At 67.5% G+C, this 194,874-nt stretch carries 190 protein-coding genes, 4 tRNA genes and 1 pseudogene (1 of these 195 running past the window's edge); 120 read left to right on the top strand and 75 right to left on the bottom strand.

What is annotated here, in order from left to right; translation table 11 throughout:
• The 3 genes from AC1DVU_RS16790 to AC1DVU_RS16800 all read right to left on the bottom strand — a co-directional run.
• Nucleotides 1–522, bottom strand: partial view of a hypothetical protein gene (locus AC1DVU_RS16790; RefSeq protein WP_476923605.1) — the 5' portion only. The gene continues 375 nt to the left of window position 1, outside the view; the window shows 522 of its 897 coding nt (coding positions 1–522); it begins with the start codon at nucleotides 520–522; the stop codon falls past the left edge of the window.
• 54 nt (nucleotides 523–576) lie between these two features.
• Entirely contained in the window at nucleotides 577–867 is a 291-nt protein-coding gene (locus AC1DVU_RS16795; protein ID WP_476923606.1) for a DUF4287 domain-containing protein, read from the bottom strand.
• A 210-nt stretch (nucleotides 868–1,077) separates the two neighbouring features.
• A complete protein-coding gene (locus AC1DVU_RS16800; RefSeq protein ID WP_476923607.1) occupies nucleotides 1,078–2,184 on the bottom strand; it encodes a citrate synthase 2 in 1,107 nt (368 codons plus the stop codon).
• A 36-nt stretch (nucleotides 2,185–2,220) separates the two neighbouring features.
• Here AC1DVU_RS16800 and pdxH point away from each other — a divergent pair, with 36 nt between their 5' ends.
• Nucleotides 2,221–2,865 carry a pyridoxamine 5'-phosphate oxidase gene (gene pdxH, locus AC1DVU_RS16805; protein WP_476923608.1) on the top strand — a complete coding sequence of 215 codons (645 nt, stop codon included), beginning with the start codon at nucleotides 2,221–2,223 and terminating at the stop codon, nucleotides 2,863–2,865.
• A 16-nt stretch (nucleotides 2,866–2,881) separates the two neighbouring features.
• Here pdxH and AC1DVU_RS16810 read toward each other — a convergent pair whose 3' ends face one another.
• Genes AC1DVU_RS16810 through rfbB form a run of 3 tightly spaced genes read right to left on the bottom strand, consistent with a single transcriptional unit; the run spans nucleotide 2,882 to nucleotide 5,660 of the window.
• Entirely contained in the window at nucleotides 2,882–4,195 is a 1,314-nt protein-coding gene (locus tag AC1DVU_RS16810) for a sugar nucleotide-binding protein (protein WP_476923609.1), read from the bottom strand.
• Complete coding sequence (locus AC1DVU_RS16815) at nucleotides 4,192–4,659, bottom strand: adenylyltransferase/cytidyltransferase family protein (RefSeq protein WP_476923610.1); 468 nt, start codon at nucleotides 4,657–4,659, stop codon at nucleotides 4,192–4,194. The genes AC1DVU_RS16810 and AC1DVU_RS16815 overlap by 4 nt, the downstream gene beginning before the upstream one ends.
• Before the next feature lie 2 nt (nucleotides 4,660–4,661).
• Nucleotides 4,662–5,660 (bottom strand): dTDP-glucose 4,6-dehydratase, encoded by a 999-nt coding sequence (rfbB, locus tag AC1DVU_RS16820; RefSeq protein ID WP_476923611.1) that lies wholly within the window; start codon nucleotides 5,658–5,660, stop codon nucleotides 4,662–4,664.
• Nucleotides 5,661–5,717: 57 nt separating this feature from the next.
• Between rfbB and rfbA the strand changes: the two genes are divergently transcribed.
• Entirely contained in the window at nucleotides 5,718–6,584 is an 867-nt protein-coding gene (gene rfbA / locus AC1DVU_RS16825) for a glucose-1-phosphate thymidylyltransferase RfbA (RefSeq protein ID WP_476923612.1), read from the top strand.
• A gap of 70 nt (nucleotides 6,585–6,654) precedes the next feature.
• Nucleotides 6,655–7,320: a DedA family protein gene (locus AC1DVU_RS16830; protein WP_476923613.1), complete on the top strand. Its 666-nt coding sequence runs from the start codon at nucleotides 6,655–6,657 to the stop codon at nucleotides 7,318–7,320.
• Nucleotides 7,321–7,395: 75 nt separating this feature from the next.
• Here the strand turns inward: AC1DVU_RS16830 and AC1DVU_RS16835 are convergent, their stop codons facing one another.
• The 3 genes from AC1DVU_RS16835 to AC1DVU_RS16845 are packed head-to-tail and all read right to left on the bottom strand — an operon-like array spanning nucleotide 7,396 to nucleotide 11,147.
• On the bottom strand, nucleotides 7,396–9,027 hold the full coding sequence (locus tag AC1DVU_RS16835) for an MFS transporter (protein ID WP_476923614.1): 1,632 nt from the start codon (nucleotides 9,025–9,027) through the stop codon (nucleotides 7,396–7,398).
• A gap of 37 nt (nucleotides 9,028–9,064) precedes the next feature.
• Nucleotides 9,065–9,781 carry a hypothetical protein gene (locus AC1DVU_RS16840; protein ID WP_476923615.1) on the bottom strand — a complete coding sequence of 239 codons (717 nt, stop codon included), beginning with the start codon at nucleotides 9,779–9,781 and terminating at the stop codon, nucleotides 9,065–9,067.
• Between the two features lie 25 nt (nucleotides 9,782–9,806).
• Nucleotides 9,807–11,147, bottom strand: a complete 1,341-nt coding sequence (locus AC1DVU_RS16845) for a cryptochrome/photolyase family protein (RefSeq protein WP_476923795.1) — start codon at nucleotides 11,145–11,147, stop codon at nucleotides 9,807–9,809.
• 61 nt (nucleotides 11,148–11,208) lie between these two features.
• Here AC1DVU_RS16845 and AC1DVU_RS16850 point away from each other — a divergent pair, with 61 nt between their 5' ends.
• Nucleotides 11,209–11,898, top strand: coding sequence for an iron-dependent transcriptional repressor DtxR (locus tag AC1DVU_RS16850; RefSeq protein WP_476923616.1), 690 nt, complete (start codon nucleotides 11,209–11,211; stop codon nucleotides 11,896–11,898).
• 114 nt (nucleotides 11,899–12,012) lie between these two features.
• A complete protein-coding gene (locus AC1DVU_RS16855) occupies nucleotides 12,013–12,498 on the top strand; it encodes a PGPGW domain-containing protein (RefSeq protein WP_476923617.1) in 486 nt (161 codons plus the stop codon).
• Here the strand turns inward: AC1DVU_RS16855 and AC1DVU_RS16860 are convergent.
• The gene (locus AC1DVU_RS16860; RefSeq protein WP_476923618.1) at nucleotides 12,483–13,301 is read right to left on the bottom strand and encodes a DUF1707 SHOCT-like domain-containing protein; all 819 of its coding nucleotides are present in this window, start codon (nucleotides 13,299–13,301) and stop codon (nucleotides 12,483–12,485) included. The genes AC1DVU_RS16855 and AC1DVU_RS16860 overlap by 16 nt on opposite strands.
• 119 nt (nucleotides 13,302–13,420) lie before the next feature.
• Between AC1DVU_RS16860 and AC1DVU_RS16865 the strand changes: the two genes are divergently transcribed.
• Nucleotides 13,421–14,617 (top strand): S8 family serine peptidase, encoded by a 1,197-nt coding sequence (locus tag AC1DVU_RS16865; RefSeq protein WP_476923619.1) that lies wholly within the window; start codon nucleotides 13,421–13,423, stop codon nucleotides 14,615–14,617.
• A gap of 6 nt (nucleotides 14,618–14,623) precedes the next feature.
• Here the strand turns inward: AC1DVU_RS16865 and AC1DVU_RS16870 are convergent, their stop codons facing one another.
• The gene (locus tag AC1DVU_RS16870; RefSeq protein ID WP_476923620.1) at nucleotides 14,624–15,490 is read right to left on the bottom strand and encodes a DUF1707 SHOCT-like domain-containing protein; all 867 of its coding nucleotides are present in this window, start codon (nucleotides 15,488–15,490) and stop codon (nucleotides 14,624–14,626) included.
• Nucleotides 15,491–15,585: 95 nt separating this feature from the next.
• Here AC1DVU_RS16870 and AC1DVU_RS16875 point away from each other — a divergent pair, with 95 nt between their 5' ends.
• From AC1DVU_RS16875 to cofE, 3 genes are read left to right on the top strand one after another with little or no spacing between them, the layout of a single operon-like run.
• On the top strand, nucleotides 15,586–16,926 hold the full coding sequence (locus AC1DVU_RS16875; RefSeq protein WP_476923621.1) for a dihydrolipoyl dehydrogenase family protein: 1,341 nt from the start codon (nucleotides 15,586–15,588) through the stop codon (nucleotides 16,924–16,926).
• A gap of 29 nt (nucleotides 16,927–16,955) precedes the next feature.
• Complete coding sequence (gene cofD / locus AC1DVU_RS16880; RefSeq protein ID WP_476923622.1) at nucleotides 16,956–17,933, top strand: 2-phospho-L-lactate transferase; 978 nt, start codon at nucleotides 16,956–16,958, stop codon at nucleotides 17,931–17,933.
• A gap of 1 nt (nucleotide 17,934) precedes the next feature.
• Nucleotides 17,935–18,900: a coenzyme F420-0:L-glutamate ligase gene (cofE, locus tag AC1DVU_RS16885; RefSeq protein ID WP_476923623.1), complete on the top strand. Its 966-nt coding sequence runs from the start codon at nucleotides 17,935–17,937 to the stop codon at nucleotides 18,898–18,900.
• Between the two features lie 75 nt (nucleotides 18,901–18,975).
• Here cofE and cofC read toward each other — a convergent pair whose 3' ends face one another.
• The 3 genes from cofC to AC1DVU_RS16900 are packed head-to-tail and all read right to left on the bottom strand — an operon-like array spanning nucleotide 18,976 to nucleotide 23,208.
• Nucleotides 18,976–19,638, bottom strand: a complete 663-nt coding sequence (gene cofC / locus AC1DVU_RS16890; RefSeq protein ID WP_476923624.1) for a 2-phospho-L-lactate guanylyltransferase — start codon at nucleotides 19,636–19,638, stop codon at nucleotides 18,976–18,978.
• On the bottom strand, nucleotides 19,635–22,154 hold the full coding sequence (locus tag AC1DVU_RS16895; RefSeq protein ID WP_476923625.1) for a bifunctional FO biosynthesis protein CofGH: 2,520 nt from the start codon (nucleotides 22,152–22,154) through the stop codon (nucleotides 19,635–19,637). Before AC1DVU_RS16895 ends, cofC begins: the two co-directional genes overlap by 4 nt.
• A 58-nt stretch (nucleotides 22,155–22,212) precedes the next feature.
• Nucleotides 22,213–23,208 carry a DNA topoisomerase IB gene (locus AC1DVU_RS16900; RefSeq protein ID WP_476923626.1) on the bottom strand — a complete coding sequence of 332 codons (996 nt, stop codon included), beginning with the start codon at nucleotides 23,206–23,208 and terminating at the stop codon, nucleotides 22,213–22,215.
• A gap of 137 nt (nucleotides 23,209–23,345) precedes the next feature.
• Between AC1DVU_RS16900 and fgd the strand changes: the two genes are divergently transcribed.
• A complete protein-coding gene (gene fgd, locus AC1DVU_RS16905; RefSeq protein WP_476923627.1) occupies nucleotides 23,346–24,353 on the top strand; it encodes a glucose-6-phosphate dehydrogenase (coenzyme-F420) in 1,008 nt (335 codons plus the stop codon).
• Between the two features lie 7 nt (nucleotides 24,354–24,360).
• Here the strand turns inward: fgd and AC1DVU_RS16910 are convergent, their stop codons facing one another.
• Nucleotides 24,361–25,203, bottom strand: a complete 843-nt coding sequence (locus AC1DVU_RS16910) for a helix-turn-helix domain-containing protein (protein ID WP_476923628.1) — start codon at nucleotides 25,201–25,203, stop codon at nucleotides 24,361–24,363.
• Nucleotides 25,204–25,334: 131 nt separating this feature from the next.
• Between AC1DVU_RS16910 and AC1DVU_RS16915 the strand changes: the two genes are divergently transcribed.
• Nucleotides 25,335–26,138, top strand: coding sequence for an MBL fold metallo-hydrolase (locus AC1DVU_RS16915; RefSeq protein ID WP_476923629.1), 804 nt, complete (start codon nucleotides 25,335–25,337; stop codon nucleotides 26,136–26,138).
• Nucleotides 26,129–26,536 (top strand): nuclear transport factor 2 family protein, encoded by a 408-nt coding sequence (locus AC1DVU_RS16920; protein WP_476923630.1) that lies wholly within the window; start codon nucleotides 26,129–26,131, stop codon nucleotides 26,534–26,536. The genes AC1DVU_RS16915 and AC1DVU_RS16920 overlap by 10 nt, the downstream gene beginning before the upstream one ends.
• A 9-nt stretch (nucleotides 26,537–26,545) precedes the next feature.
• Here AC1DVU_RS16920 and AC1DVU_RS16925 read toward each other — a convergent pair whose 3' ends face one another.
• Both AC1DVU_RS16925 and AC1DVU_RS16930 read right to left on the bottom strand, forming a co-directional pair.
• Nucleotides 26,546–27,247: a hypothetical protein gene (locus AC1DVU_RS16925; protein ID WP_476923631.1), complete on the bottom strand. Its 702-nt coding sequence runs from the start codon at nucleotides 27,245–27,247 to the stop codon at nucleotides 26,546–26,548.
• A gap of 9 nt (nucleotides 27,248–27,256) precedes the next feature.
• Nucleotides 27,257–27,751 (bottom strand): MarR family winged helix-turn-helix transcriptional regulator, encoded by a 495-nt coding sequence (locus AC1DVU_RS16930; protein ID WP_476923632.1) that lies wholly within the window; start codon nucleotides 27,749–27,751, stop codon nucleotides 27,257–27,259.
• A gap of 141 nt (nucleotides 27,752–27,892) precedes the next feature.
• Here AC1DVU_RS16930 and AC1DVU_RS16935 point away from each other — a divergent pair, with 141 nt between their 5' ends.
• Together AC1DVU_RS16935 and AC1DVU_RS16940 are read left to right on the top strand one after the other, a co-directional pair.
• Complete coding sequence (locus AC1DVU_RS16935) at nucleotides 27,893–29,380, top strand: MFS transporter (protein ID WP_476923633.1); 1,488 nt, start codon at nucleotides 27,893–27,895, stop codon at nucleotides 29,378–29,380.
• Between the two features lie 99 nt (nucleotides 29,381–29,479).
• Nucleotides 29,480–30,370 (top strand): glycoside hydrolase family 16 protein, encoded by an 891-nt coding sequence (locus AC1DVU_RS16940; RefSeq protein ID WP_476923634.1) that lies wholly within the window; start codon nucleotides 29,480–29,482, stop codon nucleotides 30,368–30,370.
• On the opposite strand, the gene AC1DVU_RS16945 is transcribed toward AC1DVU_RS16940, so the two are convergent.
• Nucleotides 30,291–31,502 (bottom strand): HoxN/HupN/NixA family nickel/cobalt transporter, encoded by a 1,212-nt coding sequence (locus AC1DVU_RS16945; protein WP_476923635.1) that lies wholly within the window; start codon nucleotides 31,500–31,502, stop codon nucleotides 30,291–30,293. The two genes, AC1DVU_RS16940 and AC1DVU_RS16945, sit on opposite strands and share 80 nt — an antisense overlap.
• Before the next feature lie 57 nt (nucleotides 31,503–31,559).
• A complete protein-coding gene (locus tag AC1DVU_RS16950) occupies nucleotides 31,560–33,440 on the bottom strand; it encodes a glycoside hydrolase family 15 protein (RefSeq protein WP_476923636.1) in 1,881 nt (626 codons plus the stop codon).
• Nucleotides 33,441–33,937: 497 nt separating this feature from the next.
• On the opposite strand from AC1DVU_RS16950, the gene AC1DVU_RS16955 reads away from it, so the two are divergent.
• The 6 genes from AC1DVU_RS16955 to AC1DVU_RS16980 all read left to right on the top strand — a co-directional run bounded on the left by AC1DVU_RS16955 (nucleotide 33,938) and on the right by AC1DVU_RS16980 (nucleotide 40,132).
• Nucleotides 33,938–34,447: a hypothetical protein gene (locus AC1DVU_RS16955; protein ID WP_476923637.1), complete on the top strand. Its 510-nt coding sequence runs from the start codon at nucleotides 33,938–33,940 to the stop codon at nucleotides 34,445–34,447.
• A gap of 17 nt (nucleotides 34,448–34,464) precedes the next feature.
• Nucleotides 34,465–35,613 carry a DUF4331 family protein gene (locus AC1DVU_RS16960; protein WP_476923638.1) on the top strand — a complete coding sequence of 383 codons (1,149 nt, stop codon included), beginning with the start codon at nucleotides 34,465–34,467 and terminating at the stop codon, nucleotides 35,611–35,613.
• Nucleotides 35,614–35,639: 26 nt separating this feature from the next.
• Nucleotides 35,640–36,983 carry a Dyp-type peroxidase gene (locus AC1DVU_RS16965; RefSeq protein ID WP_476923639.1) on the top strand — a complete coding sequence of 448 codons (1,344 nt, stop codon included), beginning with the start codon at nucleotides 35,640–35,642 and terminating at the stop codon, nucleotides 36,981–36,983.
• A 30-nt stretch (nucleotides 36,984–37,013) separates the two neighbouring features.
• Nucleotides 37,014–37,874, top strand: a complete 861-nt coding sequence (locus tag AC1DVU_RS16970; RefSeq protein ID WP_476923640.1) for an enoyl-CoA hydratase/isomerase family protein — start codon at nucleotides 37,014–37,016, stop codon at nucleotides 37,872–37,874.
• Between the two features lie 40 nt (nucleotides 37,875–37,914).
• A complete protein-coding gene (locus AC1DVU_RS16975) occupies nucleotides 37,915–38,994 on the top strand; it encodes a sulfite oxidase (protein ID WP_476923641.1) in 1,080 nt (359 codons plus the stop codon).
• A 103-nt stretch (nucleotides 38,995–39,097) separates the two neighbouring features.
• Entirely contained in the window at nucleotides 39,098–40,132 is a 1,035-nt protein-coding gene (locus AC1DVU_RS16980) for a lysylphosphatidylglycerol synthase transmembrane domain-containing protein (protein WP_476923642.1), read from the top strand.
• Here AC1DVU_RS16980 and AC1DVU_RS16985 read toward each other — a convergent pair.
• The gene (locus tag AC1DVU_RS16985; RefSeq protein WP_476923643.1) at nucleotides 40,129–41,169 is read right to left on the bottom strand and encodes a phosphoinositide-specific phospholipase C-related protein; all 1,041 of its coding nucleotides are present in this window, start codon (nucleotides 41,167–41,169) and stop codon (nucleotides 40,129–40,131) included. The two genes, AC1DVU_RS16980 and AC1DVU_RS16985, sit on opposite strands and share 4 nt — an antisense overlap.
• A 117-nt stretch (nucleotides 41,170–41,286) precedes the next feature.
• Here AC1DVU_RS16985 and AC1DVU_RS16990 point away from each other — a divergent pair, with 117 nt between their 5' ends.
• Nucleotides 41,287–42,033 (top strand): hypothetical protein, encoded by a 747-nt coding sequence (locus AC1DVU_RS16990; RefSeq protein ID WP_476923644.1) that lies wholly within the window; start codon nucleotides 41,287–41,289, stop codon nucleotides 42,031–42,033.
• Entirely contained in the window at nucleotides 42,030–42,566 is a 537-nt protein-coding gene (locus AC1DVU_RS16995; RefSeq protein ID WP_476923645.1) for an RDD family protein, read from the top strand. The genes AC1DVU_RS16990 and AC1DVU_RS16995 overlap by 4 nt, the downstream gene beginning before the upstream one ends.
• A gap of 42 nt (nucleotides 42,567–42,608) precedes the next feature.
• On the opposite strand, the gene AC1DVU_RS17000 is transcribed toward AC1DVU_RS16995, so the two are convergent.
• Both AC1DVU_RS17000 and AC1DVU_RS17005 read right to left on the bottom strand, forming a co-directional pair.
• Nucleotides 42,609–43,091: a hypothetical protein gene (locus AC1DVU_RS17000; protein WP_476923646.1), complete on the bottom strand. Its 483-nt coding sequence runs from the start codon at nucleotides 43,089–43,091 to the stop codon at nucleotides 42,609–42,611.
• A gap of 101 nt (nucleotides 43,092–43,192) precedes the next feature.
• Nucleotides 43,193–43,588: an SHOCT domain-containing protein gene (locus AC1DVU_RS17005; RefSeq protein ID WP_476923647.1), complete on the bottom strand. Its 396-nt coding sequence runs from the start codon at nucleotides 43,586–43,588 to the stop codon at nucleotides 43,193–43,195.
• A 161-nt stretch (nucleotides 43,589–43,749) separates the two neighbouring features.
• Here AC1DVU_RS17005 and AC1DVU_RS17010 point away from each other — a divergent pair, with 161 nt between their 5' ends.
• The 3 genes from AC1DVU_RS17010 to cls all read left to right on the top strand — a co-directional run bounded on the left by AC1DVU_RS17010 (nucleotide 43,750) and on the right by cls (nucleotide 47,701).
• The gene (locus AC1DVU_RS17010) at nucleotides 43,750–44,571 is read left to right on the top strand and encodes an MBL fold metallo-hydrolase (RefSeq protein ID WP_476923648.1); all 822 of its coding nucleotides are present in this window, start codon (nucleotides 43,750–43,752) and stop codon (nucleotides 44,569–44,571) included.
• Between the two features lie 137 nt (nucleotides 44,572–44,708).
• On the top strand, nucleotides 44,709–46,250 hold the full coding sequence (locus tag AC1DVU_RS17015; RefSeq protein ID WP_476923649.1) for an ATP-binding protein: 1,542 nt from the start codon (nucleotides 44,709–44,711) through the stop codon (nucleotides 46,248–46,250).
• Nucleotides 46,250–47,701 carry a cardiolipin synthase gene (gene cls, locus AC1DVU_RS17020; RefSeq protein WP_476923650.1) on the top strand — a complete coding sequence of 484 codons (1,452 nt, stop codon included), beginning with the start codon at nucleotides 46,250–46,252 and terminating at the stop codon, nucleotides 47,699–47,701. The genes AC1DVU_RS17015 and cls overlap by 1 nt, the downstream gene beginning before the upstream one ends.
• 4 nt (nucleotides 47,702–47,705) lie before the next feature.
• Here cls and AC1DVU_RS17025 read toward each other — a convergent pair whose 3' ends face one another.
• The 4 genes from AC1DVU_RS17025 to AC1DVU_RS17040 form a co-directional block, all read right to left on the bottom strand.
• Nucleotides 47,706–48,215, bottom strand: a complete 510-nt coding sequence (locus AC1DVU_RS17025) for a potassium channel family protein (protein ID WP_476923651.1) — start codon at nucleotides 48,213–48,215, stop codon at nucleotides 47,706–47,708.
• Complete coding sequence (locus AC1DVU_RS17030) at nucleotides 48,196–49,263, bottom strand: AI-2E family transporter (protein ID WP_476923652.1); 1,068 nt, start codon at nucleotides 49,261–49,263, stop codon at nucleotides 48,196–48,198. The genes AC1DVU_RS17025 and AC1DVU_RS17030 overlap by 20 nt, the downstream gene beginning before the upstream one ends.
• Entirely contained in the window at nucleotides 49,260–51,323 is a 2,064-nt protein-coding gene (locus tag AC1DVU_RS17035; protein ID WP_476923653.1) for a phage holin family protein, read from the bottom strand. The genes AC1DVU_RS17030 and AC1DVU_RS17035 overlap by 4 nt, the downstream gene beginning before the upstream one ends.
• 116 nt (nucleotides 51,324–51,439) lie before the next feature.
• The gene (locus AC1DVU_RS17040; RefSeq protein ID WP_476923654.1) at nucleotides 51,440–51,595 is read right to left on the bottom strand and encodes a hypothetical protein; all 156 of its coding nucleotides are present in this window, start codon (nucleotides 51,593–51,595) and stop codon (nucleotides 51,440–51,442) included.
• Nucleotides 51,596–51,762: 167 nt separating this feature from the next.
• Between AC1DVU_RS17040 and AC1DVU_RS17045 the strand changes: the two genes are divergently transcribed.
• Nucleotides 51,763–52,314: a hypothetical protein gene (locus AC1DVU_RS17045; RefSeq protein WP_476923655.1), complete on the top strand. Its 552-nt coding sequence runs from the start codon at nucleotides 51,763–51,765 to the stop codon at nucleotides 52,312–52,314.
• Nucleotides 52,315–52,324: 10 nt separating this feature from the next.
• On the opposite strand, the gene AC1DVU_RS17050 is transcribed toward AC1DVU_RS17045, so the two are convergent.
• The 3 genes from AC1DVU_RS17050 to AC1DVU_RS17060 form a co-directional block, all read right to left on the bottom strand.
• Entirely contained in the window at nucleotides 52,325–53,623 is a 1,299-nt protein-coding gene (locus AC1DVU_RS17050) for a LuxR C-terminal-related transcriptional regulator (RefSeq protein WP_476923656.1), read from the bottom strand.
• A 237-nt stretch (nucleotides 53,624–53,860) separates the two neighbouring features.
• Complete coding sequence (locus tag AC1DVU_RS17055; RefSeq protein WP_476923657.1) at nucleotides 53,861–56,131, bottom strand: winged helix-turn-helix domain-containing protein; 2,271 nt, start codon at nucleotides 56,129–56,131, stop codon at nucleotides 53,861–53,863.
• A 158-nt stretch (nucleotides 56,132–56,289) separates the two neighbouring features.
• Nucleotides 56,290–56,553 carry a hypothetical protein gene (locus AC1DVU_RS17060; RefSeq protein ID WP_476923658.1) on the bottom strand — a complete coding sequence of 88 codons (264 nt, stop codon included), beginning with the start codon at nucleotides 56,551–56,553 and terminating at the stop codon, nucleotides 56,290–56,292.
• A gap of 116 nt (nucleotides 56,554–56,669) precedes the next feature.
• Between AC1DVU_RS17060 and AC1DVU_RS17065 the strand changes: the two genes are divergently transcribed.
• Nucleotides 56,670–58,013: a hypothetical protein gene (locus AC1DVU_RS17065; RefSeq protein WP_476923659.1), complete on the top strand. Its 1,344-nt coding sequence runs from the start codon at nucleotides 56,670–56,672 to the stop codon at nucleotides 58,011–58,013.
• A gap of 21 nt (nucleotides 58,014–58,034) precedes the next feature.
• On the opposite strand, the gene AC1DVU_RS17070 is transcribed toward AC1DVU_RS17065, so the two are convergent.
• The 3 genes from AC1DVU_RS17070 to AC1DVU_RS17080 all read right to left on the bottom strand — a co-directional run bounded on the left by AC1DVU_RS17070 (nucleotide 58,035) and on the right by AC1DVU_RS17080 (nucleotide 60,580).
• Nucleotides 58,035–58,424 carry a phage holin family protein gene (locus AC1DVU_RS17070; protein WP_476923660.1) on the bottom strand — a complete coding sequence of 130 codons (390 nt, stop codon included), beginning with the start codon at nucleotides 58,422–58,424 and terminating at the stop codon, nucleotides 58,035–58,037.
• Nucleotides 58,425–58,553: 129 nt separating this feature from the next.
• Nucleotides 58,554–59,225 carry a hypothetical protein gene (locus tag AC1DVU_RS17075; protein WP_476923661.1) on the bottom strand — a complete coding sequence of 224 codons (672 nt, stop codon included), beginning with the start codon at nucleotides 59,223–59,225 and terminating at the stop codon, nucleotides 58,554–58,556.
• A 200-nt stretch (nucleotides 59,226–59,425) separates the two neighbouring features.
• Nucleotides 59,426–60,580 carry a YhjD/YihY/BrkB family envelope integrity protein gene (locus tag AC1DVU_RS17080; RefSeq protein ID WP_476923662.1) on the bottom strand — a complete coding sequence of 385 codons (1,155 nt, stop codon included), beginning with the start codon at nucleotides 60,578–60,580 and terminating at the stop codon, nucleotides 59,426–59,428.
• A gap of 407 nt (nucleotides 60,581–60,987) precedes the next feature.
• Here AC1DVU_RS17080 and AC1DVU_RS17085 point away from each other — a divergent pair, with 407 nt between their 5' ends.
• The 4 genes from AC1DVU_RS17085 (at nucleotide 60,988) to AC1DVU_RS17100 (ending at nucleotide 63,988) form a co-directional block, all read left to right on the top strand.
• Nucleotides 60,988–61,500: a DUF6325 family protein gene (locus tag AC1DVU_RS17085; protein ID WP_476923663.1), complete on the top strand. Its 513-nt coding sequence runs from the start codon at nucleotides 60,988–60,990 to the stop codon at nucleotides 61,498–61,500.
• A 23-nt stretch (nucleotides 61,501–61,523) separates the two neighbouring features.
• Complete coding sequence (locus AC1DVU_RS17090) at nucleotides 61,524–61,805, top strand: SHOCT domain-containing protein (protein ID WP_476923664.1); 282 nt, start codon at nucleotides 61,524–61,526, stop codon at nucleotides 61,803–61,805.
• Nucleotides 61,806–62,083: 278 nt separating this feature from the next.
• Nucleotides 62,084–62,479: a DUF7144 family membrane protein gene (locus tag AC1DVU_RS17095; protein WP_476923665.1), complete on the top strand. Its 396-nt coding sequence runs from the start codon at nucleotides 62,084–62,086 to the stop codon at nucleotides 62,477–62,479.
• A 240-nt stretch (nucleotides 62,480–62,719) separates the two neighbouring features.
• Nucleotides 62,720–63,988: a tyrosine-type recombinase/integrase gene (locus AC1DVU_RS17100; protein ID WP_476923666.1), complete on the top strand. Its 1,269-nt coding sequence runs from the start codon at nucleotides 62,720–62,722 to the stop codon at nucleotides 63,986–63,988.
• Between the two features lie 18 nt (nucleotides 63,989–64,006).
• On the opposite strand, the gene AC1DVU_RS17105 is transcribed toward AC1DVU_RS17100, so the two are convergent.
• The 7 genes from AC1DVU_RS17105 to AC1DVU_RS17135 all read right to left on the bottom strand — a co-directional run bounded on the left by AC1DVU_RS17105 (nucleotide 64,007) and on the right by AC1DVU_RS17135 (nucleotide 72,550).
• On the bottom strand, nucleotides 64,007–65,254 hold the full coding sequence (locus AC1DVU_RS17105; RefSeq protein ID WP_476923667.1) for a Fic family protein: 1,248 nt from the start codon (nucleotides 65,252–65,254) through the stop codon (nucleotides 64,007–64,009).
• Between the two features lie 95 nt (nucleotides 65,255–65,349).
• Nucleotides 65,350–65,571, bottom strand: coding sequence for a helix-turn-helix domain-containing protein (locus AC1DVU_RS17110; RefSeq protein WP_476923668.1), 222 nt, complete (start codon nucleotides 65,569–65,571; stop codon nucleotides 65,350–65,352).
• Nucleotides 65,571–65,801 carry a helix-turn-helix transcriptional regulator gene (locus tag AC1DVU_RS17115; RefSeq protein WP_476923669.1) on the bottom strand — a complete coding sequence of 77 codons (231 nt, stop codon included), beginning with the start codon at nucleotides 65,799–65,801 and terminating at the stop codon, nucleotides 65,571–65,573. Before AC1DVU_RS17115 ends, AC1DVU_RS17110 begins: the two co-directional genes overlap by 1 nt.
• Nucleotides 65,802–66,004: 203 nt before the next feature.
• Nucleotides 66,005–68,638, bottom strand: coding sequence for a MobF family relaxase (gene mobF, locus AC1DVU_RS17120; RefSeq protein WP_476923670.1), 2,634 nt, complete (start codon nucleotides 68,636–68,638; stop codon nucleotides 66,005–66,007).
• Nucleotides 68,639–68,986: 348 nt separating this feature from the next.
• On the bottom strand, nucleotides 68,987–70,606 hold the full coding sequence (locus tag AC1DVU_RS17125; RefSeq protein WP_476923671.1) for a CocE/NonD family hydrolase: 1,620 nt from the start codon (nucleotides 70,604–70,606) through the stop codon (nucleotides 68,987–68,989).
• Between the two features lie 38 nt (nucleotides 70,607–70,644).
• Nucleotides 70,645–72,072: an amidase gene (locus AC1DVU_RS17130; protein ID WP_476923672.1), complete on the bottom strand. Its 1,428-nt coding sequence runs from the start codon at nucleotides 72,070–72,072 to the stop codon at nucleotides 70,645–70,647.
• On the bottom strand, nucleotides 72,065–72,550 hold the full coding sequence (locus tag AC1DVU_RS17135) for a hotdog family protein (protein WP_476923673.1): 486 nt from the start codon (nucleotides 72,548–72,550) through the stop codon (nucleotides 72,065–72,067). The genes AC1DVU_RS17130 and AC1DVU_RS17135 overlap by 8 nt, the downstream gene beginning before the upstream one ends.
• A gap of 152 nt (nucleotides 72,551–72,702) precedes the next feature.
• On the opposite strand from AC1DVU_RS17135, the gene AC1DVU_RS17140 reads away from it, so the two are divergent.
• Nucleotides 72,703–73,305 (top strand): TetR/AcrR family transcriptional regulator, encoded by a 603-nt coding sequence (locus tag AC1DVU_RS17140; RefSeq protein ID WP_476923674.1) that lies wholly within the window; start codon nucleotides 72,703–72,705, stop codon nucleotides 73,303–73,305.
• Here AC1DVU_RS17140 and AC1DVU_RS17145 read toward each other — a convergent pair.
• Nucleotides 73,302–75,455, bottom strand: a complete 2,154-nt coding sequence (locus AC1DVU_RS17145; protein ID WP_476923675.1) for an acetate--CoA ligase family protein — start codon at nucleotides 75,453–75,455, stop codon at nucleotides 73,302–73,304. The genes AC1DVU_RS17140 and AC1DVU_RS17145 overlap by 4 nt on opposite strands.
• A 422-nt stretch (nucleotides 75,456–75,877) precedes the next feature.
• Between AC1DVU_RS17145 and AC1DVU_RS17150 the strand changes: the two genes are divergently transcribed.
• The 6 genes from AC1DVU_RS17150 (at nucleotide 75,878) to AC1DVU_RS17175 (ending at nucleotide 81,530) form a co-directional block, all read left to right on the top strand.
• A complete protein-coding gene (locus tag AC1DVU_RS17150; protein WP_476923676.1) occupies nucleotides 75,878–77,386 on the top strand; it encodes an ABC transporter substrate-binding protein in 1,509 nt (502 codons plus the stop codon).
• Nucleotides 77,387–77,414: 28 nt separating this feature from the next.
• Nucleotides 77,415–78,395 (top strand): ABC transporter permease, encoded by a 981-nt coding sequence (locus tag AC1DVU_RS17155; RefSeq protein WP_476923677.1) that lies wholly within the window; start codon nucleotides 77,415–77,417, stop codon nucleotides 78,393–78,395.
• Nucleotides 78,395–79,246: an ABC transporter permease gene (locus AC1DVU_RS17160; RefSeq protein WP_476923678.1), complete on the top strand. Its 852-nt coding sequence runs from the start codon at nucleotides 78,395–78,397 to the stop codon at nucleotides 79,244–79,246. The genes AC1DVU_RS17155 and AC1DVU_RS17160 overlap by 1 nt, the downstream gene beginning before the upstream one ends.
• Nucleotides 79,247–79,335: 89 nt before the next feature.
• On the top strand, nucleotides 79,336–80,247 hold the full coding sequence (locus AC1DVU_RS17165; RefSeq protein ID WP_476923679.1) for an ABC transporter ATP-binding protein: 912 nt from the start codon (nucleotides 79,336–79,338) through the stop codon (nucleotides 80,245–80,247).
• A complete protein-coding gene (locus AC1DVU_RS17170; RefSeq protein WP_476923680.1) occupies nucleotides 80,244–81,071 on the top strand; it encodes an ATP-binding cassette domain-containing protein in 828 nt (275 codons plus the stop codon). The genes AC1DVU_RS17165 and AC1DVU_RS17170 overlap by 4 nt, the downstream gene beginning before the upstream one ends.
• Nucleotides 81,072–81,119: 48 nt before the next feature.
• Nucleotides 81,120–81,530 carry a MarR family winged helix-turn-helix transcriptional regulator gene (locus AC1DVU_RS17175; protein WP_476923681.1) on the top strand — a complete coding sequence of 137 codons (411 nt, stop codon included), beginning with the start codon at nucleotides 81,120–81,122 and terminating at the stop codon, nucleotides 81,528–81,530.
• Here the strand turns inward: AC1DVU_RS17175 and AC1DVU_RS17180 are convergent, their stop codons facing one another.
• Nucleotides 81,531–83,351, bottom strand: a complete 1,821-nt coding sequence (locus tag AC1DVU_RS17180) for an MOSC domain-containing protein (protein WP_476923682.1) — start codon at nucleotides 83,349–83,351, stop codon at nucleotides 81,531–81,533.
• A 103-nt stretch (nucleotides 83,352–83,454) separates the two neighbouring features.
• On the opposite strand from AC1DVU_RS17180, the gene AC1DVU_RS17185 reads away from it, so the two are divergent.
• The gene (locus AC1DVU_RS17185) at nucleotides 83,455–84,867 is read left to right on the top strand and encodes an NAD(P)/FAD-dependent oxidoreductase (protein ID WP_476923683.1); all 1,413 of its coding nucleotides are present in this window, start codon (nucleotides 83,455–83,457) and stop codon (nucleotides 84,865–84,867) included.
• An 11-nt stretch (nucleotides 84,868–84,878) separates the two neighbouring features.
• A complete protein-coding gene (locus AC1DVU_RS17190) occupies nucleotides 84,879–85,214 on the top strand; it encodes a cupin domain-containing protein (RefSeq protein ID WP_476923684.1) in 336 nt (111 codons plus the stop codon).
• Between the two features lie 443 nt (nucleotides 85,215–85,657).
• Here the strand turns inward: AC1DVU_RS17190 and AC1DVU_RS17195 are convergent.
• Nucleotides 85,658–85,731: transfer RNA gene (locus AC1DVU_RS17195), tRNA-Arg, on the bottom strand.
• 94 nt (nucleotides 85,732–85,825) lie between these two features.
• On the opposite strand from AC1DVU_RS17195, the gene AC1DVU_RS17200 reads away from it, so the two are divergent.
• The 4 genes from AC1DVU_RS17200 to AC1DVU_RS17215 all read left to right on the top strand — a co-directional run bounded on the left by AC1DVU_RS17200 (nucleotide 85,826) and on the right by AC1DVU_RS17215 (nucleotide 88,748).
• Nucleotides 85,826–86,764, top strand: coding sequence for a CE1 family esterase (locus AC1DVU_RS17200; protein ID WP_476923685.1), 939 nt, complete (start codon nucleotides 85,826–85,828; stop codon nucleotides 86,762–86,764).
• 4 nt (nucleotides 86,765–86,768) lie between these two features.
• Nucleotides 86,769–87,545: an HAD-IIA family hydrolase gene (locus tag AC1DVU_RS17205; RefSeq protein ID WP_476923686.1), complete on the top strand. Its 777-nt coding sequence runs from the start codon at nucleotides 86,769–86,771 to the stop codon at nucleotides 87,543–87,545.
• A 134-nt stretch (nucleotides 87,546–87,679) separates the two neighbouring features.
• Complete coding sequence (locus AC1DVU_RS17210; protein ID WP_476923687.1) at nucleotides 87,680–88,585, top strand: NAD-dependent epimerase/dehydratase family protein; 906 nt, start codon at nucleotides 87,680–87,682, stop codon at nucleotides 88,583–88,585.
• Nucleotides 88,563–88,748 (top strand): hypothetical protein, encoded by a 186-nt coding sequence (locus AC1DVU_RS17215; protein WP_476923688.1) that lies wholly within the window; start codon nucleotides 88,563–88,565, stop codon nucleotides 88,746–88,748. The genes AC1DVU_RS17210 and AC1DVU_RS17215 overlap by 23 nt, the downstream gene beginning before the upstream one ends.
• Here the strand turns inward: AC1DVU_RS17215 and mscL are convergent.
• The 3 genes from mscL to AC1DVU_RS17230 form a co-directional block, all read right to left on the bottom strand.
• Nucleotides 88,745–89,128 carry a large conductance mechanosensitive channel protein MscL gene (mscL, locus tag AC1DVU_RS17220; protein ID WP_476923689.1) on the bottom strand — a complete coding sequence of 128 codons (384 nt, stop codon included), beginning with the start codon at nucleotides 89,126–89,128 and terminating at the stop codon, nucleotides 88,745–88,747. The two genes, AC1DVU_RS17215 and mscL, sit on opposite strands and share 4 nt — an antisense overlap.
• A gap of 62 nt (nucleotides 89,129–89,190) precedes the next feature.
• On the bottom strand, nucleotides 89,191–89,784 hold the full coding sequence (locus AC1DVU_RS17225) for an SAF domain-containing protein (RefSeq protein ID WP_476923690.1): 594 nt from the start codon (nucleotides 89,782–89,784) through the stop codon (nucleotides 89,191–89,193).
• Between the two features lie 65 nt (nucleotides 89,785–89,849).
• Nucleotides 89,850–90,155 carry an FmdB family zinc ribbon protein gene (locus AC1DVU_RS17230; RefSeq protein ID WP_476923691.1) on the bottom strand — a complete coding sequence of 102 codons (306 nt, stop codon included), beginning with the start codon at nucleotides 90,153–90,155 and terminating at the stop codon, nucleotides 89,850–89,852.
• A gap of 114 nt (nucleotides 90,156–90,269) precedes the next feature.
• On the opposite strand from AC1DVU_RS17230, the gene AC1DVU_RS17235 reads away from it, so the two are divergent.
• Both AC1DVU_RS17235 and AC1DVU_RS17240 read left to right on the top strand, forming a co-directional pair.
• Entirely contained in the window at nucleotides 90,270–91,637 is a 1,368-nt protein-coding gene (locus AC1DVU_RS17235) for a hemolysin family protein (RefSeq protein ID WP_476923692.1), read from the top strand.
• On the top strand, nucleotides 91,634–92,692 hold the full coding sequence (locus AC1DVU_RS17240; protein ID WP_476923693.1) for a hemolysin family protein: 1,059 nt from the start codon (nucleotides 91,634–91,636) through the stop codon (nucleotides 92,690–92,692). The genes AC1DVU_RS17235 and AC1DVU_RS17240 overlap by 4 nt, the downstream gene beginning before the upstream one ends.
• A gap of 3 nt (nucleotides 92,693–92,695) precedes the next feature.
• Here the strand turns inward: AC1DVU_RS17240 and AC1DVU_RS17245 are convergent, their stop codons facing one another.
• Entirely contained in the window at nucleotides 92,696–93,151 is a 456-nt protein-coding gene (locus tag AC1DVU_RS17245) for a MarR family winged helix-turn-helix transcriptional regulator (protein WP_476923694.1), read from the bottom strand.
• Between the two features lie 83 nt (nucleotides 93,152–93,234).
• Between AC1DVU_RS17245 and AC1DVU_RS17250 the strand changes: the two genes are divergently transcribed.
• On the top strand, nucleotides 93,235–93,795 hold the full coding sequence (locus AC1DVU_RS17250) for a YceI family protein (protein WP_476923695.1): 561 nt from the start codon (nucleotides 93,235–93,237) through the stop codon (nucleotides 93,793–93,795).
• Nucleotides 93,796–93,849: 54 nt separating this feature from the next.
• Here AC1DVU_RS17250 and AC1DVU_RS17255 read toward each other — a convergent pair whose 3' ends face one another.
• Nucleotides 93,850–94,410, bottom strand: coding sequence for a 5-formyltetrahydrofolate cyclo-ligase (locus AC1DVU_RS17255; RefSeq protein ID WP_476923696.1), 561 nt, complete (start codon nucleotides 94,408–94,410; stop codon nucleotides 93,850–93,852).
• Between the two features lie 24 nt (nucleotides 94,411–94,434).
• Here AC1DVU_RS17255 and AC1DVU_RS17260 point away from each other — a divergent pair, with 24 nt between their 5' ends.
• The 9 genes from AC1DVU_RS17260 (at nucleotide 94,435) to AC1DVU_RS17300 (ending at nucleotide 102,570) form a co-directional block, all read left to right on the top strand.
• A complete protein-coding gene (locus tag AC1DVU_RS17260) occupies nucleotides 94,435–95,805 on the top strand; it encodes a UTP--glucose-1-phosphate uridylyltransferase (RefSeq protein ID WP_476923697.1) in 1,371 nt (456 codons plus the stop codon).
• A 5-nt stretch (nucleotides 95,806–95,810) separates the two neighbouring features.
• A complete protein-coding gene (gene glp / locus AC1DVU_RS17265) occupies nucleotides 95,811–97,385 on the top strand; it encodes a molybdotransferase-like divisome protein Glp (protein WP_476923698.1) in 1,575 nt (524 codons plus the stop codon).
• Between the two features lie 2 nt (nucleotides 97,386–97,387).
• Entirely contained in the window at nucleotides 97,388–97,903 is a 516-nt protein-coding gene (gene moaC, locus AC1DVU_RS17270) for a cyclic pyranopterin monophosphate synthase MoaC (protein WP_476923699.1), read from the top strand.
• On the top strand, nucleotides 97,900–98,385 hold the full coding sequence (locus tag AC1DVU_RS17275) for a MogA/MoaB family molybdenum cofactor biosynthesis protein (RefSeq protein WP_476923700.1): 486 nt from the start codon (nucleotides 97,900–97,902) through the stop codon (nucleotides 98,383–98,385). The genes moaC and AC1DVU_RS17275 overlap by 4 nt, the downstream gene beginning before the upstream one ends.
• A gap of 50 nt (nucleotides 98,386–98,435) precedes the next feature.
• Entirely contained in the window at nucleotides 98,436–98,975 is a 540-nt protein-coding gene (locus tag AC1DVU_RS17280) for a GNAT family N-acetyltransferase (protein WP_476923796.1), read from the top strand.
• Between the two features lie 91 nt (nucleotides 98,976–99,066).
• Entirely contained in the window at nucleotides 99,067–99,939 is an 873-nt protein-coding gene (gene sepX, locus AC1DVU_RS17285) for a divisome protein SepX/GlpR (protein WP_476923701.1), read from the top strand.
• A gap of 31 nt (nucleotides 99,940–99,970) precedes the next feature.
• Nucleotides 99,971–100,043, top strand: a tRNA-Ala gene (locus tag AC1DVU_RS17290).
• 76 nt (nucleotides 100,044–100,119) lie between these two features.
• A complete protein-coding gene (locus AC1DVU_RS17295) occupies nucleotides 100,120–101,826 on the top strand; it encodes an MFS transporter (protein ID WP_476923702.1) in 1,707 nt (568 codons plus the stop codon).
• A gap of 27 nt (nucleotides 101,827–101,853) precedes the next feature.
• Entirely contained in the window at nucleotides 101,854–102,570 is a 717-nt protein-coding gene (locus tag AC1DVU_RS17300; protein WP_476923703.1) for a DUF2652 domain-containing protein, read from the top strand.
• 7 nt (nucleotides 102,571–102,577) lie between these two features.
• Here the strand turns inward: AC1DVU_RS17300 and AC1DVU_RS17305 are convergent, their stop codons facing one another.
• The gene (locus AC1DVU_RS17305; RefSeq protein WP_476923704.1) at nucleotides 102,578–103,294 is read right to left on the bottom strand and encodes an MBL fold metallo-hydrolase; all 717 of its coding nucleotides are present in this window, start codon (nucleotides 103,292–103,294) and stop codon (nucleotides 102,578–102,580) included.
• 92 nt (nucleotides 103,295–103,386) lie between these two features.
• Here AC1DVU_RS17305 and AC1DVU_RS17310 point away from each other — a divergent pair, with 92 nt between their 5' ends.
• Both AC1DVU_RS17310 and AC1DVU_RS17315 read left to right on the top strand, forming a co-directional pair.
• On the top strand, nucleotides 103,387–103,917 hold the full coding sequence (locus AC1DVU_RS17310; RefSeq protein WP_476923705.1) for a TetR/AcrR family transcriptional regulator: 531 nt from the start codon (nucleotides 103,387–103,389) through the stop codon (nucleotides 103,915–103,917).
• Nucleotides 103,918–104,106: 189 nt separating this feature from the next.
• Complete coding sequence (locus tag AC1DVU_RS17315) at nucleotides 104,107–105,543, top strand: polysaccharide deacetylase family protein (RefSeq protein ID WP_476923706.1); 1,437 nt, start codon at nucleotides 104,107–104,109, stop codon at nucleotides 105,541–105,543.
• 14 nt (nucleotides 105,544–105,557) lie between these two features.
• Here the strand turns inward: AC1DVU_RS17315 and AC1DVU_RS17320 are convergent, their stop codons facing one another.
• Complete coding sequence (locus tag AC1DVU_RS17320) at nucleotides 105,558–106,154, bottom strand: TetR/AcrR family transcriptional regulator (RefSeq protein WP_476923707.1); 597 nt, start codon at nucleotides 106,152–106,154, stop codon at nucleotides 105,558–105,560.
• 97 nt (nucleotides 106,155–106,251) lie between these two features.
• Between AC1DVU_RS17320 and AC1DVU_RS17325 the strand changes: the two genes are divergently transcribed.
• Nucleotides 106,252–107,085 carry an alpha/beta fold hydrolase gene (locus AC1DVU_RS17325; RefSeq protein ID WP_476923708.1) on the top strand — a complete coding sequence of 278 codons (834 nt, stop codon included), beginning with the start codon at nucleotides 106,252–106,254 and terminating at the stop codon, nucleotides 107,083–107,085.
• Nucleotides 107,086–107,135: 50 nt separating this feature from the next.
• Here the strand turns inward: AC1DVU_RS17325 and AC1DVU_RS17330 are convergent, their stop codons facing one another.
• The 3 genes from AC1DVU_RS17330 to AC1DVU_RS17340 form a co-directional block, all read right to left on the bottom strand.
• Nucleotides 107,136–107,756: a VTT domain-containing protein gene (locus tag AC1DVU_RS17330; protein WP_476923709.1), complete on the bottom strand. Its 621-nt coding sequence runs from the start codon at nucleotides 107,754–107,756 to the stop codon at nucleotides 107,136–107,138.
• A 178-nt stretch (nucleotides 107,757–107,934) separates the two neighbouring features.
• Nucleotides 107,935–109,242, bottom strand: coding sequence for a sensor histidine kinase (locus AC1DVU_RS17335; RefSeq protein WP_476923710.1), 1,308 nt, complete (start codon nucleotides 109,240–109,242; stop codon nucleotides 107,935–107,937).
• Nucleotides 109,239–109,901: a response regulator transcription factor gene (locus AC1DVU_RS17340; RefSeq protein ID WP_476923711.1), complete on the bottom strand. Its 663-nt coding sequence runs from the start codon at nucleotides 109,899–109,901 to the stop codon at nucleotides 109,239–109,241. The genes AC1DVU_RS17335 and AC1DVU_RS17340 overlap by 4 nt, the downstream gene beginning before the upstream one ends.
• A gap of 91 nt (nucleotides 109,902–109,992) precedes the next feature.
• Here AC1DVU_RS17340 and AC1DVU_RS17345 point away from each other — a divergent pair, with 91 nt between their 5' ends.
• Genes AC1DVU_RS17345 through AC1DVU_RS17365 form a run of 5 tightly spaced genes read left to right on the top strand, consistent with a single transcriptional unit; the run spans nucleotide 109,993 to nucleotide 114,181 of the window.
• A complete protein-coding gene (locus AC1DVU_RS17345) occupies nucleotides 109,993–111,522 on the top strand; it encodes a hypothetical protein (RefSeq protein ID WP_476923712.1) in 1,530 nt (509 codons plus the stop codon).
• Nucleotides 111,519–112,271, top strand: coding sequence for a polyprenol monophosphomannose synthase (locus AC1DVU_RS17350; RefSeq protein ID WP_476923713.1), 753 nt, complete (start codon nucleotides 111,519–111,521; stop codon nucleotides 112,269–112,271). The genes AC1DVU_RS17345 and AC1DVU_RS17350 overlap by 4 nt, the downstream gene beginning before the upstream one ends.
• Nucleotides 112,261–112,728 carry a GtrA family protein gene (locus AC1DVU_RS17355; RefSeq protein ID WP_476923714.1) on the top strand — a complete coding sequence of 156 codons (468 nt, stop codon included), beginning with the start codon at nucleotides 112,261–112,263 and terminating at the stop codon, nucleotides 112,726–112,728. The genes AC1DVU_RS17350 and AC1DVU_RS17355 overlap by 11 nt, the downstream gene beginning before the upstream one ends.
• Before the next feature lie 7 nt (nucleotides 112,729–112,735).
• The gene (locus AC1DVU_RS17360) at nucleotides 112,736–113,707 is read left to right on the top strand and encodes an LLM class flavin-dependent oxidoreductase (protein ID WP_476923715.1); all 972 of its coding nucleotides are present in this window, start codon (nucleotides 112,736–112,738) and stop codon (nucleotides 113,705–113,707) included.
• A 54-nt stretch (nucleotides 113,708–113,761) separates the two neighbouring features.
• Nucleotides 113,762–114,181, top strand: a complete 420-nt coding sequence (locus AC1DVU_RS17365) for a VOC family protein (protein ID WP_476923716.1) — start codon at nucleotides 113,762–113,764, stop codon at nucleotides 114,179–114,181.
• Here AC1DVU_RS17365 and AC1DVU_RS17370 read toward each other — a convergent pair.
• The gene (locus AC1DVU_RS17370) at nucleotides 114,178–115,554 is read right to left on the bottom strand and encodes an NAD(P)/FAD-dependent oxidoreductase (RefSeq protein WP_476923717.1); all 1,377 of its coding nucleotides are present in this window, start codon (nucleotides 115,552–115,554) and stop codon (nucleotides 114,178–114,180) included. The two genes, AC1DVU_RS17365 and AC1DVU_RS17370, sit on opposite strands and share 4 nt — an antisense overlap.
• A gap of 13 nt (nucleotides 115,555–115,567) precedes the next feature.
• The gene (locus AC1DVU_RS17375) at nucleotides 115,568–116,872 is read right to left on the bottom strand and encodes a glycosyltransferase family 87 protein (RefSeq protein WP_476923718.1); all 1,305 of its coding nucleotides are present in this window, start codon (nucleotides 116,870–116,872) and stop codon (nucleotides 115,568–115,570) included.
• A 92-nt stretch (nucleotides 116,873–116,964) separates the two neighbouring features.
• Between AC1DVU_RS17375 and AC1DVU_RS17380 the strand changes: the two genes are divergently transcribed.
• Entirely contained in the window at nucleotides 116,965–117,309 is a 345-nt protein-coding gene (locus AC1DVU_RS17380) for an MmcQ/YjbR family DNA-binding protein (protein ID WP_476923719.1), read from the top strand.
• A 7-nt stretch (nucleotides 117,310–117,316) separates the two neighbouring features.
• Here the strand turns inward: AC1DVU_RS17380 and AC1DVU_RS17385 are convergent, their stop codons facing one another.
• The 3 genes from AC1DVU_RS17385 to AC1DVU_RS17395 form a co-directional block, all read right to left on the bottom strand.
• Entirely contained in the window at nucleotides 117,317–118,630 is a 1,314-nt protein-coding gene (locus AC1DVU_RS17385; RefSeq protein ID WP_476923720.1) for an HNH endonuclease signature motif containing protein, read from the bottom strand.
• Nucleotides 118,631–118,786: 156 nt separating this feature from the next.
• Nucleotides 118,787–119,740 (bottom strand): DUF4349 domain-containing protein, encoded by a 954-nt coding sequence (locus AC1DVU_RS17390; protein ID WP_476923721.1) that lies wholly within the window; start codon nucleotides 119,738–119,740, stop codon nucleotides 118,787–118,789.
• Nucleotides 119,737–120,312 carry an RNA polymerase sigma factor gene (locus AC1DVU_RS17395; RefSeq protein ID WP_476923722.1) on the bottom strand — a complete coding sequence of 192 codons (576 nt, stop codon included), beginning with the start codon at nucleotides 120,310–120,312 and terminating at the stop codon, nucleotides 119,737–119,739. Before AC1DVU_RS17395 ends, AC1DVU_RS17390 begins: the two co-directional genes overlap by 4 nt.
• Nucleotides 120,313–120,497: 185 nt before the next feature.
• Here AC1DVU_RS17395 and AC1DVU_RS17400 point away from each other — a divergent pair, with 185 nt between their 5' ends.
• The 18 genes from AC1DVU_RS17400 (at nucleotide 120,498) to AC1DVU_RS17485 (ending at nucleotide 134,623) form a co-directional block, all read left to right on the top strand.
• Nucleotides 120,498–120,980 (top strand): hypothetical protein, encoded by a 483-nt coding sequence (locus tag AC1DVU_RS17400; protein ID WP_476923723.1) that lies wholly within the window; start codon nucleotides 120,498–120,500, stop codon nucleotides 120,978–120,980.
• Nucleotides 120,981–121,016: 36 nt separating this feature from the next.
• The gene (locus AC1DVU_RS17405; protein ID WP_476923724.1) at nucleotides 121,017–122,075 is read left to right on the top strand and encodes a hypothetical protein; all 1,059 of its coding nucleotides are present in this window, start codon (nucleotides 121,017–121,019) and stop codon (nucleotides 122,073–122,075) included.
• Nucleotides 122,072–123,445 carry a glycosyltransferase 87 family protein gene (locus AC1DVU_RS17410; protein ID WP_476923725.1) on the top strand — a complete coding sequence of 458 codons (1,374 nt, stop codon included), beginning with the start codon at nucleotides 122,072–122,074 and terminating at the stop codon, nucleotides 123,443–123,445. The genes AC1DVU_RS17405 and AC1DVU_RS17410 overlap by 4 nt, the downstream gene beginning before the upstream one ends.
• A gap of 112 nt (nucleotides 123,446–123,557) precedes the next feature.
• Nucleotides 123,558–123,749, top strand: coding sequence for a Flp family type IVb pilin (locus tag AC1DVU_RS17415; RefSeq protein ID WP_476923726.1), 192 nt, complete (start codon nucleotides 123,558–123,560; stop codon nucleotides 123,747–123,749).
• 109 nt (nucleotides 123,750–123,858) lie between these two features.
• A complete protein-coding gene (locus AC1DVU_RS17420) occupies nucleotides 123,859–124,050 on the top strand; it encodes a Flp family type IVb pilin (protein ID WP_476923727.1) in 192 nt (63 codons plus the stop codon).
• A gap of 100 nt (nucleotides 124,051–124,150) precedes the next feature.
• The gene (locus AC1DVU_RS17425) at nucleotides 124,151–124,342 is read left to right on the top strand and encodes a Flp family type IVb pilin (RefSeq protein WP_476923728.1); all 192 of its coding nucleotides are present in this window, start codon (nucleotides 124,151–124,153) and stop codon (nucleotides 124,340–124,342) included.
• A 68-nt stretch (nucleotides 124,343–124,410) separates the two neighbouring features.
• Nucleotides 124,411–124,812: a TadE/TadG family type IV pilus assembly protein gene (locus AC1DVU_RS17430; protein WP_476923729.1), complete on the top strand. Its 402-nt coding sequence runs from the start codon at nucleotides 124,411–124,413 to the stop codon at nucleotides 124,810–124,812.
• Nucleotides 124,797–125,888 (top strand): pilus assembly protein TadG-related protein, encoded by a 1,092-nt coding sequence (locus AC1DVU_RS17435; protein WP_476923730.1) that lies wholly within the window; start codon nucleotides 124,797–124,799, stop codon nucleotides 125,886–125,888. The genes AC1DVU_RS17430 and AC1DVU_RS17435 overlap by 16 nt, the downstream gene beginning before the upstream one ends.
• A gap of 27 nt (nucleotides 125,889–125,915) precedes the next feature.
• Nucleotides 125,916–126,617, top strand: a complete 702-nt coding sequence (gene cpaB, locus AC1DVU_RS17440; protein ID WP_476923731.1) for a Flp pilus assembly protein CpaB — start codon at nucleotides 125,916–125,918, stop codon at nucleotides 126,615–126,617.
• On the top strand, nucleotides 126,614–127,810 hold the full coding sequence (locus AC1DVU_RS17445; RefSeq protein ID WP_476923732.1) for a CpaE/TadZ family protein: 1,197 nt from the start codon (nucleotides 126,614–126,616) through the stop codon (nucleotides 127,808–127,810). The genes cpaB and AC1DVU_RS17445 overlap by 4 nt, the downstream gene beginning before the upstream one ends.
• Nucleotides 127,807–129,195: a CpaF family protein gene (locus tag AC1DVU_RS17450; RefSeq protein ID WP_476923733.1), complete on the top strand. Its 1,389-nt coding sequence runs from the start codon at nucleotides 127,807–127,809 to the stop codon at nucleotides 129,193–129,195. Before AC1DVU_RS17445 ends, AC1DVU_RS17450 begins: the two co-directional genes overlap by 4 nt.
• Nucleotides 129,192–130,127 (top strand): type II secretion system F family protein, encoded by a 936-nt coding sequence (locus AC1DVU_RS17455; RefSeq protein ID WP_476923734.1) that lies wholly within the window; start codon nucleotides 129,192–129,194, stop codon nucleotides 130,125–130,127. The genes AC1DVU_RS17450 and AC1DVU_RS17455 overlap by 4 nt, the downstream gene beginning before the upstream one ends.
• Nucleotides 130,128–130,129: 2 nt before the next feature.
• Complete coding sequence (locus AC1DVU_RS17460; RefSeq protein WP_476923735.1) at nucleotides 130,130–131,038, top strand: type II secretion system F family protein; 909 nt, start codon at nucleotides 130,130–130,132, stop codon at nucleotides 131,036–131,038.
• Between the two features lie 148 nt (nucleotides 131,039–131,186).
• The gene (locus AC1DVU_RS17465) at nucleotides 131,187–132,395 is read left to right on the top strand and encodes an alkane 1-monooxygenase (protein ID WP_476923736.1); all 1,209 of its coding nucleotides are present in this window, start codon (nucleotides 131,187–131,189) and stop codon (nucleotides 132,393–132,395) included.
• Nucleotides 132,392–132,682, top strand: coding sequence for a rubredoxin (locus AC1DVU_RS17470; RefSeq protein ID WP_476923737.1), 291 nt, complete (start codon nucleotides 132,392–132,394; stop codon nucleotides 132,680–132,682). Before AC1DVU_RS17465 ends, AC1DVU_RS17470 begins: the two co-directional genes overlap by 4 nt.
• Nucleotides 132,679–132,846, top strand: coding sequence for a rubredoxin (locus tag AC1DVU_RS17475; RefSeq protein ID WP_332665722.1), 168 nt, complete (start codon nucleotides 132,679–132,681; stop codon nucleotides 132,844–132,846). The genes AC1DVU_RS17470 and AC1DVU_RS17475 overlap by 4 nt, the downstream gene beginning before the upstream one ends.
• A complete protein-coding gene (locus AC1DVU_RS17480) occupies nucleotides 132,846–134,024 on the top strand; it encodes an NAD(P)/FAD-dependent oxidoreductase (RefSeq protein WP_476923738.1) in 1,179 nt (392 codons plus the stop codon). Before AC1DVU_RS17475 ends, AC1DVU_RS17480 begins: the two co-directional genes overlap by 1 nt.
• Nucleotides 134,021–134,623 carry a TetR/AcrR family transcriptional regulator gene (locus AC1DVU_RS17485; RefSeq protein WP_476923739.1) on the top strand — a complete coding sequence of 201 codons (603 nt, stop codon included), beginning with the start codon at nucleotides 134,021–134,023 and terminating at the stop codon, nucleotides 134,621–134,623. Before AC1DVU_RS17480 ends, AC1DVU_RS17485 begins: the two co-directional genes overlap by 4 nt.
• On the opposite strand, the gene AC1DVU_RS17490 is transcribed toward AC1DVU_RS17485, so the two are convergent.
• The 4 genes from AC1DVU_RS17490 to AC1DVU_RS17505 all read right to left on the bottom strand — a co-directional run bounded on the left by AC1DVU_RS17490 (nucleotide 134,624) and on the right by AC1DVU_RS17505 (nucleotide 138,719).
• Nucleotides 134,624–135,058 (bottom strand): DUF2149 domain-containing protein, encoded by a 435-nt coding sequence (locus AC1DVU_RS17490; RefSeq protein WP_476923740.1) that lies wholly within the window; start codon nucleotides 135,056–135,058, stop codon nucleotides 134,624–134,626.
• The gene (locus tag AC1DVU_RS17495) at nucleotides 135,055–135,795 is read right to left on the bottom strand and encodes a MotA/TolQ/ExbB proton channel family protein (protein WP_476923741.1); all 741 of its coding nucleotides are present in this window, start codon (nucleotides 135,793–135,795) and stop codon (nucleotides 135,055–135,057) included. Before AC1DVU_RS17495 ends, AC1DVU_RS17490 begins: the two co-directional genes overlap by 4 nt.
• On the bottom strand, nucleotides 135,792–137,084 hold the full coding sequence (locus tag AC1DVU_RS17500) for a PKD domain-containing protein (protein ID WP_476923742.1): 1,293 nt from the start codon (nucleotides 137,082–137,084) through the stop codon (nucleotides 135,792–135,794). The genes AC1DVU_RS17495 and AC1DVU_RS17500 overlap by 4 nt, the downstream gene beginning before the upstream one ends.
• A 93-nt stretch (nucleotides 137,085–137,177) precedes the next feature.
• The gene (locus tag AC1DVU_RS17505) at nucleotides 137,178–138,719 is read right to left on the bottom strand and encodes a dolichyl-phosphate-mannose--protein mannosyltransferase (protein ID WP_476923743.1); all 1,542 of its coding nucleotides are present in this window, start codon (nucleotides 138,717–138,719) and stop codon (nucleotides 137,178–137,180) included.
• Between the two features lie 56 nt (nucleotides 138,720–138,775).
• Between AC1DVU_RS17505 and rsmI the strand changes: the two genes are divergently transcribed.
• The 9 genes from rsmI (at nucleotide 138,776) to AC1DVU_RS17550 (ending at nucleotide 146,889) form a co-directional block, all read left to right on the top strand.
• Entirely contained in the window at nucleotides 138,776–139,603 is an 828-nt protein-coding gene (gene rsmI / locus AC1DVU_RS17510) for a 16S rRNA (cytidine(1402)-2'-O)-methyltransferase (protein WP_476923744.1), read from the top strand.
• A gap of 44 nt (nucleotides 139,604–139,647) precedes the next feature.
• Nucleotides 139,648–141,228 carry a methionine--tRNA ligase gene (gene metG, locus AC1DVU_RS17515; protein WP_476923745.1) on the top strand — a complete coding sequence of 527 codons (1,581 nt, stop codon included), beginning with the start codon at nucleotides 139,648–139,650 and terminating at the stop codon, nucleotides 141,226–141,228.
• Nucleotides 141,225–142,094, top strand: a complete 870-nt coding sequence (locus AC1DVU_RS17520) for a TatD family hydrolase (RefSeq protein WP_476923746.1) — start codon at nucleotides 141,225–141,227, stop codon at nucleotides 142,092–142,094. Before metG ends, AC1DVU_RS17520 begins: the two co-directional genes overlap by 4 nt.
• A gap of 61 nt (nucleotides 142,095–142,155) precedes the next feature.
• Nucleotides 142,156–143,280 (top strand): transglycosylase family protein, encoded by a 1,125-nt coding sequence (locus AC1DVU_RS17525; protein ID WP_476923747.1) that lies wholly within the window; start codon nucleotides 142,156–142,158, stop codon nucleotides 143,278–143,280.
• Nucleotides 143,256–144,149 (top strand): 16S rRNA (adenine(1518)-N(6)/adenine(1519)-N(6))-dimethyltransferase RsmA, encoded by an 894-nt coding sequence (gene rsmA / locus AC1DVU_RS17530; protein ID WP_476923797.1) that lies wholly within the window; start codon nucleotides 143,256–143,258, stop codon nucleotides 144,147–144,149. The genes AC1DVU_RS17525 and rsmA overlap by 25 nt, the downstream gene beginning before the upstream one ends.
• 73 nt (nucleotides 144,150–144,222) lie before the next feature.
• Nucleotides 144,223–145,044, top strand: a complete 822-nt coding sequence (locus AC1DVU_RS17535) for a MurR/RpiR family transcriptional regulator (RefSeq protein WP_476923748.1) — start codon at nucleotides 144,223–144,225, stop codon at nucleotides 145,042–145,044.
• Between the two features lie 12 nt (nucleotides 145,045–145,056).
• The gene (locus AC1DVU_RS17540; protein WP_476923749.1) at nucleotides 145,057–145,527 is read left to right on the top strand and encodes a nucleoside deaminase; all 471 of its coding nucleotides are present in this window, start codon (nucleotides 145,057–145,059) and stop codon (nucleotides 145,525–145,527) included.
• 78 nt (nucleotides 145,528–145,605) lie between these two features.
• On the top strand, nucleotides 145,606–145,902 hold the full coding sequence (locus tag AC1DVU_RS17545) for a hypothetical protein (RefSeq protein WP_476923750.1): 297 nt from the start codon (nucleotides 145,606–145,608) through the stop codon (nucleotides 145,900–145,902).
• Nucleotides 145,903–145,968: 66 nt separating this feature from the next.
• Nucleotides 145,969–146,889 (top strand): 4-(cytidine 5'-diphospho)-2-C-methyl-D-erythritol kinase, encoded by a 921-nt coding sequence (locus AC1DVU_RS17550; RefSeq protein ID WP_476923751.1) that lies wholly within the window; start codon nucleotides 145,969–145,971, stop codon nucleotides 146,887–146,889.
• Between the two features lie 77 nt (nucleotides 146,890–146,966).
• Here the strand turns inward: AC1DVU_RS17550 and AC1DVU_RS17555 are convergent, their stop codons facing one another.
• Nucleotides 146,967–148,751 (bottom strand): ABC-F family ATP-binding cassette domain-containing protein, encoded by a 1,785-nt coding sequence (locus tag AC1DVU_RS17555; RefSeq protein WP_476923752.1) that lies wholly within the window; start codon nucleotides 148,749–148,751, stop codon nucleotides 146,967–146,969.
• Nucleotides 148,752–148,898: 147 nt separating this feature from the next.
• On the opposite strand from AC1DVU_RS17555, the gene AC1DVU_RS17560 reads away from it, so the two are divergent.
• Entirely contained in the window at nucleotides 148,899–149,162 is a 264-nt protein-coding gene (locus tag AC1DVU_RS17560) for a DUF4242 domain-containing protein (RefSeq protein WP_476923753.1), read from the top strand.
• Between the two features lies 1 nt (nucleotide 149,163).
• On the opposite strand, the gene AC1DVU_RS17565 is transcribed toward AC1DVU_RS17560, so the two are convergent.
• The gene (locus AC1DVU_RS17565; protein ID WP_476923754.1) at nucleotides 149,164–149,652 is read right to left on the bottom strand and encodes a MarR family winged helix-turn-helix transcriptional regulator; all 489 of its coding nucleotides are present in this window, start codon (nucleotides 149,650–149,652) and stop codon (nucleotides 149,164–149,166) included.
• Nucleotides 149,653–149,801: 149 nt separating this feature from the next.
• On the opposite strand from AC1DVU_RS17565, the gene AC1DVU_RS17570 reads away from it, so the two are divergent.
• The 13 genes from AC1DVU_RS17570 (at nucleotide 149,802) to AC1DVU_RS17630 (ending at nucleotide 163,651) form a co-directional block, all read left to right on the top strand.
• Nucleotides 149,802–151,142, top strand: a complete 1,341-nt coding sequence (locus AC1DVU_RS17570) for an amidase (RefSeq protein ID WP_476923755.1) — start codon at nucleotides 149,802–149,804, stop codon at nucleotides 151,140–151,142.
• A gap of 47 nt (nucleotides 151,143–151,189) precedes the next feature.
• Nucleotides 151,190–151,960, top strand: coding sequence for a methyltransferase domain-containing protein (locus AC1DVU_RS17575; protein WP_476923756.1), 771 nt, complete (start codon nucleotides 151,190–151,192; stop codon nucleotides 151,958–151,960).
• A gap of 63 nt (nucleotides 151,961–152,023) precedes the next feature.
• Nucleotides 152,024–152,105, top strand: a tRNA-Gln gene (locus tag AC1DVU_RS17580).
• Nucleotides 152,106–152,139: 34 nt separating this feature from the next.
• Nucleotides 152,140–153,603 (top strand): bifunctional UDP-N-acetylglucosamine diphosphorylase/glucosamine-1-phosphate N-acetyltransferase GlmU, encoded by a 1,464-nt coding sequence (gene glmU, locus AC1DVU_RS17585; RefSeq protein ID WP_476923757.1) that lies wholly within the window; start codon nucleotides 152,140–152,142, stop codon nucleotides 153,601–153,603.
• 1 nt (nucleotide 153,604) lies between these two features.
• The gene (locus tag AC1DVU_RS17590) at nucleotides 153,605–154,573 is read left to right on the top strand and encodes a ribose-phosphate diphosphokinase (protein WP_476923798.1); all 969 of its coding nucleotides are present in this window, start codon (nucleotides 153,605–153,607) and stop codon (nucleotides 154,571–154,573) included.
• Between the two features lie 226 nt (nucleotides 154,574–154,799).
• Nucleotides 154,800–155,477, top strand: a complete 678-nt coding sequence (locus AC1DVU_RS17595) for a 50S ribosomal protein L25/general stress protein Ctc (RefSeq protein ID WP_476923758.1) — start codon at nucleotides 154,800–154,802, stop codon at nucleotides 155,475–155,477.
• The gene (pth, locus tag AC1DVU_RS17600; protein ID WP_476923759.1) at nucleotides 155,474–156,040 is read left to right on the top strand and encodes an aminoacyl-tRNA hydrolase; all 567 of its coding nucleotides are present in this window, start codon (nucleotides 155,474–155,476) and stop codon (nucleotides 156,038–156,040) included. The genes AC1DVU_RS17595 and pth overlap by 4 nt, the downstream gene beginning before the upstream one ends.
• A 2-nt stretch (nucleotides 156,041–156,042) precedes the next feature.
• Complete coding sequence (gene mfd / locus AC1DVU_RS17605) at nucleotides 156,043–159,567, top strand: transcription-repair coupling factor (protein WP_476923760.1); 3,525 nt, start codon at nucleotides 156,043–156,045, stop codon at nucleotides 159,565–159,567.
• A 42-nt stretch (nucleotides 159,568–159,609) separates the two neighbouring features.
• Complete coding sequence (locus AC1DVU_RS17610; RefSeq protein ID WP_476923761.1) at nucleotides 159,610–160,260, top strand: hypothetical protein; 651 nt, start codon at nucleotides 159,610–159,612, stop codon at nucleotides 160,258–160,260.
• Complete coding sequence (locus AC1DVU_RS17615) at nucleotides 160,260–161,120, top strand: nucleoside triphosphate pyrophosphohydrolase (protein WP_476923762.1); 861 nt, start codon at nucleotides 160,260–160,262, stop codon at nucleotides 161,118–161,120. Before AC1DVU_RS17610 ends, AC1DVU_RS17615 begins: the two co-directional genes overlap by 1 nt.
• A gap of 184 nt (nucleotides 161,121–161,304) precedes the next feature.
• Nucleotides 161,305–162,582: a phosphopyruvate hydratase gene (eno, locus tag AC1DVU_RS17620; protein ID WP_476923763.1), complete on the top strand. Its 1,278-nt coding sequence runs from the start codon at nucleotides 161,305–161,307 to the stop codon at nucleotides 162,580–162,582.
• Nucleotides 162,583–162,587: 5 nt separating this feature from the next.
• Nucleotides 162,588–163,148, top strand: a complete 561-nt coding sequence (locus AC1DVU_RS17625) for an FtsB family cell division protein (protein WP_476923764.1) — start codon at nucleotides 162,588–162,590, stop codon at nucleotides 163,146–163,148.
• Complete coding sequence (locus tag AC1DVU_RS17630; RefSeq protein WP_476923765.1) at nucleotides 163,145–163,651, top strand: DUF501 domain-containing protein; 507 nt, start codon at nucleotides 163,145–163,147, stop codon at nucleotides 163,649–163,651. Before AC1DVU_RS17625 ends, AC1DVU_RS17630 begins: the two co-directional genes overlap by 4 nt.
• A gap of 60 nt (nucleotides 163,652–163,711) precedes the next feature.
• Here the strand turns inward: AC1DVU_RS17630 and AC1DVU_RS17635 are convergent, their stop codons facing one another.
• Complete coding sequence (locus AC1DVU_RS17635) at nucleotides 163,712–164,395, bottom strand: response regulator (protein WP_476923766.1); 684 nt, start codon at nucleotides 164,393–164,395, stop codon at nucleotides 163,712–163,714.
• Nucleotides 164,392–165,963: an ATP-binding protein gene (locus AC1DVU_RS17640; RefSeq protein WP_476923767.1), complete on the bottom strand. Its 1,572-nt coding sequence runs from the start codon at nucleotides 165,961–165,963 to the stop codon at nucleotides 164,392–164,394. Before AC1DVU_RS17640 ends, AC1DVU_RS17635 begins: the two co-directional genes overlap by 4 nt.
• Nucleotides 165,964–166,102: 139 nt before the next feature.
• On the opposite strand from AC1DVU_RS17640, the gene AC1DVU_RS17645 reads away from it, so the two are divergent.
• Together AC1DVU_RS17645 and AC1DVU_RS17650 are read left to right on the top strand one after the other, a co-directional pair.
• The gene (locus AC1DVU_RS17645; protein ID WP_476923768.1) at nucleotides 166,103–167,491 is read left to right on the top strand and encodes a cation:dicarboxylate symporter family transporter; all 1,389 of its coding nucleotides are present in this window, start codon (nucleotides 166,103–166,105) and stop codon (nucleotides 167,489–167,491) included.
• Nucleotides 167,492–167,574: 83 nt separating this feature from the next.
• Nucleotides 167,575–168,498, top strand: a complete 924-nt coding sequence (locus tag AC1DVU_RS17650) for a Ppx/GppA phosphatase family protein (protein ID WP_476923769.1) — start codon at nucleotides 167,575–167,577, stop codon at nucleotides 168,496–168,498.
• A 72-nt stretch (nucleotides 168,499–168,570) separates the two neighbouring features.
• Here AC1DVU_RS17650 and AC1DVU_RS17655 read toward each other — a convergent pair whose 3' ends face one another.
• Nucleotides 168,571–169,470: a hypothetical protein gene (locus AC1DVU_RS17655; RefSeq protein ID WP_476923770.1), complete on the bottom strand. Its 900-nt coding sequence runs from the start codon at nucleotides 169,468–169,470 to the stop codon at nucleotides 168,571–168,573.
• Nucleotides 169,471–169,652: 182 nt separating this feature from the next.
• A complete protein-coding gene (locus AC1DVU_RS17660; RefSeq protein ID WP_476923771.1) occupies nucleotides 169,653–170,663 on the bottom strand; it encodes a LacI family DNA-binding transcriptional regulator in 1,011 nt (336 codons plus the stop codon).
• A 131-nt stretch (nucleotides 170,664–170,794) separates the two neighbouring features.
• Between AC1DVU_RS17660 and AC1DVU_RS17665 the strand changes: the two genes are divergently transcribed.
• From AC1DVU_RS17665 to AC1DVU_RS17705, 9 genes are all read left to right on the top strand, one after another.
• Nucleotides 170,795–172,306 (top strand): sugar ABC transporter ATP-binding protein, encoded by a 1,512-nt coding sequence (locus tag AC1DVU_RS17665; RefSeq protein ID WP_476923772.1) that lies wholly within the window; start codon nucleotides 170,795–170,797, stop codon nucleotides 172,304–172,306.
• Nucleotides 172,303–173,334, top strand: coding sequence for an ABC transporter permease (locus tag AC1DVU_RS17670; RefSeq protein WP_476923773.1), 1,032 nt, complete (start codon nucleotides 172,303–172,305; stop codon nucleotides 173,332–173,334). Before AC1DVU_RS17665 ends, AC1DVU_RS17670 begins: the two co-directional genes overlap by 4 nt.
• The gene (locus tag AC1DVU_RS17675) at nucleotides 173,331–174,413 is read left to right on the top strand and encodes an ABC transporter permease (protein WP_476923774.1); all 1,083 of its coding nucleotides are present in this window, start codon (nucleotides 173,331–173,333) and stop codon (nucleotides 174,411–174,413) included. Before AC1DVU_RS17670 ends, AC1DVU_RS17675 begins: the two co-directional genes overlap by 4 nt.
• Nucleotides 174,413–175,453 carry a rhamnose ABC transporter substrate-binding protein gene (gene rhaS, locus AC1DVU_RS17680; protein WP_476923775.1) on the top strand — a complete coding sequence of 347 codons (1,041 nt, stop codon included), beginning with the start codon at nucleotides 174,413–174,415 and terminating at the stop codon, nucleotides 175,451–175,453. Before AC1DVU_RS17675 ends, rhaS begins: the two co-directional genes overlap by 1 nt.
• 69 nt (nucleotides 175,454–175,522) lie before the next feature.
• Nucleotides 175,523–175,921 carry an L-rhamnose mutarotase gene (locus AC1DVU_RS17685; RefSeq protein WP_476923776.1) on the top strand — a complete coding sequence of 133 codons (399 nt, stop codon included), beginning with the start codon at nucleotides 175,523–175,525 and terminating at the stop codon, nucleotides 175,919–175,921.
• A gap of 1 nt (nucleotide 175,922) precedes the next feature.
• The gene (rhaI, locus tag AC1DVU_RS17690) at nucleotides 175,923–177,086 is read left to right on the top strand and encodes an L-rhamnose isomerase (RefSeq protein ID WP_476923777.1); all 1,164 of its coding nucleotides are present in this window, start codon (nucleotides 175,923–175,925) and stop codon (nucleotides 177,084–177,086) included.
• Entirely contained in the window at nucleotides 177,086–179,122 is a 2,037-nt protein-coding gene (locus AC1DVU_RS17695; RefSeq protein WP_476923778.1) for a bifunctional aldolase/short-chain dehydrogenase, read from the top strand. The genes rhaI and AC1DVU_RS17695 overlap by 1 nt, the downstream gene beginning before the upstream one ends.
• 4 nt (nucleotides 179,123–179,126) lie before the next feature.
• A complete protein-coding gene (locus AC1DVU_RS17700; RefSeq protein ID WP_476923779.1) occupies nucleotides 179,127–180,536 on the top strand; it encodes a rhamnulokinase in 1,410 nt (469 codons plus the stop codon).
• Nucleotides 180,537–180,543: 7 nt separating this feature from the next.
• On the top strand, nucleotides 180,544–181,449 hold the full coding sequence (locus tag AC1DVU_RS17705; protein ID WP_476923780.1) for an NAD(P)-dependent oxidoreductase: 906 nt from the start codon (nucleotides 180,544–180,546) through the stop codon (nucleotides 181,447–181,449).
• Between the two features lie 21 nt (nucleotides 181,450–181,470).
• On the opposite strand, the gene AC1DVU_RS17710 is transcribed toward AC1DVU_RS17705, so the two are convergent.
• Nucleotides 181,471–182,163, bottom strand: coding sequence for a FadR/GntR family transcriptional regulator (locus AC1DVU_RS17710; protein ID WP_476923781.1), 693 nt, complete (start codon nucleotides 182,161–182,163; stop codon nucleotides 181,471–181,473).
• 87 nt (nucleotides 182,164–182,250) lie between these two features.
• Between AC1DVU_RS17710 and AC1DVU_RS17715 the strand changes: the two genes are divergently transcribed.
• Entirely contained in the window at nucleotides 182,251–183,501 is a 1,251-nt protein-coding gene (locus AC1DVU_RS17715) for an alpha-hydroxy acid oxidase (protein ID WP_476923782.1), read from the top strand.
• Here AC1DVU_RS17715 and AC1DVU_RS17720 read toward each other — a convergent pair whose 3' ends face one another.
• Complete coding sequence (locus AC1DVU_RS17720; protein WP_476923783.1) at nucleotides 183,502–183,846, bottom strand: hypothetical protein; 345 nt, start codon at nucleotides 183,844–183,846, stop codon at nucleotides 183,502–183,504. It abuts the gene before it with no gap.
• A gap of 152 nt (nucleotides 183,847–183,998) precedes the next feature.
• On the opposite strand from AC1DVU_RS17720, the gene AC1DVU_RS17725 reads away from it, so the two are divergent.
• Nucleotides 183,999–184,072, top strand: a tRNA-Leu gene (locus AC1DVU_RS17725).
• 105 nt (nucleotides 184,073–184,177) lie between these two features.
• Here the strand turns inward: AC1DVU_RS17725 and AC1DVU_RS17730 are convergent.
• From AC1DVU_RS17730 to AC1DVU_RS17755, 6 genes and pseudogenes are all read right to left on the bottom strand, one after another.
• Entirely contained in the window at nucleotides 184,178–184,897 is a 720-nt protein-coding gene (locus AC1DVU_RS17730) for a tyrosine-type recombinase/integrase (RefSeq protein WP_476923799.1), read from the bottom strand.
• 213 nt (nucleotides 184,898–185,110) lie between these two features.
• Nucleotides 185,111–185,248, bottom strand: a pseudogene (locus AC1DVU_RS17735) (Arm DNA-binding domain-containing protein); the annotation flags it as partial.
• Between the two features lie 117 nt (nucleotides 185,249–185,365).
• Nucleotides 185,366–185,560 carry a helix-turn-helix transcriptional regulator gene (locus AC1DVU_RS17740; protein ID WP_476923784.1) on the bottom strand — a complete coding sequence of 65 codons (195 nt, stop codon included), beginning with the start codon at nucleotides 185,558–185,560 and terminating at the stop codon, nucleotides 185,366–185,368.
• Nucleotides 185,561–185,915: 355 nt separating this feature from the next.
• Entirely contained in the window at nucleotides 185,916–186,668 is a 753-nt protein-coding gene (locus AC1DVU_RS17745; RefSeq protein WP_476923785.1) for a hypothetical protein, read from the bottom strand.
• Nucleotides 186,669–186,867: 199 nt separating this feature from the next.
• On the bottom strand, nucleotides 186,868–192,252 hold the full coding sequence (locus tag AC1DVU_RS17750; protein WP_476923786.1) for an NACHT domain-containing protein: 5,385 nt from the start codon (nucleotides 192,250–192,252) through the stop codon (nucleotides 186,868–186,870).
• 781 nt (nucleotides 192,253–193,033) lie between these two features.
• Complete coding sequence (locus tag AC1DVU_RS17755) at nucleotides 193,034–194,122, bottom strand: IS110 family RNA-guided transposase (protein ID WP_476923787.1); 1,089 nt, start codon at nucleotides 194,120–194,122, stop codon at nucleotides 193,034–193,036.
• A gap of 454 nt (nucleotides 194,123–194,576) precedes the next feature.
• Here AC1DVU_RS17755 and AC1DVU_RS17760 point away from each other — a divergent pair.
• Nucleotides 194,577–194,874 (top strand): IS110 family transposase (locus AC1DVU_RS17760; protein WP_476923788.1); only part of this gene is annotated, 298 nt, incomplete at its 3' end.

A 194,874-nucleotide genomic window follows, 5' to 3' on the forward strand; every position in this document is an offset into this window, starting at 1 on the left:
CTCGTCGCGCGCGTCGATGTTGTCGGGATAGGCCACGAAGGTTTGGACGCGCGGCCGGTATGCGTCGACGGTCGAGGTGGCGAGTGCCGGCAGCACGAAGTCGAGGTCCTTGACGTCGTACGACCTGCGGGGGATCGCCAGTCGGGAGTAGCGCTTGCCGAAGATGAACTGCACGACTGTGCATGCTGCCTTGTCGACCGCGCGCTTGCCGAACACCTTCTCGGCCTCGGCGGCGCCGGTCGTACGCACGGCGCGGCACCAGTCGATCGACGAGCCGTCGYCCGTGACCGAGTCCGGCCGTCCGGGCCACGACCCGGCGACCGTGGCCGGTGCGCGTGCGGCACTGGGCGTGACGGGTTCGGAGGTCGGCGTGGGGCTTCCGGTCGTCGGCGAGGTTGCTGACGAGGCCGCTCGATCGTCGCCGTTGATCGTGCCATCGGGAGACGCCAGACCGATCACGACACTGACCAGGACCACGGCGGCGATGACTCCCGCAAGCATCGTGATCCACTTTGACCGCACGGCGCTCAGCATAGGCGAGTTGCGGTGGTCGCCTGACCGCGCCATCTGCGGCGCCTACTGCGGCTTGCTCGCCTTGCCGTCGAGCCACAAGGTGTCGGACTCGTCGCGGTGGGCTCCCGTCGACCCGACGTGCTTGCTGGCGATCTTCGGGCCGTTCTTGATGACGTGCACGAGCGCCATCGCATGACCGCGACCCAGGTCGTGGTCGGCCTTCAGCCAGTCGACGATGTTGCCGGCCTTGGTTGCCGGGTCGTCGTAGCCGCGCTCATGCGCCTGAGCGACGAGCTCGCGCGGGGTGAGTCCGGTCTTGTCCTCGATGGCGTCGAGATAGGCCTGGAACGACATGGTGGTCTCCTTCTTGTCGGGTGCTTTCACCCGTATGTCGATCAGCACCGGCAGATTTCGACATCCCTCCGGAGAAACTTCGCAGAGATCAGGCCTGCTTCTGTCTGACCCCGGTAGGGCGGTGCGTGAGTCGCCCTTCCGCAAATCGGAAGGGCGACCCACGGACCGCTCAATGGCGGGATGGGCGACCAGGTCACCGCCCAACGAAGGTCAGCTTTGCGCCCAGCTCGGGTCCCAGCCGTCGACCTCGTCGGCGCGGCGGGAAGCCGGCCCCGTGTAGATCGCCGAGGGGCGGATCAGGCGACCCGTGCGCTTCTGCTCGAGGATGTGCGCGCTCCAGCCGGCTGTGCGGGCCGACGTGAACATCGCGGTGAACATGTGCGGCGGGACCTGGGCGTAGTCGAGGACGATCGCCGCCCAGAACTCGACGTTGGTCTCCAGGACGCGGTCGGGACGGCGCTCGCGAAGCTCTTTGAGCGCGGCCTCCTCGAGCGCGATCGCGACCTCGGCGCGGGGAGCGTTGAGCTCCTTGGCCGTACGCCGGAGGGTGCGGGCCCGCGGGTCCTCGGCGCGGTAGACGCGGTGACCGAAGCCCATCAGGCGCTCTCCGCTGTCGAGCAGGCCCTTGACGTACGCCGTCGCGTCGCCGGACTTCTCGACCTCTTCGATCATCGTCAGGACGCGGGCCGGGGCGCCGCCGTGCAGCGGGCCGGACATCGCGCCGACGGCTCCGGACAGGGCAGCTGCGGCGTCGGCGCCGGTGGAGGCGATGACCCGAGCCGTGAAGGTCGAGGCGTTCATGCCGTGCTCGGCGGCCGACACCCAGTAGGCGTCGATGGCCTTGGCGTGATCGGGGTTGACCTCGCCGCGCCAGCGGGTGAGGAAGCGCTCGGTGATCGTCGAGCACTTGTCGATCTCGGACTGCGACACCATCGGCTGACCGACGCCGCGTGCGGCCTGCGCAACATACGAAAGGACCATGACCGCGGCGCGGGCAAGGTCCTCACGGGCTTGGACATCGTCGATGTCATAGAGCTGCTTCATGCCCCAGGCGGGGGCGGTCAGCGCGATCGCGCTCTGTACGTCGGCGCGGATGTCGCCGGAGTGGACGGGGATGGGGAACGGCTCGGCCGGCGGCAGGCCCGGCTCGTAGGCGCCGTCGACCAGCAGGCCCCAGATCTTCTCGAACGGGACGCGCCCGACGAGGTCGTCGATGTCGACACCGCGGTAGCGCAGTGCGGACCCTTCCTTGTCGGGTTCGGCGATCTCGCTCTCGAACGCAACGACGCCTTCAAGTCCGTGGTGCACTTCAGTCATACCTTGCATTCTGCCCTGCGTAGTTACCGTTGAGTCATGGAGACCCCTGATTTGGCGCGGATGCGCGAGGAGTACGCCCGTGAGGGCCTCGACGAGGCCGCCGCCGGCGACGACCCCCTGGCGCTGTTGGGGCGCTGGTTGAACGAGGCGATCGACGCGGGGATGTACGAGCCGAACGCCATGGCGCTCGCGACCGCGACGCCCGATGGGAAGCCCTCCGTCCGCATCGTGCTGCTCAAGGGACTCGATGACCGAGGACTGACGTTCTTCACGGGCTACGAGTCACGCAAGGGCGCTGAGCTCGCCGCCAATCCGCGAGCCGCCGCGGTGATGCTGTGGCACCCGTTGCAGCGCCAGGTACGCGTCGAGGGCGCCGTGACCCGCATCGACGAGGCCGAGTCGGATGCCTACTTCGCCTCGCGGCCCCGAGGCGCGCAGATCGGCGCCGTCGCCTCGCCGCAGTCCCGCGTGATCTCCAGCCGTGGGGTGCTGGACGATCGGGTCGCCGAGGTCACGCAGGTCTTCGACGGGCAGGACGTCATGCGCCCGCCGATCTGGGGCGGCTATCGCATCGCTCTTGAGTCCGTCGAGTTCTGGCAGGGCCGATACAACCGTCTCCACGACCGCCTGCGCTACGTACGCGCGGGCGACGGCTGGCGCCGCGACCGACTCGCGCCCTGAGCCATCTTGGGGCGTTCTAGGGCGTGCGCGGCGCGAGGGTGCTGTGCTGTGGGCGTGGGGCGAGCTGCTTGTCGGCGCCGTAGGACTCGGTCGACACACTGATGACGTCCTCGGGACTGCGGCCCTCGGCGACGAACACCTCGCGGGCGATGTCGGCCCACGACTTGGGCTCGCCGCCGCCGGTGATGTGGTGGATGCCGTACGGCGCTCGCGACGACAGCAACTCGACGATGCCTTCGGCCAGCTCCTGGGCCGTGGTGAGCCGGCCGTACTGGTCGTCGACGACCTGTGGGCGCACGCCGTCGCGGGCCAGGCGCTTCATCGTGGCGACGAAGTTGGCGCCGTCGCCGACGACCCAGCTGGTCCGGACGATGTAGTGCTGGGGGACCGTCGACGTGACCGCCTCTCCAGCCGCCTTGGTCTGCCCGTAGACGCCGAGGGGTGAGACCTGTTCGTCGACCGTGTGCTCGGCCTGCGTGCCGTCGAAGACGTAGTCCGAGGAGACCGTCACGAGCGTCAGCCGGTGCTGGATCGCGATCCTGGCGAGTGCGGCGACCCCGGTCACGTTGACCGCCCACGCCTCGCGCCGGCCGTCTGGTGTCTCGGCGGCGTCGACCGCGGTGAATGCCGCAGCGTTGATGATCGTGTCGACGTCGTCCCAGGGGACGTTGTCGTACGTCGAGGGGTCCGCGAGGTCGAGCTCCGCCCGGGTCAGGGCGAGGGCGTTGGGCAGGACAGCCTGCAGGGCTCGGCCCAGCTGGCCGTCGGCGCCGAGGATGACCGTGCGCCGGGGTGCCACCGGGACCACGTCGGCGAGGCGCGGATGGTCGCGGTCCTTGTCCGAGATCTCCACCAACGGACGGGGCCAGGGGACGTTGACGGTCTCGTCCGCGAGGTTGACGTTGGCGTACTCGGCGTCAGGGCTCCAGTGCGCGTTGACCAGATAGGAGTACGCCGTGCCGTCCTCGAGTGTCTGGTAGCCGTTGGCGACGCCACGGGGGATGAACACTGCGGTCCCAGGGTCGAGCTCGGCGGTGTAGGTCGCACCGAACGAGTCACCGGCCCGCAGGTCGACCCACGCGCCGAACACGCGCCCGGTCGCGACCGAGACGAGCTTGTCCCACGGCTCGGCGTGGATGCCGCGGGTGGTCCCGGCGGAGGTGTTGAACGCGATGTTGTGCTGGACCGGCCCGAAGTCCGGCAGCCCGGCGGCGACCATCTTGGCGCGCTGCCAGTTCTCCTTGAACCAGCCGCGATTGTCCGCGTGGACCGGCATGCGTACGACCAGCAGGCCCGGGATCGGGGACTCTTTGACCTCAGGTCCGCTCATGTGAGATCGCGGTAGTGCTCGAGCAGCCGGCTCATGACGGAGAGCGCGTCCTGCATCTCGGTGATGTGCTGGGGGTCGAGGACACGCAGCATCTGCTTGATCTCTGTGCTGGAGATGCCGTCCGTGCGCGGGAGGTAGACGACCTCGCAGAGCTCCTGGAGATCGTCGAACTTGCCGGCCCAGTCCTCGCCGATCGCGAAGATGTCGACGCCGTGCTCCTTGATGTCGGTGGCCTTCTGCTCCCACGATGTCTCGGGGATGACCAGGTCGACGCCCTTGATGCTGCTGATGATGCGGGACCGGTCCTCGTACGACACGACCGACGTCTTGCCCTTGCCGGCGTTGAACTCGTCGGTCGAGACCGCGATGATCAGCCGGTCGCCCATGTCCGCGAGGCGGTTGATGAGGTTGAGGTGACCGATGTGGAACAGGTCGAACGTCCCGTAGGTCAGCACCGTGGTCACGGTCACTGCCCCTGACGTGCGTACATCGACTCGGTCGCGGCCTTGCTGGGCCGCCACCAGTCCTCGTTGGCGCGGTACCACTCGACGGTGTCCGCCAGGCCCGTCGCGAAGTTGGCGAACTGCGGCTGCCAACCCAGGTCGGTGCGCAGCTTGCTGGAGTCGATCGCATAACGGCGGTCATGGCCCGCGCGGTCGGTGACGTGCTCGAAGTCGTCGGGCTCGCGGCCGAAGATCGCCAGGAGCTGGGCCACGACGTCACGGTTGTTCTGCTCGCCGTCGGCGCCGATGAGGTACGTCTCGCCGATCGCACCGTGCTCGAGGATCGTGAGGACCGCGCTGCTGTGGTCGTCGACGTGGATCCAGTCGCGCACGTTCAGCCCGTCGCCGTACACGCGCGGCCGCTGGCCGTCGATGAGCTGGGTGATCTGGCGCGGGATGAACTTCTCGACGTGCTGGTAGGGCCCGTAGTTGTTGGAGCAGTTGCTGATCGTCGCGCGTACGCCGAACGATCGGACCCACGCGGCGACGAGCAGGTCGGAGCCGGCCTTGGTCGCCGAGTAAGGACTGGAGGGGTTGTAGGGCGTCGCCTCGGTGAACCGCTCCGGGTCATCGAGGTCGAGGTCGCCGTAGACCTCATCCGTCGAGATGTGGTGGAAGCGGACGTCGTGGTGGCGAGCGGCCTCGAGCAGCGTGAACGTGCCGACCAGGTTGGTCTGCACGAACGGGCTCGGATCGTTGAGCGAGTTGTCGTTGTGCGACTCGGCCGCGAAGTGGACCACCGCGTCGTGTGCGCCGACCAGCTCGTCGACGAGCGAGGCGTCCGCGATGTCCCCGACGACGAGGCGGCAGCGACCCGCGGGCAGGTCGTCGAGGCTCTCGCGGCTCGCGGCGTAGGTCAGCTTGTCGAGGACAGTGACATCGAGGTCGGTCGTCTTGACGAGGTGACGCACAAAGTTGGAGCCGATGAAGCCGGCCCCTCCGGTCACCAGGACGTTTCGCATGTGGCCAGCGTAGTAGTGCCTGCGCGGCGACGTGGACCACTCCCTAGGATGTGCCGCATGCGCGGAATCATCCTGGCCGGTGGCACCGGCTCACGCCTGCACCCCGTCACGCGGGCTGTGAGCAAGCAGCTGCTCCCGGTCTACGACAAGCCGATGATCTACTACCCGCTGTCGACGTTGATCCTCGCCGGCGTGACCGACGTTCTGATCATCACGACTCCGCAGGATGCGGCCCAGTTCGAGCACCTCCTCGGCGACGGGTCGCAGTTCGGCATCTCGATCACGTACGCCGTGCAGCCCAGCCCCGATGGCCTCGCGCAGGCGTTCGTGATCGGCAAGGACCACATCGGCAACGAGCCGGCGGCGCTCGTCCTCGGCGACAACATCTTCTACGGCGCGGGTCTCGGCACGCAGCTGGCGAAGTTCACCGACATCGACGGCGCGGTCATCTTCGGCTACCGCGTCGCCGACCCGTCTGCGTCCGGCGTCGTCGAGTTCGACGAGTTCGGCGTCGCGATCTCCCTCGAGGAGAAGCCCGCCGTCCCCAAGAGCCACTACGCCGTGCCGGGGCTGTACTTCTACAGCAACGATGTCGTGGAGATGGCTGCCGACCTCACGCCGTCAGCTCGTGGCGAGCTGGAGATCACCGACCTCAACCGCCGCTACCTCGAGGCCGGCCGGCTTCGGGTCGAGGTCCTGGAGCGCGGGGTCGCCTGGCTCGACACCGGGACGTTCGACTCGCTCGGCGAGGCCGGCGAGTTCATCCGCACGGTGCAGAAGCGACAGGGACTGTCGATCGGCTGCCCGGAAGAGGCGGCCTGGCGCAAGGGCCTGCTGAGCGACGACGGCCTGCGGCGGCAGGCCGACGCATACGCCAAGAGCGGCTACGGCGACTACCTGCTGGGACTCCTCGAAGGCGACTGATCGCCGGCGGTTCACGCCGCATCCACCTCACCGCGGCTGCCGCTTCACTTCGCTGCGTCACGGTGAAGGCATGACAGCTGTCGCGCTGACTCTCGCGCTGGGCCTCGGTCTCGCATTCGCCGAGTCCGGGCTGGGCCTCGGCATCGTGCTGCCGGGCGAGACGGCCGTCGTCGTCCTGGCCGCAACGATGGGCTCACCGGCGGAGATGGTCATGCTCGGCGTCGCCGTGATGATCGGGGCCAGCCTGGGCGACCACGTCGGCTATCTCCTCGGCCGCCGTTACGGCGACACGCTGCGGGAGACCAAGGCGGTCAAGCGGCTCGGCGTCCGCCACTACGACCGGGCCACCGACCTGTTGCGCCGTCGCGGCGGGCTCGCGGTGTTCGCCACTCGGCTCGTGCCCATCGTGCGTACGCTGACGCCGGCCGCTGCCGGCGCCTCGGGCCTGGAGTACCGGCGGTTCGCGCCGGCATCGCTCGCCGGCTCCGCGACCTGGTCCGCGGCGTACGTCGGAGGGGGCTCGACCGTGGCTGCGGTCGCCGCGATGACGACCGACACGTTCGGTCGCGCCTCATGGCTGTTGCTGGTGCTGCTCGCGCTGGCCCTGATCCCGGTGCTGATCATTCGCACCGTCGTGGGCGTACGTCCGGTGTCTGCCGCACCCGACGTGGCGTCCCTCGAGCTCGCTGCCCGGCGGTCGAGATTCTCGCCGCTGGTCAGCGACCTCCAGCACTAGCCTCTCGCTCGCCATTGAAGCCGTCCGCGGCCGAACGGGAGGGAGCGCCAGCGACCGAGGCGCGGGAATGCGAGGTCAAAGAACGAAGATCCCGGCGATCACGGCGGGCACGACGCCGAGCAGGATCCACGGAGCGAACGCGGGCCGGCGATGAACGAGCCGGACCGCACCGAGCGCGACGACCCCGATGACCGCCATCACGATCAGCAGGATGACGCCGTCACCGCGGCGGCCGTCGCCGACGATGCTGCGGATGACCGCCACGAGCGCGCCGAGCGGGAATGCGGAGACCGCGAGGATCAGGAGCGACACGACCCAGCGCTGGACCTGCTCGGTCGTGAGCTCGCGACGTACGCGTGTCCTGGCCATGGGCCCAGTATGCGGCTCAGCCCCGGACGGCCCGCACTGCGTATGCCCCGAGGTCACTCGCAGATGTTGGCTGATCCGGTAGCGGACGAACGACGGCACCAGCAACGACACGAGCACCACGCCCACGACGACCAGCACGCCACCGCCTGCTGAGGCGACGGCCGTGCCCGTGGCCGCGGCCGTCGCGCCGTGCAAGGTGTCGGCGATGCGTGGTCCGCCGGCCACGACGACGATGAAGACGCCCTGCAGCCGACCCCTCAGGGCGTCGTCCGCCGCTGACTGCAGCATGCTCATCCGGAACGCCRCCGACGCCATGTCGGCGGCACCGCCGACGACCAGCATCACGAGCGCGACGACCAGCATCGGCGTACGCCAGTGGTCCGCGAGCGCGACCGCGATGCCGAAGCCCGTCATGGCCAGGCCCCACAGCATGATCGAGACGATGACGGCACGGCCCTGGTGCTCGACGTGCGACACCCAGCCGCTGAAGACTCCGCCGATCACCGCGCCGGCGGGGATCGCGGCGAACAGCAGTGCGAACGCGATGCCACCGCTCTCGGGGCCGCCGAAGTCGACATGCGCGATCTCGGGGAACAGGGCACGCGGCATGCCGAAGACCATCGCGATCAGGTCGACGACGAACGACATCATCAGCACGGGCTGGGTGCGCAGATAGCGGAACCCGTCGACGACTGCGCGCACGCCGGGCGCGCCCGACGCGGCGTCGAGCACCGGGAGCCGCGGCAGGCGCACGACGGCTCCGAGCGTGGCGAACAGCGTGAACGTGTCGATGAGGTAGAGCCACTCGAAGCCGATGACCGGGATCAGGATGCCGGCGACCAGCGGCCCGGCGATGCCGCCGGCCATCCCGACCGTCATGTTGAGCGAGTTCGCGGCCGGCAGCAGGTGCGGCTCGACGATCTTGGGCAGCACGGCGCTGCGGGTGGGCTGGTTGACCGCGAAGAACGCCTGTTGCACCGCGAACAGCGTGAGCAGGAGCCAGACGTTGGTGCTGCCCGCCGCGGCCTGCAGCCAGAACAACCCGCTGGTGACGATCAGGCCGGTCGTCGTGATGATCAGCAGCGTGCGCCGGTCGAACACGTCCGCGAGCGCGCCGCCGTACAGGCCGAACACGACCAAGGGGACCAGGCCGAACACGCCGGCGAGACCGACGTACGCCGATGACCCGGTGTCGGCATAGATCTGGGCCGGCACGGCGACCACCGTCAGCTGGGCCCCGATGACCGTCACGATGTTGGCGAGCCACAACCGTCGGAAGTGCTGGTTGCGCAGGGGACGGGTGTCGGCGAAGAGCCGGGAGAGCGGACGCCGTGTCACGCGACGAATTTACGCCACAGGTGTGGTGGCCCAGCGATCAGGAGAAGGCCGCGATGTCGATCTTGATCCAGATCTGCTCGGCGCGCCCCAGCAGCTCGCCGTCCTCGCTGTAGAGCGCGGTGTCGGTCAGGAACTTGCGGCCTTCCTCGGCCTGCAGGTGACCGACCGCGATGTACGCCTCGCCGACCCGCGGCCGGCGGTTGACCTGTGCGGTCATACGGCCGAGCACCATGGGGTTGCGGTTGAAGTCGGCGGCCCATCCACCTGGACAGTCCAACGCCGCCCATGCGACGGGCAGGTCCAGGGCGCCGTCGCTGCCGCCGAACGCCTCGTGCGGCGTCCACGGAGCGGCGTTCAGGCCCGGCTTCGAGAGGTCGATCGGGCCGGCGAACAGCCGGAGCCCGTCGCCCTCGTCGCGGGCCGTGCCACACGTGAAGCAGTGGTCGAACGGATGGTGCGCGAACCCGGGATAGTGCGCGAGGCCCGCTGCAGCCTCATCCGAGGTCGGAGACGGCGGCACGTCGCGGGTGAAAGCACCGGGTGAGGCGGTGCCCACGACGGCTCCGCCGGCGGTCAGGAGCCGGACCTCGCTGTCGTCGCGCTCCCACGTGAGCGACACGTCGAGCGGCGGCGGGATGCGCAAGGTCGAGGTGACCGGCTCGTGACTGCTGACCTCCTGGGCGATCAGGCCCGCGACATAGCCGCCGTTGCCGGAGTGGAGGGGACCGTTGAACTGCCCGGGAATCGTGACCACGAACTCAACCTACCTAGGTCCCGTCCTAGCGGATCGCCTCGTACCGGCGCAGCGCCTCCCTGCGCTCCTCGGCATGGTCGACGATCGGGGCGACGTAGCCGGCCGGGAGCTCGTCGAGCTCCCACGGTGCATGGACGCCCGCGGTGTCGACGTGCGCCAGCTCGGGCACCCACCGGCGGATGTAGGCGCCGTCGGGGTCGAACTTCTTGCCCTGCGTCACCGGGTTGAACACCCGGAAGTACGGAGCCGCGTCGGTGCCGCACCCGGCCACCCACTGCCACCCGTGCTGGTTGGACGCGAGGTCGGCATCGACGAGCAGGTCGAGGAAGTGCCGGGCGCCGTGCTGCCACTCGATGTGCAGGTCCTTGACCAGGAAGCTCGCCACGATCATCCGGACCCGGTTGTGCATCCAGCCCTCGCGCTTGAGCTGTCGCATGCCGGCATCGACGATCGGGATCCCCGTGCGCCCCGACTTCCACGCCTCGAGCGCTTCCCCCGGCTCGTCGTACTCCATCGCGGCGAAGACCGGGTTGTAGTAGCCGAACGCCGAGCCCGGGCGGTGCTGCAGCACGTCGGCGTAGAACTCGCGGAACGCCAGCTCTCGGACGTACGCCGCGGCTCCTCGCGAGCGCAGGGGAGTGAGGTTGGCCAGCATCGTGCGCGGGTGGATCGTGCCCCACTTGAGGTGGACTGACATGCGCGAGGTCCGGTCCACTCCAGGCAGGTCGCGGACGTTGTCGTAGTCGGCGACGTCGTCGGCCAGGAAGGAGCGCCAGCGCTCCAGCGCCGCCTCCTCGCCGAGCGGCGGGAGGGCCAGCCCGTCCGGGACCGTGACGTCGGGGATCCGGTGCGTACGCCCGCCGGGCCGGGTCCACGGCACTTCCGTCGCCTCCGGCGCAGGCCGGCGCCATCCGTGGTCGTGCCAGGCGCGGAAGTACGGCGTGAAGACGCGGTATCGCGTGCCGTCGCCCTTCGTGATGCGCCCGGGCGCGACGGCATACGGCGACCCCGTGCGGATGAGGGTGATGTCGTGCTGCGCGAGGGCGTGCTCGACTCGTCGATCGCGGCGTGATCCGTACGGGGCGTGGTCAGCGGCGACGTGCACGGTGGCTGCGCCGGCCCGCCGGGCGACGCGGACGACCTCATCGGCCGGGTCGCCGTGGACCACGTGCAGCCCGCCGACCCGGTCGGAGAACTGGGCCAGCAGGCGGGAGAGGTATGCCGTACGGGGCGACGCCGTCGGGGTCCACAGCCGGTCGTCGAGCACGAACAGCGGGACCACGCCGTCCGTGCCGGCCGCGGCCGCCTCGAGGATTGCCGGGTTGTCGCCCAGCCGCAGGTCGCGCCTGAACCACATCACCGACATCGCCACGTGTCCCATTGTCCGGTGGTCACGAGGATGTCGCACGACGTGGAACAATGGCCACGTGAGCGAGCTGATCGACACCACCGAGATGTACCTCCGCACGGTCTACGAGCTGGAAGAGGAGGGCATCATCCCGTTGCGCGCGCGCATCGCCGAGCGCCTCCACCAGAGCGGGCCCACGGTCAGCCAGACGGTCGCCCGCATGGAGCGCGACGGACTGCTCACTGTCGAAGGAGACCGGCACCTCGAGCTGTCGCCCAAGGGCCGGCAGCTCGCGACGCGCGTCATGCGCAAGCACCGCCTGGCCGAGCGTCTCCTGACCGACATCATCGGCCTCGAGATCGAGTTCGTCCACGAGGAGGCGTGCCGCTGGGAGCACGTCATGTCCGAGCAGGTCGAGCGTCGCCTCGTCGAGCTCCTCGAGCACCCCACCGAGTCGCCCTATGGCAACCCGATCCCCGGGCTCTCCGAGCTGGGCGAGCTGGGCAAGGACGCCGACTTCCTCGAGGGCGTCCAGCCGATGACCAAGGCCGTCAGTGGTGCGGTGGAGCCCATCCGCCTCGTCGTGCGTCGCATCGCCGAGGAGCTGCAGAAGGACACCGAGGTCATGTCGGTGCTGCGCCGCGTCGGAGCGCTTCCGGGCAACGACGTCCTGGTGTCGCAGGGGCACGACGGCCTGGTCGTCGCGCGGCAGGGTGAGACCGCGGAGATCGACGCCGAGGCGGCCGTTCACATCTTCGTGTCGGTCTGATCGTCGGGGTCGACCCGCACCCCGGCCCGCGACCTCATCAGGGATGACCCTGGTTCTTCGTCATCTTGCCCAGTTGTGGCGTTTCTGTTGTAGACCTGCTGGCAGAATTGCCGCATGAGCGTCGGGACTGCCTTGAGGAGCTGGTTTCGACGTACGGGCAGCGAGATCCTGGGCTGGATCCTGACCGTCGCCGGCATCATCCTGATCCCCGCCCCAGGGCCGGGGACGCTGGTCCTCGTCGCCGGCATCTCGCTCCTCTCGCGCAACCACGTCTGGGCCCGCAAGCTGCTGGATCCGTTGCGGCGCAAGGCCGTCGACGCGGCCAAGTACGGCGTGGCGACCTGGCCCCGGATCTTCCTCAGCTTCCTGGGTGGGGTGTGGCTGGTGGTGCTGGGAGTCGTGTGGTGGGTCAGCCCCGAGATCCCGGAGTTCTCGATCCTCAGCATCGGCTTCGGCCCCCAGCTCCCGGCTCATGGCTGGGGCACCGCGATCGGCCTGTGGGCGTCAGCGATCGCGGCGTGGTCCCTGCTGGCCTACAGCGTCGTCCGCTACCGCGAGCCGCGGCCCGGACCGCGTTCTGAGTCTCACTCGAACGCGTAGCGCCGGATCTCCTTGCCGTCCAGCGTGAACGACCAGTAGCCGTTCTCGCCGTACTCGTTGCGCACATAGACCGAGAACGAGGGCTCGCCGCCGGCGTCGTGGATCACGACGTAGGTCGAGTTGACGTCCTCGACACCCAGCACCGCCGGTGAGCGCTTGATCGCCTTGGCATACGCCGCCGGGTTGACCGTCGCGAGATCGATAGTCGCGGCGTCGGCCGGGCGGGTCCCCTTGCTCGGCTCGCCTTCGAAGCCCTTGGCGAAGTACCAGTTCTCGGTGCGGCGGGGGTCCTCGGGCAGGACGATGGTGATGCTCGCGTAGTCGGGGTAGATCGCGGCGGAGTCGATTGTCGTGGTGCCGAACTTGGCCTGCGTCAGGGCCACGAGTCGTTGGAAGCCCTCGGCGGTGTGCAGCTCGAGTCGCTGCCTGGGGTTTGACTGCTGGGACGACGTCCCGGAAGCCGCCTGCTCTTCGTCGCCGCCGTTCGAGATCCAGAGGACCACCGCGATCACCGCAAGGACCAGCGTCACGATCAGCAGGTTGCGCAGGAAGCGTGGTGACAGTCCGCCGGTCGTGGTGGGACGCGCCTTGAGCCTCAAAGCGGCGGCCACCTTGGTCGGCAACTTCGCGGCCGGTCCCAGGTCAGCGACGAGGTCAGCCAGCTCGGCGAGCGTTGTCGCCTGCAGGGCGGCCTGCGTACGCTGCTCGCGCTCTGCGTCGTTGATGCGGCCGTCCGCGTAGGCGGCTTCGATGTCCTCAAGGCAGCTGTCGCGGTCGGCGTCACTTGCTCGGGTGGCCACCATGCCGAGCACGATATCGGGAACTGGCACCCGTGTCGGGCGCTATTCGCGGACTCGGGACGTAACCCCGGGACTCCCGAAGCCGTTGTTCACAGGGGGACGACAGACGGACCGGAGTACGTATGCGGATCGGACACATCGCCGGATCGTTGGTGCTGGGCGTGGGGTTGGTCGCTGCGGGCACGTCGAGCTCGACGGCCTCGGATGATCCCGGATCCGGCGCGACGCTGCGGCAGACGGCCGAGAGGATCCTCGCCACGGCGGCGCCGGGCGCGCCGCTCAAGGTCGTCACCACCACTCGCACCTCGGGCGCGCCGCAGATCACGACCGCGGTCGTCACGACCCGTTCGAGGGCGCTCGACCTGATCATCGCGGGACTCAGGAAGTCGTCCACGATCGGGGTCGACATCGCGCACAGGGTGAGCATCGACCTTTCGAACGACCCGCTCCGTTCGCGTCAGTGGGCACTCACCCGGCTCGGCGCCGAGACGGCGTGGAAGACCTCGACCGGCCGCGGAGTCGTCGTCGCCGTCATCGACACCGGAGTCTCCCTGCACGTCGACCTCACCGGCCATGTCCTGGCGGGGCGGGACTTCGTCGTGCCGGGCACCACGCCAGTGGACCAGAACGGCCATGGCACGCACGTGGCAGGCATCATCTCGGCCGTCGCCAACAATGGGATCGGCATCGCTGGCCTCGCGCCCAACACCCGGATCCTCCCCGTGCGGGTTCTGGACAAGACCGGCGTGGGCGACTCCGCCAACGTGGCGAAGGGCATCGTCTGGGCGGTTGACCACGGCGCCAAGGTCATCAATCTCTCGCTGTCGTCGGCCAGCGCCGACAGTGCGGGCCGTGCGGCTGTGGCATACGCGATCTCGAAGAATGTCGTGGTGGTGGCCGCGGCAGGCAACGATTCGTGCCCCTTCCTGTTCGGGGCACCGCGCAGCTATCCCGCGGCGTACGACGGGGTCCTCGGAGTCGGTGCGATCACCTCTGCGGGAGCCGTGGCGTCCTACTCCAGCTGCGGCAGCTGGGTCGATGTCGCCGCGCCTGGCAGCAGCATCCTGTCGACCGTGCCGAAGAGCCCGTATCCCACGCTGGGCTGCCCTGCCAGCTACTGCACGCTTTCCGGCACGTCGATGGCGGCTCCGCACGTCGCCGCCGCGGCGGCGCTCGAGATCGCCAAGCTCGGCTCGGGTGCCAGCCAGGCGACCGTCCGCTCGCTGATCCAGTCGACCGCCGACGACATCGGGCCGCAGGGCTACGACACGGGGTCCGGTTCGGGCGTCATCAATCCGCGCAGGATGCTGTCGCGCTAGCCGCCGTCACGGTGCCTTGTACTTCACGACGGTCTTGCCCCTGAGGTCCATGGTCCAGTAGCCGGTGTCGTTCGACGGATTGATGACATACACCGACATCGCACTACGACCCGAGCGGTTGTCGAAGATCAGGTAGGTCCGGTCAGCGTCCCGCACGTTGAGCTGCGCCGGAGCGCGTTGGATCGCGCTGACCAGTGCCGTCACGCGCACCGTTGCCAGGTCCGCGACCCTCGCGCCGGGCCGGCGCGGGCTCTCGATGGGGTTGTAGGGGAAGCGGCCGTTGTAGTACCAGCGTTGCGAGTGGTCGGGGTCGCCGGTGATGGGAACCTCGATCGTCGCGTAGTCCGGATAGATCACGGCGCTGAGGTAGCGGGTGCTCCCGATCTTGTCGTTCATGTCGTTGCGGAGCTTGACGAACCCGTTGCGGCTCAGCAGCTCGGGATGGGCCGGTGCAGCGATCGTCGTCTGCGTCGCCCCGGGTGATGCCTGCGGGGTCGAGGTCCCGTCGGTGGCGGTTCCGAACCACGACGTCGCGAATGCCGTGCCGCCCGCGACGGTCAGGCCGATCACCCAGATGATCACCCGGCGCATGCTGAACGCTGTCGCGAAGCGGCCGAGCGAGCGGCCGAACTCCGGGCTCGTGATGGCATCACCCACGACCGAGCCGAAGGACGCCTTCGCCGGGGACGGCGTGGCCGGGGCGCGGCCGTGATCCGTCACCAGCGCGGCGAGCTCCGACAGCGTCGCGGCGTCCGCGATCTTCGACGACCGGGTAGCGAACTCCGCGGCGTCGATCCGTCCGCTGGACAGCAGGGCCTTGAGCTCGTCGAACGCCCCGCGTCGATCCTCGTCAGTCGCCGGCACGGCCTCCATGCAGCGCAGCGTAACCACGCAGGACGGCCGGCGGAGGCGAAATCGCCGCATGCATTCGCTGGCACCCGGTTGTGCGCATGTCAGAGGATGGGCTCATGAGTGCTCACGAGTGTGACGTCGTTGTTGTCGGTCTGGGGCCCGGGGGTGAAGCGCTCGTCCCGCGGCTCGCCAAGGCCGGGCTCGCCGTGGTCGCGGTTGAGGCCGAGCTGGTCGGCGGCGAGTGTCCCTACTGGGGCTGCATACCGTCCAAGATGTTCATCCGCGCGGCGAACCTGCTGGCCGATGCCCGGCGGATCGCCACGCTGTCCGGCAGCGCGACGGTGACTCCCGACTTCTCGGTCGTGGCCAAGCGCATCCGGGACGAGGCCACGGACAACTGGGACGACACCGTCGCGGCCGACCGGATCACAGCGGCCGGGGCGACCCTCGTGCGCGGTCACGGCCGCCTGGCCGGCGATCGTACGGTCGAGGTCGCGGGCGAGACCTATGTGGCCTCGAAGGGCGTCGTGCTCAACACCGGCACCACCGCAGCCGTTCCGCCGATCCCGGGACTCGCCGACACCCCGTACTGGACCAACCGCGAGGCCCTCAAGGCCGAGCAGGCCCCGGCTTCGCTGATCGTCATCGGCGGCGGTGCGATCGGCCTCGAGCTCGCACAGGCATACGCGCGCTTCGACACGCAGGTCACGGTGCTGGAGGTCGCACCGCGCATCCTCGCGCCCGAGGAGCCGGAGTCGTCGGAGCTGCTGACAACGGTGTTCGAGGCCGAGGGCATCGGCGTGCACGCGGGTGTCACGATCGACCGGGTCGACCACGACGGCAGCCGGTTCGCCGTGACCTGCGGCGACACGACGTACGAGGCCGAGCAGCTGCTCGTGGCCGCCGGCCGCAAGTCGCGCCTCGACGACATCGGGCTCGACACCGTCGGCGTCGAGGTCGAGCGGTTCCTGACGGTCGGCGACGACATGCAGGTCAAGAATGGCCTCTGGGCGATCGGCGACATCGTCGGCCGGGGCGCTTTCACCCACCTGTCGATGTATCACTCCGAGCGTGCGGCCAAGGCGATCCTCGGCGAGCCGCTTGAGGAGTACGACGGCAGCTTCCCGCGGGTGACGTTCACCGATCCCGAGGTCGGCGGCGTCGGCCTGACCGAGGCGCAGGCCCGCGACAAGGGCATCAACGTCCGCATCGGGCTGACGGACGTCTCGGCGAGCAGCCGGGGCTTCGTCCACGGCATAGGCAACGACGGCCTGATCAAGCTCGTCATCGACGCCGATCGCGATGTCATCGTCGGCGCGACCAGCGCCGGACCGACGGGTGGCGAGACGCTGTCGGCCCTGGCCTTCGCCGTACGGGCCGAGATCCCGGTCGCGACGCTGCGCAACACGGTCTACGCCTACCCGACGTTCTGGCGAGCCATCGAGTCGGCGCTCTGAGCCCTCGCCCACTCGGGCAGACTGAGCCCATGCGGATCACGGTGTTGTCGGGCGGTGTCGGTGGTGCCAACTTCCTGTCGGGTCTCCTCGACGCGGTAGGACCCGACGACGAGGTCACGGTCATCGGCAACACCGCGGACGACATCTGGCTGTTCGGGCTGCGTGTGTGCCCCGACCTCGACACCGTGATGTACACGTTGGGTGGTGGCATCGACCCCGAACGCAAGTGGGGCCGCACCGACGAGACGTGGAACGCCAAGGAAGAGCTGATGGCGTACGGCATCGACAAGACCTGGTTCGGCCTCGGCGACCGCGACCTGGCGACCCACCTCATCCGCACCCAGTTGTGGCACGAAGGCGTCGGCCTGACCGCCATCACCGAGCGACTGTGCGAGCGGTGGAAGCCCGGCGTACGCCTGCTGCCGATGACCGAGAACGAGGTCGAGACGCACATCGGCATCGACGGCGAGGACGGTGTCGAGGTGATCCACTTCCAGGAGTACTGGATCCGCCTCGGCGCCAGGGTGCCGGTGCGTGAGGTCACGTTCCGTGGAGCGGCCGAGGCGACGGCCGGCCCCGGAGTCGTGGAGGCGATCCTCAGCGCCGACCGGGTCATCCTGCCGCCGTCCAACCCCATCGTGTCGGTCGGCGCGATCCTGTCCGTCCCGCAGATCGCGACCGCCGTACGCATGACGCGCGCTCCGGTCGTCGGTGTCTCGCCCATCATCGGCGGCGCCGCCGTGCGTGGAATGGCCGACCAGCTGCTGACCGGCCTCGGCATCGAGATCAGTGCCGGCGGGGTGGCCCGCCACCACGGCGCCCAACGCTCCGGGGGAGTGCTGGACGGCTGGCTCGTCGACAGCGCCGACGCGGCAGAGCTCGACTCGATCGAGGGCGCGGGCATCACAGCTCGCGCGGTGCCGCTCTACATGACCGACGCGGACACCACCGCGCAGCTCGCCCGCGACACCCTCGACCTCGCCGACTCGCTGTCGACCAAGGCCTGACATGGAGCTGCGCGCCTGGCCACTGGAAGGCATCGGCGAGGTCCAGCCCGGGGACGACCTCGCGCACATCATCGTCGAGCACCTCGGCCAACCACTGGCGGACGGAGACCTGCTGGCCGTGACCAGCAAGGTCGTCAGCAAGGCTGCCGGGCTGGCGACCGTCGGTGACCGCGAGTCGCTGCTCGACGCCGAGACCGACCGGGTCGTGGCTCGTCGCGGGCAGACCCGCATCGTCCGTACGCACTCCGGGCTCACCCTCGCCGCGGCCGGCATCGACGCGTCCAATCTCGAGGCCGGCGCCGTGATCCCGCTGCCACCCGACCCGGACGGCGCCGCGCGTGACCTGCGCGCTCGTCTCGAGGAGCTGACGGGGCTGCGCCTCGGTGTCATCGTCACCGACACGGCCGGACGGGCCTGGCGGATCGGGCAGACCGATATCGCGATCGGCGCATCCGGCATCTCGCCGTTGCTGTCGTTCGCCGGCGTCGAAGATCCCTACGGCAACGTCCTCGCCGTCACCTCGCCGGCGGTCGCCGACGAGATCGCCGGGATGGCCGATCTCGTCGCCGGCAAGCTCGACGGGCATCCGGTCGTCGTCGTGCGCGGGCTGCCGACCGAATGGTTCGAGCATGACGAGGGTGCCGCATCGCTGATTCGTGACGAGAGCGGTGACCTGTTCGGCCTCGGTGCTCGTGACGCCGTGCTGGCGGCGGCATCACGTGGCGAGCTGCCTCGCGGCTTCCCCGCTGCGGAGATGGATGACGACCTCGTTGCCCTCGCCCGTGCCGGTGCCGACCTCTCGCTCGCCGACGTGACGGTGGCCGCGGACGGCTCGCTGGAGGTGCGCGCACTGAGCGTCGATGGCGCACCGGAGGCCTACGTCGAGGCCGGCGCCCTGGCTGAGCGCCTGCGGATCCTCGCCCGCGCCCTGCAGCGCGAAGTCGTGATCGCCGTCGTCACCGACTGAGCGCGCACCGGCCTTCCGCTGACGAGTCACTGCGCGCGTAGCGAGGAGTCACTCCCGACGGTGCTCAGTGACTCCTCACCGCTTGCTCAGTGACTCGTCAGCGCGGTTGGAGGTGAGTTGGGCGCGTGCCTGTCGGGTGTGCGGGCCGAGGCCCAGCCGGTCCGCGGCGACGAGGTCGTCGATCGTGTCGACGTCCTGCCGCACGGCATCAGGCGCGAGGAGCTCGTGTGCGCCGAAGCCGCGGTGGCGCTCCGCGGAGCCGGGACCGTAGCCGGCATGCATCAGGTCGGGCGTGCGGCTCGTCAGGATCGTCGTGCCGTCGCCGTTGGCGTCCGCCACGAACGCGAACGGATGTGCCGCGGCGGCGAGCAGCAGGCGGCCCAGCGCGTCGGCGGTCAGCGCCGGCAGGTCGGAGGGCACGACTGCGAGCGGCGCGTACGGCCGATGGTCCGCGGCCCAGGCGATGCCGTGGCGTATCGCGGAGCCCAAGGCGTCGAGCGGCCGGTTCGCGGGCTCCTGGATGACGTGCGCTCCGGCATCCCGGACGTACGAGACGACCAGATCTCCGCGCGTCACGACGAGGACCTCTCCCACCTCGGGACACGCCAGCACCGCGGCGAGCGTGTCGCGGGCAAATGCCTCCGCGAGGGCGCGACGGGTGTCCGGCTCGACGTGCAGCCGCGACTTGGCGCGATCCCACGCCTTCATCGGCATGACCACGGTGAACGGCGTCGTCATCCTGCGGCCCTCACCGGGGACAGTCGGCCGTACGTCGTGGTGCGCTGGACAGCCGGACGGCCGGCCAGCGCGGCCATGGCCTCGAGCTCTTCGATCGACTTGCGCGAGCCGTTGGTGGAGCCGGCCATGCGGCTGATGGTCTCCTCCATCAGCGTGCCGCCCAGGTCGTTGACCCCGCCCTGCAGCACGTCGGTGCAGGTCTCGGGGCCGAGCTTTACCCAGGAGCACTGGATGTTGTCGATCAGGCCGTGCAGCATGATCCGCGCCAGGGCGTGCACCGCGCGGTTGTCGCGCACGGACGGGCCGGGTCGGGCGACGCCGGCGAGGTAGATCGGCGACGACTGGTGCACGAACGGCAACGGCACGAACTCGGTGAACCCACCGGTCTCGCGCTGGAGGTTGGCGATCGTACGCAGGTGGCCGACCCAGTGACCGGGGTGGTCGACGTGGCCGTACATCATCGTCGAGGTCGTCGGCAGGCCGATCTCGTGCGCCGTGCGGATCACGTCGAGCCATTCGGATGTCGGCAGCTTGCCCTTGGTCAGGACCCATCGCACGTCGTCGTCGAGAATCTCCGCGGCGGTGCCGGGCAGTGAGTCGACCCCGGACTCCTTGGCCTTCAGCAGGAAGTCGCGGACCGAGAGGCCCGTGCGCGTCACCCCGTTCATGACCTCCATGGGGCTGAACGCGTGCACGTGCAGGCCGGGCTCGCGGCGCTTGACCGCCGCGGCGATGTCGAAGTACGCCGTGCCGGGCAGCTCCGGGTCGATGCCACCCTGCATGCAGACCTCGGTCGCCCCGAACGCCACGGCCTCACTGGCCCGGTCGCCGATCTCGTCGAGCGACAACGTGTAGGCGTCGGCATCCGTACGCCGTTGGGCGAACGCGCAGAACCGGCAGCCGGTGTAGCAGACGTTGGTGAAGTTGATGTTCCGGTTGACGACGTACGTGACGTCGTCGCCCACGGCGTCGCGGCGCAGGTCGTCGGCCAGGGCCGCGATGGCATCGAGGTGCGCGCCCTCGGCGGTCATGAGCGTGAGGGCATCCGCGTCCGACAACCCCGCCGGATCGCGCTCGGCCGCCCGCATCGCCGCAGCGAACCCACCGTCGCCGATCCCGACGAGCGCGGCGTCGCGACCGGGCTGGCTGTCCCGCAGCACCGACCAGTCGCCGTAGACGTCCTCGAAGTCACTGCGCCGGTCAGCCGTACGCCCGACCGTGTCGATCTCGGTATGCAGGTCGGTGCGGCCCTTCGAGAGCCAACCCGTCGTGGACCACCCGCCGTCGGGCTCCTGCCACGGCAGGCCCTCCGGGATCACGTCCGCGCGGGCCAGCCCGCCGTCGGCGACCAGCGCGTCGACATGCGGGCGCAGGCGCGGGTCGAGCCACGGCTCGGACAGGAACTGCGGGTGCGCGGTGAGCCGCTCGGTCAGCGTGAAGCCGCCCTCGGCACACAGCTCGGTCAGCGCGGTGATCTGCGGCCACGGCCGCTCGGGATTGACGTGGTCCGGGGTGAGCGGGCTGATGCCGCCGAAGTCGTCGACGCCGGCGTCGAGCAGCGCCCGGCAGTCATCGAGGCCGACGAGGTTGGGCGGCGCCTGCACGCGCATCGCCGGACCCATCAGGATGCGGGTCGTCGCGATCGTGGCGAGGTACTCCTCGACCTCGAGGTCCGGAGTCAGCCGCATCGCGGTGTCGTCCTTGGACACGAAGTTCTGGATGATGACTTCCTGGATCGACCCGTAGGTCCTGGCGATCCGGCGCAGCTCGAAGATGCTCTCGACCCGGTCCTCGATCGTCTCGCCGATGCCGATGAGCAGCCCTGTCGTGAACGGGATGTTGAGCCGGCCGGCGTCCTCGAGCACTCTCAGGCGTACGGCCGGGTCCTTGTCGGGGCTGGCGTAGTGCGCCTCGCCCTTGTCCTCGTAGAGCCGGCGGCTCGTCGTCTCGAGCATCATGCCCATCGACGGCGCAACCGGCTTGAGCCGGGACATCTCCTTCCAGCTCATGACGCCGGGGTTGAGGTGGGGGAGCAGTCCGGTCTCCTCGAGCACGCGGATCGCCATTGCGCGTACGTACTCCAGCGTGCTGTCGTAGCCCGCGGCCTCGAGCCACTCCTTGGCGTCGTCCCACCGGTCCTCAGGGCGGTCGCCGAGCGTGAACAGCGCCTCCTTGCAGCCCATCGCGGCACCCTTGCGGGCGATGTCGAGCACCTCGTCGGGGGACAGGAACGGCGCGGGCAGGCGGCCCGGCGTCGTCGCGAACGTGCAGTAGTGGCACCGGTCGCGGCACAGCCGGGTCAGCGGGATGAAGACCTTCTTGCTGTACGTCACGACGCCCGGCCGGCCGACCGACTCCAGCCCCGCGTCGCGGACGCGCGCCGCGGCCGACATGAGCCGGTGCAGCTCCTCGCCCCGGGCACTCAGCAGTCCTGCGGCCTCACGGGCGTCGATCGTCTTGCCAGCCACGGCGCGCGTGACGGCCCGGCTGATCTCGCGGTCGCTCGGTGCACTCATTCAACAATTGTGGTCCCCGCCTCCACGCGCGGAGTCGCCGACCCGCTCAGGGCATGCTTCACGCGCGCCGCAGGATCCGCAGTACCTGGCGCTCCAGCGTGCGGCTCATGGGTGCGCCCGGCGCCACCCGACGGTGGTCGGCGCGCACCGTGATGCCGTCCTCGAAGAGGTCGATGATCCGCGGATCGACGTACGAGGTCCGGGCGATCGCCGGGGTGTTGCCGAGGTGGTCCGCGACCTCACGCATCGCCGCGGCGACGGACTTCTTGCGCCGGGTCGGCGTGCAGCGGTCGCTGCGTGCCAGTGCGAGGGCGGCGATCGAGGTGCCGCGCCAGGTCCTGAAGTCCTTGGCCGAGTAGAGGTCGCCGACGATCTCCTTGACGTACGCGTTGACGTCGTCGGCGTCGAGGTCACGCCACTGCCGGCCACTCTTGTACGCCAGCAGGCGGTCGCCGCCGCCGCGCCGCCGGCGGAGCACGTCGAGCACCTCGCGCACGCGCTCGTCGCGCACGGTGACCTCGACGACCTGCCCGGACTTGGCCGGATACGAGAACGTCATGTCGCGTCCTGAGACGTGCACGTGCCGCTTCTCCAGGGTCGTGAGCCCGTAGCTCTCGTTCTGCTCGACATACCGCTCAGAGCCGATCCGGAACATGCCGAGGTCGAGCAGGCTGAACGCCGTCGCGGCGACGCGCTCGAGGCTCAGCTCCTCGCCGCTGAGCTGGCGGCGCGCCTCGAGCCGGTGCTTGAGCAGCGACGCGGCGAACCCCTCCATCCGCTCGAACTTCTCGGTGTCGCGGCGGGCTCGCCAGTCGGGGTGGTAGATGTACTGCCGGCGTCCCGCGGCGTCCGTGCCGACCGCCTGCAGGTGGCCGTTCTCGACCGCGCAGATCCAGACCTCGTTCCACGCCGGCGGGATGACGAGCTCCTTGCACCGCAGCACCTGCTCGGGCTCGAGCGGGCGGCCGTCCTCGTCGAGGAAGCGGAAGCCGCGGCCGTGCCGGACCCGCGACCAGCCCGGCGAGCTCGGGGACGTACGGCGGAGGCGGACCATGGTGAGATCACGCTAGGTGACCGGTGCGGAGCACGCATGTCGTAGCGGCCCTGGCATCCCGCCGCGCGACCTCCTGGCCGGCCGACTGGGTGACCGTGCCATGGTTCAACCATCGGAAACAGCGTGAGGAGAGCCGCGTGGAGCTGAGAATCGGTTACAAGGCGTCGGCCGAGCAGTTCGCGCCCAGGGAGCTCGTCGAGCTCGGCGTCCTCGCTGAGGCGGCTGGCATGGACACCGCCGTGGTGAGCGATCATTTCCAGCCGTGGCGGCACAACGGGGGTCACGCGCCGTTCTCGCTGGCGTGGCTGACCGCGGTCGGTGAGCGCACGTCGTCGATCCGTCTGGGCACGTCGGTCATGACCCCGACGTTTCGCTACAACCCAGCGGTCGTCGCGCAGGCGTTCGCGACGATGGGTTGCCTCTACCCGGACCGCATCCTGTTGGGCGTCGGGACCGGCGAGGCGCTCAACGAGGCCGCGTCAGGCTTCGTGGGCGAGTGGCCGGAGTTCAAGGAGCGATTCGCGCGGCTGCGGGAGGCCGTCGATCTGATGCGACAGCTGTGGACCGGGGAGCGGGTCGACTTCCAGGGCGACTACTACCGCACGGTCGGCGCGTCGATCTACGACGTACCGGCCGGTGGGGTCCCGGTCTACGTCGCAGCCGGGGGACCGGTCGTGGCGCGATATGCCGGACGCAAGGGCGACGGCATGATCTGCACGTCCGGCAAGGGCATGGAGCTCTATGAGGACAAGCTCATGCCCGCGCTCGCTGAGGGTGCGGAGAAGGCCGGCCGGTCGACCGACAACATCGATCGGATGATCGAGATCAAGGTCTCCTACGACCCGGACCCGGAGGTCGCGCTCGAGAACACCCGGTTCTGGGCGCCACTGTCGCTGACTGCCGAGCAGAAGCACAGCATCGACGACCCGATGGCGATGGAGGCGGCCGCAGACGCGCTGCCGATCGAGCAGGTGGCGAAGAGGTGGATCGTCAGCTCGGACCCCGACGAGGTCGCGGCGCTGGTCAAGCCCTACGTCGACGCGGGCCTCAACCACCTGGTGCTGCATGCGCCCGGTCATGACCAGCGGCGTTTCCTCGAGCTCTTCACGACCGATCTGTCGCCCCGGCTGCGCGCTCTGGACTGAGGCCGGCTCACCCCGCTTTGCGGAAGGCCCCAGGCGTGACTCCTGCGCGGCTTCGGAAGTAGGTCGAGAAGTTGGAGGGATCGTCGAACCCCAGCTGCTCGGCGATCGCCGCCACAGGTGCATCCCCGTGGCTCAGCAGGCGTTTGGCCTCGAGCACGACCCGCTCGTCGATGAGCTGCTTGGCGGACCGGCCGGTGTGCGCCTGTGCCAGCCGGTTGAGGGTCCGCGGCGAGTAGCCGAGCCGGTCGGCGTAGTGGGTGACCTTGTGCCACTCGCTGAACCGGCGGTCGATCTCGTCGCGGAACCACAGGTATGCCTCGTGGGTCGCGGTCGGCCCAACCGTCGCCTCCGCGGGCCGCACCAGCGCGAGCTCGGTGAGGAGGGCGCCGACGGCGTGCGCGAGCACGGCATCGCGCAGCGGGGTCCGGTTGCCGGTGATGGTCTGCTGCCCGCTGGCGATCAGGAGCGCCCAGGCCTCCTCGACGGGGGATCCCTCGACGGCTTCCGCAGGCCAGTGATTCGGCGTGCTCGTCCCGACGGATCTGACCAGCTGGCTCGTGCGATCGTCGATTGCGTGCGGGTTGAACAGAACCGAGGGGCCGTCGATGTCCGCGATGCGCCCCCACCGGTGCATCTGGCCGGCGCGGACCCAGAGGACGTCGCCCGGACCCAGCTCGTGCTCCGCGAAGTCGACCGTGTGGACCGCGGTGCCCTCGTCGATGCGGACCACCATGTCGAAATCGAGCCGCTGAGGCGTGAGGAACTCCGTCAGTCCGCTTCGTGCGCGCATCCGCTCGAGGCTCAGGACCTCGATGTCCCCGATCTCGGCGGTCGGGGGGTCGAACCGCACCGGTCTGATGGGCTCGCTTGGCGGTTGTCCAGTTTTCACCATGATATGTCCCTCAGCGACCGTGTGTCGGTAACGTGTGGAGCCTATTTTTACAGGTAACGCCACATCCTCACACAAAGATCGGAACACTCATGACCCTCACCTACACCGTCTTCGACGCGGCACCTGAGTCGCTCAACAAGACCAGCGTCGTCGTCAGCGGCGACACCGAGGCCCTCGTCGTCGACGCCGGCTTCACCCGCGCCGACGGCCACCGCATCGTCGCGGAGGTCCTCGACTCCGGCAAGACCCTGACCCGCGTCGTGATCACCGCCGGCGACCCTGACTTCTACTTCGGCGCCGAGGTCATCGCCGACGCGTTCCCCGACGCTTCGTTCGTCGCCCCCGCAGACGTCATCGAGCACATCCACCACAGCTACGAGGGCAAGCTCAAGGCATGGGCCCACCTCGGCGCCAACCTGCCGACCCGGCTGGTCGACATCGCAGAGCTGACCGAGACCGTGCTGACGGTCGACGGCACCCCGATCGAGGTGCGCCGCGGCAGCGACCAGCTCGGTGACCGCGCCTGGTACCTGTTCGAGCCGGCGTCCCGGTCGCTCATCGGCGGCGTGCTGCTGTTCGAGGGCCTGCACGTCTGGACCGCTGACTCCGCAACGTCTGAGCTGCGGGCGGAATGGGTTCGCGTGCTCGACGACCTCGAGGCGCTGGCCCCGACGTACGTCGTCGCCGGTCACCGCGTCGCCGATGCGCCCACTGACCTCACCGCGATCTCGCACACCCGCGACTACCTGCGGTTCTTCGAGCAGGTCATCGACGAGTCCGCGACCGGCGAGGACGCCAAGGCCAAGCTCGTCTCCGCCTATCCGGACGCCGGGCTCGTCATCGCCGCTGACCTCGGCACCAAGGTCGCCAAGGGAGAGATGACATGGGGCTGACCGACGAGTCGTCGCCCGCCGAGGTCGTACGCCGGCAGTACCTCGCGTCTGCTGCCAGTGACCTCGAGGCCCTGCGTGCCACCCTGGCGCCCGACGTCGAGTGGACCGAGATGGCCGGGTTCCCGCTCGCGGGGACGTACCGCACGCCCACCGGCGTCACCAGCAACGTCATGGAGAAGCTCGGCGCGGACTGGGACGGCTGGACGGCGCACGACGACACCTACGTCGTCGACGGCGAGAACGTCGTCGTCCTGGCCCGCTACACGGCGCAGCACCGGGGGACCGGCAAGCCGCTCGCGGTGCGGGTGGCGCACCACTTCGTCGTACGCGCTGGCCTGATCGTCCGGTTCGAGCAGTTCGTCGACACCGCGCTCGTCCGGGATGCCGCGACTGCGTGATTGCTGGGGTCAGGTCGCCGGGAACGGCGACCTGATCAGGAAGCGACTGGTCGGCACCGTGTCGATGTTGTCCGTCGCCCCGAAGGCCGACGTGCTGGCGACCATCCTCGTCATCCGGTCCTCGAGGTCCGCATCGTCGGCGGCCCCGAAGAAGGCGTGGAGGTCGGTGGTCGCAGCATCGGGGAACAGCTCCTCGACGATGCCGTCGATCACCGGCGCGTTCGGGGTCAGCGGGCGGACCACGACGTTCTGGGTGTAGCCGAACGTCGCCTGGGTGTCGATCGCCACCTGCGTGTGGTCGAGCTGCCACCGTGTGAGCCAGGTGGCGTGGTCCAGGTCTGACGGCCGGCGCAGCAGCGCGACGTTCGCCAGTCCGGGACAGCGCTCGCCGAGGTGATCGGGTGGGGACATCGGGACCGACTCGGTGACGAGGTAGGCGGCGAGCGAGTCGGATCCGGCGGCCAGCAGCTCGACGGCGGCCGTGATCTGTTGACCGTACGACTGCTGCGTCCAGATGCTGATGACGGCGGCCACCGGTGGCGCCAGCGTCGTCAAGGTCATCGTCGAGTGCCGAACCGCGCTGTCACGGACGTTGACGGTGAGACCGTCCACCCCCAGGTCGAGCAGCTCGTCCGCCACGGGACCCCGGATCCGCTCGCACCACTCGTCGTCAGGCTCCGCGGCGCGAAGCAGCACCACGACCTTTTCCATGGCCGTGCCTCAGGTCGAGGAGACGAGGGTGTCGGTGTCGGTCGCGATCCGGCCGAGCAGTCTCATCAGCAGATCGCGCTCGTCCTTGGTCACGCCGTCGAGGGCTCGTGCCTCCGCCGCGTCACGAGCCGTCGCGAACGTGGCGTACATGCGTCGGCCGGCCTCGGTGATCTGCGGGATGCGGACCCGGCGGTCCGACGGATCGACCGTGCGCACGATCAGCTCCTGCTTCTCGAGCCGGTCGAGCACCGTGATCAGCGTCGTCTTGTCGACGCACACGACGCGACTCAGCTCGAGCTGGGAGCGCTGCTGTCCATCCTCGAGAGCGGCCAGCACGAGCCAGTCGCGCGCGTCGGTGAGGCCCATCTCTGCGGCGGCTCGGTCCAGGTAGATCGTCACCTGGTTGACCGCGGCGTGGAGCAGGATCGTGAGGTCGGCGGGGTACGCCGCAGCACAGGCCGCCAGCGACTGCGTTGCGGCCTCGTCCTTCAGCGAAGTTCCCATGCTCCGCAGGGTATCGGGGTACCAACGTATGTTCAACGTCGGATAAGTCACACTCGGATCGTCTGGACTCGGATGATTGTGTCTCGTACGTTATGGGATGTCGATGAACGCCATCGCTCACAAACCATTGAGGGACATTCCATGACAACGATCCAGAACGAGACGCCCACCGGCGTCGACCCGCGTCGATGGCTGGCGCTGGTCGTCATAGCCGTCGCCCAGCTCATCGTGGTGCTCGACGCGAGCATCGTGAACATCGCCCTGCCGTCCGCCCAAGACGCACTCGGTATCTCTGACGCCAACCGCCAGTGGGTCGTCACGGCATACGCGCTCGCCTTCGGAGGGCTTCTTCTCCTGGGCGGCCGGATCGCCGACTTCGTTGGCCGCAAGCGCGTCTTCATCATCGGCCTCGTCGGGTTCGGCGTGGCTTCCGCGGTCGGCGGCCTCGCGCAGAACCAGGGCGAGCTGTTCGCCGCCCGCGCCCTGCAGGGTGCGTTCGCCGCCCTCATGGCGCCGGCTGCCCTGTCGCTGATCTCCGTGACCTTCACCGAGCCCAAGGAGCGGGCGAAGGCGTTCGGCGTCTACGGCGGCATCTCCGGCGGCGGCGCGGCGCTGGGCCTGATCCTCGGCGGCGTCCTCACCGAGTACGCCTCGTGGCGCTGGACCTTGCTGGTCAACACGCCGATCGCCATCGCGACGGCCGTCGCTGCCGCCGTGCTGGTCCGTGAGAGCCGCGCCGAGGGCAAGCCTCGCTACGACATCCCCGGTGTCGTCACCAGCACCCTGGGGCTCGTCGCCCTCGTCTACGGCTTCACCAAGGCCAACGAGAGCGGCTGGTCGGCGACCAGCACGATCCTCCTGCTGGGCGCAGCCGTCGTCCTGCTCGTCTCGTTCGTCGTGATCGAGCGGAACACGGCCGAGCCGCTGCTGCCGACCCGGGTCTTCCTGGAGCGCAACCGCGCTGCGGCGTTCCTCGTGTCACTGCTGCTCGGACTCGCGCTCTTCGGCATGTTCCTGTTCCTCGTCTACTACATGCAGGGCACGTTGCACTACTCGGCCGTGAAGTCCGGATTGGCCTTCCTGCCCTTCAGCATCGGCGTCGTGGGTGGCGCAACCGTGGCGAGCGGCTTGCTGCCTCGCGTCGGGCCGCGTCCGCTCATGGTCGGTGGCACCCTGGCGGCTGCAGTCGGCATGTTCCTGTTCGCCCAGATCACGGTTGACGGCAGTTACGTCACCACGGTCCTGCCGGCTCAGATCGTCATGAGCCTCGGCGTGGGACTCGCATTCGTCGCCCTGTCGAGCACGGCACTCATCGGTGTCGAGGACCACGACGCCGGCGTCGCCAGCGCTCTGGTCAACACGACGCAGCAGGTCGGCGGCTCGTTGGGCACGGCGTTGCTCAACACGATCGCTGCCACGGCCACGACCAGCTACATCACGGCCAACGGGGTCGGCAAGACGGCCGAGGGCCTGGTTCACGGCTACACGGTCGCCTTCAACTGGGGACTGGGCGCGCTCATCCTCGCCGGCGTGCTGTCCCTGGTCCTGGTGACCAAGCAGCGCCCGCCGGTCACGGCCGAGGGTGACGAGACACCGTTCGAGCACGCTGAGGAGCTCGTCGTCGTCTAGTCCGATCGACCGTTGAATGACAACCGAGGTCCCCGGCGAACACGCTTCGCCGGGGACCTCGGGGTTGGTACGGGCAGGCATGTCGTAGTCTCGGGCGCCATGCGCTCCCGACTCGGTGCCCGGCGGGCGATCGCGGTCGCGCTGGTCGCCGCCGGCGTCTTGCTCGCGGCCTGCGGATCCGGAGAAGGTGGAGATCGCCAAGGGGCGGATTGCGGCACCAGGGTCGACAAGGCCGGCGGTGGACACTGGACCTGCACGTTCGCGGACGACTTCCGGGGCGACCGCCTCGACCCTGAGAAGTGGGTCGTCCAGAGCACGGCCCTGAGCGGGTTCCGCAACAACCAGGAGTGCTACGGCAACCATGACAACGTCGCGGTCGGCGGCGGCGTCCTCCGCCTCACGGTGCGGAGCGAGCCGGCGCCGTTCCTGTGCCAGGACCCCGCCGGATCGTTCATGACGCAGTACACCGGCGGCATGGTGAGCACGTGGGAACGCTTCTCCCAGACGTACGGACGCTTCGAGATCCGGGCCCGGATGCCCGACGTGAAGGTGGGGGGCATCCACAGCGCGATCTGGCTCTGGCCCCAAGACCCTGCCAAGCGCGGAGGAAAGCCGATGGCCGGCGAGATCGACATCGGCGAGTACTACTCGGTCTATCCCGATCGGGTCATCCCGTACGTCCACTACACGCCCGCCGCCCCGGACCCCGGGGTCACCAACAACGACTGCCTCGTCGCCGACCCGTCCGCGTGGCACGACTACCTCCTCGAGTGGACGCCGCGGACGCTGACGATCTCGTACGACGGCAAGAAGTGCCTGCAGCACAGCTGGAGTCCGGCGTTGCCGCTGACCAGGCCGGCGCCGTTCGACCAGCCGTTCGTGATCGCGTTGACCCAGTCGCTCGGCGTCACTACGACCGCGAACCAGCCCTCTGCCACCACCCCGCTGCCGGCGACGATGCAGGTCGACCGCGTACGCGTCTGGAAGTGAGCTGTGGCGCCCGGATGGGTCCGTCGCCCCTCAATGCCAGCCAGGCTCCCAGCCAGAACAGCGCAAACAATGCCGCGATGGCGAAGCCGGCGTGCTCCACCGGCATGCGCGACAGTATGCCGATGGGAAATGCGCTGACGCCGAATCTCTCCGCCATGAGGTTCGCCACCATGACTGCGGCGACTGTGAGTGCCGCGAGGACCGACATCAGCGTCACGGCCAGGTTGACGTAGATCCTGCGGCCAGGTCGATTCAGCGACCACGAGCAGACTGCCTGCATCACGATGCCGTCGAGCGAGTCGAAGAGACACATGCCTGCGGCGAAGAGCAGCGGCAGAGCCAGCAGCGAGTACCACGGCAAGGTGACGGCGACTCCGCCTGCCATCGCCAGCAACGCAATTTCTGTGGCGGTGTCGAAGCCGAGGCCAAAGAGCAGCCCGACTGGGTACATGTGTCGAGGACTCCGGACGGTGTTGACCAAGGGCTTGAGGATTCTGGCCCCGAGCCCGCGGGTGGCGAGGTGTCCTTCGAGCTCCGCCTCGTCGAGTCGTCCACGCCGGTACTCGTGAGCAGTCACCGAGATCCGACCCAAGGTCATGGTGTTGAGGATTGCGACCACGACCAGGAAGGAGGCGGCCACGCTCACCCCGAGCGTCTCGGCGCTGGTCGGCCATCCGGATGAGTCGTCCTTCAGAGCGGGCGCCACGGTGTGAGCGCCGAACCCGAGGATGACGCACAGCCCGAACACGATTGTTGAATGTCCCAACGCGAACCAGAAGCCGATGCTCAGGGGGTGCTCATCCTGGCGGACGAGGTTGCGGGTCGTGCTGTCGATGGCCGCAATGTGGTCCGCGTCGAAGGCATGCCGGACGCCAAGGGCATAGGCGGCCAGTCCGAAGCCCACGCCGAACGTTCCTCCAGCGGCGGATATGCCTCTGCTGATGGACACTGCCAGCAAAGCGGCGCCCAGGATGTGAAGCAGCAGGATGAAGGCGCCTATTCGCACCAGCGTTCTACGAGTCGACACCGGAGAGCGGCTGGCTGGTGACTGCTGGAATGTCATGTCGTGGGAACCGCAGGTGGCCAGGTCAGCGATCGCCGGTCCTGCGCCAATCACCATGACGTGTGTCATTCCCTGCTCCTCTCACGCTTCGGCAATGTTCGGTGGCCTCGAGCCTTGCCGGGCGAGTCAGGAGAACTCACGCAAGCGCTCGGCGACGATGATGCGCGCCGCTGCCTGGATGAGGGCGAGGTGCGAGAACGCCTGGGGGAAGTTCCCCAGGTGCCGTCCCGTCTCGACGTCGAACTCCTCGGCGAACAGCCCGAGCGGTGAGGCGATCCGAAGCAGACGCTCCATCAGGTCCTGGGCCCGCTGCTCCTCGCCGATGATCGACAGCGCGGAGACCAGCCAGAAGGAGCAGATGAGGAAGGTTCCCTCCTTGCCGGCCAGCCCGTCGTCGGTCTCGTCGGTGCGGTAGCGCAGCACGAAGCCATGCTCGGTCAGCTCGTCTGCGATCGCCAGCACGCTGGCGCGGAGTCGCTCGTCTTCCGGGGGGAGGAAGCCGAAGATGGCTGCCAGCAAGGTGGAGGCATCCAGCGCGTCGGTCTCGTAGTGCTGGCGTAGGACCCCGCGTTCGTCGACGCCGTTCGCCAGGATGTCGGCCTTGATCTCTTCGGCGGCGTCTCGCCAGGTCGCCGTGAGGTCTGCGTCGCCTCGGATCTCGGCGAGCTTCGAGGCACGGTCCAGGGCGACCCAGCCCATCAGCTTGGAAGACACATAGTGTTGGGGTTTGCCGCGTGCCTCCCAGATTCCCTGGTCGGGCTCGCGCCACACCTCGAGGGCGCACCTGGCCTGCGTTTGGACGATGGGCCACAGCCGCCGAGGCAGGCGTTGGCTGCGCCGGGTGTGCAGGAGGACAGAGTCCAGGACCGCGCCGAACACGTCGTTCTGTCGTTGGTCGAACGCGCCGTTGCCGATCCGCACGGGTCGAGCACCGGCGTAGCCGGACATGTCATCGCGGATGGACTCCGTCAGGTCGCGTCTGCCGTCGATCCCGTACATGATCTGCAGCGCATCGGTCTCGGTCGGTTCGAGGTCGGCGACGAACTGCATGAACTCGTCGGCCTCCCAGTCGAGGTTCAGGAAGTGCAGCGCCTGCAAGGTGAACGTGGTGTCGCGCATCCAGGTGTAGCGATAGTCCCAGTTCCGCTCGCCGCCAGGCGTCTCGGGCAGCGAGGTGGTGAGCGCCGCGACGGTGGCGCCGGTGGGCATGTAGGTGAGGCCTTTGATGGTCAGTGCGGAGCGCTGGATCGGGTCGCGCCAGCGATGGTCGGGCATCCGCGCCCGCCCCAGCCAGGCACGCCAGAACCCCGTGGTCGCGTCCACGCGGCCGATGGCGTCGGCGACCTCGGCCGGGGCGGTCAGTCCCTCCGCCCATGACAGGGCGCAGAAGCACTCCTCGCCGGCTGACAGTACGTGCCGGGCCCGGGCCCGGTTGCCCTCCACACCGAGTGCGAGGTCGGTCTGGAGCCGGACCGTCTGTCCTGCGCCGGTCGCGTCGGCGGCATGCCGTTCGCCGTCGACCATGGTCCAGTCCGCCGGCGTGCGGCCGTAGTCGAAAGCTGGTTCGCACACCAGATCCATCTCGACGGTGCCCTCCAGGCAGCGGACCGTTCGCACCAGGAGGTGGTCGGCGTCGTCGTCCGCCGGAGGCCGGGTGTGCGGAATCACCTGGTCCTCGGACTCCTGCGGACCCATCGTCAGCGCGTCGCGGACCACGACCCATCCCGACGGCGTCTTCCACGTCGTCGAGAGGACGTTCGAGCCGGGCTCGTAGACGCGCGCCGTGGGGTGGTTGATCCCGAACGGCGCGAACCTGAAGTACCCCGCCTGGCGGTCGAGCAGGGTGCCGAACACGCTGGGCGAATCGAAGCTCGGGACGCAGAGCCAGTCGACCGCGCCGTCGGGCGCGATCAGGGCGCCGGTGTGGCAGTTGGACAGGAACGCGTAGTCCGCGATGGGAGGGAACGGGGAGGGTGCCGCTGCGCTCTGCGGCGTCACGTCGTTCATGACGCGACCCACGGGCTGTGCGATCCGCCGTACGCCGCCGTCAGTCGATCGGCCCCCGGTGGCCCCCAGGATCTGGAGCTCTGCGTCTGTGCCACCGTCATTCTCCTCAGCTGTGGTCGTGCGTACGCACGAGTGCCGCGACGGGCTGGCCGCACCCGCCGGCCGAGCCCCTTGATGCGAGGCAACACCGGGACAGCTGCCGTGTCCTCACCCGATCCGGATGACTCGACCCTCGACTGAGGCGAGCGTCGTCCGGTTCAGGTGAGGGCAAAGGCGTCTGATCGAGAGATCGGCGGACGGGAGCGAGGGTGACCCGCCTGCTCGCACCCGATCACCCCCAAGGGGTGAAGCGCGCCAGACGGAGGTGGACCTACCGTCTCGATGGCTGGTTCGAAACTGTGAGTACCCGGCTCGCTCTCTCGCGATGCGAGCGCGTCGGGGGACCTAGGAGGCACCCCGTGGCTACATCCGATGTGGACGCTGTACAGCCTGGACTGATGGTCGGTACCACGAGCGAGTTCAGCTTGTTCTTCCGTATCAAGGATGGCGAGGCGCAACCCCTGAAAGATGCGTTGACGAAGCTGCAGGACACGCCCGGGTATCGGCCGGGGGACTATGGAATAACGATCCAGACGATCCACGAGGCGCGGTTCGTCCTGTTCGACGACGACACCAGGCTGGCGTTCATCACCAGTTTCGACGGCCCGTGGGACGCCTACATGGACGACTTCTTCAACTCGGGTCCGACGCTCGCGCTGTTCGACGCGGTCTTCTCGCATGTAGAGGGGTACGCCGGGCTGCCGGATCTGGCAGCGGTGCGCGACTTTGTCCTCGGCGCCGAGCGGACAGCCGGAGCTTACGCCCGCAACTACCCCGGCACGGTCAAGGAGATCCGGAAGGCGCTGCGCGTGAACAGCGCGTTCCAGCAGGTGCTCGACCACCCGCAAGCCGCGGAGGCTCTCCAACACCCGGCGTTGGCGCCGTTGCTGGACGAGGCCGCAGATTAGCCGCGCGACGAGACGTCATGTCTGACCACATCTCCGGGCCGCGCGCCCTCGCGGATCCCATCGCGGACATCACGGACTTCTACGCCTTCCCGAGTCCGGAATCCCCGGAGCGTCTCGTCCTGGTCCTCAACACGCTTCCCATGGCCAAGCCGACTGATCTCTTCTCCGCAGGACTCCTCTATCGGTTCCGGCTCCGGCCTCTCACGCTGTCGCCGGGCCACGCTTCCGGCTGGGGTTTCGTCCCGGGAGCCGAGGAGGTTGTGCTCGACTGCGTCTTCGGCCCACCGGAGCACGTCTCGGACCCGGGCACGAGCGAGCAGGGACACGAACAGCACGGGACTTGCACGACACCCGGCGGGGAGCTCGTCTCCTTCAAAGTCAACGCCGACGCGGGCGGCGCGGGGCTCGGCGTGCGCGTCTTCGCCGGCGTCCGGTGGGACCCGTTCATCATGGACGCCCGAGCAGCCTTGGCCACGATCGCGACCCGGAAGCTCGCTTTCACCGAGTCCGGGTCGATCTTCCTCGACGGCAAGAACGTGCTGAGCATCGTCGTCGAGATCGACACGGGTTTCCTGCCTGGCTGGGAGCTCGTGGGCGCTGTCGCCGAAACCCTGACCCGGGGCGAGTTCAACGTCCGTATCGAGCGGGTGGGACGCCCCGAGGTGAAGAACATGATGCTCGCACCGAAGGACTTCGACCCGGTCAACCGGGACCTGGAGATCCGCGACCTCTACAACATGGACGACGCATTCCACCTCGGAGATTCCTACGCCGGCGCCTTTCGGGCGCGACTGGACGCCAACCTCGCATTCTGGGACGGCCTGGACGGAAAGACGGACTGGCCCGCGGGCGAGGACGGCAGTCACCCGCTCACGGACCTGGTCCTCGCCGACTACCTGGTCGTCGACGTCACCAAGCCGTACGTCGAGCAAGGCTCGTTCCTCGAGATCGAGCTGGCCGCCCGACGAGGCGAGGCGCATGTGACCTGCGGCGGCCGGACCCTGAACGACGACGTCATGGACACGATCTTCACCCAGCTCGTCAACGCCGGACACGGCCCGACGATCCGGGACGGCGTCGACGCCGCCACCCGGCCGGGCACCGTGACGTTCCCGTATCTGGCACCGCCGAACCCGGAACCGCCCGAACCGCCCGAGCACCACTGAATCACCATGGAAGGCATGTGAGTTCGATGGACGCCACAGCGGGCAGTCCCCTGGAACTTGACGACATCCAGGCAGGTGCGCTCGTCGAACGTCCCTCTCCGTATGTCGGCACCTACCTCCTGCTCGCCATCCGTGGCCGTGACGACGGACGCGAGCTGGTGCGGCGGTTGCACCGGATCGTCAGCTCAGCAGCGGCTACCGGGACTGCGGACGAGACCTCGCTGACGGTCGCGTTCACCTACCACGGGCTCGAGGCACTCGGGGTGCCACAGACATCCTTGGAGAGCTTCGCGCCAGAGTTCCGGCAGGGGATGGCGGCCCGGGCCGAGATCCTGGGAGACATCGGCGACAGCGGTCCTGAGAAGTGGGAGGAACCGCTCGGCAGGGACCACGTGCACGTCGCCGTCTCCGTGCTGTCCTCCGACGAGGACCGGCTCAAAGCGGTCGCCGAGAAGGCCCGTCGAGTCCAGGCCGAACTGCCCGGGATCGAGCTGGTCTGGCGTCAGGACTGCTACCAGCTCGCAACGGGGAGGACATCGTTCGGGTTCAAGGACGGCATCGGGCAACCCGCGGTCGAGGGCAGCGGCCGGGCCCCCACGAACTCCCGTGAGCGGCCGCTCAAGGCTGGCGAGATCATCCTGGGCTACCCCGACGAGACGGGAGCGCTGCCCCCGATGCCGACGCCGGACGTGCTGGGTCGCAACGGAACGTACGTCGTGTTCCGCAAGCTGCACACCAAGGTCGCCGCGTACCGGACCTATCTCCGTGCGAGGGCAGCGAGCCGCGCTGAGGAAGACGTCCTCGGGGCCAAGATGGTTGGACGCTGGCAGAGCGGCGCCCCGCTCGCACTCACCCCTGACCAGGACGACCCAGGCCTCGGTAGCGACCCGCAACGCAACAACGACTTCGGCTTCGGCGACGACCCCCGAGGTTTCAAGTGCCCCGTGGGCGCTCATGCCCGCCGAGCCAACCCTCGCGACGCCCTGGACGCGGACGGCAGCGTGGACGTCCGACTCCATCGGATGATCCGTCGCGGCACGTCCTACGGGCCGATGCTCCCAGAAGGCGTCCTCGAGGACGACGGGATCGACCGCGGGATCATCTTCGTCTTCGCCGGCACGCACATCAAACGGCAGTTCGAGTTCGTCAAGACGCAATGGTTGAACGACGGCATCTTCATCGGCGCCCCGCTCGAGTCCGACCCGCTCGTCGGGCCTCGCGGCGAGGAGCCGGGCACCTTCACGATCCCCCAACGGCCGATCCGCCGCCGGCTGCAGGACCTGCCACCCTTCGTGGTCACCCGCGGCGGGGAGTACTGCTTCGCACCGAGCCTGAGCGCGCTGCGCTGGCTCGCGGAGCTCGACACCTGACCAGGCGCCAACCCCGAGAGAGGCCACACGATGAGCTCACCAAGCACCGACCGTTGGGCAGCACTCGACTTCGGCCCACCCGCTCCTGACATCGAGGAGACCGAGCCGCCCGTACTCCTGGACTACCTTTCCGGGGGCAGGGTCGCCCGGATCACCCTGAACCGGCCACACGCCGACAACGCTATATCGACCGAGATGGGCACCTTGCTGACCGAGGTGGTCGAGGAGATCGCGGTCCGCACCGCGGTGAGGGTCGTCATCCTCACTGGAGCCGGAGACCGCGCGTTCTCCGTGGGCAGCGACCTGCGGCAACGCAAGTCGATGACCAAGGAGGACTGGCTGCGTCAGCGCCAAGCCTTCGACCGCACACTGTTCACGGTGCGACAACTCCGCAAGCCGATCTTTGCCGCGGTCAACGGGATTGCCTACGGCGGCGGGTGCGAGCTCGCACAGAGCACTGACTTCATCGTCGCTTCGGCCACCGCGACGTTCGGTCAACCCGAGGCGATGCTCGGTCTGGCCGCCGGTGGCGGCTCACCGGCGCTGCTGCCGCGCCTCCTGCCTCGCGGCAAGGCGATGCAGATGCTCATGACCGGCGACCCGGTCCCCGCGGCCGAGGCGTACCGGCTCGGGATGGTCAACGAGATCCACGAACAGGGCGACCTGATGCCCGCAGCTCAACGGATCGCGGACAAGATCGCCGGCAACTCCCCGACCGCCGTGCAAGCCGTCAAGCGCGCGGTGCAGCTCGGCGAAGGGCAACCGATCGAACAGGCGATCGCGATCATGATGGACGCGCACTGGCGCTCCGCGGTCCACCCCGATCGCGTCGAGGGCATCGGCGCCTTCAATGAGGGCCGCGAGCCCACTTTCAACGACTCAGACTTCTGAGACCACCCCGCGTCATTTCGACCCAAGGAGGCTGGACACCATGACTGTTGCTGATGATCTCGAGGCGGCACGCGCCGGACTGGTGATGATCAACCCCGCGCCCTACAACGCCGAGGCGCCACCGGCCGCGCTCATCGGTGAGACCACTCCCACCGAAATGCACTACGTCCGGAGCAACTTCGCCGTGCCCGAACACGACGGCACTCTGGAGATCGGCGGCGCGGTCGGCACCCCCATGACGCTCACGCTCGCCGACCTGCGCGCGATGCCGGCCCACGACCACACCGTCACTCTCGAATGCGCCGGCAACGGTCGCCTCGACATGAGACCACTGCCGACCGGAGAACCCTGGGGCGACTTCGCTGTCTCCACAGCCCGATGGACCGGCGCCCTGCTGCACGACGTGCTCGAACGGGTCGAACCTGCTGCGAACGGAGTAGAGCTGCTCGCACACGGCGCCGACCACGGTTCCTACCATCTCCAGGCGATTCTTCCCGAGACCGACCAGGACAACCTCACATTCACCCGGTCGCTCCCCCTCGACGAGGCTACCGACCCGACATCGGGGATCCTCATCGCCTACGACATGAATGGCCAGCCCCTTGGACGCGACCACGGCGCCCCATTCCGGCTCATTGTCCCCCACTGGTACGCCGTCGCCTCCGTGAAGTGGCTGAAACGACTCGACGTCCTCACCGAGCCCTACACCGGTGAGTTCCAGACCGGCCACTACATCTACCAGTGGCCCGACCGACCCCACGAGCCCGTCACCCTGATGCGGGTACGCGCCCGGATCACGGACCCGGCACCCGGCTCCACCCTCRACGTCGGTACGTACACCGTCCGAGGCAAGGCATGGTCCGGCACCGGCCCGATTACGCATGTGGACGTCAGCCTCACCGGAGAAGGCGAATGGCAGCCCGCACAGGTCGAACCGGCGAAGGACGGCTACCACTGGCAGGACTGGTCCTTCACCTGGGACTCGATCGACGTCGGCCGACACTCACTGCGGGCCCGAGCGACCGACGCCGCCGGAAACGTTCAGCCCGACGTTCCCCCCTGGAACCGCCTGGGCTACGGGAACAACGCCATCGAGGTCATCTACGTCGACCGTCGATGAGCAGCGCAAAGGACGGAGGCCCCATGGCGACAGGCACAGCGGGGGAGAGGCCAGAGGTGTACCTCGAAACACCGTTCGGACAGTAAGGGCGGCGGTTGCGGTGATGGCCAATGCTGGAGCGCGGCGTTGGGGTGCTCGAGCTATCGCACTGGCCGTGACCGGTGTCGGCTTGTACGTCGTGACACCGAGCCTGTTGTCGGCGCTCGGCTCGTGGCCGCGGCTGGCCCAGGTTCAGCCGAGGTGGTTCATCCTCCTGGCGCTCCTACAGGCGGGGAGCGTGGCGTCGCTGTGGTGGCTGACCCGGCTCGCGCTCGAGCCGCATGTCGACGGGGACGAGGTCAGTGATTCACGGCGGGCGCGCTGGGGCGCGATAGCGACGGCGCAGCTGGCAGGGAGCGCAGCCAGCAAGGTGGTCCCGGGAGGTGCGGCAACCGGTGGTGTGGTGCAGGCCAAGCTGCTGATCCAGGCCGGTCACCCGACGGCGGCGGTGGCGTCCGCGCTGGCCGGGGTCGGCTTGATGACGACCGCGGTGTTGTTGCTCCTGCCAGTTCTGACGATTCCGGCGTTGTTGATCGGACCGCCGCCAGCCGAGCAGCTGCAGCTGGGGTTGTTGGTCTCGCTGATCCTGGCGGTGGTCATCGTGGGGGTGGGCGTGATCGTCCTCACCTGGCCACGAGTGCTGACCTCGACCGGTCGGCTGATCGGGCACGTGCTCCATCATGTCCGTCCATCGACGACCGCGGAATCGATGGCGACCGTGCTGTCGGCCCAACGTGCCCGGGTTGCCGGCGCGTTCGAGGGCCGCTGGTGGCTGGCCGTCTTCCTCGCGGCGGCGAACCGGATGCTCGACTACGCGGCGCTGGTCGCGGCGCTGGCCGCCTTCGGTGTGCACGCGCGTCCGTCGGAGGTGCTGCTGGCGTTCGTCGTCGCGCAGGCCCTGGCGATGGTGCCGATCACCCCGGGTGGGCTCGGCTTCGTCGAGTCCGGCCTCACGGCGCTTCTGGTCGTCATCGGCGTCCCGGTCGATGTCGCGGTGATCGCCACGCTCCTTTACCGGCTGGTCTCGTACTGGTTACCGATTCCAGTCGGCCTGTTGGCGTGGGCCGGGTGGCGGATCCATGCCGGCCGGAGTGGCTAGTCCGCAGCGGACACCCGTCTGTTCAGCTCGTCGACGGTGGCGAACAGGTCGCCGCGGCCGTAGAAGTCCACCGCGACCAAGTTGACGCGCTGCCGACGTTCGGCCGAGCACCGCTCCGCCCGAGCAAGGAGCACACCCTCGGCGTTTGCCTCGGCGGCGAGCTCGGGCGACGGCGGGGAGACCCAGTGGTTGAGCATGAGGAGAGGCGCGTCGTAGTGGCCGCGATAAGGAGCGCATGACTCCTCGTCTTCCAGCTCCGACACCGAGGCGTACTTGTAAGGGACTTCCTGGACCAGCCCGGAGCGGTACACGTTGGGGATGGTTGGTCGCAGGTCACCCTTCTCAAGGCCGATCACCAGCCGACGGCCCGACTCGACCATCGAGCCGAGTGTGGGCAGCCGGACGCTCGGGTCGATGGTGGCGAGGTATGGGGTGAGGCCGCCGTCCCTGAGGACCGGGACGAGCTCCTCCGCTGCGAGTTCGTCCTGGATGATGACGACCAGGACCTCGCCGGGGTGCTCATCGAGGAAGCGGTGCAGTACCTCGACCACGTGGCTGAACAAGACCGCGCCAAACTCGCAGAACTGGTGGCAGAGGTACACCTCGCGGGGCGTATCCGGGTCAGGCGGACCGGCCCGCGCACGCAGGAGCAGGGCCCGCTGGGCAGGCTTGTCTCCAACCGCCTTCACCACCTCGGTGAGCTGCCTGTCGCTCAGCTCGGTGTAGACCATCTGCTCGTTCCCGACGGTGCGAACGGAGCCCAGGTAGGCGTCGACCAGGAATCCACGTACGCCGTCCTCGAGCTGCGCCTCGATGCCCCTTTCCTGACTCGGGTACCGGAAGCCGTCGGCGTTGTCGTTCATCGAGTTGTGCGTCGTGGCCAGGGTGACCTCGTCGAGACGGAGGCCGCAGAGTGACTCGGCCCCGTTGCACATACGCGACGCTGGGACACTGGAGGTGTCGCGTTCGAGCAGGAACCCCGCACCGGCGGCGGCGACCAGGACGACGACGCCGGTTGCCACCCACCGCTTGCTCACGTTCAGATCGGGTCACCACCACTCTCGTGCTCCGGGCAACGCTGCCGCCGTACGAGGCCCCCGTCCTCATCCGGTCGGGGTGAGGTGTGACCCGCCACGGCGTGACACGCTGAGGGCGTGAGTCATCTCGTCGAGATCCCTCGGCGGTCAGACGCGGGTGAACAGCGCTCCGACGCAGACTGGGTCGTCGACGTCGCGCTGGGCGCCCTGGGCGTCACTGTCAGCGCCGGCCTGGCGGTGGTGCGGACCACCGTGGATTCCCCGGTTGTGCGGTCTGTCGCCAGGCGGCGGGTGCCGTTCGTCCAGGCTCGGCTCCAACCAGTCAGGGTGCTCGCCGACCTGGCCCGGCAGGGCACCCGCTATCGCGAACGGGCCGAGCAGCGCGCCAAGCTTCAGCTCGAGAATTGGACCCCGGTGATCGTCGACCTGGTCCTGTCCCGGCTGGATCTGACCGGCATCGTCACTCGTCACGTCGACATCGACGAGGTCGTCAGCGCGGTGGACCTGGATGCCGTCGTCGCTCGCATCGACCTCGACGCGATCGTGCAGCGGATCGACCTCGACGCCGCGGTCGGCGGGGTGGACCTGAACGCGGCGGTCGAAGGGGTGGACGTCGACGCCATCGCCGGCAGGCTCGACCTCGATGCGGTGATCGAGCGGATCGATGTCGTGGCGATCGTCGAAGATGTCATCGCCGCGGTCGACCTGCCTGCCATCATCAGGGACTCGACGGGGTCCATGGCGTCAGAGACCGTCCGGAGTGCCCGCATGACGGGCATCTCCGTGGACGAGGCCATCAGTCGAAGCCTCGAGCGTCACTTCTTCCACCGCCGCCGCCCGCCGACCACGACTGACTCGCCGTGAATGACGCCGAGCTCTCGCTGGTTCCCGCGGAGGCGCGCCCGTACCAAGGATCCGCTGCCGGGATCGCGACACGGGTGATCGCCAACATGGTTGACGCCGTGGTCATCGGCGTGGCGCTCCTCGGAGCGTACGGGGGAGCGGCCGCCGTCCGGTTCGTGGTCACACCGCGGGACTTCCGGCCGCCCGACCTGTCCCTCGTCTGGTTCGTCCTCGGCTACCTCGCGTTCCTCGTGGTGTACCTGACGGCTGCCTGGTGGATCAGTGGCCGCACTCTCGGTGATCACGTGATGGGACTGCGCGTGGTCACCGGGATGAGGAGCCGCCTCAGGTTCGTGCGGGCATTCGCCCGTGCGCTGCTGTGCGCCGTCTTCCCCATAGGACTGGGGTGGTGTGCCGTCGACCGGGAACGGCGTGCCCTCCACGACCTGGTGCTGCGCACGGCCGTCGTCTATGACTGGCTCCCGCGACCGCGACCGGCCCTTGGCGGGGACGTGCGCGATTCCGATCGCACTGTCCCTGACCCCGATCCGTGAGGCCGGCCCATCTTCTTGGTCACCGTCGATTCCGCCTGCTGTTCAGTGAAGTAGCGACTTGAGAGCGATCAACGCGACGCCGAGAAGACCTGCCAAGACGGAGGAGATCACGAGCCGGCTTCCGGCGAGTCCACTGTCCTTGCCGATCTGCCAACCTGTGATGAAGAGCAGGAATGCGTTGAGCACAAGCGTGACGTCGAGAGCCACGGACGTCTTGACCCCCAGGACAGCTTCGAGGAAGAGGCAGAGCAGGGGGACAGCACTGGCGGCCACCAGGGGCCAGCCGTCGCGCATGATCATCCGACGCTCGTTGCGACTCAGGGGGCGGCGCAGGTGGGCGCGCGTGGCAGTCCAGTGCACGTAGGACTCTGCGGCCCAGTAGATGGCCAGCGTGCTGAGCAGCAGCAGGGCGACCCGGCTGAGGCGGAAGTCGTCGGACGCAGTCGCGAGCACGGCACCGGTGACGATGAGGCCGTAGAGGTGCGCTGCTCGTCTACGGTGGGGATCGGCCTCCGGCTCAGCCACTGCGATTTCCCCGATCCTCACGGCCGGCGTCGAGACGACAGGAGCCGCCGGGGCTCAGGACCCCGGGAGGCTCCCTGTCCGGCAACCGTCTGACCCCAGGATCAGGCCAGCACCTTGATCTTCAGTGCGTCGAACTCGGCCTGACTGATCGCACCGGCGTCCATCAGCGCCTTCGCGTCGGCGATCTGAGATGCGGGGCTGGCCGTGCCGGCGACCTCCTTGATGTATTGGTCCTGGGCGGCCTGCTGCTCCGTGATGGCCGATATCCTGCGCTCCTGCATGCTTCGGCCGCGGACGATCAGGTAGATCAGCGCCCCGATCCATGGGATGAAGATCATCAGGCAGGCCCAGCCCGCCTTGGCCCAGCCGTTGAGCGTGCTGTCACCGAAAAGGTCGAAGAGACAGCGGAACCAGAATGTGAATGCCGCTATCCAGATGAAGAACCAGAAGCTCCACAGGAGTATGTCCCAGAAGTCGGTCGTCAATGCGTCTTCCATCGTCCATCCCTTCGCGTGTGGGCGATTCCGAGCATCGCGCCAGAGCTAAGTCGGCCAACTTGTCCGACATCCCCACGCTGGCACGATCTGGCGCCGTACCGCTCACCCGCGGCGGGTGATTCACCTCCCGTTCCAACTTGCAACCCTCTGGTTGGAGGGGCATGAGCGGAGAGCATCGCTCCGAGGATGGGGACCGCTTCTTGGGTATTGACGTCACGTGGCTCGGTCACTCCACGGCCGTCCTGGACCTCGATGGCGTGCGCCTGGTTGCCGACCCACTCCTACGACGCCACAACGGCATCTTGAGGCGGCGCGGCGGGCAGCCGTCTCGACGGGCATGGGCCGGCGCGGACGCGGTGCTCCTCTCTCACCTGCACCACGACCACGCCGAAGTGCCGTCCCTCAAGCTGTTCCCGGGGGTGCCGGTCCTCACCGCTCCGGGCAACGCGACATGGGTCAGTGGCAAAGGGCTCGACGGCCGCGGGCTTGCCGACGAGGAGTGGTTCCCGCTGGGCGCAGGCGGCCAGGTCGAGGTGCGGTTGGTGCGCGCCATCCACCACTCGAGGCCCATGCCGCACCGCCCGAATGCCGCGAACGGGCATCTGGTCCGCGGACCCTCCGGGATCGCCTGGCTGGCAGGGGACACAGATCTGTACGACGAGATGTCGGTCCTGCCGCGCCTGGCGGGTGGGGTCATCGACGTCGCGCTCGTGCCGGTCGGCGGTTGGGGGCCCCGCCTCTCGGCGGGTCACATGGGGCCGGATCAAGCGGCCATCGCGTGCCGTCTGACCGCCGCCCGCTGCGCCGTACCGGTCCACTGGAAGACCCTGCACGTGCCTGCGGGGCGGATACTGCCGCGCGGCTGGATGGACGCGGCAGGCCCGAGGTTCGTCGAGGCGCTGGCACGTGAGGCCCCGGACTGTCGGGCGGTGCAGCTCGAGCTGGGTGGATCCGTCAGCATCCCTACCGCTCCATCCGGTTGAGGAGGGCGGCGGCGGAGCGTGTCGGCTCACTCGTTGCGGGGGATACGCGCTTGGCCGTCGGGCCGGAGACTCGGCCACGACGGCGGGCGCACACCCGACCGCTCACCCGAGCCCACAGATCGACAGGGGTGGATGACATGTCCGAGGTGGACGGAACCCTCGAGCCGCGCGATGCGCTGAGCGAGCAGGTCAGCCACTACCGCGACGTCCGCGAGCGCATCGAACGTGCCGCGCTGCCGCTGGCCACGTCGATCGACGGCCGCGTGTTCGAGGTCCAGGCGTCGCTTTACGGCCTGCCGTTCAGGCGAGGGGCCTACGTGGTGCTCGAGCACGAGGGCGCGCAGCGGTTCGGTCAGCTCACGGACCTGGCGAGCCAGACTGCGGACGTGGACGTCCCCGGGGCCGATGGGTCCGTCTCCAGCGTCCGCATCAGCCTGGCGGTCGGCCACGGCCCCCTCCTCGACGAGGGGGAGCCATTCCACGGTGCGCACGCACGACCGGCCGAGCCAGCCGAGGTGGCTGCGTGGCTCGGCGGGACCCGGCGACGGGACCGGGCCAGCCTCGCCATCGGCGAGCTGTTGCTGGCGCCCGGCGTCCCCGCCGAGCTCGACAGCGGTGGATTCAACCGGCACACATTCATGTGCGGTCAGTCGGGGTCAGGCAAGACCTACTCGCTCGGTCTCCTGCTCGAGCGCATGCTCGCGGAGACGACCCTTCGCATCGTGATCCTGGACCCCAACTCCGACTATGTCGGACTAGGACGACTTCGCGAGGGCGCAGACCCAGGGCGGGCGGAGGGCTACCGGTTGGTTCCGGACGACGTCTCGGTGTGGGGCGAGGAGCCCGGGGCCGACCACCTGCTGCGGCTGCGCTTCGCCGAGCTCGATCCGCGCACCCAAGGCGCGATGCTCGGACTCGACCCGATCGCCGACCGGGAGGAGTACGCCGTCCTGACCGATCTACTCCGCGCCACCGAGGCGGGGAGTCCCGTGATCTCCGGCCCCGACCAGCTGGTCGGCTCGCCGAACCCGAGCGCCAAGCAGCTCGGCCTGCGGGCGCTCAACCTGGGCGTGCTCGACTGGACGGTCTGGAGCGCCCGCGAAGCTTCCCTCCTCCAGGAGCTGAAGGAGCCCACCAGCCGCTGCGTGGTCGTCGACCTCGGGTCGCTGGAGACGCTTGAGGAGCAGCACATGGTCGCCGACGCGGTGCTGGCCTCGCTGTGGAGCCTGCGCAGGAACCGACAGCCCGTGCTGGTCGTCATCGACGAGGCCCACAACATCTGCTCCGCCGCTCCTTCGAACCCCGTGAGTATGGACTCAACCGAAAGGGTCATTCAGATGGCGGCTGAGGGCCGCAAGTATGGCCTCTATCTTCTCGTGTCGACGCAGCGTCCCAACAAGGTGCACGAGAACGTGGTCTCCCAGTGCGACAACCTGTTGCTGATGCGGATGAACTCCATGGCCGACGTGGCCGACCTCAGCCGGCTGTTCTCGTTCGTCCCGGACGGCCTGATGGCTGGAGCACCTTCCTTCGGGCTGGGCCAGGCCCTGGTGACCGGACGGATCTTCCCTCAGGGCTGCGCCTACGTCCAGATGGGTGACCGGATCTCCCAGGAAGGCGGTGCCGACATCCCGACGACCTGGGCACAGGCACGTCCGACGTCTGCGGGGACCAGGTAGTGGACGACCTCCTGGTCATCGCCGGCGTGGCGTTGGTGGCCGCCGACTATGTCATCAAGTTCCTCGCGATCGGGGTGCTGCCCAGCAATCGCAAGCCGTCGTCCGCCATGGCGTGGCTGATCCTGATTCTGGTCGTGCCGTTCGCGGGCTTCGTGATCTTCCTGTTCCTGGGTCGGACCAACATCGGCAAAGGCCGACTCAGACGGCAACACGAGGCGGACGAGGCGATCCGCGCGGTCACCGACCGGCTGCCGACGGAGCCCGTCGCCGGGCCGGCGTACCTCCGGTCGATGGCGACCCTCAACCTCAACCTCGGCTCCCTGCCGCTCCAGGCCGGCAACCGGGTGGACCTCATCCCGGACTACGGTGACGCGATCACAGCGATGACGAGGCAGGTGGCAGCCGCCACGGAAACGATCGAGGTGGAGTTCTACATCGCCGCCTGGGACGACGTGACGGCGCCTTTCTTCGAAGCCCTGGAGGCAGCCGTCCGCCGAGGGGTGAAGGTGCGGCTGCTGATCGACCACATGGGCTCGCGCAGCATCCCGGAGTACGCCGAGTTCGAGAAGCGGCTCGACGCCGCTGGCATCGACTGGCGACCGATGCTGCCGATCCGCATCCTGAAGGGACAGTTCCAGCGCCCGGACCTGCGCAACCATCGCAAGCTCCTGGTGGTGGACGGGCGGGTTGCCTTCATGGGCTCCCAGAACCTCATCGAGCCGGGCTACAACAAGGCGAAAAACCACAAGGGCGGCCGCGAGTACGTCGAGCTGGTCGCTCGCATCGACGGGCCGTCGGCCACGGCGCTGCGTGCCGTCTTCGCCAAGGACTGGTACACCGAGACGCACGAGCGGATGGACGAGGAGATCTCGGCGGTCAGGTCGACCCACCATGAGGACGGGATCGCCGCACAGGTGCTGCCGAGCGGACCCGGATACGTCACCGAGAACAACCTGCGCCTGTTCACCGCCCTGATCTACTCGGCGCAGACGCGAATCTCGGTGACGAGCCCCTACTTCGTCCCGGACGAGCCGCTGCTCTATGCGTTGACCACGGCCGCTCGGCGAGGTGTGGAGGTAGAGCTCTTCGTGAGCGAAGAGGGCGACCAGTTCATGGTCTTCCACGCCCAGTGCTCCTACTACCAAGCGCTGCTCGAGTCGGGTATCCGGATCTACCGTTACCCGTCCCCTGCCGTTCTCCACTCGAAGTACTTCTCGGTCGACGACGACGTCGCGGTGATCGGGTCGAGCAACATGGACATGCGGTCCTTCGCGCTCAACCACGAGGTGTCGACGATGCTGACGGGCGGAGACATCGTGGCCCGTTTCCGCGAGGTCGAAGACGAATATCGGAGCTTGTCGCGCGAGCTGACCATCAGTGAGTGGCGCGAGCGGTCCAGGCTGCAGACCTACCTCGACAACGTGATGCGCCTCACCGCCGCGCTGCAATAGCGGCTCATCTCAGGCGCTGCCCTCTGGTGGTGTACGCCCGGACGAGCGATGCCACCACGACCACGTTGAACACGATCAGCACACACACCAGCGCACGCGCGAACTGACCCTCGGCATGCACGTCGCCGAACCCGACCGTGCTCATGGTGGCGAGGGTGAAGTACAGCGCATCGGTGCGTGTCGCAAGCCCGTCGAACTGGTCCGGGCTGACTTCGTTGAGCAGGAAGAATGTGAGTGATGCTGCCATCACGAGCAGGATCAGCAGCATGCTCAGCCCTCTGAGGCCGCGGGCCGGCTCGCCTCGCCTGACCGAGCCCAGCTCCTTGGCCATCATCGTGCCCACCAGGACGACGCCGCCCACCGTTCCGGCGATGCTCAGCAGGACTATCGCCGGCGAGCCACTCGTCCACTCCACGGGGAAGGCGTAGTAGGCCACCAGCAGCCCCACCAGTGTCCAGATCGGCCGGGACCACGCGGCGGAAGGCGGAATCACCTCACGTGATGGCTGGCTCATCGGGGTCTCCGCTGATCAATGGGAGGCGCCACTGCCCGTCCGGGTCGGCCTCGACGAGGATCGCACGAAACAGCAGGCTCATCGGGACCGCCAGCAGGGCGCCGACTGGTCCCAGGATCCATGTCCAGAACACCAGGGAGAGGAATGTCAGGGTGGTCGAGAGGCCGACGGCCTCGCCGACGTAATGCGGCTGGATGAAGGACTGGATGACCAGGTTGACCAGGCAGTAGAGCACGATCACGGCGAGCATCAGGCCCGGCCCGCTCTCCAGGAGCGCGATCAGGGACGGCGGGATGATGCCGATGACGAAGCCGATGTTGGGGATGAAGTTGGTGACGAACGCCAGCACCCCCCAGACGAAGGCACCCGGCACTCCCAGCACGTAAAGCAGCACCGTGTCGATCACCGCCACGATCAGTCCGAACACGGCCGAGACTCCGAGGTAGGTGCGGGTGCCGGCGGCGAAGGACGCCATCGCATCCACAAGGTATGGGCGGTAGACACGGGCGCCCGCGGCCAGGCGACTGACCTTTGCGGCGTCGAAGGCCAAGAAGGCGAGCAACGTGATGATGAAGAACAGGCTCGACAGCAGCCCCAGAACGCTGGCGAGGATCGACGTCGCGAGGCTGACCAGCCGCTCTGCATCGACCGAGCCGACCATCGCGTCGCTCTGCGCCGATCCGACACCCATGTTGGTGAGTCCGTCGCCGATATCGGCGACATAGCCGTTGAGCTCTGGTGCGTATGTCGGGACCAGCTTGGCCAGCTGGCCGACAGCCAGCACCATGGCCAGCGCCAGGCTGACGAGGATCAGGACCGCGAGCACCAGCACGATGATCGAGGCGCCCCATGCCGGCATGTGCCTCTCGAGCCTCGCCCGCAGCGGGTAGACGACGATCGTCAACGAGAGTGCGAGCACGACCGGCGCGACGATGTGGTTCGCAGCCTTGATGCCGGCCACGACGATCACGACCGCCGCGGCGGTGACGAACAGGCGGGTTGTACGCGACGGGACGACGGCCCCGGTCGGTGTCAGCGGTTCGGTCACGAGGTGCTCCTCTGAAGCTCGGTCCGGTGTCCCAACGCCTCGAGGATGCCGACGAGGTGCCGGTGCAGCTCGTCGCCACCCACGATCGGGTGGGACGGCGCGAACAGCTGTGGCGGTGCGAGCACGAAACCGCGGTCCTGCCACCCGCCGAGACCGCCGTGACACCCCACGAGTGGTTCGAAGGCCGCCACGTCCATCGTGTCGGGGTCGAATGAGCTGTTGACGTACAGCTCCGGGGCGCGTTCCATCAAGGTCGCGGTCGCGAGCATTGTCGGCGCGTGGTCGCCGTACGTGAGCAAGGGGTCCACGCCCATCACGACGCCGGTCGCCAGGTGTCGCCAACCGTTCTCACCGATGGCGATGGGTCCCTCGGAGCTCAACCCGCTGACGAAGCCGACTCCGGGATGTGCGACGAGACCCGGGATCAGTTCAGGCCACCGGGCCTCTATCTCCTCCAGCAGCAACCGTTCGGGGACAGGTACGTAGACCACGCCCATGTTGCCGCCGGCCAGCACGATCAGCTCTGCGGCGTCCACGTCGGACCCCGCCGGTTTGAGGACCTTGTCGACGCGCTTGGAAGCCGCCTGCTGGACGCCGGTCGTGCCCGTCCCACCCAGGTCCTCCAGGACCGAGTCGACCCGCCCCCACCCCTCGATGCTGCCCTCGATCCCGGTCGTCTCCGAGTGGGTCAGCGACCGGCACAGGTCACTGAGCTCGATGTCGTAGCGGGAGGCGAACGGCTCGCCCTGCGACTGCCCGTGGTCACTGAGCAGGACCAGGTGATACTTCCGCGGCGCTCGCTTCGCCACCTTCTCCAGGATGGCGACCACCTGGTCGAGGCCGGCGAGGGCTGCCAGCGACTCGATCCGGGTTGCCCCGGCATGGTGACCGATCTCGTCGTAGTCGACGTAGTCGACGTAGATGCTGCGGGCGCCGCGCATCATCTCCTCGCTCACCACAGCGGTGTTGAGGTCGCGGAGCAGGCAGTTGCTGAAGGCACGGAGGCCGGCGAAGCTCCAGGAGCGGTGCACCCGCGGGTGCACTGCGAGTCGCCGCTGCCTGACGGCCTGGAACCGCTCTCTGACGACCTCGGCCACCGTCCGGGAGAAGCTGCGCACCAGACCGTCGGGACGGATCAGGAAGCGCGCGAAGACCCGTCGCGTACGACGCGACCCGCGCGACACCTCGAGCCGGCTCATCGTCATGGCGGCCTTCGGCGCGTCTCCGGTGAACAGGTTGGAGACCGAGACGCCGTCGTCTGCAAGCAGGCCATGCCCGGTGCTCGCCCGCCTCTCGATGATCGAGGCGTCCTCGGGCCGGTTGGCCACCAGGACTCGGTCCAGGTCGCGGTCGTACCACCGGAAGGCCGGGATGCCGTCGGCGCTGCCCTGAAGGATCGCCTGCTGGCTGGCCGGTGTCGTGCAGGGCAACTGCACGGTCCACTCGTGGACGTCGTGGCTGCCGGAGTCGAGCCACCGCCGAAGGGTCGGCATCGTGCCCGACTGCAGCACCCACTGCATGACGGGGAAGGACACACCGTCCAGCTGCACGAAGACGACTCCGTCGACGTCTGGGTCGGAGATGTTGCCCGGCTTGATCCGCAGCAGGCTGGCCGCGAAGGACTCGTCCGTACCCGCGCTGACGAGCCACATGAGCAGGGTGCCGAAGGCAGCCGCGAGCCAGGCCGCCGCGACGGCCGTCCAGAAAGAGTCGAACGCCGCGCCGGGGACGATGTCCATGGCCAGCTGCATCACGATTGCCTGCCCGAACAGTGTCGCCGCCGCCACAGCGATCCACCCGATGGCGGCCGCGACCGCGACGAGGATCGGGCGCACGATCATGCCCACCAGCCCAGCTACGGCCGCAGCCGCCAGCAGAGGCCACCAGGACGTGTAGGTGAACCCGGGGAGTAGCTCGGCGGTCAGCAGCAGGGCGAGGAAGGTCAACCCCCACGTGACCAGGAGCCTGAGCACATCCGAGAAGCGCAGGCGGCGACCCGTCGGTTGTGATGACGACGGGCCCCGACCGACGGGGCTGGTGGTGGGGTCGGAGAAGTTCACTCAGCTGCTCCGATCAGCCTCGGGTGGACGAACGGTACGACGGCGTGTCGGCGTGGTGGCCAATCGTCGTCGCTGGCCGGATCACTGACGTTTCAGGAGCGAGCCGGCGCACGATGTCACGCCAGGACCTTGGCCTTGGCCGCGTCGTACTCGTCAGGCGTGAGGTAGCAGAGCGCACCCACCCACGGGATCATCATCCAGACCCAGGACATGAGCAGCCCGAACCAGAGCATCGACAGGAGTACGTCCCACAAACCGAAACCGTCGTCCATGTGTACGTCTCCTTGGTTTCCTGGCGAAGGATGCCGGTCTTCGCCTTCAAAGCAGCGTGTCGAGTTGGTGATGCAGGGGGCTCACCCACTGAGGGTGAATTGCCCGGCAGAGCGACGAGGCGGATTTCCCGCCCTGTGCGGCGGACTCACCCGCAGAGGATGACGCGATGGGCGAGCCGAGGAAGGACGGTGTGAACATGATGGCTTTGTCAGAGACGGAGACGGACACGGAGACAGGTCAGGAGGTCGTGTACGACATCGCGCTGCATCCGCACTTGCCGGACTCCTTGCGGTCGCAGTTCTCGCCGATGGCGGTAGCAACCATAGGCCCGCAGACAGCGCTGCGACCCGAGCCGGGAGGGCCGGCCCAGCTCGACACCCTGCTCGGGAAGCTTCGTACGGTCGGGGTCGTCCTCACTGACATCCACCGGACGACCGAGCCCGACCCGAAGCATCCGGACGAGGGCAGCTACGAGGTCCAGGTCGCCGGTGAGCTCGGAGAGTCGTTCCTGCACAACCTGCGCTGCGCCCACTGCGTCGTGCCCGAGCAAACCCAGGTGCGGCTGTCGGTCGGTTCGACAGGGCTGCGCCGCTTCCTGCGAGCGTGCACGAGCTACGGCGCCGGCATCGAGAGGGTGCGCAGGGTGATGCCCGTTCCAAGGCCGCCGAAGGGAGGTCGGGAGTGCTCGGAGCCGATCCGGGATGATTCCGCCCAATGATCCCCGAGCGTCAGCAGAGCCCGATCTTCCGACCCCGACGTACGGCGTCCACGCGGCGGTTCACACAGAGCTTGCCGAAGATGCCCCTGACGTGGGTCTTGACCGTGTTGGACGACACGTAGAGTGCCGCGGCGATCTCCTCCGTCGAGCACATCTCGGCCATGAGATCGAGGACCTGCCCCTCCCTCTCGGTCAATGGCGCCACGAGCCCCTCTGCAGTTCCGCGGCGTGCCTCCGCAGCTCCATGGCGCGTTCGGCCTCGTGATGTGGCCTTGTCGACCTGACAGGTCGACAGGAACTCCCGATGCGAGCACTGGAGCGCCGGGTCACGGCCGACGTGCCGACGGAGCCAGCGCCAGTCAGCGATCAACGGCAGTCGCATCTGTTCAGCGGCCGCCGAGCGCAGGGCCCGATCCACCAGGCAATGTGCCCGGTCATGCTTGCCCCGGTCCTCGGCGAGCCGGGCTTCGAGCAGCCATGCCTGGACCTGCAGCGCCAACGGTTCGCGGTCCAGGTCGGCCGCGACGCTGCCCAGAACTGCTTGGGCCCCACGGGCGTCGCCGATCCATCGCCGGGCGGACGCCACCACCACCGCTGCCGCTGTGCCCGCATGCTCCGGCATGGGTGTCAGGGCTGCCAGCGAGCGTTGCGGTTCCCCGGATGCCAACAGCGCCTCCGCCCTGGCGATCGTGACGAGGTCCGACAACCATCCAGGGCCGTCGAGTGGCGACCCGAACTCGCAGGCGCCTGCGAGCAGGCGCCTGCTGGCCTCGGGCTCACCCGTGGCCATCAGCACCCGCGCCTCGACCAGCAGCGAGCTCGCGGCCAGCCATGGGTCCTGGTCGACGACGCTCGAACGGGCTACCACCTGGAGGCGTCGGCGGGCCTCAGCGAAGTCTGCACGCTCCAGTGCGATCCAGGACCTCGCCATTTGGGCGTGGTCGAAGCCTGCACCGGCTGTCACTGAGGCGGAGTCGTGCACCCGCCGGGCCAGTCGGCTGGCGCGCCGGAGTTCACCCTGGAGCGCCATGACGTGGGCGAGCCGCCCCAGGCAGTCGATGCAGCCTGGCGACGATGTGCTGGACCGCGTCCCGCGCCTGAACGCAGCGGCAGCCTTGAGCAGGTCCCCGTTCGACACGTAAAGCGACCCCAAGGGGGCCTGCAAGAGCGGCGCGAGCTCTTGCGCCCGCCCGCCCGCTGCCGCGGCAAGCGCGTCAGGCGCCGTTGAATCGACCGGCACGGTGGCCGGAACGACGTCGGGAACTCCCCAGGTTCCGTCGCGCCGAATCTCGACAACTGCCCACCCCAAGGTCGCATGGTCCGCGGAGGGCTCATCGGTCGTCTGTTCGTCTGAGGCCAACGAAGGGTCGGCGTCGGCCCCACTTACGAGAGTCGGGAAGGTGGAACTTGGCGGAACATCACTCGGAGTCATGGCACATCCAGGGGGTCTGGGGGGCGACCGGTGCAACCTGATCATGCCACCCGTTCGGGTGAGTTCGGCTAACCCGCAGCGTGATCTCACCCGGGTGWGATCACGCTGCGACCCTCAGATCAGCGACCGCCGCCGAGCGCGCAGGACGGCCTCTGACCGCGAGTGCGCGCCCAGCTTGCGATATGCAGTCCTCGCGTGCGTCTTGACCGTGTTGGGGGAGAGGTAGAGCTCGCCGGCAATCTCGTGGAGACTCAGGTCGTGTGGCAGCAGCCGCAGCACGTCGAGCTCTCGATCGGTCAGCGGCTCGAGGATCAGGTCCGCCGCATCCTCATCTTCAAGGAGCAGGCGGATTTCGGTCATCCTCGCCTGCATCGCCGCCATGCCTCTCGTGTAGCGACTCATCCGGGTGGTCAGCTCGCCGAGCAGTTCGCGCGCCATCGCAGAGCGCCCTGCCTGAGCGGCCACCCGCGCCGTGACGAGCAGGTGGTGGACAGGACTCCACACGCCTTGGGCCGAGGTCTGGCGGCGCAGGGCCTGCCCCACCTCGAGGGTGGCGAGTGCGTCGTCCAGCTTGCCCGCAGTGGCCTGCGACTGCCCGAGGGCTGTGAACGCGAAGGCGGCGTGCGTCGAAGCGCGCAGGCCACGAGCATCGACGATCTCCATCGCGAGTTCTGCGCACTGACGGGCACGCACGAAGTCGCCACGTTCGGACTCGACGAACGACTGGATCGAGAGTCTGAGCACTCGAAGCACTCCCTGAACGCGGTCACTGCGGGAGGCCTGTCTCAGGTGCGTGATCGCCAGCTCCAGATCCCCCAGCAGGAATCCCGCGTGACCAAGGCCGGTGTGTGCGATGGGGTAGAACGGCGATTGAGGGTCCGTCTCGATCTCGACCGCGCGCTGGGCGGCTTCAAAGGTCTCGAGGGGGTCGCCGTAACCGAAGAGCCCTCGGATCAGGGCGCCGGCGGACTCGACCGAACGGGATCCGTCGGGCAGGGGGCCGTAGTCACCGAACTCGGCCAGCGCGTCGAGGTGCTGGGCCAGAAGCGACTCGTTGCCCGTCAAGGCAGCCATCCACGCGGCGGTGACGAGGGTCGCCGGGCTCGTAGTGCCGGCAGGCGGGCCCAGGGCGTTGAGCCAACCCACCACCGTGGCGCCGCGGCCGGCGTCGACGAACGTCAGCCAGTTGGCCTGGATGAGGCGCGCGGCATCCTCGGCTTTGCCGGCGGCCAGGAGGTGTTGCACTGCTTCGTCAGTGTGGCCCCGATCCCTGAACCATTCGGCAGCTCGCTGGTGCAGGGACCGCACGCGATCGGGATGGGTGAGCTCCAGCTCACTGCGCGCCACTGCGGCGAACAGATTGTGGAAGCGGAACCAGTCGCCTGTCTGGTCGAGGGGGACGACGAACATGTTCGAGCGTTCGAGATCATGGAGAATGGTTGCTGCGTCGGTGGTGGCGGCCATGTAGTCACACAAGGACGCAGAGAACCGGTCCAGGACCGAGGCAGTCCTGATGAAGTCCCGCACCCGGTCTGTGTGGCGGTTGAGCACCTCTTCGGTGAGGTAGTCGCCGATGAAGCGGTTTCCCGCGCTGAGCTTCCGCACGAAGTCATCGGCGTCGGTCCGACCAGCAAGCGACAACGTGGCAAGGTAGAGGCCGGCCGGCCAGCCCTCCGTGCGTTCCATGAGCTGCGATACGGTCGCGTCAGCCAGCTGCACATGATTGATGGCCAGCAGCTCGATTGCCTCTTCCACGGTGAAGCTGAGCTCGCCGGCTCGGATCTCGGCCAGGTCGCTGGACGCGCGGAGTCGGCCCAGTCGAAGGCCAGGATCGGAGCGGGTGACGATGACCAGGTGCGCCTGCGCGGGCAGGTTCGCGATCAGGAACTGTACCTGTTCGTGGCATGCCGGCGACTCGATGAAGTGGAAGTCGTCGAGGACCAGGACGACGTCGTCGGGAGCGGCCGCGAGAGCGTTGACCAGTTCGGGCAGGACCGCTCCTACGGTGACGCCGGCGTCGGCACCCACCACGCGGGCCGGCTCGCTACCAGTGAGCACGCAGCCGGCACGCTCCAAAGCCGCTGCGACATGGGTCCACAGCCGGTCGGAGTCGTTGTCGCCGCTGTCCAGGGACACCCACGCGGTCACCGGACGGTCAGCCCCCTCCAACCACTGTGCGAGCAGGGTGGTCTTGCCGTACCCCGCCGGAGCAGCCACCAGGGTGACCGGAAGACGGACGCCTCGATCCAACGCGTGGACAAGACGATCTCGGCGGACCCAGCTGTCCCGCCTGCGCGGGCGATGGAGCTTGGCTTCGAGGAGCTGGTCGACAGGCGCAGGCGCCCCAACATCGCCGAACCGTGATTCGGCGTCGTTGCTCGTCATAGCGAACTCACTCCACGTGCCACTCCTCGAAACCCATCATACGGAACCTTTTTCCCGTGATCAGTGTGGGGATCGCGATCATCTTGACTGGGTTGCTCGTCGGCCCGGCGGAGTCAGCCTCCTCACATGAGGGCCAGGCGTCCGGCTCGCTGAGCACCTCAATCTCCTGTGGAGGGATCAGCGGGCGGCTTCTTCTCGACGGGAGATCTCGGGTCCGAGAACCTTTCCCGACGGACGTCAACCAGCACGACACCCGCGCGGCTGAGGGCGTCGAGGAGTCCGTGCAGCTCGGCCTCGTCGGCCAGCATGGCGTGGATCGTGGTCCCGAGGGGGTCTGTCGAGACCGTGACCCCCTCAAAATCCTCAAGCGTGTCTTGGGACACTTCCCCCGCTGTGCGGATCTCGTATGCCGCGCTCGACATGGGCTTTCTCGATTCATCGACAGGTCGTATGAGATCTCACCCTCTGCCCATGTGATGTGCGGCGCGTCACCCATGGCGGGTGACGCCACGAGCCGGTTTCGGTCGCACGATGAGGCATGACCAGGTCCGAGCCGGTTGAACCTCCTCCCGACCCGTCCGCCGAGGAGGTGGCCAGGCTCCAGGCGGAGATCGCGCGGCTCAGAGCCTCGGTCGGGGGCCCGGCCTCCACAGACCGACGTGGTTGGTGGCGACCGGTGGTGGCCGGCCTGCTCGTCACGGTCGCCGCCCTCTTGGCGCCGTTGTCGGTGCTGGCCACCTGGGCCAGTGGTCAGATCCAAGACACCGACAGGTACATCGAGACGGTGGCACCGCTCGCGAGCAACCCCGACGTGCAGGACGCGATCGTCGTACGTGTGGAGCAAGTCGTCTACAGGTACCTGGATCTCGACGCAACCATCGACCAGGTCGTCGTGGCGCTCGAGAACCAGGGAGTGCCGGAGGACGCCGTGGCTACGCTCAGCGCCCTCACGGGCCCCCTCGCGAACGGAGTGCGCAGCTTCATCCATGATCGGATCACGACCCTGGTGCGCTCGGACGCGTTCGAGYAGGCCTGGGTGGAGGCGAACCGCGCGGCGCACACTGAGCTGGTGGCGGCCCTCACGGGGGAGACCGGGGGCTCCGTCGAGGTCGACAGGGGCGCCGTCAGCGTGAACCTCGCGGTGCTGATCAACACGCTCAAGCAGCAGCTGGTCGAGGCCGGCTTCGGGATCGCGGACAGGATCCCCGAGGTGGCAGCGTCGTTCACGATCGTCGAGTCGGACGACCTGGCCACGGTGCAGAGCCTGCTCGGCGTACTGGACAACCTGAGCACCTGGTTGCCCGTGGTGGGGCTTGCCTTGGTGGCCACCGCCATAGCGGTGTCGAGGGACCGCCGGCGCTGGTTCTTGGTGTCGGGCCTGGCCGTGGCCGGCAGCATGCTCCTGTTGGGAGCCACTCTCAACGCGATCCGACCGATCTATCTCGACGCCCTCCCGGAGAGCAGCTCACCGGCAGCCGCCGGAGCAATCTACGACCAACTGGTCTCCTTCATCCGCTTGGCCCTCAGGGGCGTGGCCGTCGTCGGCCTCACGGTGGCCGTCGTGGCCTGGTTCAGCGCGAGTCGGGGAGCCGGGGCGACAGCGCGGGCGGGACTGGTCAGGGGCATCGACGGACTACGGAGGGGCACCGCCAGGGCGGGTCTGAGGACGGGGAAGCTCGGCGTCGCGCTGTCTCAGTATCGCGGCCCGATCCGGATCGCCGTTGTCGGCATCGCAGCTGTTGCCTACCTGGCGAAGGACCACCCCACCGGCGGAACCGCGCTGGCATTCGTGCTGGGGACCGCCGCCGTGCTGTTCGTGCTCGCCGTCCTGGCAGCCGAGCCGGAGGTCGAGCCGGAGCAGACGGTGCCCCCAGTGATCTGAGAGTCGGGCGGAGCACCGGTCCTAGGCGGCAGACGCGGACGAGGCTGAGTCGGACCCGTCGAACATCCTGCCGACGACGAACAGCAAGATGGCGGACACGATCGAGATGACGACCGCCGCCAGAACCGTCGGGAAGAAGCCACCGACGTCGAGCGAGTCGGTGAGCGACGCGGTGATGCCCAGCAGGGCTGCGTTCACGACAAGCGAGAACAGACCGAACGTGATGAGCGTCAGCGGGAGTGAGATGAGGCGCAGCAGTGGTCCGATGAGGGCATTGACGAAGCCGAACAGCAAAGCCACCCAGAGGAGCCCGAGGAAACCTCCGCTGATCTCGACCGACGAAATCAGGGCGGCGGTGATGCCGATGGCGCCGGCCACGACGAACCAGACGATGATCAGTTGCTTGAGCATGACGACTCCTCGGTGAGACCAATCTGGCGGGGTGATCTTTCGCATCCGGCCATGTCGCCAGAGTAGGAGCGGCGTGGCGCCGGATCGTTCACCCTGGACGGGTGAGTCGTCGTGACGACCGTCCGCGTCCTACCGCAGTTCGGACGAGAAGAACTCGAGCGCCGTCTTCGTCTTGGTCTGCTGCTCGCCGGTCAGATCGATGCCACGCTCCTGGAGGAACTGCTTGGTGCGAACTGTCACCTCGACCGCGTGGGTGGTCGCCGCCTTGGTCGAAAGCTCGAGGATGCGGGATCCGTCCGGGTACAGCCAGAGTTCGGCGACGAGCAAGCGGTCGAAGCCGCTCGGTGGGAACTTCAGCTTCAAGACGAGGACGGGCCCAAGGATGGTCAGTTCGTCGAGGGAGATACCGGCGGGAGCGCAGTCCGCGAAGAAGGCTCGCTGCTTCTTGTCGAAGAGCGACTTGACCGAACGCGCGCCAGCCATCGCCTCCTTCACCTTGCCCGCGCGCATCTTTGCTCGCATGCGGCCGGAGCACACGAAGCCACCGGGCATCGCATCGACCTCCACCCCGAAACCCTTGAGGGACCGGAGGTCGGCGGAGATCTCGCTCGGCACCACCGGGCGCAGCTTGACCACGCTGTCGTCGCCCCGGGTGGTCCTCCGGGCGCGAACGATGAGCCCGTGCTGGTTGAGCCGCAGGTCGGGCGTGTCGAAAAAGAGGACCTGGCGTATTTCGGCCTCAAGAGGGTCCATCTGCAGAGCCTGGACAGCCGAACGCTGGTTCCCGTCAGGCACGGTCAACTTCAGCTCCACGGAGTCGGAGTCCTGGATGAGGCTCATCAACTCCGAGAGCTGCTCGGGCGCGAGCCGCGGGGCGAACTCCGTGTCATTCATAGATCCTCCAGCGGCAAGCCAGTCCCGGGTCTCGAGACTGGCTCCCGGCAGTGTGCTGACACATCACCCGGCTCGGGTGACCCGGTGACAACGTGGACCCGGGTGACCTACGGTGGCGGGACAGGCCGGACGACCAGCTCGAGCAAGGTTCCAGCTACCGCGACCACAAGGGACCCCAGCACCGCGCTGCCGAGGCCGGCGATGTCCAGGTTCGGGCTCAGGCCAGCCGTCAGGGCGAACAGGATCCCGTTCACGAGCAGCGCCGAGCCCCCGAGACGGAGCCAGGACTGGGAGCCGGCCAGCCAGGCCAACACCGGGCCCAGTAATGCGTTGACCATTCCGAAGAGCAGCGACACGAAGAGGTACGTGGCCAGCCCGCCGCTCACGTTGATGCCGGGGACCACAGCTGTTGCTATCCAGACGGCCGCCGCCATGATCAGCCAGTTGACCAGGAGCCTGGCCAAGGCGAGCAGGTCGGCGCTGGTGAGTCCCTGACTGTTTGCGACGGCGACCTCCTCGGCCTCACGACACGGGTCCACTAGTGCGAACCTGTTCTTCACGCCCAAAAGCCATGGTGTGACCGAGGCGTCGAACTCGGCTCCGATGACGGCGGCGGCGACGAGGATGCCAGCAGCGACCAGCAGCCAGCCGACGATGGTGATGGTGACCCCGAACAGGCCGAAATCGGCGGTGGCGCGGGTCATGAGCTGCGGTATGTAGATCGGTGTGGCGAACGCGAAGAGGGTCATCCCCAGAGACGATGTAACACCTGCAGCCAGCAACCGTCGCCAGTGCACCTGCCGGTCCAGGAGCAGGTACGGGATCGAGGTCCACAGCACGAAGCCGATCGCAGCCGACAACGGGATCGCCCAGAGCCACTCCAGCGGGAAACGGCTCACGAACGCGCGGATCCAGTAGGCGACGACCACTTCGAGGATCAGGGCCGTCAGGCCGAGCGAGGCGAAAAGGGTGCTCCGAATACCGGCCTTGTCCTGGCCCCAGGCTGCTCGGTACATCCGCTGCAGACCCCTGGTGAAGGCGACGCCGGAGTAAATGAGCAACAGTGCGCTGAAGAGCGTCGTCTCGCTCGTCGCATCCGGGGGAGTGGTGAACAGCTGCTCCACCGCAGCGGCCGGTTCTCCGCTGAGCGCGAACCGTTTGATGATCGCCTGGCTGATCACGTCCTCCTGCCCGGCCGGAGCGGCGCTGGCGACGACGATGAACAAGGGGATGAGCGCGGTGAAGGACTGGGCGGAAATCACGATGCAGCGGTCGAATCCTTGGATAAGGACGAACCGCAGCACGCAACGCCCGAGGAAGGAGCTGCGCACGCGTTCGGAAAGCGCGGTCAAGTCACGCGAGCGCTCTGCCGGTAGCCACGGCACTCAGATCACCGCCACGGGTCGGCGCTGCCCGTCACCGGCGCCGCCACCGACCACCAGCCACACCGCCTTTCACGTCCGACGCGCCCCGCACAGGCGTCCCAGGCCACTCACCATCCGCTGCACCTGTCCGGATGTCGTCATCCGCGCGCTCACCGTCCATCGTTCCGACATCAACTCCTGACCGATTCATCCGAAACGGGTGATGCGAGGCCTCGACGCCGTTGCCTAGGGTCCGAGGGAGGCGGTGATCACGACCCGCTTTCGGAATCTTCGAGGAGGAGCGCATGACCGAGGAGGAGCGCATGACCGAGGAGGAGCGCATGACCAACGACCTCGACCAGGGGGGACGCGCGAGTGTCGACGAGATGGGACCGATCGACTACCTCGTGGTGGAGTTCCCTGGGAGCAAGATGACGGGGGAGGGCTTTCCGATCCTCATGGACCTGGTGGAACGCGGCATCATCCGCATCATCGACCTGATGTTCGTCACGAAGGACCCCGACGGGTCTGTCCGCGGAATCGCGATCGCGGACCTCGACGGTGACGGCCAGCTCGACCTCGCGGCCTTCGAGGGCGCTTCCTCCGGGCTGCTCGGCGAGGATGACATCCACGAAGCCGGCAACGTCCTCGAGCCGGGTAGCTCGGCCGGGATCCTCGTCTACGAGAACGTCTGGGCTGGTCCGTTCGCCAGTGCGCTGAGGCGCGGCGGCGGGCAGCTCGTCGCCAGTGGTCGTATCCCCGTCCAGGCGTTGCTCGCGGCACTCGACGCCGTCGAGACCGCCGACACCTCAACCTGAGTCACGAGAAGAAAGGCAGAGCCATGCCAGGTCTCCTCCGCGGAGTGGCGCGCACGGCGGTGGTCGCCGGCACCGCGACCGCAGTCTCCAACCGGGTCTCGCGGCGACAGGCGGGTCGGTGGGCCGCTCAAGAGCAGCAGCAAGCTCCCGAGCAGTATGCCGCGCCGCCTCCTCCGCCGGCCGCACCCGCCGTCGACATGGACGACAAGCTGGCCCAGCTCAAGGAGCTGGGTGGGCTCAAGGACGCCGGGGTGCTCAACGAGTACGAGTTCGAGCAGCAGAAGAACCGCATCCTCAACGGCTGAGCGAAGACCTCCCGATCCAGTTCGTCTTCGTCCAACGTGTGGCAAGCTCGTCGGCGCCGTGACGACGTTGGGCTTTGCTGTTTCGTACGCCATCCACATTCTCGGGTGAGCCGTCGGCTTCGGTTCGTGACTCTCACCCACTCGGGGTGAGGCGCAGGACGCCGGTTCAGCGAAGTCTGGAGCAGAAGCTCGACACTCAGAGGAATGGAGCGGCCATGTCGCAGTTCGCACAGCCTAGAGACGCGTCAAGCAGCGCACCGGAGTCGCACCGGCAGAACGTGCAATCCACCGAGATGACGGGTTGGGTCGGCTGGATCTCATTCGCTGCCGTGATGATGATCCTGGTGGGCATCTTCCACGGCGTCCAAGGGCTCATGGCGTTGTTCCAGGATGAGTACTTCCTGGTCGCCAAGTCCGGGCTGACCGTCCACGTTGACTACACCACCTGGGGATGGATTCACCTCATCGGCGGGATCATCATCGTTCTTGCCGGAATCGCGCTGTTCACCGGCAGGATCTGGGCGCGTGTCCTTGGCGTCGTGCTCGCGATGATCAGCGTGGTCGTGAACATCGGCTTCCTCGCGGCGTACCCGATCTGGTGCGTCCTGATGATCGCCGTCGACATCCTGGTCATCTGGGCGCTGACCGTGCACGGGGACGAGCTGAAGCCGTAACACAGAGCCGCATCGAGATCCGTGCGCTGAACGGCAGTGAAAGTGTGGTGTGCCCCCGACAGGAATCGAACCAGTTTCCAGGGGTCGCCCATGCTCACTGCAATTCCCGTAATATAGACTGCAATGACAGGCGCAATTGCGTGCGACAGTGTGTTCAAGAGTGGCCACGAATACCCACCGTAGGCCAAGAGTTAGGGCACCTGGAGGGCACAAAATCGGGGGAGGTAACCATTGCTGAAGATGACGCCAGCAGCCAAAGCGAAGCTAGCTGCAGACCTTAGGCGACGCCGAATCGCTGGTCGAGGTGGGTTCGGAACGCTCCGGCAGATGTCCTCTGGGCGCCTCCAAGCCCGATATGTCGGCCCGGACCAACGGCGCTACACCGCACCGCTGACGTTCGACACGCTCACGGACGCTGATGAGTGGCTGGCCGTCGTGCGAGGGCAGATCGCGCTGGGCACGTGGGTCTCACCAGACGCTCGACCCGCGAACGTCCCGCAATCCACGATGACGCTCGATCAGGTGTTCGCGGCCTACATGGGCGAGGGTGATCTCAAGCCGCGGACCCGCGACATCTACACATACCAGTGGGAACGTCTGATCCGTGCTGACAAGCCCGGCGTGATCGATCTGGGCGACCGGGATGCGGCAAGCCTGACGCCGAGTGACGTCGCCGAGTGGAGAGCCAGCTTGCCACCCGCCCCGCGACAACGACAGCAAGCCTTCGACCTCCTACGCGCGGTGCTTAACCTCGCGATCGAACGCACGGAGCTGGCGAGCAACCCAGCAACCACCAGCCGCCGGAAGACTCAGGGCAAGGTCGTGAGGCGCAGGGACCCGAAGCGGACATTCCGCTTGACTCGGGAACAGGTCGAGACCTTGGCTGATGCCATGCCTCCGCAGTATCGGTTCGCCGTCCTGCTGTCGGCGGGCACCGGCGTCCGGTTCGGTGAGATGGCCGCCCTCCGCAGGAGCGACCTGACCATCCTCAGGGACGATGCAAAGGTGATGACCAGGGCGCGCCTGCGGATCGAGCGCGCCGTCTCGCTGGCGAAAGGACCAGACGGGCGCAAGGCGGTCGTCGAGGGGACACCGAAGACTGACGCTGGCATCCGGACCGTGGCCATCCCATCGAGGCTGCATGACGAGCTGGAGACGCATCTGTCGAAGTACGCCGCACGGGGGGCCGACGGACTCCTGTTTCCTGGTCCATCAGGCGGTCATCTGACGTCGAGCGTCCTCTACGGCGAGAAGCCCGGCGTGCGCAAGCATGGGAAGGGGCGCCAGCATCCGAGCAAGGGCCGTGGCTGGTTCCGCGCTCGTGTCGAAGCTGGCGTGCCAAACGCTCGTTGGCACCTCTTACGCCACACGGCGATCTCCGATGCGGTCGACGCCGGGGCTCGTCCGGCAGATCTCCTGGCCCGCTTCGGTCACACCGATCTGGCCACCTCGGCGATCTATCAGCACTCGGCGGCGGAGGCCGATGACAACCTCGCCGACCGGCTCTAGCGGGCATATCGCGCCGAGCTAGAGGGGCCGGGGTGGGCCGAGCCTGGGCTTACGGTCCTTGGTGTCGCCGCCGCCGACGCGGTTGCTTCGTTCGGTGAGGGCGACGAGGTCAAGGTGCCGGTCGGCGGTCCAGCAGATCAGTCGGCCCTTCTCCTTCGCGCGTCCCAGGATGCCCGCTTCGGTGAGCTCGGTCAGAGCGCGGTGCGCGGCTGCGGGCGACACCTGCAGGCGGGTGCTGACGGACTCGGCGGTGAGAACGGGGTCGGAGGCGAGAGCGTCGAGGATCCGCAGGACCACCGCGTCCCGGCGTGGCACCGCCGGGTTCAGGCCGCGGTCGCGGCGGAAGGCCACCAGCTGGGTGTGCACCTGTTCGTCCAGTGCGGCGATGTCCTGCGAGAGTTGGACGGCGTTGCCGGTGGCGCGTTCGGCGGCTTGGGCGAAGCCGGCCACCCATTCGTCCAGTCTCGGCGGGTCGGCCCGGTAGTCGGTGAGCCCGGCGATGTAGGAGTCGGTGTCGCCGGCGAAGACGGTGCTGATCGGGATGAGGGTGTTGCGAAGCGCGTCCGCTCGGCGCAGGACGGTGTGGATGAGGGCGCGCCCGGTGCGGCCGTTGCCGTCGATGAAGGGGTGGATCGTCTCGAACTGCGCGTGAACGAGTGCCGCCCGCACAACGGGGTTTCCGCTGGTGGCGGTGGCGAAGCGGGCGAGGTCGGCGACCAGGCGCGGCACCTCGGACTCCGGAGGTGGCACGAACTCCGCTCGCAGGGGTGACCAACCCGGTCCGCCAACCCAGTTCTGCTCTTGCCGCAAACCACGCTGCAGGCGTGGCTCGATGACCTGCTGGAGGTCCACGATGTCATCGGTCGTGATCGGCCGGTCCCGGTCGGCCAGGTCGGCGATCGCGGCCTCGGTCGCCCGCACGTTCGCGACCACGTCCAGAGCCTGTCTTGGGCCTTGGTGCAGCAGTTCGGCGATCGCAAGCCGTTTCGGGGTGACCCGGTTGCCCTCGATCCACGAGGACGAGATGGATTCGGAACGGATCAGCAGGTGGTTCAGGTAACGACCTCGCGCCCCGATCCGCTCATCGGCCCGCGCGAGTACTGCCAGCGCGTCCTCTGCGGCCGACTGCGCTGCCGGCCCGAGGACCGGAAGATGATCGCCCAGCTCGTCTGGGACATACGCCGTGTAGCAGCCCGGGGTCCGGTCCTTCCGGCTCAGGCCACCGGCGTCGTCTGGGCGCCACCAGCGCTCGACATGCTCGGCCATGAGGGCCTCCCGTCCACGGTTTGAACTTCTACTTTAGATATCCTAACCGAGAAGTACTCAGCGGGCCGTCACGCTTAGGTCGCCGGGGACGCTGTTCATGAGTTCTTCCTCCACGGCTGGGCGGTTGGGATGAGCCGAGCGGCTGCTTCCAGGTCGTCGAGTCGGATGCGAATGTTGCGGCCTCCGAACCGGTACGCGGGCAGGGTGCCGTCAGCGATCCGTCGCCGGATGGTCTTGACCGACTGTTCGGTGATCTGCGCGGCGTGCTCCAGGCTGACGTAGGTAGGGACCTCGCGCCCCGCCTGCTGCGCAGTCATCAGCGTGACTTCTGGGTGCTGGCCTGCTCCTCGAGCCAGGCCCAGACCTCGGTGCGCCAGTAGCGGACCGATCGTCCGATGCGGAAGCCTTGGGGGCCTGTGCCGAGGTGTCGCCAGTAGCGCAGTGTCGCTTCGGGGACTCGGACGAGCGCGGCGACCTCCTTCAACGTCATCAGTTCGTCGTCGGTATGGGAAAGCTCGCGGTGCAGGGAAGATGGTGTGGTGCTCACGATGGTTCTCCTCGATCTGGGCCGGTGGGCCACGACTTTGGTTGGCTCCCAAACTGGGCAGGGGATGTCGCCGGATTTGTCCCCCCGGGTGCAAATTCGAGGGGGAACGTTGGCGTGAAGATTGGCGTCGTCGCAGGTCAGGGCAACGTCCCCCCGAATTTTGGATTTGTTCTCGGGATGGGGTTGCCAGTTGACGTTCCTGGTCAGAAACCGATGCTCGGGCCGGACCCGGGACGGCGGGACATCTTGGGAACGGGTTCGGACGGTCGACGTGTCCCGCGCGCCGATCGGTCGTGCTCCGCGAGGCGCTGAGGATCGATGTAGGGCTCGTACTTGGCGGCCTCTTCGGCGGCGAGTCGTCCGGCGTGGGCAGGGCCGAGGTCGGCGCGGTTGCGGGCGAAGGTGAGGAGCCATTGTTGGCGGGCGTCGTCGAGGTTCTCGGCGATCAGGTGCGCGGTGTTGGCCTCTCGGCCGCGGGTCATGGCGACGTAGGCCGATGCGGCGCCGGTGTGTTCGCCCAGCACCAGGTGGGCAGCGCGGGTGGTTTCGCCTTGGGCGCCGTAGACGGTGGAGGCGTAGGCGAGCTCGACGTACTGGCGTGCATATTCAGCCGAGACCTCGCGTGCGCCTGCCTTTCCGGTGAGATGGACGGTGCCGTCGTCACGCAACGCGGTGACGGTCCAGGTGTCGCGGTTGGCGACGCCGAACTCGGATGCGTTGCGCCGGGTCGCCACCCGGTCGCCGACCCCGATCCGCTCACCGTCATGGGTGACGAGTGCGCGGGAGTCGTCGACCTGCCCGCTGGCGATGAGGCGGTCGCGGACAGCTTGGTTGAGGTCGGCTACCTGTTCGCGGGTGTCCGCCACGACGAGCGCTCCGGTCGTGGCCGCGTCACTGGCGAGCGCTGCGGTGCGCGATGTTTCGTCGGCGTAGAGGGCGACCTGACCGCGTTGCACCAGTTGGTCGAACACCGTCTCTGGGTGCTCGCCAGAGCGCATGGAGAGGCTGAGGGTCGCGTACTCGGGGTCGGTGAACCGGTGAACGCCGTCCAGCGTCACCGTCGCGTCTAGGTCGACCCAGCGTGCCGCAAGATCGAGCACGCCGCCGCGTCCGACGGCAGGCAGCTGGTGACTGTCGCCGATCAAGGCGAGGCGTGCGCCGGTCTCGTCGGCGATGACTGTCAGTGCTCGGGCCGTGTCCTGGTCGAGCATCCCTGCCTCGTCGATCAGCAGAAGGTCGCCACGACGCAGACGGGCATCGTCGGATGGGATCGAAGGTTTGCGACTCCAGCGACTGTCGTCGTCCCACGAGAATCCGTATTGATGGGCGAGCCACGCGGCGGAGTACGCCCGGGACCCGATCTCCGCCGCTGCTACGTGTGCTGCCTTCAACGTCGGCGTGACGACCATCATTCGCTCGCCGGCATGAGTGAGGGCGGTCCCGGCGGCCGCGAGAGTTGCCGTCTTGCCGGCGCCAGCAGCTCCCTCGATCACGACGAGACGGTAGGTCCCGGCCAGACGGGCAACTGCTTGCGTCTGCGCTTCATCGAGGTTCTCGACGTCGACCGGCTCCGGCAATCCCGGCAGCGACGCACGTGACGCGAAGGATGCGCTCAGGTCGGCCTCCACCGCGAGCACGTCGCGGGACGTGAGGGACCGGATGTGTTCGGGTACGCCCTCGTTCTCGAGCAGCGACACGCTGGCCGCGACAGCCCTTGCGGTCAGGTCTTCGGCCAGCTCGATCCGCACTCCGGGGTCAGCGACGACCCCCTGCCTGGAGATGAGCTGCTCGACCGAGCCGCGTATGTCGGCGGCGTTCCACGCTGATCGTTTTGTGCCGAGTCGCGACAGGACTGTGGTGACGGCTTCGTCTCGGTAGAGTGCGCCCGTACGCGTCGCGGGCAGTCTCGCTGGGCGGGTGGGGGAGCGGAATCCGAGCTGGTGCAGCTCATCGACCCACCGGTCTGTCAGCGTCGCGCCATCGGTCGGGATGACCTTGTCTGGGCGTGCCTCCGACCAGGCCCGCCGGTCCCAGGTGCGCAGGAGATCCCGGCCTGGCTCAGCGCCCGGGTGGGCGTCACGCCACGCGGCCTCATATCGCTCGATGTTCCTTCCGATCTGACGGGCTCGAGCCGAGAACGGCCCGGCGAATCCGGCCAGCTCATTCACCTCGCCCGACTGACTGTCGAGGGAGAAACCGCGGTCGGCGAGCGCCTGTCGAAACTGCGGATCGCACATCACGGCGGCGTGGCCGATGCCGTTGATCGCGTCGATCATGTCGCGGACGCCGACAGTGTGGAGCCCTCGCCACTTGCCTGCGGCCCAGACGCGTGCGTTGATCTGCAGGTGTAGGTGACGATGTGGGTCGCCGGCACGGGACGTGTAGTGGCGCACGGTCGCGGCCTCGATCCGCTCGACCGGGGCCTGCACCTGCCGTCCGCGTGGGCCGACGCGGGTCGTCGCGTGCTGTGCCAGCCACCCGATGATCTGCCCGGCGGCCCGATCCTGCGCTGCGTCGTAGGCTTCGGCGATCTTCGGGTCAAGGGCAGCGGCCAGCGACCAAGTCTTCGGACCGTTGACCACGACCTCGACGAATCGCACGGCGGACGAGTCCTGACGCAAGCGGCCACGTGATTCTCCGCTCAGCGGATCTCGGCCGGCCACCCACGCCTCGTACATGTCACCGTCGAGTGCACCTGCGGCCTCGACACCATCGGGCGTTGCGACGAAGCGTTCGGCCAGACCGGTTCCCTCGGCGAGGTAGTAGTCGTCCACGCGGGCGTGATCGGTCTCGACGTAATTGCGGGCGGCAGCCGGGTTGCCGCGGTAGACCTTCACACCACCATGCACGACTCATCACCTCAAACGACGTTCAACGACATGCCCGAAAATGCGTCGTGGGCCGCCCGTTGCCGGGCGACCCATCTACGTCCTTCGTAGCATGCGTGCCGGACGATTTTGAAGGCTTCGAGGAAGGTGTTTGGGACTGAAATGTCAGCGATAATGCGGAAATGGTTGATTGTGATTGAACATGCCGAGTGAAGTGTCAGCGGAGGAGGAGGTCGAGCGCGTCGCGTACGTCCTACCACTCGGCTGGGATGAGGATGGCCCAGTGTGGACCGCGGCGCCGGCGCCGGGCTGGCCGAGAACTATGCCGGCCTCCTCATCGGCTTCTGAGCGCTAACGTCAGTCGGCCGCTCCGAACGTGAGGGAGGATCGGCTGGGATCGAGCCATGCGGACTGAGACGCAACCGGTGAACCCAGCGTCAAAGTCTCGCTGACGGGTCCGAGTGCGTAGAGCGGGAACAGGCTGCTGCTGATCGCCAGACGCAGCCGGTGCCCGGCTCGGACGCGATAAGCCGTGTGGCCCAGGTCGACGGTGGTGTGTGGAGCATCCGGCGACGTCTCGGCGATCGCCGCGCCTTCGCGGATCAGGTATGCCGCACCAGACGGGTCGACATCCAGCAACCGGACAATCACATGGCCGGACCCGCCCGAGGACCCTGCGGCGATCTGCGCCGTCACCGGGCCAAGAATGTCGAGGTCTTCGATCAACGGTTGCGACGTGAACGTGGGGACATCATCGCGTTCGTGGAGTGCCGACTCGTCCGGGAGGTCGAACAGGATCCCCCAGTCGTCCGCGATCGGCGAGGGCACGGGTTGGCGAGGGTCGTGCGTCCATCGCGCCGGCTCCGCGTCGAGCTCAGGCGTCGTGGACAGACTTCCGCCGGCGCGACTCTGCGTCGCATCGGGCCCGTCACCGAGGTGGAAGGTCGTGCCGCGGACGACCGGCGGTGGCCAGGACGTGGCAGAGCGCCAGTCATCGTGTGCCACCTTGAATCGGACGGTCGGCGCGTCCCAACGATCTGTGTGGCCACTCACGTAGTGCCGGAGAAACGAGATCGGTTCGTCCAGCATGCGCGGCAGATAGGCCGCCAGCTCATCGTCATCCTCGTGGTGCCGTCGACGCTCGCGTTCCTCGGGCTTGAGCTCGAAGTCCTCGTGATCGGATGCGTTCATCCGCAGGAATTGGTGCTCTGCCGCAGGCGAGCTCGCCGCGAGGGACCAGTCCAAGAGCTGGGCGTGCTGCAGGTTGTCCCACCACCCGCCGACGTGGAGTGCAGGGACGTCGATGACTTCGGAGGGACGCGGTCCGCCGAAGACCGACTCGATGAACGTCCCCTCTCCGACTCGTACTTCTAACTCGTGAATGATCCGGGTGATCCGGTCAGGATCCGCAGGCAGGTGGAGGGTGGTGTCGGCCGTAGTCGCCAGCGGATCGTCGAGCCCCAGGGCTTGGGAGAAGGTCTGGACGATCCATTCGTAGAACGGGATACGAGGTACGGAGCTGGCTGACAGAACCTCCGCGAGCGCCGTCCCGGTGACCCTGGGCACGATGGCCTTGAGGGCCGGATGCCCGGTCGATGCGGCCGCCCACTGGGTGAAGCCGTAGTACGAATCCCCGAGCATGCCCGCCCGCCCGGTCGACCACGGTTGCCCGCTGATCCAGTCAAGCGTCGCCGCGCCGTCCGCTGCTTCGTTGACGAATGGGTCTGGTTGCCCGCCTGACCTGAACTTTCCGCGCACGTCCTGTGCGACAACGGCGAACCCGTGGTCGTTGAGGTACGCCGCGATCTGAGGGATGAATGTGTATCGGCCGCACTTGTCGTAGGGGAGCCGGATCAGGACCGCGTCGAGGTCCTCCTGCTGTTCGGGCAGGTAGACGTCGGTCGCGAGAGTGACCCCGTCGTATGCAGGAACGTCGACAGGTGTGGCACGCAGGTCAAGGGCAGTCGGAGCAGTCATCGGGCGCCTTTGTCGAGGGTTGAACGGGGATCGGTCGGCTACACGGGCGGGCGCCGCGAGGACCAGTCGGTCAGCGACTCGTACGCGGCTGCTGCGGCGAGGATCGCGGCGTCGGCATGTCGTGGGCCGATGAACTGGATTCCGACGGGCAAACCTTCCGCGCTGAATCCGCACGGCACGGTGACCGCCGGGAGGCCGGCGTGGCTAGGCGGTTCGGTCAGGCGGTGGAAATCTGTGGCAGGGTGGCTGACGGGCTTCCCGTTGATCTCGGTCGGGCCTGCTTCGCGGCCAGGGTGAGGGAATGCCGTCACCGGCATGGTCGGGGTGACGAGAATGTCGAAGGACTCGAACACCTCCGCGAAACCGTTCGATATCTCGCCTCGGGTTCGCGTGGCCGTTCGGTAATACTCCAGGGCGCCCAGCTGCTGACCCTGTCGGGCCATTTCCAGCATCATGGGATGCACGGTGGAGGAGTCCGTGGCGCCGGAGAGCAGGTCGTCGCCGAGCTCGTCGGCGAACGCGGGTGTCCAGAACGCCCGAAAGTAGGAAACTGGGTCGGGGAGGATCAGATTGACCTGTTCGACAGCAGCTCCTCCCGAACGTAGGTCATCGAGTGCCTGCTCCACGATCTGGCGTACCTCATGATCGACCTCGGCTGTGCCGAAGTCAGGCGAGTAGGCAACACGCATCCCGCCGAGCGACGCACCGATCGTGGCACCGACCCAGTCATCCGACGTCCACGGCAAGGACAGCGGATCCCGCGCGTCCGGACCTACGGCCACTGACATCAGCAGGGCGGCGTCGCGGACGTTGCGCGTTAGCGGCCCGTCTGTCCCGACAGACTCCCAGGGGGTCTGCACCGGGAAACGCCCCATCGATGCCTTTAGGCCGACGACGCCGCAGCACGCCGCCGGTACGCGGATCGACCCGCCGCCGTCGGACCCCCAGGCGAAGGGCGCAACGCCGGACGCGACGGATGCCGCCGCCCCACCGCTGGAGCCACCCGAGGTGTGAGTCTTCGCCCAGGGGGTGCTGGTGCGTCCGGTCAGCTGGCTGTCGGTGACCCCGAGCATGCCGAACTCCGGTGTTGTGGTCTTGCCGATCAGAATGGCACCGGCCGCCTTGAGGCGTGACCAGGTGACGGCATCGCGTTCAGGGATGTGGTCGCTGAAGCTCTTGGACCCGTACGTCGTACGTACGCCGGCCGTGTCGCACAGGTCCTTGACCGTGATCGGCACGCCGTGGAGTGAACCCAGATCGGCCTTGGGGTCGAGGAGTACGCGCTCTGCGACCTTGGCGCCTGCCAGCGCCGCGTCAGCAGTGACGGTGACGAAGGCGTTGATCGCCGGCTCGACTTCTTCGAGTCGCTCCAGGACCGCGGTGACGGCCTCGGTGGGCGAGATGTCCCGCTCCCGGATCTTGTCAGCGAGCTCGTGTCCCGCCATCCATACGATCTCGTCATTCATGCGTCGACCCATTTCCCATCGTCCAGAGGACTCGCCATTCTGCTGTCATCGCCGGCTTGGTTCTCCCGCGTACCTCGAACCAGCAGCTCAGAAGCAGCAGGTAGCCGTCACCGCGGGGTGTCACCTCGGCGACGGTGCCACGGATCCTGAAGGTGTCGTTGGTCGTCAGGGGACTGACGAAGCGAACCCGGTCCAGGCCGTAGTTCCAGCCGGTCCAGGCGGGGTCGTCGATGTACAGGACCTGATTGGAGAGGTGGTCGAGCAGACCCAGCAGGTGGAATCCTTCGATCAGGCCATCCGGAAAGTTCGAGCCTTCGAGAGCGAACGAGTTTTGGTCGGTGTACGTGGCGAAGTCGAAGGGCTCAAGGCGATCGGCGTCCACGGAGAACCAGCCTCCGGTGAACTCGCGCCCCTCCAAAGTCGCGATATCGCTCCAGCTGGACGACACGACGGTGGTGTCGGCGGTTGATAACGTCACGGAGCTTCCTCGGGGTCGAATCAAAGTGTAGTGATCACTATAACTGGGGAATGTAGCGGTTACTATAGTTGCCGTGCACGCGATCGCGGGACTACCGGGATTGTCTGTCGCGCGAGCGGTTCTCCGCGTCTGATCGGGTCCGAAGGGGAAAAATGGCACGCCATGTCGACCACGCAGAGCGCAAGCGAGAGATCGCGGAAGCAGCGATCCGCATCCTCGCCCGCGGTGGCGCGTCAGCGCTCACTCTGAAGAGCCTCGCTGAGGAGCTCGGCGGGTCCATCACGCTGGTCACCTACTTCTTCTCCACCAGGGCGGAGATCTTCACCGCCGTGGTCGACGACCTCGTTGCCGGGTACGACGCCGAGCTCGCTCAGTTGGAGGAAGGGGCAGATCCGCTCGGACGCCTGAAAATACTCCTCGAGTGGATGTTGCCGCTGACCCCGGAGGACGTCGCGAGTGAAGCCGGTCGGATCGCACTGATCCCGCACCGTGGTGAGCACGCGAGCATCGACCGCTTCTTCGATGTCATGGAGTACCGCATGAGAGGTCTGCTTCGGTCACACCTCATCGAGGTCGTGCCGGCCAACAGGCTCGAGCCCGCGGTCAGCCTGTTGCGGGCGACTGTCAACGGATTGGTGCTGTCGGCGGTCGAGCACCCGAATCTGTGGAGCAGGGACGAGCAGCTGGCCGTGATCGACTCGGCATTGCGATCGTTGAATGTCGGAGTGGACGCCAAGGCGCCCCTGCCGTCCTAATCTGTGCCAGGGGTCGTGTTGCGAACGAACAGCGAGTCCACGACAACGGTGCGGCCGGTGACGTGCTCGATGAGGACTGGGTTGAGGTCCATCTCGTCCACAATGTCGCCCAAGTCGTACGCGAGCCACGAGAGTCGGGAGACGAGCTCGGTGAACGGTTCAATCCGGGTGTGTGGGGCGAGGTTGCGATAGCCCTCGAGGAGGCTGCCGAGCCGGGTGGTCGAGAGCATCTGCGCCGCGTGAGCCTGGTCGATCGGGGCCAGCGCTTCTGCGGAGTCCCCGATCAGTTCCACCAGAGTTCCACCCATTCCGAGGCCCATCGTGGCGCCGAGGCGCGAGTCCGCCACATAGCCGACAAATGCTTCGAACGCCTCGCCCACCTGCTCCTGCACCTCGAATCCGGTGATCCGCGCATCCGGGGCTTTGAGGCGCACGTTCGTCAGGGTTGTGTCGGCGGCTCGCAGCAACTCTGACTCGGTGCGGATGCCGAGCACGACGCCGCCGACATCCGATCGGTGTGGGATGTCCGGTGAAGCAATCTTCAGCACGACCGGGAATTGATGTGCACGTGCCCACCCGACGGCCTCTGCGGCGTCGGCGACGGTAGCCGACGGGACGGTGGGCACGCCGTACGCGGCAAGCGCCTCGTCACGCAGATCGCCAGTGAGAGCCTCCGCCTGCAGGAGGCGACGGCGAAGCCCGGCGATCGTTTCGGCGCTCGGGAGATCCGCTGGTCGATGGGACGGCCCGCGAACCGGAGCCTTGTTGGCTGCGGAGGCACGCAGCGCAACAAGGGCGTTGCGGATTCCCCGGATCACTGGGACATCGGGACCCGCGAGGTCCAACGAGCGCTCGTGGATGCTGATCGACGAGCTGGAAGCAATGACGAATGGCCGACTCGGATACTGGGCGGCGGCTGCGCGTACTGCGGAAGTGTAGGTGTCCTCGAACTCGAGTTCCGCCATGCTCAACGTCTGCTGCGCATCGAGCACGACCAGCACGGCGTCGAGGTGGTCGTCCGCTGCCAGCGTCACCAAGGACTTGTCATAGGCGTCTTCGCCGGCGACAACGCTGCCCCCGGCGTCGAGAGGATTGTGAACCGAGACGTCAGGCAGGAGGGCTTCGAGCACGCCTTGGGTGGCCTCATCGAACTGCGGGAGCCCGATCCCGAGATGGTCGGCCAGATCGGCCGCCATCGCAGCTTGGCCTCCCGAGATTGTGACGACGCCGACGCGGGTGCCCTCGACGGAGCGGTCGCCCAGGATCGAAAGGCACTGCAGCGTGCTGGACAACTCGTCGTAGTCACTGACTAGAGGGACGTCGAGTGCTTCGAACAGACTGGTGTACGCGGCATCGCGGGACAGAACCGCACCGGTGTGGGCAGTCGTCGCCAATCCGCCGAGGTCCGTACGGCCCACCTTGAGCGCGACGACCGGTTTGCCGGCCGAGCGAGCAAGGCGGATCGCTTCGCTGAACGCTTCGGCATCGCGGATCGACTCGATCACCAGGCCGATCACTGCCGTCTGCGGGTCCTGAGCCAACCACGAGACGTAGTCGGCCGTCGTGGCGCCGAGCTCGTTGCCGGTCGAGATGACCTTCGAGAACCCGGAGGGAGCCGCAGATCGGGCGACGAAGATCGCTGCCGAGCCGGATTGCGTGACCAAGGAAATGTCGCCCTTCGGCAGATCCATGAGGATGCCCTCGTCAATCCACAGCGGGATGCGGGCGGAGACATTGATGAGACCCATGCAGTTGGGCCCGTGGACCAGCATGTCGCTTTCTGCCGTGAACTTCTGGATCGCGCCAATGTCTTCTGGTGTAAGTCCAGCGCTCGGTACGACCGCTGCAGGGCACCCGATCGAGTCAAGATCGCGCAATGCCTGGAGCACTGCTCGTGCCGGAAGCGCAACCAGCGCGACGTCGGTCTGGAGGCCGGCCAAATCGGTGATCGCGGCGTGGGCAATCAGCCCCTCGATGACGCCACCAGAGGGATTCACAACGCTGATCTTGCCTGCGAATCCAGAACTCTGGAGATTGCGGATCGCTTGGTTCCCTCCGGCGTCTGCGCGCCGTGCGGAAGCCCCGATGACGGCTACGTGCTGTGGTGCGAACAGCGAGTCGAGCTGCGAGGTGGAACCGAGCGTCAGCATCTATGTCCTCCAAAAGAGTGTGTAGTGGGCACTATACAAATGAACGGTTCAACAGGCCAGCGCGGTCAGGCCGAGATTGCTCATCAGAACGTCGAATACTCCGGTGGTGCCGGGATTCGAGCGAAAATCGGCCGCTTTATGTCAGGAAGGCTGATGATTGTTACGTTCGCGAGAAATATCGCCAGAAGGCTTGTTCGATCCATAGTGGATGCTATAAATTCGCCTCTACGTAACGCGGGTCACATGGCCCGGCGCCCAAGTTTTGAGGAGTTCGGATGTCCCAGTCGAAGAGTTTCGTGAGAGGGCGCCGCAGGTACGCTGCGGCCGCTGCGGGGATGTCGCTGCTGCTCGTGTCGGCCTGCTCAGGAGGGTCGAGCGCTGACGACGAGACTCCGAATGTCTCGGACAACCTGGTTTCCTCCATGTCTCCTGCCAAGGGTGACATCGACAAACTCACCTGGAACCTGACCGCAGGTGAGCCGGACACGCTCGATCCGCGCAACGCGGCAACCTACGGCGGCGGCCAGGTCACGGGCAACTTGTGCGATCCATTGGTGCGCGTCGATGCCGACTACAACCTCACCCCCAACCTGGTGTCGTTCAAGCAGGAGAGCCCGACGAAGCTGGTCTACACACTCGTCGCGGACGCCACCTTCTGGGACGGCAAGCCCGTCACCGTCGAGGACATTGCGTTCAGCCTCAATCGTGCCAAGGCCCCCGAGTCGATCGTGAGCTTCATCTACGCCAACGTGAAGTCGATCGACGTCACCGGAGACAAGGAAGTCACGGTCACATTCACCAAGCCTGACGAGCTCTTCAACAACGAGATGAGCACCATTGCCGGACTCGTCGTGGAGAAGGCGTACGCGGAGGAGAACGCCAAGACATTCGGAACGTCGGCGGGTGGCCTGATGTGCAGCGGACCCTTCAAGCTCGAGAGCTGGAAGAGCGGCGACAGCATCACGATGAGCCGCAACGACAACTACTGGAACGAGAAGTACAAAGCGCACGCGGCGACGGTCAAGTTCACCTTTGTCACCGACTCGACGGCATTGACCCAAGCACTGAACGCCGGCGAGATTGACGGAGCGTATGAAGTCTCACCTGATGCGATCAAGCCCCTGAAGTCAGATGGCAGGAACGCTGTGGTGTTCGGTCCGTCAACCCAGTCCCTCAAGCTCGACGTGGCAAACCCCGGTGGGGCGACGGCAGACCGGATCTTCATGGAGGGTCTTCAGAAGATCGTGGACCGCGATGCCGTGGCGAAGGTCATCTACAAGGGTGCAGCAACGCCTCTGTACTCCTTCATCACACCAACCACCTGGCCCAACGATCAGAGCGACCAGTATGAGAAGGCCTACGACGTGCTGGCGAAGGATCGCTCGTTCGACCCTGCGGCTGCCAAGAAGCTCATCGAGGAGTCGGACTACGACGGTCAAGAGCTGGTCGTGGCGATCCCAGCCGGGAACTCCGTCTTGTCCAAGACCGCGCAGCTGATCCAACAGCAGGCCAAGCAGGCAGGGGTGAAGATCAAGATCCAGTCGCTTCAGCCCCTGGTGTTCAGCCAGGCCGGATACGACGCCACCAAGCGCAAGGGCATCGACTTCCTGCTCAACTCCTCGTTCAATGGTGTGCAGGATCCGTTGGAGCCGGCCGGCTTCGTCTACCTGCCCAAGGCGTTCTACAACTACACCGAGTTCGACGACGCGGCAGTGACCGACGCGTTGAACACCGCCCGCGAGACCTTCGACGGGGACCAGCGCGCGAAACTCTTCATCGAGGCACAATCGAAGTTTGAGGAGGCGTCGGCGACGGTTCCCCTACTCAGCACGAACACGGTGACCGTCCTCAACAAGAAGTACACCGGTGCCGTGACATCGTTCGCCTACTGGGCCATGCCCCAGATGGCGTTGATCGGAGCAGCCAAATGAGCTCGAAGTCTGGATGTCGCTCGTGAGCGTGAGTACTCCTGACGTCGCCGCCGGCCCCTCGCGGGGCCGGCGGGCGGCGCCGCCATTGCGGCTGATCGCAGGAGCAGCGGGCACTGTGCTGGCGGCCTCATTCGTCATCTTCTCCTCACTCAGCCTGGCGCCCGGCGACCCTGTGTCGCAGATCCTGGGGCAGAAGGCGACGCAGGCCCAACGAGCCGAGATGAGGGCGCAGTTGGGACTCGACGACCCCCTGCTGGTGCGCTACTGGCACTGGTTGACCGGCGTCTTCCAGGGCGACTTCGGCACATCTCTGACCTACCGTCAGAGCGTCTCGGGGTTGTTGGGACCACGCATCTTGACGACACTCACGTTGGTGGCGATGTCAGCGGTGCTCATTCTGTTGCTCGGGGTTGCGTTGGGAGCCTTCGGCGGCACGAATCAGCGATGGCGACCCGTGGTGAACGGCATCGTCGGGCTTGGTGTCGCCATCCCCGGATTCGTCGCCGCGAGCGTGCTGATCAGTGTCTTCGCGGTCAAGCTCGGCTGGTTTCCGACATACGGCGCGGGTTCAGGGTTCGTGGATCGGATCTGGCACCTGACGCTGCCGGCCGTGGCGCTATCGCTGGGCTGGACGGCGTACGTCGCCCAGATGACTGCGGCAGCCGTGAAGGAAGAAGCTGGCAGGGAGCACGTGATGACCGCGACCGGGCGAGGTCTTCCCCGCCAGATCGTCTTCCGCCGTCACATCATGAGGAACGCGTCGATCCCCGTCCTGACCGCGTCTGGGCTCACCGTCGCCGGCTTGGTCGCCGGATCGGTCGTGATCGAGTCTGCCTTTGCGATCGACGGCATCGGCTCCCTGCTCGTCAAGAGCGTCTCCAACAAGGACTATTCGGTCGTCACGGCGATCTCGCTGCTGATCGTCATTGTGTTCGTGTTGATAACCACCGTCATCGACGTCGCACAGGCAGCTCTCGATCCTCGGCTCCGAGACGGAGGGAAGCCTTGATGAGCACTCTGACGGCACGTCTCAGCAGTGGGCGTACGAGGACCGGCTCGGTCGACAAAGTTGTGCTCGTCTTCGGAACGATCTGCGGATTGTTGATTCTCATGGCGGTGTTTGGGCCGCTCCTGGCCCCGTATCCGCCCTCACAGACGGACGTCCTCGCGACCAGCCAAGGGCCGAGTGGCCAGCATCTGCTCGGTACGGACTCGTTGGGCCGCGACATCCTCTCTCGTTTGCTGGCCGGCGCTCGGCTCAGCTTTCTCGGTCCCGGCATCATTGTGGTCGTGAGTGCCACGGCCGGCACGGCATTGGCGATAGCCGCGGCCTGGCATGGCGGGTGGCTCGATCGGGGACTCAACCGCATTCTGAACGTCATGTTCGCGGTGCCCGGGATCCTCGTCGCGGTGCTCGCGGCGGCGGTGTTCGGGGCTGGGTTCTGGGCACCTGTCCTTGCCTTGTCGCTCGTCTACATTCCCTACGTCGCGCGCGTCGTGCGCTCGGCGGCGGTGCGCGAGCGCCGGATGCCGTACGTCGAGGCGTGCGAGCTCGCCGGGTTGTCAGCGTGGCGAATCTGCACCCGCCACATCCTCCGCAACGTCTTTCCTATCGTCATGGCACTGGCCACGATCGGGTTCGCCTCAGCGTTGATGGATTTTGGTGCCATGTCGTTTCTTGGGCTGGGTGTGCAGCCGCCGAGTGCCGAGTGGGGGCTCATGGTCAGTGACGGTCGCTCCGAGCTTCTTGACGGCGCCGTGCAGCAGAGTCTTTCAGCCGGCGTCCTCATCGTCCTGACCGTCGTGTCGTTCAACATCGTCGGTGAGCGCCTTTCAAGTCGTATCGGAGCCAGCGGATGACCTCAGATCGGTTGCTCAGCATCGAAGGCCTCAGGGTCGACCTCCCGAGTCGGTCGGGGTCGCGCGAGCGAAGGACCGTCATCCACGACGTGACTCTGAGCGTGGACGACGGAGAGTCAGTCGGACTCGTCGGCGAGTCCGGTTCCGGCAAGTCCATGACCACCAAGGCGATCATGCGGCTCCTGCCGCCGGGAGCGAAGGTCTCGGGGGACTTGACCTTCCGAGGGGAGTCGGTCCTCGGCTACTCGCGCAAGGAGCTGGCGGCATATCGGTCGCGCAAGGTCTCGATGATCTATCAGGACCCGCGCGCCCACACCAACCCGTTGATCACGATCGGTGACTTCCTGGTCGAGGGTGTCGTTGCCACGGGACAGATGAGTCGAGCCGACGCGCTCGACCAGGCGTGCGCCTTGCTGGCGGACGTGGGCGTGACCGACGCCGAGCGGCGGATGCTGCAGTATCCGCACCAGCTCTCCGGCGGTCTGCTTCAGCGAATGATGATCGTGATGGCGCTGATGTCGTCACCTGAGCTCATCCTCGCCGATGAGCCGACCACGGCGCTGGACGTGACGGTCCAGTCCGAAGTCATGGCGATCCTTGCCGAGCAGATCCGCGAGCGGTCGCTGGGAATGCTGTTCATCACCCACGACCTCGATCTGGCAGCGGCCGTCACGGACACACTGGCCGTGATGTACGCCGGTGTGATCGTCGAACGGGGACCATCGGTCGATGTGTATTCCAAACCACGGCATCCCTACACCGCAGCGCTTCTTAAGTCGCGGCCGAGTGCGGTCAAGGTCGAGCGGCTCGAGACCATCCCCGGCCGACCGATCTCCGCGTACGAGGCAGGCACGGGCTGCGTCTTCACCGCGCGGTGTCCCTTCGCGACAGACATGTGCCGTGAGGTGCGCCCTGAGCTGCGTCAACTGGGCCGGCAGTCGGTGGCGTGTCACCGGGCCGAGGAGATCGCACCGGAGCTCTTCGAAGGACTGAGCGCATGACGACACCTCTGCTGGACGTACACAACCTTCGTAAGGTCTTCCATGTCGGCCGGGCAAAGGGCCGCTCCGTGGAGTTGGTCGCTGTCGACGACGTGAGCTTCTCGCTGGAGCGGAACGGCTCACTGGCTGTGGTCGGCGAGTCGGGTTCTGGCAAGACGACGACCGCGCGAATCATCGCAGGCCTCGAGTCGGCGACGGGCGGCTCGATTGAGCTCGACGGGAAGCCGCTCGCCTCACCGGACAGCCCTCGATCGCGTCGGCTCAAGGCACGAGAGATCCAGATGGTCTTCCAAGATCCGTTCGGATCGTTGGATCCGCGCCAAAAGGTCGGTGCCTGCATCGACGAGCTCTTGAAGGCACATTTCGACCAGGGCAAGAAATGGCGGAAAGAGCGGACCATGGAGCTACTGGCCCAGGTCGGACTCGACGAGAGGCATGCGGACGAGCTGCCACGCCGACTCTCGGGCGGTCAGCGTCAGCGAGTGGCCATTGCCAGGGCACTGTCGCTGGAACCGAAGCTGCTGATCCTCGATGAGGCGGTCTCCGCCCTCGACGTCAGCGTCCAGGCACAGGTGCTCAACCTGCTCAGCGACATTCGCGAGTCCCTCGACGTCACCTATCTCTTCGTCTCCCACGACCTTGCCGTGGTGCGGCAGATCAGTGACCACTGTGTCGTGATGGAGCGCGGTCGAGTCGTGGAAATGGGGCCTACCCGGACCGTCCTCGACGCACCGACCGAGAACTACACGAAGCAGCTCCTCGACGCGATCCCTCGGCCGGGTTGGACTCCCAGCCGGCGCCGTGCAATGCCGACGGCGGTCTGAAGGGTGCAACGCGTGTCAGCCCGACCTGAAGTCGCCACGGGATCAGACGTGCCCACGCTCTTCTACGCCGTCAAGCAGGTCGAGCAGGTAGTGCGGGTCAGGCTGGAAGCTGTCCTTCGCCCCCACGGCATCACTGTCGTGCAGTACGGGGCGCTCACTGTCCTGCAGCGGCGCGGGAGCATGACGTCGTCTGAGCTCGCGCGAAATGCTTTCGTCACGCCGCAGTCGATGGCGGAGATGATGTCGGTGTTGGAGGCGCAGGCGCTCATTGAACGCGAGCAGGACTCGGTCGATCGCAGGCGTCTCAATGTCGCCCTGTCCAGGCGGGGCCAGGAGTTGCTCCAGAATTGCGAGGCGGAGGTTGCCGAGCTTGAGCGCATCATGCTGCGTGACCTGAACGATCAGCAGGTCAACGTCTTGAGATTGGCGCTCAACAGCTGTCGGCAGTCACTCGCCTAGTCAAGCGATGACGACGTCGGACGTTGGAACGGCGCAGCATATGAGCGCCTGCCCCGCTGGCGCCGGCGCGACCGGGTCGATCGTGTAGAAGATGTCGCCGGTGACCTTGACCGCACACGTGCCGCACGCACCAGCCCTGCAGCTCGCCGGAAGACCCTCGCCCTGCTGATCCGCGAGCTCGAGCAGCGTTCCGCAGGACGAGTCCCACTGGTGGACCTTTCCCGATCTCGAGAACTCCACCCGGAAAGGCCCCGGCGCCGGCGCTTCTCTGGGCTCGAAGGTGTCCTGGCGAGGGGAGTAGAAGGGGTCAGAGTGGATGGCGTCGTCGCCCACGCCGGATGCCACCGCAGCGGATCGCATGTCCTGCAGAAAGGCCGACGGACCGCATATGTGCACCTCGGTACTGCATGGTTCGCCAATCAGAGAGCTGACGAAGGCGGGTGAAGGTCTTCCTGTGTCGTAAATCCCATCGTTGAGGCCCGGCGCCGTGAGGAAGAGGCGGTGCCGGACGTTTGGCAGCAGCTGGGCCGCACGCTCGATCTCGTTCCAGTGCGGAATCGTCCCCCGGGATCTGTCCACGTGCACGAAGTCCACGCGGCGATCGCTCTCGGCTGCCAGCAAGGCACGAGCGATCGCCAGTCCTGGCGTGATGCCGATCCCGGCGCTGAGCACGATCAGGTGGTCCGAGCCGTGGGGATCGGCGGTCGCGTCCCCGAACGGCCCGGAGACGACGACATCCGAAGAGGCCCGGAGCCCGTGAATGATGGGCGACGCTAGACCGTCCTCGTATCGGCGCACGGTGATGCGAACGCCGTCATCATCGATGCCGGAGATGGTGTAGTTGCGCCACCACGGCCGCTCGGCGGTCGTGTTGTGAAGACGTAGATGCTGGCCGGGCGCCGCGTTAGCCAGGGTCCCGGTGGAGTCGCGAATCATGAGGCTCACGGTTCCCGGTGCGGGCGCCTCGGCACGCGAGACCGAGCCGGGCCGTGGCGCGGAGCGCGATTCGTTCGGGGTGGCTCCGACGAGTCCGGTTGCTGACCGCGGCCGACTGTCCCAGCCCACCGGATCGCCGTCCTGAACCTCTCCAGGCGTGACCACGCGCGCGTACACGCCGCAGAACAAGTGCCCGAAATGCGTGTAGAGCGCGCCCGGAAGGTTGATGTCTGTGCCGCCCTGAGTCGGGTCTACCGAGATGGCTCGGCATCGCTCGATGGGGCGAAGGACTTCAAGCTCGACGCTTCCGATCGTGATCGTTCGCCCGATGAGGTGCAGTTCGCTCCACGGCTCGTCGCTGTCGAGGTAGAGGTTGGCCCGGAATCGGCGCGGATCGAGATCGCGGCCGACGGCCCGTCCGACGGCCCGCACGGTGGCCTCGTTGATGATGGAGATCGGCGCGTCGGCAAGGTCCCAGAAGTGGCTCCCTGACGAGACCAGCCGAGCGGTTGTGGTGCTGGTGCCGAACCACGTGCTCACGGTCTCCGGCGGGAGCGCCGAGTCGTCGGCGATGGCGCCGCTGGAGTCCAGGGTGACCGCCGCAGTCTCGCCGCGGGGTGTTCGAAGCTCGATCTTGGCCCCGTGTTCGCTCTCGATGGCCCAGGCTGAGAAGCCTCCGAGATCGGGTCGGGCGTCCAACGCATGGAAGGCGTCGTAGGTCGTCCAGGTTCCGAACGGGCCCAGCGGGACCCGGTCATGGGTGAGGCCCAGGACGCGGTCGAGCGCGATGCCGGCCCGCCCGAGCTGGGCGGAAGTCAGTTGCTGCCCGCCGAGGCCTTTGACGGGATACCGCCAGATCTGGGTGACACGAGGTGGCGCCGCCACGATTTCTCCTTTGGATCCGCGCGCGGAGGTTGCCCGCAGTGACGCGAACTGATTTTATAGTACTCACTATAATTAGTCACGAGCTAGAGGACGAGGACGTCATATGAAGCACTCGACGGTGTTCGAGCGCGAGGCCCCGCCCGCCGCCGCGGTCGCTGCGGTGCTTGATGGGAGTCGACAGTCGGTCTTCTGGCTGGACGAACTAGAGCAACCGGCCTATCCGACCCTCCATGGAAATGGCCACGCGGACCTCACGGTGGTGGGCGGCGGGTATTGCGGTCTGTGGACCGCGGTGCTCGCGAAGCGTCGCAATCCTGGCGCACGGGTCGTCCTCCTCGAAGCCGAGAAGATCGGGTGGGCGGCATCGGGTCGCAACGGGGGATTCGTCGAAGCGAGCTTGACGCACGGTGAGGAGAACGGCCGCAGCAGATGGCCCGAGGACTACCCGGCACTCGAGCGTATGGGCCACGAGAATCTCGCCGCCCTGGAGTCCGATGTGGTCTCTCTTGGGCTCGCGTGCGACTTCGAGCGCACCGGTGTCATGTCAGTTGCGTACGAGCCGCACCAGGTCGCCTGGCTCTCGGAGATGCAGGACGGCGCGCTGCTGGGGGAAGGTGAGGTCCAGGCCGAGGTCGCGAGTCCCATCTTCAAGGCCGGTCGGTGGGTCAAGGACGACTGCGCCCTCGTGCATCCAGGACGCCTCGCGGCGGAGCTTGCACGAGTGGCCGGCGACCTCGGCGTCGAGATCCACGAGCACTCAGCCGTGATCGGCCTCGAATCCTCGCGGACTGGCCCGGTCAAGGTGCGAACAGCCAGAGGTGACGTCGCAAGCGAACGTGTCGCGCTCGCCACCAACGTCTTCAAGCCGGTGCTGAGGCGCTCGCGACTCATGACCGTGCCGGTTTACGACTATGTCCTGATAACCGAGCCCCTCAGCTCCTCGCAGAAGGCAGCGATCAGCTGGTACAACCGGCAGGGCTTGGCCGACCTGGCCAATCAGTTCCACTACTTCCGGCTGACCCGGGACGATCGCATTCTTTATGGGGGATATGACGCGGTCTATCACGCCGGACGCAAGGTCAAGACCGCGTACGAGGATCGCCGCTCGTCGCACGAGAAGCTCGCATCGCACTTCCTGACGACGTTCCCGCAGCTCGGGGACATCCGGTTCAGTCACCGATGGGCGGGGGCGATCGACACCTCGACCCAGTTCTGTGCCTTCCAGGGTCTGGCTCGGCGAGGTCGAGTTGCGTACGCCGCTGGGTTCACCGGATTGGGTGTGGCTTCGACCCGATTCGCGGCCGAGGTCATGCTCGACCGGTTGGCGGGGGAGAGCACCGAACGTACCCAGCTCGAGATGGTGCGAAGGAAGCCGCTCCCATTCCCGCCAGAGCCAATCGCCAAGATCGGCATCGAGGCTACGAAGTGGTCGCTCGACCGAGCCGATCACCGGGAAGGCCGCCGCAACCTGCTGCTACGCACTCTCGATCGGCTCGGCCTGGGGTTTGACTCGTGACGAGCCGGCGCATGATCGCGGCCGACGCAAGAGTCAGCTTGCTCGCGCCGGATCCGCTGGACCCGGCCGCCGTGTTCGATGGAGAGCCGATCGTCTCCTCGAGGGATCTCGCAGTGGCCGGGGATCTGGAGATTGGCGTCTGGGAGATCACGCCGGGTGTCGTCACGGACACGGAAGTGGACGAGATCTTCGTCGTTCTGTCGGGCCGTGGGAGCGTGACATTTACGGATGGTGAGGTCCTCGCTCTGGCACCCGGCGCCGTCGTACGCCTTCGTGCCGGCGAACGCACGGTCTGGTCCGTCACCGAGACCATACGGAAGATCTACTTCCTTCTGCCCGTGCCGTAGTTGCGCTCGTCGAAGTCAAGAACGGGAACATGTCGAGCAACGAGCCTCGGCCGGCGACGACCTCGACACGTCCAGTCGCAAACGAGGCCGGTGACGTCGATGCGTTCGATGGATGAGCCGAAAGCACCTCCAGACTCGTTCCCATTCATCGTCCGCGATTGCGCACCCCCCGGCGTACCCCGGCGGTGAGATGGGCTGGCCCGAACCCACGAATACAACTGAGATGAGGGGGAAAAACTCAGTCCCGAATCACTAGGGTGAGGATGCTCATCGAGCTGTCGGACGCCTGGGAATGTAGCTCACGTCGGGGGCTGGGGCAGCGCCCGGAGAGGGCCACTTGCCGGGATTGCAGGGCCTCCGGAGGGCACGTAGAGGGCACGTAGCCTAAACTTCGTGAGATCCAGCGAGGATTTTTTGCGGTAATTACAGTGAAAACAGTGCTGTGCCCCCGACAGGAATCGAACCTGTGGCCTACCGCTTAGGAGGCGGTCGCTCTATCCGACTGAGCTACGAGGGCGTGAGGACTCAGGTTATCCAGTCTTGGTCCCAACCCATACGATCGCCTCTATGTGCCACCGCAACCCACGCCTGTGTGCGGCGGGATCCGGGCAGTGAGGCGGCTCCTGGTCCTTGCCGTGATCGCGGCACTTCTGGCGGCAGGCGTGGCGTCGTGCGGGAAGGCCGACACGATCCGCAAGCCGCGCGACGAGTGCGCGCCGGCACGATCCCTTCCCTCGGGATCCACGGAACGGACGATCGACACCGGCGGCCAGCAACGCCGTTACCTGATCCACGTGCCGCCGGGATATGACGGCTCCACCAAGACCCCGCTCGTGCTGCTCTTCCACGGCCTCGGCGGCACCCCGCAAGCCGTCATCGACACGACGAGCATGGACACGCTGGCCGACAAGAACAACGCGATCCTCGTGGCACCGCTGGCTCGCGGGCGGATCACCGAGTGGGACTTCCGTACGCCGATCAGCGAACCGACCTCCGACCTGGCGTTCGTACGCGACCTGGTCAAGGGGGTCAAGGCCGAGGCGTGCATCGACTCCTCGCGGGTCTACGCCGCGGGCTTCTCCAACGGCTCGGTCCTCGCACTCGCGCTGGCCTGCGACGGCACGACGAAGTTCGCCGCGTACGGCGCGGTCTCCGGTCCCTACTGGAGCGACTCGTGCCGGTCGTCCCCGCCGGCGTCGATCATCTACTTCCACGGGCTGAGGGACAAGGTCGTCCCGTATGCCGGCGCCAAGACCGTGATCGGGCCTCTGCCGCCGGTCAACGACGTCATGGCGAGCTGGGCTGCGCATGACAGCTGTCCGGCCGCCAGCGCCACCACGACCGTGGCCCAGCACGTGCGGCACTTCACCTGGACGAAGTGCAAGGACGGCTCGGACGTCAACGTCTACGTCGTCGACAACGGTGGTCATCGCTGGCCGGGAGGAACCCCGGTGCCGTCGGGGCACGTCTCGGGCGTGATGACGCAGGAGATCGACGCCAGCGCCTTGATCTGGCGATTCTTCGAACGACACACCGCTGGTGGACAATAGGCGTATGACCAAGGCGATCGAGACGTGGCTGACCGACATGGACGGCGTGCTCGTGCACGAGGAGAAGGCCATTCCCGGAGCGGCTGACTTCATCGCCCGCCTGACCGAGACAGGACGCAAGTTCCTCGTCCTGACCAACAACTCGATCTTCACGCCACGCGACCTGTGCGCCCGGTTGCGCGTCGCCGGCATCGACCTGCCGGAGTCGGCCATCTGGACCTCCGCGCTGGCCACCGCCAAGTTCCTCAGCGAGCAGCGTCCCGAGGGGACGGCGTACGTCATCGGCGAGGCCGGCATGACGACCGCCCTCCACAACGTCGGCTACATCATGACGAGTCGGGAGCCCGACTACGTCGTCCTGGGCGAGACCCGGACCTACTCCTTCGAGGCCATCACCCGGGCCATCCAGCTGATCGAGAACGGTGCGCGGTTCATCGCGACCAACCCCGACCCGACCGGCCCGTCGCCCGGCGGCTCGCTCCCAGCCACTGGGTCGGTCGCGGCGCTCATCACCAAGGCGACCGGCGTCGAGCCCTACTTCGTCGGCAAGCCCAACCCGCTCATGATGCGCAGCGCGCTCAACCAGATCGAGGGCCACTCGGAGACGACGGTCATGATCGGCGACCGCATGGACACCGACGTGCTGTCGGGTCTCGAAGCCGGCCTGCGTACGTTCCTGGTGCTGACCGGGTCGACCGCTCCGGGCCAGATCGAGCGCTTCCCGTTCAGGCCGACCAAGATCTTCGACTCGATTGCCGACATCGTCCCGCTCGTTCAGTAACCGCAAAGTTACCCGGAGGTAACGCGAGCGCCGCGCGGATTGTTATCCTTTCGTAATCTCCGGGCGGTCCACCGACTTGCGCCGGAGATTCCCCCGGCAGATCATGCAGGGGGGTCCTCCACCAGGGAGCAAACGTGAAGGTTTTCCTCACGGGTGCGAGCGGAGTGATGGGCCGATCGTCCATCGTCGCGTTGCACCTCGCGGGTCATGAGGTCGTCGGGCTCGCCCGTACGCCGCAGAGTGCCGAGCAGATCGCTGCGACCGGCGCCACGCCGCACCTCGGTGACGTGTTGGATCTCGAGGCGCTGACCGCCGGGATGCAGGGGTGTGACGCCGTCGCCAACCTGGCCACCAGGGTTCCGGTCGGCACAGCCGCGCTCCGGCCCGGATCGCTCAAGGCGATCGACCGGATCCGCCTGCACGGCTCGAGGATCGTCACGGATGCCGCACAGCGCGCCGGAGTCGGCCGCATCATCCAACAGGGCCTGAGCTTCATGTATGCCGATCAGGATGACGACTGGATCGACGAGCACAGCCCGATCGACGTGACCCACGCGACCGAGCCGGTCGTCGTCGCCGAGGACAACGTCAAGGCGATCGAGGCCACCGGCGGCACTGCGGTGAGCCTGCGGTTCGGCCTGATCACGGGCGACGACCGCAACACGTCCTGGCTGTTCCGGCGCGCGGCGGCGGGGCGGCCGATCGGGCTCGGTGCGGAGCGATCGTGGATGCATGTGATCCACCCCGACGACATCGGCTCAGCCGTCGTGCACGCGCTGACCGTCCCCGGAGGCGTCTACAACGTCGGCGCGGAGCCAGTGCAGCGCCGCGAATACGTCGACATGATCGCGATGGCAGCCGGCCGCGAGTCCGGACGGTTCCTTCCGGGCTGGGTCCTGCGCCTCGGTGGCGAGAAGCTCGAGATCCTGACGCGCTCGCAGCGGGTCAGCTCGCAGCTGTTCAGCGACCGCACCGGCTGGCACCCGGATCACCCCAAGCTCACGCCGGAATGGTTCGATGTCCTCGTCCGAACGACCTAGGCTCAGCAAGGAAGAGGTCGAGCGCCGGCGGAGGGCTGCCGAGCTGCTCGGCGACCTGCTCCCCGACACCACGAGCGACGAGACGGCTGAGGGCTGGGGCGAGCGGGACACCTCGTCCCGCGACGACGACTACCTCCGCGACGTCCCGCCGCACCACGGTTAGACCTGGCGCTGCTGCAGGGCGTCCCTGATCTCGCGCAGGAGCTGGATGTCCTCGGAGACGCCCTCGGGCTCAGGCTCCTTGCCCCGGGCGAGCCGCTCGTTGAGCGCCTTCATCGGAAGCACGATGAAGAAGTAGACGACCGCGGCGGTGATCACGAACGTGATGCAGGCGGTGATGAACGCGCCGAACGTGAATTCCTGGCTATCCACCGTCACGGTCATGCCCTTGGGCCCACCCCCACCGATCAGGCCGAGAAGCGGCTCGATGAACGACTTGGTGAATGCCGCCACCAATGCTGTGAACGCGGTGCCGATGACGACGGCGACCGCGAGGTCGACGATGTTGCCGCGAAGCAAGAAGTCCTTGAAGCCCTTGATCATGGTTCCCCCAGAAGGATCGTGTGGTTGTCGCTCCGACCCTAGCGAGAGAGCAAACCTGCGTACTACGACGATGTGATGACGCTGAACCGCGCCTCGAGCGCGGCCGTCGCCAGGGCGAGGGCGACCTTCTCCGTCGTGACGATGCCGACCGTGACGACCTCGGTGTCGCCGCTCGACGGTGGCAGGGTCACGACCTCGACGGCACGCGCGATGACCTCGGCCTTGCTCTCACCGTCAGGATCCACCGCGATGACGTTGATGCGGTCGCCGACGTGCAACCCGGTCAGGCCGTCGGCGCGGTCGACCCGGATCGTCGTGAGGACCGCATCGGAGGCGTAGCCGGACAACGCATCGTCCTGCAGGACGCGGTAGTCGGTGATCGCCTCGCCGGCGCGCATCGGCCCGGCGACCCGGCGACCGACCGCCGCCGCGCGGCCGAGGGTGTTCGACGGCCGCGCGGCCGAAGGCACCGTGGTCGTACGCAGGTCCGACGCCGTGAGCACGTGGCCGCTGCGAAGGTCGTGGCGTGCGACCAGCACCGAGGTGCCGTCGGGTTCGCGACTCAGCGCCGAGAGCGCGGTCAGTACGGCCAAGCCGGTGAAGACGGCGGCCAGGGTGCGTCGGTGCTCGAAGACGAAGCGGTGGATCCGGTCCATGCCCGGACTCTAGGAAGATCCGGCCGACAACGCTCAGCGCTGTCCACAGCCGGCCGACGGCAAGCTCAGGCCGCGGATTCCTTGCCGGACTTCTTGGCCGGGGCGGACGTCGTCGACGACGAGGAGTCGGACGAGCTCGAGGACGTCGAGCTCTCCTTGGCGGCAGGCTTGGCGGTGTCGCTCGACGACGAGCTGGACCGGCTGTCGTTGCGATAGAAGCCGGAGCCCTTGAACACGACGCCGACCGCGTTGAAGACCTTGCGGAGGTCGCCGCCGCAGTTGGGGCAGACGGTCAGCGCTTCGTCGGTGAAGCTTTGCTGGACTTCCAGCGCTTCTCCGCAGTCCTTGCACTGGTACTGGTACTTCGGCACGTCTTGCTCCCGCTCGATCGATGAGGCACCCCAAGAGTACAGTTGCCGCACCGTGACCGATCACTTCCCTTGTCGGGCTAGTCCTCGTCGACACCGTCCTCCCGGAGCCCTGCGATGACCGAATGGCTGCTCCTGGCCTTGTCATTGCTCCTGATGTTGAGCTGCGGGGTGTTCGGTGCCGCCGAGTACTCCCTGGTGACGGTCGACCGGGCGACGGTCGAACGCGAGGCCGAATCCGGCGACAAACGCGCCCAGGGCACGCTGGCGGCGCTGCGTACGCTGTCCACCCAGCTCAGCGGCGCCCAGCTCGGCATCACGATCACCAACCTGGCCATCGGCTTCCTCGCCGAGCCTGCGATCGGCAAGCTCCTGCACGACCCGCTCGAGGCCGCCGGACTGCGGGACGGAGCGCTGAAGGCCGTCGCGTACGGCATCGCGTTGGTGCTGAGCACGATCGTCACGATGCTGGTCGGCGAGCTGGTGCCCAAGAAGCTCGCCCTGGCGCTGCCCCTCCAGGTCGCCAGGCGGACCCAGTTTGCCCAGCGGTCGTTCACCAAGCTGATGGCCTGGCCCATCAGGCTGCTGAACGGGATCGCGAATGCGATCCTGCGATCGCTCGGAGTCGAGCCGCAGGAGGAGCTGCGCTCGGCCCGCTCGCCGGTCGAGCTGCGCTCGCTGGTGCTGCGCTCGGCCAAGCAAGGGGCGATCGACGACGAGACCGCAGACCTGGTGGCCCGCAGCATCGCATTCGGCGACCGCACCGCCGCCGATGTGCGTACGCCTCGCGTGCGGGTGCACTTCCTCGAGAGTCGCGACTCGGCGCTCGACGTCATCGATGCGGCGCGTCAGACCGGCCACTCGCGGTTCCCCGTCATCGGCAAGAGTCCCGACGACGTCGTCGGCATCGTGCACATCAAGCGGGCCGTGAGCATCGAGCCGGACCGGCGGCGAAGCGTACGCATCTCGGACATCCTCGATCCGGCGACAATCGTGCCGGACAGCATCGAGCTCGATCCGTTGCTGTCGCTGCTGCGTGAACAAGGTATGCAGATGGCAGTTGTCATGGATGAATACGGCGGCACTGACGGCGTCGTCACGCTGGAGGACCTGGTCGAGGAGATCGTGGGCGACATCGCCGACGAGCACGACCGGCTCTCGTCGCGCAGCCGGCATCGCCGCGACGGCACCTGGTCGCTGTCGGGCCTGCTGCGTCCTGATGAGGTCGAGGAGCAGACCGGGGTTGCGCTGCCCGAGGGCGAGGACTACGAGACGATCGCCGGCCTGATCCACGAGAAGCTCGGCCGCATCGCGGTCCGCGACGACGAGATCACCCTTCATCTTGATCGCACGCCGGACGACGAGGAGGACGACCCCGAACCGCTGGTCGTGACACTTCGCGTCGAGCGCATGGAGGGCCGGCGCATCGACCGGGTGTCCCTGACCGTCGATGACGACGGCAGCACGGGCGGTGACGAGCAGTGAGCCCCGTCGTCGCGATCCTCCTCACGCTGCTCCTGCTGGCCCTCAACGCGCTGTTCGTGGCGGCCGAGTTCGCGCTGATCTCGGCGCGGCGCACGCAGCTCGAGCCGCGCGTGCAAGCCGGCTCGCGCACGGCCCGCATGGCACTGCGCGCGATCGAGAGCCTCACGCTGGTGATCGCGGCCGCCCAGCTCGGCATCACGATCTGCTCGCTGGGTCTCGGTGCTGTCGGCGAGCCCGCGATCGCGCACCTCCTCGAGCCGGTATTCGAGGCGGCGTCGGCGCCCGAAGGCGTCGTTCACACGGTCTCGTTCATCATCGCGATGACGATCGTCGTCTTCGCGCACGTGGTGCTCGGCGAGATGGTGCCGAAGAACCTCGCGCTGGTCGGCCCCGACCGGGCGGCGCTGTTCCTCGGCCCGTTCATGCTGGCGGTCGTCGCGATCCTCAAGCCGTTCGTGGTCCTGCTCAACGGGACGGCCGACATCATGGTGCGGCTGTTCCGCATCGAGCCGACGGCCGAGGTCGCGTCGACGTACTCGCACGACGAGGTGGCCGGACTGGTCGAGGAGTCCCGTCGTGAGGGTCTGCTGGACGAGGACGAGTACGGCCTGGTGTCCGGTGCGCTCGACTTCCACGAGGGCACGGTCGACGAGGTGCTGCTGCCGAGCAGCGGGCTGGTGACGATCCCGCCGAGCGCGACGCCGGTCGACGTCGAGCGCGCCTGCGCCGAGACCGGTTTCTCGCGGTTCCCGGTGCTCGACGCGAACGGCGAGATCGCCGGCTACCTCCACATCAAGGATGTCCTCGAGACCGACGACGAGTCGCGTCTCGAGACGATCGCGGACAAGTGGCTGAGGCCCCTGGCGACCGTGGTCGCCGGATCGGGGCTCTACGAGGCGCTCCGCACGATGCAGGCGCGTGGCTCCCACATGGCCCGCGTCGCAGACGAGTCCGGCGCGGTGCTCGGCGTGATCATGCTGGAAGACGTCCTCGAAGAACTCGTAGGCGAGATCCGCAGCGCCGAAGCCGGCGAGCGCAGCGACGCCGGCGGCTGAGCCTCACCGGCGGGGGTCGACCTCGTGGGCGTCGACGACTCGTTGCAGGCCCTTCGCGACGGCGTCCTGCTGGGCTGCCGTCAGGTGCCGGTTGAAGTGCTTCTCGATGCCGGCGAGGTAGACCGGTGCGGCGTCCCGCCGAGCCGCGCGACCCTCGGCGGTGATGCGCGCCAGGGTCGCGCGTCCGTCGTCGGGGTCCGGCACCCGCTCGATGTAGCCGACACGCTCGAGCTCCGACACCAACCGGCTCACCCTGGTTCGTGAGAGCACGACCCGCGCGGCGAGGTCCTGCATGCGCAGCTGACGACCGGGCGCGGCGTTGAGCTCGAGCAGGACGTCGTACCAGGACAGGGGGATGAGTCCCTTGTCGTGGAGATCCTGCTCGATCGCCCGCAGTGCACGGTTCTGCGCACGCAGCACCGCCTGCCACGCAGCGACGGGGTCCCGGTCCTCGGCCATGGGGCAAAACTACTACTTGCGTGCATCCGCACGCAAATGTAGAGTGTGTGCACACGCACATAACTACTCGAAGGATGAAGATCATGAGCACTGCACCCGTTGTTGAACAGACCCAGCTGCCGGCCACCGGCACCTGGACCATCGATCCCGGTCACGCCGAGGTCGGCTTCATCGGCCGCCACTTCGGGCTCACCAAGGTCCGCGGCCGCTTCACCGGCGTCGAGGGGACCGTGACGGTGAGAGAGCCGTTGGACATGTCCGAGGTCCACGTCGTCATCGACATGGCTTCGGTCAGCTCGGGCAACCAGACCCGTGACGACCACCTCCGGTCGGACGACTTCTTCGACGCGGCCAACCACCCGCAGGCGGTTTTCCGTTCCACGGGTGTCGTCGCGGCAGGTGCCGAGGCACGGATGACCGGCGAGCTGACGATCAAGGGCGTGACACGTCCGCTGACGCTGGACGCCGAGTACCTCGGCGGCGCCACCGACCCGTGGGGCGCCGAGCGGGCCGTCTTCAGCGCGTCCGGGACGATCAACCGCGAGGACTGGGGCCTCACGTGGAACATGGCGCTCGAGGCCGGTGGCCTCCTGGTGTCCAAGGAGATCCGCCTCGAGATCGAGGTCGAGCTCGTACGCTCGTGAGCTCCGCGGCGCCCAGGCGTACGCCACGGCGTACGACCTGGGCCGGGCCGCGAGTCAGGGCACGCGGAACAGGCCGTCCGGCGTGACGGCCATCTGCACCGGTACGTCGTGGGGCTCGTGCGGCACCTCGGGCAGCAGCTCGTGCGTGAACACCAGCGCGCACACCGGTGTCCGTACGCCCATCAGAGCCCGGTCGTAGTAGCCGGCGCCACGACCGAGCCGATGCCCGGCGTGGTCGACCGCGAGGGCTGGGATGAACATCGCGTCGCAGCCGTTAAGCGCCTCGGGACCGTGCCGCTCGCCGCCGTGCTCGGGGATGCCCAAGGCAGTGGGGACGATCGCCTCGGCCGGGTCGTACGTCACCCATTCGAGGGTGTGGTCGGGCAGGCTGAGGGGGATGATCACCTCGATGCCGCGCACCAACAGCCGGGAGATCAGGGGCCCGGTGCCGGGTTCGGAGGGCATCGAGAGGTAGCAGGCAACCCGCTTCGCGCGTGACACGACTGGGGTGGCGAGCGCATGCATCGCGATCGCCTCGGCCGCCTGTGCTCGCTCATCGCCGCTCATGGCCCGGCGCCGGGCGAGAAGGTCATGACGCACCTGTGCCTTCGTCACTCTGCTGACGCTAGCGTATGTGCAATGTCGGGATTGGTGATGGCGCAGCAGCGCATGACGGACGCTGGAGTGCCCCAGCGCGCGATCGATGTCTTCTCCTCGTTCTACGCCAAGCTCGAGCAAGGCGAGAGCGGGATGATCCGCGAGGCGGACGTCGATCCGCTCGACGGCATCGACCACGCCGGCTCGCTCCAGCTGAGCGACGAGGAGTGCCGGGCGGCGGCGGCCGTCACCGCGGTCATCAAGCTCAACGGCGGGCTCGGCACGTCGATGGGCCTCGACCGGGCCAAGACCCTGCTCAACGTACGACCTGACCTCACGTTCCTCGACGTCATCGTCGGCCAGGTGCGTCACCTGCGCCAAGACCTCGACGTACGCCTGCCGCTGCTGTTCATGAACAGCTTCCGCACGCGCGACGACACGCTGGCCGCGCTGGCAAAGTATGACGACCTCGAGGTCGAGGGGCTGCCGATCGACTTCCTGCAGAACCGCGAGCCCAAGCTCCGTGCCGACGACCTGACCCCGGTCGACTGGCCGGCTGATCCCTCGCTCGAGTGGTGCCCGCCGGGTCACGGCGACCTCTACACCGCCCTCGAGGTCTCCGGCATCCTCGACGCCCTGCTCGACGCCGGATACCGCTACGCGACGGTCTCCAACGCCGACAACCTCGGATCGGCTCCCGATCCCGCGATGATGGGCTGGTTCGCCGCCTCGGGCGCCCCCTACGCCGCGGAGGTCTGCCGGCGTACGCCCGCCGACGTCAAGGGTGGTCACATCGTCGTCCGCAAGAGCGATGGCCGGCTCGTGCTGCGCGAGACCGCCCAGGTCGCACCCGAGGATGCTGCGGAGGCCGACGACCCGCAGCGGCACAAGTACTTCCACTGCAACAACCTGTGGTTCGACCTGCGGGTCATGAAGGCGACGCTCGAGGCCCGCGACGGGATCCTCGGCCTGCCGCTGATCCGCAACGCCAAGACCGTCGACCCCACTGACCCGTCCTCGACCAAGGTCGTGCAGATCGAGTCGGCGATGGGCGCGGCTGTCGAGGTGTTCGAGGGGGCCACGGCGATCGAGGTCGATCGCTCGCGGTTCCTGCCGGTCAAGACCACGAACGACCTGATGCTGCTGCGGTCGGACGTCTACGGCGTCGGTGAGGACTTCCGCCTTCGGGCGCAGGTCAGCTCGGCACCGCTCGTCGACCTCGACCGCCGGTTCTACACGACGATCGCCGACTTCAACGCCCGGATTCCGGAGGCTCCGTCGCTGGTCGACGCCCGCTCGTTGACGGTCAAGGGCGACTGGCGTTTCGGCCGCGGCGTCACGGTGCGCGGCGATGCGACGCTCGAAGACTCCGGCGCGGCCCAGAGCGTCCCGGCGGGCGCCCAGTTAGGCTGACTCGCATGTCACCAGGAGAAACCGACGACGGGCCGGAGCAGAACATGCTGCCGCTCGGCTCGGACACTCCGCCGGATCCGATCCCCGGATTCCCGTCGAGCCCGGCCTCCGAGAGCGAGCAGACCCAGTCCGTACCGGCGCCAGCGCCGGCACCGCCAGCCGCGCCGCCCGCGCCGGCTGAGCCCGTGGAAGCCCCTTCTGTCGCCTCGACAGCAACGACCGAGCAGCCCGCCCAAACCACGCCGGCCCAATCCGCAGCGCCGACCGAGCCCACGCAGCCGGTCATACCGCCGACCCCTGATCCCGGCCCGTCGTCACCGACGAGCGCGCGGCCGCGTCCGGCCAGCATCCGCGAGGGGATGCTGACCGTCGAGGACCACCTCGAGAAGATCCTCCGCGGCATCGGCCCCCTGGGCGCATACGACCAGCCGCTCGTCGAGTCGCTCGGACTGCCGCTGCACGAGGCCTTCGTCAGCCCATCGGACCTGCCGCTGTTCGACAACTCCGCGATGGACGGCTACGCGATCCGGTCCGAGGACCTCTCCGGCGCAAGCCGTGAGCAGCCGGTCGTGCTGCCGGTCGTCGGCGAGATCGCCGCTGGATCGGGGCGGCCGTTCGCGATCAGCGCCGGCACCGCGGTCAAGATCATGACGGGCGCGCCGATCCCTCGAGGCGCCGACGCCGTCATCCCGTTCGAGAAGACCGACCGTGGCAACGCGCGCGTCGAGATCTACGAGCCGACGACTCAGGGTGCGTGCATCCGGCCCAGGGGCGACGACATCAGGGCCGGCGAAACGGTGCTCGCTGAGGGCACCGTGCTGGGACCCCGGGAGATCGGCTTGCTGGCCTCGCTCGGCGCACCCCGCGCCAAGGCGCGACCCCGTCCACGCGTCGTCGTGATCTCCACGGGGGACGAGCTGCGCGAGCCCGGCACGCATCTGGAGTTCGACTCGATCCATGACGGCAACAGCTACATGCTTGCCGCAGCCGTCCGCAATGCCGGAGCGATCTGCTACCGCGTCGGCGCGGTCGAGGACAGCCCTCGTACGTTCCGCAAGGTGCTGTCCGAGCAGCTGGTCCGCGCCGACCTGGTCGTGACGAGCGGTGGCATCAGCAAGGGCGACCACGATGTCGTCAAAGAGACGCTGTCGGCGCTCGGCACGGTCGACTTCGTCGAGGTCGCGATGCAGCCCGGCAAGCCCCAGGGCTTCGGCCGGGTCTTCGACGAGCAGACCCCGATCATCACCTTGCCCGGCAACGCGGTGTCGGCCTACGTCTCGTTCGAGGTCTTCGTGCTGCCGGCGATCCGCCGCATGATGGGCCGCACGCCCTACCGTCGGCCGATGGTGCACGCAGTCCTGGCCGCCGATCTGCGGTCCACGCCGGGCATCCGCCAGTACGTCCGCGGCGTCTTCGAGGTCACCCACCGCGGCGCCAAGGTCACCCCGATCCTCGGCAACGGCTCGCACCTGATCGGCTCGCTGGCCAAGGCCAACGCCCTGATCATCGTCGGCGAGGACCAGACCGCGCTCAACATGGGTGACACCGTGCGCACGCTCGTGCTCGATCGGCCGTTCTGACCATGCCCGACCGGTTGACCCACCTCGACGAGTCCGGGGCTGCGCGGATGGTGGACGTCACGGCCAAGGACGTCACGGCACGCACCGCGACAGCCCGCGGACGGGTCGAGGTCAGCGCCGAGGTCCTCGCCCTGCTGCGGGGCGAGGGAGTGCCCAAGGGTGACGCCATCGCGACCGCCCGCATCGCCGGCATCATGGCGACGAAGCGCACGCCCGACCTCATCCCGCTGTGCCACCCGCTGGCGATTAGTGGGGTCGAGGTCGACCTCGCCGTCGAGGCCAATCCTGATGGGACAGGTGCCGTGGCGATCACCTCGACGGTGCGGACGGCAGATCGTACGGGCGTCGAGATGGAGGCCCTGACGGCCGTCAGCGTCGCAGCGCTCACCGTCGTCGACATGGTCAAGGCCGTCGACAAGCTCGCCCGCATCACCGACATCGAGGTCGTCGCCAAGTCCGGTGGCAAGAGCGGCGACTGGACGCGGGCCGGATCAGATCCTGCGACGGAGCAGGCATGAAGGCAGCCGTCGTCGTCGCGTCCAACCGGGCGTCGACCGGGGTCTACGAGGACACGACCGGCCCGCTGATCGTCGACGCGTTGAGGTCATGGGGCTTCGAGGTCAGTGAGCCCGCTGTCGTCGGCGACGGTGCGCCCGTCGCCGACGCGATCACGGCAGCCCTCGCCGACGGAGTGTCGGTCGTCCTGTCGACCGGGGGCACCGGCATCAACCCGACCGACCGCACTCCCGAAGCGACCCGTCCACTGCTCGACCGCGAGCTGCCGGGCGTGGCCGAGGCGATCCGCGCTCACGGCGTCGCCAAGGGCGTGCCGACGGCGATGCTGTCGCGCGGTCTGGCCGGGGTTGCCGGCAAGGCGGTCGTGGTCAACCTGCCCGGCTCCCGCGGCGGGGTCAAGGACGGTCTCGAGGTGCTCGCCGACGTGATCCCCCATGCGGTCGACCAGCTGATGGGCGGCGATCACCCCGGGGGCTCCTCCTGAGTCCGGGCTGGCCGGTCGTCCTCACGCACGGACAGATCGGCGTACGTCCGCTGCGTCGTCGCGACGCCCGCACGTGGGCCAGGCTGCGTGCCGACAACGCCGACTGGCTCGGGCCGTGGGAAGCGACGTTGCCGCGCGAGGCCGGTCCGCCGGCCACGTCGTACGTCGGCATGGTCGGGACGCTGCGCCGCCGGGCCCGCATGGGTCAGGCGATGCCGTTCGTGCTGACGTGGGACGACGAGATGGTCGGCATGCTGACCGTCAACGGCATCACGTGGGGATCGGCTCGCTGGGCGAGCCTCGGCTACTGGGTCGCCAAGAGTCATGCGGGCCGGGCGATCACGCCGACCGCCGTTGCCCTGGTGACGGACCACCTGCTCACGACGGTCGGGTTGCACCGCATCGAGGTCGCGATCCGCCCGGAGAACGTCGCGAGCCTGCGGGTTGTCGAGAAGCTGGGGTTCACCGAGATCGGTCTGGCCCGGCGATTCCTGCACATCGCGGGGGAGTGGCGCGACCACCGGATCTTCCAGGTGCTCGCCGAAGACGTCCCCGGCGGCCTGATGAAGCGACTCCAGACGCCTTCCTGAGTCACCGAGTCACACAGGTCCCACAAGTTCTCAGGCGACACACGGCCGTGGGTGCCGGGTAAGGAGTCCCGCACCGCCTACCGTTTTGCACGTGGCTAGCAGTGGGTTGATCATCGCGTTTGTCGTGGCCGTCTGGGCCGCGTACTTCGTGCCCCTTGTGCTGCGCAGATACGACGAGGCGAGCAAGAACGCCTCGGTCGAGACATCCGGATCGCAGTCCCGCGTCATCGCCCGCCCAGTCGCCAGGCCCAGTGCGCCTGTCGCAGACCCTCGCCCCTCGGTCGTCGAACCCGTCGCCGAGACGCCAGTCGCCGAGAAGGTCACGCCGCCCACAGCCCGTACGCTCGACCGTCCCGCGGCACGCCTCGCGGCACGCCGGCGCCGTCGTACGCTCCTGACCCTGCTGACCGCGACGGCCGTCGTCGGTGGCCTCGCCGGCACATCGGTCATCGCCCCGTTCTGGGTCGCGGCTCCCGTCGCCCTCGTCGTCGCATGGCTCGTGGCGTGCCGGGTCCAGGTGCGCGCCGAGCGTGGCCTCTCCCGGGTCAAGGCTCCGAAGCAGCCGAAGGTTGCCAAGCCAAAGGCGGACAAGAAGGCCGACAAGAAGAAGGCTGCCTCGACCGCCGATGACGAAGAGCAGACGATCATCGTCTCGGGCCAGTTCGAGGACATCAACCCCGGTCGCAAGCACCAGATGGAAGACCTCCCGCTCGAGGCCAACGCGCTCGACGACCAGATCGTGATCGCCGTGCCGTCCGTCTCGACGACCGGTGAGGCGCTCTGGGACCCGCTCCCGGTGACGCTGCCGACATACGTCACGAAGCCTCGCGCCGGCCGCACGGTCCGCACGATCGACTTCGGTCAGGCCGGTGCCTGGACCTCGGGACACATCGAGGGCGAGGACGTCGAGCTGCCCAAGCGCAGCGACGACACCGGCGACGAACGCCGCGCCGTCGGCCACTGAACCCGCCTGATAAAGTTGCCGGGCAGCACGAGGGGCATTGGCGCAGTTGGTAGCGCGCTTCGTTCGCATCGAAGAGGTCAGGAGTTCGAATCTCCTATGCTCCACAAGATCAAAAGCCCCGGGCGCTCTTTGCCCGGGGCTTCTCCGGTTCGCGACACCGCGAGGCTCTAGAGTCTCCGCATGCGCGTTGGAGGGCTCCGCGGCAGGCTCGGTGAGGCAGGAGCAGCCTTCACGAGCAACTGGCGCAACCCCAACCTGCGTCGGGCCCAGCTCAGCTTTCTCGGGGCATGGACTGCCGAGTGGGCGTTCACCGTGGCACTCGGTGTCGTCGCGTACAACGACGGCGGGACCATTGCCCTGGGCCTCGTGGGACTGTTGCGGATGGTGCCGTCGGCGCTCCTCGCGCCGTTGCTGTCTCCGTTCGCCGACCGCGGAAGGCGCGAGCGGGTCCTCGTGGTCGTGTGCACGTTGCGGGGTGCGGCGACGGGTCTTGCGGCCGTGACGATCGCCCTGTCCGGTCCGGTGGTCGTCGTGTACGCGCTCGCCGTGCTGTCGACCATCGCTGCCACCCTCTTCCGACCCGCGCATTCCGCGCTTCTGCCGACGCTGTGCCGCACCGGTCACGAGCTGGCCAGTGCGAATGTGGTGCGCGGGATGCTTGACTCCGTGGCCACCTTGGCGGGTCCACTCCTGGCTGCCGTGCTGCTTGCCGTCAGTGACGCTTCCGTGGTGTTCGCTGTCGCGACTGCGGCGTCCTTCTGGGCCGGGTTCCTCCTGCTGCGGGTTCAGTACGAGGCTTCGCCGCGCCCAGCGTCACCGAGCCGCCCGGCCTTGATGAGAGAAGCCGTCGAGGGCGTCCGCGCGGTGACGCGCAGTGGCGACCTCATGCTCATCCTTGGCCTGGCCGCAGCGCAGGCACTGACGCGCGGGGCGCTCACGGTCTTCTCCGTCGTGGTCGCCATCGAGCTGGTCGGCACCGGTGACGCGGGCGTCGGAGCTCTGATGGCTGCTGTCGGTGTCGGTGCGGTCCTGGGATCGCTCGGAGCGTCTTTCCTGGTCGGGATGGGACGTCTGGGTGTCTGGTTCGCGGTCGGGGTCGCTCTGTGGGGGCTGCCGATCGCTCTCATCGGTGTCGTTCCTCATGAAGCGTCCGCCCTGCTCCTGTTGTCCTTGGTCGGAGTCGGCAACGCGTTGATCGACGTCGCGGGTTTCACGCTCATCGGCAGGCTGGCTGCCGACGCGGTCCTGGCGCGGGTCTTCGGGGTCCTGGAGAGCCTCGTCGCGGTCTCGATCGGTCTGGGCGCTCTCCTTGCGTCAACCTTGGTCGAGTGGTTGGGGATCGAGGAAGCGCTGTTCTCGATCGGACTGGTGTGCCCCGTCCTCGCGGTTGCAGCGTGGCGACGCCTTCGGCGCCTGGACCGGTCCGTGGATGACCTCGACGTGGATGTCGAGCTTCTGCAGAAGGTTGCGATGTTCCATCCCTTGCCGCTGCCCGCCATCGAGCAGCTGGCTCGCGGTCTCGACCCTGTCACGGTGCAAGCCGGTCAGGCCGTTGTCACCCAAGGCGAGATCGGTGACCGCTACTACGTGATCGAGTCGGGTGAGGCTGACGTCGTAGGCGACGGACGGGTCGTGGCGACGCTCGGACCGGGCGAGGGGTTCGGGGAGATCGCGCTGCTGCGACGCACCAGACGTACGGCCACGGTGCGAGCCCGGAGCGTTCTCGAGCTTCGTGCTCTCACCTCGGACCGGTTCATCTCGGTGGTGCTCGGCTACACACCGAGTGCGCAGGCGGCAGAGCAGGGAGTCGACGGCCAGCTCCACCGCTACGCCCCCGACCCGGCACCTGACGGCCCGTCGGAGGCGGGAACTTCTCCGCGGGACTGACCCCACCCGGGACTAGGATCGCCAGGCATGACCTCCGAGCGTGTGTCTCTGCTGATCGCTGACATCAGTGGTTACACCGAGTACATGAGCTCACATCGCATGACCCTCGCCCACGCGGAGGTCAACACGGCACGGTTGCTCGAGAGCATGATCAACGCCGCACCCAGTTTCGATCTGGTCGAGATCGAGGGCGACGCGGCCTTCCTCTCGCGGCGCGTCGGCACGGACGACAGTGGCTCGGTCCTCACAGAGATCTTGCAGACCTCCGTGGCGATGCATCGAGCGTTCCACCTCGAGCGCGCATACGTTGCGACCAACCTTTGTCCGTGCGGAGGCTGCAAGGAGGCCGGCAACCTAAAGCTGAAGTTCGTGGCACACGTCGGCGAGGTCGCAACCCAGACCATCAGCGGCCGGGTCAAGCTCGTGGGGATCGACGTGATCCTCGTTCACCGGCTGCTGAAGAACACGGTGCCCATTTCCGAGTATGTCCTGCTCACCGAGGAGCTGCGCAACACCAGCGAGACGTCCCTGCCCCAACACGTTGGCGAGATCTCGCCGGACGTCGAGGGGATCGGCACCGTGCGGGCATACTTCGTCGATGTCGCCGATCTTGATGACACGCCGCCCGCGGAGCACCGGCCGTCCTGGGGTGCGCGGCTCGGCAACACGTTCGTCGCGGCTGGCCAAGGGTTGCCCTACATGCTGGGACTCAAGCAGCCTCGCCGTTCCCGATACGTCAGCTGACGCACCGTCAGAGCTCGGCGGCCTTGCGCGCGTTCTCCTGCACCACAGTGAGGTCTCCCTGCCACGGCGTGCCGTGGCCCGGGAGGACCCAGCTCGCCTTGAGGCCGGAGAGTCGGGAGAGTGACTCGAGGGCGAGTGCCGGGTCGTCGGTGAACGGAGCCGGCTGGATGCCGGTCCGACCCGTCAGCACGTGACGGGTCGTGAGCGCGTCGCCCACGAAGACCGCGTCCGCGATGGGCACGTGAATCGCGATGCTTCCGGGGGAGTGTCCCGGCATGCTGATGATCTCGGGCGATCCGGGCAGCGGGAGGATGTCGCCGTCGCGCACCTCGGTGACCTCGGTCAGATAGGTCGAGCGCCACGCGCCTTTGCGCAAGGCATACGTGAGGAAGCTGAGCATGGGACCGAGGCGCTTCGAGCCCACCGCAGTCTTCGGCTTGTCGCCGGTGCGGGCGCGCTCGGCGTCATCGGTGTGTACGTAGACGGGTACGCCATGGTCGCGTCGGAGCCTTTCGGCGAACCCGATGTGGTCGCTGTCTCCATGGGTCAGTACGAGGCCGCGCACGTCGTCGATCGTGCGACCCATGGCGGAGAGCTCGGAGAGCAGCTCTCGCCAGTGGCCAGGGAGCCCGGCGTCGATGACGGTCACGCCGTCGTCGGTGTCGACCAGATAGACCGCGACGATGTCGTTGCCGATGCGCTGCAGGTGCGGGCCGAGCTTCATCTGGTTCTCCTGGTGATCAGTAGTGATTGACTTGGCTACGGTAATTAGCCATGATGGCTAATGTCAATAGCCGTTGGCCCAGGAGGAACCCCATGCCGGCACCGGAACGGACGTCGCTCGCCCAGATCGTTGCGGCAGGTCGTGACCTCCTCGAGGTCGGGGGCCCAGCGAGTCTCACGATGCAGGCTGTTGCCGAGCGTGTGGGGGTGCGTGCGCCATCGCTCTACAAGCGCGTGCGCGATCGGGATGCCCTCCTCGGCCTCGTCGCGGCGGCGACAGTCGACGAGCTCGGGCAGCGGCTGGCCTCGAGCGACGGAACTCTCGCGGGTGTCGCGCGCGCCTACCGGGCATTCGCGCACGAACGTCCCGAAGGCTTTCGCCTGCTGCTCTCAGCGGAGGCCGACGCCGAGGCCCTTGCGCGTGCCAGCGCGCCCATGATGCGGGCCGTCGAGGAGCTGGTGGGCGGTGCCGACGTGCTCGAGGGGGCTCGACTCGTCACGGCCTGGGCCACCGGCTTCATCAGCATGGAGCTCGCGGGTGCCTTTCGCATGGGGGGCGACCTCGAAGTCGCCTTCGAGTTCGGCATCGCCCGTATGTCCGCCGCGCTGTCACTGTCTCAGTGAGCCATTTATCCATGGTCCCAACGGGGGAATGCGGTGCGGAAAACCGCACATTCCGCCCGTCAGGGTGCGGGGAACCGCATTTCCCAGCGAGGGAGACATCCTTGCTGCGCAGGCGTGTTTGAATGTGGTCATGGCGGGTGCGAGCCCGCCACATGCGGTCCGCCAGCTGCGCATTCGCTGGAGGAGCCCATGCCGTCGCACATCTACAAGACATTTTCCGCACTCGCGGTGCTCTTGCTGGCCGTGCTCGGGCTGGCTGCGGTTCCGCCCCCTGCGGCCGGCGCAACCAACACGATCGTGAGCCTGACGTTCGACGACGGGCACGCGACGCACTACGCGGCCGCGATGTCCATGATGAGACCGCGTGGTCTGGTGGGGACCTTCTACATCAACTCGGCCATGGTGGGGACCAGTGGCTACTACATGACGTGGCCCCAGATCCATGAGCTCGCCGATGCCGGCAACGAGATCGGTGGCCACACGCTCCACCACACCAACCTCGTCAATGCCAGCGCCTCCACCGCCCGCACCGAGGTCTGCGATGACCGCGCCGCCCTGATCGCTCAGGGGTTCTCGCCGGTGAGCTCGTTCGCCTACCCCGAGGCGGCGGTCAACGCCACCGCCGAGCAGATCGTCCGGGAGTGCGGTTACGCCACGGGCCGAGGCGTGGGCGACCTTTACAGCGACGGGCCGTACGCGGAGACGATTCCGCCTCCGGACGCCTACAAGCTCCGGACAGCAGAGGGCGCGACCACCCGCACCACGCTCGCCGACCTCCAGGCAAGCGTCACGGCTGCCGAGACCCACGGAGGTGGCTGGGTGCCCTTGGTATTCCACGGGATCTGCGACAACCGGTGCACCAACGACAACACCGTCACCACTGCCACCTTCACGGCATTCCTGGACTGGCTCGCGCCGCGCAGCGCCAACGGCACGGTGGTACGCACGGTGGACCAGGCCATGTCGGGGAGCGCCACACCGACGCCGACGCCGACGCCGACACCGACGCCGACACCGACACCGACACCGACACCGACGACGCCGCCACCGCCGGCGACGCCCACGACCAGCATCGCGTGCAACGGCCTCGCATGTTCGACCGGCTGGTACGACAAGCAGGTCGAGATCGCGCTGTCCACCCCCGGTGCTTCGGGTGCAGCCACGCGCTACACGACCGACGGAAGCGATCCCGCGACGAGCGGCACTGCCTATTCAGGACCATTCAGCGTGTCATCGACGTCAACCGTGAGGTACCAGTCGTCGACCGACAACTGGGCCACCGCCGAACCGGTCGGTAGCACCCTGGTGCGCATCGACGCCGCGCCCCCAACGGTGTCGTTGACCAGCCCGAGCAGCGGCGCTTCCATCAAGCGCGGGTCGCAGGTTTCGCTGACCGTCTCGGCTGCAGACGCAGGCACCAGTCCTGGCACGCCATCGGGTCTGGCGAGCGTCAGCTACTACCTGGACGGCGGGACCAAGATCGGCACCGCAACGGCTTCGCCCTATCAATTCCCGTGGAAGGTGACGGGGAACGTGACCGGGACACACACGCTGACCGCCACAGCAGTTGACGCAGCCGGCAATGCGACCACCTCAACCGGTGTCCGGGTGACCATCGTCAAATGAGCTGACCGGGACTGTCAGCCCTCGAGGCCCGCGGCATCCATGAGGATTGCGGCTGCGCGGCGGGCGTCGTCCGCCGCTTGAGTCGTGCCGGCGATCGCCGCAGTGGTCTGGGCGCCCTCGGCGAGGATCGCGAGCTGCGGGCCGAGCCACGCGGGTCCGCCGGCTTCCTCGACGAGCCGGGCGACGTACGCCTGGAAGTCGGCCTTGTGGTCGCGGACGATGCCGGCCAGCGACTCGACCGTGCCGCCGAGCTCGCCGAACGAGTTGATGAACCCGCAGCCGCGAAAGTCGTTCTCGCCGAACCACTTGCCGAGATAGTCGAAGATCGCGAGCAGCTGTTCGCGGGGGCTCGATGCCGCTGTCACCGCCTCCGAGACGCTCGCCATCCAGCGCTCGTGCCGGCTGCGGAGGACCTCCTCGACGATGATCTCCTTGGACGGGAAGAGCTTGTAGAGCCGCTTGAGGGAGACCCCGGACTCGTCGCGCAGGGCGTCCATGCCGACGGACTGGATGCCGCGGAGGTTGTAGAGCCGGTCCGCTGTCGCGATCACGAGATCGCGGGCCGCCTCGTCGCTCATGCTGCGCGAGTCGGTCGTGTTCGCGTCGCTCATGAACTCATCCTCCTCGGGACTTGCGTAGAAAACGATCGTTCTCTAGTCTAAAGCATACCGGAGAACGTTCGTTCTCTGAACTTCGAGAGGAACTGACATGGGACAGATCAAGGTCGGCACCGAGAACTCCACCGACATCGAGCTCTACTACGAGGACCACGGCACGGGACAGCCGGTCGTCCTGATCCACGGCTACCCGCTCGACGGCCACTCGTGGGAGAAGCAGTCCGCTGCACTCCTCGAGGCGGGCTACCGCGTCATCACGTACGACCGCCGCGGCTTCGGCCAGTCGAGCCAGCCGACGACGGGCTATGACTACGACACGTTCGCCGCCGACCTCAACGTCGTGCTCGAGACCCTCGACCTGCAGGACGTCGTCCTGGTCGGCTTCTCGATGGGCACCGGCGAAGTGGGCCGGTACGTCGGAACGTACGGCACCGCCCGCGTCGCGAAGGTCGCGTTCCTCGCATCGCTCGAGCCCTACCTGCTGCAGGCCGACGACAACCCCGCCGGACTGCCGGCCGACGTGTTCGACGGCATCCGCAAGGCCGCCAAGGACGACCGCTTCGCGTGGTTCGACGCGTTCTACGAGAACTTCTACAACCTCGACGAGAACCTCGGCAGCCGCATCAGCGAGGCTGCGGTGCGCGCGAGCTGGACCGTCGCTGCCGGTTCGTCCTGGTTTGCGGCGTCGGCCGTCGTGGACACCTGGCTGACGGACTTCCGCGACGACATCACCAAGGTCGACGTCCCGTCGCTCATCGTGCACGGCACGGCCGACCGCATCCTGCCGATCGACTCCACCGGTCGCGAGTTCACCAAGCGGCTCCCCGCCGCCGAGTACGTCGAGATCGAGGGCGCTCCGCACGGCATGCTGGCGACCCACGCCGACGAGGTCAACGCCGCGCTGCTGGCCTTCCTGGCGCGCTGATCCGATCGGGGCCGCCGCACGCAGACAGCGGCGGCCTCGGCCAGGTCTGCCTAGACCACCACGTCGGGCCGTGCCCGGCGCCCGTGCCAGTACGCGAAGGCGCCCGGTACGACTGAAAGCCCGGCGAGGCAGATCGTGATGAGCTCGATGTGCGCGGCGATGAACGAGATGCCGCCGAAGAGGATCCCGGCGACGACGATGCCGACGGACCAGAGGGCTGCGCCCACGAGGTTGAACGACGTGAAGCGCTTGCGCGACATGCGGCCGATGCCGGCGACGGCGGGCACGAAGGTTCGCACGATCGGCAAGAAGCGGGCCAGCACGACGGCCTTGGACCCGTGACGGTCAAAAAACCGTTGGGCCCGGAGGGCGTTCTCCTGAGCAAAGACTCGTGAATTCGGCCGGGAGAACAGCCGAGGGCCGAATCGTCGGCCGATCATGTAGCCAACCTGGTCACCGGCCACCGCAGCCACGAACACACAGCCCGCAAGCAGCCAGCCGGGCAGCCCGATGACGTGCGAGGCGACGAGTGCGCCGGAGATGAACAGGAATGAATCGCCGGGCAGGAAGAATCCGAGCAGCAGTCCGCTCTCCGCAAAGACCACCGCCATGACGAGCAGCAGAGCCGCAGGTCCGAGGGAGTACAGCAGCGGCGTCAGGACGGCGATCATGTCGTCACGCTAGGCGTGTCAACCTGATCGCCGCCTGACTGGAAACCGCACACTCCCACCACCAGGTCGAGCCCCGTCCAAGCCCGCAGGGGAAGCCAAGCCCGGACGGGGCCATGGGGTTGACCCATGCAGGACATGTTGGTGCCACCAACCTGCAAGCAACCTGACCACGTGCGGCTCAGTTGCGAGGCAGCGACAGCGTGAAGCTCGTCGGGTCCGAGATGGACGTGACTCGCACGTCGCCCCCGAGCGTACGAGCGACGCGTCGAGCCAGGGCGAGACCGAGACCGGCGCCGTTGCTCTGGGGTCCGCGGTGGCCCGAGACGAACACCGATTCCGTGTCGTTCGAGCCCACACCCTCACCGTCGTCGCTGACCGTGATGTCGACCGTACGTTCGTGGGTCGTCGCGGTGAACGTCACCGATGAGCTGGCATGCCGCAACGCGTTCTCGACGACGGGCGCGAGCGCCCTGATGGCGAGTTCGCTGGGAGCTGCGATCTCGATGGTGCCGACGTCCACCACGACGTGTTTGCCGGAGGTGTCGAGGTCCTCGAGGGTCGAGCCGACGAGTGCTGTCACAGTCGTKCGCGCCTCGGGTCGTGGCGCGTTGCGGGCGATCGCGACGAGCGACGAGATCGTGGTGCTCATGCGGTCCACGACGTCGACGACCCGGCCGAACCGGGCCTGCACGTCCGGGTCGGAGGAGGTCATGACGCCGAGCTCGGCCTCTCCGCGGATCGCCGTCAAGGGCGTGCGCAGCTCGTGCGCGAGCTCCGAGGTCAGTTGCTGCTCGCTCCGCAGGGCGCCGGCCACCCGGTCGAGGAGGACATTCAGCGTGCGGCCGAGCCGGCCGAACTCGTCGTCGGTGTTCGTCGCCTCGAACCGAGAGTCCAGGTCGTGCTCGCTCCAGTCCTCGGCGCGCAGAGCCATCGACTCAACGGGCCCCAACGTACGCCGCACCGTCCACCACGCGACTGCGGCGGAGCCGCCGGTCACCACGACGCCGAGGACCACGAGGCCCAGCAGTGTGAGGTTTCGGGTCGACTCGTACGGCTCCAGGCGGGCCGCGACGACGACGACAGCAACCTTCTCACCGTTCCTGGACACCGGCGCGGCCAGGAAGGACCGTCGATACCTTTCGAGCTCCGCCTCCTTGCGTACGCCCGACAGCGACGTGGCCGCCTCGGTCACCCGCTCGGCGACCCGCGGGCCTTCGACGAGCCGGCCGTCGTTCGTGAAGATCCACGTCGTGTCGTCGATCGAGTCGTCCTGAGTCTCGGCAGCGGTCACCCTCTCGTCGCCCGAGACGTCGACGGTCGCCGCCACAGCGGCCAGCTGGTCGTGCAGACGGTTGTCGATGTCGTTCCTGGTCAGCGTCGACAGGATCAGCATCACCGTGCCCACCACCGCGACCATCGCGATCGCGGTCACGAGCAGCGTCGACAGGACGATCCGTGAGATCAGTGTGCGACCCGGGGTCCTCATCGCAGGGTGAACCCGACGCCACGCACGGTGACGAGCTCGACTGGGGAGTCGATTGAGGCGAGCTTGACCCGCAAACGGCGCACGTACGAGTCGATCGTGTTCTCGTTGACGATCGCCCCGTCCGGCCAGGCCGCCGCGACGGCGGCCCTCCGGCGTACGACGACACCCGGCTCGGCGGCGATGGCCGCGAGCAGCCGGTACTCCGTCGGGGTGAGCGGGACCTCGCGCTCGTCGACGTGCACCGACAGGCGGTCGGGATTGAGCGTGAGACCGCTGACAGCGGCTGGTTCAGACCGACTGCGGCGGTGCAGCGCGTCGACCCGCACCAGCACCTCGGAGATCGCGAACGGCTTGACGACGTAGTCGTCGCCGCCGGCATGGAAGCCCGACACCCGGTCGTGGACAGCGTCAAGCGCCGTCAGGAACAACACGGGCGCATGTTGCCCTCCGGCCCGCAGCGCTTGGCACACGTCACGGCCATCCGCGTCCGGCAGGCCGACGTCGAGGATCAGCACCTCGACGCCGCTCGAGGGTCCGAGGTTGTCGACCGCCTCCCGCCCGTTGCGGGCGATCACGACCTGGTGGCCGCTCATGCGCAGCGCATCGGTCAACACACGCCGGACGTCGGCGTCGTCCTCGCAGATGCCCACCACGGTCATGCCGCCATGGTGCACCACGCGTCCACGCGGATGCGGGGCGTACGGCGATGCAGTCAGGTCATGGGCAGGTTCGCGGGATGACAGTGACGCCATGACAGCCATGGCGGACCGCTCGTTACGTACGCCCGGCGGCCTGGCCACCCTCCCGAACTGGACGGTCGCCGCCTCCGCGACGGTGGCGGTGGCCGCCCGTCTGCCATTCCTGTCACGCGCGCCCAGCCCGGACGAAGCGGGCTTCCTGCTGGTCGGCGGCCAGTGGGACGGTGCGGGCTCGTCGCTCTACCGGAGCTACTGGGTCGACCGGCCACCGTTGCTGATCACGATCTTTCGTCTCGCCGCGGCGCACGGCGGGCTCACCGCGCTGCGCCTGATCGGGTGTGTCGCGGTCGCAGTCGTAGTGATCGGCTCCGCGCGCATCGCCGCGATGATCGGCGGCCGCGGGGCAGCAGCATGGTCCGCCGTGACGGCGGCCGGCTTGTGCCTCAGTCCTTTGCTGGGTGGGTATGAGGTCAATGGCGAGCTGCTGGCCGCACCTTGCACTCTCGGCGGGATCGCGTACGTGGTCCTCGCCGTACGTTCGACCGACCGACGTGCTGCGGTCTGGGCGGCCGGCGTGGCGGGGGCGTTCGCGATGGCGTCGCTGCTCATCAAGCAGAACCTCGCGGACGTCGCCGTGTTCGGTGCGGTCGCGTTCGGTCTGTCGTGGTGGCGCCGCGACCGCGACCGCTTCTGGACCCTGATCGGGGGAGCAGTCGCCGGTGCTGCGGCCACCGCGGTGGTGATGGCGATCTGGACCATCGAGCACGGGACATCGCTCGCCGGCGTGTTCGACGCGATGTATCCGTTCCGCATTCACGCCGACCAGGTCCAGGCCACGGGTGGAAGTCAGCACTCGATCGCCCGGCTCACCAGTCTTGCCGTTGCTGCGCTCGTCAGCGGGTTGGGGCTGTTGCTGGTCGTGGTCGCCCGGGACCAGGTGATCCGTCGCCAACGCGACCCCCTGTGGTCCTCACTGGTCGCCATGACAGGATTCGCTGTCACATCCGTCCTCCTGGGCGGGAACTACTGGCACCACTATCTCGTCGAGCTGGTCGTGCCGTTGTCGGTGGCAACCGGCGTGCTCGCCAGCCGCCGGCCCTTCGCCGCGCGGCCGGTGATCGTGTACGTCGCCGTCGCCGGATGCTTCTGCTGGGCGCTCAACCTGACCACGCATCAGGGAACCACCGGCCAGACCGTCGGGCGGGCGGTCGCGGCATCGGCGGAGCCGGGCGACACGATCGTGACCGCGTGGGGTCACGCCGATGTCACGTACACCTCAGGTCTGCGTTCGCCGTACGCCCAGCTGTGGAGCCTGCCGGTCAAAACCCTGGATCCCTTGTTGACCAGCCTCGATGCGGTGTTGACCGGTCCCACCCCGCCGACGTGGTTCGTCACCTGGAACCACCTCCGCTCATGGGGCCTCGACACGGCTCGCACAAGCTCCATCCTCACGCAGGACTACCGGCCGGTCGGCACGGTCTGCGGCCGCACGATCTACCTGCGGGCCGGCGTCGACCGGCCCGCACCCTCAGCCGTCGGCGGCTGCCACGACTCGACACCCCTCAAGGAGCTACGCCCATGAACACGATCGTTGTCATCCCGACCTACAACGAGGCGCTCGGCATCGAGTCCGTGCTCGACGCAGTCCTCGTCAGTGCCCCGGACGCCGACATCCTCGTGGTCGACGACAACAGCCCTGACGGGACCGCCCTGCTCGTGCAGGCGCACACGGCACATGGTCGGCGGATCTTCCTGTTGAGTCGCGCCGAGAAGGACGGCCTCGGCGCTGCTTATCGGGCGGGGTTCACCTGGGCCGTGGATCGGGCGTATGACGTCATCGTCCAGATGGACGCGGACCTGTCGCATCCACCGGCCAGCATCCCGGCCCTGATCGCGGCACTTGACACAGCCGACGTGGCGATCGGCTCGCGCTACGTCCACGGAGGTCAGGTACGCAACTGGAGCTGGCGCCGTCGGGCGATCTCGCGGGCCGGCAACGCGTACGTACGCACGCTGCTGCGACTCGACGTCCACGATGCCACGGCCGGGTTCCGGGCGTTCCGGCGCGAATCGTTGCTTCGGCTGGGTGCGTTGGGGTCGCAGTCGAACGGCTATTCGTTCCAGATCGAGAACACGTGGCGAGCGAGGCAGATCGGCCTTTCGGTGACCGAGCTTCCCATCACGTTCACGGATCGCGCGGTGGGGGAGTCCAAGATGTCGGGAGCGATAGTCCGAGAGGCCGTCGTGCGGGTTGTGGTCTGGCGGTGGCAAGAGCTCCGCAACGCCCGCCGCCGGGCACCGGCGTTGGTGGGGCGCCCGCATGGCGCCTGACGTGTTGGCCCGACGGCTGAGTCCCGAAGTCGTCAGCTTCCTGACGGTCGGCGGGATCGGATACGCCGTCGACGTCAGCGCGTTCAACTACCTGCGCACGGCGCCGATCGTCAACACTCTGGATCCCTCGGTGGCCAAGTCGCTCGCTGTCGCACTCGCCATGGTCGTCACGTACATCGGGAACCGGGCGGTCACGTGGCGTGGCGAGACGTCCGGCGGGCGGCGCCGGGAGGTTGCGCTGTTCGTGCTGTTCAACGTCATCGGGCTCGGCTTCTCCGTCCTGACCCTTGCGGTGTCGCACGACCTTCTCGGCCTGACGAGCCGGCTGGCTGACAACATCTCGGCCAATGTCATCGGTCTCGCGCTGGGCACGGCGTTCCGATTCTGGTCGTACAGACGCTTCGTGTTCCGGACGACGGCGAACTCACGGGAAGCCGCAGCGTCGCACGTGAGTTGAACAACGCGTGAGACTTTCGCTCCTGGACCGTTCGCGTACGCGTGTGGGTCGTCCCGAGGCCGAGGGCCTGACCGGCTCGATCGAGCGCGCGGTCAACGCTGAACAGCTGGGATACGACCGGTTCTGGGTCGCGGAGCACCACGCCGTGCCTGGCATCGCGAGCGGTTCGCCGCCCGTGTTGCTGGCCGCGATCGGGGCCCGCACGGACCGCATCCGCCTGGGCTCCGCCGGCGTCATGCTGCCGCATCACCAACCGCTCGTGGTCGCGGAGCAGTTCCTCATGCTGGAGGCGCTGCACCCCGGACGGATGGACCTGGGGCTCGGCCGCTCGTTGGGGTTCACCGCGCCCGTGCGTGAGGCGCTTCGCGACCACGAGGCCGACACGTTCGAGGACGACCTGCGCGCCCTGCGGGCATACCTCGACGGCGATGCCGCCGTCACCGCCCGACCGCAGGCACCTGGTCGGATCCCGATGTACGTCCTCGCGACCGGGCGCGGCACCGTCATCGCCGCGCGACTCGGGCTGCCGGTCGTCATCGGCGGGCCGATCCTCGCGGAACCGCGACTCGACGAAGTCCTCGCGGCCTATCGGCGTGACTTCCGGCCGAGTCCGGGTGTCGAACGCCCCTACGTCGTGGTGTCGCTCGACGTCACGGTGGCGGACGACGATGCCACGGCTCGCGAGCTGGCGCTGCCGGAGGCGTGGGCGATGGCGCGGTCTCGGCAGACCGGCGAGTTCCCGCCGCTGGAGCCGGTCGCCGACATCCGTCGACAGGCCTGGACGACGCAGGTCACGAACCGGGTCGAGGCGACCTTGGATCGGGCCGTCGCGGGGAGCCCGCAGACCGTACGGCGTGCACTGGAGCAGCTCGCCGAGAGGACCGGGGCCGACGAGCTCCTGGCGTCGACGTCGACGTACGACCGAGAGGCGCTGTTCGCGTCCGACCAATCCCTGCGCGACCTCGTGACAACTGTCTGACCCTCGTGCTGTGCTGGTCCTGATCAGCGATCCGGCTCGACACGAGGAGACATCATGGCGACGATACTCAACCCCTACATCAGCTTCCGCGACAACGCGGGCGAGGCGATGGAGTTCTACCAGTCGGTGCTCGGCGGTGAGCTGACCCGAGCCACGTTCGGCGAATACCAGATGAGCGACGACCCGGCCGAGGCCGACAAGATCATGCACTCGCAGCTCGAGACCCCCGGCGGTCTGACCCTGATGGCCGCCGACACGCCCAACTCGATGGAGCACAACCCCGGCACCAACATCTCGGTCTCGCTGAGTGGCGAGGACGAGGCTGAGCTCCGTGGCTACTTCGAGGGCCTCTCCGCAGGTGGCACCGTGACGGCGCCGTTCGAGAAGGCCCCGTGGGGCGACACGTTCGGCATGGTCACCGACAAGTTCGGGATCAACTGGATGGTCAACGCGCTGGGCGAGCAGAACGCCTAGGAGTCGAAGCCCAGCCCCAGGCGGTCGAGCAGGCGGAGCCACAGGTTGCGCCGGCCGGTGCGGTCCGCGCGCTTGAGCGACCACGTCGTGATCTGGATGCCGATCCAGGCGAATGGCTCGGGCGGGAACGGCATGGGCTTGGTGCGCACCATCTCGAGCCGGGTCCGCTCGGTCTGCTCGCCCGACAGCAGGTCGAGCATGACGTTGGCGCCGAACCGCGAGGCGCCGACACCCAGCCCGGTGTAGCCGGTCGCGTACGCCACCCGTCCGTGGTGCGCGGTGCCGAAGAACGCGCAGAACCGGGTGCAGGTGTCGATCACGCCGCCCCAGTGATGTGAGAACTGCAGGCCGGTGAGCTGCGGAAACGTCTCGAAGAAGTTCGCCGCCAGCGCCGCATACGTCTGCGGGCGATGGTCGTACTTTCGCCGGATCCCTCGGCCGAAGTGATAGATCGCGTCGTAACCGCCCCACAGGATCCGGTTGTCGGCAGTGATCCGGTAGTAGTGGAACTGGTTGCCCGAGTCCGAGAGGCCCTGGCGGTTGGCCCAGCCGACCGAGGCGAGTTGTTCGTCGGTGAGTGGCTCGGTCATGAGCACGTAGTCGTAGACCGGCACGGTGTGGAATCTCAGCCGACCGAGCAGCGGCGGGAACGCGTTGGTCGCGAGCGCCACGCGGTTGGCCGTGACAGTGCCGGACTCGGTGCGTAGAACCACTCGGTCGTCGTGCGCCTTGAGCTCGGCCACGCGTGTACGTTCGACGATCCGCACGCCGGCCGCCTCGGCTGCCGCGGCGAGGCCCCAGGCCAGACGCGCCGGGTCCAACATCGCGGTGCCCTCGCGGTCCCAGGTGCCGCCGAGGTACGTCGGTGAGTCGACCTCCTGGCGCAACGCCTCGGAGTCGAGGTAGTCCGGCGCCGACGAGTCGTATTCTGCGAGCTCGTGCGGCCGCGTCGCCACCGCGAGCTCGCCGGTCCGCTGGAAGTCGCAGTCGATGCCGTAGCGCTCGATCGTCGCGGCGATCTCGTCGAGGTTCTCCATGCCGAGGCGGTGCAGCTGGTCGTACTCATCGGGCCAGCGCTCCCGTCCGTTGGCCTCGCCGTGCGTCAGGCTCGCGGAGCAGAAGCCGCCGTTGCGGCCGGTGGCCTCGCCGGCGATCCGATCGGCCTCGATCAGCACGACCTCGCGCGCCGGGTCGCGCTCCTTGGCCATCAGTGCGGTCCACAGCCCGGTGAACCCGCCGCCCACGACAGCAAGGTCGGTCAGGACGTCGCCTTCGAGTCCGGGGCGCGCCGGAGGTCGGTCCGACGTGTCGAGCCAGAACGGTACGGGTGCGGCGTCGGACCAGCTCGTCCTGCGGTCCTGGAGTGAGGTCACGCCCGTCATCCTGTCAGGTGGCTGGGTCGAGCTGTCCTGGTGCGACCTGGCCGTCGACCGAGCCATCCGGGTGTTCCTCCAACCTTCGGGCGACCCCGATCGACCGGGCGAGAACGGTCCACAGGATCACTAGGGGGATCGCGGACCAGGCCGCGTCGAACGGTCCTCCGAGGAAGTGCCGGGCCGAGACGGTCCACGTCAGTGCGAACAACGCCACGCAGGTCACGCGCACCGCGCGGGTGTTGTTGTGCTCAACGAGCCACAGGATGGGGACGAGCGCCACTACGAGGTCGTACACGACCAGGTGCGGGGAGGCGACGACGGTTGCCATCATGGCCAGCATCCACATCGGCAGATCGCCCACCCCAAGGGCGCGAGCGCGCCAGAGCTGGCGGAGGAAGACGGCGACTGCACCCAGGACCACCAGCTCAGCGACCCACGACCAGAGACCCAGGGTCGAGGCCAGTGCGGGAAGCGACTGCATCTTCCATGCCTGGCCGATCTGCACAGCAGAGTGGAACAGGTCCGAGAACGGCACTTTGATCCAGTCGGTCAGCCCCCCGACGCCCACGGTCCCGACAGACACGAGGCCGAGGCCGAGTGCGGTTGCGGACCAGGCGCCCAGAGCCCGCCAACGTCGCTGGGCGAGGAGGACGAACGGCACCACGAAGAAGAGCTGCGGCTTGAACAGCCCGATTGCGAGCACCGCACCACCGAGCACTTCCCGGCCCGCGAGCAGCAGGCGGATGCCACACACCCAAAGGAGAATCGACAGGCCGGTGTCCTGTCCTGACCCGAGAAGCTCGAACACGGGCTGGGTTGCGGCGAGCACGAGATACACGCCAGCCGGATGGTCGCGGAAGAGCTTCGGGGCGATCGGCCGGGCCAGGTACGCGGCGGCGACGAGGCAGGCCATGGAGAACACGGTCCACGCGATGGCCGCCTGGCCGTACCCCAGCAGGGCGAAGGGGGCATAGAGGTAGGCCGCGAAGGGGGGTGAGACGAACCACGACAACGTGTCGTCTCCGACCTCACCGGCCTGTACGGCTCCCTGCGCGGCGGGGTCGTGCAGCGCTCCGGTGTCTCCGTCCAGCAGCATCCGGCCGCCCGTCCAGTGAGCCAGAAAGTCGGGCAGGACGATCTCACCGCCGGCGAGGTGGGGGAGGTCGCCCAGGCTGATCGCCGCCACCATCACCACGGCGCTCGTGACGAGCAGGGCGAGCGGGTAGAGCTTCAGTCGCTCCGCTGTGATCATCCGGTCCAGTCCGCGGGCAACGGTCACCCCGATGTGGTGGGTGCGGGCGGTCAGGCGACTCATTTGGCCTATTGTCCGTTGCAGAGGTGCAGTGTGGCGGGGTTTGCTGTTTTTGGCTTCCGTCACTTGTCGGGAGGCCGTCATACGCTCTGGGCATGATCACGGTCGAGGACGTGCGTCGTGTGGCGCTCACGCTGCCGCGGGCGTACGAGGTGTTGGTGCGTGACCGCATCAAGTTCCGGGTCGGGAGCCTGGTGTTCGTCGCGTTCTCCCGCGATGAGACCTTGATGGGCTTCGGGTTCCCGCGCGAGGAGCGCGAGCACCTCGTGTCGTCGCGGCCCGAGACCTTCCAGCTGCCCTCCGAGAGTGACATGCGCTATCAGTGGGTCGTCGCCAAGATGGCGGCGCTCGACCGGGACGAGATGGAGGAGCTCGTGATCGACGCGTGGCGGATGTGCGTGCCGAAGGGCGTCGCGCGTGAGTTCCTTGGTGAGAGCTGAATCCACCTCAGGGTCGCCAGCGGTGGTTTCGTTTCCAGGTGTCGGTTCCGGGTGGTTTGTATTCGGGGTAGCCGTCGACGGGTGACATCCGGATGGCCCACCCTTTGTCGTGGACGGTGCGGTGGTGGAAGGGGCAGATCAGAACACCGTCGTCGAGGGTGGTCTGGGAGCCGTCGGCCCATCTGGTGCGCCAGTGATGGGCTTCGCACCATTCGGGTGGCCTGTCACAGCCGGGGAAGGTGCACCCGCCGTCACGGTTCTCCATGGCCTGGCGTTGGGTCTTGGTGAAGACCCGTTGCTCATGTCCGTGATCCAACGGCAACGACTTGCCGTTGAACACCTGCGGGATCATGCCGAGCCGGCAGGCCATCTGGCGGGCCTGCCCGGCGCTGACCCGGGTGCCGGTGGACAAGGTGGCCGGTTTGATGCCGGCGAGGAGGGTGTCGTAGTCGAACCGGACCATCAACGTGGCGCCGAGTCCGCCCTTGCCGGGCAGGGTGTCGCCGGGCAGGTGGTTGCACAGCTCGGCGAAGCCCATGCCGAGGCGGTGCCGGTATTCCAGGTCCTTGTCGTAGTAGGACTCCGCAGCCGGGGTCTGGTCGTGGAGGTGGTCGCGGCGGGGTGCGCTGATGGCATCGATCGCGATCTTGAGCATGTCAGCCTGGGCTTCGGGGATACGGAACCCGCCGCGGCAGGTCCCGTCACCGTCGTTGACCATCCAGAACTCCGAACGCCGCCAGGCGTCCTTCTCCTGGTCCTCCAGCGTCCGGTTCTCGATCTCGTCGACCTGGGGTTCGGGCTTGTACTGGTCGGTGATCCGCCTGGACCGCGACCGCAGGTCCTTCAAGTTGAACCGGCCGGCGTCACCGATCAACGTGTCCTCACACGCCTGCTTCTGCTCCGCCGTGGTGTCGTCAGGCAGGTCAGCGACCGCGTTGGCGATGATCGCGGCCTGCGCCGGGCCGATGTCACCGCGGGCCAGCGCATCGCCGGTCGCGGGTGCGCGGTCGAGCTGTTTGGCCTGGTTGATCAGCCCATCAGCGGCCCGGCGGTCACCACCGAATGACCCGGCCAGCATCGCCCCGGTCGACGAAGCCCCGGACGCCTTCGCGAGCCCGGTCTCGTCCAACGCCCGGGTGACGGCCATCAGCTGCGCCTTGACCCGCGCCTCGACCCGCATCAACCGCTCGGCGCACTCCCGCAACACCACCGGTTCCAGACCGGACCACCCACCGACAGGCATACGATCCAACGCGCCCTCGATCTGCTCGACCGCACCCACCAACGGGTGCGGGAGCGACACGACAGGAGCAACAGACACAAGAAGCCTTCAGGCCGTACGGGCAGGGAGTCATCATCAACCTTGGGGCCCACTGAAGGGTTCTCACCCGATCCATTTCGTTCCGGATCGACGCACTGACAACATTACGGCAAACCGCCGAGATTGTCGAACATCTGTTCGAATAGTGAGACGAGGTCAGCTCCAGCCGCGACGGCGCGACGCGATCCAGTAGAGGCCGTAGAGCCCAAGCAGGATCCCGGCCCACGGCAGCAGCGTGCCGGCGACCTCGACGATGTTGTTGACCGTCGCGACCAGGGCGTTCCACCCGTCGGTGAGCCCGCCCTTGAACCCGCCGGGCTCGACCGAGTCCGGCTGTGACTTCTGGGACAGGTGGATCGACAGCGTCGAGAGGGAGACCTGGTCGGCGATCTGCTTGCGCTGGGCCTCGAGGCTCTCGAGCTGCTCCTGCCGCTGGGTCAGTGCGTTCTCGGCCTTGATGAGCTCGGCGCTGGTGTCGGAGTTCGCCATGATCTTCTCGAGCCGGTCGATCGAGAGCCGCAGCGCGTCGATGCGGGCATCGAGATCCTTGGCCTGCGCCGTGACGTCCTCGTTCTGCAGCGAGACGTCCTCGACCGTGCCGTACGTCTTGAGCTTGTCGATCGTCGCGGTGACCTTGGTGCTCGGAACCCGGACCGTGACGAACGCCGACGCATCGTTGCCGTTGCCGTCCTCGGTGCGGCTGTCGACCCGGCCGCCGATCGACTCGGCGTACGCGCTGATCTTCTGGGCGACTGCACGGGGGTCGGTGACAGACACCGTGACCTCGCCGGTCGTGATGACCTCGCGGTCGGCTTCCGGCGCAGCGGCCTTGGAGTCACCGCCGGCGTCGTTCTGCGTCAAGCCGCTGTCCGGAGCGGTTTCCCTCGTGGCCGAACTGCCGGCACTGTCCCCGCTGTCGCCACCACTGCTGACGTTGCTCAGCGCATTGATGCCCACCGAGCCGAAGCCGACCACGAGCACGCTCGCCGCGGCGAGGCCGATCGTGGTGCGGGCCCGGCGACCGCGCTTGGCGATGTCCTGGTCGACGGCGAGCATGACCGATGAGCGCATCGTCGCGACGCGGTCGTCAGTGAGCGTGGGGGTGTTCATGATGTCTCCCTCATGGAACGGAGGTCGGCGCGAAGCCGGGTTCGGAGGCGTGAGATGCGGTTGCGGACGACGGCGTGACTGACGCCGAGCTCGCGGGCCGCCAGCTCGTACGTGTGATCGCCCGCCACGCACATGTCGTAGAGGCGGCGGTCGGTGGCGGACAGCGCGGCGACCGCCTTGTCGATCTCGCTGCGGATCTGACTGGCGACGACCTCGTCCTCGACCGATGAGTCGTCGGCCAGCTCAGGGTTCAGCTGTGTGCTGCGGGCCCGAACCTTCTGTGACCGGCGGCGGGCATTGAGTGCCGTGAACCGGGCGGTGACCAGGAGCCACGGCAGCACTGACTCGTCGACGATCGAGATGTGCCGGATCTTGTCCCACGTCGTGATGAACACGTCCTGGGTGATGTCTTCGGCCTCGCTGGCGTCGCGGACGACCGAGTACGCCTGCCAGTAGACCGGCCGTACGTGCCGGTCGTACAACTGGCCGAACGCAGCCCGATCGCCGGCCGCGGCGCGAGCCAGCAGCTCGCGGTCCCCGGCGCCTTCGGCGGTGGTCGTCGGTGGTGTCACCCGGCGCTCCGATCTGTGCGATGTACGGACGTCCCTATCCACAGATGTCCGGACGAGCCACACCGTCTCACGTTGCCGCGCACTTTTTCGGAAGTCGCTGCACACCGGAGGGCCTCGTACGATGGAATCGGCAGGGAGGTGGCACGATCAAGCGACTGTTCGCAGCTCTCGTCGTCGCAGCGAGCATGGTGCTCGCCGTGCTCCTGCTGACGTCCGGATCCGCGTCGCGGCCCGCTTCTTCAGCACCCACCGCACTCGAGTCTGCGACGCTCGACCGGGTCACCAAACCCATACCGCCGCCCAAGCCCAAGTTCGTCCGCACGATCTTCGCGGCATCGAACCTCAAGCAGTCCGACCTCATGCTCGACTTCTGCAAGGGGCCGATCGCGGTGTTCGTCGGCGCCCACCGGCCGGTGCTGGTCGCGGAGCACGACTACTGCGGCGGGCTGGAGTGGATGCCCAAGCTCGGCAAGGGCGACGCGATCAAGCTCTCGGGCGACGGCGTCAAGGACGGCACGTACGTCGTGACGACGATCGGTCACGTGCCCCGCGGCAGCGCCAAGGTGAGGGACCTGCCGGACGCCGACATAGTCCTTCAGACCTGCGTCAGCCACAACACGATGGTGCTGGTCGCCATGGATCTGTTCGATCCGACACTCCGTTCCTGAGCGCTGGCTGCCCCTGGACCGTGAACAATGTCCCTCATGGGTCGACCGACACGCTTTCACAACTGGCCCCGTCGTGCTCGTCTCGGCCTCCTGGCGCTCACCGCGATCCTGATCGTCTGGGGACTCGTCGCCGGGTCCGGGATCCCGTCGGACTACACGACGAATGATCCAGAGATCTCGGACGTCAAGCTCTACGAGGCGATCGTCGACCGAATGCAGGACGGCGCGAACTACTACACGGCTGTCGGCATCGAGCAGCCGGCGCGCGGCTTCCCGGTGTCCCCGGCGATGGCCGTGCGGGAGCCGACGCTGGCGTGGGTCTCCTCCTGGGTCGGCATCGGACCCATGTACGCCCTGCTGGTGGCGCTGGGCGCGGTGGTCGTGCTCGTGATGGTCTGGCGAATCGGCCAGCTTGCCGGCGGTAGGTCTGCATGGCTGAGCGGTTGCCTCCTGATGGGCGGCAGCGTGGTCGTCATCCTGGGGGCCGAGGAGTCGCAGATGCATGAGTTCTGGGCGGCGTTCCTCCTCATGCTGTCGATTGCCCTGCGCTCGGAGCGCCACTGGATCGGAAGCGTGGTCCTCGGTCTCCTGGCAGCGATGGTTCGGGAGCTCTGCATCCCGTATCTCGTCGTGATGGGCTTCCTCGCGCTGCGCGAGCAGCGCCGGCGTGAAGCCGTCGCCTGGTTCAGCGCATCTGGGCTGTTCGCCGCGTTCTATGCGTGGCACGCCCACGAGGTCTCGACCCGACTCACCGGCGCGGGCGAGACCTCGAAGGGCTGGGCCGACATCGCAGGCTGGCCGTTCACCGTCGACGCGATCTCGTTCGCCTCGATCCTGCAACCGCTGCCGTACGGAATCGCCGCGGTCCTGGTACCCCTTGCATTGCTCGGCTGGGTATCGCGCACGGGGCCACTGGCAACCCGGGTGACGGTGGTCCTCGCGACGTTCGCCGTGGCGTTCGGCATCGCGGCACGGCATGACAACGCCTATTGGGGGCTTCTCCTGGCCGCATTGTTCATCGTGGGTCTTGCCTTCGCCCCGAGCGCGCTCGTCGACCTCGTGCGCCGGCCAGCGGCCGCGCGGAGCTTGGCATGACCGACACCGCTGCTCGTCCCGCCGCAGCTTGGGTGATGCCTGTCGTCGCCTTGGCGGTCGTCGTGATGGGGACGACCGCCATTGCGGCGATTCAAGGTGCCGAGTCCGGTCTGGCGGACCTTCGGATCTATCGGGAATGGGCACTCTCGGGCATCGACCGCGGTGACTGGCCCGTTCTGGATCACCCTTGGGTCTACCCCGTGGGGGCGCTTCCGCTTGTCGCCTTGATGGGCATCGGCCCGACGATCGGACTGGCGTTCCTGCTCTGGCTGCTGGCAGTTTTCCTCATCAATGCGGTTGCCCTGACCCTGTTGACGCGAGCGGGTGAGAAGGGTCGCGAGGCGGCCTGGTGGTGGCTGGCATTCCTGGCCGTCCTGGGTCCCGCTGCGTTGATGCGGCTCGAGGCGTTCACCGGTGCGCTGACCGTCATTGCGGTGGTCAGCCTGATGTCCCGGCCGCGGATGGCGTCGGTGGCACTCACGATGGCCGGATGGATCAAGATTGCGCCGGGAGTCCTGTTGCTGCCACTTGCTCTCGTCGTATCGCGACCATTCTCGCGCTTGGCTCTTCCCGCAGTCGTCACCTCCGCAGCTGTCGCGGCCATCGCTCTGGCCGGAGGTTCCGGATGGCGCGTGCTCAGCTTCACCTCAGAACAGTCGGGCCGCGGACTCCAGATCGAGTCGGTCGCAGCGTCTGGCTGGCAGATCGCGCATCTCGCAGGGAACGTGGCAGGCCCTCACCGGGACCCGCAGCTCGAGGTGTATGAGTTCAAGGGCGCCCTCGCGGATCGGGTCGCAGCGGCCATGGACCTTGGCCTGCTGGCGGGCATGGTCATCGTGGTGGTGCTCGTCGCCCGCGCCCGCCGGCGAGTTGGACCGGACTCGTTCGCCCTGGCCACTCTCGCGATGCTCGCGACCGGCCTGATGCTGGTGGTGATGAACAAGGTCGGCTCGCCGCAATACCTCAGCTGGTGCGCGGCAGGAGTCGTGATGGGTCTGCTTGTCAGCGGGGCGCGAACCCGCACGACCGCGGTGCCAGCGGTGTCGCTTCTGGTCGTTGCCCTCCTGACTCGTCTGGTGTTCCCGATCGGCTATCCGGCATTGCTCGACGGGACCGCCTGGGTCGTGATCGTCCTGGTGGTCCGCAACCTCTTGGTCGTCGCATTGTTGGGGTGGACGCTGTGGCAGCTCGTGCGGCTGGGCAGACGTCCCGAGAGGGAGCCAGTTCGACCGGGGCCGGCGCGAACGAGGCGCGAGCAGGGGCTCAGTGCGCTGTCCTACGCGATCTTGGCCGGCGCCATCATCACGATGCTTCTCGTGGCCCTGGTGGTGCTGCGCGACCACCTATTGGAGGCGTTTTCCTCCATCTGAGCTCGCAGAAAATTTTCTTCATTTTGTGTATGCAAGCCGACAGAAGCCTCTACCTTGGCTTGAGGGAGAGTCGCCAAGTTGGCGGCTGCACACTTGTAGAGGGAGCACGAGAATGAACATTTCTGAGCGCATTCTGATGACCGTGTCAGTGCTGTTCGGCCGGTTCGAGGATCGCAAGTCCGAAGAGGGCATCACCGCGATCGAGTACGCCGTGATGGCGGCAGCGATCGTGGCGGTCGTCGTGGCCGCCGTCGCCATCCTGGGTACGAAGATCAACGAGCTCTTCAACGGAATCTCCATCTGAGATTCATTTTTCCATTCTGCGATGAGCACGCCGTCGGCGTCTTACGCTCGTGAGCAGGGAGAGTCACCTTCTCGGTGGCTGCACACACAGTAAGAGGGAGTAACACACGATGAACATTTCTGAGCGCATGTGGATGACCATGTCGGTGCTGTTCGGCCGGCTCGAGGATCGCAAGTCCGAAGAGGGCATCACCGCGATCGAGTACGCCGTGATGGCTGCTGCGATCGTGGCGGTCGTCGTCGCGGCCGTCGCCGTTCTCGGTACGAAGATCAACGCCCTCTTCAACGGCATCTCCGTCTGAGGTCGTTTTCAATTCTGCGATGGGATCGCCGCCGGCGTCCCACGCTCGTGCAGGGAGCGCCACCGTCTCGGTGGCGGCACACAAATTTAGGGAGAAAGCAATGAACATTTCTGAGCGCATGTGGATGACCATGTCGGTGCTGTTCGGCCGGTTCGAGGATCGCAAGTCCGAAGAGGGCATCACCGCGATCGAGTACGCCGTGATGGCTGCTGCGATCGTGGCGGTCGTCGTCGCGGCCGTCGCCGTTCTCGGTACGAAGATCAACGCCCTCTTCAACGGCATCTCGGTCTGACGTAGTCGCCTCACCCGGCCGCCCCGTCTCGGGATGGCGGTGGCCGGGTGGGCGATTGGGTCCTACCCATGAAGAGTCCTGATCGGGACGATCGTGGAGTCGCTGTCATCGAGTTCGCGATCGTGGTCCCCACGCTTCTGCTGCTCGTCCTGGGCATCGTCGATTTCGGCGAACGCTACAAGACCGCAGCGATGTACAACAACGCTGCCGCGGCCGCTGCTCGTTCGATGACGATCGAGAACGACGTCACCAAGGCCAAGGCATCTGCCGTCGGCGCCGGCATGCCCAGCACGCTGTCGCTGTCGATCAGCTACACGACGGGATACACGTCGTGCAGCCAAGCCTCGGACGGCACGTTCGGCAACGTCACGGTGACGATCACCCAGACGAACCGCCCGACAGCCACCCAGTTCTTCGGAACCACGTACGACGTCAGCGGGAAGGCGGTCGCGAGATGCAGCGGACTCTGAAGCGTGACGAGCGTGGCATCTCTGCGATCATCGTCGGACTGCTCGCGACCACGCTCATCTCGACCGTCGGGCTCAGCGTCGATGTCGGCAACCTGGTCCTCGAGCGCGGGAAGATGCAGCAAGGCGCAGACAATGCAGCGTTGGCCATCGCGCAGGACTGCGCCTTGCGCCGCTCGACCTGCGCCACGGCAGGCAGCAACCCGGCGCTGAGCACTGCCAACCTGCTCGTCGGCCAGAACGTAGATGGCACGACCGTGACGGTGCCCGGCACCGTCACGAGCGGCACAAAGACCGTCACGGTCCAGGCGACCAAGTCGATCCCGCTGACGTTCGCTTCCTTGATCGGTATCGGTCCCAAGACGGCGACCGTGTCTGCCTCCGCCTCGTGGGAGGAAGCACCGAAGTCGGGCTATCCGTTGTTGCCGATGGCGATCGGCTACTGCCAGTACTTGGCGAACGCCGCTCCCAATGACGATCACATCCTGGTCAGGACCGACATCGTCAGCAGTGCGCTGACCAGCGTGGGAGCGATCCTCGGACTCGTCGGTCTGCAGACGTACTTCCCCAACCGCACCTGCACCAGCCGTACCGGTCAGAACCTCAGCATGAGCGACGGCGCCGTATGGCTCACGTCCCTGCCGGACGCGCTCGACCTGTTCGACGTGTCGAACATGTCGCAGTGCAACATGAAAGTCACGATCTTCACGACCGCGATCGTCACTACGGTCACGCCGGTCATCGCTCCGACCGCCTGCGTCAACAAGCTCAAGGTCGGCACGGTGGCCATGATGCCGATCTATGAGTCGACGTCCCCCCTCACGATCCTGTCGACCTCGCTGACCATGAAGGTCGTCGGGTTCGCGCCTTTCATGATCACCGGGTGGAAAGAGCCGGGCAACGCCAAGAACGACTCGGAAGCGTCCCCCAGCTGTCTCAACATCCTCACTGTCACGTGCCAAGGGCTCCAGGGATATTTCGTACGCAGCGTCGTGCAAGATCCCGACCAGATCTTCGCGTACGACAGCACGGCACCTGACCTCGGCGGCGTCCGACTCACGCCCAAACTCACCAACTGATTCACAAGCAAAAGAAGGGGGACTCCTGTGAAGAAGCAAGCCGTCGCCGCTCTCGTAGCAGTGCTGCTCGCTGCTGTCGGCGTGCTGGCGCTCGTGAACTACGCGAACGGCGCCAACGATCGCGCCTTCGAAGGAGCCAAGCTGGTCGAGGTGCTGAGGGTCAAGACCCTCATACCCGCCAACACTCCGGTCGAGCGAATGCGAGCGAGTGTCGAGCTGGTCAAGATTCCCGCCTCAGCGAAGGTGGAGGGAGCGCTCACCAGCCTTGACAGCGTGGAGTCCAAGTCGACCAACGCGCCGCTCAACCAAGGTGAGCAGGTCTTGGCTTCACGCTTCAGCGGCGCCTCGTCGTCCAAGCAGTCGGACGCTGCTCTGCCGAAGGGCATGCAGGAAGTCACGATCGCCATGGCCGCTCCGAGGTTGACGACGGGCAAGCTCAAGCCGGGAGATCGGGTCGGCGTCATGACGAGCTACACCGATTCCCAGGGCAAGGGCGCCGCGGGCTACACGAACATGGTGGCCGGCCGGGTCCTCGTGACGCGCGTGTCGACCAAGCTTGGCGCGCAGGAAGGCGCGGGGACGTCCTTGGTGACGCTTGCGGTCAATACCATCATCGCGGAGAAGATCGTCAATGCCTCCGAGTTCGGCAAAGTCTGGCTGACGCTGCAAGGCGAGGACGCGGACATCACTGGACGCAAGATGATCTCGGGACAGGACGTGCTGAAATGAGCAGGATCGTGCTTCTGGGCGGCGAGGGCGCGCTGGAGCAGCGTCTGGGCCGGCTTCCGGGGAACCTCTTGGTTCCGATCGCGCGCTCCGTGGTGGAGCGGGACAACTTCGACATCCGTGCGTTGATGATCGAGGACCACATGCCCGACATCCTCATCATCTGCGACGACATCGACCGAAGGACAGCGCTGTCGACCGCGTCCCTGGTCGACGCGGCGTACCCGGGCGTCAGTGTCGTGATGGTGGCCGACCCCGACGCCACCTTGGTCCTCGAGGCCATGCGCGTTGGGGTCAGGGACATCATCGGTCCAGATGCGACCGACGAGGAGCTGCGGGTCGCGCTCATCAAGGCGCACGACCAGAGTGCCCGACGAACGGTTCAACGCGCGACAGAGGAAGCTGCTGCGGAGCGGGTCGTTGAGTCGCGCGTAATCGTGGTCGTCTCGCCCAAGGGTGGCGTCGGCAAGTCGACGATCGCCTCCAACCTGGCTGTGGGACTCGGCCGGATCGCGCCGATGGATGTCGTGCTCGTGGACCTTGACCTGCAGTTCGGTGACATCGCGACCCACCTTGACCTGACCCCGTCCCACTCCCTGTCCGACGCGTTCGTGTCCAGCGGAGGAGTCGACTCGATGCTCCTCAAGACCTTCCTGACGGTGCACCCTGCGAACTTCTACGCTCTGTGCGGCTCCGAGTCGCCTGCGGCTGCCGATCGGATAGGGCCCAAGCAGGTGCGAGAGCTGCTCAGTCGACTCGCTGAGCAGTTCCGGTTCGTGGTCGTCGACACCGGAGCCGGCCTGGACGAGCACACCTTGGCGGCCCTGGAGGAGGCGAACGAGGCGGTCATCGTGTCGAGCATGGATGTGGCAAGCATTCGGAACGTCCGCAAGGAGATCGAGATCCTGGCGCAGCTCAACATCCTGCCGCCCACGCGACACTTCGTGCTGAATTTCGCCGACCGGCAGTCCGGGATGAGCGTGCGCGATGTCGAGGCGGTCGTCGGCTTGCCAGTGAACATCGTGGTTCCACGAGCAGCCGAGGTCTCGCTGGCGTCGAACCGCGGCGTGCCCGTCCTGCTGGACAAGAAGGCCGGGGCCGCCGCAAAAGCCATACGTCAGCTCGTCAAGCGATTTGACGACAAGGGTGGCCGGCCCAAGAAGGCGTTCGCTCACAAGGGGGTTGACCTATCATGAGTCTCAGCGACCGGCTCGAGCAGGCCCGCAGTCTCGAGGCCGTGGCTGTGGCCGAGCCCGGGCTTCCGCTCAGTGCGGCACCTGCCGCTCGGTCGGCTCGCCCGTCCGATGCGATGGGAGGCCTCAAAGCGCGAGCCATCGAGATGCTGTTCGCATCGATCGGCGGACGACTGGGCGATTCGACGCTGACAGATGACCAGCTGCACGAGTACGTCCGCGAAGAACTGGGACACATCGTCGCCTCCGAACAGGTCTTGCTGACTGCCGAGGAGCGGCTGACCCTGATCCGTGACATCGAGGACGACGCACTCGGACTCGGACCCTTGCAGCGGCTGCTCGACGACCCGTCGGTTTCTGAGATCATGGTCAACGGCCACGACCACATCTACGTCGAGCGCGATGGTCACATCGTTGACTCCGGGGTGACCTTCGGCTCGGAGGAGCACCTTCGGCAGGTCATTGATCGCATCGTCTCGAAGGTCGGCCGGCGCATCGACGAGTCGTCGCCGCTGGTCGACGCCCGACTGCAGGATGGCTCGCGAGTCAACGCGGTGATCCCTCCGCTGGCCGTGCGCGGATCCTCGCTGACGATCCGCAAGTTCTCAGCCGAACCCCTCAAGGTCTCGGACCTCGTCGACTTCGGCACGATGAGCCCGCAGATCGCCGAGCTCCTCTATTCCTGCGTGAGCGCCCGGCTCAACATCTTGATCTCGGGAGGAACCGGAACCGGCAAGACGACCCTGCTGAACGTCCTCTCGTCGTTCATCCCCACCGATGAGCGGATCGTCACGATCGAGGACGCCGTCGAACTCAAGCTGCAGCAGGACCACGTCGTCAGCCTGGAGAGCCGGCCGGCCAACATCGAGGGGAAGGGCGAGATCACGATCCGTGAGCTCGTCCGGAACTCATTGCGCATGCGCCCCGACCGGATCGTCGTCGGCGAGGTTCGCGGGGGCGAGAGCCTCGACATGCTGCAGGCCATGAACACCGGCCACGACGGCTCGATCTCCACGCTGCACGCCAACACGCCGCGCGACGCGGTCTCGCGTCTGGAGACACTCGTCCTCATGGCCGGAATGGATCTGCCGCTGCGCGCGATCCGTGACCAGATCTCCTCGGCGGTCGACCTGATCGTCCAGATCGCCAGGCTGCGGGACGGGACCAGGCGCGTCACCCATGTCACGGAGGTGCTCGGCATGGAGAACGACACCGTCGTGCTGCAGGACGCCTTCGTCTTCGACTACTCGGCCGGTCTGGACAAGAACGGCAGGTTCCTCGGTCACCAGATCGCGACCGGTATCCGGCCGCACTTCACGGACCGGTTCGATGAGTTGGGCATCCGGTACAACCCCAACCTGTTCAGCCCTCCGAGGAGCCAGCGATGAATCTCGCGATCGGAGTCATCAGCGTCCTCGGAGCCCTCGGCGCCTTGTCGTTCGTGCTCTTCGGGTCCCAGGTGTCCCGCATCGACGTCTCACGCCGTCGCCCACCCGGCACCACCAAGACCTCCGCCCTCACATCGCTGACGAACGCCATCGTCGAGCTCGTCGATCGGCGGCTGCGGTCTCGCGGCTGGGCGCCTTTCACCGCGCAGGAGCTCGAGCTCGCTGCAGTCAAGATGACGCCCGGATATCTTGTCGTGCTGGTCAGCATGATCGCGTTCACGTCGTTCTTGCTGGTGGCCAGCCTGAGCCGGAACCTTGTCGGAGCATTCGTGGTCGCGCTCCTGGTGCCGTTGTTCGCCAAGCTGGTGTTGAGGCATCTTGCCGGCAGACGCCGGTCTGCCTTCGCCGATCAGGTCGACGAAACCTTGCAGCTGCTCGCGGCGGCCCTGCGGGCAGGCCATGGGCTGACGCGTGCCTTCGACACGGTGTCCCGTGAGACGGACCCACCGATGTCGGAGGAACTGGCCCGCATCGTCAACGAGAACCGCATCGGGCGGGACCTGGTCGACGCGGTGACCCAGACCGCTGAGCGCATGCAGAACCCTGACTTCAGGTGGGTCGCCGAGGCCACCGGCATCCAGCGTGAGACCGGGGGAAACCTCAACGAGGTCCTCGATCGGGTGGGGGATACGATCCGCGAGCGGGCTCAGCTGCAGCGGGAGATACGAACCCTCTCGGCAGAAGGCCGGATGAGCGCGATGGTGCTCGTCGCGCTCCCGTTCCTGACGGTGGGCGCTCTGACCGTTCTCAACCCGACCTTCATGCATCCGCTCTACACGACTCGCGCCGGGTACATAGCTTTCGGCATTTCAGCGGTTCTGTTCGCGGTGGGAATCACGTGGATGCGGGTCGTCGTGAATGTGAAGGTGTGATCGTGACTCCCGAGTCATCTCTTCTCGTCGGTCTCGTGCTGATCGCGGCCGCCTTGACGGCACTCGCGGTGTCGTTGGACTTCGGCACCTCCTCCCGCTCGGCCATCCGGGCGCGCCTGCGAGGCGTCGGCGCCTCCAGGGCCAGCAGCCGGGCGCAGAAGGAGAAGAAGCCGAAGGGTTCACTGCTCGTGCAGGATGAGCAGCTGGGCAAGCTGCGCTACCTCATACGCCCGAGCGGTCTCCAGAAGCTGGAGCGCAACCTGCAGCTCGCCGGAAGGGCCTCGACGTGGAGCCTGTCCTCCCTTGTCCTGCTCAAGATGCTGGTGCCCGCAGCGTTGTTCTTTCCCCTGCTGATGTGGGTGCGTTCGAGCCCCGGGCTGTTGCATGCGGCCATGTTCATCGCCGCACTGGCCATCAGCTACTCGTTGCCGGACATCATCGTCCGCGGTCGCGCCGCAGAACGACAGGCGGCGATCCTGTACGAGCTCCCCGACGTGCTCGACCAGGTCACGATCTCGATCGAGTCGGGGCTGGGATTCGAGGCCGCGCTGGCGCGGGTCGGAGCGAACAGCAAGGGACCACTCGGCGCGGAGATCGCCAGACTCGTCCAAGACGCCAGGTTGGGCATGAGCCGCCGGGACGCGTATCAGGCGCTCTCGGACCGGACGGACGTCGATGATCTCAAGCGTTTCCTCAAGGCCATCGTCCAGGCCGAGGAGTTCGGTGTCTCGATCTCCAAGGTCGTGCGCACCCAGACACAGGAGCTGCGGACCAAGCGCCGCCAGCGCGCCGAGGAGAAGGCCGCGAAGGTGGCGCTCAAGCTGCTCGCTCCGATGCTCGCCTGCATGTTTCCGGTGCTGTTCATCCTGATCCTGACACCGGCCATCGTGAACATGGGCAAGGTCCTCTGACCGACCGTCCCAGCCTCTCGGGTCGACGTCGCGGGAGGAGCTGAACAGCTCCTCCCACGACGACGTCAGTGAACCATTGCCCTCCTGCTTTACATTTGCTACCGTCGTGTAAAGCGCCTCTCCCAGGGCGTACGAGGAGGAATGCAGCATGACGATCCAGGCAACCGTCGACGGCAGGGTCATCGAGTGGCGCGACAAGAAGCGCTACTTGTGGATCATGGGCGCGATCATCCCGCTGATCCCGATGATGATGTGGGGGCTGTACGCGTGGACCGGCGCGACGATCGTGTGGTTCTTCGGCCCGTTCTTCGTGTTCGTCCTGATCCCGCTGTTCGACCTGCTCGCCGGGCTCGATCCCAACAACCCGCCTGACGAGCTGATCGAGGCGCTGGAGGAGGACCGCTACTACCGCTGGGTGACGTACGCGTTCATCCCCGTGCAGATCGCCGGCCTGATCTGGGGCGCCTACCTGCTCGGCGGCGGCACGCTGCCGGGCATCGACGACCCGCTGACGGTCGTGCAGAAGATCGGCCTCGCGCTGGGCCTCGGCATGGTCGCGGGCATCGGCATCAACACCGCGCACGAGCTCGGCCACAAGAAGGAGGAGCACGAGCGCTGGTTCGCCCGCGTCGCCCTCGCCCAGACGTTCTACGGCCACTTCTTCATCGAGCACAACCGCGGCCACCACGTACGCGTCGCAACCCCGGAGGACCCCGCCAGCGGGCGCCTCGGCGAGACCGTGTGGGAGTTCATGCCCCGCACGATCGTCGGCAGCCTCAAGAGCGCCTGGGGCCTGGAGAAGAAGCGCTTCGAGCGCCAGAAGAAGACGCCCTGGACGCTCAAGAACGACTTGTTCAACGCGTGGGCGTTCTCCGTCGTGCTGTGGGGCGCGCTGATGATCGCGTTCGGTTGGGAGATCCTGCCCTACCTCGTGATCCAGGCCGCCGCCGGCATCTGGCTGTTGGAGTCGGTCAACTACCTCGAGCACTACGGCATGAAACGGGCCAAGCTCGAGTCCGGCCGCTATGAGCGGGTCAACCCGAGCCACAGCTGGAACTCCAACAACATCGGCACCAACGTCCTGCTCTATCACCTGCAGCGACACAGCGACCACCACGCCAACCCGACCCGTCGCTACCAGGCGCTGCGCGACTTCAAGGAGGCGCCGGTCCTGCCGACGGGGTATGCGGGCATGATCGTGCTGACGTGGATCCCGCAGGTGTGGCGCAAGGTCATGGACCAGCGGGTGCTGGGTCACTACGACGGCGACATCGGCCGGGCCAACCTGCACCCGCGCACCGCCGAGGCGTACGTACGGAGGTACGGCGCCGGGACGAGCAGGGAGGTGAACGCATGAGCCAATGGATCTGCCCCAACTGCGAATACGTATATGACGAGCAGAAGGGCAACCCCCGCGAGGGGTGGCCGCCCGGCACGCCGTTCGCCGAGATCGACGCCGACTGGACGTGCCCCGACTGCGGCGTCCGCGAACAGGTCGACTTCCTGCCGATCGAGGAGTTCGAGCACAACGACCAGGACGGCAACATCATCGCCGCCGAGACCCGGGCCGAGGTGCAGCGCAAGTCCGCTGCCCGGCAGGACGAGGCGAACGAGGACGTGGCGACAGAAGGAGAAGACCAGTGAAGCGTTGGGAATGCCAGCAGTGCGGATTCGTCTACGACGAGGCCGAGGGCTGGCCCGAGGAGGACATCCCGCCCGGCACCAAGTGGGAGGACATCCCCGACGACTGGACGTGCCCAGACTGCGGCGCGGCCAAGGCTGACTTCACGATGTTCGAGCTGGTCTGATGGCGCACCGGACGGTCATCGTCGGGGCAGGCATCGCCGGTGTCAGCGCAGCCGCTGCGATGAGGCGCAGCGGCCATGACGGTGACATCGACCTCCTGGGCGAGGAGCCCGAGCTGCCCTACCGACGACCGCCGGTGTCCAAGGAGATCGTCCGCGGCGAGAAAACACCCGACGAGATCCGCATCAAGAAGCCCGAGTGGTACGAGCAGCAGTCGGTCAACCTGCGCACCGGCGTGACGGTCGCCGCGGTCGACGTCGACGCCCACGTCGTGCGGCTCGCCGACGGCGAGGAGGTCGGCTACGACCAGCTGCTGCTCGCGACGGGTGGCCGGGCCCGTTCACCTTGGTCCGCCTCCGGCATTCGTACGCTTCGCAGTCTCGCCGACGCGCCTCGCCTGCAGTCCGAGCTGGCCCCGGGCAGCCACCTGATCGTGGTCGGCGCTGGCTTGATCGGCTCGGAGATCGCCGCGAGCGCCCGCACCCTCGGCTGCGAGGTCACCCTGCTGGAGACTGCCGCGCTGCCGCTGCCGCGTCTGCTGCCGCCGGAGCTGGGCGAGCTCTACGTCGACCTGCACAAGAGCGAGGGCACCGTGCTCCATACCGGAGTGCAGGTGGCGTCGATCCAGGACGAAGGTGGCGAGACCGTCGTACGCGCCAGCGACGGGCGTACGTGGTCAGCGCCGGTCGTCGTGGTCGCGGTCGGCATGGAGCCCAACGTCGAGCTCGCGGAGGCCGCCGGCATCGAGGTCGCCAACGGCATCGTGGTCGACGAGCTCGGCCGCACCTCGGCCCCGGATGTGTTCGCCGCCGGCGACGTCGCCAACCAACCCAACGGCATCCTCGGCGGCCGGCACCGCGTCGAGCACTGGCAGGGCGCACAGAACCACGGCACCGCGGTCGGGAAGGTCATGGCCGGTGGCGAGGACCCGTTCGTCGAGGTGCCGTGGTGCTGGTCCGATCAGTACGGCCACAACCTCCAGGTCACTGGCTGGCCCGAGACGTCGCACGAGCTCGTGGTCCACGGCTCGCTGGACGACCGCGATTTCATCGCATACCTCCTCGACGGCGGCGTCGTACGTGGTGCCGTCGGCATCGGCCGACCGAGGGACATCCGGGCTGCGGAGAAGTGGATCGCCGCAGGTCAGAGGCTCGTGGACGTTCTCGAGGGGGACGCATGACCGCCGAAGCAGCAGTTGCGCCGGTGCGCGAGCGACTCCTCGACGCTGCTCAGGCCATGATCGAGGACACCGGCTGGTCGAGCGTCACGATGGCCCGCGTCGCCGAGCGGGCCGGGGTGAGCCGTCAGACGGTCTACAACGAGTTCAGCAACAAGCACGGACTCGCCGAACAGCTCGCGATGCGCGAGCTGGCGCGGTTCCTCGACGTCGTCCGCGAGCGCATGGCGGCGGAGACCACCCTCGTCGAGGGCATCCGCGCTGCCTGTGAGGGCGCCTTGCTCATGGGGGAGCAGAGCCTGCTGGTCCGCACGATCGTGACGTCGTTGCCCGAGGAGCAGGACGCGGACTTCCTGCAGATCCTGACGACGGAGTCCGGCGAGATCGTCGAGGCGGCCGTCATGGTGGTCAAGCAATCCGTCATCGAGCTCTACCCGCCGGTGCCGTTGACCGACGCCGAGCTCGAGGTCGCGGTCGAGGTCGTCGTACGCCTCGTGCTGTCGGCGATCACCCGGCCCTCGAAGCCGGCGCACGAAGCCGCCGCCGACATCGCCTGGGTCATCGGCCTGGCGCTGAAGGGTGTCGAAGTCGCCGACGCGTAGCTACGGCGTCAGCGTCGGCGTCGTCGGGAAGGGCTGCGTCGGGGTGCTCGGAGTCGGGACGCTGGCCGACGGTTCGGACGGCGACGGCGTCGGAGCCGCAGGCGTGTCGCCGCCGGCCGCGTCCTGGGTGACGTAGACGAGGCGCCCATCGGCGAGACGGTAGACCGTGCCGACAGGCGTGCCGCGGCCGACGGTCTTGGTGCCGTTGGGTGGCACGTCCTTGACCTCCTCGCCGGGCTTCGTCGTGACTTCGCCGAGGGCGGGCTTGACCAGTCCCTTGTCGCTGACTGCGCCCTCGAGGCCGAGCGAGGACAGCGCGGCGAGCAGGAACGCGACGGCGAGGACGATGCCGATGTCGAACATGTTGACCAAGCCGTCCAGCGGGTCGCCGGCGTGGTCGCGCTTGATCTGCGCCCGCGGCGTGACGTGGATCATTTCGTCGTCTCCGTCAGCGGCGGGAGGTCGGCCTTGGGCGTGAGCGGCGCCGGGTCGCGAAGCGTCGCCGTCGACGTCGGTCTGGCCGGGACGGGGGTCACGGCCGTCGCGCCGGTGCCGTCGTCGGTGAGGATCGCAGCAATGTACTCAAGGTCGGAGAAGTCCTGCCCGTAGAGCCGTTCGCGTACGAGCGACAGCCCGAGCGCGAGCACGCCGATCAGGATGCCGAGCACCGTGATCGAGAATGCGAGGCGCAGGTTCTCGGTCAGCGCGTCGACGTCGCCCCTGGCGAGACCGTCCAGGGCGGGTGCCAGCGGGATCAAGGTGCCCATCAGGCCGAGTGCGGGGCCGACGCGCACCAGCAGGCGTGTGCGCGAGAGGCGGCCCTGTCGGGAGAAGTCGAAGTCGGCCAGTTCCTTGGCGATGCGGGTGTCGGCACCGGGCTTTCCGACCTCCTTGACGATGACGCTGAACGCGGCACCGACAGCACTGCTCCACGCTACGGTCTGCAGAAGGGCGGATGCCTCGGTCGTGCGTCCGGCGTCGACGGCCTGACGTGCTGAGGCACCCGAGCGGGAGAGCGCCGCGAACGTACGACGGCGGCGCTTGACGAGCTCGACGATGAACATCCCGGTCTCGACGAGGACGGCCGCAAGAGCCAGCAGCGCCAGTATCACCACCGGCAGCTCCAACGCCTCCGCGACGTGGAAGATGATGTCGTAGATGCCATCGCTCATGTGCGTCTCCTCAGGTGCGCCAGCCTGGTGCTGGCCCATCGTGTCTCGATCTCGGCGCCGAGAGCCAGCAGCAGGATGACGGCGAGTCCGCCGATCACCGCGCCGCTGATCTTCCGGCTGGTGGACAGCTCACGTGCCTTGGTGGGCTGACTCGTGGCCTCTGTGCCGGGAATGCTGTCGCCCTGGCCGGCCCCCGCGCCGGTGAGCACGAAGCCCTCGACCGCCTCGAGCCCGTCGTCGGTGGGGGCGGTCGGCGCGGTGTCCGTCGGCGGGTTCTCGATGGTCGGCGGCAGGTCGATCCCGGGGTTGTTGGGGATGTAGGGCGGGATGTAGCCGCCACCACCACCACCACCACCTCCGGTGCCTCCACCGCCTCCGGTGCCGCCACCACCGCCTCCGGTGGTCGCTGGCGGCTTGGGCGGCCTGGCAACGCTGACGCTCTTTGTCGGGGCTCGCCCGTAAGACCCGTCCTCACCGCGAACGGAGAGGTTGACTGCGTACGTGTCGCGCTTGGTGTACTTGTGGGTGGGCGTCGCACTTCTGGACTGGACGCTCGTGCCACCGGTGAAGTTCCACTCGTAGTCGAACTTCTCGTCCGTGTCGGGAGTGATCGCGGCCGAGAACGAGGCGGTGGTGCTTGTCGTGATCTTGTCAGGGGACACCTTGATGCTGGCGGACACCAGGTTCCCGGTCACGTGGAACGTCAGCGTCAAGGGTGTTCCCGGCTCGGTGGTGAAGACCTCCGGCGCATTGACGTCGTACCTGCTGGCGCGCAGCGGCCGGAGGTAGCCGACCCGCCCGTCGGCTGTCGCGTAGACCGCAGGGACCAGATCGTCTGCGTATGAGAACGTCCCGTTCAGCTGTGCATCGTTGAGAACCGCTGGGATCTGGCTCAGGTTGGGCGTCTCCGAGAAGGTGACCGAATCGGTGACCTCGTTTGTCGGCTCGGCCGTGGCCCGTTCAAGCAACGCCGGGAGCGGCAGCGTGTTGGGCACGCCGCCCTGCTGCACCGCTGTCGGCGTCTCGAGCGCCTTCTTGCGCACCGTGTAGTTGATTGGCTCCGCGACGCGGTCGGGATCGGTGTTGATCGAGTACGTGTACGGTCCAGCGACGGTCTTCGTGACGCCCTCGTTCGTGCTGACGAACCGGACGATGACGCACGGGTCTATCGGGTCGCACACTGCGGCCTCAGCGCCTGACGACATCACGAGGGGCAGCGCGACCATCGCGAGCACCGCAGCCAACACCGCACGGCGTCGCCGCCGCGGTGCGGACACGAGCTTGCTCACGGGTCCCCCTCCAGAGATCGTCGTCGCCATTCAAGTATGAAGTGTGACGGGGTCTCGCGCTCATCTTCAGCCGGTTCGCATGAACATCGGCGGTCAGATCCAGCGGTCGAACCACATCCGATCGTGCCACGAGTCGTACGGGATGATCTTCCCGGTCAGCACCGGATGGAAGAACCAGAAGGCGACCACGACTGCGGTGAGGAACAAGCCCGCGAAGAGCCACACGACATAGCGGTGCCGCGGAGTGTCGGCCGCTCGCACGAGCTCGTGTACGACCAGCGTGATCGCGATGACCGTGAACGGGATGATCGCCACGGCGTAGTAGGAGAAGATCGGCCGGGCCGTGAAGGCGAACCACGGCAGCCAGCTGACGAGCACCGCGATGACGGAGACGCCCCAGCGCCAGCTGCGCGTCACGATCCAGGCGGCGAGTGAGGCCAGCAGGGCGAGGGCGCCGGACCACCAGATGATCGGGTTGCCGAGGATCGTCACCTCCCGCACGCACGACGAACCAGCGGATGCGCCGCAGTCCGAGAGCGGGTACTCGCCGCGGTACTCGACGACGACCGGCCGCTCCAGCACGAGCCAGCCGAGCGGGTTCGACTCGTACGGATGGTGCTCGGCCTTGTCCAGCCCGTGCGCGGAGAAGTCCCAGGTCATGACGTGGAAGTGCCACAGCGACCGGAACGCATCGCGCGTCTCGCCGAGGAAGCCGGTGGTCGGCTTGTCGACATATGCCCCCCATGGCGCCGAGTAGTCGCCGTAGCCGTGGCCGAACCTGGCCTCGTACGCGTGATGGTGGATCAGGAAGCCGGTCCACGTCGCGATGTAGACCAGGCCGGCGACCACGACGATCGACACGAATGCGGGGACCCCGACCCGCAGGGTCGTGACGACCCAGCTGTTGCGCCTGGCCGCCGGGTCCGCGGCGCCGCGCATGCGAGCCAGGACCTCCCAGATCACGGCGAGGAGGCCGAACGCTGCGAGGACGAAGATGCCGTTCCACTTCGTGCCGCAAGCCATCCCGAAGCACACCCCGGCGAGCAGCTGCCACGGCCGGATGACCCGGTAGCGGTCGAGCCGGTCCCGGATCCAGTCGCGGTCGGCGACGAGGCACGCGACACCGCAGACCAGCCAGAACGCCAGGAAGACGTCCAGCAGCGCCATCCGCGACATCACGAAGTGCAGGCCGTCGAACGCCAGCAGCAGGCCTGCGAAGCACCCCATGACGGTCGAACCGGTCATGCGGCGCACGAGCCGGGCGAGCACCAGCACGGTGAGTGAGCCGATCACGACGGCGGCGATGCGCCAGCCGAATGCGTCGAGGCCGAAGACGTGCTCACCGAGCGCGATGACCCACTTGCCGCCGTCGGGGTGCACGATCCATGACGGGTCGCCGGTCATCAGGCCGGTCGTCCTGCCGTCCTGGATCTCCTTGTTGGCGTCCTCGACGAAATCCTGCACATACCCGTGCTGGAGGAGCGACCACGCGTCCTTGGCGTAGTACGTCTCGTCGAACATCAGGATGCGGGGCTTCTCGACGTTCCACACCCGCAGCACGAACGCGAGGACGGCGACGGAGATCGGGCCGATCCACCCCCACGCGCGGTCTGAGACCCGAGCCAGCAACGTCACCGGGCCAGCCTAGGTGAGTGAGGCTGAGAGACCGTTCACCTGACATGCTGGCGAGCATGCTCATCCTCGCTGCGACCCCGATCGGCCAGGTCGCCGACGCCAGCGGCCGTCTCGGCGAGGCGCTGGCGACGGCCGACGTCGTGGCGGCCGAGGACACCCGACGGCTCAAGCGCCTCGCGTCCGAGCTCGGCGTGGAGATCGGCGGCCGGGTCGTGTCGTACTTCGAGGGCAACGAGGAGCGCCGCACCCCCGAGCTCGCTGCGCTGCTCGCCGAGGGCTCGACCGTGGTCCTGGTGACCGACGCGGGCATGCCGAGCGTGTCCGATCCCGGCTACCGCCTGGTCGTCGCCGCGATCGCCGCCGATGTCGTCGTCACGTCGATCCCCGGGCCCTCGGCGGTGCTGACGGCGCTCGCCGTGTCCGGCCTGCCGGTCGACCGGTTCTGCTTCGAGGGCTTCCTGCCGCGCAAGGCCGGCGAGCGTACGCGCGCGTTGACCGAGCTGGTCGCCGAGCGGCGCACGATGGTGTTCTTCGAGTCGCCGCACCGCACCGAGGCCTCGCTGCGGGCGATGGCCGAGGTGCTGGGCGCCGAGCGCTCGGCAGCGGTGTGTCGCGAGCTCACCAAGACGTACGAGGAGGTGGCCCGGGGGACTCTCGACGAGCTCGTCGAGTGGGCCGCGGGCCAGGAGCAGGGCGTACGCGGCGAGGTCACGATCGTGGTCGGCGGAGCCGCACCGGACACGCGGACATACGGGCCGGACGACCTGCGTGAGCTCGTCGCCGCCCGCCAGGCCGACGGCCTCAGCCGCAAGGACGCCATCGAGCAGGTGGCCGGCGAGACGGGCGTACGCAAGAAGGATGTCTACGACGCTGCCCACTCCTAGCGGGGATGTCGGGGCACCATCGGCAGGTCACTAGGATTGAAGCCGTGTCCGACTCCACGTTCTACGTCACCACGCCGATCTACTACGTCAACGACGCGCCCCACATCGGGCACGGCTACACGACGGTCATGGGTGACATCATCACGCGCTGGCACCGGCAGCGTGGCGAGAACGTCTGGTACCTGACCGGCACCGACGAGCACGGCCAGAAGGTCCTCCGCAAGGCCGACGAGAACGGCGTGTCGCCACAGGACTGGGTCGACAAGCTCGTCGAGGAGGAGTGGAAGCCGCTGCTCGAGACGATCGACATCGCCAACGACGACTACATCCGTACGACCGAGCAACGCCACCTCGACGGGGCCGAGGCGTTCTGGCAGGCGCTGTACGAACGGGATGCGGTCTACAAGGGCTCGTTCAGCGGCTACTACAGCGTGGGGGCCGAGGAGTTCGTCGGCGACGACGACGTGGTCGACGGCGAGGGCGATGACGAGGGCTTCAAGGTCTCCAAGCTCGACGGCAGCCGGGTCGAGCACATGACGGAGGAGAACTACTTCTTCAGGCTCGGCGACTACCAGCAGAAGCTGCTGGACTTCTACGAGGCCAACCCGACCTTCATCCAGCCGGAATCGGTTCGCAACGAGCTGATCTCGTTCGTCTCGCGCGGCCTGCGGGACCTGTCGATCTCGCGGTCGACGTTCGACTGGGGCATCCAGGTGCCGTGGGACGACAAGCACGTCATGTACGTCTGGATCGAGGCCCTGCTCAACTATGTGACGGCCGCTGGGTATGGCGTCGACGACGGCCGCTTCAAGGAGCTGTGGCCGGCCAACATCCACATTGTCGGCAAGGACATCGCGCGGTTCCACGCTGTCATCTGGCCGGCGATGCTGATGGCTGCCGGTCAGCCCGTGCCGCACCAGGTCTTCGCGCACGGCTGGCTGCTCGTCGGTGGACAGAAGATGAGCAAGTCCAAGGCCAACGGCATCCGCCCGGACGAGATCGTCAACACGTTCGGTTCCGACGCCTATCGCTACTACTTCGCCCGGGCGCTGACGTTCGGCAGCGACGGGTCGATCTCGTGGGAGGACATCAACGCGCGCTATCACTCCGAGCTCGCCAACGGCTTCGGCAACCTCGCGTCACGGGTCGCGGCGATGATCGGCAAGTACTTCGACGGTTCGCTGCCTGCGGCCGGTGCGACGAGTGGCGCGGAGCAGAAGGTCATCGACCTTGTCGCCGAAGCCGTCGCCGAGGCCGACCAGGCGATCGAGGCGGTCGCGCCGCAGGACGCCCTGACAGCCATCTGGCGCATCGTCGACGAGCTCAACGGCTACATCACGGAGCAGGCACCGTGGAAGGTCGCCAAGGAAGATCCCGAAGGCGAACGACTCGGCACGATCCTCAACACGACGGCGGAGGGCCTGCGCGTCCTGGCGGTCGTGCTCAACCCGGTGATGCCCAAGGCATCGGCGGTGCTGTGGGACTCGTTGGGGGCCGAGTCGACACTGGGCGCCCTCGCCGACCAGCGCATCGACGCCGTCGCGGCATGGGGTCAGCTGCCGGCCGGCGCGACGATCACCAAGCCCGCGTCGCTGTTCCCGCGCATCGAGGCCGCAGCCGAGTGACGCTCACCCAGGGCTGGCCGGAGGCGCCGGAGGCCCTGCCGTCCCCGGTCGTCGACAACCACTGCCACCTCGACCATCGGGCGTACGCCAAAGGGGTCGAGGGCGGACTGCTGATCCCGGTGGACGAGGCGCTCGACCGGGCAGCAGCCGTCGGCGTCACCCGGATCGTGCAGGTCGGCTGCGACCTCGAGGGTTCACGCTGGGCCGTCGAGACCGCAAAGGCGTACGACTCGGTGATCGCCGCCGTCGCGCTGCACCCCAACGAGGCGCCGAAGCACGCCGAGCAGGGTGACCTCGACGAGGCGCTCGCCGAGATCAACGCGCTGGCACAGTCGCCGTACGTACGTGCCGTCGGCGAGACGGGTCTGGACTACTTCCGGACGGGGGAGGCCGGCCGTGAGGCCCAGCACGCGTCGTTCCGTGAGCACATCCGCATGGCGCAGCGGCACGACAAGACGCTGGTGATCCACGACCGCGATGCGCACGACGACGTCCTCGCGGTGCTCGATGACGAGGGCGTGCCGGACCGTGTCGTCATGCACTGCTTCTCCGGCGATGCCGCCTTCGCCCGCGAGTGCCTGGACCGCGGGGCCTACCTGTCGTTCGCCGGGACCGTAACCTTCAAGAACGCTGAGAACCTGCGTGATGCCCTCCGTATCACGCCTTCGGACCGTATCCTTGTCGAGACCGATGCGCCTTTCCTCACACCCACACCGCATCGCGGGAGCCCGAACGCTTCGTTCCTGATCCCGCTCACGGTGCGGTTTATGGCTGGAATTGCAGGCAAATCGGTCGAGGATTTGTGTCGGGACATCGATGCGAACACGGTTTCTGCATTCGGTGGTGACTGGCCTCACAGGATTTGACCTCAGAAAGGGCGCCCGTATGGTTGAAAGTCGGCCCCGTCACCGACTGTCAAGGAACTCTGTGCAGCCAGACTCAACCGCACCACGCACGTCCACCTCCGGAAAGCGCCGTAACCGCAAGTCTTTCGGCCTCATCGCCCTCAACCTCGCGATCGTCCTGGTCGTCGGTGGAGGCACCGCCGCCTATGGCGCGCTCAGCCACACGGTCACGCTGACCGTCGACGGCAAGAGCCAGAAGATCCGTACGTTCGGCGACCACGTCTCTGACGTCCTCGACTCCAAGAACGTCACGCTGCGTCCCGGCGACAAGCTCAGCAAGCCCAGGTCCGCGTCACTCTCCGATGGCGACAAGATCACCGTCTCGTACGCCAAGCCCATCACCCTCGCGGTCGACGGCGCCGTCAGCGAGCACACCGTCTACGACCGTACGGTCGGCGATGCGTTCGACACCCTCGGCGTCGAGCCGAAGTCCGGGTCGTACCTCTCGGACAAGACCTCGAGCGTCATCCCGCGCAAGGGTGCGCAGCTCGTCGTGAGCAGCACCAAGTCGCTCACCGTCATCGCGGACAAGAAGAAGCGGACGATCACCTCGAACGCTCCGACCGTCGCCGGCGTGCTCGAGAAGGCCGACGTCAGCGTCGACTCCGACGACGAGGTCAAGCCGGGCAAGGACGCGTTCGTCAAGCCCGACGCCCAGCTGCGCGTCGTGCGGATCGAGAAGGTCACCAAGACCGAGACCGTGCCGGTCGGCTTCAAGACCACGGTCCGCGAGGACCCCGACGCCTCGGTCGGCGAGACCAAGGTCGTCCAGCCCGGCAAGAAGGGCGAGGCGCGCGAGAAGGTCACGCTCATCTACGCCGACGGCAAGCTGCGCCAGCGGATCGTCCTGGTCTCCCGTTCGCTGGCCGAGCCGCGGCCGCAGATCGTCGAGAAGGGCACCAGCCAGACCCCGTCCGACAGCGTCTGGGACAAGATCGCCGAGTGCGAGTCCGGTGGCAACTGGTCGACCAACACCGGCAACGGTTACTACGGCGGCCTGCAGTTCAGCCTCGCGACGTGGCAGAGCGTCGGCGGCAGCGGCCTGCCCAGCGACGCGAGTCGTGAAGAGCAGATCAAGCGCGCCGAGATCCTCCAGGCCCGTGCTGGTTGGGGCCAGTGGAGCTGTGCCGGGGCGAGGTTCAACTGACGCACTCGACCCCTTCTAGACCCGGCAGGCTGCTCGGGCCCGCTGACGTCCGAAGCCTGGCCGAGTCCTGCGGCATCCGCCCGACCAAGCAACGCGGGCAGAACTTCGTCATCGACGCCAACACCGTGCGGCGCATCGTGCGCACGTCCGGTGTCGGCGTCGATGACGTCGTTGTGGAGATCGGTCCCGGCCTGGGGTCGTTGACCCTCGGGCTGCTCGAGGTGGCATCCCACGTCACGGTCGTCGAGATCGACGAGGTGCTGGCGGCCCAGCTGCCGTCGACAATCGCTGAGTACGCCCCCGACCAGGCGTCGCACTTCGACCTGGTCACCGCGGACGCGATGCAGGTGACCGAGCTTCCTGGGCCGACCCCGACGGCGCTCGTGGCCAACCTGCCCTACAACGTGTCGGTCCCGGTCCTCCTGACGTTCTTCGAGCGATTCCCGTCGATCAGGACGGGACTCGTCATGGTGCAGGCCGAGGTCGCGCACCGGCTCGCTGCCGGGCCGGGCTCCAAGACGTACGGGGTGCCCAGCGTCAAGGCCGCCTGGTACGCCGAGCTGAGGCTCGCTGGATCGATCGGGCGCAATGTGTTCTGGCCCATGCCGAACGTCGAGTCCGCCCTGGTCGCCTGGACCCGCCGCGAGCCCCCGGGTGACGAGGCACAGCGCCTGCGTACGTTCGCGGTCGTCGACGCGGCATTCGCCCAGCGTCGCAAGACCATGCGCGCGGCGTTGTCGGAGCTCGCCGGCTCCGGTCCCGCGGCGGAGGAGGCGCTGGTCGCTGCCGGCATCTCACCGCAGGCCCGCGGCGAGCAGCTCAATGTCGAGGAGTTCTTCCGCCTCGGCCAGTTCCTCACGCCTGTCTGAGTGCGGGCGGCCGCCGGATGTCACCGGCTCGAAATCCCTGCTCGCTACGCTGGCGGACGAGAGGGTGAGCGACATGAGGATTGACGAGCGCATCGCGGAGCAGTACGCCGATCTGTCGCCGCAGGAGCGTCGCGCCGCGGACGTGCTGCTCGCCCACCTCGACGATCTCGCGATCTATCGTGCCGCCGAGCTGGCCGAGCTGGCCGGCGTCTCCAAGGCCACGATGAGCCGGTTGTTCCGGCACCTGGGCTTCGACGACTTCACCGAGGTTCGCGATCACCTGCGTACGCTCCGCAGTCACGGCGTCCCGGTAGCCCTTGAGGGTGCGCCGAGCCTGGCGGCGCATCTCGAGCACGAGGTGGCCAACCTGCAGAAGGCGCTCGCGGGCCTCGAGGACGGCGGACTCGACACCGCAGCGAAGCTGCTCGCAGAGGCGCAGCGCGTCGTGGTCGTCGGCCTGCGGTCGAGCTATCCCATCGCGATGCACCTGCGCCAGTCGCTGAGCCAAGGGCGGTCCGGCGTCACGCTCGCACCGCAGCCCGGGCAGTCGCTGTCCGAGGAGCTGATCGGCCTCGGCAAGCAGGACGCGGCGGTCGTCGTGGCATTCCGTCGCCGGCCCGACAACATCGAGGGCTTGCTCGAGATCCTCCGCAATTCCGGTACTCCCACGATCCTGCTCGCCGATCCGACGGCTCGCACGCTCGCGACCGGAGCGGCGGTCTGGCTGCAGTGCCCGCTGGCGACGGACCTCGCGTTCGACAGCTATGCCGTCGCCATGAGTGTCGTCGCGTTGCTGGCCGATCGAGTCGTTGACCTCACCGGTCGCCCCGGTCAGTTGCGGGCGACTGGCATCGATGCGTCCTATCGTTCGTTGGGTGAGATCGAGAATCGCTGATCAGGAGACCCCATGACTGACGACGCGGCATGGCTCGCCCAGGCCATCGAGCTGGCGGTGCGCAACGTCGCGGATGGCGGCGGCCCGTTCGGCGCCCTGATCGTGCGCGACGACGACATCGTGGCGACCGGCCAGAACCGGGTGACCCGCGACCTCGACCCCACAGCGCACGCCGAGGTCCAGGCGATTCGCAACGCGTGTCAGGCCACGGGTGACTTCTCCCTGGCGGGGATGACGCTGTACACGTCGTGCGAGCCGTGCCCGCTGTGCGTGTCCGCAGCGCTGTGGGCGCGCCTCGACCGCGTGGTCTATGCCGCCGACCGCGACGACGCAGCGCTCGGCGGGTTCGACGATCGCGAGTTCTACGAGCTGTTCGCCCGGGAGCGGTCGACCTGGCCGACGCTGATCGAGGAGATACGGCCAGAGGACGCCAAGGCCCCGTTCGACGCCTGGCTCTCCAACGCGGACCGCACAGCGTACTGACTGGCCTGATCGAGCCATGGCCAACGGCCCATCTGCGACCTACCGTCTCCCTTAGGCATATCTGCAAAGGAGCAGGTCATGGCATTCATCCAGATCATCGAAGGACGTACCAGCCGCGGCGACGAGATCGAGGCCCTCAGCGCCGATCTCGAGAACCGCACCGAGGGGCGATTCACGGTCCGCCGGTCGATCCGCACCCAGGATCGCGACGACCCGAGCCGCTTCATGGTCATCGTGTTCTTCGACTCGTACGAGTCGGCCATGGAGAACTCGAACCTCCCCGAGACGAACGAGTTCTCGCAGAAGATGATGGAGCTCGTCGACGGGCCGCCGACGTTCCACAACCTCGACGTCATCGAGGACAAGACGTTCTAGCCGACCCGGGTGGACGAGTTCGCCCCACCACCCGCGCAGGCTTTCTCCGGCCACTAGGTTGAACGGGTGACCACCGCCACCGTCCGCGTACCCGCCAAGATCAACCTGTGCCTGGGCGTGGGCCCGGTCCGGGACGACGGTTATCACCCGTTGGCGACCGTCTACCAGGCCGTGGACCTGCACGACGAGGTCCGGGCGACGTCCCGCGACGACGGCGAGATCACCGTCGCGGTGCACACTGAGCTCGACGTACGGACCGAGTCGGCGTTCGTGCCTGAGGACGATGATAACCTCGCCGTGCGTGCTGCCCGGCTGCTGCGTGAGACGACCGGGACGGCTGGCGGTGTCGACCTCGCGATCCGCAAGGTCATCCCGGTGGCGGGCGGCATGGCTGGCGGTTCCGCGGACGCGGCCGCCGCGCTGGTCGCGTGCAACGACGCCTGGGCTACGGGTCTGTCGCGGGCAGAGCTCGAGCAGATCGCGGCCCAGCTCGGCAGCGACGTGCCCTTCCTGCTGCACGGCGGCAACGCGATCGGCGGAGGTCGCGGCGAGACGATCAGCCCGGTCCTGGCGCGGGGTTCGTACCACTGGGTCTTCGCGATGGCGCATGAAGGGCTGTCGACCAAGGCGGTCTACGCCGAGTTCGACCGGCTCAACGAAGGCTCGCAGGTGCAGGACCCGGTCGTACCCGATGCGTTGCTCGCGGCCTTGCGCGCGGGTGACGCCGAGGCACTGGGCGACGCGCTCTCCAATGACCTCACCGAGGCGGCGCTGTCGCTGAGGCCGGAGCTGCAGGACACCCTTGAGATCGGCATCGAGGCCGGTGCGCTGGGCGCGATCCTGTCGGGTTCGGGACCCACGGCGCTGTTCCTCGCCTCCGACGAGCAGCACAGCCTCGACATCGCATTCGCCCTCAGCAGCGCCTCCGGGTGCGCCGACGTCGTCCAGTCGCGCGGCCCCGTCTCCGGCGCCCGCATCACGTCCTGACCCCCGCAATTTGTGAAGTTGCAGGCGTCTCGGACGCCCTGAAGCGCCTCCAACTTCACGAATCGCGGGGGTGCGGGTCAGCCCTCGACGAGCTCGGTGAGCTCGAGCCAGCGGTGCTCGTGCTCCTCGACCTGCTGCTCGAGCTCGGTGACGGCCTTGAGGAGCCCCGCCAGGCCGGCGGCGTCCGTGGGATCGTGCTGCGCCATCTCGACGTGCAACGCGTCGATGCGCGCTGACAGCTTCTCCATCTTGCGGTCGATCGAGCCGATCTCCTTCTTGGTGTTGCGGAGCTCGGCGCTCGACAGCTTGGGCGTGGACGTGGTGTGACCAGCCGTCGACGGGTTGGAGGCCGCGGGGGAGTCCTGCTCCTTGCGGAGGCGCAGGTACTGGTCGACGCCGCCGGGCAGGTGCCGGAAGTGACCGTCGAGGATCGCGTACTGCTGATCGGTGATGCGCTCCAGCAGGTAGCGGTCATGCGACACCACGAGCARCGTGCCGGGCCACGAGTCGAGCAGGTCCTCCATGGCCGCGAGCATGTCGGTGTCGAGGTCGTTGGTGGGCTCGTCGAGCACCAGCACATTGGGCTCGTCGAGCAGGATCAGCAGCAGCTGCAGCCGCCGCTTCTGCCCGCCCGACAGGTCGCGCACGGGCGTCGCCATCTGCTCGTTGGAGAACCCGAGTCGCTCCAGCAGCTGGCTCGGCGTCATCTCCTTGCCGCCTGACACGTATGCGGTGCGCTGGCGACCTACGACATCGCTGACCCGGTCGGCGCCGACGTCCTTGAGCTCGTCGAGCTCCTGCGTCAGCGTCACGACCTTGACGGTCTTGCCGCGCTTGACCCGGCCTGAGGTCGGCTGCACCGCGCCGGTCACGAGTCCCAACAACGTCGACTTGCCGGCACCGTTGGCGCCCAGGACGCCCGTACGCTCGCCGGGCCCGATGCGCCACTCGATGTGCTTGAGCACCTCGTGGTCGTACGAGACGCTGACGTCGAGGATGTCGACGACGTCCTTGCCGAGCCGCGAGGTTGCCATCTGCTTCAGCACGATGGGGTCGCGCGGAGGCGGCTCGTTGGCGATCAGCTCGTTGGCGGCGTCGATGCGGAACTTCGGCTTCGACGTACGCGCGGGGGCGCCGCGACGCAGCCAGGCGAGCTCCTTGCGCATCAGGTTCTGTCGCTTGGACTCCGTCGCCGAGGCGTGCCGGTCGCGCTCGACCCGCTGCAGGATGTACGCCGCGTAGCCGCCCTCGAACGGCTCGACGATGCCGTCGTGCACCTCCCAGGTCGCATTGCAGACCTCATCGAGGAACCACCGGTCGTGAGTCACGACCAGCAGCCCTCCAGCGTTGGGGGACCAGCGTGTCTTGAGGTGGCCGGCCAGCCACGTGATGCCCTCGACGTCCAGGTGGTTGGTCGGCTCGTCGAGGAACAGCACGTCGTCGTCACCGACGAGCAGTGCGGCAAGCGCGACGCGGCGACGCTGGCCACCGCTGAGGTTGCCGACCGTGGCGTCCCACGGGATGTCGGAGACGAGTCCGGCGATGACGTCGCGGATCTTCGCATCGCCCGCCCACTCGTAGTCGGGCTTGTCGCCGACGATCGCGTGCCCGACGGTCTGGGTCTGGTCGAGGGTATCGGTCTGGTCGAGCATCCCGATGTGGACGCCGCCACGGGTCGTCACGCGGCCGGAGTCCGGCTGCATGCGACCGGCGAGGATGCGCAGGAGCGTCGACTTGCCGTCGCCGTTGCGGCCGACGATGCCGATCCGGTCACCTTCGTCGATGCCGATCGTCACCGAGTCGAAGACGGTCTTGGTCGGGAAGTCGAGCGCGATGGACTCGACGCCGAGGAGATGTGCCACCGAAGAAGTCTAGGCGGCTGCGCGCCCGCCTCTGACCACGCCGGTTTCACTGATACGCGTACGCAGACAGGGTGGTTCTACCGGGCCATTTCCAACAGCGACTCCGCGTCGCACCATGGAGGTGTCAGTCACCGACAGGAGAATCTCATGGCACTCTTCATGGACGTCCACGACAAGGTCGAAGGACTCACGGCTGAGGCGGTCGCCGGGGCGCACGCCAAGGACGTCGAGATCCAGGGCCAGTACGGCGTCGACTACAAGCAGTACTGGTTCAACGCCGACTCGGGCCAGGTGTTCTGCCTCGTCGAGGCGCCGGACGCCGAGGCAGCCGAGCGAGTACACCGCGAGGCTCACGGGCTCGTTGCCGACAAGCTCGTCCCGGTCGAGGAGGGCGTGATCCCCGGCCACTGAGTCAGCGGTCGAAGGGCAGCGAGAGCGTACGCAGCGCGCCGGCGAGCGCGGTGGCCTCGTCGGCCGACAGGCCGGCGAGGAGCTTCTGCTCGTGCTGGAGCAGAGCGTCGAGCGCGCCATCGACGGCATTCTTGCCGCGCGTCGTCAGCCTGACCTGTACGCCTCGCCGGTCGGCGGGATCCGGTCGGCGCTCGACGAGCCCCTTGCCCACCAGGCGGTCGACGCGATTGGTCATGGTGCCGCTCGTCACGAGCGTCTCGTGCACGAGCTGACCGGGGGAGAGCTGGTAGGGCTCACCCGACCGGCGTAGCGCTGACAGCACGTCGAACTCCGACGGCTCGAGGTCGTGGTCGGCGAAGGCCTGCTTACGGGCCCGGTCGAGGTGGAGCGCGAGCCTCGTGACGCGGCTGAGCACGTGCATCGGGGAGACGTCCATGTCAGGACGCTCCCGCTGCCAGGCCGCGATCAGTCGATCGACATCGTCTTCCACAGCACCATGGTAGTTCGTCAAGATTCTTGATGTAGAGATACTCGCGCTCGTCGGTCGAAGATCTCGCGTTGTGGTCTCGATACACCGCCTCGTCCCTCGGCGGCACTCGACCACCGAGTTGTCGCCGATGGATTGACTACGCTCTCGGCATGACTCCTGCTGAGGCTGTTGCTGCCGGACCGACACGACAGGGCGAGCTGCTTGCCTCGGGGGCTCTGACCTCGCGCCAGCTCACGGAGGCGACGCTCACGGCGATCGAGCGAGAGACCCCCGCGATCAACGCAACCGTCGCGGTCTACGCCGACGAGGCTCTCGCTGCGGCGGATGAGGCGGATCGCCGCCGGGCCGCGGGGGAGAGCGGCCCATTGCTCGGCATCCCGATCGCGGTCAAGGACGACCTCGACATCGCGGGCCAGGTCACGGGCCTCGGCAGCAGGGCGATGCTGATGCCGGCCGCCCACGACGCCGAGCTCGTTGCCGCGATACGCGCTGCCGGAATGGTCCTCGTGGCCAAGTCGGCGCTGCCCGAGCTCGCGATCTTCGGGTTCACCGAGTCCGACGCACGCGGCGTCACCCGCAACCCGCACAACCTCGCGCACACGACCGGCGGTTCCTCAGGCGGTTCGGCCGCCCTGATCGCCGCCGGAGCGGTCGGCATCGCCACGGCCTCGGACGGTGCCGGGTCGATCCGCATACCGGCTGCCTGCTGCGGCCTCGTGGGGTTCAAGCCGACCCAGGGCACGATGCCGAGCTCAGGTGGCTGGCATGACCTGTCGACGCAGGGCTGCCTCGCCGCGAGGGTCGCCGACAGTGCGCTGTACCTCGACACGTTCGGCACGTTCACGGAGTCGCTCGTCGCCGCCGCGGCAACCGTGCCGGCGCCGCTGCGGATCGGTATGTCGTTGAGTGCTTCCGCCGCGACCAAGGCGCTGCCACTCGATCCCCGCGTACGAGCAGCGCTCGATCAGGCAGCCGAGTCGTTCCGCGCCGCCGGCCACACGGTCACCGAGGTCAAGATCCCCTACAAGCTCGACGCCAAGGCGCTGACGGTGCGCTATCTGGCCGGCATCCGCGACGGCGCTGATGGGACCGACGATCCGAGCCGTCTTGAAGAGCGTACGAAGGGCATCGCTCGCCTGGGTCGGCCGTTCGGCAAGAGGTCGGTCGAGTGGGCCAAGCGCAAGGGCAGGGCCTGGGGCGACACGGTGCACGACGACCTGGGCGTCGACATCCTGCTGACGCCCGTCATGTCCGGACCGGCGATCGAGGTCGAGCGTTGGCACGGCAAGGGAGCGCTCTCGACCCTGCTGTCGATGAACGCGGTCTATCCCTACACGGCACAGTGGAACCACGCGGGCCTGCCGGCGGTGTCGATGCCGAGCGGCGTGACGGGGGAACGGCTGCCTCTCGCGATCCAGCTCATCGCGCGCCGCGGTGAGGATGCCCGGTTGATGTCACTGGCGGGTCAGTTCGAGCGGCGCAACGCTTGACGTAAAGTATCTTGACATCAAGATAGGTGCGTCGTACGGTCGGAGTCATGACGACCTGGGACCCCACTCGCTATCTGCAGTTCGCCGACGACCGCTCTCGTCCGTTCGTCGACCTCGTCGCACGGGTGCAGGGCGAGCCGGCCACGATCGTCGACCTCGGCTGCGGGCCCGGGCACCTCGCTGCCGTGCTCAGGGGTCGCTGGCCGAGCGCGGCGATCCACGGCGTCGACTCCTCGCCGGAAATGATCGCCAAGGCAAACGCCGACAATGCCGACGACCGGGTGACGTATGAGCTCGCCGACGTCGCCACGTGGACGTCACCCGAACCGGTCGACCTGATCGTCTCGAACGCGCTCTTCCAGTGGGTGCCGGACCAGCTCGACGTGATCCGGCGCCTCTCTGGGCTAGTCGCGCCCGGTGGCACGTTCGCGCTGCAGGTGCCGAGCAACTACGACGCGCCGAGCCACACGCTGCTGCACGGGATCTCGTCGCAGCCGCCGTACGCCGAGCACACCGAAGGTCTGCACGGTGACCGCGGCACGCACTCCGAGGCATACCTCGAGCTGTTCGCCGGCCTCGGCTGGACGGTCGACGCATGGCAGACGACCTACTTCCACGTCCTGCCGGGAGAGGACCCGGTGTTCGACTGGATCTCCGGCACCGGTGCCCGGCCGATCCTGCAGGCGCTGCCGGACGGGTTGCGGGATGACTTCGTCGCAACGTACAAAGCCGCACTTCGCGAGGCGTATCCGGCCCGGCCATGGGGCACGGTCCTGCCATTCACCCGTACGTTCGCCGTTGCCCGGCGGGAGGACTGACTGAGGCCGTGCTCCGGTAGGCTGGCTGCTGCGATCCAGGGTCGGACCTCCGGCACGGGACGTTCCCCGGTTGGTCTGCCGGCAGGGCCCGCCGCACTTTGAATGCGGACAAGCGACGTAGGTTCGACTCCTACCCGGGGAGCCAGCAACACAGCGCTGTCCGTCGACGAAGGAGTCTGGTGAGCACTAGCCCCAATCAGGATCGAGTGACGGCGATCGTCCTGGCGGCGGGTGCCGGCACACGGATGAAGTCCGCGCGTGCCAAGGTCCTGCACCAGATCGCCGGCCGCAGCATGCTCGAGCACGCCCTGGTCGCCGTCGCAGGCGCTGGCGTGCACACGACCGTCGCCGTCGTCGGCCACGACCGCGAGCAGGTGTCCGAGGCGATCGCCGCCCACGACCCCGCGATCGTCCAGGCCGTGCAGGAGCAGCAGAACGGCACGGGACACGCCGTGCACGTCGCACTCGAGTCGCTCGACAGCCCGCCCGAAGGCACGGTCATCGTGACGTACGCCGATGTGCCGTTGCTGTCCGCGCAGACGCTCTCGGAGCTGTTGGTCGACCACCGCGCGGCCGGGCACACCGTCACGATCCTCACCGCCGAGGTTGACGACCCGACCGGCTACGGCCGCATCCTGCGCGGCGAGGACGGCGCCGTCACGGCGATCCGCGAGCACAAGGACGCCTCCGACGAAGAGCTCAGCGTCCGCGAGATCAACAGCGGGATCCTGGTCGTCGACGGGCAGTTCCTCACTGCGGCGGTGGCCAGCCTCGAGTCCGACAACGCGCAGGGCGAGCTCTACCTGACGGACATCGTCGGCAAGGCCGTCGCCGAGGGCCGGCCGGTCGGAGCGCACGTCCTCGAGGACGTCTGGCAGACCGAAGGCGTCAACGATCGGGCGCAGCTCGCCCGCCTCGGCGCCGAGCTCAACCGCCGGATCACGGCGCACTGGATGTCCGAGGGCGTCACGATCGTCGACCCCGCCACGACATGGATCGACTCGGCCGTCACGGTCGAGCCCGACGTCACGATCCTGCCCGGCACGCAGCTGCTCGGCGCGACCGTGGTGGCAACCGGAGCCACGATCGGCCCGGACACCACGCTGCGCAACGTCGAGGTCGGCGCCGACGCGACTGTCGTACGTACGCACGGTTCCGACGCCGTGATCGGCGAGGAGGCGACGGTCGGCCCGTACGCCTACCTGCGCCCCGGCACCGAGCTGTCCGCCCGCGGCAAGATCGGCACGTTCGTCGAGGTCAAGAACTCCACGATCGGCGAGGGCGCCAAGGTGCCGCACCTCTCGTACGTCGGCGACGCCGACATCGGCGAGGGCGCCAACATCGGCGCGGGCACGATCTTCGCCAACTACGACGGCGTCAACAAGCACCGCTCGACGATCGGTCGGCACGCCAAGACCAGCTCCAACAACACGTTCGTCGCCCCCGTCACGGTCGGCGACGGGGCGTTCACGGGAGCCGGTTCGACGATCCGCGAGGACGTTCCACCGGGGGCGCTGGCTGTCAGCGCAGGGCGGCAGAGGAACATTGAGGGGTGGGTGGCCGACAAACGTCCGGACACCGCATCCGACCAGGCCGCGCGCGCCGCGTCATCCGAGCCGGCAGAGGAGACCTCCGGTGAGTAGCTTGTCCAAACGCACGCCCACCCGCAACATGCTGCTGTTCTCCGGCCGGTCGCACCCGACGCTGGCGCAGGAGGTGGCTGACCTCCTCGAGATCGACCTCGTGCCGACGACGGCTTACGACTTCGCCAACGGCGAGATCTACGTACGCTTCGACGAGTCCGTGCGCGGTTGCGACGCGTTCGTGATCCAGAGTCACGCGGCGCCGATCAACGACGCGATCATGGAGCAGCTGATCATGATCGACGCGCTCAAGCGGGCCTCGGCCAAGCGCATCACGGTGATCCTGCCGTTCTACGGCTACGCCCGCCAGGACAAGAAGCACCTCGGGCGCGAGCCGATCTCGGCGCGCCTCATGGCCGACCTGTTCCTCGCCGCCGGCGCCGACCGGCTCATGACGGTCGACCTGCACACCGCCCAGATCCAGGGCTTCTTCGACGGCCCGGTCGACCACCTGCTGGCAATGCCGATCCTCACGCGCCACGTCAAGAAGAAGTACGGCAAGAAGCCGCTCGCCGTCGTGTCACCCGACGCCGGCCGCATCAAGGTCGCCGAGTCGTGGGCCAACGCGCTGGGCGGTGCTCCGCTCGCGTTCATCCACAAGACGCGCGACCCCCGCAAGCCCAACGAGTCCAAGGCCAACCGCGTCGTCGGCGACGTCGAGGGCCGCACCTGCATCCTGGTCGACGACCTCATCGACACCGGTGGCACGATCGTGCAGGCCGGCGAGGCGCTCATGGCCGACGGAGCCGAGGAGGTCGTGATCGTCGCGACCCACGCGGTGTTCTCCGGGCCCGCCGTCGACCGGCTCAAGAACTCGACGGCGTGCGAGGTCATCGTGACCAACACGCTGCCGATCACCGACGACCAGCGGTTCGACAAGCTCACGGTGCTCTCGATCGCCCCGCTGCTGGCGCAGGCGACGGCGGCCGTCTTCGAAGAAGGCTCCGTCACCTCGCTGTTCAAGAGCTGATTTCGCGCCACGTCGTCTCGATACGCGTCCTGGTTCGTCGCACCCACTCGACCACCGACTACGGCCTCAACGGATTTCTCGCACGCGAGTCGCTGCGATAAGATCGTCAGGTTGCCTCGGCGAGGGTCCTTTCGGGCCGTGATCGACAGGGCGCTCCACGGAGTGCTGTGTCGAGCGCCTGGTGACAGCCGACTTTCACGCAACACTCTTCAGGAGACATTTCCCCATGGCTGAGATCAAGATCGCCGCCGAGGCGCGCACCGAGTTCGGCAAGGGCGCCGCCCGCCGCATCCGTCGCGCCGACAACGTGCCCGCCGTCCTCTACGGACACGGCTCCGACCCCGTCCACGTGACGCTGCCGGGCCACCAGCTCATGCTGGCGCTCAAGAACTCCAACGCGCTGCTGACGATCGACCTCGGCACCGAGCAGCACCTCGCGATCCCCAAGCAGGTCCAGCGCGACCCGCTCAAGGGCTTCATCGAGCACGCTGACCTCCTGATCGTCCGCAAGGGCGAGAAGGTCACCGTCGACGTCCGTATCAACGTCATCGGCGAAGCCATCAGCGGCAACCTCGTCATCCTCGAGAACTCGACGATTTCCGTCGAGGCCGAGGCGACCCACATCCCCGAGTCCTTCGAGGTCTCGGTCGAGGGTCTCGACGCCGGCGCCCAGATCCACGCCAGCGACCTCGAGCTGCCCAAGGGCTCGACGCTCGCCGTCGACGGCGACATCCTCATCGTCAACATCACCGCGGCACCCACCGAGGCTCAGCTCGAGGCCGAGCTCGCTGAGGCTGAGGCCGAGGCCGGCATCGAGCACGACGCGACCGACGCCGAAGAGGCCGAAGCCGCTGCAGAGGCTCCGGCCGAGGGCGAGGCTGCGGAGAGCTCCGAGTCCGAGTGACCTGGTTGGTCGTCGGGCTCGGCAATCCGGGCCCGACGTACGCCAGCACTCGTCACAACGTCGGCTACCTCGTCGCCGACGTGCTCGCTGCACGCGCGGGCGGCTCGTGGAAGAAGCACAAGTCCGGCCGCGCCGATGTCATCGAAGCGCGCCTCGCCGGTGAGCGAGCCATCCTGGGGCGCTGCCGTTCGTACATGAACGAGAGCGGCGGCCCGGTCTCGACGCTCGCGAAGTTCTACGACGTCGAGCCCGACCACATCGTGGTGATCCATGACGAGCTCGACATCGACTACGGCATGCTGCGCGTCAAGCTCGGCGGCGGCGACAACGGCCACAACGGGCTCAAGTCGATCCGGCAGTCGCTGGGCACTGGCGACTTCTACCGCGTGCGCGTCGGCATCGGCCGCCCGCCCGGCCAGCAGAGTGTTCACGACTTCGTGCTCAAGCCCTACAGCACGGCCGAGCGCAAGGACCTGCCGACGTATGTCGAGGAGGCCGCCGACGCGGTCGAAAGCCTGCTCACGCAGGGACTAGAACCCACGCAGAGCGCGTTCAATCGTTAGACATGCCTCTCTCCAGACTCGCGACCCTCGTCGCCGCCGAACCCACGATCCAGCAGGCTCTCCAGGATCGAGCCGACGGGCTCAGCACGCTCAACGTGCAGGCGCCCGAGCCGCTGCGACCGTTCCTGACGCATGCCCTGGCGCAGCAGTCGACGGTGCTCGCAGTCACCGCGACGGCGCGTGAGGGCGAGGACCTCGTCGCGCAGCTCGGCGAGCTGCTCGGTCCGGACGCCGTCGCGTACTTCCCGGCGTGGGAGACGCTCCCGCACGAGCGCCTCTCACCGCGCTCGGACACCGTCGGCCGGCGCCTCGCGGTCCTGCGCCGCCTGGTGCACCCAGCCGCTCCCGGCGAGCTCGACTCGGAGACCTCGACAGGGCCGATCCGGGTCGTGGTCGCGCCCGTACGTTCGCTGCTCCAGCCGCAGGTCAAGGGACTCGCTGACCTCACCCCGGTCGAGCTGCACAAGGGCGACGAGATCGCCCTCGACGAGGTCGTTCGTCAGCTGGCCGCGGCGGCCTACTCCCGCGTCGACCTGGTCGAGCGCCGGGGCGAGTTCGCGGTCCGTGGCGGCATCATCGACGTGTTCCCGCCGACCGAGGAGCACCCGCTCCGCATCGAGTTCTTCGGCGACGAGGTGGACGAGATCCGCCGCTTCGCGGTGGCGGACCAGCGCACGCTCGAGGAGATCACGCACGTATGGGCGCCGCCGTGCCGCGAGCTGCTGCTCGACGACCAGGTGCGATCCCGCGCAGCCGAGCTGGCTGTCGCCCATCCATCGCTGGCCGAGATCTTCACGAAGCTCTCCGAAGGCCACGCCGTCGAGGGCATGGAGTCGCTGACCCCGGTGCTGGTCGACGACATGGAAATCCTCGTTGAACTTTTCCCACCTCGGTCTTCAATCCTGTTGATGGATCCGGAGCGAATTAGGGCTAGAGCCGCGGACCTGGTGGCCACGAGCGAGGAGTTCCTGCAGGCGTCGTGGGCTGCCGCTGCAACGGGTGCCGAGGCACCGATCGACCTCGGCTCGGCCGCGTTTCGCACGCTCGAGGACGTACGCCTGGAGAGCCTCGGGCTGGGGCACTCGTGGTTCACGATCTCGCCGTTCGGCCTGGACACGGACGACCAGTCCCGCGCCGTCGACATGGAGGCTGCCGCGGCCTATCGCGGTGACACCACAGCAGCGCTCGAGGACATCAAGAAGTGGGTCGCCGCGGGCATGCGCGTCGTGTTCGTCGCTCCAGGTCACGGCCAGGCGCAGCGCACCAGCGAATGGCTCGCCGAGAACGACGTCGCATCCGCCCTCGACGACGAGGTCACGGCGCCGACGCCCGGTGTCGTGCAGATCGCGTGCGGTGAGCTCGACCACGGGTTCGTCTCGCCGCCGCTCGGCCTGGCCGTGCTGACGTACGACGACCTGGTCGGCCAGCGCGCGGCTGACCGCAGCGACCGCAAGATGCCCGCCCGCCGGCGCAAGGAGGTCGACCCGCTCGAGCTCAAGACCGGCGACTTCGTCGTGCACGAGCAGCACGGTGTCGGCCGCTACGTCGAGCTGATGCAGCGGGTGGTGCAGGGCGCGGCGCGCGAGTACCTCGTCATCGAGTACGCCCCGTCCAAGCGCGGCCAGCCCGCCGACCGGCTGTTCGTGCCGATGGACCAGCTCGACCAGATCAGCCGCTACGTCGGCGGCGAGTCGCCGTCGCTCGACCGGCTCGGCGGCTCGGACTGGACGACCCGCAAGAACAAGGCCCGCAAGGCCGTACGCCAGATCGCCGGCGAGCTGATCAAGCTCTACGCCGCGCGCCAGGCGACCAAGGGTCACGCGTTCGGACCGGACTCGCCGTGGCAGGCCGAGCTCGAGGATGCGTTCGCGTTCGTCGAGACGCCCGACCAGATGGTGACGATCGACGAGGTCAAGCGCGACATGGAGCGCACCGTGCCGATGGACCGGCTGGTCTGCGGCGACGTCGGCTACGGCAAGACCGAGATCGCCGTGCGGGCGGCGTTCAAGGCGATCCAGGATGGCAAGCAGGTCATCCTGCTGGTCCCCACGACGCTGCTGGTGCAGCAGCACTATGCGACGTTCGCCGAGCGGTTCGGCCAGTTCCCGGTCAAGATCCGTCCGCTGTCGCGGTTCCAGACCGACAAGGAGTCCAAGGAGACCCTCGCCGGTCTCGCGGACGGCACGATCGACCTGGTCATCGGCACCCACCGCCTGTTGCAGCCCGGCGTACGCATCAAGGACCTCGGCCTCGTGATCGTCGACGAGGAGCAGCGCTTCGGCGTCGAGCACAAGGAGGCGCTCAAGATGCTGCGCGCCGCCGTCGACGTGCTGTCGATGTCCGCAACGCCGATCCCGCGCACGCTCGAGATGGCGATCACCGGCATCCGGGAGATGTCGACGATCGCGACGCCGCCAGAGGAGCGCCACCCCGTGCTGTCGTTCGTCGGCCCGTATGAGGACCGGCAGGTCATCGCCGCGATCCGCCGCGAGCTGCTCCGCGAGGGCCAGGTGTTCTTCATCCACAACCGCGTGCAGAGCATCGACAAGGCGGTCGCCAAGATCAAGGAGCTCGTGCCGGAGGCTCGCGTCGCGGCGGCCCATGGCCAGATGGGCGAGCACCAGCTCGAGGAGGTCATGGTCGACTTCTGGGAGAAGCGCTATGACGTGCTGGTCTGCACCACGATCGTCGAGTCGGGCCTCGACGTGTCCAACGCCAACACCATGATCATCGAGCGCGCCGACACCCTCGGCCTGTCGCAGCTGCACCAGCTCCGCGGCCGCGTCGGGCGGTCGCGCGAGCGCGCATACGCGTACTTCCTCTACCCGCCCGAGAAGCCGCTGACCGAGACGGCGCACGATCGGCTCGCCACGATCGCGCAGCACTCCGAGCTCGGTGGCGGCATGGCCGTGGCGATGAAGGACCTCGAGATCCGCGGTGCCGGCAACCTGCTCGGCGGCGAGCAGTCCGGCCACATCGCCGATGTCGGCTTCGACCTGTACGTGCGCCTGGTCGGCGAGGCGGTCGCGGAGTTCCGCGGCGACGCCGAGCCCGAGCGCGAGGTCAAGATCGAGCTGCCGATCGAGGCGCACCTCCCGCACGAGTACGTCCAGAGTGAGCGGCTCCGGCTCGAGATGTACAAGCGGCTGGCAGACGTACGCCAGCTGTCCGACATCGATGACCTGCGCTCCGAGCTCGTCGACCGCTACGGCGAGCCGCCCGAGGCGGTCGAGGTCCTGCTCGACGTCGCGCGGCTGCGCGTACGTGTGCGCGAGGCCGGACTCACCGAGGTCACCGCCGCGGGGCCGAACGTACGCTTCGCGCCGCTCAAGCTGCCGGACTCGGCCCAGATGCGGTTGCAGCGGATCTATCCCCGCAGCACCTACAAGGTCGCCGCCGAGGTCGCCCTGGTCCCGCGTCCCAAGACCGCGCCGGTCGGCGGCAAGCCGCTGGTCGGCCGTGAGCTGCTCGAGTGGACCCGCACCGTGATCGACACGCTCGTCCCCGCGCCCGCTCCTGTCGGCTGACCGTCACGAGTTGTGCGGGAGGGGTCGGATAACGTGTGACCCATGACTCGTGCGCGTGCTGCTGTCCTCGTTCTTGCGGGCCTGACACTTGCTGCCTGTGGCAACGTCCATCCGGGAGCCGCGGCCGTGGTCGATGACCAGACGATCTCGATGAAGTCGCTCGACAAGACGGCAAAGGCCTACTGCACCCTGACCCTGGCCAGCTCGCAGGGCCAGGGCGCGACCCCGCCGGACAACGCCGACATCCGACGCCAGGCCGTGACGACCCTGGTGTCGTTGATCGTGGCTCGCAAGCTCGCCGAAGAAGAGGGCATCAAGCCGAAGCCCTCTGACTACGAGCTGACCAAGGACCAGGAGGCGCAGGTCGCCAAGGCGTTCCCCAAGGAAGACAACCTCGACGAGATCAACAAGCTGATCGAGCAGAGCCAGGAGCTCTCGGCCATCTCCCTCGCCCTCGGTGAGAAGATCACCGGCCAGGCGCCGACTGCCGAGAACGAGGCGCAGGTCGGCGCAGCCGGTCAGGCCGAGATCACCAAGGCGTTCAAGGACAACGACGTCAAGTTCGCACCGCGGTTCGGCCTCAGCAACAGCGGCAAGGACGCCGCGCCGACGACAGGTTCGCTGTCCGTGGCCCCGGCCGACCTCGGCGAGGACGAGCCGAACCAGCTGCCCAAAGCGCAACGCTGCACCTGATGCGCATCGTCGTTCTCAGCCCTCGGGTCGCGCCCGGGATCCTGACGCTCGCCGGCTGGGATGCGCTGCGCGAAGCGTCGGTCGTACGCGCGTCCGTCGATGATCCGCACGTACGCGCGATCGTGTCGTCCGGCATACCCGTCGACATCACGACGGACCCTCCGTCGTACGCGCCGGATGCCGCGTGGATCGCCCCGACGGGTGACACGGCCTGGGCGCACACGCTCGCGGACGACCTCATGGCCGGCGGGGGAGAGCCGTCCGACATCGAGGTGGTGTTCGGCTCGTACGACCTGCCGGGCTCCGCGCTGCTCGACGTCGTCGAGATCATGGATCGCCTTCGTCGGGAGTGCCCGTGGACGGCCCAGCAGTCGCACGAGACGCTGAGCCACTACCTGCTGGAGGAGGCGCACGAGACGCTCGAGGCGCTCGACAACGGCGACAGCGACCACCTGCGCGAGGAGCTCGGCGACCTGCTGATGCAGATCGTGTTCCACGCGCGCATCGCCGCCGAGGGTGAGGGTTGGGACATCGACGACGTCGCGGCCGGGATCGCCGAGAAGCTGGTCTACCGCAATCCGCACGTGTTCGGCGATGCCACGGTCTCGAGCGCCGAGGAGGTCGACGCCAACTGGCAGCGGCTCAAGGCCACCGAGAAGCAGCGGGCCTCCGCACTCGAAGGCATACCCGGCACATTGCCCGCGCTGGCGTACGCCGACAAGGTGCTCAGCCGGCTCGGCGATGTCGACATCACCGGCGACGACCTCGGCGCGCGGCTGCTCGCCCTCGTCGCGGAAGCCCGCTCGCAGGGCCAGAACGCCGAAGCAGTGCTGCGCCAGGCTGTACGCCTGCTGGGTTAGCCAGCCCGGTTGCCGGATCTGCTGGAGCGGTGACCTAGGGCCCACGAGCGTACCGGCGCTGGGCCCTCAGTCACCGCTCACCGACAACCCACCGCTGCTGTCCACGCTGGCGAGGCGGTGCGGGACCTCAGGCCGACAGGACTAGGCTTGAGGCCGCACGTTCATCCGCTAACGAGGAGCAGTCTTGGCACGCATCGACGCCGTCGGCGCACGGGAAATTCTGGATTCACGGGGCAACCCGACCGTTGAGGTCGAGGTCGCTCTCGACGACGGCACGATCGGCCGCGCGGCGGTGCCCTCAGGCGCCTCCACGGGCGCGTTCGAGGCCGTCGAGCTTCGCGACGGAGGTGACCGTTACGTCGGCAAGGGCGTTCTCAACGCGGTCGCCGGCGTCAACGACAAGATCGGTCCCGCACTCGTCGGCTTCGACGCTGATGACCAGCGCGCGCTCGACCAGGCGATGATCGAGCTCGACGGCACCGACAACAAGGCCAAGCTCGGCGCCAACGCGATCCTCGGCGTCTCGCTCGCCGCTGCCAAGGCTGCCGCGGACTCCGCCCGGCTGCCGCTGTTCCGCTACGTCGGCGGTCCCAACGCCCACGTGCTGCCGGTCCCGATGCTCAACATCGTCAACGGTGGCTCGCACGCCGACAGCAACGTCGACATCCAGGAGTTCATGATCGCTCCGATCGGTGCGCCGACGTTCTCCGAGGCCCTCCGCATGGGTGCCGAGGTCTACCACTCGCTCAAGTCGGTCCTCAACAAGCAGGGCCTGTCGACGGGTCTGGGTGACGAGGGTGGCTTCGCGCCCAACCTCGACTCCAACCGCGCCGCGCTCGAGCTCATCTCGACCGCCGTCGAGGGCGCCGGCCTCAAGGTCGGCACCGACATCGCGTTCGCGCTCGACGTCGCCGCCTCGGAGTTCTTCGCCGACGGCACGTACGCCTTCGAGGGCCAGCAGAAGACCGCCGAGGAGATGTCGGCCTACTACGCCGAGCTCGTCGCGGCGTTCCCGATCGTCTCGATCGAGGATCCCCTCGACGAGGACGACTGGGCCGGCTGGACCACCCTGACCGACAACCTCGGCGACGACGTCCAGATCGTCGGCGATGACCTCTTCGTCACGAACGTCGAGCGGTTGACCCGCGGCATCGCCGAGGGCGCTGCCAACGCGCTGCTGGTCAAGGTCAACCAGATCGGCTCGCTGACCGAGACGCTCGACTCGGTCGACCTCGCGCATCGCCACGGCTTCGCCTGCATGATGAGCCACCGCTCCGGCGAGACCGAGGACACCACGATCGCCGACCTCGCGGTCGCGACCAACTGCGGCCAGATCAAGACCGGCGCGCCGGCTCGTTCGGACCGCGTCGCCAAGTACAACCAGCTCCTGCGCATCGAGGAGGCCCTCGGGTCGTCCGCGGTCTACGCCGGCGCCTCCGCCTTCCCGCGGCTGGCGCTCTAGGACCGATGGCCTCGCGTCCCCCACGTGGCCCCGGCCGGAGGCCGCCCGATCGCGGGCGGCGTCCGGCCGAGCGTGGGGCACGCGGGGCGGCGCGCAACCGTACGCCCAAGACCGCGACGGTGAGCGCCGGCACGGGTCCGCAGCTCACGACGCGGGCCATCGTGCTGCTGTCGGTCGTGCTGCTGCTCATCGCGTCCTACACCTCGRCGCTGCACGCGTGGTGGGAGCAGCGCGCTGACATCCAGTCCACGAAGGCCGAGATCGTCATGCGCAAGCAGCAGATCGTCACGCTGGAGGACCAGAAGGCGCGCTGGAACGACCCCGCCTACATCAAGCAGCAGGCCAAGCAGCGTTTCGGCTGGGTCATCCCGGGCGAGGTCGGCTATCGCGTCATCGGCAGCGACGGCACCGTCAAGGGCGATGTGCCGACGCTCGATGCGCCGCCGACGGTGACGACCCAGACCGAGTGGTACGACAAGCTGTGGGGCAGCGTCAAGGAGTCCGGCAAGACTCCCAAGGCGCCCAAGCCCACGACCGATCCGGACAAGGTGCTGAAGAAGAAGTGACTGTCGACCAAGCCGACCTGGACGCCGTCGCCGAACAGCTCGGCCGTACGCCCAGGGGCATTCTCGAGGTCATGTCGCGGTGCCCCTCGGGCCACCCCAACGTGGTCAAGACCGAGCCGCGGCTCGACGACGGCACGCCGTTCCCGACGATGTTCTACCTGACCTGCGACCGGCTGGCCGGCGAGATCGGGACGCTCGAGGCATCAGGCCTGATGAAGGAAATGAGCGACCGGCTCGCCGAGGACGAGGAGCTGGCTGCGCACTATCGCAGGGCCCACGATGCCTACCTCGCCGAGCGCGAGGCCATCGCGCACGTGCCGGAGATCGACGGGATCACGGCCGGCGGGATGCCGACCCGGGTCAAGTGCCTGCATGTGCTGGTCGGCCACTCGCTCGCCAAAGGCCCCGGCGTCAACCCGCTGGGTGACGAGGCGCTCGAGCTGCTCGGCGAGTGGTGGGTCGGCAACGCCTGCGGCCGCCCCGTCACGCCACCGCATCCGTGAAGAACCAACGATACGGACGCAGTGGCGTGAGAGCCCATCGGTGACCTCGCTGTCGCTCGGTCACGAGCTGACGGCGCGATACTCCACGTGCGGGCGGCCGGTGCCGCCATATCGCGTCGCCCTGGCTGACTGGCCGATATCCGCGAGGTGCTCGAGGTAGCGCCGGGCCGTCACCCGTGACGAGCCGATCACCTCCGCGACCTCGCCGGCGCTGAGACCGCTCTCCGCCTCGGCGAGCGTCGTGCGTACGGCCTCGAGTGTCTCCGCGCTCAGCCCCTTGGGCAGCTGTTCGTCGTCCGGGGCCGGCCGCATCGCGCCGAAGACCGCGTCGACGCCGCGCTGGTCGATTGACTCGTCGCCGGCCTCGAGGGTGCGGCGGAATGCGGCGTACTGGCGCAGCTTGGCCTCGAACATCGCGAACGTGAACGGCTTGAGCAGGTAGGCCACGACGCCCTGCGACACCGACTGGCGTACGACATCGACGTCGCGAGCCGACGTCACCGCGATGACGTCGTACGGCCGTCCCGTCGCGCGGAGCTGGCGCAGCAGGTCGAGGCCGTGGCCGTCGGGCAGGTGCATGTCGAGCAGGACCAGGTCGACCGGCTGGCTGCCCAGCACGCGGGCGGCTTCCTGGAACGACTTCGCCACAGCGACCACCTCGAACTCGTGCATCCGCTCGACGTATGTCTGATGGGCCTGCGCCGCGATCGCCTCGTCCTCGACGATCAGCACCCGGATCGTCATGAACCGATCCTGACGTCGAAGGTCGCGCCACCGAGAGAGCTCTCGCCGATCGTCGCCTCGCCGCCGTGTCGTCGTACGAGCTGGCCGACGAGCGCCAGTCCGATCCCGCGGCCGGCGCCCTCAGCGGCCTTGGTCGACCAGCCACGGACGAACACGGTCTCGCGGTCCTGCGGCTCGATGCCCGGACCGCTGTCCTCGACGCGTACGTGCAGCAGGCGGGTCGTGGAGGTGATCGTGACCGAGACCTGCCGGTCGTCGGAGGACTGAGCGGCGTCGATCGCGTTGTCGATCAGGTTGCCCAGGATCGTCACGGCCTCGTGCGCGGTCGTGGCGAGGCCCGTCACCTTGGTGTCGGGCTCGATCGTCAGGGTGACCCCGCGCTCGGCGGCCTGCGCGCTCTTGCCGAGCAGCAGGGCGGCGACGACGGGCTCGTCGATCGCCTCGACCATCCGGTCGGTGAGCCGCCGGGCGACGTCGAGCTCGCGGGTCGCGAAGTCGATCGCCTCCTGCGGCTTGCCGATCTCGATCAGCGACACCATCGTGTGCATGCGGTTGGACGACTCGTGGTTCTGCGCACGCAGCGCCTCGGCCAGACCCCGCACGGTGTCGAGCTCGGCGGTGACGCTCTGCAGCTCGGTGCGATCGCGCAGTGTCACGACCGAGCCGACGTCGCGGCCGTCCCAGTGCGCCGGTGCCTGGTTGACGACCAGCACCCGGTCGCCGACGACGTGAACGGCGTCCTGCAGCGAACGGCCCGACGTCAGCTCGGCCACGAGTGCCGGCTCGAGGCCGAGCCGATCGACCGGCGAACCCACGAACGACGTGTCGAGGTCGAGCAGCCGCGCGGCTTCGTCGTTCATCAGCGTGAGCCGGCCGGCAGGGTCCAGCAGCAGCAGACCCTCGCGGACTGCTCGCAGCACCGCGTCGTAGTACTCGTACATCCGGGTGATCTCCTGCTCGCCGAGACCGTGGGTCTGGCGGCGGAGGCGACGGTTGGCGAGTGCCGCACCGACCGCTCCGAGGACCCCGATCGCGAGGGCAGCGATGACGATGCGAGGCAGGACCGACAGCACCTCCTCGTCGACCTTCTTGGTCGTGATGCCGACCGAGACGAGCCCGCGTACGTCGCCGTGGTCCTCGATCGGGACGACCGCGCGCACGGAGGGGCCGAGCGTGCCGGTGAAGTCCTCGGTGAAGTTCTTGCCCTTCAGCGCCTCGTCGATGTGGCCGATGAACTTCTTGCCGATGTTGTCGGGGTTCGGGTGCGAGTAGCGGATGCCCTTCGTGTTCATGATGACCACGAAGTCGGTGCCGGTCGCCTTGCGGACGCGCTCGGCGTACGGCTGGAGGACCTTGGTCGGCTCGGGATCATCCAGCGCGTCCAGCACGGTGGGGGAGGCGGCGACCGCGAGCGAGACGTCGAGGGTCTGCGCGCGGGCGTCGGCACGGCTGTCCTGCCGCGCGTCGAACCACGCCAGGGCGGTGCCGCCCACGACGACGACCAGCACCACGAGCAGCTGCCACACGAGCATCTGTCGTGCGACGGTGCGTCCGCGAGCCCGAGCCATTCCCGCATTCTCCACGATCCCGCCCGCTGACCGGCGGGCGCGCTGTGACGGCGGTCACGAACTTTACGAACACAACGGTGAGCGGGGTCACATCCGGACCCATATTGAGGACGCAACCCCTCACCGTCCAGGAGGACTCATGTCAACGAATGCGATGCGCCCGGCCCGCAAGGACCGCACGCACTACCTCTATCTCGCCGTCATCGGCGCCGTCATCGCGGGCGCCATTGTCGGCCTCGTTGCGCCGGACTTCGCGGTCGAGCTCAAGCCGCTCGGCACCGGGTTCGTCGCGCTCATCAAGATGATGATCGCCCCGGTCATCTTCTGCACGATCGTGCTCGGCGTCGGCTCGGTGGCCAAGGCCTCCCAGGTCGGCAAGGTCGGCGGCCTCGCCCTCGCCTACTTCGTGACGATGTCGTTCGTCGCGCTCAGCATCGGCCTCCTGGTCGGCAACATCCTGAAGCCGGGTGACGGCCTCAAGATCACGCCCGACGTCGCATCCGCCGGGAGTGCCCAGGTGTCGACCGAGGCGCAGTCGACGACCGACTTCCTCCTGCACGTCGTCCCCGACACGCTGGCGTCTTCGGTGACCTCCACCAACATCCTCCAGACGCTGCTGGTGGCGCTGCTCTTCGGCTTCGCGCTGCAGTCGATGGGCTCGGCGGGCAAGCCGGTCCTGACCGGCATCGGACACCTCCAGAAGGTCGTCTTCCGCATCCTCGCGATGATCATGTGGGCGGCCCCGATCGGCGCGTTCGGCGCGATCGCCGGTGTCGTCGGCGAGACCGGTGTCGACGCGCTCAAGGCGCTCGCCGTCATCATGATCGGCTTCTACACGACCTGCGCGGTGTTCGTGTTCGTCATCCTTGCCAGCATCCTGAAGTTCGCGACCGGCATCAACCTGTTCTCGCTGCTCAAGTACCTCGGCCGCGAGTTCCTGCTGATCTTCTCGACCTCGTCCTCGGAGTCGGCGCTGCCGCGGCTCATCGCGAAGATGGAGCACGCCGGCGTCTCGCAGCAGACCGTGGGCGTGGTCGTACCGACCGGCTACTCGTTCAACCTCGACGGCACGATGATCTACCTGACGATGGCGTCGCTGTTCATCGCCGAGGCGATGGGCAACCCGCTGTCGATCGGCGAGCAGGTCTCCCTGCTGCTGTTCATGATGATCGCGTCGAAGGGTGCGGCAGGAGTCACCGGCGCCGGCATGGCGACGCTGGCGGGCGGGCTCAGCTCACACCGTCCAGAGCTGCTCGACGGCGTCGGCCTGATCGTCGGCATCGACCGGTTCATGTCGGAGGCCCGCGCAGTCACCAACTTCGCCGGCAACGCGGTCGCCACAGTGCTCGTCGCCTCGTGGACCAACACCCTCGATCGTGAGCAGCTCGACCGGACCCTGTCGGGCGAGAGCCCGTTCGACGAGGCCACGATGATCGACACCGACGACGAGGTCGTGGCGGAGTCTGCGCCCGTCGCGACCGAGGCGGGTGGCCCGGATGCGGCAGCTCGCATCCCCGCGAAGGTCTGACCGACGCGGCACCACAGGGCGGGGCTCCCGGACGATTCCGGGAGCCCCGTCCTCGCTCAGTGCGCTGCCGATACGCTCGTCGCATGCCTGATCAGCGCACGCGCGTGGCCGCGATCGACTGCGGCACCAACTCGATCCGCCTGCTGGTCAGCGATGTCGAGGACCACCACAAGACCGATCTGGTACGCGAAATGCGCGTCGTCAGACTTGGTGCCCAAGTTGATGAGAGCGGTCATCTGTCCCAAGCGGCCATAGATCGCACGTTGGGGGCCACCCGCGAGTACGCCGAGCTGATCGCGATGTTCGGCGCCGACAAGGTCCGGTTCTGCGCGACGTCAGCCGTACGCGACGCCGACAACGCCGCCGACTTCGAGGACGCGATCGAGGGCATCCTGGGCGTACGCCCGGTCGTGCTCGCCGGCCTCGACGAGGCGCGGGCGTCGTTCCTGGGCGCGACGCGCGACCTCGAGCAGACCCGCACGCTCGTCGTCGACATCGGGGGAGGGTCGACCGAGCTCGTCATCGGCACGGGCGAGGACATCGAGTGGTCCGTCTCGCTCGACGTCGGGTCGGTGCGGCTGACCGAGAGATTCCTGTCGAGCGATCCTGCGTCGGTTGCCGAGGTGACCGAGTGCATGCACTACCTGGACGGGGTCCTGGCTCCAGTCGTCGCCCGGCTCGAGCCGGTCGGCTCGTTCGTCGGGGTCGCCGGGACGGTCACGACGGTTGCCGCGCACTCGCTGGCCCTGCCGTCGTACGACTCAGAGACGATCCACGGCGCCAAGCTCGCCCTGGACGACGTGCGGCAGGCGTGCCTGTCCCTCGTGCAGATGTCTGTCGCGGACCGCCGGGCCCTGCCGTTCATGCATCCCGGTCGCGCTGACGTGATCGGCGCCGGTGCCCTGATCCTGGACCGGCTCGTCGACCTCGTCCCGCTGTCGACCGACGTCATGGTCGCGAGTGAGCACGACATCCTCGACGGCATCGCCTGGGACATCGTCAGCTGAGACTTCCGACGAAAGAATCTGGTTTTGTCCGCGCATAGGCGGCCAGAACCAGATTCTTCTGTCCCGGGTGGGTCACCGGCCGGTGGAGCGGCGGAGCTGGTCCTTCACGACCTCACGCTGACGCCGGATGGCATACGAGCTGAAGATCAGTGTGCGTCGTCCGTCGATCGTGACCTCGTTGAGGCGCAGGAGGTCGCCATCCCACTGCTCGACCTCCATGTGCGGAATGCCGTGGATCTCGCAGGCGAGGTTGAAGGCCTTCCACCAGACGTCGAGGTAGTAGCGTCCGTCGCGCCGTTGGACGATGGCCTGCCGCTCTGGGCGGGGCAATTGCACCTCGAGGCGGATCTGGTCGAAGTCGCGTTCGGGCAGCGATTGGATGCCACCCCACGCATCCAGATACGACTCGACGATCAGGGCGCGATGTCGACAGGCGCCCCGCCGCGCCAGGGCTTCGCGGAGCTGACGTGTGTGGACGACCCCGCGTTGTGCCGCCGCCAGCACGATCTCGCGGGCGCGCTTCTCCTCCGGCGTCCATGAAGCCGCGTCGAGCACGCTCCGTGCCGGCCGGGTCCGTGGCGGTCGCCGAAGGGGGTGGACGTCGCGATCGTCGAGGAACTTCGACCAGTGCATCGTCAGGTCGTGATACCTGATCGGCGAGGCACCCGCCGGCGCGATGACAACGGGCTTGTCCGTGCGGAACGCCGTGAAGTCGTCGTACTTCAGGGCGGTCAGGCCGCCGAGCACCGACCCTGGTGGGAGTGCGAGGAGAGCGACCCAGTCGCGTTGGGCGGAGGTCAGCTCGCCGTTGTGGGCGACGAAGACGCCTCGAGCCGGGTTCTGCCATCGACCGGAGCCGACGAGGGCGTAGAGCTGGTGGCGCGTGACGAGTTGGAGCGCCTGACCACGGGTCAGGACGCCGTGCTGGTCGCGCAGCCCCGCGGGCAACGCAGCGGTGGTCAGGGCGGGCATCAGACCACGATGCGTACCTCTACCGTCTGCGCTCGCTGCGCACTGTCCCGTCTGTGGACACTCGATGTCGCTGCGGTCCCTGTGGAGGACGAGGAGATCGGGTTTTGTCCGGCTATGGACGGACAAAAACCCGATTCTCCGGTCGAAACCGACCGACCGGACAAAACCAGATTCGCTGGTCCTCAGGTGGCGGCGGTGGAGCGGCGGACGACGAGCTCGGGCTTGAGCGTCGTGTGCTTGATCTTGGCGCCCGCCGGGTCGACGATCACGTCGAGCAGGAGGGTGGCCGCGGCGGAGCCGAGCTGTTGAGCCGGCTGGCGTACGGATGACAGCGGGATCGCGGCCGAGGCGGCGAACTCGATGTCGTCGTAGCCGACGATCGCGATGTCATCCGGCACCCGTACGCCCGCGAGCGTCAGCGCCTGGAGTACGCCGAGGGCGACCAGGTCGTTGGCGGCGAACACCGCGTCGGGTCGATGGTTGCCGGGCAGCTCGAGGAGCTGCTCGGCACCCCAGCGCCCGGCCTGCGCGTTCATGGTCTCGGTCTCGACGAACACGATCTCTCCGGCGCCGTGAGCGTCGACCGCGGCACGTGCGGCCGCGAGGCGGGTCTTGACCTGCGCCAGGCCGGCCGGGCCGCCGATGAAGCCGATGCGGCGGCGGCCGATCTCGAGGAGGTGCTCGGTGGCGATGCGCCCGCCCAACTTGTCGTCGACCGACACCGACGAGAACTCCTTGGCCCGGCTCATGCGGTCGACGAGCACGACGCTCGTGCCGCGGTCGCGCAGGCGGCGGAGGCGGTCCATCACGTCGCCGACAGGCGTGATCAGGACACCGCTCATGCGCTGCTGCTCGAACAGGTCGAGATAGGACGTCTCGCGGGTCGGGTCCTGGGCACTGTTGCCGAGGATCAGCGGCCGGTTGTCGGCGTTCAGGACATCCTCGACCCCGCGTGCCACGTCGGTGAAGAACGGGTTGGCGATGTCGAGCACGATCATGCCGATCGCGTGATTGGTGCCCGCACGGAGCTGGCGGGCGGCGTCATTGCGGATGTAGCCCAGCTCGTCGATCGCGGACTGGATGCGGGCCAGCGTTGCGGGGGACACCTTCGCCGGATGGTTGAGCGCATTCGACACGGTGGCAGGAGACACCCCTGCAAGAGCTGCAACATCCCGAACCTGAGCCACGGCCATGTCGAGGAGGTTAACACGATTTAACGAAATGGGTTGACGGAACTGTGATCGCCGTCATACAGTTCCGGAAAGGCCGATTAGAACGATTCAATCGTGCCTGCAAACCAGCCCCGAGAAGACACGGAGTCCCCATGAACGCGAGCGATCCTGTCGCCCTGCAGCTCGTGCAGGTGCGCAAGTCGTTCGGCCCGGTCGTCGCCCTACGGTCGGGGAGCCTCACGGTCCACTCCGGCTCGATCCACGCCCTCGTCGGCGAGAACGGCGCCGGCAAGTCGACCCTCGTCAAGATCGTCGCCGGCGTCTACCAGCGCGACGGCGGTGATCTCCTCCTGCACGGCGAGAGCGTCGACTTCTCGTCGACGGCGGCGTCCAAGGATGCCGGCATCGCGGTGATCTACCAGGAGCCGACGCTCTTCCCGGACCTCTCGGTGACCGAGAACATCTTCATGGGCCGCCAGCCCCTCGGCGCCGGCCGCCGCATCGACCGCAAGGCCATGCACGACGAGGCGCTCGGCCTGTTCCAGCGCCTGGGCGTCCACCTCGACCCGCGCCGTCTCGCCGAGGGCCTGTCGATCGCCGACCAGCAGATCATCGAGATCGCCAAGGCCATCTCCCTCGACGCGAGCGTTCTCATCATGGACGAGCCCACCGCCGCCCTGAGCGGTGTCGAGGTCGAGCGGCTGTTCGCCGTCGCGCGCAGCCTGCGCGACGAGGGCCGGGCGCTGGTGTTCATCTCCCACCGCTTCGACGAGGTGTTCGCGCTGTGCGACACCGTCACCGTGATGCGGGACGGCGAGTACATCTCGACCGACCCGATCGCCGAGACCACCAGCGGCCAGATCGTGGCCAAGATGGTCGGCCGCGAGGTCGGTGACCTGTTCCCGAAGACGCCGGCCGAGATCGGTGAACCGGTCCTCAAGGTCAGCGGGCTCGAGTCGCCGGGCATCTTCCACGACATCAGCTTCGAGGTGCGCGCCGGCGAGATCGTCGCGCTCGCCGGGCTCGTGGGCGCCGGGCGGAGCGAGATCGCCCGTGCGATCTTCGGCGTCGACGGCTACGACTCCGGCACGGTCGAGCTCAACGGCAAGTCCGTACGCCCGCACAACCCGCGCGCGGCGATCCGCGCCGGCATGGGGTTCGTCCCCGAGGACCGCCGCCAGCAGGGCCTGGTCACAGACGCCTCCGTCGCGCACAACGTCGCCGCCGTGATCCGTTCGCGCATCGCACGCTGGGGACTGCTGACGACCGGCAGCGAGACCCGCACGGCCGGGCCGTGGGCGGGACGCCTCGAGGTCAAGACCAACGCGCTCGACATGCACGCGACGACGATGAGCGGCGGCAACCAGCAGAAGGTCGTCATCGCCAAGTGGCTCGCCACGCGGCCGTCGCTGCTGATCATCGACGAGCCCACCCGCGGCATCGACATCGGCACCAAGGCCGAGGTGCACCGGCTGATCTCCGAGCTCGCCGGCCAGGGCCTGGCGATCCTCATGATCTCGTCGGAGCTGCCCGAGGTCCTCGGCATGGCCGACCGCGTCCTCGTGGTCCACGAGGGCCGCATCACCGCGAACCTCGACCGCGCGGACGCGACGCCCGAGAGCGTCATGACCGCCGCCACCAACACGATGGAAGTAACGGTATGACCGACACCTTGGTGGCCCCGAGCCGCCGCACCACCGCGCAGCGGGCGATGTCGACGATCTTCACGTCGCGTGAGTCCGCGATCGCCCTCGTGCTGATCCTCGTGATCGCCGCGGCGACGCTGAACACCAAGAGCTTCCTGTTCAGCGAGGACGGTTGGCGCGACCTCTTGCTCACGCCGGCGATCCTGGTACTGCTCGCGACCGGCCAGGCCGTCGTGATCATCACCCGCAACGTGGACCTGTCGGTCGGCTCGACGCTGGCCCTCACGGCATACCTGACGGGTCGGCTGTTCGTGGACAATCCCGGCATCCCGATCGTCCTGGTCGTCGTGATCGGCATGCTCGCGGGCGCGGGACTCGGGCTGATCAACGGCCTGCTGATCGCGCTCGGCCGGGTCCCTGCACTGGTCATCACGCTCGGGACGCTCTACATCTACCGCGGTGTCGTGCTCTCCTGGGCGGGCTCGGACCGGATCAATGCCTCGGACATGCCCAACGGCTTCCTGTCGCTCGGCACCAAGACGATCCTCACGATCCCGGTCCTGACGATCATCGCGCTGGTCGTGCTCGCGATCGTCGGCTACTACCTGCGTACGGCCCGCGGCGGTCGTGAGCTGTATGCGATCGGGTCCGACCCCGACGCCGCCAACCTCTACGGCCTCAAGGTTCGCCGCCGCGTGATCGGTGCATTCGTGCTGTGCGGCTCGCTCGCCGGGCTCGCCGGGGTCGTCTACGCAGCGCGATACGGCACGATCAGCTCCGGCGCCGGCCAGGACATCGAGCTGCAGGCAGTGGGCGCCGCGGTCATCGGCGGTGTCGCGATCTTCGGCGGCAGCGGCACGGTGTGGGGCGCCGCGATCGGCGCCTGGCTGCTCGTCACGATCAACCGCGCTCTGCCGATCCTCGGCGTGCAGGACTTCTGGCAGCAGGCCGTCGTCGGCGCCCTGATCCTCGGCGCCATCGTGCTCGACCGGGTCCTGGCGGCACGCAGATCACGCAAGCTCGTCGAAGCGAGGGACGCATCATGACCACCACCACCACCACCGCCGTACGCACGTACGCGCCCCACGCGAAGCCGCTCTGGCAGCGCGCCCTCGTCACACGTGAGTTCGCGATCATCGCACTGCTCGTCGTGGTCTACCTCTACTCGCGCAGCGAGGTGCCGGCCTTCGACGGCCCGCTGACGATCTACTACCTGCTGCTCGACGCGGCCGCGATCCTGCTGATCGCACTGCCCATGACGATGATCATCATCACCGGCGAGATCGACCTGTCGGTCGCGAGCACGGTGGCGCTCAGCAGCGTGCTCGTCGGCGACCTGCACCAGCACGGCATGGCGATCCCGATGGCCGGACTGATCGCGATCGGCGTCGGCGTGGTCTGCGGAGCGTTCAACGGGTTCCTCGTGGCGTACGTCGGACTGCCCTCGCTGGCGGTCACGATCGGCACGCTCGCGCTCTATCGCGGGATCGCGGTCGGCACGCTCGGCACCAAGGCCGTGACGGACTTCCCGGAGAAGTGGACCGACCTGGCCAAGCAGCACATCGGCGACAGCAGCTATCCGGTCATCATGATCCCGTTCGTCGTGCTCGCGATCATCTTCGCGGTGCTCCTGCACTTCACGTCGTTCGGTCGAGGTGTCTACGACATCGGCCTCAACTCCGAGGCGGCGCACTTCACCGGCGTCAACGTCGAACGTACGAAGTTCATCCTGTTCGTGCTCTCCGGTGCCGTCTCGGCGTTCGCGGGCATCTACATCACGCTCCGCTACGGCAGCGCACGAGGCGACAACGCGACCGGGCTCGAGCTCCAGGTCATCGCCGCGGTGCTCCTCGGTGGCGTGTCGATCTTCGGCGGCCGCGGTGCCCTGCACGGCGTCATCGCCGGAGTCCTGTTGATCGGCGTCATCTCGAGCGCACTGCGCCTCGAGGACGTCACGGTCAACGTCATCAACATCATCATCGGGCTGCTGCTCGTGCTCTCGGTGATGTCCACCAGCTTCCTGTCCTTGGCAACTCGGGCGTCGGCAGGAATGAAGAAACGCAGCTCCAAGAGCTCCGATGAACGCCAGCAGCTGGCGTCAGCTCACCAAGAAGGGAAGAACTGATGAAGTTCAACAGAAGGAAGGCCAGCGCACTCGGTGCTCTCGCCGTCAGCGCTGCGCTCGTGCTCTCCGCCTGTGGCGGCGGCTCGGACGACGAGGGTGACAAGGGTGGAAGTGGCGGAGGCGACAAGGAAATCTCCGTGACGTTCCTGCCCAAGAACCTCGGCAACCCGTACTTCGACACCAGCGACAAGGGCGGCAAGACCGCCGTCGAGGAGTTCGGCGGCAAGTTCTCCGAGGTCGGACCCGAGAAGGCCAGCCCCGACGCGCAGGTGCCGTTCATCAACACCGCCGCGCAGCAGGGTGTCAAGGCGCTCGTCGTCTCGGCGAACGACCCCAAGGCCATCGGTGACGCGCTCAACGAGGCGCGCGACGCTGGCACCAAGGTCGTGACGTTCGACTCCGACACCGACCCGAAGTACCGCGACCTGTTCATCAACCAGGCCAGCGCCGAGGGCATCGCCAAGGTCCAGGTCGACATGATCGCCGAGCAGATCGGCGACAAGGGTGACATCGCGATCCTGTCGGCGGCTGCCAACGCGACGAACCAGAACGCGTGGATCGACATGATGAAGAAGGACCTGTCGGCCAACCACCCCAACATCAAGCTCGTCGACACGGTCTACGGCAACGACGACGACCAGACGTCGTTCGACAAGACGTCGGCTCTGCTCCAGAAGTACCCGAACCTCAAGGGCATCGTGTCGCCCACGACCGTCGGCATCGCTGCGGCCGCGCGCTACGTGTCCGACTCGGACTTCAAGGGCAAGGTCATGGTGACCGGGCTCGGCACGCCGAACCAGATGCGCAAGTACGTCGAGGACGGCACCGTCAAGGCGTTCGCGCTCTGGAACCCCGAGGACCTGGGCTTCCTGGCGGCATACGCGGCCAAGGCGCTCGTCGACGGCGACATCACCGGCAAGGAAGGCGACACCTTCAAGGCCGGCAAGCTCGGCGAGTTCACGGTCGGCAAGGACAGCACCGTCCTCCTGGGCGATCCGTTCCAGTTCAACAAGGACAACATCGGAGACTTCGACTTCTGATGTTCCAGGTGCCCGGCCGGCGGCTCCTCCCTGCCGGCCGGGCACCCCACCCCCGGAAAGGTCTATGACATGCAACGCGTGTGCTTCCAGCTGCAGGTCAAGCCCGAGCGGATCGCGGAGTATCGCGAGCGCCACGCGGCCGTGTGGCCCGAGATGCTGCAGGCCCTGGCGTCGACCGGGTGGCACAACTACTCGCTGTTCCTGCGCGACGACGGTCTCCTGATCGGCTATGTCGAGACGCCCTCGATCGAGGACGCCAAGGCCGGAATGGCACGCACGGAGGTGAACGGCCGCTGGCAGGCCGAGATGGCCGAGTTCTTCGTGGACCTCGGCGATCAGCAGCCAGATCAAGGATTTCTCGTCCTGGAGGAGGTCTTCCACCTGGAGGACCAGCTCGCCAGGCATGACCAGAGCAAGACTCAGACGCACGACACAGAGCCCCATCCAAACCCCGAAATGAAGATGTGAGATGACGACTTTCAGCGCGATCAGCGCGCAGCTCGAGGGACAGGCGATCGAGGTCCCGTCCTGGGCGTACGGCAACTCCGGCACCCGGTTCAAGGTGTTCGGCAGCCCCGGCACCCCGCGGACGGTCGAGGAGAAGATCGCCGACGCCGCCAAGGTCAACGAGTTCACCGGCCTGGCTCCGCTCGTGTCGCTGCACATCCCGTGGGACCAGGTCGACGACTTCGGCGCGCTGCGCCGCTACGCCGAGGACCTCGGCATCGGCCTGGGCACGATCAACTCCAACACGTTCCAGGACGACGACTACAAGCTCGGCGCCCTGACCCACACGGATCCGCGGATCCGCCAGAAGGCGATCGATCACCACTTCGCCTGCATCGACGTGATGGACCAGACGGGCTCGCGCGACCTCAAGATCTGGCTCGCCGAGGGCACCAACTACCCGGGCCAGGGTGACATGCGCGGCCGGCAGGACCGGCTCGCCGAGTCGCTCGCCACGATCTACGACCGCATCGGTGACGAGCAGCGGCTCGTGCTGGAGTACAAGTTCTTCGAGCCGGCGTTCTATCACACCGACGTTCCCGACTGGGGCACGTCGTACGTGCAGGTGGCCGCGCTGGGCGACAAGGCGTACGTCTGCCTCGACACCGGCCACCACGCACCCGGCACCAACATCGAGTTCATCGTGGCGCAGCTGCTGCGGCTCGGGAAGCTCGGCTCGTTCGACTTCAACAGCCGCTTCTACGCTGACGACGACCTGATCGTGGGTGCCGCCGACCCGTTCCAGCTGTTCCGCATCCTCTACGAGGTCATCCGCGGTGGCGGGTACGGCCCGGAGAGCGGCGTCGCGTTCATGCTCGACCAGTGCCACAACATCGAGAAGAAGATCCCCGGGCAGATCCGCTCGGTGCTCAACGTGCAGGAGATGACGGCCCGCGCGCTGCTCGTCGACGGCGGTGCGCTGGAGAAGGCGCAGGCAGACGGCGACGTGCTGCTCGCCAACGAGATCTTCATGGACGCCTTCTACACCGACGTCCGCGCCGATCTCGCCGCATGGCGCGAGGAGAAGGGCCTCCCGGCGAACCCGCTGAAAGCGTTCCTCGCGAGCGGCTACCAGGAACAGATCGAGGCCGACCGCGTCGGCGGCACCCAAGCAGGATGGAACTGATGACGAACAACGCAGCAGCGGAGCTGATCGCCCGGTCCAACCGGCTTGGCGCCGACCCCCGCAACACCAACTATGCCGGCGGCAACACGTCCGCCAAGGGCACCGAGACCGATCCCGTCACGGGTGAGGACGTCGAGCTGCTCTGGGTCAAGGGCTCCGGCGGCGACCTGGGCACGCTGACCGAGAGTGGTCTCGCGGTGCTGCGGCTCGACCGGATGCGCGCGCTCGTCGACGTCTATCCCGGCCTCGAGCGCGAGGACGAGATGGTCGCGGCGTTCGACTACTGCCTGCACGGCAAGGGCGGTGCCGCGCCGTCGATCGACACCGCGATGCACGGCCTGGTCGATGCCGCGCACGTCGACCACCTGCACCCCGACTCCGGAATCGCCATCGCGACGTCGGCCGACGGCGAGGCGCTGACCGAGACGGTCTTCGGCGGCAAGGTCGTGTGGGTGCCGTGGCGCCGACCCGGCTTCCAGCTCGGCCTCGACATCGCCGACATCAAGGCCAAGCACCCCGAGGCAATCGGCTGCATCCTTGGCGGGCACGGCATCACGGCGTGGGGAGACACCAGCGACGAGGCCGAGCAGAACTCGCTGTGGATCATCGAGACCGCCGCGGCGTACATCGAAGAGCACTCGCGGCCCGAGCCGTTCGGCCCTGCGCTCGAGGGCTACGGCGCGCTGCCGGAGGCCGAGCGTCGCGCCAAGGCTGCCGCGCTCGTGCCCACGATCCGATCGATCGCGTCTGCCGACAAGGCGATGGTCGGGCACTTCACCGACAGCGACGTCGTGCTGGACTTCCTCGCCTCGGGCGAGCACCCACGCCTCGCGGCACTGGGCACCAGCTGCCCGGACCACTTCCTGCGTACGAAGGTCAAGCCGCTCGTGCTTGACCTGCCGGCGTCGGCGACCGTAGAGGAGTCGATCGCGCGGCTGCGTGAGCTCCACACGGCATACCGCGAGGACTACCAGGCCTACTACGACCGGAACGCCGTCGCCGACTCACCGGCGATCCGCGGTGCGGACCCGCTGATCGTGCTCGTGCCCGGCGTCGGCATGTTCAGCTTCGGCAAGGACAAGCAGACCGCCCGTGTCGCGGGTGAGTTCTACGTCAACGCGATCAACGTCATGCGCGGCGCCGAGGGACTGTCGACGTACGCGCCGATCGACGAGGCGGAGAAGTTCCGCATCGAGTACTGGGCGCTCGAGGAGGCCAAGCTCCAGCGCATGCCGGCGCCCAAGCCGCTGGCGACCCGCATCGCGCTCGTCACCGGCGCCGCCTCCGGCATCGGCAAGGCCATCGCGCACAAGCTGGCCGCGCAGGGTGCGGTCGTGGCGATCGCCGACCTCGACCTCGCCAAGGCGCAGGCCGCTGCCGCCGAGATCGGGGGTCCGGATGTCGCCGTGGGCGTGCAGGCCGACGTCAGCGACGAGGAGCAGGTGCAGGCCGCGGTCGACGCGACGCTGCTGGCGTTCGGCGGGCTCGACCTCGTCGTCAACAACGCCGGCCTGTCGCTGTCGAAGTCGCTGCTCGACACCACGGTCGCCGACTGGGACCTGCAGCACAACGTCATGGCCAAGGGCTCGTTCCTGGTCTCGCGGACCGCGGCGAAGGCGCTCATCGAGCAAGGCCTCGGCGGCGACATCGTCTACATCTCGTCCAAGAACTCGGTGTTCGCCGGGCCCAACAACATCGCGTACTCCGCGACCAAGGCCGACCAGGCGCACCAGGTGCGACTGCTGGCCGCCGAGCTGGGCGAGTATGGCGTACGCGTCAACGGCATCAACCCCGACGGCGTCGTGCAGGGCTCGGGCATCTTCTCCAGCGGCTGGGGCGCCAACCGTGCCGCGGTCTACGGGGTCGACGAGAAGGACCTCGGCGCGTTCTACGCCCAGCGGACCCTGCTCAAGCGCGAGGTGCTGCCGGACCATGTCGCCAACGCGGTGTACGCACTGGTCGGCCCCGACCTGACGCAGACCACAGGACTGCACATCCCCGTGGACGCCGGTGTCGCGGCCGCCTTCCTCCGGTAGCGCGATGTCCATCTCCGTCGCCGCGATCGACCTCGGGGCCTCCAGCGGCCGGGTCATGGTCGGCGAGGTCGGAGCCGATCACCTCGAGCTGCGCGCCGTCGCGCGTTTCGCCAATGAGCCCGTCCGCACGTCGGACGGGCTGCACTGGGACCCCCTCGAGCTCTATCACCACGCTCTCAGCGGCCTGTGGACTGCCGCGAGCTCGTCACCTGACGGGCTCAGAAGCGTGGCGGTGGACTCGTGGGCGGTCGACTACGCCCTCATGCGGGCCGACCGCATGCTGGGCGTGCCGTTCCACTACCGGGACGAGCGCACGGCCGCGGGCGTGGAGCGCATCCACGCCCGCGTGTCGTTCGCGAAGCTGTATGCCCGAAACGGCCTGCAGTTCCTGCCGTTCAACACGATCTACCAGCTCGCTGCCGACCCGCTCGCCGACGAGGCCGAGCGGATGCTGCTGATCCCTGACCTGCTCGGCTACTGGCTGACCGGCGAGATGGTCACCGAGCGAACGAATGCGTCGACGACCGGACTGCTGGACGTACGCACGGGGGAGTGGGACGCCGAGCTCATGGCGCAGGTGGGCCTCCGTCGGTCCCTGTTCACGGAGCTCGTTGATCCCGGCACGACGATCGGCAAGGTGACGGCTGAGGTCGGCGAGCAGATCGGCGCACCTGGCCTGACCGTCACGGCGGTCGGCTCGCACGACACCGCCTCGGCCGTCGTCGGCGTACCGATGCAGAGCGACGACGCGGCCTACATCTCGTGCGGCACGTGGGGCCTGGTCGGCCTCGAGCTCGATGCGCCGGTCCTGACCGACGAGGCGCGCAAGGCCAACTTCACGAACGAGGGGGGTGTCGACGGGCGTACGCGGTTCCTCACCAATGTCATGGGCACGTGGCTGATCAGCGAGACCCTTCGTGAGTGGGAGCGGTCCGGCATCAACGTGTCGCTGCCGGACATCCTCGCCGCCGCTGCCGGCGTCGCCAGCGAGGTGTCGGTCTTCGACGTGCAGGACCCGCGCTTCCTGCCGCCCGGAGACATGCCGAGCCGCATCGCGGAGCTGTGCGCCGAGAAGGGCGTGCCGGCGCCGACGAGCAAGGCCGAGCTGATGCGCAGCATCGTCGAGAGCCTGGCGTGTGCCTTCGGGTCCGCGCTCGACACTGCCGAGCGGCTCGCCGGCCGTCCGGTGCGGATCGTGCACGTCGTCGGTGGCGGGTCGCTCAATCGGCTGCTGTGCCAGGCGATCGCCGATCGCAGCGGCAGACCCGTGCTCGCGGGTCCGGTCGAGGCGACGGCGCTGGGCAACGTCCTGATCCAGGGCCGTGCGCTCGGCGCGATCTCGGGCTCGCTGGAGGACCTGCGGGGTCTCATCGCGCGCACCCACGATCTGGCGCGCTACGAACCCCGGGCATGATCGACCCATGACTCTGCGTGTCACGGTGCCCGATGAGGGGTGGCTCGAGCGACTGGCCGATCTCGGCGACAGCGTCGCGTTCGACGTCTGGGACTTCTCGACTCCGCAGCCCGAGGGCCGCATCGACCTGGCTGTCAGTCCCTACCGCAACACCACGGATGGCATCGACCGGATGGATGCCTCGCGGCTCGGCGTTCTCCAGCTGCAGACCCTCGGCTACGACGGCGTCGCGGACGTCCTCCCGGCCGGCATCACGTGCTGCAACGCCGTCGGGGTGCACGAAGGCTCGACCGCTGAGCTCGCCGTCGCGCTGCTGCTCGCATCGCAGCGGGAGATCGACGCGTTCGCCCGCGAGAGGCACGAGTGGAACCGGCGCTTCACCGCGAGCCTGCTCGACCGCCGCATCATGCTGCTGGGCTACGGCGGCATCGGCGTCGAGGTCGAGAAACGCCTCGACGGATTCGAGGCCGAGCTCGTGCGCGTCGCCGGTCACCGCCGCGAGGACGATCGCGGTGTGGTGCACGGCAACGATGAGCTTCGTGAGCTACTGCCGACCGTCGAAGCCGTCGTCGTCGCAGTGCCCCTGTCGGAGGCGACCGTCGGGCTGATCGGCGACGAGTTCCTCGGCGCCCTGCCTGAGGGCGCTGTCGTCGTCAACGTCTCGCGCGGCAAGGTCGCCGACACCGACGCCCTCGTACGTCAGGCCGGCCGCATCCGGTACGCCACGGACGTCACCGACCCGGAGCCGCTGCCCGCCGATCACCCGCTCTGGGACGTCCCCGGCGTCCTGATCTCACCGCACGTCGGCGGGATGTCCACCGCGATGCAACCGCGCATCGACGCCGTGGTCCGCCGCCAGATCACCAATCTGCTCGAGGGCCGCGGCCCCGACTCGGTCGTCATACCGGCGTAGCTCCCGGACGAGCGGGCACGGCTAGGCGATGAGGCCCGCGTCGCGCGCGAACGCCAGGATGTGCTCCTCGGCGAGCCGTGCCGTCCGCTCACCGTCGCCTTCGCCGAGCGCTGTCACGAGGGCGCGGTGCTCGGCGCGCAATCGGGCGGCGATCGCCTTCCAGTCCTCCAGCAACGGCGCGGCGTCGAGCACATAGCTCTCGATCGAGGCGCGCAGGGAGGCCATGATCGCGTTGACCAGCGGGTTCGCCGCAAGCCGTACGAGCTCGAGGTGGAACTGGGTGTCGATGTGATGGAACTCGACGGGGTCGTCGGCCTGATCCATTGCGTCGAGGAGCTCGTGGGCTGGCTGCAGGAGGTCCGCCGGCACCCGGTCCAGGCGCCGGTACGCCCATGACTCGAGCATGACCCGCGCGTCGATGACGTCGCTCACCGCCAGGGAGTCGACGGCGACATGCAGCCGCAGCGAGGCGCTGAGGGCAACCTCCGGATCCGCGATGACCTGCGCCCCGGCGGAGGGCCCGGATCCCGGAGCGCTGCGGATGATGCCGAGGGTCGCGAGCACCCGGATGGCCTCGCGCACCGACGTACGGCTGACGCCGAGACGATCGGCAAGCGCGCGCTCGCCCTCGAGGCGGTCGCCGAGCCTGAGCCGCTTCGAGCGGATCATCGACTCGATCTCCTCGATGACGGTCTCGTACGCCTGTGCGGTCACCGGACTCCTCGGTTGCTGTGTGGTTGGACCACAGGTAGGGTGTGGTCCAACCACAGCCTAGTGGAGTGCAGCCCCGAAAGGACCACCATGGCATCGCCCTTGGTCAAGCAGCGCCGACGTTTCCCGCGGCCACGCGACTTCCTGCCCCTGCTCAAGTTCAAGAAGCCCGTGCTCAACCCCACGCGCCGGCGACTCGAGCGGGCACTGACGATCTGGGACCTGCGTGCGATCGCCAAGCGGCGTACGCCCAAGGCGGCGTTCGACTACACCGACGGTGCAGCGGACGCCGAGCTGTCACTGGCGCGGGCGCGCCAGGCGTTCGAGGACATCACGTTCCACCCTGCGATCCTGCGTGACGTCTCGGTCGTCGACACGTCGGTCGAGGTCCTGGGCGTACGTTCGGCGCTGCCGTTCGGCATCGCGCCGACCGGGTTCACCCGGATGATGCAGTCCGAAGGCGAGATCGCGGGCGCGACCGCTGCCGAGGCGGCTGGCATCCCGTACTCGCTGTCGACCATGGGAACCACGGCGATCGAGGACGTCGCAGCGGCCGCGCCGAACGGGCGCAACTGGTTCCAGCTCTACATGTGGAAGGACCGCGAGCGGTCGATGGCGCTCGTCGACCGGGCGGCCAAGGCCGGCTTCGACACGCTGCTCGTCACGGTCGACGTGCCGGTCGCCGGCGCGCGGCTGCGGGACACCCGTAACGGCATGACGATCCCGCCGACCCTGTCGCCGCGCACGGTCCTCAACGCGATCCCGCGGCCGGCGTGGTGGCTCAACTTCCTCACCACGGAGCCGCTGGCATTCGCCTCGCTCGACAAGTGGTCCGGCACGGTCGCCGAGCTGCTGGACACGATGTTCGACCCGACGGTCACGTTCGACGACCTGGCGTGGATCAAGGACCAGTGGCACGGCAAGGTCGTCGTCAAGGGAGTGCAGAACGTCGACGACGCGGTCAAGCTCGCCGAGCTCGGCGTCGACGCGGTGCTGCTGTCGAACCACGGCGGCCGCCAGCTGGACCGTGCTCCCGTGCCGTTCCACCTGCTGCCGCAGGTCAAGTCCGCCGTCGGCGACTCGGTCGAGATCCACCTCGACACCGGCATCATGTCGGGCCAGGACATCGTCGCCGCGCTCGCGCTGGGCGCCGATTTCACGCTGATCGGCCGGGCATACCTGTACGGCCTCATGGCAGGCGGACGCCGAGGTGTCGACCGTACGATCGAGATCCTGACGAAGGACATCGAGCGGACGATGCGACTCCTCGGCGTCACCTCGGTGGCCGAGCTCGAGCCGGCGCACGTGACCCAGCTGCAGCGTCTGACCCCGCGGGGCTGATCACGCCAGCGGGCTGGGGGCGGGCTTGTGCTGGTCGGTCGTCACGGCCGCAGGCGGCTCGATGCCGAGCTGCTCGCGGGTGGCGATCATCCATGACAGGAAGCCGGTCACGATCACGCCGGGCACGGTCGACCACAGCCACCAGGGCGACTCGATCGACTGTGTGATGACGCAGATCATCAGCCAGACGATCAGCTGGACGGCAGTAGTCAGCGCGGTGAAAGCCGCAGCACCCCAGCGCGCGAAGCGAAGCCAGTCGGTCGGCGCTCCGGCGGGGCGGGGCGTCATCTGGGTGGGCCAGAACAGGTGGCCGAGTGCCTTGGTCAGCGGGTTGATGTCGTTCATGGGGAACTCCTGGTGCGTCGTGGCCCGGACGGGCCGGATCGGTGTCTTCGACGCTATGAGTTGCGGAGTCGCGGAACGATGGGCTCACCTTGCCTCTTGCGGGTGGGCCTGGACCCACCCCGGGGTGATCCAGCGCCGATAGGCTGGCTGAGGCTCCCGTAGCCCAATCGGCAGAGGCAGATGGCTTAAACCCGTCACAGTGTGGGTTCGACCCCCACCGGGAGCACGCGGGCAGGTGTCGCGTTTCTACTGGTATTGCAGTGTTTATGCGGGATTTGACGATTGGCTTAGGCCCCGCGTGAGCACATTTTGAGCACACATTGACGGCGTTTCATGAGATGTATGGCGCTGCGGCGGCATGCAGGGCGATGGCTACGGCGTCGAGATCCTCGTCGAACAGGTCGGCATAGGTGTCGAGCGTCATCGCCGCTGAGGCGTGTCCGAGCATTCGCTGGACGGCCTTAACGTTCGCGCCGGCCGAGATCGCGAGGGACGCCGCGGTGTGTCTCAGGTCGTGTGGTGTCAGCCGGGGGACACCCGACCGAGCCACCGCGCCGGCAAACCATCCGCGCGTGTTGTTGTGCATGAAGTTTCCGTCTGGTCCGGGGAAGACCAGAGCCGTGGGCGACTTGTCCTTGCATGCCTCGCGCAGGCTCGCTTCGAGCAGCTCGGGAAATGGCACGGTGCGCCGCTCATGGCTCTTGGGAGTGCCGACGATGAACTTGTGCCCGACCTCGACGGCGTTCTGCTCGACGCTGAGGCGACGTCGTGCGAGGTCGATGTCTTTCGTTCTGAGGGCGGCCATCTCGCCCCACCGGAGACCGCAGTAGGCCATCACCAGCACGACCGGGGCGTACTGTCCTGACTCGCGAGCGAGTGCCTGGACCTGCGGGTGTGTCAGATACGAGCGGGACTTCTTGACCTTCCGCGGTGTCTTCACGCCGGTGGCCGGACTGGCAAACAGACGACGATCGCGCACCGCCTCGTCGAGGATCCCCGAGAGTACCGCCAGAGCTCGTTGAACGGTCGTGGCACCGCGAGTCTCGCTCATGGTCGACACCCAGTCCTGTATCTCCGTGTGGGTGATGTCGCTGAGGCGGTGCCCGGCCCAGGTCGGCTCGACATGAACACGCCAGGCGATTTCGAGTGGGCGGTACGACGACGGCTTGAGATGGGTCTGACGGGACAGCCACGCCGGCCCGAGCTCGCCGACAGTCACCCGCGCGGATCGCGGGTCTATGTACTGTCCGCGATCCTTCGCGACCTCGATCTCCGAAGCAAACCGCTCGGCGTCTCGCTTCGTGCGAAATCCTCGCTTCGTCGTCTGTCGCCGGTTCGGCTTCCGATAGCGGACCATGTAGCGCCTACCGCTGGACGTCTCATAGGACTCGATGGTCGCCATAGCTGTGACCTCCTCATCTTTGGGCCTATCGCGGTCAGCGAATGCGGCACCAGCGGGCGCCACAGAGTTGTGGACGAGCTCGGTGGCCGGATGCTGGTGTGGACAGTCGTCTTCAGCTCATGTTCGAACGCGTCTCTGCTCGTCGAGCCAGGTCCGTACGTCCGACAGCGAGTACCGCACCCGCGAGCCGACCTTCACGTACTCCGGCCCGGTCCCGAGATAGCGCATCTGCGCCAACTGTCCTGTCGTCACCGAGAGCAGCTCGGCGAGATCCTCTGGCGCGACGAGGCGCTCCGTCACCTGATCAGTCATTTGCTTCCTCCGTATCCGTTGGCATCACACCCACCTAAGGCCGCTCAGGTGCGCTCGAAGGGCCAGGGAACGTCCAAGAATCGGGGGAACATTGGGGGGAACATTTCGGGAGACGTTGGGGGGACGTAGATCGGAGGACCGAATCGGCCAAGCTACCCCGCCGCGTGCCAACCCAGTACAGACCAGAGACCAGTTCCAGGGCGAGGGCCTCATCAAGGCGCTCTCGCGTCAATCCGGCAAGAGAATCGATGAGCATCGTGGTGTCGCTGGCGAAATGAAAACCGCGAAAACAGGACTCGGCCACACTCGCGGCTACGAGAAGATTCGGTAGGACCAGCGTCGGGCCAGACTCGGCCTAGGTGTGTGGTTCGAGAATCTGGTCTACTTCGGCCAGAACAGCGGCGACATCTGCCTCGCTGAGTTCATCCACAAAGAAGATTCGGCGGCCAATCTTGTTGAGCGAAGTCCCGATGACAAGACCCCGTGCCCGGTCTGCGATCCAGAAGCGGTCGTGGAAGTCATCGGACTCGACCACTGAGATTGTCAGGTCGTGGGCGCGCGCGTGCAGTTCCGATTCAACCGCCGCTCGCACCTTCGCGTCGTTCTGTGACGACGTCACTACCGCAGTGATGTGAAGGCCGTCCGTCAGCGCGGGCGCAATCATGTTGCCTACCGCTGCCGCGTATACCTCGCTGTCTCTGGTCCGGGAACTCGTGAACAGATACGGATCAGTGATTATGAGGCTCTCGATTGGAGCGAGCTTCCGCATCCGGAGCTTCATACGCTGTTCTGCAGTCGCCGGCGGCTCCTTTGGAGAGATATCTTCCTGGAGCCACGTCAGGTCCAAGAATGCGCTCGGGCCCTTCTCGACGAGTAGAGCCTGTACGTCATCTTGTGAAAAGTCGGCTCGCCTGAACAGCATCCTGTGACCAAGCTCCTCTGCCCGCGCAGCCAAGACGAGGGCATCCTCGTGCGTCAGCGGAGGGTCGAATTTAAACGAGTTCCAGTCGCCTTCGTGGCGAAACTGCGCGTCATCGCTGGACTCGATCGGTGCGTTCGCAGGTGTGTGTCGTGCGCCTGTACTGCTGCCAGGACTCGAATCAGCCATTCCGGGACACTACAACCGTCGTTCCTCGCGGCATTGATGGGTCGTGCTGCGAACGCTCGTTCTTTCGAGGATCACGATCTCGGTCGCGAATTGCGCGACACACCCGTGCCGGTACGCATGCAAAGTCCCCACTGAACCGCGCTGGTGGTGCATTTGAGGCGACGTCTGTTCGAACAGCGCGAGCGCTGTTAGGAAGCGGCTACTTGGTAGTTCCGCCGGCGAGGACGACTCCGAGCGTGCGCAGCGGGCCGGTAGCACCGGTGTAGGGGTCGGTGACGGTGGTGCGCGGATCGGCCTTGCGAAGGATCTCTAATGCCGTTTCCAGCGCGCCCGCGTCGAGGTGGCCCGCTACCTCGAGCGTGCGGGCTATTAGGAAGACACGCCTCGCCGCGTTAACCTGCTCGTTCCCTGGGCTGACGGCCAGTTGCCCGAACAATGGCGACTGGATGGCTACGTCGCGTCCGTCAAGAGCTTCGGTGAGCGCGTGGGCAGCCAGTGGGTCGTTGGTGACGCGGTGAATCAGGGGTTCGGTGAACTTCCACAGCGGCTCGTGCGCGACCTCCAGGCGACGCAGGTCGAAGACTCGCTCGACATACGCAGGCAGGTGACCGGCCGGAGTCACATTGAAGGTTAGAACGATGGCTTCAATCCAGCTGGTCGGCGCGTCCGGGTGGCGGTCTTCCTCCGGCTGGTCGAACCAATCGACGAGATGTTGGAGGCGGTCCTTGGCCTCGGTGCTGTCTGGAAAGAGCAGGTCGTGGACTGCGTTGACGACTTCACTTTTCGATCGTGGGCTGCCAGCCGGTGGCGGCTTGGGATCCATCACCTCGCGCAAGCTGGTACCGAGGTCGACGTCTGGTATGTCCCAAGGGGAGGTGAGCTTCCTGAATGCCCAGTGTTCGTAGATGCCTTGGCGATCACCGCTGGTGGTGGTCGCGACCGACGCCGCGATGACTCGGTGGAGGTTTTCACTGGTCGCGCCGCCGGTCTGAATGAGATGGTCGATGCCCGCGGGGGTCGACTCGATGAGCTGCAGGGTTGCGCTCTCGCCAGTCTCGGTCACTTCGGTCGCGACGCGCTCGCTGAGGAGGTTGGCGATTCCAGGACTGGTCGGGGATACCAAGAGGGCGCCCAGTGCTGCCCCCTTCTCCTCGACGCCATCCTTCGGACGGATCCCGGACAGCTGGGTCAAGGGGTTGTCGCTCAGGTGGGGCAGAAGCTTGTCCCAGTTCTCTGCGACAAGAGCCGCGAGGAGAGCGTCAGGGTTGCCGTAGATGTCGGTCAGGCGCACTCCGGGGCGTTTAGGTTCGTTGATGGTCTCGAGTACACCGTCGAGGAGATCCGGTGCGTCGAGCAGCAGCATGCAGGTCCAAGCGATTTGCCGGTCCTCGTCGTGGTGTGGTCCGTACGCTCGCAGATCCTCGCGAATTCCCTCACGCCAGTGGGTCAATTCCGGCGAAGGCGCATGGTCCGGTCGCTGGTGCCGTCGGATGGCCTCGGTGATGCCTACGGCTGTGACTCGCCGGACGCCGTCATCGGGGTCGTTCTTCCAGGCTGCGGTGACGTCAATGAGCTGTGCAGGGTCGACGGGGGCTTTTGCAAGTTCGAAGACGAGGACCTCGCGCAGTGACGCGGGGAGTGGGGTGAGGAGGTCTAGGGCGAGGTCGAGGACTTCGTCCGACCGCGGGCTCGGCTTGGTTGCGTGGGCTCTGATGGCGACTGGATGGATTGAATCCCTGAGGCCGTGGGTGATGTGGTGGTCACTTTTGAGCTCAGCGATGGTGTAGTCGATGGTTTGGGCCGGCCACGTGTTGATGATGTCAGCGATGTGCCATCCGAGACCGCGACGGGTGGGCACAGCCATGCACGTCGCGGCAACTGCGTCTTCGTCGTATGCGTCGAGGACGGCCTGGGCGTCGGCGGCGCCGAACGGTGATTCTTCGCCGGCGACGGCTTGTTTGAGTTGGTACCAGTTGTGGGCGACGGCGAGTGCGAGAACGACGCGCGATTCGCTGGCGCTGGTCGTCTCCTTGGCGTTTTGCCCCTTGAGAAGTTCGTAGTTTCGCGCGAAGCCGGCTGCCGGGCCGAGGTGCTGCATGGCTATGCCTGCAAGCTTGGCTGCCGCCTCGTCGTCAGCGAACCGCTTGTCGAGCGCAGCCATGACAACGGGGTCGGTTCCGAATCGGTCAACGAGTGTGTGTGCGGCTGCAGCAGGTCGGGATTGGTCGATGGCAGCAAGAAGGGCAGTACGTGCCTGCCCGTCATCAAGGAAGCGCGTCAAGCTGATGTTGCCATTCCACGACATCTCGGCAAACTCGCCGATGCGGTTGTTTATGGCGTCGCGGAGTGCCGGAAGGTCAGCCCATTCAAGCGGCATCTTCGACAGGTCGTAGAGGATGAGTGGAAAGCGCTCCGAAGCGTCGGCCAGCTCCTCGATGACAAAGTCCTGGATAATTTGTTGGTCGGCGAGAGGTCCGCAAGCGAGCTGCCAGCACATCGAACGGTTGCCGTCGCGCATCGGGTTCTGGCGCAGGGTGACAACCACGAATTGTGCGAGCTCGTCCTTGTACTGCTGGGACGACTCAACTACGGCGCGCACCACTAGCAATGAGTTCAGTCCGGTCCAGTCGTGGTCGTCGATGTGCTGCTCTTCATGTAGGTGTTCGAGAACGAAAGCGAGTTCCTCACCGGTAAAGAGCTTGCTGAGTGGGGTCTCCGGGTCGGCTTTGGCGATTGCATAAAGCGCGGCCGTACGGAGGTTGGTCTTCGGGCTTTGGCGCGCCCACGCGATGTTTTCCAGAGTCGCTGGCTCCTTTGGCCATCCTTCGAGCAAGGCTACGAGCGCGGCGCACTGTGTCGCGGTGTCAGGCCCCTCGTTTACGACCTGATGCAGTGCTAGGTCAACTGGTGCAAGGGCCGTCGGAGCGGGTTCGCTTGAGTTCCCGTACCTTGCCGCGATGATGTCGACCGCACTAGACCGCACTCCTCCGTCTTCGTGGCGGAGAGTTTGGAAAGCGATGCGTTGGATTTGCGCGTCGTAGCTGCTGGGCAGCTCCCGGAGCGCGTAGATGGCGGCGCCGGGGTCGGGCCGGGTGGCATTGAGCCATCGGGTGAACGTCGGTTTCAAGTGGCGCCAGTACCCGGGTGTTGGGGAGGCTTGGACCAAGGACGTGACCAGGTCGGCACGGTAGATCAGCGACGGAGAGCTTTCTACCTGTGCGACGACGGCGGTGACGAACTCCTGAATCTTCCTCGGCGCCAGGCTTACGTCGGCTGCGAGCGCCGCTGCTAGGAATCGCCACGTGGCCTGGCGGTTGAGCACATCGTGTGGCCACCGAGCAGGTGGATGGCGGTCAAGTTCCATGATGAGGTCGTCGAGCGCGTTCGCGACAGTGTGCTTGTTCGGTTGGGCGTTCAGTGCGGCGAGAAGAACATCCGTCCAAGACGCATCTCGGTGATGGTCGGTGAATGTAGTGCCCTGCGTTTCCAGGCTTAGTTCGGCAAGATGTCGGCCGGCGAGGTGGTCGCCGATGACGCGGTGGACGAATCCGACCTGCTTGGCGCCTTGGGGGACGAGAATGCCGTACTCGTCTTCTGCCATCTTTAATGCCTCGGCTGCGACGGACCGCGCCTCGGCAGGAGGATAGCCGAGAATCTCTGGGTCGCGGAGGACGACCTCGAAAGCATTCTGCATAGCCTTGTACGGCGTCGGTTGGGGAGTGTTGTCAACCTTAAGGCGAAAAGCGACACCTTGGAGGAGGGTCTGGAAGTCATCCACCGTGAGTGCCTGGGACGTGGCTTTTGACGCTCGGGCCCGCATCTTGGGATGTGTATCGCTGAGCATCTTGACGACGAGGTCGTAAAGGTCGAATCGTCTCGGGGGCAGTGGCTCGCCGCGCCATGTTCGCGCGAGCAGTGCGAGGAGCAGCGGCGTGCGGCTGAACGCTTGGAGCTCCGAAACGGCGTCGATCTGGGCGAGGAACGGTTCAACCGCGGCGGCGGACCAGGTAGCTATGTGATGCGCGCTCTGAGCCGGACCGCTGGGATGGGTCGCTTCGGGTTCAGGATTGGTCGGGACGAGATACAAGGCTGCTACTGCGCGCCGCTGGGCCTGGTCTAGGGGCGCTAGATCCGCCCGACGCCAGATCAGATTGAGGGGGAGCCGGGACAAGGCGTACGGGCGAGAGGTCATGATGACCGCCGCGTTCGTGGCACCGAGGAACGTCTCGATCTTCCCCAGTGCGACATTCGCTGTTGCCTCGGTCGTCCACTCGTCGATCCCGTCAATGAGCAAAAGCAACCGGTCATCCTCGAGCGCTTGGTCGACTAAAGGGGACAAGTCTGGGCGGGCTTGGTTGGCGAGCCAGGCGTGGACCGCCGAGGACAGCGAGTTCGAGCTGCTCTCATCGAGGTGACGGCATAGGAACCCGAACGGTAGCCAGAGGGGGAGCCGGTCACCGTGAGCTCGTTGCAGGGCAATCGAAACTGGGTCAGGGGCGAGGAGGTCGGATGCGACGAACTGCAGAAGGCTTGACTTGCCTGCGCCGGGCACGCCGAGGAGAACGTTTCGTTCGCCGTCCCCAAGCCAGATGTCCACAGGTGCTATGTCAGCCAACGCGCCGACGTCGCGCCTGTCGTCGAGGAGGCCGCTAACTTCCCGCAGTGACGGGCGGGGCCGGCGCAGCCTGGAGGACGTCGTGAGGGACTCTGACTGAAGGCCGCTGCCGTCGTCCGTCGATGAATCGTGCAGGACGGAGGAGTCTTCCGCTCGCGAGCTTCGTACCTCCTCCAATCGGTCGTTCGGACTGTCCGAACGCTGCCGCACATCGAGCATGACGAACGGCTCTTCCGGTGCGGACGGTCGAAGCGACGCGAAAGCGTTGAACGCGGCGCGGTATAGGGCTCTAAGTTCGCCTTTGAGTTGCCTTGTTTCTGTCGGGTCGAGTCTGGTGCGCGGCAGATTAGACGCGGCGTCGGCGCCGCAGAACGGTTTCACCCAGTGTGGGCCGAAGAATCTGTCGACGAGTCGGGGTCGTGAACGCAAAAGCTCGTTGATGCGTTCACCGTCCCAGGGGATGAACTCCACGCCATGCTCCTGGAGGCGCTCTGTTGCGTCGCGCACTGCTTGGTCGAGGTCTCGTTCGCGGAAGTCGAACGTCGTCGCGTAGATGAACTGCTTGCTCAGAGCGGGCCAATGGCCCTCGAGGAACTTGGCGACCGCGTTCTTGATGTCGGCGGGCCCCACCGTCTTCACGCGTTTTGACTGCAGTGTGACGTAGGAACGCGTGCCTGCAGGCTGGTGTTCATCGACAGCCGGGTCAGGGGTCCGTAGTCGTCCGTAGACGTCGATGCCTTCTTGTTCCTGGCCGACGACGCCGTACGACTTTGCGTAGGTAACTTCGATCTCGGATTCGAGCAGGCAAAGGAACAGGCGCTCGGTGTCGCGGAAAGACAAATCGCCCAGCGGCAGCGTTTCGAGTTCGGTGACCGTCGGGAGGGCTTTCACATCGTGCTCCGGCTCGGTCCATAGCCACGACTCGACCGAGCCCGTGGGCACGCCCGAGCGCGGCACTTCTTCGGTCACAGTGGTCCTCACCTCCGAGACTGAGGCTAGCGGCCGACTCCGACGTAGAGCGCGCATGGATGTGCTCAGCTCTGAACAATCTTGCCGAGGCCGTGGGGCTCCTCCTCCCCGCAGAGAGAAGGCGGTTCGTGGCTTCGCTTGAGTAGTCCCCTGTCGCGAGATCAACCTCGGCACACGGGTGGCCCACTCTGGGCGGGCGAAATGTTTACGCCTGAGACGTCGGTCGGCGATCTATCGGCGCCGGTCAAAGGGCGTGTATATGGCGTCCATGAGTCCGTTGCGTATGGCGTTGTAGGTCGACTCCCATTTGGGATCTGACTGCAAGGTTCGCTCGCGACCGAGTCTCGCCAGTTCGTAGACCACGCGTCGGCATCCAGCTGGTGAGGCCAACGTTCGGTCGACGCAGGTTCCGATGGGGTGTTCGCGAGTCTCCACGCGGTCGACCACTTCGACCGCAATGACACCTCGAGAAGCGGCGCGGCGTTCCTCGTACGCGGCTCTTCGGCAGGTCTGCGAGCACCAGGTGGGTGGTCGTCCGGTCGCCTTGCGCTGTACTTCTTCGCCGCATCGCGGGCATGTTCCCTCCGCGACTTTAGGGCCACTCACCTGGCGCGATTCGCGCTCATTGTCTGTATTCATGACCGCTAAGGCCTTTCGTACGGACGCAAGGGGACACCGAGAATGGGCCTCTATGTAAAGAGGCGTGCTCGAACTATCGTGCTGGGTGGTGGATGCGGCTTGATCGCTTCAGCGAAGAACAGGGTTGAGGCTGGGAGCCCTGTCACGCAGCTTGCCTCTGGGCAGTCAGTCGGGCCTCGTTTGCGTCGGCCGCATCCACCGCCAGCTCGACGGCCTGCTCGAGGTCACCGCGCATGGTTCTGAAGACCTGGTCGGACAGTCGTCGTTTGAGGCATCGGACGGCTTCACGGCTGGTCTTGCCAGCGGCTCGTTTGCGGTCGTAGTAGGCGCGGCCTTCGGTGTCGGCTCGGATCTGGGTGATCGCGATCGTGTAGAGGGCGCGGTTGAGTTGTCGGTTGCCGCCGCGGTTGAGCCGGTGCCGGACGGTCCGTCCTGACGACGCCGGCAGGGGAGCGGTGCCGTTCGCTGAGGCGAAGGTGTCGCGGTTGGGGTAGCGGCGGACGTCGACAACCTCGGCCAGGAAGCGCGCAGCGACCAGTGGCCCGACGCCGTAGATGGTGGTCAGCGTCGAACCTGAGGCGTCGACCATGGTCGCGATCTGCTTGGTCAGCTCGGCGATCTCCAGGTCGATCTGCTGGACGCGTTGCAGACGCCGGCGGCACAGATCGGCGCGCACTGAGGTGTCATCGCCGAGCAGCTTCAGCGCAGCGGTGGTCTGCCACTTGAGCGCCAGGGCCGGGATTGTGGCCTGATATCCCGGGTGGAGACCGGCGAGCTCGGCATGGATGCGGTTGCTGGCGGCGGTGCGTTCGGTGACGAGCTGCTCGCGGTAGTCCAGCAGGCCGCGAAGATCCGAGGCCGGTCCGATGGCCAACCGAACCGGCGGGAGGCTGTGGTCGCGTGCGGTGATCCGGGCGATCGCGACGGCGTCGACGGGGTCGGTCTTTCCCTTGCCCGGTTGGGCGCCGCGTTCGCGCGACGTCATGAGAGTGGGGACCTCAACCACCGACAGTTGGGTGCTGTTGATCGAAAGGTGGATCGCGATCGCGCGGCCGTAGCTGCCGGAGCCTTCAATGCCGATCCGGACCACGGAGTGCTCGTCGAGAAGTCGATTGAGCCGACCGAATCCGGTCGCCGTGTTGGGCACTTCCTCGACCACTTTGGGGCGTCCGGCCTCGTCGATGATCGCCAGCGCGAGGGTGTCTTTGTGGGTGTCGATTCCTGCGAACAAGTCGTTCCTCCTGCGTCGTGATTGACCGCTGGGGACGGCAGAGCGCAAGCATTTCTCGGGACGTTCCCACGCCTCTATTGAGCGTCACGCCGACCACTGACCGTCGCCGGGAGGCAGCCATTCTGAGAGCCACACCGACCCGGTGGGCAGCAAAAGGTTGGGCCTTCCCGACGACGTCGCGGGCCCGCACAGATACGTACGGACGAAACGACCCTCCCAGAAATGCAAGAGGTGTGTCGGCGTGCGACTTCGTCGCTGCGTTGGGGGATGAGAATCGGGAGTGGTCGCTCGGCGACGTCGGCACACATTGGTGCGGGTGAGCCCGCTGAGGTGTATGACGCGGGGTCTTCGGGTGCCTTTGGATTGTTGCTTCGAGCACGTGGGTCTGTATCCCGGCGGAAGACTCTCCGAGCGGCTCCGGTCCGCCCACCTTGGGTGGGCCTCGGGTCGAGTGGTGAGGGAGCTGATGGTGATGGAAGTGCTCTATGACCGGGTCGCTGGCCTGGACGTGGGGAAGGCGTCGGTGACGGTGTGTGTCCGGACCCCGGGCGCGAGACGTGGCCGGCATTCGGAGACGCGGACGTTCAAGACGACGTCGGGGTCGCTGAGGGTGATGCGGGACTGGCTGGTCGAGGCCGGGGTGTCGATCGCGGCGATCGAGTCGACTTCGACGTATTGGAAGCCGCCGTTCTACTGCCTGGAGGAGGTGATGGAGATCTGGTTGCTGAACGCGGCTCACATGAAGGCGGTGC

The sequence above is a fragment of the Aeromicrobium sp. P2_G6 genome, from assembly GCF_056403535.1.

Coding starts and splice junctions, on each gene's coding strand:
- AC1DVU_RS16795 (WP_476923606.1), bottom strand. CDS start 867: ATGTCGTTCCAGGCCTATCTCGACGCCATCGAGGACAAGACCGGACTC.
- AC1DVU_RS16800 (WP_476923607.1), bottom strand. CDS start 2,184: ATGACTGAAGTGCACCACGGACTTGAAGGCGTCGTTGCGTTCGAGAGC.
- pdxH (WP_476923608.1), top strand. CDS start 2,221: ATGGAGACCCCTGATTTGGCGCGGATGCGCGAGGAGTACGCCCGTGAG.
- AC1DVU_RS16810 (WP_476923609.1), bottom strand. CDS start 4,195: ATGAGCGGACCTGAGGTCAAAGAGTCCCCGATCCCGGGCCTGCTGGTC.
- rfbB (WP_476923611.1), bottom strand. CDS start 5,660: ATGCGAAACGTCCTGGTGACCGGAGGGGCCGGCTTCATCGGCTCCAAC.
- rfbA (WP_476923612.1), top strand. CDS start 5,718: ATGCGCGGAATCATCCTGGCCGGTGGCACCGGCTCACGCCTGCACCCC.
- AC1DVU_RS16830 (WP_476923613.1), top strand. CDS start 6,655: ATGACAGCTGTCGCGCTGACTCTCGCGCTGGGCCTCGGTCTCGCATTC.
- AC1DVU_RS16845 (WP_476923795.1), bottom strand. CDS start 11,147: ATGTCGGTGATGTGGTTCAGGCGCGACCTGCGGCTGGGCGACAACCCG.
- AC1DVU_RS16855 (WP_476923617.1), top strand. CDS start 12,013: ATGAGCGTCGGGACTGCCTTGAGGAGCTGGTTTCGACGTACGGGCAGC.
- AC1DVU_RS16860 (WP_476923618.1), bottom strand. CDS start 13,301: ATGGTGGCCACCCGAGCAAGTGACGCCGACCGCGACAGCTGCCTTGAG.
- AC1DVU_RS16865 (WP_476923619.1), top strand. CDS start 13,421: ATGCGGATCGGACACATCGCCGGATCGTTGGTGCTGGGCGTGGGGTTG.
- AC1DVU_RS16870 (WP_476923620.1), bottom strand. CDS start 15,490: ATGGAGGCCGTGCCGGCGACTGACGAGGATCGACGCGGGGCGTTCGAC.
- AC1DVU_RS16875 (WP_476923621.1), top strand. CDS start 15,586: ATGAGTGCTCACGAGTGTGACGTCGTTGTTGTCGGTCTGGGGCCCGGG.
- cofD (WP_476923622.1), top strand. CDS start 16,956: ATGCGGATCACGGTGTTGTCGGGCGGTGTCGGTGGTGCCAACTTCCTG.
- cofE (WP_476923623.1), top strand. CDS start 17,935: ATGGAGCTGCGCGCCTGGCCACTGGAAGGCATCGGCGAGGTCCAGCCC.
- cofC (WP_476923624.1), bottom strand. CDS start 19,638: ATGACGACGCCGTTCACCGTGGTCATGCCGATGAAGGCGTGGGATCGC.
- AC1DVU_RS16895 (WP_476923625.1), bottom strand. CDS start 22,154: ATGAGTGCACCGAGCGACCGCGAGATCAGCCGGGCCGTCACGCGCGCC.
- AC1DVU_RS16900 (WP_476923626.1), bottom strand. CDS start 23,208: ATGGTCCGCCTCCGCCGTACGTCCCCGAGCTCGCCGGGCTGGTCGCGG.
- AC1DVU_RS16915 (WP_476923629.1), top strand. CDS start 25,335: ATGACCCTCACCTACACCGTCTTCGACGCGGCACCTGAGTCGCTCAAC.
- AC1DVU_RS16920 (WP_476923630.1), top strand. CDS start 26,129: ATGGGGCTGACCGACGAGTCGTCGCCCGCCGAGGTCGTACGCCGGCAG.
- AC1DVU_RS16925 (WP_476923631.1), bottom strand. CDS start 27,247: ATGGAAAAGGTCGTGGTGCTGCTTCGCGCCGCGGAGCCTGACGACGAG.
- AC1DVU_RS16930 (WP_476923632.1), bottom strand. CDS start 27,751: ATGGGAACTTCGCTGAAGGACGAGGCCGCAACGCAGTCGCTGGCGGCC.
- AC1DVU_RS16935 (WP_476923633.1), top strand. CDS start 27,893: ATGACAACGATCCAGAACGAGACGCCCACCGGCGTCGACCCGCGTCGA.
- AC1DVU_RS16940 (WP_476923634.1), top strand. CDS start 29,480: ATGCGCTCCCGACTCGGTGCCCGGCGGGCGATCGCGGTCGCGCTGGTC.
- AC1DVU_RS16945 (WP_476923635.1), bottom strand. CDS start 31,502: ATGACACACGTCATGGTGATTGGCGCAGGACCGGCGATCGCTGACCTG.
- AC1DVU_RS16950 (WP_476923636.1), bottom strand. CDS start 33,440: ATGAACGACGTGACGCCGCAGAGCGCAGCGGCACCCTCCCCGTTCCCT.
- AC1DVU_RS16955 (WP_476923637.1), top strand. CDS start 33,938: ATGGTCGGTACCACGAGCGAGTTCAGCTTGTTCTTCCGTATCAAGGAT.
- AC1DVU_RS16960 (WP_476923638.1), top strand. CDS start 34,465: ATGTCTGACCACATCTCCGGGCCGCGCGCCCTCGCGGATCCCATCGCG.
- AC1DVU_RS16965 (WP_476923639.1), top strand. CDS start 35,640: ATGGACGCCACAGCGGGCAGTCCCCTGGAACTTGACGACATCCAGGCA.
- AC1DVU_RS16970 (WP_476923640.1), top strand. CDS start 37,014: ATGAGCTCACCAAGCACCGACCGTTGGGCAGCACTCGACTTCGGCCCA.
- AC1DVU_RS16980 (WP_476923642.1), top strand. CDS start 39,098: ATGGCCAATGCTGGAGCGCGGCGTTGGGGTGCTCGAGCTATCGCACTG.
- AC1DVU_RS17005 (WP_476923647.1), bottom strand. CDS start 43,588: ATGGAAGACGCATTGACGACCGACTTCTGGGACATACTCCTGTGGAGC.
- AC1DVU_RS17010 (WP_476923648.1), top strand. CDS start 43,750: ATGAGCGGAGAGCATCGCTCCGAGGATGGGGACCGCTTCTTGGGTATT.
- AC1DVU_RS17015 (WP_476923649.1), top strand. CDS start 44,709: ATGTCCGAGGTGGACGGAACCCTCGAGCCGCGCGATGCGCTGAGCGAG.
- AC1DVU_RS17025 (WP_476923651.1), bottom strand. CDS start 48,215: ATGAGCCAGCCATCACGTGAGGTGATTCCGCCTTCCGCCGCGTGGTCC.
- AC1DVU_RS17040 (WP_476923654.1), bottom strand. CDS start 51,595: ATGGACGACGGTTTCGGTTTGTGGGACGTACTCCTGTCGATGCTCTGG.
- AC1DVU_RS17045 (WP_476923655.1), top strand. CDS start 51,763: ATGGGCGAGCCGAGGAAGGACGGTGTGAACATGATGGCTTTGTCAGAG.
- AC1DVU_RS17055 (WP_476923657.1), bottom strand. CDS start 56,131: ATGACGAGCAACGACGCCGAATCACGGTTCGGCGATGTTGGGGCGCCT.
- AC1DVU_RS17060 (WP_476923658.1), bottom strand. CDS start 56,553: ATGTCGAGCGCGGCATACGAGATCCGCACAGCGGGGGAAGTGTCCCAA.
- AC1DVU_RS17070 (WP_476923660.1), bottom strand. CDS start 58,424: ATGCTCAAGCAACTGATCATCGTCTGGTTCGTCGTGGCCGGCGCCATC.
- AC1DVU_RS17085 (WP_476923663.1), top strand. CDS start 60,988: ATGACCGAGGAGGAGCGCATGACCGAGGAGGAGCGCATGACCAACGAC.
- AC1DVU_RS17090 (WP_476923664.1), top strand. CDS start 61,524: ATGCCAGGTCTCCTCCGCGGAGTGGCGCGCACGGCGGTGGTCGCCGGC.
- AC1DVU_RS17100 (WP_476923666.1), top strand. CDS start 62,720: ATGACGCCAGCAGCCAAAGCGAAGCTAGCTGCAGACCTTAGGCGACGC.
- AC1DVU_RS17105 (WP_476923667.1), bottom strand. CDS start 65,254: ATGGCCGAGCATGTCGAGCGCTGGTGGCGCCCAGACGACGCCGGTGGC.
- AC1DVU_RS17110 (WP_476923668.1), bottom strand. CDS start 65,571: ATGACTGCGCAGCAGGCGGGGCGCGAGGTCCCTACCTACGTCAGCCTG.
- AC1DVU_RS17125 (WP_476923671.1), bottom strand. CDS start 70,606: ATGACTGCTCCGACTGCCCTTGACCTGCGTGCCACACCTGTCGACGTT.
- AC1DVU_RS17130 (WP_476923672.1), bottom strand. CDS start 72,072: ATGAATGACGAGATCGTATGGATGGCGGGACACGAGCTCGCTGACAAG.
- AC1DVU_RS17140 (WP_476923674.1), top strand. CDS start 72,703: ATGGCACGCCATGTCGACCACGCAGAGCGCAAGCGAGAGATCGCGGAA.
- AC1DVU_RS17145 (WP_476923675.1), bottom strand. CDS start 75,455: ATGCTGACGCTCGGTTCCACCTCGCAGCTCGACTCGCTGTTCGCACCA.
- AC1DVU_RS17150 (WP_476923676.1), top strand. CDS start 75,878: ATGTCTCCTGCCAAGGGTGACATCGACAAACTCACCTGGAACCTGACC.
- AC1DVU_RS17160 (WP_476923678.1), top strand. CDS start 78,395: ATGAGCACTCTGACGGCACGTCTCAGCAGTGGGCGTACGAGGACCGGC.
- AC1DVU_RS17170 (WP_476923680.1), top strand. CDS start 80,244: ATGACGACACCTCTGCTGGACGTACACAACCTTCGTAAGGTCTTCCAT.
- AC1DVU_RS17185 (WP_476923683.1), top strand. CDS start 83,455: ATGAAGCACTCGACGGTGTTCGAGCGCGAGGCCCCGCCCGCCGCCGCG.
- AC1DVU_RS17190 (WP_476923684.1), top strand. CDS start 84,879: ATGATCGCGGCCGACGCAAGAGTCAGCTTGCTCGCGCCGGATCCGCTG.
- AC1DVU_RS17205 (WP_476923686.1), top strand. CDS start 86,769: ATGACCAAGGCGATCGAGACGTGGCTGACCGACATGGACGGCGTGCTC.
- AC1DVU_RS17215 (WP_476923688.1), top strand. CDS start 88,563: ATGTCCTCGTCCGAACGACCTAGGCTCAGCAAGGAAGAGGTCGAGCGC.
- mscL (WP_476923689.1), bottom strand. CDS start 89,128: ATGATCAAGGGCTTCAAGGACTTCTTGCTTCGCGGCAACATCGTCGAC.
- AC1DVU_RS17225 (WP_476923690.1), bottom strand. CDS start 89,784: ATGGACCGGATCCACCGCTTCGTCTTCGAGCACCGACGCACCCTGGCC.
- AC1DVU_RS17235 (WP_476923692.1), top strand. CDS start 90,270: ATGACCGAATGGCTGCTCCTGGCCTTGTCATTGCTCCTGATGTTGAGC.
- AC1DVU_RS17245 (WP_476923694.1), bottom strand. CDS start 93,151: ATGGCCGAGGACCGGGACCCCGTCGCTGCGTGGCAGGCGGTGCTGCGT.
- AC1DVU_RS17250 (WP_476923695.1), top strand. CDS start 93,235: ATGAGCACTGCACCCGTTGTTGAACAGACCCAGCTGCCGGCCACCGGC.
- AC1DVU_RS17260 (WP_476923697.1), top strand. CDS start 94,435: ATGTCGGGATTGGTGATGGCGCAGCAGCGCATGACGGACGCTGGAGTG.
- glp (WP_476923698.1), top strand. CDS start 95,811: ATGTCACCAGGAGAAACCGACGACGGGCCGGAGCAGAACATGCTGCCG.
- moaC (WP_476923699.1), top strand. CDS start 97,388: ATGCCCGACCGGTTGACCCACCTCGACGAGTCCGGGGCTGCGCGGATG.
- AC1DVU_RS17275 (WP_476923700.1), top strand. CDS start 97,900: ATGAAGGCAGCCGTCGTCGTCGCGTCCAACCGGGCGTCGACCGGGGTC.
- AC1DVU_RS17295 (WP_476923702.1), top strand. CDS start 100,120: ATGCGCGTTGGAGGGCTCCGCGGCAGGCTCGGTGAGGCAGGAGCAGCC.
- AC1DVU_RS17300 (WP_476923703.1), top strand. CDS start 101,854: ATGACCTCCGAGCGTGTGTCTCTGCTGATCGCTGACATCAGTGGTTAC.
- AC1DVU_RS17305 (WP_476923704.1), bottom strand. CDS start 103,294: ATGAAGCTCGGCCCGCACCTGCAGCGCATCGGCAACGACATCGTCGCG.
- AC1DVU_RS17310 (WP_476923705.1), top strand. CDS start 103,387: ATGCCGGCACCGGAACGGACGTCGCTCGCCCAGATCGTTGCGGCAGGT.
- AC1DVU_RS17315 (WP_476923706.1), top strand. CDS start 104,107: ATGCCGTCGCACATCTACAAGACATTTTCCGCACTCGCGGTGCTCTTG.
- AC1DVU_RS17320 (WP_476923707.1), bottom strand. CDS start 106,154: ATGAGCGACGCGAACACGACCGACTCGCGCAGCATGAGCGACGAGGCG.
- AC1DVU_RS17325 (WP_476923708.1), top strand. CDS start 106,252: ATGGGACAGATCAAGGTCGGCACCGAGAACTCCACCGACATCGAGCTC.
- AC1DVU_RS17330 (WP_476923709.1), bottom strand. CDS start 107,756: ATGATCGCCGTCCTGACGCCGCTGCTGTACTCCCTCGGACCTGCGGCT.
- AC1DVU_RS17340 (WP_476923711.1), bottom strand. CDS start 109,901: ATGACCGTGGTGGGCATCTGCGAGGACGACGCCGACGTCCGGCGTGTG.
- AC1DVU_RS17345 (WP_476923712.1), top strand. CDS start 109,993: ATGACAGCCATGGCGGACCGCTCGTTACGTACGCCCGGCGGCCTGGCC.
- AC1DVU_RS17350 (WP_476923713.1), top strand. CDS start 111,519: ATGAACACGATCGTTGTCATCCCGACCTACAACGAGGCGCTCGGCATC.
- AC1DVU_RS17355 (WP_476923714.1), top strand. CDS start 112,261: ATGGCGCCTGACGTGTTGGCCCGACGGCTGAGTCCCGAAGTCGTCAGC.
- AC1DVU_RS17365 (WP_476923716.1), top strand. CDS start 113,762: ATGGCGACGATACTCAACCCCTACATCAGCTTCCGCGACAACGCGGGC.
- AC1DVU_RS17375 (WP_476923718.1), bottom strand. CDS start 116,872: ATGAGTCGCCTGACCGCCCGCACCCACCACATCGGGGTGACCGTTGCC.
- AC1DVU_RS17380 (WP_476923719.1), top strand. CDS start 116,965: ATGATCACGGTCGAGGACGTGCGTCGTGTGGCGCTCACGCTGCCGCGG.
- AC1DVU_RS17390 (WP_476923721.1), bottom strand. CDS start 119,740: ATGAACACCCCCACGCTCACTGACGACCGCGTCGCGACGATGCGCTCA.
- AC1DVU_RS17400 (WP_476923723.1), top strand. CDS start 120,498: ATGGTGCTCGCCGTGCTCCTGCTGACGTCCGGATCCGCGTCGCGGCCC.
- AC1DVU_RS17405 (WP_476923724.1), top strand. CDS start 121,017: ATGGGTCGACCGACACGCTTTCACAACTGGCCCCGTCGTGCTCGTCTC.
- AC1DVU_RS17410 (WP_476923725.1), top strand. CDS start 122,072: ATGACCGACACCGCTGCTCGTCCCGCCGCAGCTTGGGTGATGCCTGTC.
- AC1DVU_RS17415 (WP_476923726.1), top strand. CDS start 123,558: ATGAACATTTCTGAGCGCATTCTGATGACCGTGTCAGTGCTGTTCGGC.
- AC1DVU_RS17420 (WP_476923727.1), top strand. CDS start 123,859: ATGAACATTTCTGAGCGCATGTGGATGACCATGTCGGTGCTGTTCGGC.
- AC1DVU_RS17425 (WP_476923728.1), top strand. CDS start 124,151: ATGAACATTTCTGAGCGCATGTGGATGACCATGTCGGTGCTGTTCGGC.
- AC1DVU_RS17430 (WP_476923729.1), top strand. CDS start 124,411: ATGAAGAGTCCTGATCGGGACGATCGTGGAGTCGCTGTCATCGAGTTC.
- AC1DVU_RS17435 (WP_476923730.1), top strand. CDS start 124,797: ATGCAGCGGACTCTGAAGCGTGACGAGCGTGGCATCTCTGCGATCATC.
- AC1DVU_RS17445 (WP_476923732.1), top strand. CDS start 126,614: ATGAGCAGGATCGTGCTTCTGGGCGGCGAGGGCGCGCTGGAGCAGCGT.
- AC1DVU_RS17450 (WP_476923733.1), top strand. CDS start 127,807: ATGAGTCTCAGCGACCGGCTCGAGCAGGCCCGCAGTCTCGAGGCCGTG.
- AC1DVU_RS17455 (WP_476923734.1), top strand. CDS start 129,192: ATGAATCTCGCGATCGGAGTCATCAGCGTCCTCGGAGCCCTCGGCGCC.
- AC1DVU_RS17465 (WP_476923736.1), top strand. CDS start 131,187: ATGACGATCCAGGCAACCGTCGACGGCAGGGTCATCGAGTGGCGCGAC.
- AC1DVU_RS17470 (WP_476923737.1), top strand. CDS start 132,392: ATGAGCCAATGGATCTGCCCCAACTGCGAATACGTATATGACGAGCAG.
- AC1DVU_RS17480 (WP_476923738.1), top strand. CDS start 132,846: ATGGCGCACCGGACGGTCATCGTCGGGGCAGGCATCGCCGGTGTCAGC.
- AC1DVU_RS17485 (WP_476923739.1), top strand. CDS start 134,021: ATGACCGCCGAAGCAGCAGTTGCGCCGGTGCGCGAGCGACTCCTCGAC.
- AC1DVU_RS17490 (WP_476923740.1), bottom strand. CDS start 135,058: ATGATCCACGTCACGCCGCGGGCGCAGATCAAGCGCGACCACGCCGGC.
- AC1DVU_RS17495 (WP_476923741.1), bottom strand. CDS start 135,795: ATGAGCGATGGCATCTACGACATCATCTTCCACGTCGCGGAGGCGTTG.
- rsmI (WP_476923744.1), top strand. CDS start 138,776: ATGCTCATCCTCGCTGCGACCCCGATCGGCCAGGTCGCCGACGCCAGC.
- AC1DVU_RS17535 (WP_476923748.1), top strand. CDS start 144,223: ATGAGGATTGACGAGCGCATCGCGGAGCAGTACGCCGATCTGTCGCCG.
- AC1DVU_RS17540 (WP_476923749.1), top strand. CDS start 145,057: ATGACTGACGACGCGGCATGGCTCGCCCAGGCCATCGAGCTGGCGGTG.
- AC1DVU_RS17545 (WP_476923750.1), top strand. CDS start 145,606: ATGGCATTCATCCAGATCATCGAAGGACGTACCAGCCGCGGCGACGAG.
- AC1DVU_RS17560 (WP_476923753.1), top strand. CDS start 148,899: ATGGCACTCTTCATGGACGTCCACGACAAGGTCGAAGGACTCACGGCT.
- AC1DVU_RS17570 (WP_476923755.1), top strand. CDS start 149,802: ATGACTCCTGCTGAGGCTGTTGCTGCCGGACCGACACGACAGGGCGAG.
- AC1DVU_RS17575 (WP_476923756.1), top strand. CDS start 151,190: ATGACGACCTGGGACCCCACTCGCTATCTGCAGTTCGCCGACGACCGC.
- AC1DVU_RS17595 (WP_476923758.1), top strand. CDS start 154,800: ATGGCTGAGATCAAGATCGCCGCCGAGGCGCGCACCGAGTTCGGCAAG.
- mfd (WP_476923760.1), top strand. CDS start 156,043: ATGCCTCTCTCCAGACTCGCGACCCTCGTCGCCGCCGAACCCACGATC.
- AC1DVU_RS17610 (WP_476923761.1), top strand. CDS start 159,610: ATGACTCGTGCGCGTGCTGCTGTCCTCGTTCTTGCGGGCCTGACACTT.
- AC1DVU_RS17615 (WP_476923762.1), top strand. CDS start 160,260: ATGCGCATCGTCGTTCTCAGCCCTCGGGTCGCGCCCGGGATCCTGACG.
- AC1DVU_RS17635 (WP_476923766.1), bottom strand. CDS start 164,395: ATGACGATCCGGGTGCTGATCGTCGAGGACGAGGCGATCGCGGCGCAG.
- AC1DVU_RS17640 (WP_476923767.1), bottom strand. CDS start 165,963: ATGGCTCGGGCTCGCGGACGCACCGTCGCACGACAGATGCTCGTGTGG.
- AC1DVU_RS17645 (WP_476923768.1), top strand. CDS start 166,103: ATGTCAACGAATGCGATGCGCCCGGCCCGCAAGGACCGCACGCACTAC.
- AC1DVU_RS17650 (WP_476923769.1), top strand. CDS start 167,575: ATGCCTGATCAGCGCACGCGCGTGGCCGCGATCGACTGCGGCACCAAC.
- AC1DVU_RS17655 (WP_476923770.1), bottom strand. CDS start 169,470: ATGCCCGCCCTGACCACCGCTGCGTTGCCCGCGGGGCTGCGCGACCAG.
- AC1DVU_RS17660 (WP_476923771.1), bottom strand. CDS start 170,663: ATGGCCGTGGCTCAGGTTCGGGATGTTGCAGCTCTTGCAGGGGTGTCT.
- AC1DVU_RS17665 (WP_476923772.1), top strand. CDS start 170,795: ATGAACGCGAGCGATCCTGTCGCCCTGCAGCTCGTGCAGGTGCGCAAG.
- AC1DVU_RS17670 (WP_476923773.1), top strand. CDS start 172,303: ATGACCGACACCTTGGTGGCCCCGAGCCGCCGCACCACCGCGCAGCGG.
- AC1DVU_RS17675 (WP_476923774.1), top strand. CDS start 173,331: ATGACCACCACCACCACCACCGCCGTACGCACGTACGCGCCCCACGCG.
- rhaS (WP_476923775.1), top strand. CDS start 174,413: ATGAAGTTCAACAGAAGGAAGGCCAGCGCACTCGGTGCTCTCGCCGTC.
- AC1DVU_RS17685 (WP_476923776.1), top strand. CDS start 175,523: ATGCAACGCGTGTGCTTCCAGCTGCAGGTCAAGCCCGAGCGGATCGCG.
- rhaI (WP_476923777.1), top strand. CDS start 175,923: ATGACGACTTTCAGCGCGATCAGCGCGCAGCTCGAGGGACAGGCGATC.
- AC1DVU_RS17695 (WP_476923778.1), top strand. CDS start 177,086: ATGACGAACAACGCAGCAGCGGAGCTGATCGCCCGGTCCAACCGGCTT.
- AC1DVU_RS17700 (WP_476923779.1), top strand. CDS start 179,127: ATGTCCATCTCCGTCGCCGCGATCGACCTCGGGGCCTCCAGCGGCCGG.
- AC1DVU_RS17705 (WP_476923780.1), top strand. CDS start 180,544: ATGACTCTGCGTGTCACGGTGCCCGATGAGGGGTGGCTCGAGCGACTG.
- AC1DVU_RS17715 (WP_476923782.1), top strand. CDS start 182,251: ATGGCATCGCCCTTGGTCAAGCAGCGCCGACGTTTCCCGCGGCCACGC.
- AC1DVU_RS17720 (WP_476923783.1), bottom strand. CDS start 183,846: ATGAACGACATCAACCCGCTGACCAAGGCACTCGGCCACCTGTTCTGG.
- AC1DVU_RS17730 (WP_476923799.1), bottom strand. CDS start 184,897: ATGAGCGAGACTCGCGGTGCCACGACCGTTCAACGAGCTCTGGCGGTA.
- AC1DVU_RS17740 (WP_476923784.1), bottom strand. CDS start 185,560: ATGACTGATCAGGTGACGGAGCGCCTCGTCGCGCCAGAGGATCTCGCC.
- AC1DVU_RS17745 (WP_476923785.1), bottom strand. CDS start 186,668: ATGGCTGATTCGAGTCCTGGCAGCAGTACAGGCGCACGACACACACCT.